The 227,240-nt window shown below is 67.9% G+C and carries 229 protein-coding genes, 3 tRNA genes and 1 riboswitch (2 of these 233 running past the window's edge); of the genes, 122 read left to right on the top strand and 110 right to left on the bottom strand.

Going from position 1 to position 227,240, the window contains the following annotated elements; genetic code table 11:
• Positions 1–1,085, bottom strand: partial view of a helicase-associated domain-containing protein gene (locus OG205_RS29750; protein ID WP_330271304.1) — the 5' end (the start) only. 1,168 nt of this gene lie to the left of the window's left edge; 1,085 of the gene's 2,253 nt are visible here — the first part of the coding sequence; it begins with the start codon at positions 1,083–1,085; the stop codon falls past the left edge of the window.
• A gap of 85 nt (positions 1,086–1,170) precedes the next feature.
• On the opposite strand from OG205_RS29750, the gene OG205_RS29745 reads away from it, so the two are divergent.
• The 5 genes from OG205_RS29745 (at position 1,171) to OG205_RS29725 (ending at position 4,266) form a co-directional block, all read left to right on the top strand.
• A complete protein-coding gene (locus tag OG205_RS29745) occupies positions 1,171–1,356 on the top strand; it encodes a hypothetical protein (protein WP_330271303.1) in 186 nt (61 codons plus the stop codon).
• 116 nt (positions 1,357–1,472) lie between these two features.
• The gene (locus tag OG205_RS29740; protein ID WP_330271302.1) at positions 1,473–2,855 is read left to right on the top strand and encodes an NAD-dependent malic enzyme; all 1,383 of its coding nucleotides are present in this window, start codon (positions 1,473–1,475) and stop codon (positions 2,853–2,855) included.
• 48 nt (positions 2,856–2,903) lie between these two features.
• Entirely contained in the window at positions 2,904–3,377 is a 474-nt protein-coding gene (gene moaC / locus OG205_RS29735) for a cyclic pyranopterin monophosphate synthase MoaC (RefSeq protein WP_319975818.1), read from the top strand.
• Positions 3,374–3,844, top strand: coding sequence for a MogA/MoaB family molybdenum cofactor biosynthesis protein (locus OG205_RS29730; RefSeq protein WP_330271301.1), 471 nt, complete (start codon positions 3,374–3,376; stop codon positions 3,842–3,844). The genes moaC and OG205_RS29730 overlap by 4 nt, the downstream gene beginning before the upstream one ends.
• Positions 3,841–4,266: a molybdenum cofactor biosynthesis protein MoaE gene (locus OG205_RS29725; RefSeq protein WP_330271300.1), complete on the top strand. Its 426-nt coding sequence runs from the start codon at positions 3,841–3,843 to the stop codon at positions 4,264–4,266. The genes OG205_RS29730 and OG205_RS29725 overlap by 4 nt, the downstream gene beginning before the upstream one ends.
• Positions 4,267–4,900: 634 nt before the next feature.
• Here the strand turns inward: OG205_RS29725 and OG205_RS29720 are convergent.
• Positions 4,901–5,548 carry a transglycosylase family protein gene (locus tag OG205_RS29720; protein WP_330271299.1) on the bottom strand — a complete coding sequence of 216 codons (648 nt, stop codon included), beginning with the start codon at positions 5,546–5,548 and terminating at the stop codon, positions 4,901–4,903.
• A 410-nt stretch (positions 5,549–5,958) separates the two neighbouring features.
• Between OG205_RS29720 and OG205_RS29715 the strand changes: the two genes are divergently transcribed.
• Both OG205_RS29715 and OG205_RS29710 read left to right on the top strand, forming a co-directional pair.
• Positions 5,959–6,375: a hypothetical protein gene (locus OG205_RS29715; protein WP_330271298.1), complete on the top strand. Its 417-nt coding sequence runs from the start codon at positions 5,959–5,961 to the stop codon at positions 6,373–6,375.
• A 28-nt stretch (positions 6,376–6,403) separates the two neighbouring features.
• The gene (locus OG205_RS29710; protein WP_330271297.1) at positions 6,404–8,839 is read left to right on the top strand and encodes an ATP-binding protein; all 2,436 of its coding nucleotides are present in this window, start codon (positions 6,404–6,406) and stop codon (positions 8,837–8,839) included.
• Between the two features lie 25 nt (positions 8,840–8,864).
• Here the strand turns inward: OG205_RS29710 and OG205_RS29705 are convergent, their stop codons facing one another.
• Positions 8,865–9,113, bottom strand: coding sequence for a MoaD/ThiS family protein (locus OG205_RS29705; protein ID WP_330271296.1), 249 nt, complete (start codon positions 9,111–9,113; stop codon positions 8,865–8,867).
• 11 nt (positions 9,114–9,124) lie between these two features.
• Positions 9,125–10,183: a GTP 3',8-cyclase MoaA gene (gene moaA / locus OG205_RS29700; protein ID WP_330271295.1), complete on the bottom strand. Its 1,059-nt coding sequence runs from the start codon at positions 10,181–10,183 to the stop codon at positions 9,125–9,127.
• A 115-nt stretch (positions 10,184–10,298) separates the two neighbouring features.
• On the opposite strand from moaA, the gene OG205_RS29695 reads away from it, so the two are divergent.
• From OG205_RS29695 to OG205_RS29680, 4 genes are read left to right on the top strand one after another with little or no spacing between them, the layout of a single operon-like run.
• Positions 10,299–10,745, top strand: a complete 447-nt coding sequence (locus tag OG205_RS29695) for a MarR family winged helix-turn-helix transcriptional regulator (protein WP_330271294.1) — start codon at positions 10,299–10,301, stop codon at positions 10,743–10,745.
• A 4-nt stretch (positions 10,746–10,749) separates the two neighbouring features.
• Positions 10,750–11,541, top strand: a complete 792-nt coding sequence (locus OG205_RS29690; protein ID WP_330271293.1) for an HAD-IIA family hydrolase — start codon at positions 10,750–10,752, stop codon at positions 11,539–11,541.
• Between the two features lie 53 nt (positions 11,542–11,594).
• On the top strand, positions 11,595–12,380 hold the full coding sequence (locus OG205_RS29685; protein ID WP_330278255.1) for a metallophosphoesterase family protein: 786 nt from the start codon (positions 11,595–11,597) through the stop codon (positions 12,378–12,380).
• A 14-nt stretch (positions 12,381–12,394) separates the two neighbouring features.
• Entirely contained in the window at positions 12,395–13,990 is a 1,596-nt protein-coding gene (locus tag OG205_RS29680) for an AMP-binding protein (protein ID WP_330271292.1), read from the top strand.
• Here the strand turns inward: OG205_RS29680 and OG205_RS29675 are convergent.
• The gene (locus tag OG205_RS29675; RefSeq protein WP_330271291.1) at positions 13,987–14,469 is read right to left on the bottom strand and encodes a DUF3558 family protein; all 483 of its coding nucleotides are present in this window, start codon (positions 14,467–14,469) and stop codon (positions 13,987–13,989) included. The genes OG205_RS29680 and OG205_RS29675 overlap by 4 nt on opposite strands.
• Before the next feature lie 106 nt (positions 14,470–14,575).
• Between OG205_RS29675 and OG205_RS29670 the strand changes: the two genes are divergently transcribed.
• Positions 14,576–14,968, top strand: a complete 393-nt coding sequence (locus OG205_RS29670) for a VOC family protein (RefSeq protein WP_319975806.1) — start codon at positions 14,576–14,578, stop codon at positions 14,966–14,968.
• Between the two features lie 57 nt (positions 14,969–15,025).
• On the opposite strand, the gene OG205_RS29665 is transcribed toward OG205_RS29670, so the two are convergent.
• A complete protein-coding gene (locus tag OG205_RS29665; RefSeq protein ID WP_330271290.1) occupies positions 15,026–15,400 on the bottom strand; it encodes a YccF domain-containing protein in 375 nt (124 codons plus the stop codon).
• A gap of 22 nt (positions 15,401–15,422) precedes the next feature.
• Here OG205_RS29665 and OG205_RS29660 point away from each other — a divergent pair, with 22 nt between their 5' ends.
• The gene (locus OG205_RS29660; RefSeq protein WP_330271289.1) at positions 15,423–16,373 is read left to right on the top strand and encodes a Gfo/Idh/MocA family protein; all 951 of its coding nucleotides are present in this window, start codon (positions 15,423–15,425) and stop codon (positions 16,371–16,373) included.
• On the opposite strand, the gene OG205_RS29655 is transcribed toward OG205_RS29660, so the two are convergent.
• Together OG205_RS29655 and OG205_RS29650 are read right to left on the bottom strand one after the other, a co-directional pair.
• Positions 16,355–17,557, bottom strand: a complete 1,203-nt coding sequence (locus tag OG205_RS29655) for an Nramp family divalent metal transporter (protein ID WP_330271288.1) — start codon at positions 17,555–17,557, stop codon at positions 16,355–16,357. The two genes, OG205_RS29660 and OG205_RS29655, sit on opposite strands and share 19 nt — an antisense overlap.
• Positions 17,558–17,611: 54 nt before the next feature.
• Positions 17,612–18,154: a TetR/AcrR family transcriptional regulator gene (locus OG205_RS29650; protein ID WP_319975803.1), complete on the bottom strand. Its 543-nt coding sequence runs from the start codon at positions 18,152–18,154 to the stop codon at positions 17,612–17,614.
• Positions 18,155–18,206: 52 nt separating this feature from the next.
• Here OG205_RS29650 and OG205_RS29645 point away from each other — a divergent pair, with 52 nt between their 5' ends.
• On the top strand, positions 18,207–18,824 hold the full coding sequence (locus OG205_RS29645; protein WP_330271287.1) for an HAD family hydrolase: 618 nt from the start codon (positions 18,207–18,209) through the stop codon (positions 18,822–18,824).
• Here OG205_RS29645 and OG205_RS29640 read toward each other — a convergent pair.
• On the bottom strand, positions 18,796–18,999 hold the full coding sequence (locus OG205_RS29640) for a hypothetical protein (RefSeq protein ID WP_319975801.1): 204 nt from the start codon (positions 18,997–18,999) through the stop codon (positions 18,796–18,798). The two genes, OG205_RS29645 and OG205_RS29640, sit on opposite strands and share 29 nt — an antisense overlap.
• A gap of 288 nt (positions 19,000–19,287) precedes the next feature.
• Here OG205_RS29640 and OG205_RS29635 point away from each other — a divergent pair, with 288 nt between their 5' ends.
• Both OG205_RS29635 and OG205_RS29630 read left to right on the top strand, forming a co-directional pair.
• Complete coding sequence (locus tag OG205_RS29635; protein ID WP_258947641.1) at positions 19,288–19,677, top strand: cold-shock protein; 390 nt, start codon at positions 19,288–19,290, stop codon at positions 19,675–19,677.
• Positions 19,678–19,690: 13 nt separating this feature from the next.
• On the top strand, positions 19,691–20,275 hold the full coding sequence (locus OG205_RS29630; protein ID WP_330271286.1) for an HD domain-containing protein: 585 nt from the start codon (positions 19,691–19,693) through the stop codon (positions 20,273–20,275).
• On the opposite strand, the gene OG205_RS29625 is transcribed toward OG205_RS29630, so the two are convergent.
• Genes OG205_RS29625 through OG205_RS29615 form a run of 3 tightly spaced genes read right to left on the bottom strand, consistent with a single transcriptional unit; the run spans position 20,276 to position 23,001 of the window.
• Positions 20,276–20,710 (bottom strand): DUF2771 family protein, encoded by a 435-nt coding sequence (locus OG205_RS29625; protein WP_330271285.1) that lies wholly within the window; start codon positions 20,708–20,710, stop codon positions 20,276–20,278.
• A 31-nt stretch (positions 20,711–20,741) separates the two neighbouring features.
• On the bottom strand, positions 20,742–22,244 hold the full coding sequence (locus tag OG205_RS29620) for an MFS transporter (RefSeq protein WP_330271284.1): 1,503 nt from the start codon (positions 22,242–22,244) through the stop codon (positions 20,742–20,744).
• A gap of 4 nt (positions 22,245–22,248) precedes the next feature.
• Positions 22,249–23,001: a glutaminyl-peptide cyclotransferase gene (locus OG205_RS29615; RefSeq protein WP_330271283.1), complete on the bottom strand. Its 753-nt coding sequence runs from the start codon at positions 22,999–23,001 to the stop codon at positions 22,249–22,251.
• Between the two features lie 57 nt (positions 23,002–23,058).
• Here OG205_RS29615 and OG205_RS29610 point away from each other — a divergent pair, with 57 nt between their 5' ends.
• Together OG205_RS29610 and OG205_RS29605 are read left to right on the top strand one after the other, a co-directional pair.
• A complete protein-coding gene (locus OG205_RS29610; RefSeq protein ID WP_330271282.1) occupies positions 23,059–23,796 on the top strand; it encodes a DUF3027 domain-containing protein in 738 nt (245 codons plus the stop codon).
• Entirely contained in the window at positions 23,793–26,567 is a 2,775-nt protein-coding gene (locus OG205_RS29605) for a sacsin N-terminal ATP-binding-like domain-containing protein (RefSeq protein ID WP_330271281.1), read from the top strand. Before OG205_RS29610 ends, OG205_RS29605 begins: the two co-directional genes overlap by 4 nt.
• 9 nt (positions 26,568–26,576) lie before the next feature.
• Here the strand turns inward: OG205_RS29605 and OG205_RS29600 are convergent, their stop codons facing one another.
• Positions 26,577–27,146, bottom strand: coding sequence for a TetR/AcrR family transcriptional regulator (locus tag OG205_RS29600; protein ID WP_330271280.1), 570 nt, complete (start codon positions 27,144–27,146; stop codon positions 26,577–26,579).
• 85 nt (positions 27,147–27,231) lie between these two features.
• Between OG205_RS29600 and OG205_RS29595 the strand changes: the two genes are divergently transcribed.
• Complete coding sequence (locus OG205_RS29595) at positions 27,232–27,693, top strand: cupin domain-containing protein (protein ID WP_330271279.1); 462 nt, start codon at positions 27,232–27,234, stop codon at positions 27,691–27,693.
• 3 nt (positions 27,694–27,696) lie between these two features.
• Here the strand turns inward: OG205_RS29595 and OG205_RS29590 are convergent, their stop codons facing one another.
• The 3 genes from OG205_RS29590 to OG205_RS29580 are packed head-to-tail and all read right to left on the bottom strand — an operon-like array spanning position 27,697 to position 30,917.
• A complete protein-coding gene (locus OG205_RS29590; RefSeq protein WP_330271278.1) occupies positions 27,697–28,959 on the bottom strand; it encodes an MFS transporter in 1,263 nt (420 codons plus the stop codon).
• A 58-nt stretch (positions 28,960–29,017) separates the two neighbouring features.
• Entirely contained in the window at positions 29,018–29,443 is a 426-nt protein-coding gene (locus tag OG205_RS29585) for a MarR family winged helix-turn-helix transcriptional regulator (RefSeq protein ID WP_442916598.1), read from the bottom strand.
• 40 nt (positions 29,444–29,483) lie between these two features.
• Positions 29,484–30,917, bottom strand: a complete 1,434-nt coding sequence (locus OG205_RS29580; RefSeq protein ID WP_330271277.1) for an NCS2 family permease — start codon at positions 30,915–30,917, stop codon at positions 29,484–29,486.
• Between the two features lie 17 nt (positions 30,918–30,934).
• Here OG205_RS29580 and OG205_RS29575 point away from each other — a divergent pair, with 17 nt between their 5' ends.
• The gene (locus tag OG205_RS29575; RefSeq protein WP_330271276.1) at positions 30,935–31,198 is read left to right on the top strand and encodes a DUF2530 domain-containing protein; all 264 of its coding nucleotides are present in this window, start codon (positions 30,935–30,937) and stop codon (positions 31,196–31,198) included.
• Here OG205_RS29575 and OG205_RS29570 read toward each other — a convergent pair.
• From OG205_RS29570 to OG205_RS29560, 3 genes are all read right to left on the bottom strand, one after another.
• Positions 31,195–31,497: a hypothetical protein gene (locus OG205_RS29570; protein ID WP_330271275.1), complete on the bottom strand. Its 303-nt coding sequence runs from the start codon at positions 31,495–31,497 to the stop codon at positions 31,195–31,197. The two genes, OG205_RS29575 and OG205_RS29570, sit on opposite strands and share 4 nt — an antisense overlap.
• 58 nt (positions 31,498–31,555) lie before the next feature.
• Positions 31,556–32,023, bottom strand: a complete 468-nt coding sequence (locus OG205_RS29565) for a hypothetical protein (protein WP_330271274.1) — start codon at positions 32,021–32,023, stop codon at positions 31,556–31,558.
• A 229-nt stretch (positions 32,024–32,252) separates the two neighbouring features.
• A complete protein-coding gene (locus OG205_RS29560; RefSeq protein WP_330271273.1) occupies positions 32,253–32,876 on the bottom strand; it encodes a superoxide dismutase in 624 nt (207 codons plus the stop codon).
• A gap of 85 nt (positions 32,877–32,961) precedes the next feature.
• Between OG205_RS29560 and OG205_RS29555 the strand changes: the two genes are divergently transcribed.
• The 3 genes from OG205_RS29555 (at position 32,962) to OG205_RS29545 (ending at position 36,061) form a co-directional block, all read left to right on the top strand.
• Positions 32,962–34,605 (top strand): ABC-F family ATP-binding cassette domain-containing protein, encoded by a 1,644-nt coding sequence (locus tag OG205_RS29555; protein WP_330271272.1) that lies wholly within the window; start codon positions 32,962–32,964, stop codon positions 34,603–34,605.
• A 5-nt stretch (positions 34,606–34,610) separates the two neighbouring features.
• On the top strand, positions 34,611–35,021 hold the full coding sequence (locus tag OG205_RS29550) for a hypothetical protein (protein WP_330271271.1): 411 nt from the start codon (positions 34,611–34,613) through the stop codon (positions 35,019–35,021).
• A gap of 65 nt (positions 35,022–35,086) precedes the next feature.
• Complete coding sequence (locus tag OG205_RS29545) at positions 35,087–36,061, top strand: hypothetical protein (protein WP_330271270.1); 975 nt, start codon at positions 35,087–35,089, stop codon at positions 36,059–36,061.
• Here the strand turns inward: OG205_RS29545 and OG205_RS29540 are convergent.
• A complete protein-coding gene (locus OG205_RS29540; RefSeq protein WP_330271269.1) occupies positions 36,058–37,554 on the bottom strand; it encodes a glutamate--cysteine ligase in 1,497 nt (498 codons plus the stop codon). The genes OG205_RS29545 and OG205_RS29540 overlap by 4 nt on opposite strands.
• 209 nt (positions 37,555–37,763) lie before the next feature.
• Here OG205_RS29540 and OG205_RS29535 point away from each other — a divergent pair, with 209 nt between their 5' ends.
• Positions 37,764–38,555, top strand: a complete 792-nt coding sequence (locus OG205_RS29535; RefSeq protein WP_319975785.1) for a TrmH family RNA methyltransferase — start codon at positions 37,764–37,766, stop codon at positions 38,553–38,555.
• Here OG205_RS29535 and OG205_RS29530 read toward each other — a convergent pair.
• The 3 genes from OG205_RS29530 to OG205_RS29520 form a co-directional block, all read right to left on the bottom strand.
• Entirely contained in the window at positions 38,552–39,154 is a 603-nt protein-coding gene (locus OG205_RS29530; RefSeq protein ID WP_330271268.1) for a DUF2537 domain-containing protein, read from the bottom strand. The genes OG205_RS29535 and OG205_RS29530 overlap by 4 nt on opposite strands.
• Positions 39,155–39,446: 292 nt before the next feature.
• Positions 39,447–41,291: an ABC transporter ATP-binding protein gene (locus OG205_RS29525; protein ID WP_330271267.1), complete on the bottom strand. Its 1,845-nt coding sequence runs from the start codon at positions 41,289–41,291 to the stop codon at positions 39,447–39,449.
• Entirely contained in the window at positions 41,288–43,027 is a 1,740-nt protein-coding gene (locus tag OG205_RS29520) for an ABC transporter ATP-binding protein (protein ID WP_330271266.1), read from the bottom strand. The genes OG205_RS29525 and OG205_RS29520 overlap by 4 nt, the downstream gene beginning before the upstream one ends.
• Before the next feature lie 157 nt (positions 43,028–43,184).
• Here OG205_RS29520 and OG205_RS29515 point away from each other — a divergent pair, with 157 nt between their 5' ends.
• The gene (locus tag OG205_RS29515) at positions 43,185–43,409 is read left to right on the top strand and encodes a hypothetical protein (RefSeq protein WP_330271265.1); all 225 of its coding nucleotides are present in this window, start codon (positions 43,185–43,187) and stop codon (positions 43,407–43,409) included.
• On the opposite strand, the gene OG205_RS29510 is transcribed toward OG205_RS29515, so the two are convergent.
• The 9 genes from OG205_RS29510 to OG205_RS29470 all read right to left on the bottom strand — a co-directional run bounded on the left by OG205_RS29510 (position 43,399) and on the right by OG205_RS29470 (position 48,765).
• Positions 43,399–43,818: a hypothetical protein gene (locus OG205_RS29510; RefSeq protein WP_330271264.1), complete on the bottom strand. Its 420-nt coding sequence runs from the start codon at positions 43,816–43,818 to the stop codon at positions 43,399–43,401. The two genes, OG205_RS29515 and OG205_RS29510, sit on opposite strands and share 11 nt — an antisense overlap.
• Entirely contained in the window at positions 43,784–44,209 is a 426-nt protein-coding gene (locus OG205_RS29505) for a hypothetical protein (RefSeq protein WP_330271263.1), read from the bottom strand. The genes OG205_RS29510 and OG205_RS29505 overlap by 35 nt, the downstream gene beginning before the upstream one ends.
• Before the next feature lie 44 nt (positions 44,210–44,253).
• Positions 44,254–44,670 carry a hypothetical protein gene (locus OG205_RS29500; RefSeq protein WP_330271262.1) on the bottom strand — a complete coding sequence of 139 codons (417 nt, stop codon included), beginning with the start codon at positions 44,668–44,670 and terminating at the stop codon, positions 44,254–44,256.
• Between the two features lie 8 nt (positions 44,671–44,678).
• Positions 44,679–45,095: a hypothetical protein gene (locus tag OG205_RS29495; RefSeq protein ID WP_330271261.1), complete on the bottom strand. Its 417-nt coding sequence runs from the start codon at positions 45,093–45,095 to the stop codon at positions 44,679–44,681.
• Complete coding sequence (locus OG205_RS29490) at positions 45,089–45,499, bottom strand: hypothetical protein (RefSeq protein WP_330271260.1); 411 nt, start codon at positions 45,497–45,499, stop codon at positions 45,089–45,091. The genes OG205_RS29495 and OG205_RS29490 overlap by 7 nt, the downstream gene beginning before the upstream one ends.
• Before the next feature lie 42 nt (positions 45,500–45,541).
• Positions 45,542–45,907 carry a hypothetical protein gene (locus OG205_RS29485; protein WP_330271259.1) on the bottom strand — a complete coding sequence of 122 codons (366 nt, stop codon included), beginning with the start codon at positions 45,905–45,907 and terminating at the stop codon, positions 45,542–45,544.
• Between the two features lie 16 nt (positions 45,908–45,923).
• Positions 45,924–46,865: a septation protein SepH gene (gene sepH / locus OG205_RS29480; protein ID WP_330271258.1), complete on the bottom strand. Its 942-nt coding sequence runs from the start codon at positions 46,863–46,865 to the stop codon at positions 45,924–45,926.
• A gap of 101 nt (positions 46,866–46,966) precedes the next feature.
• Positions 46,967–48,109, bottom strand: coding sequence for a sensor histidine kinase (locus tag OG205_RS29475; protein WP_330271257.1), 1,143 nt, complete (start codon positions 48,107–48,109; stop codon positions 46,967–46,969).
• Entirely contained in the window at positions 48,106–48,765 is a 660-nt protein-coding gene (locus tag OG205_RS29470; protein WP_330271256.1) for a response regulator transcription factor, read from the bottom strand. Before OG205_RS29470 ends, OG205_RS29475 begins: the two co-directional genes overlap by 4 nt.
• Before the next feature lie 89 nt (positions 48,766–48,854).
• Between OG205_RS29470 and OG205_RS29465 the strand changes: the two genes are divergently transcribed.
• Genes OG205_RS29465 through OG205_RS29455 form a run of 3 tightly spaced genes read left to right on the top strand, consistent with a single transcriptional unit; the run spans position 48,855 to position 51,042 of the window.
• Positions 48,855–49,346, top strand: a complete 492-nt coding sequence (locus OG205_RS29465; RefSeq protein WP_330271255.1) for a hypothetical protein — start codon at positions 48,855–48,857, stop codon at positions 49,344–49,346.
• Positions 49,347–49,354: 8 nt separating this feature from the next.
• Positions 49,355–50,395, top strand: a complete 1,041-nt coding sequence (locus OG205_RS29460; protein WP_330271254.1) for a peptidoglycan-binding protein — start codon at positions 49,355–49,357, stop codon at positions 50,393–50,395.
• Positions 50,392–51,042 carry an ABC transporter ATP-binding protein gene (locus OG205_RS29455; protein ID WP_330271253.1) on the top strand — a complete coding sequence of 217 codons (651 nt, stop codon included), beginning with the start codon at positions 50,392–50,394 and terminating at the stop codon, positions 51,040–51,042. The genes OG205_RS29460 and OG205_RS29455 overlap by 4 nt, the downstream gene beginning before the upstream one ends.
• A 6-nt stretch (positions 51,043–51,048) precedes the next feature.
• On the opposite strand, the gene OG205_RS29450 is transcribed toward OG205_RS29455, so the two are convergent.
• The gene (locus OG205_RS29450; RefSeq protein WP_330271252.1) at positions 51,049–52,257 is read right to left on the bottom strand and encodes an RNA-guided endonuclease InsQ/TnpB family protein; all 1,209 of its coding nucleotides are present in this window, start codon (positions 52,255–52,257) and stop codon (positions 51,049–51,051) included.
• Between the two features lie 95 nt (positions 52,258–52,352).
• Between OG205_RS29450 and OG205_RS29445 the strand changes: the two genes are divergently transcribed.
• Positions 52,353–53,465, top strand: coding sequence for an ABC transporter permease (locus OG205_RS29445; protein ID WP_330278253.1), 1,113 nt, complete (start codon positions 52,353–52,355; stop codon positions 53,463–53,465).
• A gap of 59 nt (positions 53,466–53,524) precedes the next feature.
• Here OG205_RS29445 and serC read toward each other — a convergent pair whose 3' ends face one another.
• The 5 genes from serC to OG205_RS29420 all read right to left on the bottom strand — a co-directional run bounded on the left by serC (position 53,525) and on the right by OG205_RS29420 (position 58,019).
• A complete protein-coding gene (gene serC, locus OG205_RS29440; RefSeq protein WP_330271251.1) occupies positions 53,525–54,652 on the bottom strand; it encodes a phosphoserine transaminase in 1,128 nt (375 codons plus the stop codon).
• 112 nt (positions 54,653–54,764) lie between these two features.
• A complete protein-coding gene (locus OG205_RS29435; protein ID WP_330271250.1) occupies positions 54,765–55,367 on the bottom strand; it encodes a response regulator transcription factor in 603 nt (200 codons plus the stop codon).
• Positions 55,364–56,419 (bottom strand): sensor histidine kinase, encoded by a 1,056-nt coding sequence (locus OG205_RS29430; RefSeq protein WP_330271249.1) that lies wholly within the window; start codon positions 56,417–56,419, stop codon positions 55,364–55,366. Before OG205_RS29430 ends, OG205_RS29435 begins: the two co-directional genes overlap by 4 nt.
• Positions 56,398–57,198: an ABC transporter permease gene (locus OG205_RS29425; protein WP_330271248.1), complete on the bottom strand. Its 801-nt coding sequence runs from the start codon at positions 57,196–57,198 to the stop codon at positions 56,398–56,400. Before OG205_RS29425 ends, OG205_RS29430 begins: the two co-directional genes overlap by 22 nt.
• Positions 57,195–58,019: an ABC transporter ATP-binding protein gene (locus OG205_RS29420; protein WP_330271247.1), complete on the bottom strand. Its 825-nt coding sequence runs from the start codon at positions 58,017–58,019 to the stop codon at positions 57,195–57,197. The genes OG205_RS29425 and OG205_RS29420 overlap by 4 nt, the downstream gene beginning before the upstream one ends.
• 144 nt (positions 58,020–58,163) lie before the next feature.
• Between OG205_RS29420 and OG205_RS29415 the strand changes: the two genes are divergently transcribed.
• The 8 genes from OG205_RS29415 (at position 58,164) to OG205_RS29380 (ending at position 67,042) form a co-directional block, all read left to right on the top strand.
• Positions 58,164–58,763, top strand: coding sequence for an urease subunit gamma (locus OG205_RS29415; RefSeq protein ID WP_330271246.1), 600 nt, complete (start codon positions 58,164–58,166; stop codon positions 58,761–58,763).
• Entirely contained in the window at positions 58,760–60,442 is a 1,683-nt protein-coding gene (locus OG205_RS29410) for an urease subunit alpha (RefSeq protein ID WP_330271245.1), read from the top strand. The genes OG205_RS29415 and OG205_RS29410 overlap by 4 nt, the downstream gene beginning before the upstream one ends.
• Positions 60,439–61,050 (top strand): urease accessory protein UreF, encoded by a 612-nt coding sequence (locus OG205_RS29405; RefSeq protein ID WP_330278252.1) that lies wholly within the window; start codon positions 60,439–60,441, stop codon positions 61,048–61,050. Before OG205_RS29410 ends, OG205_RS29405 begins: the two co-directional genes overlap by 4 nt.
• Positions 61,013–61,675: an urease accessory protein UreG gene (ureG, locus tag OG205_RS29400; RefSeq protein WP_330271244.1), complete on the top strand. Its 663-nt coding sequence runs from the start codon at positions 61,013–61,015 to the stop codon at positions 61,673–61,675. The genes OG205_RS29405 and ureG overlap by 38 nt, the downstream gene beginning before the upstream one ends.
• 151 nt (positions 61,676–61,826) lie before the next feature.
• Positions 61,827–62,387, top strand: a complete 561-nt coding sequence (locus tag OG205_RS29395) for an urease accessory protein UreD (RefSeq protein ID WP_330271243.1) — start codon at positions 61,827–61,829, stop codon at positions 62,385–62,387.
• Positions 62,388–62,542: 155 nt separating this feature from the next.
• Positions 62,543–63,199: a pyridoxamine 5'-phosphate oxidase gene (gene pdxH, locus OG205_RS29390; RefSeq protein ID WP_330271242.1), complete on the top strand. Its 657-nt coding sequence runs from the start codon at positions 62,543–62,545 to the stop codon at positions 63,197–63,199.
• A 586-nt stretch (positions 63,200–63,785) separates the two neighbouring features.
• Positions 63,786–65,720, top strand: coding sequence for an asparagine synthase (glutamine-hydrolyzing) (gene asnB, locus OG205_RS29385; protein ID WP_330271241.1), 1,935 nt, complete (start codon positions 63,786–63,788; stop codon positions 65,718–65,720).
• 59 nt (positions 65,721–65,779) lie between these two features.
• Positions 65,780–67,042, top strand: a complete 1,263-nt coding sequence (locus OG205_RS29380) for an MFS transporter (RefSeq protein ID WP_330271240.1) — start codon at positions 65,780–65,782, stop codon at positions 67,040–67,042.
• Here OG205_RS29380 and OG205_RS29375 read toward each other — a convergent pair.
• Complete coding sequence (locus OG205_RS29375; protein ID WP_330271239.1) at positions 67,026–67,820, bottom strand: hypothetical protein; 795 nt, start codon at positions 67,818–67,820, stop codon at positions 67,026–67,028. The two genes, OG205_RS29380 and OG205_RS29375, sit on opposite strands and share 17 nt — an antisense overlap.
• Before the next feature lie 80 nt (positions 67,821–67,900).
• Here OG205_RS29375 and OG205_RS29370 point away from each other — a divergent pair, with 80 nt between their 5' ends.
• A complete protein-coding gene (locus OG205_RS29370) occupies positions 67,901–69,295 on the top strand; it encodes an APC family permease (RefSeq protein WP_330271238.1) in 1,395 nt (464 codons plus the stop codon).
• Here the strand turns inward: OG205_RS29370 and OG205_RS29365 are convergent, their stop codons facing one another.
• On the bottom strand, positions 69,296–70,012 hold the full coding sequence (locus tag OG205_RS29365; RefSeq protein ID WP_330271237.1) for an AAA family ATPase: 717 nt from the start codon (positions 70,010–70,012) through the stop codon (positions 69,296–69,298). It abuts the gene before it with no gap.
• Complete coding sequence (locus OG205_RS29360; RefSeq protein ID WP_330271236.1) at positions 70,009–70,785, bottom strand: MBL fold metallo-hydrolase; 777 nt, start codon at positions 70,783–70,785, stop codon at positions 70,009–70,011. Before OG205_RS29360 ends, OG205_RS29365 begins: the two co-directional genes overlap by 4 nt.
• 38 nt (positions 70,786–70,823) lie before the next feature.
• Here OG205_RS29360 and OG205_RS29355 point away from each other — a divergent pair, with 38 nt between their 5' ends.
• A complete protein-coding gene (locus tag OG205_RS29355; protein ID WP_330271235.1) occupies positions 70,824–71,711 on the top strand; it encodes an aldose 1-epimerase family protein in 888 nt (295 codons plus the stop codon).
• Positions 71,712–71,766: 55 nt separating this feature from the next.
• On the top strand, positions 71,767–72,978 hold the full coding sequence (locus OG205_RS29350) for an amidohydrolase (protein WP_330271234.1): 1,212 nt from the start codon (positions 71,767–71,769) through the stop codon (positions 72,976–72,978).
• Here the strand turns inward: OG205_RS29350 and OG205_RS29345 are convergent.
• Complete coding sequence (locus OG205_RS29345) at positions 72,975–74,114, bottom strand: acyl-CoA dehydrogenase family protein (protein ID WP_330271233.1); 1,140 nt, start codon at positions 74,112–74,114, stop codon at positions 72,975–72,977. The genes OG205_RS29350 and OG205_RS29345 overlap by 4 nt on opposite strands.
• 83 nt (positions 74,115–74,197) lie before the next feature.
• Here OG205_RS29345 and OG205_RS29340 point away from each other — a divergent pair, with 83 nt between their 5' ends.
• The 4 genes from OG205_RS29340 (at position 74,198) to OG205_RS29325 (ending at position 78,581) form a co-directional block, all read left to right on the top strand.
• Entirely contained in the window at positions 74,198–74,788 is a 591-nt protein-coding gene (locus OG205_RS29340; protein ID WP_330271232.1) for a TetR/AcrR family transcriptional regulator, read from the top strand.
• Between the two features lie 5 nt (positions 74,789–74,793).
• Positions 74,794–75,726: a carbohydrate kinase family protein gene (locus OG205_RS29335; RefSeq protein WP_330271231.1), complete on the top strand. Its 933-nt coding sequence runs from the start codon at positions 74,794–74,796 to the stop codon at positions 75,724–75,726.
• Positions 75,727–75,951: 225 nt separating this feature from the next.
• Positions 75,952–77,265: a citrate synthase gene (locus OG205_RS29330; protein WP_330271230.1), complete on the top strand. Its 1,314-nt coding sequence runs from the start codon at positions 75,952–75,954 to the stop codon at positions 77,263–77,265.
• Positions 77,266–77,336: 71 nt separating this feature from the next.
• A complete protein-coding gene (locus OG205_RS29325) occupies positions 77,337–78,581 on the top strand; it encodes a cryptochrome/photolyase family protein (protein ID WP_330271229.1) in 1,245 nt (414 codons plus the stop codon).
• Here the strand turns inward: OG205_RS29325 and OG205_RS29320 are convergent.
• Positions 78,571–79,752: an ABC transporter permease gene (locus OG205_RS29320; protein WP_319975743.1), complete on the bottom strand. Its 1,182-nt coding sequence runs from the start codon at positions 79,750–79,752 to the stop codon at positions 78,571–78,573. The two genes, OG205_RS29325 and OG205_RS29320, sit on opposite strands and share 11 nt — an antisense overlap.
• Positions 79,749–80,657, bottom strand: a complete 909-nt coding sequence (locus OG205_RS29315) for an ABC transporter ATP-binding protein (protein WP_330271228.1) — start codon at positions 80,655–80,657, stop codon at positions 79,749–79,751. The genes OG205_RS29320 and OG205_RS29315 overlap by 4 nt, the downstream gene beginning before the upstream one ends.
• Before the next feature lie 129 nt (positions 80,658–80,786).
• Between OG205_RS29315 and OG205_RS29310 the strand changes: the two genes are divergently transcribed.
• Genes OG205_RS29310 through OG205_RS29300 form a run of 3 tightly spaced genes read left to right on the top strand, consistent with a single transcriptional unit; the run spans position 80,787 to position 83,243 of the window.
• Positions 80,787–81,239 (top strand): YbaB/EbfC family nucleoid-associated protein, encoded by a 453-nt coding sequence (locus OG205_RS29310; protein WP_319975741.1) that lies wholly within the window; start codon positions 80,787–80,789, stop codon positions 81,237–81,239.
• A 19-nt stretch (positions 81,240–81,258) separates the two neighbouring features.
• A complete protein-coding gene (locus OG205_RS29305) occupies positions 81,259–81,567 on the top strand; it encodes a hypothetical protein (RefSeq protein WP_330271227.1) in 309 nt (102 codons plus the stop codon).
• Entirely contained in the window at positions 81,564–83,243 is a 1,680-nt protein-coding gene (locus OG205_RS29300) for a WXG100 family type VII secretion target (protein WP_330271226.1), read from the top strand. The genes OG205_RS29305 and OG205_RS29300 overlap by 4 nt, the downstream gene beginning before the upstream one ends.
• A 58-nt stretch (positions 83,244–83,301) precedes the next feature.
• On the opposite strand, the gene OG205_RS29295 is transcribed toward OG205_RS29300, so the two are convergent.
• Positions 83,302–84,687 (bottom strand): glycerol-3-phosphate dehydrogenase/oxidase, encoded by a 1,386-nt coding sequence (locus OG205_RS29295; RefSeq protein WP_330271225.1) that lies wholly within the window; start codon positions 84,685–84,687, stop codon positions 83,302–83,304.
• Positions 84,684–85,259 carry a TetR/AcrR family transcriptional regulator gene (locus tag OG205_RS29290; protein ID WP_330271224.1) on the bottom strand — a complete coding sequence of 192 codons (576 nt, stop codon included), beginning with the start codon at positions 85,257–85,259 and terminating at the stop codon, positions 84,684–84,686. The genes OG205_RS29295 and OG205_RS29290 overlap by 4 nt, the downstream gene beginning before the upstream one ends.
• On the opposite strand from OG205_RS29290, the gene OG205_RS29285 reads away from it, so the two are divergent.
• Positions 85,258–86,820: an FAD-binding oxidoreductase gene (locus OG205_RS29285; protein ID WP_330271223.1), complete on the top strand. Its 1,563-nt coding sequence runs from the start codon at positions 85,258–85,260 to the stop codon at positions 86,818–86,820. The genes OG205_RS29290 and OG205_RS29285 overlap by 2 nt on opposite strands.
• Before the next feature lie 372 nt (positions 86,821–87,192).
• On the opposite strand, the gene OG205_RS29280 is transcribed toward OG205_RS29285, so the two are convergent.
• The 11 genes from OG205_RS29280 to OG205_RS29230 all read right to left on the bottom strand — a co-directional run bounded on the left by OG205_RS29280 (position 87,193) and on the right by OG205_RS29230 (position 96,159).
• Positions 87,193–88,206 (bottom strand): NADP-dependent oxidoreductase, encoded by a 1,014-nt coding sequence (locus OG205_RS29280; RefSeq protein WP_330271222.1) that lies wholly within the window; start codon positions 88,204–88,206, stop codon positions 87,193–87,195.
• Between the two features lie 83 nt (positions 88,207–88,289).
• Positions 88,290–88,976 (bottom strand): GNAT family N-acetyltransferase, encoded by a 687-nt coding sequence (locus OG205_RS29275; protein ID WP_330271221.1) that lies wholly within the window; start codon positions 88,974–88,976, stop codon positions 88,290–88,292.
• A gap of 27 nt (positions 88,977–89,003) precedes the next feature.
• Positions 89,004–89,444, bottom strand: coding sequence for a hypothetical protein (locus OG205_RS29270; protein ID WP_319975730.1), 441 nt, complete (start codon positions 89,442–89,444; stop codon positions 89,004–89,006).
• Complete coding sequence (locus tag OG205_RS29265; RefSeq protein WP_330271220.1) at positions 89,441–92,260, bottom strand: FtsK/SpoIIIE domain-containing protein; 2,820 nt, start codon at positions 92,258–92,260, stop codon at positions 89,441–89,443. Before OG205_RS29265 ends, OG205_RS29270 begins: the two co-directional genes overlap by 4 nt.
• Positions 92,260–92,511, bottom strand: coding sequence for a hypothetical protein (locus OG205_RS29260; RefSeq protein ID WP_319975726.1), 252 nt, complete (start codon positions 92,509–92,511; stop codon positions 92,260–92,262). Before OG205_RS29260 ends, OG205_RS29265 begins: the two co-directional genes overlap by 1 nt.
• On the bottom strand, positions 92,511–92,771 hold the full coding sequence (locus tag OG205_RS29255; RefSeq protein ID WP_030481403.1) for a hypothetical protein: 261 nt from the start codon (positions 92,769–92,771) through the stop codon (positions 92,511–92,513). Before OG205_RS29255 ends, OG205_RS29260 begins: the two co-directional genes overlap by 1 nt.
• Positions 92,772–93,010: 239 nt before the next feature.
• Positions 93,011–93,442 carry a hypothetical protein gene (locus OG205_RS29250; RefSeq protein WP_330271219.1) on the bottom strand — a complete coding sequence of 144 codons (432 nt, stop codon included), beginning with the start codon at positions 93,440–93,442 and terminating at the stop codon, positions 93,011–93,013.
• Positions 93,443–93,458: 16 nt separating this feature from the next.
• Complete coding sequence (locus OG205_RS29245) at positions 93,459–93,935, bottom strand: alpha/beta hydrolase (protein ID WP_330271218.1); 477 nt, start codon at positions 93,933–93,935, stop codon at positions 93,459–93,461.
• Positions 93,936–94,535: a DUF4232 domain-containing protein gene (locus OG205_RS29240; protein WP_330271217.1), complete on the bottom strand. Its 600-nt coding sequence runs from the start codon at positions 94,533–94,535 to the stop codon at positions 93,936–93,938.
• A 66-nt stretch (positions 94,536–94,601) separates the two neighbouring features.
• Positions 94,602–95,663 carry a gamma-glutamylcyclotransferase gene (locus OG205_RS29235; RefSeq protein ID WP_330271216.1) on the bottom strand — a complete coding sequence of 354 codons (1,062 nt, stop codon included), beginning with the start codon at positions 95,661–95,663 and terminating at the stop codon, positions 94,602–94,604.
• Between the two features lie 151 nt (positions 95,664–95,814).
• On the bottom strand, positions 95,815–96,159 hold the full coding sequence (locus OG205_RS29230; protein ID WP_330271215.1) for a winged helix-turn-helix transcriptional regulator: 345 nt from the start codon (positions 96,157–96,159) through the stop codon (positions 95,815–95,817).
• A 75-nt stretch (positions 96,160–96,234) separates the two neighbouring features.
• Between OG205_RS29230 and OG205_RS29225 the strand changes: the two genes are divergently transcribed.
• Complete coding sequence (locus OG205_RS29225; RefSeq protein WP_330271214.1) at positions 96,235–96,993, top strand: NmrA family NAD(P)-binding protein; 759 nt, start codon at positions 96,235–96,237, stop codon at positions 96,991–96,993.
• On the opposite strand, the gene OG205_RS29220 is transcribed toward OG205_RS29225, so the two are convergent.
• Positions 96,990–97,940 (bottom strand): LysR family transcriptional regulator, encoded by a 951-nt coding sequence (locus OG205_RS29220; protein WP_330271213.1) that lies wholly within the window; start codon positions 97,938–97,940, stop codon positions 96,990–96,992. The two genes, OG205_RS29225 and OG205_RS29220, sit on opposite strands and share 4 nt — an antisense overlap.
• 183 nt (positions 97,941–98,123) lie before the next feature.
• Here OG205_RS29220 and OG205_RS29215 point away from each other — a divergent pair, with 183 nt between their 5' ends.
• Positions 98,124–98,555: a nitroreductase family deazaflavin-dependent oxidoreductase gene (locus OG205_RS29215; protein WP_330271212.1), complete on the top strand. Its 432-nt coding sequence runs from the start codon at positions 98,124–98,126 to the stop codon at positions 98,553–98,555.
• On the opposite strand, the gene OG205_RS29210 is transcribed toward OG205_RS29215, so the two are convergent.
• From OG205_RS29210 to OG205_RS29195, 4 genes are all read right to left on the bottom strand, one after another.
• Positions 98,545–99,819 (bottom strand): PhzF family phenazine biosynthesis isomerase, encoded by a 1,275-nt coding sequence (locus tag OG205_RS29210; protein ID WP_330271211.1) that lies wholly within the window; start codon positions 99,817–99,819, stop codon positions 98,545–98,547. The genes OG205_RS29215 and OG205_RS29210 overlap by 11 nt on opposite strands.
• Positions 99,820–99,834: 15 nt before the next feature.
• On the bottom strand, positions 99,835–101,229 hold the full coding sequence (locus OG205_RS29205) for a hypothetical protein (RefSeq protein WP_330271210.1): 1,395 nt from the start codon (positions 101,227–101,229) through the stop codon (positions 99,835–99,837).
• Complete coding sequence (locus OG205_RS29200; protein ID WP_330271209.1) at positions 101,226–103,025, bottom strand: dynamin family protein; 1,800 nt, start codon at positions 103,023–103,025, stop codon at positions 101,226–101,228. The genes OG205_RS29205 and OG205_RS29200 overlap by 4 nt, the downstream gene beginning before the upstream one ends.
• Positions 103,026–103,230: 205 nt before the next feature.
• The gene (locus OG205_RS29195) at positions 103,231–104,130 is read right to left on the bottom strand and encodes an IniB N-terminal domain-containing protein (protein WP_330271208.1); all 900 of its coding nucleotides are present in this window, start codon (positions 104,128–104,130) and stop codon (positions 103,231–103,233) included.
• A 223-nt stretch (positions 104,131–104,353) separates the two neighbouring features.
• On the opposite strand from OG205_RS29195, the gene OG205_RS29190 reads away from it, so the two are divergent.
• The 3 genes from OG205_RS29190 to OG205_RS29180 all read left to right on the top strand — a co-directional run bounded on the left by OG205_RS29190 (position 104,354) and on the right by OG205_RS29180 (position 110,187).
• Positions 104,354–105,568 (top strand): Hsp70 family protein, encoded by a 1,215-nt coding sequence (locus OG205_RS29190; protein ID WP_330271207.1) that lies wholly within the window; start codon positions 104,354–104,356, stop codon positions 105,566–105,568.
• 2 nt (positions 105,569–105,570) lie between these two features.
• Positions 105,571–107,883 carry a helix-turn-helix transcriptional regulator gene (locus OG205_RS29185; RefSeq protein ID WP_330271206.1) on the top strand — a complete coding sequence of 771 codons (2,313 nt, stop codon included), beginning with the start codon at positions 105,571–105,573 and terminating at the stop codon, positions 107,881–107,883.
• A gap of 294 nt (positions 107,884–108,177) precedes the next feature.
• Entirely contained in the window at positions 108,178–110,187 is a 2,010-nt protein-coding gene (locus OG205_RS29180; protein WP_330271205.1) for a diguanylate cyclase domain-containing protein, read from the top strand.
• Here OG205_RS29180 and OG205_RS29175 read toward each other — a convergent pair.
• The 4 genes from OG205_RS29175 to OG205_RS29160 all read right to left on the bottom strand — a co-directional run bounded on the left by OG205_RS29175 (position 110,162) and on the right by OG205_RS29160 (position 116,698).
• Positions 110,162–110,659 carry a DUF2165 domain-containing protein gene (locus OG205_RS29175; RefSeq protein ID WP_330271204.1) on the bottom strand — a complete coding sequence of 166 codons (498 nt, stop codon included), beginning with the start codon at positions 110,657–110,659 and terminating at the stop codon, positions 110,162–110,164. The genes OG205_RS29180 and OG205_RS29175 overlap by 26 nt on opposite strands.
• 61 nt (positions 110,660–110,720) lie before the next feature.
• Complete coding sequence (locus OG205_RS29170) at positions 110,721–114,551, bottom strand: nSTAND1 domain-containing NTPase (protein ID WP_330271203.1); 3,831 nt, start codon at positions 114,549–114,551, stop codon at positions 110,721–110,723.
• Positions 114,552–114,811: 260 nt separating this feature from the next.
• Entirely contained in the window at positions 114,812–115,711 is a 900-nt protein-coding gene (locus OG205_RS29165) for an LCP family protein (RefSeq protein ID WP_330271202.1), read from the bottom strand.
• 45 nt (positions 115,712–115,756) lie between these two features.
• Positions 115,757–116,698, bottom strand: coding sequence for a nucleoside hydrolase (locus tag OG205_RS29160; protein ID WP_330271201.1), 942 nt, complete (start codon positions 116,696–116,698; stop codon positions 115,757–115,759).
• 27 nt (positions 116,699–116,725) lie between these two features.
• On the opposite strand from OG205_RS29160, the gene OG205_RS29155 reads away from it, so the two are divergent.
• Positions 116,726–117,208 (top strand): GNAT family N-acetyltransferase, encoded by a 483-nt coding sequence (locus tag OG205_RS29155; protein ID WP_330271200.1) that lies wholly within the window; start codon positions 116,726–116,728, stop codon positions 117,206–117,208.
• On the opposite strand, the gene OG205_RS29150 is transcribed toward OG205_RS29155, so the two are convergent.
• Together OG205_RS29150 and OG205_RS29145 are read right to left on the bottom strand one after the other, a co-directional pair.
• Positions 117,189–118,646: a purple acid phosphatase family protein gene (locus tag OG205_RS29150; protein WP_330271199.1), complete on the bottom strand. Its 1,458-nt coding sequence runs from the start codon at positions 118,644–118,646 to the stop codon at positions 117,189–117,191. The genes OG205_RS29155 and OG205_RS29150 overlap by 20 nt on opposite strands.
• Before the next feature lie 11 nt (positions 118,647–118,657).
• Positions 118,658–120,238, bottom strand: a complete 1,581-nt coding sequence (locus OG205_RS29145; protein ID WP_330271198.1) for a purple acid phosphatase family protein — start codon at positions 120,236–120,238, stop codon at positions 118,658–118,660.
• A gap of 117 nt (positions 120,239–120,355) precedes the next feature.
• On the opposite strand from OG205_RS29145, the gene OG205_RS29140 reads away from it, so the two are divergent.
• Genes OG205_RS29140 through OG205_RS29130 form a run of 3 tightly spaced genes read left to right on the top strand, consistent with a single transcriptional unit; the run spans position 120,356 to position 121,850 of the window.
• Entirely contained in the window at positions 120,356–120,859 is a 504-nt protein-coding gene (locus OG205_RS29140; protein ID WP_330271197.1) for a hypothetical protein, read from the top strand.
• 32 nt (positions 120,860–120,891) lie between these two features.
• Entirely contained in the window at positions 120,892–121,362 is a 471-nt protein-coding gene (locus OG205_RS29135; protein WP_330271196.1) for a hypothetical protein, read from the top strand.
• Positions 121,359–121,850: an SRPBCC family protein gene (locus OG205_RS29130; protein ID WP_330271195.1), complete on the top strand. Its 492-nt coding sequence runs from the start codon at positions 121,359–121,361 to the stop codon at positions 121,848–121,850. The genes OG205_RS29135 and OG205_RS29130 overlap by 4 nt, the downstream gene beginning before the upstream one ends.
• 676 nt (positions 121,851–122,526) lie before the next feature.
• Here the strand turns inward: OG205_RS29130 and OG205_RS29125 are convergent.
• From OG205_RS29125 to OG205_RS29110, 4 genes are read right to left on the bottom strand one after another with little or no spacing between them, the layout of a single operon-like run.
• Entirely contained in the window at positions 122,527–123,453 is a 927-nt protein-coding gene (locus OG205_RS29125; RefSeq protein WP_330271194.1) for a PIN domain-containing protein, read from the bottom strand.
• On the bottom strand, positions 123,454–124,446 hold the full coding sequence (locus OG205_RS29120) for a ParA family protein (RefSeq protein WP_330271193.1): 993 nt from the start codon (positions 124,444–124,446) through the stop codon (positions 123,454–123,456).
• Positions 124,447–124,465: 19 nt separating this feature from the next.
• Entirely contained in the window at positions 124,466–124,936 is a 471-nt protein-coding gene (locus tag OG205_RS29115; protein ID WP_330271192.1) for an NUDIX hydrolase, read from the bottom strand.
• 9 nt (positions 124,937–124,945) lie between these two features.
• Positions 124,946–125,689, bottom strand: a complete 744-nt coding sequence (locus tag OG205_RS29110) for a DUF5919 domain-containing protein (protein WP_330271191.1) — start codon at positions 125,687–125,689, stop codon at positions 124,946–124,948.
• Between the two features lie 254 nt (positions 125,690–125,943).
• Here OG205_RS29110 and OG205_RS29105 point away from each other — a divergent pair, with 254 nt between their 5' ends.
• From OG205_RS29105 to OG205_RS29075, 7 genes are all read left to right on the top strand, one after another.
• Entirely contained in the window at positions 125,944–126,312 is a 369-nt protein-coding gene (locus tag OG205_RS29105; protein ID WP_330271190.1) for a plasmid replication, integration and excision activator, read from the top strand.
• Positions 126,312–126,557, top strand: a complete 246-nt coding sequence (locus tag OG205_RS29100; RefSeq protein WP_330271189.1) for a hypothetical protein — start codon at positions 126,312–126,314, stop codon at positions 126,555–126,557. Before OG205_RS29105 ends, OG205_RS29100 begins: the two co-directional genes overlap by 1 nt.
• Positions 126,544–126,804 (top strand): AMED_5909 family protein, encoded by a 261-nt coding sequence (locus tag OG205_RS29095; protein WP_330271188.1) that lies wholly within the window; start codon positions 126,544–126,546, stop codon positions 126,802–126,804. Before OG205_RS29100 ends, OG205_RS29095 begins: the two co-directional genes overlap by 14 nt.
• 390 nt (positions 126,805–127,194) lie before the next feature.
• Positions 127,195–128,685, top strand: coding sequence for an FtsK/SpoIIIE domain-containing protein (locus OG205_RS29090; protein ID WP_330271187.1), 1,491 nt, complete (start codon positions 127,195–127,197; stop codon positions 128,683–128,685).
• Positions 128,682–130,286 (top strand): replication initiator, encoded by a 1,605-nt coding sequence (locus OG205_RS29085; RefSeq protein ID WP_330271186.1) that lies wholly within the window; start codon positions 128,682–128,684, stop codon positions 130,284–130,286. The genes OG205_RS29090 and OG205_RS29085 overlap by 4 nt, the downstream gene beginning before the upstream one ends.
• 44 nt (positions 130,287–130,330) lie before the next feature.
• Positions 130,331–130,507 (top strand): helix-turn-helix transcriptional regulator, encoded by a 177-nt coding sequence (locus tag OG205_RS29080; protein ID WP_285642564.1) that lies wholly within the window; start codon positions 130,331–130,333, stop codon positions 130,505–130,507.
• On the top strand, positions 130,504–131,901 hold the full coding sequence (locus tag OG205_RS29075) for a tyrosine-type recombinase/integrase (RefSeq protein ID WP_330271185.1): 1,398 nt from the start codon (positions 130,504–130,506) through the stop codon (positions 131,899–131,901). The genes OG205_RS29080 and OG205_RS29075 overlap by 4 nt, the downstream gene beginning before the upstream one ends.
• A 61-nt stretch (positions 131,902–131,962) precedes the next feature.
• Here OG205_RS29075 and OG205_RS29070 read toward each other — a convergent pair whose 3' ends face one another.
• A complete protein-coding gene (locus OG205_RS29070) occupies positions 131,963–132,550 on the bottom strand; it encodes a hypothetical protein (RefSeq protein ID WP_330271184.1) in 588 nt (195 codons plus the stop codon).
• A 197-nt stretch (positions 132,551–132,747) separates the two neighbouring features.
• Positions 132,748–132,823 (bottom strand) — tRNA-Arg (locus tag OG205_RS29065).
• A 241-nt stretch (positions 132,824–133,064) separates the two neighbouring features.
• Here OG205_RS29065 and OG205_RS29060 point away from each other — a divergent pair.
• Both OG205_RS29060 and OG205_RS29055 read left to right on the top strand, forming a co-directional pair.
• Positions 133,065–133,832 (top strand): hypothetical protein, encoded by a 768-nt coding sequence (locus OG205_RS29060; RefSeq protein ID WP_330271183.1) that lies wholly within the window; start codon positions 133,065–133,067, stop codon positions 133,830–133,832.
• 10 nt (positions 133,833–133,842) lie between these two features.
• Positions 133,843–134,580 (top strand): FkbM family methyltransferase, encoded by a 738-nt coding sequence (locus tag OG205_RS29055; protein ID WP_319975694.1) that lies wholly within the window; start codon positions 133,843–133,845, stop codon positions 134,578–134,580.
• A 55-nt stretch (positions 134,581–134,635) separates the two neighbouring features.
• Here the strand turns inward: OG205_RS29055 and OG205_RS29050 are convergent, their stop codons facing one another.
• Complete coding sequence (locus OG205_RS29050) at positions 134,636–137,836, bottom strand: penicillin acylase family protein (RefSeq protein WP_330271182.1); 3,201 nt, start codon at positions 137,834–137,836, stop codon at positions 134,636–134,638.
• A gap of 451 nt (positions 137,837–138,287) precedes the next feature.
• Between OG205_RS29050 and OG205_RS29045 the strand changes: the two genes are divergently transcribed.
• Positions 138,288–138,935, top strand: coding sequence for a response regulator transcription factor (locus OG205_RS29045; RefSeq protein ID WP_330271181.1), 648 nt, complete (start codon positions 138,288–138,290; stop codon positions 138,933–138,935).
• A 19-nt stretch (positions 138,936–138,954) separates the two neighbouring features.
• On the opposite strand, the gene OG205_RS29040 is transcribed toward OG205_RS29045, so the two are convergent.
• Both OG205_RS29040 and bluB read right to left on the bottom strand, forming a co-directional pair.
• Positions 138,955–140,454 carry a diguanylate cyclase gene (locus OG205_RS29040; protein WP_330271180.1) on the bottom strand — a complete coding sequence of 500 codons (1,500 nt, stop codon included), beginning with the start codon at positions 140,452–140,454 and terminating at the stop codon, positions 138,955–138,957.
• Between the two features lie 44 nt (positions 140,455–140,498).
• A complete protein-coding gene (gene bluB / locus OG205_RS29035; protein ID WP_330271179.1) occupies positions 140,499–141,131 on the bottom strand; it encodes a 5,6-dimethylbenzimidazole synthase in 633 nt (210 codons plus the stop codon).
• Between the two features lie 84 nt (positions 141,132–141,215).
• Between bluB and OG205_RS29030 the strand changes: the two genes are divergently transcribed.
• Positions 141,216–141,572: a hypothetical protein gene (locus OG205_RS29030; protein WP_330271178.1), complete on the top strand. Its 357-nt coding sequence runs from the start codon at positions 141,216–141,218 to the stop codon at positions 141,570–141,572.
• Here OG205_RS29030 and rpsR read toward each other — a convergent pair.
• The 4 genes from rpsR to rpmB are packed head-to-tail and all read right to left on the bottom strand — an operon-like array spanning position 141,520 to position 142,442.
• A complete protein-coding gene (rpsR, locus tag OG205_RS29025) occupies positions 141,520–141,750 on the bottom strand; it encodes a 30S ribosomal protein S18 (RefSeq protein WP_319975690.1) in 231 nt (76 codons plus the stop codon). The genes OG205_RS29030 and rpsR overlap by 53 nt on opposite strands.
• The gene (gene rpsN / locus OG205_RS29020; protein WP_319975689.1) at positions 141,750–142,043 is read right to left on the bottom strand and encodes a 30S ribosomal protein S14; all 294 of its coding nucleotides are present in this window, start codon (positions 142,041–142,043) and stop codon (positions 141,750–141,752) included. The genes rpsR and rpsN overlap by 1 nt, the downstream gene beginning before the upstream one ends.
• A 1-nt stretch (position 142,044) precedes the next feature.
• Complete coding sequence (rpmG, locus tag OG205_RS29015; RefSeq protein ID WP_330271177.1) at positions 142,045–142,212, bottom strand: 50S ribosomal protein L33; 168 nt, start codon at positions 142,210–142,212, stop codon at positions 142,045–142,047.
• On the bottom strand, positions 142,212–142,442 hold the full coding sequence (rpmB, locus tag OG205_RS29010; protein WP_442916597.1) for a 50S ribosomal protein L28: 231 nt from the start codon (positions 142,440–142,442) through the stop codon (positions 142,212–142,214). Before rpmB ends, rpmG begins: the two co-directional genes overlap by 1 nt.
• 65 nt (positions 142,443–142,507) lie before the next feature.
• On the opposite strand from rpmB, the gene OG205_RS29005 reads away from it, so the two are divergent.
• The 3 genes from OG205_RS29005 to rpmF are packed head-to-tail and all read left to right on the top strand — an operon-like array spanning position 142,508 to position 143,801.
• Positions 142,508–143,392 carry a GTP-binding protein gene (locus OG205_RS29005; RefSeq protein ID WP_330271175.1) on the top strand — a complete coding sequence of 295 codons (885 nt, stop codon included), beginning with the start codon at positions 142,508–142,510 and terminating at the stop codon, positions 143,390–143,392.
• On the top strand, positions 143,389–143,640 hold the full coding sequence (locus OG205_RS29000) for a type B 50S ribosomal protein L31 (RefSeq protein ID WP_319975686.1): 252 nt from the start codon (positions 143,389–143,391) through the stop codon (positions 143,638–143,640). Before OG205_RS29005 ends, OG205_RS29000 begins: the two co-directional genes overlap by 4 nt.
• Positions 143,640–143,801 carry a 50S ribosomal protein L32 gene (gene rpmF / locus OG205_RS28995; RefSeq protein ID WP_093605360.1) on the top strand — a complete coding sequence of 54 codons (162 nt, stop codon included), beginning with the start codon at positions 143,640–143,642 and terminating at the stop codon, positions 143,799–143,801. The genes OG205_RS29000 and rpmF overlap by 1 nt, the downstream gene beginning before the upstream one ends.
• Here the strand turns inward: rpmF and OG205_RS28990 are convergent.
• Positions 143,798–144,445: a histidine phosphatase family protein gene (locus OG205_RS28990; protein WP_330271174.1), complete on the bottom strand. Its 648-nt coding sequence runs from the start codon at positions 144,443–144,445 to the stop codon at positions 143,798–143,800. The two genes, rpmF and OG205_RS28990, sit on opposite strands and share 4 nt — an antisense overlap.
• Positions 144,446–144,519: 74 nt before the next feature.
• Here OG205_RS28990 and OG205_RS28985 point away from each other — a divergent pair, with 74 nt between their 5' ends.
• The 10 genes from OG205_RS28985 to OG205_RS28940 all read left to right on the top strand — a co-directional run bounded on the left by OG205_RS28985 (position 144,520) and on the right by OG205_RS28940 (position 152,937).
• The gene (locus OG205_RS28985) at positions 144,520–144,840 is read left to right on the top strand and encodes an EthD family reductase (RefSeq protein ID WP_330271173.1); all 321 of its coding nucleotides are present in this window, start codon (positions 144,520–144,522) and stop codon (positions 144,838–144,840) included.
• The gene (locus tag OG205_RS28980) at positions 144,837–145,652 is read left to right on the top strand and encodes a 3-hydroxyacyl-CoA dehydrogenase family protein (RefSeq protein ID WP_330271172.1); all 816 of its coding nucleotides are present in this window, start codon (positions 144,837–144,839) and stop codon (positions 145,650–145,652) included. The genes OG205_RS28985 and OG205_RS28980 overlap by 4 nt, the downstream gene beginning before the upstream one ends.
• Positions 145,653–145,662: 10 nt before the next feature.
• Positions 145,663–146,820: a GNAT family N-acetyltransferase gene (locus tag OG205_RS28975; RefSeq protein ID WP_330271171.1), complete on the top strand. Its 1,158-nt coding sequence runs from the start codon at positions 145,663–145,665 to the stop codon at positions 146,818–146,820.
• Positions 146,820–147,605, top strand: coding sequence for an SAM-dependent methyltransferase (locus OG205_RS28970; protein WP_330271170.1), 786 nt, complete (start codon positions 146,820–146,822; stop codon positions 147,603–147,605). Before OG205_RS28975 ends, OG205_RS28970 begins: the two co-directional genes overlap by 1 nt.
• A gap of 37 nt (positions 147,606–147,642) precedes the next feature.
• The gene (locus OG205_RS28965; protein WP_330271169.1) at positions 147,643–148,626 is read left to right on the top strand and encodes a nucleotidyltransferase domain-containing protein; all 984 of its coding nucleotides are present in this window, start codon (positions 147,643–147,645) and stop codon (positions 148,624–148,626) included.
• A 19-nt stretch (positions 148,627–148,645) separates the two neighbouring features.
• The gene (locus OG205_RS28960; protein ID WP_330271168.1) at positions 148,646–149,257 is read left to right on the top strand and encodes a trimeric intracellular cation channel family protein; all 612 of its coding nucleotides are present in this window, start codon (positions 148,646–148,648) and stop codon (positions 149,255–149,257) included.
• A 69-nt stretch (positions 149,258–149,326) separates the two neighbouring features.
• Entirely contained in the window at positions 149,327–150,022 is a 696-nt protein-coding gene (locus OG205_RS28955) for a response regulator transcription factor (RefSeq protein WP_090007381.1), read from the top strand.
• Positions 150,019–151,404: a sensor histidine kinase gene (locus tag OG205_RS28950; RefSeq protein WP_442916596.1), complete on the top strand. Its 1,386-nt coding sequence runs from the start codon at positions 150,019–150,021 to the stop codon at positions 151,402–151,404. Before OG205_RS28955 ends, OG205_RS28950 begins: the two co-directional genes overlap by 4 nt.
• A gap of 9 nt (positions 151,405–151,413) precedes the next feature.
• The gene (gene lepB / locus OG205_RS28945; protein ID WP_330271167.1) at positions 151,414–152,277 is read left to right on the top strand and encodes a signal peptidase I; all 864 of its coding nucleotides are present in this window, start codon (positions 151,414–151,416) and stop codon (positions 152,275–152,277) included.
• Positions 152,278–152,517: 240 nt separating this feature from the next.
• The gene (locus OG205_RS28940) at positions 152,518–152,937 is read left to right on the top strand and encodes a hypothetical protein (protein WP_330271166.1); all 420 of its coding nucleotides are present in this window, start codon (positions 152,518–152,520) and stop codon (positions 152,935–152,937) included.
• Positions 152,938–153,015: 78 nt separating this feature from the next.
• Here OG205_RS28940 and OG205_RS28935 read toward each other — a convergent pair whose 3' ends face one another.
• Genes OG205_RS28935 through OG205_RS28925 form a run of 3 tightly spaced genes read right to left on the bottom strand, consistent with a single transcriptional unit; the run spans position 153,016 to position 156,121 of the window.
• Positions 153,016–153,915, bottom strand: a complete 900-nt coding sequence (locus OG205_RS28935; protein WP_330271165.1) for a carbohydrate ABC transporter permease — start codon at positions 153,913–153,915, stop codon at positions 153,016–153,018.
• Positions 153,912–154,868 carry a carbohydrate ABC transporter permease gene (locus tag OG205_RS28930; protein ID WP_330271164.1) on the bottom strand — a complete coding sequence of 319 codons (957 nt, stop codon included), beginning with the start codon at positions 154,866–154,868 and terminating at the stop codon, positions 153,912–153,914. Before OG205_RS28930 ends, OG205_RS28935 begins: the two co-directional genes overlap by 4 nt.
• Positions 154,865–156,121 (bottom strand): ABC transporter substrate-binding protein, encoded by a 1,257-nt coding sequence (locus OG205_RS28925; RefSeq protein ID WP_330271163.1) that lies wholly within the window; start codon positions 156,119–156,121, stop codon positions 154,865–154,867. Before OG205_RS28925 ends, OG205_RS28930 begins: the two co-directional genes overlap by 4 nt.
• A 304-nt stretch (positions 156,122–156,425) precedes the next feature.
• On the opposite strand from OG205_RS28925, the gene OG205_RS28920 reads away from it, so the two are divergent.
• From OG205_RS28920 to OG205_RS28885, 8 genes are all read left to right on the top strand, one after another.
• Positions 156,426–158,408 carry a beta-galactosidase gene (locus OG205_RS28920; RefSeq protein ID WP_330271162.1) on the top strand — a complete coding sequence of 661 codons (1,983 nt, stop codon included), beginning with the start codon at positions 156,426–156,428 and terminating at the stop codon, positions 158,406–158,408.
• 1 nt (position 158,409) lies between these two features.
• Positions 158,410–159,207, top strand: a complete 798-nt coding sequence (locus OG205_RS28915; RefSeq protein ID WP_330271161.1) for a DeoR/GlpR family DNA-binding transcription regulator — start codon at positions 158,410–158,412, stop codon at positions 159,205–159,207.
• Positions 159,204–160,292: a galactose-1-phosphate uridylyltransferase gene (gene galT / locus OG205_RS28910; RefSeq protein ID WP_330271160.1), complete on the top strand. Its 1,089-nt coding sequence runs from the start codon at positions 159,204–159,206 to the stop codon at positions 160,290–160,292. The genes OG205_RS28915 and galT overlap by 4 nt, the downstream gene beginning before the upstream one ends.
• A 51-nt stretch (positions 160,293–160,343) precedes the next feature.
• Positions 160,344–161,849, top strand: a complete 1,506-nt coding sequence (locus tag OG205_RS28905; protein WP_330271159.1) for a trypsin-like peptidase domain-containing protein — start codon at positions 160,344–160,346, stop codon at positions 161,847–161,849.
• A gap of 178 nt (positions 161,850–162,027) precedes the next feature.
• Positions 162,028–162,714, top strand: a complete 687-nt coding sequence (locus OG205_RS28900) for a response regulator transcription factor (RefSeq protein ID WP_330271158.1) — start codon at positions 162,028–162,030, stop codon at positions 162,712–162,714.
• Positions 162,715–162,737: 23 nt separating this feature from the next.
• Positions 162,738–163,598 (top strand): sensor histidine kinase, encoded by an 861-nt coding sequence (locus OG205_RS28895; protein ID WP_330278250.1) that lies wholly within the window; start codon positions 162,738–162,740, stop codon positions 163,596–163,598.
• 5 nt (positions 163,599–163,603) lie between these two features.
• On the top strand, positions 163,604–164,104 hold the full coding sequence (locus OG205_RS28890; protein ID WP_045311897.1) for a MogA/MoaB family molybdenum cofactor biosynthesis protein: 501 nt from the start codon (positions 163,604–163,606) through the stop codon (positions 164,102–164,104).
• Positions 164,091–164,273, top strand: coding sequence for a hypothetical protein (locus OG205_RS28885; protein WP_330271157.1), 183 nt, complete (start codon positions 164,091–164,093; stop codon positions 164,271–164,273). Before OG205_RS28890 ends, OG205_RS28885 begins: the two co-directional genes overlap by 14 nt.
• A 131-nt stretch (positions 164,274–164,404) precedes the next feature.
• On the opposite strand, the gene mscL is transcribed toward OG205_RS28885, so the two are convergent.
• The 4 genes from mscL to OG205_RS28865 form a co-directional block, all read right to left on the bottom strand.
• Positions 164,405–164,848: a large-conductance mechanosensitive channel protein MscL gene (gene mscL / locus OG205_RS28880; RefSeq protein ID WP_330271156.1), complete on the bottom strand. Its 444-nt coding sequence runs from the start codon at positions 164,846–164,848 to the stop codon at positions 164,405–164,407.
• Complete coding sequence (locus OG205_RS28875) at positions 164,848–165,402, bottom strand: SAF domain-containing protein (RefSeq protein ID WP_330271155.1); 555 nt, start codon at positions 165,400–165,402, stop codon at positions 164,848–164,850. Before OG205_RS28875 ends, mscL begins: the two co-directional genes overlap by 1 nt.
• A 71-nt stretch (positions 165,403–165,473) precedes the next feature.
• Positions 165,474–165,782 (bottom strand): FmdB family zinc ribbon protein, encoded by a 309-nt coding sequence (locus tag OG205_RS28870; protein ID WP_330271154.1) that lies wholly within the window; start codon positions 165,780–165,782, stop codon positions 165,474–165,476.
• Positions 165,783–165,876: 94 nt separating this feature from the next.
• On the bottom strand, positions 165,877–166,443 hold the full coding sequence (locus tag OG205_RS28865) for a 5-formyltetrahydrofolate cyclo-ligase (protein WP_330271153.1): 567 nt from the start codon (positions 166,441–166,443) through the stop codon (positions 165,877–165,879).
• A 38-nt stretch (positions 166,444–166,481) separates the two neighbouring features.
• Here OG205_RS28865 and OG205_RS28860 point away from each other — a divergent pair, with 38 nt between their 5' ends.
• From OG205_RS28860 to OG205_RS28820, 9 genes are all read left to right on the top strand, one after another.
• Complete coding sequence (locus OG205_RS28860; protein ID WP_330271152.1) at positions 166,482–167,366, top strand: UTP--glucose-1-phosphate uridylyltransferase; 885 nt, start codon at positions 166,482–166,484, stop codon at positions 167,364–167,366.
• Between the two features lie 17 nt (positions 167,367–167,383).
• Positions 167,384–168,607 (top strand): molybdotransferase-like divisome protein Glp, encoded by a 1,224-nt coding sequence (gene glp / locus OG205_RS28855; RefSeq protein WP_330271151.1) that lies wholly within the window; start codon positions 167,384–167,386, stop codon positions 168,605–168,607.
• Positions 168,604–169,257: a GNAT family N-acetyltransferase gene (locus OG205_RS28850; RefSeq protein ID WP_330271150.1), complete on the top strand. Its 654-nt coding sequence runs from the start codon at positions 168,604–168,606 to the stop codon at positions 169,255–169,257. Before glp ends, OG205_RS28850 begins: the two co-directional genes overlap by 4 nt.
• 156 nt (positions 169,258–169,413) lie before the next feature.
• Complete coding sequence (sepX, locus tag OG205_RS28845; protein WP_330271149.1) at positions 169,414–170,124, top strand: divisome protein SepX/GlpR; 711 nt, start codon at positions 169,414–169,416, stop codon at positions 170,122–170,124.
• Positions 170,125–170,181: 57 nt separating this feature from the next.
• Positions 170,182–170,254, top strand: a tRNA-Ala gene (locus OG205_RS28840).
• A 393-nt stretch (positions 170,255–170,647) separates the two neighbouring features.
• Positions 170,648–171,403 carry a hypothetical protein gene (locus OG205_RS28835; RefSeq protein ID WP_330271148.1) on the top strand — a complete coding sequence of 252 codons (756 nt, stop codon included), beginning with the start codon at positions 170,648–170,650 and terminating at the stop codon, positions 171,401–171,403.
• 93 nt (positions 171,404–171,496) lie between these two features.
• Positions 171,497–171,871: a cupin domain-containing protein gene (locus tag OG205_RS28830; RefSeq protein ID WP_330271147.1), complete on the top strand. Its 375-nt coding sequence runs from the start codon at positions 171,497–171,499 to the stop codon at positions 171,869–171,871.
• A 144-nt stretch (positions 171,872–172,015) separates the two neighbouring features.
• Positions 172,016–173,797 (top strand): peroxidase family protein, encoded by a 1,782-nt coding sequence (locus OG205_RS28825; protein ID WP_330271146.1) that lies wholly within the window; start codon positions 172,016–172,018, stop codon positions 173,795–173,797.
• Positions 173,798–173,838: 41 nt separating this feature from the next.
• The gene (locus OG205_RS28820) at positions 173,839–174,393 is read left to right on the top strand and encodes a hypothetical protein (RefSeq protein ID WP_330271145.1); all 555 of its coding nucleotides are present in this window, start codon (positions 173,839–173,841) and stop codon (positions 174,391–174,393) included.
• On the opposite strand, the gene OG205_RS28815 is transcribed toward OG205_RS28820, so the two are convergent.
• The 3 genes from OG205_RS28815 to OG205_RS28805 all read right to left on the bottom strand — a co-directional run bounded on the left by OG205_RS28815 (position 174,381) and on the right by OG205_RS28805 (position 177,878).
• A complete protein-coding gene (locus tag OG205_RS28815; protein WP_330271144.1) occupies positions 174,381–176,414 on the bottom strand; it encodes a hypothetical protein in 2,034 nt (677 codons plus the stop codon). The genes OG205_RS28820 and OG205_RS28815 overlap by 13 nt on opposite strands.
• Positions 176,411–177,136 carry a hypothetical protein gene (locus OG205_RS28810; protein ID WP_330271143.1) on the bottom strand — a complete coding sequence of 242 codons (726 nt, stop codon included), beginning with the start codon at positions 177,134–177,136 and terminating at the stop codon, positions 176,411–176,413. Before OG205_RS28810 ends, OG205_RS28815 begins: the two co-directional genes overlap by 4 nt.
• Positions 177,137–177,221: 85 nt before the next feature.
• Positions 177,222–177,878, bottom strand: coding sequence for a Crp/Fnr family transcriptional regulator (locus OG205_RS28805; RefSeq protein WP_330271142.1), 657 nt, complete (start codon positions 177,876–177,878; stop codon positions 177,222–177,224).
• 269 nt (positions 177,879–178,147) lie between these two features.
• Here OG205_RS28805 and OG205_RS28800 point away from each other — a divergent pair, with 269 nt between their 5' ends.
• Positions 178,148–180,130 (top strand): serine/threonine-protein kinase, encoded by a 1,983-nt coding sequence (locus OG205_RS28800; protein ID WP_330271141.1) that lies wholly within the window; start codon positions 178,148–178,150, stop codon positions 180,128–180,130.
• 202 nt (positions 180,131–180,332) lie between these two features.
• Complete coding sequence (locus OG205_RS28795; RefSeq protein WP_330271140.1) at positions 180,333–181,619, top strand: hypothetical protein; 1,287 nt, start codon at positions 180,333–180,335, stop codon at positions 181,617–181,619.
• 144 nt (positions 181,620–181,763) lie between these two features.
• Here OG205_RS28795 and OG205_RS28790 read toward each other — a convergent pair whose 3' ends face one another.
• Entirely contained in the window at positions 181,764–182,354 is a 591-nt protein-coding gene (locus OG205_RS28790) for a hypothetical protein (protein ID WP_330271139.1), read from the bottom strand.
• A 64-nt stretch (positions 182,355–182,418) separates the two neighbouring features.
• Between OG205_RS28790 and OG205_RS28785 the strand changes: the two genes are divergently transcribed.
• The 5 genes from OG205_RS28785 (at position 182,419) to OG205_RS28765 (ending at position 185,441) form a co-directional block, all read left to right on the top strand.
• A complete protein-coding gene (locus OG205_RS28785) occupies positions 182,419–182,940 on the top strand; it encodes an RNA polymerase sigma factor (protein WP_330271138.1) in 522 nt (173 codons plus the stop codon).
• On the top strand, positions 182,930–183,589 hold the full coding sequence (locus OG205_RS28780; RefSeq protein ID WP_330271137.1) for a hypothetical protein: 660 nt from the start codon (positions 182,930–182,932) through the stop codon (positions 183,587–183,589). Before OG205_RS28785 ends, OG205_RS28780 begins: the two co-directional genes overlap by 11 nt.
• A 22-nt stretch (positions 183,590–183,611) precedes the next feature.
• A complete protein-coding gene (locus tag OG205_RS28775) occupies positions 183,612–183,983 on the top strand; it encodes a hypothetical protein (RefSeq protein WP_330271136.1) in 372 nt (123 codons plus the stop codon).
• A 111-nt stretch (positions 183,984–184,094) separates the two neighbouring features.
• Positions 184,095–184,661 carry an SMI1/KNR4 family protein gene (locus OG205_RS28770; protein ID WP_330271135.1) on the top strand — a complete coding sequence of 189 codons (567 nt, stop codon included), beginning with the start codon at positions 184,095–184,097 and terminating at the stop codon, positions 184,659–184,661.
• Positions 184,662–184,844: 183 nt separating this feature from the next.
• On the top strand, positions 184,845–185,441 hold the full coding sequence (locus OG205_RS28765; RefSeq protein ID WP_330271134.1) for an SMI1/KNR4 family protein: 597 nt from the start codon (positions 184,845–184,847) through the stop codon (positions 185,439–185,441).
• A gap of 20 nt (positions 185,442–185,461) precedes the next feature.
• On the opposite strand, the gene OG205_RS28760 is transcribed toward OG205_RS28765, so the two are convergent.
• Positions 185,462–187,585 carry an acyltransferase family protein gene (locus OG205_RS28760; RefSeq protein WP_330271133.1) on the bottom strand — a complete coding sequence of 708 codons (2,124 nt, stop codon included), beginning with the start codon at positions 187,583–187,585 and terminating at the stop codon, positions 185,462–185,464.
• A gap of 112 nt (positions 187,586–187,697) precedes the next feature.
• Positions 187,698–189,236, bottom strand: coding sequence for a dolichyl-phosphate-mannose--protein mannosyltransferase (locus OG205_RS28755; protein ID WP_330271132.1), 1,539 nt, complete (start codon positions 189,234–189,236; stop codon positions 187,698–187,700).
• Positions 189,237–189,260: 24 nt separating this feature from the next.
• Between OG205_RS28755 and rsmI the strand changes: the two genes are divergently transcribed.
• Entirely contained in the window at positions 189,261–190,106 is an 846-nt protein-coding gene (gene rsmI, locus OG205_RS28750) for a 16S rRNA (cytidine(1402)-2'-O)-methyltransferase (RefSeq protein WP_330271131.1), read from the top strand.
• Here the strand turns inward: rsmI and OG205_RS28745 are convergent.
• The 3 genes from OG205_RS28745 to OG205_RS28735 are packed head-to-tail and all read right to left on the bottom strand — an operon-like array spanning position 190,098 to position 192,346.
• On the bottom strand, positions 190,098–190,811 hold the full coding sequence (locus tag OG205_RS28745) for an ABC transporter permease (RefSeq protein WP_330271130.1): 714 nt from the start codon (positions 190,809–190,811) through the stop codon (positions 190,098–190,100). The genes rsmI and OG205_RS28745 overlap by 9 nt on opposite strands.
• The gene (locus OG205_RS28740; protein ID WP_330271129.1) at positions 190,801–191,733 is read right to left on the bottom strand and encodes an ATP-binding cassette domain-containing protein; all 933 of its coding nucleotides are present in this window, start codon (positions 191,731–191,733) and stop codon (positions 190,801–190,803) included. The genes OG205_RS28745 and OG205_RS28740 overlap by 11 nt, the downstream gene beginning before the upstream one ends.
• Before the next feature lie 58 nt (positions 191,734–191,791).
• Positions 191,792–192,346: a PadR family transcriptional regulator gene (locus OG205_RS28735; protein ID WP_330271128.1), complete on the bottom strand. Its 555-nt coding sequence runs from the start codon at positions 192,344–192,346 to the stop codon at positions 191,792–191,794.
• Between the two features lie 54 nt (positions 192,347–192,400).
• Between OG205_RS28735 and metG the strand changes: the two genes are divergently transcribed.
• From metG to OG205_RS28690, 9 genes are all read left to right on the top strand, one after another.
• Entirely contained in the window at positions 192,401–194,191 is a 1,791-nt protein-coding gene (gene metG / locus OG205_RS28730; protein WP_330271127.1) for a methionine--tRNA ligase, read from the top strand.
• Positions 194,192–194,198: 7 nt separating this feature from the next.
• Positions 194,199–195,020 (top strand): TatD family hydrolase, encoded by an 822-nt coding sequence (locus OG205_RS28725; protein ID WP_330271126.1) that lies wholly within the window; start codon positions 194,199–194,201, stop codon positions 195,018–195,020.
• 302 nt (positions 195,021–195,322) lie between these two features.
• Positions 195,323–196,732, top strand: coding sequence for a transglycosylase family protein (locus OG205_RS28720; protein ID WP_330271125.1), 1,410 nt, complete (start codon positions 195,323–195,325; stop codon positions 196,730–196,732).
• A gap of 733 nt (positions 196,733–197,465) precedes the next feature.
• Complete coding sequence (rsmA, locus tag OG205_RS28715) at positions 197,466–198,296, top strand: 16S rRNA (adenine(1518)-N(6)/adenine(1519)-N(6))-dimethyltransferase RsmA (protein WP_330278249.1); 831 nt, start codon at positions 197,466–197,468, stop codon at positions 198,294–198,296.
• 88 nt (positions 198,297–198,384) lie between these two features.
• Positions 198,385–198,478, top strand: a riboswitch (SAM riboswitch).
• A 221-nt stretch (positions 198,479–198,699) separates the two neighbouring features.
• Positions 198,700–199,698, top strand: coding sequence for a methionine ABC transporter ATP-binding protein (locus OG205_RS28710; RefSeq protein WP_093606456.1), 999 nt, complete (start codon positions 198,700–198,702; stop codon positions 199,696–199,698).
• Positions 199,695–200,378 carry a methionine ABC transporter permease gene (locus OG205_RS28705; RefSeq protein ID WP_330271124.1) on the top strand — a complete coding sequence of 228 codons (684 nt, stop codon included), beginning with the start codon at positions 199,695–199,697 and terminating at the stop codon, positions 200,376–200,378. Before OG205_RS28710 ends, OG205_RS28705 begins: the two co-directional genes overlap by 4 nt.
• A 28-nt stretch (positions 200,379–200,406) precedes the next feature.
• Positions 200,407–201,204 carry a MetQ/NlpA family ABC transporter substrate-binding protein gene (locus tag OG205_RS28700; RefSeq protein WP_330271123.1) on the top strand — a complete coding sequence of 266 codons (798 nt, stop codon included), beginning with the start codon at positions 200,407–200,409 and terminating at the stop codon, positions 201,202–201,204.
• Between the two features lie 57 nt (positions 201,205–201,261).
• Positions 201,262–202,224 (top strand): 4-(cytidine 5'-diphospho)-2-C-methyl-D-erythritol kinase, encoded by a 963-nt coding sequence (locus OG205_RS28695; RefSeq protein WP_330271122.1) that lies wholly within the window; start codon positions 201,262–201,264, stop codon positions 202,222–202,224.
• A gap of 64 nt (positions 202,225–202,288) precedes the next feature.
• Positions 202,289–204,055, top strand: coding sequence for an ABC-F family ATP-binding cassette domain-containing protein (locus tag OG205_RS28690; RefSeq protein WP_330271121.1), 1,767 nt, complete (start codon positions 202,289–202,291; stop codon positions 204,053–204,055).
• A gap of 13 nt (positions 204,056–204,068) precedes the next feature.
• On the opposite strand, the gene OG205_RS28685 is transcribed toward OG205_RS28690, so the two are convergent.
• Positions 204,069–205,406, bottom strand: coding sequence for a DivIVA domain-containing protein (locus tag OG205_RS28685; RefSeq protein ID WP_330271120.1), 1,338 nt, complete (start codon positions 205,404–205,406; stop codon positions 204,069–204,071).
• A gap of 100 nt (positions 205,407–205,506) precedes the next feature.
• Between OG205_RS28685 and OG205_RS28680 the strand changes: the two genes are divergently transcribed.
• On the top strand, positions 205,507–207,120 hold the full coding sequence (locus OG205_RS28680; RefSeq protein ID WP_330271119.1) for a fatty acyl-AMP ligase: 1,614 nt from the start codon (positions 205,507–205,509) through the stop codon (positions 207,118–207,120).
• Here the strand turns inward: OG205_RS28680 and OG205_RS28675 are convergent.
• The 9 genes from OG205_RS28675 to OG205_RS28635 form a co-directional block, all read right to left on the bottom strand.
• The gene (locus OG205_RS28675; RefSeq protein ID WP_330271118.1) at positions 207,117–207,425 is read right to left on the bottom strand and encodes a hypothetical protein; all 309 of its coding nucleotides are present in this window, start codon (positions 207,423–207,425) and stop codon (positions 207,117–207,119) included. The genes OG205_RS28680 and OG205_RS28675 overlap by 4 nt on opposite strands.
• A gap of 36 nt (positions 207,426–207,461) precedes the next feature.
• Complete coding sequence (gene pth, locus OG205_RS28670) at positions 207,462–208,025, bottom strand: aminoacyl-tRNA hydrolase (RefSeq protein WP_093606450.1); 564 nt, start codon at positions 208,023–208,025, stop codon at positions 207,462–207,464.
• The gene (locus tag OG205_RS28665) at positions 208,015–208,521 is read right to left on the bottom strand and encodes a DivIVA domain-containing protein (protein WP_330271117.1); all 507 of its coding nucleotides are present in this window, start codon (positions 208,519–208,521) and stop codon (positions 208,015–208,017) included. The genes pth and OG205_RS28665 overlap by 11 nt, the downstream gene beginning before the upstream one ends.
• A gap of 62 nt (positions 208,522–208,583) precedes the next feature.
• The gene (locus OG205_RS28660) at positions 208,584–209,183 is read right to left on the bottom strand and encodes a 50S ribosomal protein L25/general stress protein Ctc (RefSeq protein WP_330271116.1); all 600 of its coding nucleotides are present in this window, start codon (positions 209,181–209,183) and stop codon (positions 208,584–208,586) included.
• A gap of 715 nt (positions 209,184–209,898) precedes the next feature.
• The gene (locus OG205_RS28655; RefSeq protein WP_330278248.1) at positions 209,899–210,870 is read right to left on the bottom strand and encodes a ribose-phosphate diphosphokinase; all 972 of its coding nucleotides are present in this window, start codon (positions 210,868–210,870) and stop codon (positions 209,899–209,901) included.
• A gap of 20 nt (positions 210,871–210,890) precedes the next feature.
• Positions 210,891–212,363, bottom strand: coding sequence for a bifunctional UDP-N-acetylglucosamine diphosphorylase/glucosamine-1-phosphate N-acetyltransferase GlmU (gene glmU / locus OG205_RS28650; RefSeq protein WP_330271115.1), 1,473 nt, complete (start codon positions 212,361–212,363; stop codon positions 210,891–210,893).
• A 46-nt stretch (positions 212,364–212,409) separates the two neighbouring features.
• On the bottom strand, positions 212,410–214,107 hold the full coding sequence (locus OG205_RS28645) for a GGDEF domain-containing protein (protein ID WP_330271114.1): 1,698 nt from the start codon (positions 214,105–214,107) through the stop codon (positions 212,410–212,412).
• 14 nt (positions 214,108–214,121) lie between these two features.
• A tRNA-Gln gene (locus tag OG205_RS28640) sits at positions 214,122–214,192 on the bottom strand.
• 88 nt (positions 214,193–214,280) lie between these two features.
• Complete coding sequence (locus tag OG205_RS28635) at positions 214,281–215,420, bottom strand: alpha/beta hydrolase family protein (protein ID WP_330271113.1); 1,140 nt, start codon at positions 215,418–215,420, stop codon at positions 214,281–214,283.
• 173 nt (positions 215,421–215,593) lie between these two features.
• On the opposite strand from OG205_RS28635, the gene OG205_RS28630 reads away from it, so the two are divergent.
• On the top strand, positions 215,594–216,535 hold the full coding sequence (locus OG205_RS28630; RefSeq protein ID WP_330271112.1) for an acyl-CoA desaturase: 942 nt from the start codon (positions 215,594–215,596) through the stop codon (positions 216,533–216,535).
• Positions 216,536–216,568: 33 nt separating this feature from the next.
• Positions 216,569–217,168, top strand: coding sequence for a TetR/AcrR family transcriptional regulator (locus tag OG205_RS28625; RefSeq protein ID WP_330278247.1), 600 nt, complete (start codon positions 216,569–216,571; stop codon positions 217,166–217,168).
• Between the two features lie 86 nt (positions 217,169–217,254).
• Here OG205_RS28625 and OG205_RS28620 read toward each other — a convergent pair whose 3' ends face one another.
• Positions 217,255–218,364 (bottom strand): PQQ-dependent sugar dehydrogenase, encoded by a 1,110-nt coding sequence (locus tag OG205_RS28620; protein WP_330271111.1) that lies wholly within the window; start codon positions 218,362–218,364, stop codon positions 217,255–217,257.
• A gap of 7 nt (positions 218,365–218,371) precedes the next feature.
• On the bottom strand, positions 218,372–218,905 hold the full coding sequence (locus OG205_RS28615) for a DUF4291 domain-containing protein (RefSeq protein WP_330271110.1): 534 nt from the start codon (positions 218,903–218,905) through the stop codon (positions 218,372–218,374).
• A gap of 154 nt (positions 218,906–219,059) precedes the next feature.
• Between OG205_RS28615 and mfd the strand changes: the two genes are divergently transcribed.
• The 4 genes in view from mfd to OG205_RS28595 are tightly spaced (at most 29 nt apart) and all read left to right on the top strand, a layout consistent with a single transcriptional unit that may run on beyond the window.
• Entirely contained in the window at positions 219,060–222,614 is a 3,555-nt protein-coding gene (gene mfd, locus OG205_RS28610) for a transcription-repair coupling factor (protein WP_330271109.1), read from the top strand.
• A 14-nt stretch (positions 222,615–222,628) separates the two neighbouring features.
• Positions 222,629–223,570: a hypothetical protein gene (locus tag OG205_RS28605; protein WP_319975619.1), complete on the top strand. Its 942-nt coding sequence runs from the start codon at positions 222,629–222,631 to the stop codon at positions 223,568–223,570.
• On the top strand, positions 223,567–224,487 hold the full coding sequence (locus tag OG205_RS28600) for a MazG family protein (RefSeq protein ID WP_330271108.1): 921 nt from the start codon (positions 223,567–223,569) through the stop codon (positions 224,485–224,487). Before OG205_RS28605 ends, OG205_RS28600 begins: the two co-directional genes overlap by 4 nt.
• 29 nt (positions 224,488–224,516) lie before the next feature.
• Positions 224,517–227,240: the 5' portion of a S41 family peptidase gene (locus OG205_RS28595; protein ID WP_330271107.1), read on the top strand. It continues 447 nt past the right edge of the window; 2,724 of the gene's 3,171 nt are visible here — the first part of the coding sequence; its start codon is at positions 224,517–224,519; the stop codon falls past the right edge of the window.

Here is a 227,240-nt window from a genome sequence, read left to right as displayed (position 1 = left end):
TCGTCCGCGAGCGGGTTGAAGAGCTTGTCCTTCTCGTCACGGCGGCCGACCAGCGCGGGCAGCCGCGGCAGCTCCAGCCAGGCGTGCGCGATCGTGGCCCAGCGGACCTCGGTGGTCGCGGCGAGCCAGACGTCGGCCTTGGTCGTCGGCATCCACTCCGGCTCGGCGGACTCGGTGTTCGCGGCCATGTCCGCGCCGACGACGAGCTCGATCAGCAGGGCCGCGCGGCGTTCGTCGACGTCGAGGTCCTTGGCGACCTTGCGCAGTTCACGAACGCCCAGGCCGCCCGTCCGCAGCACCGGCGCGGGCTCCGCCGACCAGCTCGTGATCAGGTTCTCGACGTGCCGGACGAGTTCCAGCGCCTCGCCGCCGCCGGTGGCGTCGACACTGGTCTGCTGGAGCGTCGTGATCTTCGGCTTCGGCTCGGTGACCTGGATCGGGCCGAGAGGACGACCGCCCCGCAGTTCGAGGGCGATCTCGCGCGGCAGTTCGACGGTGCCGGGGTCGCGGCGCAGCAACAGGCCGCGCGCGAGCAGCCGTTGCACCGGCGTCTCGGCCTTGTCGAGCGGCACGACCCTGGAGGCGTCCTTCGTGTCGCCGATGGGCGGTCCGGCGGCGAGCTTCTGCAGGACGCGCTGCTCGCCCTCGGTGATGCCCTGGAGGTCGTACGTCTGGCCGGTCCTGCGACCCAGCCCGCCGGGGTAGGAGCCGAACGCCTCCCGCGTGACGGGAGGGACCGACAGCGCGTCGTCGTCGCCCCAGGCGAGCGCGAGGGACCTGAGCCTGCCGACCGCCTGCTTGAGCGGTCTGGGCTTCACGTCCGGCCCGAGGATCTCGCCGAGTGTGGGCAACGCCACGGGCTCGGCGTCCGCACCCTGCACGACCAGGGCTTCGAGCACGGCCAGCGTGAACGTGTCGAGGTCCTCGCAGGCGCGCGCGATCGACGCCCTGGTGCCGACCCGTGTCGCGAGCACGGACATATCGGCAGGTGGGGGCGTTGCCAGGTCAGGACGGGCGCGCAGCAGTGCGACGAGAGCAGCGTCGTCCTGGGCGCGCAGCCAGTCGGCGAGAGTGGTGCCGGACATTCTCACCACGGTATATGGGCCGCTGGTGATCTCGTCGTCCTCTGTCACACTTGTCGCGTCATCTGGCACCACCGAGGAGGAGAACGTGGCGAAAGGACGCCCTGGACGGGTCGACCCGCACTGGCCGGAAGGTCCGGACGGCGGCCACCCCGTCACCGAGCTGACCAGTGACGTGCAGGGTGCGCTGTCCCCGTTCGGCACGGTGACGTTCCCGCTGTCGTCGGACGACCTCCCGTACCGGCACCCGGTGACCGAGATCAACAAATCCTGATCGGTCCTCATCGGACTGTCAGGGCGGTCTTAAGACTGCCGAGTCGCGTGCGTACCGCAATGGGCCCGGGGATAGGCTCACTTCCCGCTTGAGCTGTACTTCGTGGGAGGACGACGATGCCGGTCCCCGGCCCTGGTTACTCGATCACCGTTCGTCTGGAGGCGCCGCCGTCAGCGAGCGCCGCGGGTGACCTCACCTCGGCCGTCGGCCGCGCCGGCGGTGTGATCACGGCGTTCGACGTCGTCGAGTCGCACAACGACCGCGTCGTCATCGACCTCACGTGCAACGCGCTTTCCGCGAACCACGCCAAGGACATCACCGACACGCTGGAGACGTTGCCCGGCATCGTCGTCCGCAAGGTGTCGGACCGCACGTTCCTCGTGCACCTCGGCGGCAAGATCGAGATCGCGTCCAAGGTGCCGCTGCGCAACCGTGACGACCTCTCCCGTGCGTACACGCCAGGTGTCGCCCGTGTGTGTGAGGCCATCGCCAAGAACCCGGACGACGCGCGCCGCCTGACCATCAAGCGCAACACCGTCGCCGTCGTCACCGACGGTTCGGCCGTGCTCGGTCTCGGCAACCTCGGCCCCGCCGCCGCCCTGCCCGTTATGGAGGGCAAGGCCGCGCTGTTCAAGAAGTTCGCCGGCGTCGACGCCTGGCCGGTCTGCCTGGACACCCAGGACACCGAGGAGATCATCCGCGCGGTCGAGCTCATCGCTCCCGTGTACGGCGGCATCAACCTCGAGGACATCTCCGCGCCGCGCTGCTTCGAGATCGAGGCCCGCCTGCGCGAGAAGCTCGACATCCCGGTGTTCCACGACGACCAGCACGGCACGGCCATCGTCGTCGTCGCCGCTCTGCGCAACGCCCTGCGCGTCGTGAAGAAGGACATCAAGAACTGCCGCATCACGGTCTGCGGTGTCGGCGCGGCCGGTTCCGCGATCATCCGCCTGCTGCAGGCCCAGACACCCGGCGACATCATCGCCGTGGACGTCGACGGCATCGTGCACCGCGACCGTCCCGGCCTGGACTCGAACCTGAAGTCCATCGCCGCGACCACGAACAAGGGCAACGAGTCCGGCCGCCTGCACGACGCGCTGGTCGGTTCCGACGTGTTCATCGGCGTCTCGGCCCCCAACCTGTTCGGCGCGGACCAGGTCGCCACGATGGCCAAGGACGCCATCGTGTTCGCGCTGGCCAACCCGGACCCGGAGATCGACCCGATGGAGGCCCAGCAGCACGCCGCCGTCGTCGCGACCGGCCGCTCGGACTTCCCGAACCAGATCAACAACGTGCTGGCGTTCCCCGGCGTCTTCCGCGGCCTGCTGGACGCGCACGCGCGCACCATCACCGACGCGATGCTGCTGGCCGCCGCGCAGGCCATCGCGGACGTGGTGGAGGGCGAGCGCCTGAACGCGTCGTTCATCGTCCCGTCGGTCTTCGACAGCACCGTTGCTCCAGCCGTGGCCGAAGCGGTGCGCAAGGCTGCGACTTCCTAAGGCCTTTACGCACAGGCTGTGGGTCGTGGGCAGGCATACGATCGCCGTATGACCAAGCAGTTCACCCACCTGGACTCCCACGGCGCGGCCCGGATGGTCGACGTCTCCGGCAAGGAGCAGACCACCCGGACCGCCGTGGCCACCGGGATCCTGCACACGACCGCCGAGGTGGTGGCGTTGCTGGGCGCCGACGGCCTGCCCAAGGGCGACGCCCTGGCCACGGCCAGGATCGCCGGCATCATGGCCGCGAAGCGCACCTGGGAACTCGTGCCCCTGTGCCACCCGATCTCGTTGTCGTCGGTGGTGGTGGACCTGGCCCTGGCCTCGGACTCCGTGCTGATCACGGCCACGGTCCGCACCACCGACCGCACCGGCGTCGAGATGGAGGCCCTGACCGCGGTGTCCGTGGCCGGCCTGACGCTGCACGACATGGTGAAGTCGGTCGACCCCGCCGCGTCGTTGGACGCGGTTCGGGTGGAGCGCAAGGAAGGCGGCAAGTCCGGTCTGTGGGAGCGCCCGTGAAGGCCGTGGTCATCACGGCGTCCAACCGTGCCGCCGCCGGGGTCTACGCCGATCGCAGCGGGCCCCTGATCGTCGAGTGGCTGTCGGAGCGCGGCTTCTCGGTTTCCGCGCCGGTCGTCGTGCCGGACGGTGAGCCGGTTCGTGAGGCGCTGGTCGATGCGGTTTCCGCTGGGGCCGATCTTGTTCTGACCACCGGTGGGACCGGGATCAACCCGACTGACCGGACTCCCGAGGCCACACGCGCAGTGCTGGACTACGAGGTGCCTGGGCTGGCCGACGTGATCCGCATGTCCGGCTGGCCGCGCGTGCCGGGATCCGTGCTGTCGCGCGGAGTCGCCGGGGTGGCCGGGCGGACGTTGATCGTGAACCTGCCCGGGTCGACCGGTGGGGTGCGGGACGGGCTGGACGTGTTGTCCTCGGTCGTTGAGCATGCTCTCGACCAGCTGCGTGGAGGTGACCACAAATGAGCGTGGTGCTGCGGGCCGTTGTGACCGAGGAACCGCTGTCGGTGGAGGAGCACGCGGCTCTGGTCGGGTCTGATCGGGCCGGTGCCGTGGTCACCTTTTCCGGTGTCGTGCGGGATCACGACGGTGGACGGTCGGTGCTGGAGTTGGAGTACCACTCGCACCCGTCTGCTTCGGATGTGGTGGCTGAAGTTGTGGCTTCCCTGGCTGAGAAGTACTCCGGGGTGCACGGGATTGCTGTCTCGCACCGGGTCGGGCCGTTGAAGATCGGGGATGTGGCGCTGGCCTGTGCGGTGGCCGCGGAGCATCGGGGGGAAGCGTTTTCCCTTTGTGCTGACCTGGTGGACGAGGTCAAGGCTCGGTTGCCGGTGTGGAAGCGGCAGGTGTTTCCCGGGGGCGAGGACGAGTGGGTCAACTGCCCCTGAGGCCGTGCGGGTTCCGTTGCGTGCGGGTCGTCGCGTTTCAGCGGGGTTGGTCGCGTTCCGCGCGAGTGGTCACCTTGCGAGGGTGGTCCTGCGGGTCGTGACGAAGTGCGGGGTTGCGATTGGGGCTTGACCTTGAGCCTCTGGCGGGATGCTTGACGGCCGGAAAAGGCCGGGCTGAAAAGCGCCCGGCCGTGCCCATGAGGGGAGCATCCCGCCCACTCAAGGTAAAGCCCCAATCGCCATGAGCGGGGTGCACCGCTTACCCGGCGGCCTAGGTTCAGACGGCTCGCTCCGCATCGCCACGCCAGGCTTCGTACGTGGTTGCTTTTGTGGGGGCCGCGCCTGGTGGCACCGCGCGGGTCGTTTTGCGTTGGCGGGCTCGGCCGTGCGGGGCGGGTTGCGTTGGCTCGTCGCGTTCCAGCGGGGTGGTTGCCTGCCGTACTAGCCGTCACCTTGCGAGGGTGGTCCCGCTGGCGCACGTCTCCCGTCGGCGTCGTGGTGCGGAGACGCAGGCAGGGACCTCACCGTCGGGGGGTAACGGTGAGATCCCTGGTCCTGTGTCAGCCCATGTCAAGAGGACTGGCGATCGTGCGGCCTGTCAGATCCGAGTGGATCGGTCTGGGTCTGGGGAGACTCAGATCAGGATCTTGTGGCCCGGGAAGATCAGGTCGGGGTTCGTGAGGAAGTCCTTGTTCTTCTCCACGATGGCCTGGTAACCGCCGGTGACCTTGTTGGCATCGGCGATCTTCGACAGGGTGTCGCCCGCCTTGATCTCGTAGTTGCCGGCCGGGTTCGTCTTCGAACCCGCGAGCGCCACGACCGGGGCCTGCTGCACCGGTGCGGACTGGCGCTGCTGCGGCTGGGCCTTGCGCTGCTGCGGCTGCGCCTGCTGCTTCGGGGCCGGGGCGCTCTTGCCCACGTAGGCGCCGAGCTTGGCGCTGCAGGCGGGCCACGCCTGCGAGCCCTGCGTGCGGAGCACGTTCTCCGCCACGCGGATCTGCTCCTCGCGGGAAGCGTTGGCCGGGTTGCCCTGGCCGCCGTTGGCGTTCCAGGTGCCCTGCGTGAACTGCAGGCCCCCGTAGAAGCCGTTGCCGGTGTTGGCGGCCCAGTTGCCACTGGCCTCGCACTGCGCGAGTGCGTCCCAGTCCATTCCAGGGGCGGCGTTGGCGGTGCCAACGGCCAGGCCCAGAGGGGCGCCGGCGATGATGCCGACAGCCGCGACCTTGGCGATAGTGCGAGCGGCGGAACTCTGCTTGCCCTGCTTGCCTCGGTTGAAAGCCATGTGCCTCTCGGTCCACCGCACCTGCTGCCAGGAACTCGGGTTCGGAGCCCGGTACGTTCCTGCGTCCCAGTCCGGCGGTTTCTCTCGCTCGGGGTTGTTCCGGAACACCCTCGGACTGGGCTCGGTGCTGGTGCTCCGGTAGTGCTCGTGGCCGGTTCGGGGCCAGCCGAGGAGCGACCGTACGTAACCGGTGGGGCCCTCACCAAATGTTTGCGGCTGTGACGCGCGTCACAGTAACGGTTTGGGGTGTTGTTCGGAGCCTACAAACTAGCAGGTCAAAGGCGTCGTTATCGGTCCGTTTCCATTCTGAGATCGGGCGAAAACTATTACGGAAAGTGAGGCGTGGCTCACGCGCACTGGGCCATCGGAGGCGGGGACCGGTCCCCTGAAAGGGACGCCACGCTGACCTCATGACCGAGCCGCTGCAACGCCCGAAGCGCCCCGCGGTGTTGATCATCGCCCTGGTTCTGCTGCCGCTGGCATCGTTGTTCTTCGCCTTGGTCGAGGCGCGGGTCGCCGCCGTCCAACGGGTGGGCGGCAGCGAGGGCCTGTCCACCCTGATTCTCCTGTTCTCCCTGCTGGCGATCTGGTTCAACTGGTCCCGCGTCACCTCGGTGGTCCTGCTGGCCTTCGAGACCGTCCTGTGGCTGCCCGGCGCTGTCGTGAACATCGCGGACGAGGGCTGGAGCCAGCTCGCGAGCTACGTGGTGATCGGCGCCGTCTTCTTCGTGGCGGGTGCCGTTCTGGTCTTCCGGGCTCCGTCGAACCTGTACTACCGGCGGATCAAGCGCCTGCGGAAGATCCGGAGGCGCACCGCGATCGACTGACGGAGTCCTGCTCGCCAAGATCTGAGGCATGAGGATCGACGCGCTCCGCGAAGCCCTGGCTGCCGCACCAGGTCGGCCCGTGCCGTTCGACGAGCTGATCGACGCCGTCTGGCGTGACCACCGGCCCGCGAACCCCAAGCAGGCTCTGCGCAACCTCGTGCGACGGCTGCGCGCCACCGAGCAGGTGATCACCGAACCCTCCGGCTACCGGCTGGTCGTGCGCAAGCCGGGGCCGCACCAGCTGCCCGCCGACCTGCCGGACTTCGTGGGTCGTGACGAGAAGATCGCCCAGGCACTGGCCGGCACGGCGCCGGTGCTCGCGATCACCGGGCCGCCTGGGGTCGGCAAGACCTCGCTCGCGGTCCACGTCGCGCACCGGATGAGCGAGCGGTTCCCGGACGGTCAGCTGTACGTGAACCTCCGCGCGTTCGCGGAAGGGGCCGCGCTCACCCCGAACCAGGCGCTGCACCGGTTCCTGCGCGCGCTCGGCGCCGAGGACGTTCCCGTCGAGCTCGACGCGCAGTCCGCGCTGTTCCGCAAGATGACGGCGGACCGCGCGGTGCTCGTCGTGATCGACAACGCCACCCGCGAGTTGCTCGGCCCGCTGCTGCCGCACGGCCCGAAGTGCCGGGTGATCGTCACCAGCCGCAACGACCTGTCCGAGCACGCGCAGATCACACTGGCGGTGTTCGCGGAGGACGAGGCCCAGGAACTCCTTGCCAGGATGCGGATCTCCGGCAGTCCGGACGACCGGGCGGAACTGGTCAGGCTCTGCGCGCACCTGCCGCTGGCGTTGCGCATCGCCGCCGCGAACGTGGCGGCGGGCCACCTCTCCGACTACCTGGCCGATCTGCGCGGCGACGACCGGCTCGACGTGCTGGAGATCGAGGGCGACGCGGCCGTCAACGCCACGTTCGACCTCTCCTACAAGGCGCAACCCGTGCTGGCGCAACGGTTGTTCCGGTTGCTGGGGCTCATCCCCGGCCAGGACTTCAGCGTCGAGGCGGCCACCGCGCTGCTCGGCGGGGACGAGCGGGCCGACGAGCCGCTCCGGCAGCTCGTGGACGCGAACCTCGTGCAGCGCAACGACAACAGGTACAGCCTGCACGACCTCCTCCGCATGTACGCGTTGCGCTTCACCGCGGAGCAGGGCGCGCGAACGAGGCTCTTCGACTACTACCTCCTCAACGCCGAGGCGGCGGCCAGGACGACCAACCCCGACTTCGCCCGCATGCCGCTGCCCGAGCTGCCCGACGGCTTGCCGAGGCACGACTTCGGCACCCAGGAGGCCGCGCTCGCGTGGTTCGACGCCGAGCGCGGCAACATCGTCGCCGCCGTGCCGCAGGCGAGTCCCGCACCGGTGGCGTGGCTGCTCGCGGACGCGTTGCGCGCCTACTTCTACTTCCAGTCCTACCGGGTCGACTGGTTCGTGGCCGCCAGGGCGGGTCTCGCGGCCGCGCGGGAGGCGGGCGACGTCCTGGCGCAGGCGGTGATGCACGGCAGCATCGGTCTCGCCCACTTCTCGGTCAGCCGGCTCGCCGACGCGGTCGTGGAGTTCGGCCGGGCGCGCGAGCTGCTGCTGCGGCACCCCGACGACAAGATGCTGGTGTCGTTGCTGATCAACAGCGGCATCGCCTACTCGCAGCTCGGCCGGCTGCGCGACGCCGTCGACGTGCTCACCCAGGCGCGCGAACTCCAGCCGCGCAACCCGGTCGTGCTGTTCAACCTCGGCGGCATCTACCGCGACCTGGGCCCGTTGTCGGCCTCGCTGGCCAACGCCGAGCGCGCGCTCGAACTCGCCGTGGAGCTCGACATCACGCATCTGCGGGTCTACGCGCTGGACGCGATGACCGAGGTCCTCGAGACCATGGGCGAGTTCGACCGCTCCGCGCAGATCGTCGCCGAAGCCACCGCCGTGCGGGCAGGCCTCCCGCCCGCGCTCGCCCACCTCTCGGCCGCGAACACGGCCGGAGCGATGGCCGCGCTCGTGCGCGGCCAGTGGCAGGAGGCGCTCGACGCCTACCTCCGGGCGTTGCGGATCGTGCAGGACGGGAACCAGCAGCGCGAGGAGGCCGACCTCCTCGACAACATCGGTGAGGCGTACCGAGGACTCGGCGACCTCGACCAGGCGTTCGCGTCGCACGGAGAAGGCTTGTCGATCAGCGTCAAGAACGGCTACCTGCGCGGCGAGGTGGACAACCTGGCAGGCCTGGCCGCCGACCACCAGGCGGCAGGGGAACTGAGGGAAGGTCTGAAGCTCGCCCTGCAGGCCAGGGAACGGGCGGAGAGCGGCGAGCTGCGGATACGTCTTGTGCGCGTCCTCGTCGTCACAGCGGCCATCCAGCGCTCACTGGGTGACCACGACGCGGCGGACCGGACCGCGCTGGAGGCTCAGACGCTCGCCGAGGAGACCGACTGCCATCTCTGGGACCGCGAACTGGCCGAGGTGAAAGCTGCCCGATGACGTGCCCGGAGGCGTTCTCGGCTGCTCAGCCGCCCGCGAACGGCGGCAGCACGTCCAGCTGAGACCCCGCCGGCACGCGCACAGACGTGTCGCGGACCGCGACGCCGTCCAGCAGGAAGCTCGACGCGGCGAGGACCTTGCCGAGCTTCGAGCCGTGCCGTTCGCCGATGGTGCTGACCACGAGCGCCACGGTGGGCTCGGAGGCGTCGAGCAGCAGGTCCTCGTCGGAGACCCCGGCGGCGGCGCGGGCGCCCGCGAAATAGCGGATCTTCACGGCCGTCACTGTCATCCTCCGATGGCGCTCATGGGGCGGTCGGGCTGCGAGAAGCCCGCGTCGTTGATGCCGTGACCGGCCGCCTTGGCCCACATCGTGGCACGCCAGGCGTCGGCGATCGCGGTGTCGGGGGAGCCGTCGCGCAGCAGCGCGCGCAGGTCGGTCTCGCTCTGGCTGAACAGGCAGTTGCGGATCTGGCCGTCCGAGGTGAGCCGGGTGCGGTCGCAGGCGGCGCAGAACGGCCTGGTCACCGACGCGATCACGCCGACCACCGCGGGGCCGCCGTCGACCAGCCAGCGTTCGGCGGGAGCACCGCCGCGCGGGGTCTCCTCCGGCGTCAGCGTGTAGGCGGACGAGAGCATCGTGAGGATCTCATCGGCCGTGACCATGTTCGTGCGCGTCCAGCCGTGCTGCGGGTCCAGCGGCATCTGCTCGATGAACCGCAGCTGGTAGCCGTTCTCGACGCAGAACCGCAGCAGCGGGACGGCCTCGTCCTCGTTCATGCCGCGCAGCAGCACGGAGTTGACCTTCACCGGCTCCAGCCCGGCCTCGCGGGCGGCGTCCAGGCCGTCGAGCACGTCGGTGATGCGGTCGCGCCTGGTCAGCGTCGCGAACCGGTCGGGGTCGAGGGTGTCGAGCGAGACGTTGATGCGGTTCAGGCCGGCGTCCTTGAGCGACTGGGCCCTGCGCTTGAGGCCGATGCCGTTCGACGTCATCGACATGCGCGGACGGGGCTCCAGCGCGGCCGTCGCGGCGATGACCTGCTCCAGGCCGCGCCGCAGCAACGGCTCTCCGCCGGTGAACCTGATGTCCGTCACGCCCAGGTCGACGACCGCGATGCGCATGAGCCGGATCAGTTCGTCGTCGGTGAGCAGTTCGTCCTTCTGCAGCCAGTCGAGGCCCTCGGCGGGCATGCAGTAGGTGCAGCGCAGGTTGCACCGGTCGGTCAGCGAGACGCGGAGGTCCTTCGCCACCCGGCCGAACCTGTCGACCAGGAGCGGCGAGTCCGGACGTGCGGACACGTCAGGGGTGCCGCGCACGATGGGTAGTCCCAACTCCACTGCTGTCACCCTATTTAGCTTAATGAACAACCTGCTGTAGGTGACTCCACAAACGAGGTTTCTCACTCTCTGCCCGTTTGGAGCACTCTGACAACCAATTGTCTTAGCGGCTAAGATGTTCAACATGGAACCTGAAGTGCTCGAGAGGTTCACCTGGTACATGCGGGAGCAGAGCGCGCTCACCGTCATGTTCCACACGAAGGTCGCCGCCCGGATGGGCCTGTCCGCGACCGACGAGAAGTGCATCGACCTGGCGATGAGGGCCGAGGGGCCGATCACGGCCGGTCGCCTCGCCGAGCTCTCCGGGCTCTCGACCGGCGCCGTCACGGGCGTGATCGACCGCCTCGAACACGCCGGTTTCGTCCGCCGTGTCCGGGATCCGAACGACCGCCGCAAGGTGCTGGTCGAGGTCACGGTCGGCGACGTGGAGAAGTTCGGGCAGCTGTTCGAGGAGGCCCGGCAGAGCCTCATCGAGGTGCTCGGCCACTTCGGCGACGATGAACTCCAGGTGATCGAACGTTATCTCCAGCTCCAGATCGCGACGTTCCGCGCCCGCGTGATCGATACTTAGACCCATGTGGCACTACTTGATGGACATGGACGGCGTCCTCGTGCACGAGGAGCACCTGATCCCGGGAGCGGACGAGCTGGTCGCGGAGCTTCGCGCCGCCGAGACCCCGTTCCTCGTGCTCACGAACAACTCCATCTACACGCCGCGGGACCTGCGCGCGCGTCTGCTGCGCACCGGCCTGGACATCCCGGAGAAGTCCATCTGGACGTCCGCGCTGGCCACGGCCAGGTTCCTCGACTCGCAGCGCCCGAACGGCTCGGCGTTCGTCATCGGCGAGGCCGGTCTCACCACCGCGCTGCACGAGATCGGCTACGTGCTGACCGACCGCGACCCGGACTACGTGGTGCTCGGCGAGACCCGCACCTACAGCTTCACCGCGATCACCAAGGCCATCCGCCTGGTCGAGGAGGGCGCGAAGTTCATCGCGACCAACCCCGACGCGACCGGCCCGTCGCGCGAGGGCTCGCTGCCCGCGACCGGCGCCGTGGCGGCGTTGATCGAGCGCGCCACCGGCCGTGAGCCTTATTACGTCGGCAAGCCGAACCCGTTGATGATGCGCTCGGCTCTGCGCGCGCTGGGCTCGCACTCCGAGAACGCGCTGATGATCGGCGACCGCATGGACACCGACGTGCGTTCGGGCCTGGAAGCGGGCCTGCAGACCATCCTCGTGCTGTCCGGCGTCTTCTCGGCCGAGAGCGCAGAGATGTATCCGTACCGGCCGACGCGCGTGCTGAAGTCCATCGCGGAGCTCGTCGGTCACTCTCAGGACCCGTTCGGCGACTGGACTGACCACTGACGCGCGAGGGTTCATCACCTATCGTCGCGGAGGTGGACACGGATCGACGCCCTATGTACGTCGTGGGTGACGTGCACGGGCACCTCGCAGAACTGACCAGAGCCCTGCACGTCGCCGAGCTGTGCGACGAGGACGGTCACTGGGCGGGTGGCGAGGCCGAGCTGTGGTTCCTCGGCGACTTCGTGGACCGCGGGCCCGACGGGGTGGGCGTGATCGACCTGGTCATGCGCCTCGGCGAGGAGGCGGCGGAGGCCGGTGGCTCGGTCAGCTCGTTGATCGGCAACCACGAGGTGCTGCTGCTCGGCATGCACCGGTTCGGCGACGACCAGGTGCCCGACAGCATGGGGCCGCGGTCGTTCGCGCGCAGCTGGCTGCTCAACGGCGGCCTGCGCAGCGACCAGGACCGGCTGACCGACGAGCACGTCGAGTGGCTCACCAACCGGCCGGTGCTGAAGCTGCGCGACGACCACCTACTGATGCACTCCGACACGGTGGCCTACCTCGAATGGGGGTCCTCGATCGAAGAGGTCAACGAGGCCGTCCGGCACGTGCTCAAGGGCGACGACCTCGTCGACTGGTGGGAGTGCTGGCGCAAGATGACGACCCGGTACGCGTTCCGGGGGCCGCAGGGGCCGGAAATCGCGGACGAGTTGCTCGCGACGCTGGGCGGCAGCACGATCGTGCACGGCCACAGCGTCATCGCCGACCAGCTCGGGGTCCCGCCGGACCAGATCGACGGGCCTCTCGTCTACGCCGACGACAAGGTGCTGGCGATCGACGCGGGCCTCTACAGCGGCGGTCCGTGCCTGGTCGTGCCCTTGCCATACGCGCAAGCCTGACTACCGTCTGAGGGATGACCTCCAGCTACTCCTCGGGCACGTCCGCCGCCCCGCTGCTGGGCGACACGATCCACGCGAACCTCGCGGCGACCGTCGCGCGCTTCGGCGATCGTGAGGCACTTGTCGACAAAGCAACAGATCGACGGTGGACGTACGCGGAGCTCGCGGAAGAGGTCTCCCGCGCCGCCGCCGGCCTCACGACGCTGGGCGTGCGCAAGGGCGACCGGGTCGGGATCTGGGCGCCGAACTGCGCCGAGTGGGTGTTCGTGCAGTACGCGACGGCCCGGATCGGCGCGATCCTGGTCAACGTCAACCCGGCGTACCGCGTGCACGAGCTGGAGTACGTGCTGAACCAGGCGGGCATCCACACGCTGGTGTCCGCGCGGTCGTTCAAGACGTCCGACTACGCGGCCATGATCGAAGAGGTGCGGCCGCGCTGCACCGAACTGCGCAACGTCGTGTTCGTCGACGATCCACAGTGGACCGGCGACGAGATCCCGGACGTCGAGCTGGACCGAGACGACCCGATCAACATCCAGTACACGTCCGGCACCACGGGCTTCCCCAAGGGCGCGACGCTCTCGCACCACAACATCCTCAACAACGGCTACTTCGTCGGCGAGCTGGTCAACTACACCGAGCACGACCGCATCTGCGTGGTGCCGCCGTTCTACCACTGCTTCGGCATGGTCATGGGCAACCTCGCCGCCACCAGCCACGGCGCGTGCGTCGTGATCCCTGCGCCGGCCTTCGACCCGGCGAAAACCCTTGCGGCCGTTCAGGAAGAGAAGTGCACGTCGCTCTACGGCGTGCCGACGATGTTCATCGCGATGCTGGACCTGATCGACGGCTACGACCTGTCGTCGTTGCGCACCGGCATCATGGCGGGCTCGCCGTGCCCGGTCGAGGTGATGAAGCAGGTCGTCGACCGGATGGGCATGCGCGAGGTCTCGATCTGCTACGGCATGACCGAAACCTCCCCGGTGTCAACGCAAACGCGCGTGTACGACTCCCTCGACCGTCGTGTCGGGACGGTCGGCCGGGCAGGCCCGCACCTCGAGGTCAAGATCGTCGACCCGGACACGGGCCGCACGGTCCCGCGCGGCGAGCCGGGGGAGCTGTGCACGCGCGGCTACTCCGTCATGCTCGGCTACTGGAACGAGCCGGAGAAGACCGCGGAGGCCGTCGACCCGGCAGGCTGGATGCACACCGGCGACCTCGCGGTGATGGATGACGACGACTACGTGAACATCACCGGCCGCATCAAGGACATGGTCATCCGCGGCGGCGAGAACATCTACCCGCGCGAGATCGAGGAGTTCCTCTACACCCACCCGGACGTGCTCGACGCCCAGGTGATCGGCGTGCCCGACGCCCGCTACGGCGAGGAGCTGATGGCCTGGGTGCGCCTGCGCGACGGGGCCTCCGGGCTGACCGCCGAGGCCGTGCGGGAGTTCTGCGCCGGCAAGCTCGCCCACTACAAGATCCCGCGGTACGTGCACGTGGTGGACGAGTTCCCGATGACGGTCACCGGCAAGATCCGCAAGGTGGAGATGCGGGCGAAGTCGGTGGAGCTGCTGAACCTCGACGACGGCGCGAAGCACGCCTAGGACAACTTCGGTTCGATCACCTTCATCACGGCCTGGGCGATCTCGCACGACCTGCCGCCGGCATCGGTGAGGACTTCCGCGGCCGCGACGCCGCCGGGATGCGTCAGCACGACACCGCACGTGCCCGTTCCCCTGCTGTTCTCGGCGAGCAGCCCGGAGTGCCCGCCGATGGTGATCGGGGAGGTCTTCAGGCCTGTCGGCTTCGCGAGGTACTGCTCGGGCGTGGACTTGTCGCGAAGGCTGATCGAGAGCGGGCCGGAGTCGTCCGAGAGCCAGAAGCAGCTCGAAGCGTTCGCGTACCCGTTGTAGAACCGGTGCTCGGTCAGGTCGGCCGGATCGAACAGGCGGCACGCGGGCGTGTCCGCGGGTGTCGTCGACGGTGCCACGAAGGGCTCGACGGTCTTGATCGGAGGTCGGACCATCGCGCATCCGGACAGCCCGAGAGCAACGGCGAGCACGGCGAGGCGCAGAGTGTTCACGGAGCGAAATCGTCTCGTGAATCAACAATCTCTGCAGGTCAAAGTACCTCTTGCGGGAAAGGTGTGACCGGCGCAACATCAGTGGATTCCGCCGAAGGAGGCGCGCATGCTCACCGCTACCAGAACCACGACGATGCTGCCCGTCGAAGACCCCGAGCGCGCCGGCCGCTTCTACGCCGACATGCTCGGCCTCAAGCCCATCACCACGACCGAGGACGGCACGCGGATCTTCGCGCTCGGCCAGGGTGACGCGCTGGGACTGAGGCCTGCCGAGAAGGGCGCGCAGAGCCGGCAGACGGCCATCAGCTTCGAGGTGCCCGATCTGGAGGGCGAGATCGCGGAACTCGAAGGCAAGGGCGTGCGCTTCGAGGACTACGACCTGCCCGACTTCAAGACCACCGGCCACATCGCGGTCATGGGCACCGAACGCGCGGCGTGGTTCACCGACACCGAGGGCAACATCCTGTGCCTGCACGAGCTGTTGGACAGCGAAGCCTGACGGCGCGTGCCACTTGAGGGTCGTCCGCGCCTCGCCCCGACGAGGCGCGGGCGACCCTCACGGAACCTCGATGATCTCCTTGCCCAGCGGCACCAGCGAGACCTTGACGAGCTTGAAGTTCGCGATCCCGAGCGGGATGCCGATGATCGTGACGCAGAGCGCGATGCCGGTGATCACGTGGCCGATCGCGAGCCAGAGGCCGGCCACGATGATCCAGATGACGTTGCCCAGCAGCGATCCGGTGCCGGCACCCGGCTTGTCCACGACCTCGCGGCCGAACGGCCAGAGCGCGTAGTTCGCGATCCGGAACGACGCGATGCCCCACGGGATCGTGATGATCAGGATGCAGCAGATTAGGCCGGCGACCGCGTAGCCGACGGCCATCCAGAAACCGGCGAGCACCAGCCAGATCACGTTCAGGATGAGGCGCATGCCTCCAATCTAAGCTCACCTCATGAAGTGGGGTGTGATCGCTACAGGTGGAATCGCGCATGCCGTGACCGCCGACATGCTCAAGGCGGGTGCCACCGTGCTCGCGGTGTCCTCGCGTGACATCACCAAAGCCCAGAAGTTCGCGGAGAACTTCGGCATCGAGCGCGCGTACGGCGACTACCGCGACCTCCTGAACGACGAGGAGATCGACGTCGTCTACGTCGCCACGCCGCACGGCCAGCACCACGAGGTGACGCTCGCCGCGCTCGACGCGGGCAAGCACGTGCTGTGCGAGAAGGCCTTCGCACTCACGGTCGCGGACGCCGAGGAGATGATCGAACGGGCACGATCGAAGAACCTCTTCCTCATGGAGGCCATGTGGACGCGGTTCAACCCGCTGGTCCGCAAGGTCCAGGAGGCCATCGAGGCCGGTGAGATCGGCGAGGTGCGGATGATCCGCGCCGACTTCGGCTTCCGGCACGCCTTCAGCGACGGCGACCGCCTGTGGGCCAAGGAAGCCGGCGGTGGCGCGACCCTCGACCTCGGTGTCTACCCGGTCGCGCTCACGCACCAATTGCTGGGCGTGCCAACGCACATCCACGCGCACGGCAGCCTCGCACCGACCGAAGTGGACGCTGACGCGGGCATCTTCCTGGCCTACGACAACGGTGCCCACGCGTTGCTCAGCTGCTCGCTCATGGCGAACATCGGTGCTCGCGCGGAGATCGTCGGCACCCAGGGCCGCATCGAGCTCGTCGACCCGATGTTCAACCCGACTGCCGTCGTGATCAACGGCGTCGAGCACGCCATCGAGGACGAGGGCTACCAGCACCAGATCCGCGCGGTCGAGGAGAGCATCGCCGCCGGGCTGACGGAGAACCCGCGGATCACCTGGGCGAACACCCTGGAGGTCATGCGCACACTCGAAGAGGTGTTGCGCCAGATGGGCGTCAGCTACGCGAGCGTCAAGTAGATCAAGGCCACGTTCAGCACGACGACCGCGAAGACGACGACCCCAGCGGCGAACGTGACGGAGCGCCGGTTCGTGAACGAGCCCATCACGGACCGGCGCGAGGTCAGCCATACCAATGGCACGAGCGCGAACGGGATACCGAACGACAGCACGACCTGCGACAGCACCAGGGCGAACGTCGGATCGACGCCGAGCGCCAGGATCGCCAGCGCCGGCACCAGCGTGATCAAACGGCGTGCCAGCAACGGAATCCGCACGCGCAGCAGTCCGTCCATCACCACGGCACCCGCGTAGCACCCGACAGCGGTGGACGCGAAACCCGAAGCCAGCAAACCCAAAGCGAACAGCAGCGCGATCCCGCCACCCAGCGTGGCGCCGACGGCGGCATGGGCGCTTTCCAACGTGTCCACGCCTTCACGGCCCTGCAACGCGGAGGCGGCGAGCAGCAGCATCGCCATGTTGACCGCGCCTGCCAGCACCATCGCGACCACGACGTCGACCTTCGTCGCGCCGAGCACCGACGGGTTCCTGCCGTGCCGGTCGCGGGCCAGTGCGGAGTGCAGATAAACCGCGTGCGGCATCACGGTCGCCCCGAGCATGCCCGCGGCGAGCAACACGCTGTCCGCGCCGTCGAACCGCGGCACCAGCCCGGAAATCGCACCGCCGACGGAAGGCGGCGACACGAACAACCCCGCCATGAACCCGACCGCGATCACGAACAACATGGTCGTGATCACCCGTTCGAACGGCTTCTGCCCGCGCTTGTCCTGCACCAGCAGCAAGACGGTCGACACCACGCCGGTGATCACGCCGCCGAGCAGCAACGGCAGGTCGAACAGCAGGTACAGCGCGATCGCGCCGCCGAGCACCTCGGCCAGGTCGGTCGCCATCGCGACGACCTCGGCCTGGCCCCAGTACGCGAGCCGCACCGGACGCGGCAGGTGGTCCCGCACCGCCTCGGGCAACGACTTCCCGGTGACCAGGCCGAGCTTCGCCGACAGGTACTGCACGAGCCCCGCCATGACGTTCGCGACGACGAGCACCCACACCAGCAGGTACCCGTACCGCGCGCCCGCCGCGGTGTTGGTGGCCACGTTCCCCGGATCGACGTAGGCGATCGCGGCGACGAACGCCGGACCGAGCAACGCCACACCCGCGCGCAGGCGGGTCGAGACAGCGACCACCGGACACCTCCCCTTGTTGCAAGAGTATTGCAACAAGGGGAGGTGTCTACCTGATCATGCGTCCATCGTCACTCTGGCGACCCGGACCACGGCGTCCATCGCGCTGTCCAGGTCCCCGCTCGGCATCAGCAGATGGCTCAGGGCGAGCCGCACGGTCGTCTCCGCCGTGAACCGCACGTGCCGGCCGGGGAAGTGGTTGCTGAGGTGCTGTTCGACGACCTCGGTGGCGTGGAACAGGATCGGATGGCCGCGGATCGTGATGAACGGCAGCAGGTCCTCGGCGTTCTGCCCGGTCAGCACGGCCGAGACCAGGCGGTCCTTCTCGGTCTGCTCGAAGGTGAAGCGGAACGCCGACCGCATCGCCTCCCACGGGTCCGGGTCCTCCTTGAGCCGGGTCGCGATCCCGGTCAGGTACTCCTCCGTCTTGTGCACGGCGACGGCCTGGACGAGCCCTTCCTTGTTGCCGAACTCGTTGTAGACGGTCTGTCTGCTCACTCCGGCGCGACTGGCGACCTCGATCATGCGCAGCCCGTGGAAACCACGGGCCGCCAAGAGGTCGGCGGCCGAGTCCAGCAAGAGCTCGGTGATGTCGCTCACCGCTTCACCTTTACACAGTTACGGTTCTTGTAAAGACGTAGAGTGAGGTTCTGTGTCGTTCACCGTGGGCTTCGACCTGGACATGACCCTCATCGACCCGCGACCGGGCATGGCCGCCGTGCTGAACGAGGTGGGTGCCCGCACCGGGCACGCCCTCGACGGCGAGCACTTCGCGGCGAACCTCGGCCCGCCTCTGGACATGACCTACCGCGACATGGGCGTGCCCGAGGAGGAGATCCCGGACATGGTCTCGCTCTTCCGCGCCCTGTACCCGGAGCTCGTGATCCCCGGCACGGTCGCGCTGCCCGGAGCGGCGGCGGCGTTGCAGTGCGTCCGTGAACTCGGTGGCCAGACCATGGTCGTCACCGGCAAGTACCGCAAGAACGCCGCCCTGCACCTGGAAGCCATGGGCTGGGAGGTCGACCACCTCTACGGCGAGCTGTGGTCGACGGGCAAGGCCGAGTCGCTCAAGCTGCACGGCGCCGCCGTCTACGTCGGTGATCACGTCGGCGACATGAACGGCGCCAGGGCGGCCGGGGCGCTGGGCGTCGGCGTCGTCACGGGGCCGTGCTCGCGTGCGGAACTGACCGAGGCGGGCGCGGCGGTCGTGCTGGAGGACCTGCGGGAGTTCCCGGAGTGGCTCAGGACTTCTTCTGGCGTGATTTCCTGATGACCGCGACGATCCCGAGGCCGAGGCCGATCGCGGGCAGGTAGGTGCCGGCGAAGTTCAGCCACGCGGGCAGGTCGCTGTGGCCCAGGGCGAAGAGCACGAAGACCGCGATGATCGCCAGTACGCCCACGGCGAACAGGCCGATGGCCAGCGGCATCAACTTCGGAACGGTCATGCCGAAGATGCTAGTGCCACGACCGGCAACCTTCACCGCGCCTTCGACGATCAGCAGGGCGCCTCGCGGCACCGGCCCCACGCCCACAGCCATCCAGGATGAGGACGTGGGGCCGGCACCACGATGCACCCGTCTGACCGCCGAAGACGGGGCAAAGGCTGCCGGTCGCGGCACTGGTCGCGCTAACGGAGGTGCCTTCCCCAAGGTCTTCTGGCTACTCTGGTGGGACGCGTCCTGGGTACGCCTGGGGCGCGTTCGTCGTGCAGAAGCAAGGGAATGGTGAGCGCGGTGCCGACCGGCAAGGTCAAGTGGTACGACACGGAGAAGGGCTTCGGATTCGTCACCCAGGACGGTGGCGAGGACGTCTACGTCCGCAAAGCCGCCCTGCCTGCCGGTGTCGAAGGCCTCAAGGCCGGCCAGCGCATCGAGTTCGGCATGGCCGAAGGCCGCCGCGGGCCGCAGGCGCTGTCCGTGCGCCTGGTCGACCCGGCGCCGTCCGTGGTGGAGGCGCGTCGCCGTCCCGCCGAGGAGTTGCACGGGCTGATCGAGGAAGTGATCAGGCTCCTCGAGAACAAGGTCCAGCCTGACCTGCGCCGCGGCCGCTACCCGTCCGACAAGAAGACCATGAAGCTCGTCGCCGAGGCCGTCCGCGTGGTGGCGCGGGACCTCGATCCGTAAAAGGATCAGCGTCATGTCTGACGCTGACAGGATCGTCGAGTTCGTCTACGAGGTCGGCCAGCTCAAACGCCTGCCCAGGGCGGGGTGGCTCTTCGCCGGGGTGCAGAACCCCGAGTCGGTGGCCGCCCACTCGTTCCGGGTGGGCGTTCTGGCGTACGCGATCGCCGTGCAGGAGGGCGCGAACCCTGACAGGGCGGCGACCTTGGGTCTCTTCCACGACGTGCCAGAGGCGCGCATCGGCGACATCCCGTACGTCGGCAAGCTCTACCTCGACGTGAAGATGCCGCCGGAACAGGTCGCGCGGGACCAGGTCCAGCACCTGCCGGCGCCGCTGGCCGCGCACATCGAGGCGCTGGTGACCGAGCACGAGTCCGCCAAGGGCTTCGACCACACGCCGGAGGCGCGCTGCTCGCGTGACGCGGACAAGCTGGAGTTGTTGTTGCAGGCCAGGGAGTACCAGGCCGCGGGCATCACGAAGATGGAGCGCTTCATCCAGACCATGCAGGAGTCGGTGGTCACCGACACCGGCAAGGCCCTGATGGACTCGGCGCTGCGCATCGCTCCCAGCGAGTGGTGGGAGGCGTTCGGCAGGCGGTGATCAGCGGGTGATGTCGACGACCCACGAACCGCGCATGAGCGGCTGGCCGGTCTCCAGCACCGCGCCGGCCGCCTCGTGCACCTCGATGCGCACCAGCTGGTCGGAGTCGTTCGGCACGGCCAGCGTGTACGTGTAGTTCTCGCCCTTGCCCAGCAACGGGGAGGTGCAGCCCTCCTGCACGCGAGCGGCGTTCTCGTACACGCACACGACCTCCCAGAGGCCGTCCGCGAGCCGTCCGTCCACGGAGATCTGCACGACCTTGCCCGCCGGCACCTTCAGCGTGCCGGGCGCGTTCTTCTCGGCGCAGTTGGAGCCCTCGACGTCGCAGTAGATCGTCGGCTCCATGCGGATGGTCTTGCCGTTCGCGTAGAACGTGACCTCGGGGTCGTGCTGCTGGAGCGAACATCCGGACAGCACGAGAACGCTGGCGGCCATTACAGAAGCAAGTCGACGCACGTCAGGCAGCCTACGGGGTCACCGGAGCCGGCCTGCGGACCAGCCTCTGCAACGACGTGCCGTTGCGGTACATCCAGGTCTGCGTGAGGCCCAGCGCGAGCAGCACGGCGAGCACGAGGAAGCCGACCCAGAACGTCGCGGGCAGCAGCACGCCGAGCGCGCCGCCGAAGACCCAGGCGAGCTGCAGGATCGTCTCGGAGCGGCCGAACGCGGACGCGCGCGACTCCTCCGGCAGGTCGTCCTGGATCACCGCGTCGAGGCCGACCTTCGCCAGCGACGACGCCGTGGCGCCCAGCAGCCCGACGATGGCCGCGGTGACCAGGCCCGGCAGCGCGGCGGCGACGATGGTCGCCGCCAGTGCCGTGCCGACGCAGGCGAGGATCACCTCGTCCGGCTTGGAGAAGTGCTGGCGCGCGCCGATCGCGTTGCCCAGGAAGCTGCCGACGCCCGCCGCGCCGGCGATCACGCCGAGCAGGAGCAACTGCTGCATCGCGTCGCCCTCGGTCTGCTCGCGGATCACGAACGCCGCGAACAGCGTCAGGAAGCCGGTCAGGACGCGGATGGAACCGTTGCCCCACAGCGAGACCACGACGTGCCGGGAGACGGGTTGCCTGGCGGCCTTGGGGGTGAGCGTCGCGGGGACCTCGCCCTCGGTCACCTCGACCCACGACGGGATCTTCATGCACAGCCACGCGTTCACCAGGCACAGCACCGCGGTGAACCACAACGCGCCCGGCGAGCCGAACACGTTCGCGAAGCCCGCGGCGAACGCCCCGAACACGCCGCCCGCCGCGAGACCGAAGATCGTCATGCGGGCGTTGGTCTTGGACAGCGTGATCTCCGGCGGCAGCACGCGCGGGGTGATCGCGGACTTGAGCACGGTGAACGACTTGCTCAGCACCATGCTGCCCAGCGCCGCCGGGTACAGCAGCCAGTTGTCGAAGTTCAGCGCCATCACGACCGACAGCACGATCCGCAGCACGCACGACGCCGCCAGCGCGAGCCGCCGGCCGCGCTGGATCTTGTCCAGCAGCGGGCCGATCACCGGCGCGATCAACGCGAACGGCGCGACCGTGATCAGCAGGTAGAGCGCGACCTTGGTCTTGGACTCGGCGCTCGCCGCGCTGAAGAACAGGGTGTTGGCCAAAGCCACGGCCATCGCGGCGTCGGCGGCGTAGTTCATCATCACCGCGTAGGTGACCGACGTCATGCCGGACTTGCCGGCGCCGTCGGCGTGGGCCGCGCGCCGGAACGCCGCGACCGCCTGCTGCGAGATCTGCTTGCCGCGGAACCACGCGACGCGCGTGACCGTGAGCTTGCGCGGCGGTTTGGGCGTCGGCGTCGTCTGCTGGTCCTGGTTGGGCAGCGGACGGGTGTTCTGGGGACGGCGGGGCGGGGCCTGGAAACCGTGCTCGGACGCGGGCCCGCGACGCTCCCGGGGCCGGTACTCGTCATCCTGCCACGGGTAGCGCTTCGGAGCCGGTCCGTCACTCCGCCCGCGGTCGTCCGTCACACCCTCAATCCTGCCCCATCCCGTTGAACCTCACTCGGAAGATGGTCGGCCAGTTCTTGCCTGTGACCAGGAACTCGTCGGTTCCGGGGATGTGCGCGATGCCGTTGAGGACGTCCACATCGCCCTGCGGCTTGAGCGAGGACAGGTCGTAGGTGCCGATCACCTGTCCGTTGGCCGGATCGATGCGCACGATCTCGTCGGTCTTCCACACGTTCGACCAGACCTTGCCGGCGACGCACTCCAGTTCGTTGAGCTGGGCGAGGGGCTGGCCTGCCCGCGTGACCTGCACGCTTCCGGTCTCCTTGAACGACTTGGGGTCGCGGAAGGTCAGCTTCGCGGTGCCGTCGCTCATGATCAGCTGCTTGCCGTCGTCGCAGATGCCCCAGCCCTCGCCCTCGTAGCTCACCCGGCGGAGCTCGTTCAGCGTCTTGCGGTCGCGTTCGATCGCGACGCCGTTCTGCCAGGTGATCTGCCAGATGGTGTCGCCGACGACGGTGATGCCCTCGCCGAAGTACTCCGGCGGCAGATCGACCTTCTTCTGGACGTCGCCGGTCGACGGATCGAGCGCGCGCATCGTCGACTCGCCCTCCAGCCCGGTGCCCTCGTAGAGGACGCCGTCGACCAGTTCCAACCCCTGGGTGAACGCCGACGTGTCGTGCGGAATCTTCTGCAGGACTTCTACCTGCGGTTTCGTTTCCTGCGGAGTCGAGCAGGCGGCCAGCACCGCGACGAGGACCAGCCAGATGGGTGAGCGCACCCAACGGAGGGTGGCACGAGTTTTCGTCCCGGCGAAGACCTGCGGCACAATTCACCTGTGACCGCGACTGAGATGCTCCTCGACGCCGTTGATCTCGCCCGCGCAGCTGCGCAGGAAGAGGCCGGGGTGGAACGCGTCGGCGCTCACGTCGGGGTGCAGGACGAGGACGAGTACTCCGTCACCCACCTGTTCGAGGCCGACCACGCGGGCTACCGCGGCTGGAGCTGGGCGGTGACCGTCGCCCACGCCGGCGAGGGCACGCCCGTCTCGGTCAGCGAGGTCGTGCTGCTGCCCGGCCAGGACGCCCTGGTAGCCCCGGAATGGGTGCCGTGGAGCGAACGGGTCCGTGCCGGTGACCTGGGCGTGGGCGACCTGATGCCGCCCCGCGAGGACGACCCGCGCCTGATCGAGGCGTACGTGCACTCCGACGACCCGGCCATCGAGGAGGTGGCGCTGGAGATCGGCTTCGGCCGCACTCGCGTCCTCTCGCGTGAAGGCCGCATCGACGCTGCCGACCGCTGGGCGGCCTCGGACTTCGGCCCGCGCTCCGACATGGCCCGCAGCGCCCCCGCACACTGCGGGACCTGCGGCTTCTACACCCGCGTGGCCGGCGCGTTCGGTGCCGCGTTCGGCGTCTGCGCCAACGAGATCGCTCCGGCGGACGGCCACGTCGTGCACGTCGACTACGGCTGCGGCGCCCACTCGCAGGTCGAGGTCGACATCAGCCCGATGGTGCCGGTCGCCGACCTGGTCTACGACGACGCGCAGCTGGACGTTCTGGACGTCTCGGAGTGACCGACCCGTTCGGCACCGAGGTCCTGCGCACCTCGGTCCTCGCCGCATGGCGTGGTTCGCCCACCCGCTTCCGTGAAGACGCGAACGCCGAAGAAGACCTCCGCATCGGTGGTTATCGGGACCGTTTGCTCGTCGAACTCGCCCAGAACGCCTCCGATGCGGCCGGTTCCGAGCCAGGTGTGTTGCGGATCACTCTGGTCGATGGCGAGCTTCGCGCGGCCAACACCGGTGCGCCTCTGACGGAGGCCGGTGTCGCCGCTCTGGCCTCACTGCGGGCGTCCTCCAAGGAGTCCGGCGTCGGCCAGTTCGGCGTCGGCTTCGCGGCCGTGCTGGCCGTGTCGGACGCACCGCGCGTGGTGTCCACGACGGGTGGCGTCGAGTTCTCCCTGGCGAGGACCCGTGCCGAGGTGCCGGACCTGGCGTCCGAACGCGGCGGCGACGTGCCGGTGCTGCGCCTGGTGTGGCCCGTCGTGGAGGACGTGCCGGACGGGTTCGCGACCGAGGTCCGCCTGCCGCTGAAGGTCGACCTGTCGCTGGACGACCTGGCCGAGGAGGTGCCGGACCTGCTCCTGGCGCTGCCGGGCCTGCGTCGCGTCGAGGTCGGTTCCCAGTCGTGGGAACGCTTCGTCACCGACGACGGCGTGGTCACCGTCGGCAAGTCGCGCTGGCTGGTGGAGCGCACCGTCGGCGAACTGCCCGCGGAACTCGTCCAGGGTGTCGAGCACCGTCCTCAGTGGACCGTGTCGTGGGCGTACCCGCTTGACGCGGAACTGGGCGAGGACGTGCTGCACGCGCCGACCCCGACCGACGAGCGCCTGTCGCTGCCCGCCCGTCTGATCGCGACCGTGCCGGTCGAGCCCTCGCGCCGCCGGATCCTGCCGGGCCCGGCCGCGTGGTCGGTGCTGGACGCCGCCGCCGCTGCCTACCCGGCCCTGGTGGCGCGGGTGCCCGCCATCGAGCGGACCGCGCTCGTGCCGTTGCCGGGCTTCCCCTTGTCCGAAGTGGACGATCGGCTGCGGACGGCCGTGGTGCGCTCGTTGCGTGCTTCCGCCTGGCTGCCTTTGGCTTCCGGTGAGTGGATCGAGCCTTCGCGCGCCCGTGTTCTGGACGTCGGCTCCGAGGAGCTCGTCGACCTGGTCGAGGACGCCCTCCCTGGGCTGCTGGACGCTGAACTTTCCGCTCCGGTGCACGCCAAAGCCCTGGCGGCACTGGAAGTCCCGCGCGTCACCACCGCCGAGGTGGTCGCGGCGCTGGCGGGCGTCTCCGGTGATCCCGGCTGGTGGCGTGACGTCTACGCGGCCTTCGCACCTCTCGCCGAGGTGGATCCGGACGTGCGCGAGGCGTTGGCCTCGCTGCCCGTGCCGCTGGCCGACGGCCGCGTGGTGACGGGTCCGCGGACCACCTTGATCGCCGACGAGCCGTTGCCCGGTCTGCGGGTCGTGCACCCGGACGCCGTGCACCCGTTGCTGGTTCGGCTGGGCGCGGTCGAGGCCGGCGCCGCCGAACTGCTCGCGGATCCTTCACTGCGTGAGAACGTGGCTCGGTCGCTGGAAGACGCCGAAGCCGGGCTCGACGGGCTGGACCTGGTCGAGACCGTGCTGCGCCTCGTGGACCGCGCCGGTCTGCGAGCGGGCGAGGAGCCCTGGCTGGGATCGCTGGCCCTGCCGGACGGCACCGGTGAATGGCATCGCGCGGACGAGCTGCTGCTGCCCGACTCGCCGTTGGTCGGCGTGGTCGAGGCCGACGCCTTTCCGTTGCTGTCCAAGGAGATCGCGGACTCCTACCCGCGTTCCGCGCTGGTCGCCGTCGGTGTGGTGGACGGGTTCTCGGTGGTCGTCGACGACGAGCCTTCCGGGCCGGATCACGACCTCGCCGACGAGTCCGCCTGGTGGGCGTCCGTGCCGGACGAGCCTCGCCGTGTGGTGGCCGTCCGCGATCTGGATCTCGTCGCCGACTGGCCGGCGGCGTTGCGACTGCTGGCTTCCGACCCGGTGACCTGGCGTGCCGTGACCGAGCCGGACGGGTACACGGGCTGGTGGATCGCCCGGCACGCGCTGCTGGCAGGCAGGTCGCCGCGGTCGTTCCGGTTGCCGGACGCCGCGTCGCTGGACGGACTCTTCGACGCCGTGCCGGATCTTGAGCTGCCCGAGCACGTGCTGCGTGCCGCCGGGGTCCGGTCGTCGCTGGAGATCTGGGACGACGACGATGCCGAGTTCGTGCTGGAACGGCTAGGGGACGCGGACCGTGCGATCGCGGATGCCGTGGTGCTGCGCGCTTACGCGGCTCTGCCCGAGGGGGACTTCGCTCCGCCCGAGCGGCTGCGGGTGCTCTCCGGAGCGGTCACCGCCGCCGAGGACGTCGTGGTGCTGGACCACCCGTGGCTGCTGGGGGTTGCCCCGGCTTCCCGAGTGCTGCTGGCCGACGGGTCCGAGGAACTGGCCGACCTGCTGGATCTGGCGTTGGCGTCCGAGGAGTTCGACGGCTCTCCCGACCACGTCGGCGAGGTCGTCCAGTGGCACGACCTCGGCGCGGTTCGGATGGCGTGCGAACTGCTGGAGGTCGCGCTGCCCGACGGAGTCGTTGTCCTGCACGACGAACTGCACGTCGAGGGGCAGCGGGTCGAGTGGTGGATGGTGGACGGCGTTCCCCATGCCGCTGACTCGCCTGAAGGCCTGGGACGGGCGTTGGCCTGGGTTTCCGAGCGTTGGGCGGACCGGCACACGTTCGTCGCCCTGATCAGTGATCCGAGCGCCGCCACGTTGCTGGGCTGAGGCGCGGCGTCAAGCCGGTTCGACAGTCGTGCGCAGGGAGCGCAACGCGTCCTGCAGCAGCTCGTGCAAGGTCCGGGTCTCGCCCGGTCGCGTCCAGTTCCGGAACGCCATCTGCTGCGCGAGCATGGCGGCGCCAGCGGTGAGGAACGCGGTCTCAGGGTCACCGCAACGTGCGTGCAGCACGGCCGCGATGGCCTCGGTGAGCGCGGCGTTCTTGCCGAGTTCGCGCTCCTGCAACTCCGGGTTGGCGGCGATAACGGCGTAACGACGTGCCATCAGGACACGGCGGTTCTCGAACATCTTGTCGGCAACGACTTCCATCGCGCGCACAACGGCGTCGAGTGGCGGCAGGGCGTCGTCGCCGGCCTCGATCTCGCGGACGATCTCCCGCTGAAGCTCTGAGCTCAGCCCGAACAGCACCTCGCGCTTGTCGGCGAAGTGGTTGAAGAACGTGCGCTGGGTGAGCTCCGCCCGCTGGACGATCTCGGCGACCGTCGTGCGCTCGAACCCCTGTGCGTCGAAGAGCTCCAACGCGGCGGTCCGCAGGCGCTCGGGTGCGTCCGGTTTCCATCGCGGCATGCGCCGAAGCCTAGCGACTGCACAATGTGCAGTCACTGGTGCTACGGTGATTGCACAAGATGCAATCACATCAGGAGGCTTCCTCATGACCGAGGTGTCGATCGTCAGGCCCGGCGAGGGCGAACTCATCGCCAGCGGTCCGTCGCAGATCCGGATCCTCGAAGACGGCAGCAACACCAGTCGCCGCCTGGGAATCGGTGAGGTCGTCATTCCCCCGCACACGCCCGGCCCGCCGCAGCACCGGCACGCGCAGCACGACGAAGGCTTCTACGTGCTCTCGGGCACCGTGCGGTTCACCATCGGACTGGACGACCACGAGGTCGGCGCCGGCACGTGGGTCACCGTCCCACCGGGCGCGCCGCACACGTTCGCCAACCCTGGAGATGACCCGGCGGTCATGCTGACCACCTTCACGCCGGACCTGTACGTGCAGTACTTCCGCGACCTCAAGGCCATGATCGAGTCGGGGCAGCCCATGACGCGCGAGACCATGGTGCCGATCTGGAAGAACTACGCCACCGAACCGTCCACCGAGTTCGCGCCGTAGCGCCTAGCTAGCCACCTCTGCGGGCTCCGGCAGCGCCTCCGCCGGGGCCTGCCGGCGTCGTCGCAGCCTGGGCTTCCCGATGTCCCCGCGCTTCACCAGGACGATCCACGCGGTGATCGTCACCAGCATCGACACGGCGCCGCCGATGATGATCGGCGCCCGGCCGTTGATCTCGCCGAGCCAGCCCATCAGCGGACCGCCGACGGGGTTTCCGCCGAGGAAGACCAGCATGTAGATGCCCATCACGCGGCCGCGCATCTCGGGTTCCACGGCCAGTTGGATGGTGGCGTTGGCGGTCGTGTTGAAGGTCATCATCGCGACGCCCACCGGGATCATCATCAGTCCGGTGAGCAGCATCGTCGGCATCATGCCGGAGACGATCTCCAGCAGTCCGAAGATCACTCCGGAGCCGATGAACACGGTCAGCTTCGGCGTTTTTCGCTTGGCCGCCAGCGTCGCGCCCGCGAGGGTGCCGACGGCGATCAACGTCGACAGGAGCCCGTAGGCGTCGGCGTCGCCGCCGAAGACGTTGCGGGCCATGATCGCGAGTGTCATGTAGAAGTTCATGCCGAACGTGGCGATGAAGAACACGAGCACCATGACCGTCAGCAGATCCGGGCGGCTTCTGACGTAGCGCAGGCCGGAGAGGAGCTGGCCCTTCTCGCGTGGCAGCGGTTCGGCGCGCAGCAGTTGGGACGTGCGCATCAGCCAGATGCCGCCGACCACGCCCACGAAGCTGATGGCGTTGGCGAGGAAGACCCAGCCGGTGCCGATCGCCACGATCGTCACGCCCGCGATGGCCGGGCCGATGATGCGGGCCAGGTTGAACATCATCGAGTTGATCGCGACGGCGTTGGTCAGCTGGTCGCGGCCGACCATCTCGACCACGAACGACTGGCGCACCGGGGTTTCCACCGCGGAGAAGGCGCCGAGCAGCAGACAGAGCAGATAGACGTGCCAGAGCTCGACGACGCCGGTGACGTCGAGGATGCCCAGCGCCAGGGCGCAGACGCCCAGCGCGGACTCGAGCCACAGCAGGAGTTTGCGCTTGTCCATGCGGTCGGCGAGGACGCCGCCCCACATGGACAGCAGCAGGACCGGGAGGAACTGGAGCGAGGCGGCGAAGCCGAGGGCGATGGGGGAGCCGTTCGAGAGCTCCAGGACCAGCCAGTCCTGGGCGACCCGCTGCATCCAGACGCCGACCAGCGAGATGATCTGACCGGAGGCGTAGAGGCGATAGTTGTATATGCCTAAGGATCCGAACATTCCGGTACGACGAGGTGGCGAACTGTCTGCTCCACCACCCGCGTAACCCGACACGTTCTTACTGACCCGCCATCCTGTCGATGATTTCGGCGGCCCGTGTCAGCAGTTCCCGTTCCTCGGGGTCCAGCTCGGCCAGCCTCTTGTCCAGCCACGCCTCGCGGGCCGTGATCTCGTCTTCCAGGTACGACAAGCCTTCGCCCGTGAGCTCGACGATGGCTTGACGGCCGTCGGTGGGGTGCGGGCTGCGCGTCGCGAACCCGAACTCCTCCAGGGCGGCGATCACGCGCGTCATCGACGGCGGCTGCACGCCTTCCTTGGCCGCGAGCTCGCCCGGGGTCAGCGGGCCGCACTTGTGCAGTGTGGACAACGCTGACACCTGGGTGAGCGACACCGCCGAATTGGTGCGCTGCGCCCGCAAGCGGCGGTTGAGACGAACGACGGCAAGCCTCAGCCTGCTCGCCAGTCCGTGCTGATCGATCGCCACGTAGTTAGCATACCTCACGAAATAGTTTCCTGCCGAAAGGTCAACTCAGCAGGGCCTGGATCGGTCCCAACGAGAAGTAGACGACGAAAGCGGCCGCCACGATCCACATCAGCGGGTGAATGTTCCTCGCCTTGCCGGTGAGAGCCTTGAGGAGCACGTAGCTGACGAAGCCCGCGCCGATGCCGTTCGCGATCGAGTAGGTGAACGGCATGACGACGATCGTGAGGAACGCGGGCAGCGCGATGGTGAAGTCGCTGAAGTCGATCTCGCGGACCTGCATCATCATCAACGCGCCGACGATCACCAGCGCGGGCGCGGCCGCCTCGATCGGCACGACCTCGTAGAGCGGCGTGAAGAACATCGCGAGCAGGAACAACACACCGGTCACGACGTTCGCGAGACCCGTCCGCGCGCCCTCCGCGATGCCGGAAGCCGACTCGATGTAGACGGTGTTCGACGAGCTGGAGGCGGCGCCACCGGCCACGGCACCCAGGCCGTCGACGAACAGGGCCTTGCTGACGTTGGGCAGCTGGCCGTCCTCCTTGATCAGGTCGGCCTCCTTGCCCAGGCCGGTCATCGTGCCGACGGTGTCGAAGAAGTCGGTCAGCACCAGCGTGAAGACGATCAGCGCGGCGGCCAGCGCCGGAATCCGCGTCCACGCGCCGAACGACACCTCGCCGAGCAGGGAGAGATCGGGGATTCCGAAGACCTGGTCGGGCAGCGCGGGGTAGCCGAGGTTCCAGCCCTTGGCGTTGACGCCCGCGGACGGCCCGGCCTTGACGATCGCCTCGAGGACGATCGCGAAGATCGCGGTCGCGACGATGCCGATGAGGATCGCGCCCTTGACCCTGCGCGCGAACAGCACGCCCGTGAGCACGAGCCCGACCACGAACACCAGCGTCGGCCAGCTCGCGATCGACCCGTTGATGCCGAGCCCGACCGGCACGGTGGTGTTGGCCGCGTCCGGCAGCCGGCGCACGAAGCCCGCGTCCACGAGCCCGATGAAACAGATGAACAGACCGATGCCGACCGCGATCGCGGCCTTGAGCTCGTTCGGCACGGCGTTGAACACCGCCGTCCGCACACCCGTGACGACGAGCAGCAGCACCACCAGGCCGTTGACCAGGATGAGCCCCATCGCCTCGGGCCACGTGACCTTGGCGGCCACGCTCACCGCCACGAACGAGTTGATGCCCAGCCCCGTGGCCAGCGCGAACGGGTAGTTCGCGATCAGTCCGAAGAGGATGGTCATCACGCCGGCGACCAGCGCCGTCACCGCCGCGACCTGCCCGACCGGCAGGATGTTGCCGAGCACGTCGGGATGCGAACCGGGCCCGGTCGGCGCGAAGCTGCCGATGATCAGCGGGTTCAGCACGACGATGTAGGCCATCGTGAAGAAGGTCACGACACCGCCGCGCAGTTCACGCGCCACGGTCGACCCGCGCTCGGAAATCTTGAAGAACCCGTCCAGCATCTGCTCTCCTTACCGATGTGTCCGAACGCGACCCCGCCCCACACCCGCCCGCGCTGCCTCATCGACTGGCCGACCCGGTGCCGGTGGTGCTCGGCGGTACCGCGCTGTGGTTCCTCGGATTCCTGGTCGTGCTGCTCGTCGACCGCTCGAACAGCACCCTGATCTGGACGACGTTGTCCGGCGGTCTGCTCGGGATCATCGGGTACGGAGTCTTCTACTGGCAACGCCGGGCGGCGAGGCGCGGGTCACGCGGCGCGCAGCAGGGCCTCGACGACGCCTAGTCAGTCAGTTTCGGGTGACCTGTACCTGCCCAGGTGGTCCAGACGGTCTTGCGCTCCTCGTTGATGAAGTACCAGATGCGTCCGCCGGACGTGACCTCGTACTGCCACTGGTCGAACACGACGCCGTCGACGGTCAGGTGCGCCAGGTGCCCTTTGAGCCGATGGTGCCGACTGGTGTTGTCCTGGGTGTCGGTGGGGCGTTCGGTCATGACGACCCACGCATTCCATGTGTTCGGCTCAGCGTTGCGGCAGAGCTCTTCCCAGCCTTTGGCTGCTGCGGTCGTGGCGAACCGGACCACGTAGCCACCTGGACGGCGCGGTGGAGCGGCACGATCGCCGCGTTTCGCTGGCAAGTCTTCACTCGTTCTCTTCGGGATGGCCAGGATCGAGGTCTTTCACGGAGATCGGTGTGCTGAGCGTCTGATAGATCTCGGGATTGGCGTGGACGATCGCGGTGTTCGCCCACTCGTGCGCCATCGTCCCGAGCAGGGACCACTGACCAAGCTCGGCGGACGAGTTGATGGCTTGGATGAACTCCTGGACGAACTCCGCGCGGTCGGACTCGGGCAGCACCGAGATCCACGGGAACTCGTCTTTCAGCGCGTCGGCCACGACATCAGGCCCGACGTGCCGGAACACCGAACGGATCGCGCGGGCCGCGGTTGCCGCTCCGTTGTGGCGATCCTGGTGCTGGTCGGCCCGCACCAGGAGCAGATCCGCTCCGTCGCGGCGCTTGACTCGAACTTCGTGCTGCTCGGCGATGGCGGCGACGCTCTTCGGATCGCGTTGCAGCTCGCTCCACTGCACTTCACTTGTAGTACTCACCCAGCAAGTGTGAACTTATTCAGAAGTTGCGGCTAGTCGCTCGTTCAGGTGAGATCGCGCCGGGACTTCCCAACCAAGCGAAGTTAGGCTAACCTAAGTCTCGTCGCTTCGTGGTGGGAGCGTCAGTCAGTTCGGGAACGGACGAGGCCCCTCTCTGGGCAGAGAGGGGCCTCGTCGTATTCAGCAGCGGGGAGCTTGTCGGAGCACCCACCGCCGAAGCATCACCACATCAGGGCAGCTGCAGGCCGTTCTGACCGGCGCGCGCCGCCTCGAAGCGGGCGGACACGTCCTCCCAGTTGACGACGTTCCACAGCGCCGAGATGTAGTCGGCCTTCAGGTTGCGGTACTGCAGGTAGTACGCGTGCTCCCAGATGTCGAACGCGAGTAGCGGCGTGGTCGCGATCGACAGGTTCGAGTGGTGGTCCTTGAGCTGGAGCGTGACCAGCTTCTGGCCGATCGGCTCCCACGCGAGGATGCCCCAGCCGGAGCCCTGGATCGAGGACGCGGCGGCGTTGAGCTGGCCGCGGAACTTGTCGAACGAGCCGAAGTGCTCGTCGATCGCGGCCGCGAGTTCGCCGACGGGCTTGTCGCCGCCGTTGGGCGAGAGGTTCTTCCACCACACCTGGTGCAGCGCGTGGCCCGCGAGGTGGAACGCCAGCGTGGTCTCCAGGCCGACGATGCCCCCGAAAGCTTCCTTGTCGCGGGCCTCCTCGATCTGCTCCAGCGTGTCGTTCGCGCCCTTCACGTAGGCGGCGTGGTGCTTGCCGTGGTGCAGCTCGTTGATCTCGCCGATGATCGCCGGCTCGAGGTCGCCGTAGTCGTAGTCGAGATCCGGCAGCACGTACTGGGCCATGACATCTCCTGCAATCTCTTGGTACTTGCAAGTTACTAGCAATAAGGAGAGTTAACCAGTTGCGGATGGCCGTACCGTCGTAAGCGTGTCCGTGCTGACAGCCAGGAATATTTCGCTGTCGTTCGGTCCGAGGACCGTGATCTCGGAGGTTGATTTCGATGTTTCGCCTGGTGACCGCGTCGGCCTGATCGCGCCCAACGGTGTCGGCAAGTCCACGTTGCTCCGCCTGCTCGCCGGTGAGTTGCTGCCGGAATCCGGATCTGTCTCCAGCACCGGGACCGTCGCGCACCTGACGCAGGAGACCCTCCACGTAACTGGAGAGTCGCTCCGGGACCACCTCGCCCGCCGCACCGGCGTCGCGCAGGCCGAGCAGTGGCTGCAACGGGAGGCCGAAGCCCTCGCGGACGGCGGCGGTGAGCGGTACTCCGACGCGTTCGACCACTGGACCGCCATCGGTGCCGGTGACTTCGACGAACGTGCTGACGCCGTCTGCGACCGCCTTGGCCTGCGGGCGAACCTGCTCGACGGCCGGGAACCCGACGAGCTGTCGGGTGGCCAGCAGGCGAGGCTCAGACTCGCGGCGGTCCTGCTCACCCGTGCCGACGTGCTGCTGCTCGACGAGCCCACGAACGACCTCGACGCCGCCGGGCTCGATCTGCTGGAGTCCCACGTCAGGGCGTACCAGGGCGCGATCGTGCTGGTTAGTCACGACCGCGAGTTCCTGGCGCGCACCACGACCGCGATCGCTGAGCTCGACGAGTTCACCCACAAGATCACCGTGTTCGGTGGCGGGTGGGACGCCTACGTCGAGGAGCAGGCGAACGCGGGCCGTCGCGCCCAGGAGGAGTACGAGGCGTACTCGGCCAAGCGCGACTCGCTGGTGCAGCGCGGCAGGCAGGTGAAGGAGTGGTCGCGGCAGGGAGTGCACCGGGCGAACAGCGCCAAGGCGCGCAGGGACGAGCCCGACAAGAACGTGCGCGCCGGCCGCACGCAGTCAGCGGAGAACCTGACCGCCAAAGCGTCCGTTGTGGACCGTCAGCTGGCCAGGCTGGACGAGGTCGAGGAACCGCGCGAAGCCTGGGAACTGCGGCTCACCCTGCCGTCGGCCGGGCGGGGCAGCGCGGTCGCGTTCACCTTGCGCCACGCCGTGGTCAGCCGCGGCGACGTGACGCTCGGGCCGATCGACCTCACGATCGGCGCGGGTGAGCGGTGGCGCATCACCGGTCCGAACGGCTCCGGTAAATCGACGTTGCTCGGCGCGTTGCTCGGCCGCATTCCGTTGTCCGAAGGCGACCGCTCGATCGGGCCCGGTGTCGTCGTGGGCGAGGTCGACCAGCTCCGGGCGGAGTTCGCGAGCGACGAGAGCGCGTTGCGGATCGTGGCCGGGGCGACGGGGCTGCAGGACGTCGAGGTGCGCACGTTGCTGGCGAAGTTCCGGCTCGGCGCGGACGCCGTGCTGCGGCCGGCGCGGGACCTCTCGCCGGGGGAACGCACCCGAGCGGGATTGGCCTTGTTGCAAGCTCGTGGCACCACATGTTTGGTGCTCGACGAACCGACGAACCACCTCGACCTGCCGGCCATCGAACAGCTGGAACAGGCACTCGAAAACTACGAAGGCACGTTGTTGCTGGTCACGCACGATCGGCGGCTCGCATCGGCCGTGCGGGTGGATCACGAGATCAACGTCCGCGACCTTCTCACGTTTCCTCGTGTGAAGGGTGGAAGATAGGAGGCATGACCACCGAGGAGGACTGGCCGGTCGAACAGACCTGGTCGATGCGCAACACCCACTGGCACGCCTATGTGGAGCACACTTCTCTCGATCACGCCTCTCCTCGGCAGGTTCGGCTGGAACGCACCCCTGAGGAAGTGCTGACGTCGCCGGCGGAGGTGGCCGCGTGGCTGGAGGTCAACCTCCGCAGCGCCACCAGGCCCGAGGAAGCCGGCAAGAAGCGGGTGAAGGACGAGCGCGACTTCACCGACTCCAACCGCGTGCACGCCTCGCTGGCGTCGCGCGGCGAGTCGATCTACACGGGCGTGAAGGGCGAGCTGACGCTGGCGGTCGAGGCCGTGACGCCGGACGAGTGCCGGATCTCCCACGACGGCGCGGACGTCGCGCCGCTGAAGTCGGGGCGCCGCCGCTGACGCTTTGAGGCTGGACGCCGCCGCTAGATTCGGTTCCCTGGGGGAGTTTCACGCTGGGGGATGCGATGAGGCGAGTTCTGGCTGTGCTGGGGGCGCTGGTCCTGGTGACCATCGGCGTCGTGGTGTGGCAGCGGTCCGACGAGCCACCGTCCAGGTACGTGGTGCTGCAGTACGCGGACGCGTCGGAGCTCTGGCGCTCAGGCGACCCCGAGACACCGCTGGTCAGGCAGGTCGCCAGGGAACTCGCCACGCGCGGGTCGCTGTCCCTGGACAAGCTCCGCCGGGACGGCGCCGTCGTGGTGACGACGATCGACGCGAAGGCGCAGTCCGGTGCCGCGGCCGCGATCCGGGAGAAGGCGTCCGGCCGTTCGGGACTGGTGGCCGTCGACCCCGCCAGAGGAGCCGTGCGGGCCTACGCGCCGGGGGAGGACCCTGCCGTCGACCGCGCGGGCGGTGTGGTGAAGCAGCCCGGTCCGGTGTTCTTCCCGTTCAGCGCCGCCGCGGCGGTGCAGGAGGGCAGGGCACTGGACCAGGGCGACGCGGAACGGGCGGTCAGGGTCGCGCAACGGGCCGGTGTGCCGGAGTTCGCCGACATCGAGGGCACGCGGACGAAGCTGCTCGACGGACCGGACGGCGGACTGCGGCCGCTCGACCTCGCGTCCGGGTACGCGACGTTCGCCGCGGAAGGTGTGCACCGCGACGCCCACTTCGTCACGCACGTGACCGACGTGCACGGCGCGACGCTGTACCAGGCGCTGGACACGCCGCAGCCCGCGTTCGACCGGGATCCGGTGCGCAGCAAGGCGATCGCGAACCAGGTCAACGAAGTGCTGAGGAACGACCCTGCCTGCGGCAACGACCTCTGGATGGCCTGCCGTGAAGGAGTGTGGCCGACCGGGACGCGGCACGCGTGGTTCGCCGGAGCCACCCCGGAGCTGTCGGTGGCGGTGTTGGTCGGCGAGGACGAGGCCGGCGGCGCCGTTGACGCCGGCCTGCCCAAGGCCGTGTGGGAGACGTTCCTCGAGAAACTGCGGCCCTAACCCACGTGCCACGTGTGCACGGGCTCGCCCGCGTGCATCAGCTCCATGTACCGCTTGAGCATGCCGGACAGCGCCGCATCCCTGGAGAGGCCACGTTCTTCCAGCAGCGCAACGGTTTCCCGCTGCCACGACGATCCTGTGCGGCGCGCGAGGCAGCGTTGCTCGATCACGCCGAGGTAGCGCTCGCGGGCCTCGTCGGAGACGCCGCAGTCGCGCAGGCCGTCGTGCGCCATCGGCAGGAGCCTGCGCAGCACCAGCTCGTCCGGCGGGATCCAGCCGATGCCCGGCCAGTACAGCTGGGCGTTCATGCCGTGCCGGGCACCGGTGTAGAGGTTCTCCTCGGCCGCCTGGAACGACATCTGCGTCCAGAGTGGACGCTCCTGCGAAGTGAGCGCACGCTGGGCACCGTAGAAGAAGGCGGCGTTGGCCATCGTGTCCAGAACGGTGGGGCCCGCGGGCAGGACCCGGTTCTCGACGCGCAGGTGCGGCACGCCGTCGACGACGTCGTAGACAGGGCGGTTCCAGCGCCAGATCGTGCCGTTGTGCAGGCGCAGCTCGGAAAGACGAGGCGCGCCACCGGCTTCCAGGACCTCCAACGGGTCCTCGTCGTCGGTTTCGGGCAGCAGGCTGGGGAAGTAGCGCACGTTCTCCTCGAACAGGTCGAAGATCGACGTGATCCACCGTTCACCGAACCACACGCGCGGACGGACGCCCTGGTTCTTCAGCTCGTCCGGACGGGTGTCGGTGGCCTGCTCGAACAACGGGATCCGGGTCTCGTGCCAGAGCGCTTTGCCCAGCAGGAAAGCCGAATTCGCGGCGATGGCGACTTGCACGCCGGCCAGGCACTGCGCGGCGTTCCAGTGCGCGGCGAAGTGCATCGGCTCTACCTGCAGGTGCAGCTGCACGGACGTGCACGCGGCCTCCGGCAGGATCGACTCCGCGTAGGTGTCCAGCTTCTCCGGGCTCTTGCCCGGCATCGCCGGGCCTTCCATGCGCAGCACCATCTCCTCGCCACGGGCCTTGAAGATCGTGTCGTTGAGGAGCGCGTACCTCGGCGCCTCGGAGAGCCACTTGCGGTCGAAGTGCCTCTCCCGCAACGTGGGCAGCACGCCGATCATGGCGAGGTTGGCGCCCGCGTCGTTGGCCTTCGAGTCCGCGTTGTCGAGCGACGTGCGCAGTTCCTCTTCCAGGCCAAGCATCTCACCCCCGGCCAGCTCGCGCGGGGGCACGTTGATCTCCAGGTTCTGCTGCCCCAGCTCCAGCGTGTACGAGGGATCGTCGATCTTCTCGAGCACCTCCGAGTTCGCCATCGCCGGCCGCATCGCGTCGTCGACGAGGTTCAGCTCGATCTCGAGCCCCATCTGCCGACGGGGAAAGGAGAACGTGTCTTCGGCCAGCATCGTGGCCAATGCGTCGAGACTTCGCTGCATCTTCTCGCGATAGCGCTGGCGATCGTCTCTGGTGAACGTGCGGCTGGACACTTCGCTTCCCATGCCGCTAACCCTTCGCTCGGCGCCGGTGGGCGCGGGCCAGGCGGAACGCCAAAAGTGACACAGCGCAATCCCCCTTTACATCGCCCAAAACGGTGCTCTCTGTCACGTGGAGGTAACAACCAGCGATCATCCCCTGGTTGGACGTGTGCGGTTCCGCCCTCCGGACTACCTCGCCTGTTCCACCTCGCGCCGGATGCGAAACTTCCGGCGTGGCGAAGGTGATCGAGATCAACGACCCGGCGGACCCTCGGCTGGACGACTTCCGGGACCTGTCGACTGCCGACCGCAGGCCGGACCGGCCGGGCGGGCGAGGCCTCGTCATCGCCGAGGGCGTCGTGGTGGTGGAACGTCTGCTGGCGTCGCCGTACCCGGTGCGCGGACTGCTCGGGGTGCGGCGGCGGATCGAGGCGCTGGACCTTTCTGACCTGGACGTTCCCGCCTACGTGACGTCAGCAGAGGTTATGGCGTCGGCCGTTGGTTTCCACTTGAACCGGGGTGTACTGGCGGCGGCGGATCGCGCTCCCGCGGTGTCGTTCGAGGAGCTCGCCGAGACGTCCCAGCGCCTCGCCGTGCTCGAGGGCGTGGGCGATCACGAGAACCTGGGTTCGATCTTCCGCAACGCCGCCGCGCTGGGCGTCGACGGCGTGGTGCTGGGGCCGGGGTGCAGCGATCCGCTGTATCGACGCAGTGTGCGGGTGTCGATGGGTCACGTCCTGCGCGTGCCGTTCGCTACCACAGATGAGTGGCCCGCGGCGCTGAACCTGTTGCGGCAAAAGGGTTATACCGTTGCCGCTCTGACGCCCCGCCCGTCCGCCCTGCATCTTGCGGATGCCGGGTTGCGCGGCCGCCGGGTGGCGGTGCTGCTGGGTTCGGAGGGGCCCGGCCTCACCGACGAGGCGATCGACGCCGCGGATCTGGCGGTGCGCATCCCGATGTCGTCGGGCGTGGACTCGCTGAACGTGGCCACCGCGGGCGCGGTGGCGTTCTACGCCCTGCTTTAGAGCAACGTCAGGATCAGGGCCAGCCAGGCGACGAGCACCCCGGTCACGACGCCGTACGCGACCCAGCGCCACACCGGCACGCTGCGCCCGAGCCAGACCGACGGTGCCAGCCCGCCGACCACCAGCACGTTCGCGACGAGCGCGAGCCACCGGCTGGTCTCGCCCAGCCCCAGCGACAGCGACACGACGGTCACCGTGACGATCGCGGCCGTGATGACGCTGACCGTGAGCCCGGTGCCCCACGGCGTCGGCTCCGGCTCCTGCTCGTCCTCGACCACCGTCTGCACCGCGACCGAGGCCGCCTCAGGAGCGTCGACGCTGACCAGTTCGCCGCTGACCGGGTCGGTGTAGCTGACGGGGGAGTTCATGACCGACGCGATCCTGCCCGCGAGCTGCTTGCCCCTGCGCGCGACCAGCGCGCCGGCCACGCCGTCGGCGGGCGTCTCGGAGCGCACCACCGCGTCGGCGACCTTCGCCCACTCGTGCAGCGCCTCCGCGAGATCGGCGCCGAGGGGCAGGCTGTGCGGGTCGACCTCGCGCTCGCCGGAGTCGTCTTCCCCGGCCAGCACGGCGCGGCCGTCCCGGACTCGCAACTCCACTGCGTCCTCCTCGGTCTGGACCTTCGGCCAGAAACCTATCGGACGCAGGTCACCAGTGGCGTGACTCGGAACGTTGGCGAGGTAATCCACGCTCAGCAGGGCACCTCGCGGCACCGCCCCCACGCCCCCGTACATCCAGTACGAGGACGTGGGGGCGGCGCCGCGATGCACCCGTCTGACCGCGAATTCCCCGGCAACGTTCCGAGCCACACCACTGGCGAGAACGACCGAGCTGGAGTCGTGAGGTCGCGTTCGCGCCAGATCCCCATTGGCGCGAACGCGACCTGCAGGCCTACGCGAGCGAGTCGCGCCAGGCCGTGTGCAGGGCCGCGAACCGGCCCCGCTCACCGATCAGCTCCGCGGGGGAGCCGTCTTCCACCACAATGCCACCATCCAGCACCAGAACGCGGTCCGCGATCAGGACCGTCGACAGGCGATGGGCGATGATGAACGCCGTCCGGTCGGCCAGCACTGTCTCCAGCGCGGCCTGCACGGCGCGTTCGGTGGGCACGTCCAGGGATGATGTTGCCTCATCCAGGACCAGCACCGCCGGGTCGGCCAGGAAAGCACGCGCGAAAGCGACCATTTGGCGCTGTCCCGCGGACAGCCGGCCGCCCCGTTTGCGGACGTCCGTGTCGTAGCCGTCCGGCAGAGCCGCGATGAACTCGTGCGCTCCCAGCTCGGCCGCGGCGGCCTCGATCTCCGCCCGCGACGCCGACGGACGGCCCAGCGCGATGTTGTCCGCGACCGAGCCGGAGAACAGGAAGTTCTCCTGCGTCACCATCACCACGGCCTTGCGCAGATCCGTGTCCGCGATCGACCGCAGGTCGGTGCCGTCGAGCCGCACCGAGCCCGACGACGGGTCGTAGAAGCGGCCCACGAGCTTCGCCACCGTCGTCTTGCCGGCGCCGGTAGCACCCACCAGGGCCACGGTCTGGCCGGCCGGCACGTCCAGCGTGAAGCGCGGCAGCACCAGCCGGGACGTGCCGGGGTACTGGAACTCCACGTCGGCGAACCGGACGGCGCCCCGTGCGTGCTGAACGGCCACCGGTGACGAAGGCTCCGGCACCGACGGCTGCTCCTCCAGGACGCCGGAGATCTTCTCCAGCGCGGCGGTGGCGGAGGAGTACGAGTTCGCGAACATCGCCAGCTCGTCGAACGGGTCGTAGAAGCGGCGCAGGTACAGCATGAACGCCGCCAGCACGCCCAGCTCGACGGCGCCGTCCGCCACCCGGTAGGCACCCCAGGCGAGGACCACGGCCAGCGACACGTTGCCGATAGCGCGGATCGTCGAGACGAACGTGGCCATGACGCCCAGCGCGTCGGTGTTCGCGTCGCGGAACTGGCCGTTGAAGCCGGCCATGATCTGCTCGTTGCGGGGCTGGCGGCGGAACGCCTGCACCGCGCGGATGCCGTTCATGGACTCCACGAACTGCACGATGATCTTGGCGATCGAGCCGCGCGTGCCCCGATACGCGTCCATCGAACGGCGGCGGAACCAGCGCCACAGGAAGAACAGCGGCACGAAGCCCGCAATCACGACCGACGCCAGCGGGGCGTCGAGCCAGATCAGGATCACCGCGATGCCCACCACCGACAGCGCGGCGTTGAACAGGCTGTCCAGGCCCTCCTCCAGCAGGTCCTGCAACGCGTCGACGTCGCTGGTCAGCCGTGAGATGACCTTGCCGGACGTGTACGACTCGTGGAAGCCGACCGACAGGCCCTGCGAGTGCCGGAAGATCCGGCCGCGCAGGTCGAGCAGCAGGTCCTGGCCGACGCGGCCGGAGATCCGCAGGAACGCCCAGCGCAGGAACGTCATCAGCAGCGCGCAGACCGCGTAGCCGGCGACGCACGAGATCAGGATCACCGGGCTGCCGCCGACCGCGTCCGGGATGCCCTTGTCGATCGCGGCGGCGATCAGCAGCGGGCCCGCGAGCGCCGCCAGGTTGCCGGTGACCACCGCGGCGATCGCCAGCGACGTGCGGGCGATGTGCGGGCGCAGCAACGAACCCAGCAGCCTGCGGGACCGGGCCTGCAGGCGCAGACCGGTCGAGTGCGAGAGCTCCTCGATCTCCTCGGAGGCGACACCGCGCCACTCTTCTTCTTCAGCCGCAACGGGTGCGACAACTTCACTCACGACGCCACCTCCTCTTCGACCAGGTCCTCGTCCATGCTGGACAGAAGCCGGCGGTATTCCTCGTTGGTGTCCAGCAGTTCCCGGTGCGAGCCGATCGCGGCGATCTTGCCGTCGACCAGCAACGCCACGCGGTCGGCGAGCTGCACGGTCGACGACCGGTGCGCCACGACCAGCGCGGTGGTGTCGCGCAACACCCTGCGCAGCGCACCCTCCACCTCGGCCTCGGTGTGGACGTCCAAGGCCGACAGCGGATCGTCCAGCACCAGCACCGCCGGCCTGCCGACGACCGCGCGCGCCAGCGCCAGCCGTTGCCGCTGACCACCGGACAGCGACAGGCCCTGCTCGCCGATCCGGGTCGCGAGACCCCACGGCAGCGCGTCCACGAACTCCTCCGCCTTGGCCACCCGCAACGCCTCGCGCACCTGGGTCTCGGTGACGTTCGGCAGGCCCAGCCCCACGTTCTCGGTGACCGACGCGGAGAACAGCACCGGTTCCTCGAACGCGGTGCCCACGACGGTCCGCAGGTCCTCCAGCGAGAGGTCCCGCACGTCCGCGCCGTCGATCGTGATCCGGCCACCGGTCACGTCCGCGAGCCGCGGCACCAGCGCGGTCAGCGTCGTCTTGCCCGACCCCGTCGCGCCGACCAGCGCCAGCGTCTCGCCGGGACGCAGATCGAGGTCGATGCCCGACAACACTTCGCGGCCGTCGTCGAACGCGAACCGCACGCCCTCGAAACGAACGTGCCCGCGCAGCGGGGTGGGCAGCGGCGCGGGCGAGGCGGGGCTGGTGATCGTGACGGGGGAGTCGATGACCTCCCAGTAGCGTTCCAGCGCCGAGGCGGCCTGGTTCGTCTCCGCCAGCAGCCAGCCGATGGAGTCGATGGGCCAGCGCAGGTAAGCGCTCACCGCCACCGCCGCGACCAGCGTGCCGACCGTCATCCAGCCGTTCACGATGCCGACCGCGCCGACGCCGAGCATGCCCGCGATCGACAGCTCCGGCAGCACGATCAGCACCGACCACAGCGCGGCCAGGATCGAGATCTTGTTCAGCTCGGTCGTCCGCAGTTCCCGCGCCTGCGCCAGGAACCGCTTCGAGAGCTCCGGCCCGCGCCCGAACGCCTTGAGCACCCGGATGCCGAGCACCGACTCCTCGACGGTCGTGGTCAGGTCGCCCGCCTGGTCCTGCGCCCGCCGCGCGACGACCTTGAACTTCGACTCGAAGAAGTACGAGATGATGATCAACGGCAGCGAGCCGCACAGCGAGACGACCAGCAGCCACGGCGAGAGCGCCGCGATGATGCCCAGCCCGATCAGCACGACCACGCTGTTCACGATCAGGAAGACGATCGCGAACGCGACGAACCGCCGCACGGTCGTGAGGTCGTTCGTCGCGCGCGACAGCAGCTGACCGGACTGCCACCGGTCGTGGAACGCCACAGGCAGCCGCTGAAGGTGCTGGTACAGGTCGAACCGCATGCGCGCCTCGACCTCGGCCGCGGGCCGGGCGACGATCTTGCGCCGGATGTAGAACAGCGCCGCCTCGCCGAGCCCGAGCACCAGCACGCCCAGGATCAGCCACGGCAGCGGACCGGTCTGCTTGTTCTGAATCGGACCATCGACGATGCGCTGCGTCAGCAGCGGGATGCCAAGACCACACAGCATCGCGAGCATCGTCGCCGACAGCACGACAGTCATCCGTGCGCGGTGCGGCCGCACGTACGGCCACAACCTCCGCAAGGTCCTGATTGTCGAGTTTCGTTGATCGCTCACGCGATGAGCCCCCTCCAGGTCGTCTCCAAAGTACGAAGTGAGACCCGTCTTCAGCATCCGGTTTTTCGCCCCACCGGAGGGTGCAGGCTCGACTTAGGTCGAGGTCAAGGGCACGATGAACACCATGACGCGGTTTCTGCGAACCGAGCAGACGATGGCGTTTCCACACGGACGGCTCATCGCCTCACGCGACGGAGTGAACTACGTCCTGGCTCCGGACGGCTGGGACCACCTGGCCGGTCCACGCCCGAGACACGCGATGCTCGTCTCCCGCGAGGACGCCGAGGACTGGTGCGAACGAGAGGGCTGGGACCTGAACCTGCTCGACGAGGTGCCGGTCACTTCCTGAAGGTGAACAGGCCGACCAGCCCGTAGGCGACGGCCGCGAGCAACGCCTCGGCGTGGTGCCGGTTGGCGAACCACCCGATGACGGGTTCGTGCACCTTGAAGTAGAGCCCGACGCCCAGCACGATCGGCCCGAGCAGGATGATCGGCCACACCGGCCGCACCCCGAAGACCCGCAGGATCGGCCCGGCCAGCACCAGCGACGACACGAGCGCGAGCGGCAACCCGATCAGCACGAGCAGCAGGAACGCCGACATCGACGTGTTGTCGAGCCACGTCTTCAGGAAGCCCGACTCGTACGCCCACGTCCACCCGAGCACCAGCCCGGCGCCGACGGCCATCGACAGGACGACCCGGAACAACAGCCGGCGTCCTGTCCTACCCGTCTTGCCCGCGGTGCTCTGCTCCGTCACGCCAACCACCGTAACCACCGTTCACCGCAGCAGCCAAGGCGTAGCCGACTCCGGCCGAGATCGTGACCACCAGGACACCGACGATCTCCGGCGGCCGGGCGCGCATCCCCACGATGGTCAGCCCGCCCGCCAGCGCCAGCACGAACGAGCCGACCGGTCCCAGGACGGCGGTCGGCCAGACGGGCCTGGGCCGGGCGAGCCTCAGAAGTGCCCACGCCACGACCGCCCACACGACCGCCGATATCGGTGCCACCCAGAGGTGGACAAGACCTGCGCACCCCATCGCGTTAGCACTGAGAGCGTCGCACAGCGCGCGACCGATCGGCACGAACGACATCCACCACGCCGCCGCGCACGCCGCCCCCGCCACCGCTGCTGTGACCACCCTCATGGCTGGATGATGGCGACTCCTGCGGTGCGCTTCCATGCGCAGAACTACGCAGACGGCGTCCCGTCCTGCTCGCGGTGCTCTGCCCGGACACGCCCGCGGTAGCTCGCGGTCGCCCTGGCCGCCAGCGCGTACCCGGCCGCTCCCGAGAACGGGACGAGGACGTGCACGGTCCACGGCGGGAGCAGGTACACCATCACCAGGCCGAGCACGAAGGCCAGGGCGATCGCGATCGACGTCCCCGCGAGCACCGTCGGCCAGGCGGGCGAGTACCGCGCGAGCCGCAGCAGCCCCCACGCCACGGCTCCCCAGAGCGCCACCAGCGCCGGGGTCCAGTAGACGTACACGGTGAAGCCGCACACGAGCGGAGCGCTGTCACACGGGAGCTTCGAGACCGCGATGATCGAGTAGAGCCACCCAGCCCCGCAGAGCGCTCCCACCGCCGCCGCCGTGATCACCTTCATGCCGCCGATCATGGCGACGCGCGACGGACCCCACCAGGGGCTGAATGGCTGGTGACCGCGCCGGCCAGCGCGAACGCGACGGCGGGGACCGGCACCAGCCCCACCACGCCCGCCACCCAGCCGAACAGCAGGAGCACGAAGAACAGCCCGATCCCGGGCACGACCACCGAGAAGGGCTTCGGCTGGCGGCACACCTTCAGCAGCTGGCCGTGCAGCAGTGCGGACCCGGCCAGCCCGCCCAGCAACACCACCGGCACCAGCCACAGCCCGAGCTCGGCGTAGTCGCCCATCAGGCATCGCTCACCGGACCAGGGCGCCGGTTTCGAGAACCCGCAGAAGCCTGCGTACAGCCCCACGCACGCCAGCCCGGTGCCGAGGACGGCCACCACTCCGGCGACCAGGCCCATGACCACCCGCGTCAGCACCGCCGCGCCCGCCCCGCCGCCAGTGCGGCGACCGCATAGGCCACGCACGGCACGACGACCGCCGCGGCCATCAGGAACTGGACCCCTTCCGCCTGGTACAGGTCCAGGTAGGTGGACTCGAGCCACACGACGGCCACGATCGACACGGCCCACAGCACGCTGCCGACGCTGGTCGCGAGCCACCCGCGTTCCTGCCGGGCTACCCGGAACCCCACCCGGATCAGGACACCCGCGACGACCATCCACAGCGCGAAGACGGGTGGGTAGAACACCGGGAGTCCGACGCCGCAGCCGGCGCGGCCGGGCCGGAGGTAGCAGTACTGGCTGAATCCTTCGAGCGTGAGCGCGAACCCGGCCCCGGCCAGAACGCCGGCGACCGCCCCCACCACAGTGCGCAGCAACATGCGCCCAGAACTATCCGATCAAGGCCCGCTGAAGGCCGATCTTCACGAACCCTCTACAGCACCTTCACCACGCGGAGCCGTGAGCACGGCGATCAACGCGTACAGCGCGGCGAACACCGCGAAGGCCAGAAAGGTCATCCCCAGCAACAGGATCATCGCGACCACCGCCATGAGGGTCGCGGGCACGGCCACCAGCCATGCCCGCGACACGCTCAACGAACGCAGTGCGATCCCACCCACGACCGCCCCGGCCACCGCGAACACCGGAGTGGCGATCACGAAGGCGCCGAGACAGCCCCAGTCGTCCTTCGAGCAGACCGCGCCCGAAGCGAGGAGCTCGAACATTCCCCACCAGGCCAGCCCGAGGAGTGCACCCACTCCGGCAGCCAGCGCGACACGACGTCCCACGGTGTCAGCGTCTCACTCAGCGGTTCGACCGCACGCCCAGTAAAACGTCTTCCCACGAAGGGACGATGGGGTGGTTCTTCTTCCCCCTCTTCGGAGGAGGGTCCTTGCGGACCGGCTTCTCCGCCGCGGGCTCCTGCTCCGTCTTCACCGGTGGCGGAGGCGGGGCAGGCGCGGGCTCCGGCTCAGGCAGCTTCTCCTGAGCCGGCTTCTCGGCCACGACAGGTGCCGCCACGGGGGCGGGCGCCTGAGCGGGAACCGGCACGGGTGCCGGCTCCTCGGCAACGGGTGCGGGGGCCGCGGGAAGAGCCGGGGGCGTTTCCAGGGCCTGCCGCGCCAGCTGCGTCACCGGCCGCACCGTGCGCAGCGTGCGGTTCGGGTTCGGGTCCATCAGGTCGACCGCGGCGTCGTCCAGAGCCGTCACCGTGCCGCCCTGCGCACCGGGGTGGAACGCCCAGTGCGCACGGTTCTCCGAGCGGCCGGTCATCCAGTGCAGCTGCACGATCCAGCGGTGGTCGTCGCCACGCCACGCGTCCCACTTGGTGTCGGACAGGTCGTGGCCGCGCAGGCCGAACGAGTGCGCGACGACCTCACCGAGCGTCTGCACGTCCGGGCCGTCCTCACGGACCGGGTGCGCGCGCTGGGCCAGGTCGGCCGTGCGCGAACGCTCCAGCAGAACGGGGTAGGCGAAGCGCTCGATGCGGTGCGTGGGCATGCCGGCGGCGGCCGCGACCTGATCGATCGACTCGCCGGCGCGGATGCGGGCCTGGATCTCGCGAGGCCGCATGAGGGCCTCGCCCGATTCGATCTGCATCTGGCCGAGACGCGCCAGATCACCGCGCAGGGCCGCCCGGAGGCGCTCGTCAGCGGGGAGCGTGAAGCGCTCGCCGCGGTTTTCGGGGTCCTCGAGAATGACGGACTTGCCGTCCTCGTCGAGCCCGATGACTCGCAGCGCTCGCATCGTGGCCTCCCTGAATTCGCACCTCGCCAGCAGACAACGTTAGGACAACGAGCCGTCACTGCGTGGGAGACTCGCCGATATCTCTACGTGATCTTGCCAGTTCACGAGGCCTGTCGCACTCCCGTTTCCGGAAGATTCACCTGGACCACCAGTCCGCCTCCCCCGTTCGGGCGAGCCCTGGCCGAACCCTGATGAGCCTTCGCCACGGACTGCACGATCGACAGGCCGAGGCCGGATCCGGCGGTGCCGGTGCGGTCGCGGAGCCGGCGGAACGGCTCGAACAATCCGGGTACTGCCTGGGCAGGCACGGTGGGGCCGGTGTTGGTGACGATCAGTTCTTGATCAAGCAGCACGGAGACGGCGCCGCCCGGCTTGTTGTAGAGCACCGCGTTGCGCAACAGGTTGCCGACGAGCTGGGCGAGTAGGACCGGATCGCCGTCCACCAGATACCTGCGAGTCCGAACCTCAAACGTGACTTTTTTCTCCGAGGCCAGCGCGGCGCACGACTCCACTTCGTCGTCGATGACCTCGTCCAGCCACACCAGCTCACGCGTGGCGAGCCCGCGGTCACTGCGCGCGAGCAGCAGCAGCCCGTCGATGAGCTTCTCGCTTCGCTCGTTGGTGTCGAGCAGATGCGCTCCGAGACGGCGGATCTCGTCCGACGCGCCGGGGTCGCCCAACGCCACCTCGATCAACGTCCGCTGCACTGCCAGCGGCGTGCGCAGCTCGTGCGAGGCGTTCGCGACGAACCGCTTCTGGCTGTCGAACGACGACGCGAGCCGGTCGAGCATCCCGTCGAACGTGTCCGCGAGCTCCTTGAGCTCGTCCGGCGGCCCGTCCAGCTCGATGCGCTGGTCCAGCCGCTCCGCCTCCAGCCGGTGCGCGGTCGTGGTGATCGAGTGCAACGGCGCCAGCACCCGTCCGGCCACGACCCAGCCGAGCCAGACCGCGATCACGGCGGCCACCAGCAACGCGATGATCGACTGCCACAGGACCGTGTCCATCGTGTTCGCTTTGACCTGCTCGCTGGTCAGCACCGCGGTATCGGTCGGAAGCTCTCCCGCCATGGTCGTCGCGTAGCCGGCGTACGGCTCGGCCAGCTCCGCCGGCACCGTCCTGGCCATCGCCACGCTGTCGCCCGGAGTCCATTCGGCGAGCAACCAGTAGTTCAGCGCGATCAGCGCGATGCCCGCGATCAGGAACACCCCGGCGTACCAGGCCGTCAGCCTGGTCCGGAGCGTCACGAGCCGAACCTGTACCCGGCGCCGGGCACGGTCTGGATGACCTGCGGCGTGCCCAGCTTGCGGCGCAGCGTCATCACCGCCACCCGCACGGCGTTCGTGAACGGGTCCGCGTGCTCGTCCCAGGCCTTCTCCAGCAGCTCTTCGGGACTCACCACGTTGCCCTCCGCTCGCATCAGCACCTCCAGCACGGCGAACTCCTTGGGAGACAAAGGCAGGAACGTCCCGTCACGGGACGCCTGGTGCCGTGGCAGGTCCAGCGTGACCCCTGCCCGTTCGAGCACCGGCGGCAGGGCGGGACGAGCCCGCCTGCCCAGCGCCTGCACGCGGGCCACGAGCTCGGCGAACGCGAACGGCTTGGTCAGGTAGTCGTCGGCACCGAGCCCGAGCCCGGCCACCCGATCGTCCACTTCGGCCGCCGCCGTCAGCATCAGCACCCGCGCCTCGCCGCCGGTCGCGTGCACCGCCTTGCACACCTCGTCACCGTGCACGAGCGGCAAGTCGCGGTCGAGCACCACGACGTCGTACGCGTGCACCCCTACCCGCTCCAACGCCGCTTCGCCGTCGTAACAGACGTCGACCGCCATCGAGAACCTGCGCAACCCCTCGGCGATCGTGTCCGCGAGCAGTTGTTCGTCCTCGACCACCAGCACACGCATGACACCTATTTTCCGCGCAACGGGCATAAGCGCCGGATAAGGCCTTTCGCTTAACGCCGCCGAATGGCGCTCTCCGTAGACCTGTCCCCATGAAATCCACCATCGCGGTGTTGCTGGGCCTGCTCCTGGCGCTCACGGCCTGCGGGTCGAAAGAGCAGCCGGCCGCCCAGAAGGACGAGAAGGGCGACATGGTCAAGTTCGCCCAGTGCATGCGGGACAACGGTGTCGACATGCCGGACCCGAAGCAGGACGACAACGGCGGCGTGATGATCGAGGCCATGCCCGGCGGCGAGGCCGGTTCTCCCGACATGGAGAAGATGAACTCCGCCCACGAGGCCTGCAAGAAGCACCTGCCCAACGGCGGCGAGTTCAAGCCGCCGTCGCCCGAGGAGCAGGACAAGATGCGCCAGAACGCGAAGTGCATGCGCGACAGGGGTTACAACTGGCCGGACCCGAAGTTCGAGGGCGGCGGCATGGGCGAGACGGTCGAGCTGCCCGACATGGAGGACGACAAGGTCAAGCAGGACATGAAGGACTGCGGCCTGGGTGAGGGCATGGTCATGTCGAGGCCCGCCGGATGAAGCGCCGCGTGAACAGGAAGCTCGTCGTCGCCGCACTCGTCGCCGCCGTGGTGCTCGGCACCGGTGGGGTCGTGGTGCTCACGAGAGTCGCGTCCAACCAGGCCAACGCCGCGCCGCTGCAGAACGACCCGGCGAAGACCGCGCAGGTCAAGAAGGCCAATCTGGCGGACCAGCAGTCGGTCACCGGCCAGCTCGGCTTCGGCGCGGAACGAGCGCTGGCCAGCCGGAAAAGTGGCACCGTCACCGGGTTGCCGAAACAGGGCGATGTCATCGAGCAGGGCAAACCGGTGTTCCACTCGGACGCCAAGCCCGTGCCGCTGTTCTACAGCGCGATGCCGCTCTACCGCGACCTCGAGTCGGGCATGTCGAACGGACCCGACGTCAAGGTGGTGGAGGAGAACCTCGCCGCACTGGGATTCAAGGACTTCGGCACCCCTGACGAGAAGTTCACCTACTACACGGCCACCGCGCTGAAGAAGTGGCAGAAGGCCAACGGCCTTGAACAGACCGGAAAACTCGGCTCGGGTGACGTGATCGTCCAGCCCGGCGCGATCCGGGTGTCCTCGCTGACCGCTCAGCTCGGCGCACCCGCCGGCGGCGACCTGATGAAGGTCACCGGCACCGAACGCGCGGTGACCGTCGAACTGGAGCAGTCCAAGCAGCGCCTCGCCAAGGTGGGCGAGAAGGTCGAGCTGTCGATCACCGGCGGCAAGCCCACCACCGGCACCATCACCGGCGTCACCCGCAATCCCGGCGACCCGAACCAGGGCCAGAAGCCGAAGCTCGTCCTCACGATCTCCGTCGACGACCCCAAGGCCGCCGAGGGCATCGAGACCGGCAGCGTCACCGCGTTGTTCACCGTGTCGAAGAAGCAGAACGTGCTCGCTGTCCCGATCGGTGCGCTCCTCGCGTTGAACGAGGGCGGCTACGGCGTGGTCGGCGAGGACGGCAAGACCATCCCGGTCACCGTCGGGATCTTCGCCAAGGGCCAGGTCGAGGTGCAGGGCGAGGGCCTGCGCGAGGGCATGAAGGTGGTGACCACGGAGTGATCACCGTCGACCACGCGAGCCGGACGTATCCCGGTGGTGTGCAGGCGTTGCGCGACGTCTCCCTGACCGTCGGGGGCGGGGAGATGCTCGCGATCGTGGGACCGTCCGGCTCGGGGAAGTCGACCCTGCTGCACCTCATGGGCACGCTCGACAAGCCGACAGCGGGCAAGGTCGAGATCGACGGCAACGACATATCCACCTTGTCGGACAACGCTTTGTCGGCTCTGCGAGCGCGCACGATCGGGTTCGTGTTCCAGCAGTTCTTCCTCACCGACGGACTGTCCGCCATCGAGAACGTCGCCTCCGGGCTCGTCTACGCCGGTGTACCGCGCTCGAAGAGACGGTCCATGGCGATGTCCGCTTTGGACAGAGTCGGCCTGATCCACCGCGCGCTGCACAAGCCGCACGAACTGTCCGGTGGTGAACGTCAGCGGGTCGCGATCGCGCGGGCCGTGGTGAACACGCCGGGGATCCTGCTGGCCGACGAGCCGACAGGGAACCTGGACACGAAGAACGGCGCGGGAGTGCTGGAGTTGTTGGAAAGCCTCAACTCCGACGGCACGACGATCGTGATGATCACGCACGACCGGGACATCGCGGCGTGGGCGCCGCGCCGCGTCGAGGTGCGGGACGGAGTGATCGTTTGACTTCGCTCACGAACCGAGACTTCGGGCGCACGCTTCCTGTTTCATCACCGATCGCGGAAGGGGTGACCCTTGCCGTCTGACATCAGCTCCGCAGGCATCGCCCGAGGTGTCTCGGGCTACGACTCGACCAGCCGCAAGGATGTTCTTCGCCGCGTTGAAGTCCCGGTCGTGCCGGGTGCGGCAGCTCGGACACGTCCAGTGCCGGGCGGAAAGCTTCAACTCGGCGAGCAGGTGCCCGCAGTTCGAGCAGGTCTTGCTGGAGGGGTACCAGCGGTCAATCACGACCAGCGAACGACCAGTTCGTTCGCACTTGTACTCCAGCTGCCGCCGGAACTCGCCCCAACCGGCATCGGAGATGGCACGGGAGAGCCGGCGGTTGCGGACCATGCCCGTGACGTTGAGATCTTCGATCGCGATCAGGTCCGCCGACTGCACCAGCGCGGTGCTGGTGCGATGCAGGAAGTCCTGCCGCGCGTTGCGGACCTTGCGATGAGCACGAGCGACCTTGGCCTTGGCTTTGTGCCGGTTGTTGCTGCCGCGTTGACACCGAGCAAGTCTGCGCTGGTAGCGGGCAAGACTTCTGGCTTTGCGGGTCAGGTTTCGCGGGTTGGCGATCTGGACGCCGTTACTGGTCGTCAGGAAAGGCGCCAGTCCGAGGTCGAGCCCGATCGCGCGGTTCGCGGGTTGAGGGACAGCAGGCTCGGGAACGTCCACCGCGAAGCTCACGTACCAGCGGCCATCAGGCTCGCGGGACACCATCACCATCGTTGGGTTCAGTTCGGTGACGTCGACGAGGTCGAAGGACCACATGAACCGCAGCGGCGCGCTCGTCTTGGCCAGGATGAGCGAACCGTCGCGCATCCGGAACGCCGATCGGGTGTAGTGCGCGCTTTGGCGGCCCGTCCGCGATTTGAACCTCGGGTGGCGAGTACGTCCGGAGAAGAAGTTCTGGAACGCCGTCTGTTGATGCCGCAACGTTTGCTGCAACGGCACACAAGACACCTCCGACAGGAACGTGAGTTCTTCACTCCGTCTCCATGTGGTCAGCGTGGCGCTTGTCTCTCTGTACGACGTGGAAGCGTTTTTGTTGCGGTAGCGGCGAGTCCGTTCACCCAACGTCTTGTTCCACACCAGACGCACACACCCGAGGGTGCGCGACAGCACCGCAGCTTGTTCAGGGGTCGGGTAGGCCCGGCATTTGTACGCCGTTCGCACGAAGAACAATCTACTGGGAACGACATGACTGGTTGGACGCGGGCTTTCGTTGGGAGGGCGTCGTGATCGACCTCCTTCGCCTCGGGTTCTTCGGCATGCGGACCCGCCCGATCCGCGCCGTCCTCTCCGCACTGGGCATCGCGATCGGCATCGCCGCGGTCGTGGCGGTGGTCGGCATCCCGGCCTCCAGCGCCGCCGCGTTGAACGAGAAGATGTCCAAGCTGGGCACCAACCTCCTGACCGCCGCGCCCGGCCAGGACTTCTTCGGCCAGGACGCGAAGCTGCCGGAGACCGCGGTGCCGATGGCCAAGCGGATCGGCGCGGTGTCGGCGGCCAGCGCCACCGGCAAGCTCTCCGCCAGCATCCGCAAGAACGACCTCGTGCCGACGAGCGACACGCTCGGGTTGCAGGTGCAGGCGGCGGAGAAGGACCTGCTGAAGGTGCTGGGCACCGAGGTCCGCGCCGGCCGGTGGCTGTCGCCGGGTGAGAAGTCGGTGGTGCTCGGGGGCACCGCGGCCTCGCGCCTGGGCATCGACAAGCCCGGTGTGCAGCTGTGGATCGACGGCCAGTGGTTCACCGTGGTCGGCATCCTCGGGCCGCTGCCGCTCTCGCCGGAGATCGACAGGTCCGCGCTGATCGGCTGGGACGCGGCCAAGGAGGCGTTCGGGTTCGAGGGCAACGCGAACACGGTCTACGTGCGCACGTCCCCGGACCAGGTCGACAACGTCCGCAACCTGCTCGGCCCGACGCTGAACCCGCAGAAGTCCAACGAGGTCAAGGTTTCCCGGCCGTCCGAGGCGCTCGAAGCGCAGCAGCTGGCCGAGAGTTCCTACAACGCGCTGTTCCTGGGCTTGGGCGGAGTCGCGTTGTTGGTGGGTGGCGTCGGCGTGGCGAACACGATGGTGATCTCGGTGCTGGAACGGCGCAGGGAGATCGGTCTGCGGCGGGCGCTCGGGGCGACCCGGCGGCAGATCCGGTGGCAGTTCCTCACCGAGTCGGTGTTGTTGTCCGGTCTAGGCGGACTGGTCGGTGTGATCGTGGGAATCGCGGTCACGGCCGGATATTCGATCAGTCAGCAATGGCCGGCGGCACTGCCGTGGCCGGCCCTGCTCGGGGGAGTGGGCTCGGCGATCCTCATCGGCGCCATCGCCGGCGTCTATCCCGCGGTGCGGGCGGCACGTCAGTCGCCCACGGAAGCACTCGCCTGAAAAGCCCTGGGGTGCACCGAGAACTCATCGGTGCACCCCAGGCCGCTACCTCAAGAACTTCAGAGCTGGCCGACGACCCAGTCGATCGCCTGCGTCAGGATCGTGACGTCGTTCGGCTCGATGGCCGGGAACATCGCGACGCGCAGCTGGTTCTTGCCGAGCTTGCGGTACGGCTCGACGTCCACGATGCCGTTGGCGCGCAACACCTTCGCGACCACAGCAGCGTCCACGTCGTCGGAGAAGTTGATCGTGCCGACGACCTGCGAGCGGTCAGTGACCTTCTCGACGTACGGCGTGGTGTACGCGGTCTTCTCGGCCCAGTTGTACAGGCGGTCCGAGGAGTCCTTGGTGCGCGCGACGGACCAGTCGAGGCCGCCGTTGCCGTTGATCCAGTCGATCTGGTGCGCCAGCAGGAAGAGCGTGGCGACCGACGGCGTGTTGTACGTCTGGTCCTTGGTGGAGTTGTCGAGCGCGGTCGGCAGCGACAGGAACTCTGGCACCCAGCGGTCCTTGAGCTCGTCGACGCGGGCCAGCGCGGCGGGCGACATCAGCGCGAGCCACAGGCCGCCGTCCGAGGCGAACGACTTCTGCGGCGCGAAGTAGTAGACGTCGAAGTCCTCGGCCTTGACCGGCAGACCACCGGCAGCGGACGTCGCGTCGATCGCGATCAGCGCGTCGCCGGAACCCTCGATGCGGGTGACGGGCATCGCGACACCGGTCGAGGTCTCGTTCTGCGCCCAGCCGACCAGGTCGGCGCCCTCGGCGTAGAAGAGCTCCGGAGTGGTGCCCGGCTCGGCCTTGGTGACCAGGGAGTCCTTCAGGAACGGCGCGGTCTGCGTGACCTTCGCGAACTTGGAGGAGAACTCACCGTTGGTGAAGTGCTGCGCGGTCTCGCGGACCAGCCCGAACGACGCCGCGTCCCAGAACGCCGTGGTGCCACCGTTGCCGAGCACGACCTCGTAGCCGTCCGGCAGCTGGAACAGGTCGCGCAGTCCGGAGCGGACGCGGCCGACGAGGTTCTTGACGGGCTTCTGCCGGTGGGACGTGCCGAGCAGCGCCGCACCCTCGGAAGCGAGTGCCGCGACGGCCTCGGGACGCACCTTGGACGGTCCACAGCCGAAGCGGCCGTCAGACGGCTTGAGCTCGGCGGGAAGCACCAACGAGGTCGGATCGGCGGTCTGGGTCATGTGGTCACGCCTCCGGGGCGATTGACGAGCTTCAGGGACCTGACCGGCGCCGTTGCCGGAGCTCACAGTGTTGCAGGCCGGTGGCCGGGAGGTGACAGCCGGGTGTCCTGGGTCACTGCAGCATGCCGCGATCCATCGCCGTCGTCACCGCCGCGGTGCGGTCCGACACCCCGAGCTTGTTGAACACCCGCAACAGGTGAGTCTTCACGGTCGCCTCGGAGATGAACAACGTCCTTCCGATCTCGGCGTTGGACATCCCCTTGGCCACCAACTTGAGCACCTCGGCCTCGCGTGCCGATAGAGGCGGGGTGCGCACCTGCCCGACGACCTTCGCGACCATCGACGGTGCCAGCACGGTCTCCCCGCGCGCCGCCGCGCGGATCGCCGCGATGAGGTCCTCGGTCGTCGAGTCCTTGAGCAGGTACCCGGACGCGCCGGCCTCGACCGCGCGAAGAATGTCCGAATCCGTCTCGTACGTCGTGAGGACCAGGACGCGCGGACCGGTTCCGGCGATCTTCGCGGTAGCGGCCACACCGTCCATTTCGGGCATTCGCAGGTCCATCAGCACGACGTCCGGCTTCAGCAGGGCGGCCTGAGCGATCGCCTCCTGGCCGGAACCCGCGTCGCCGACGACCTCCAGATCGTCCGCGACGAGCATGCCCTTCAAGCCCTGACGCACCACGGGATGGTCGTCCACCAGCAGAATCCTGATCACAGCGGCACCTCCACCAGCACTGACGCTCCCTCGTCCGAGGACAGCGAGAGCGTCCCACCCACCTGCTCCAGCCGTGCGCGCATGCCCCGCAGGCCGAAGCCCTCCGGCGCGTCGCCGAACCCGCGGCCGTCGTCGCGCACCTCCAGCGAGACACCGTCCTCGTCGAACCTCATCACGACGTCGACCCGCGACGCCCCGGAGTGCCTGGCCACGTTGGTCAGCGCCTCCTGAACGGTCCGCAGCAGCACCACCTCGGCCGAGGTCTGCAGGCCCACCGGATCGCCGATGACGCGGAAGGAGGACTCGAGCTCCGCGCCGTTCACCAGCCGCCGCAACGCGTCCTCCAGCGAGGAACCGTCCAAAGGCGACGGTGAGTTGGACGCCACCAGGGCCCGTGCCTCGCGCAGGTTCTCCCGAGCGGTCTGCAACGCCAGCTCGACGTTCGGCTGTGCGCCCTGCAACAGGGTGATGATCGACGTGAAGCCCTGCGCGAGCGTGTCGTGGATCTCGCCGGCCCAGCGGGCCCGTTCGGCCTCGATGGTGAGCGCCTCGATCCGGTTGAGCAGCTCGGCGCGTTGCCTGCTCTGCTCGGACATGCGGCTGATCGCCCAGCCGAACGCCTGGGAGAAGGCGATGATCAGCAGGGCGGCCGGCCAGGGCAGCGCCGGCACGGCACCGGCGGCCCAGGTCAGGATCTGCGGCGTGAACACGAACAGCGCCATCGGCCAGAACGCCCACGCGACCGGCAGCACCATGTAGATCTGCGGGACCAGGCCGAACAGGGCGAAGGTCGCGTTGCCGCTGAACCAGACAGCCGGGGCGAACGTGGCGAGCGAACCGGCCGCGTAGATCAAGCCGTGCCAGTCGTCGTCGCCGCGGCTGACCAGCTTCTTGCCGTAGAGCAGGAACCACACGCCGTTCAGGCTCAACAACCCCGCCGCCGTCAGGCGGTCGGCGAGGGTGTTGTCGTCGATCAGGATCAGCACGAGAGCGGTGGCCTGGGTGATCGCGAAGAGCACGTACCAGGTGATCAGCGACTGGTGTTGCTCCACTTGAAAGTCCTGCTGACGAGAACCAGGCCCACGATCGTCCACGCCCCGAGCACCAGCGCGATCTTGCCGAGCTCCCATGATCCCGCCGCCTCCATCACCGCGTAGTCGTCGTTCAGTGCGAACACCGAGCGGAAACCCTGACACACCCACTTGAGCGGGAAGAGCGAACCCACCGTGCGCAGCGACTCGGGCAGCGCCATCTGCATGATGAACACGCCGCTGAGGAACTGCAGCACGATGTACGGCAGGTTCAGCACGCCGGCCGCGTTGCGGGTGGACTTCGCGATCGAGCTCAGCGCGACGCCGATCAGGGAGCACGAGATCACGCCGAGCGTGAAGACCCAGCCGAAGGTCAGCCACTTCTGGGCGGTCGAGGGAAGTTCCACGTCGAACCGCAGCACGGCGACGATCATCAGCAGCACGGCCTCGAACAGGCTCGACACGAAGACCAGGACGATCTTGCCGATGAAGTAGGACGTGAACGGCATCGGTGTGCCGCGCAGGCGCTTGAGCGTGCCGTCCTCGCGGTCGGCCACGACGCTCATGCCCAGTCCGACGAACGACGTCGAGATGATGCCGGCGCCGATCATGCTGGCCGCGAACATCTGCGCGGCGGCGGGCTCCCGGACGTAGACGGTGCCGAGCAGCAGCATCAGGATCGCAGGCAGCGACACCGTGAAGATGAGATTCTCCTTCTGCCGGAAGAACTCCCGCAGCTCGGTCGCACCCCTCGAGAGACCGAGCGACAGGGTTCCGGGCAGAGCCACCGCGGTGGTCATTTGATCAACTCCAGGTAGACGTCTTCCAGGGACGGGCGGGTGACGGTGAGTTCGGCGAGCTCGCCGTCGCGGGACAGCTCGGCGATCGCCTTGGTGGGCTCGGAGGTCTTGATCTCCGTGTAGCCGCGGTCGGACATCCAGCGCACGGTCGCGTCGGCGTGCGCACGGCCACCGAGCGTCTGCGGCGTGCCCTCGGCGACGATCTTCCCGCCGGCGAGCACGGCGACGCGGTCGGCGAGCGCCTCTGCCTCGTCCAGGTAGTGCGTGGTCAGCAGGATCGTGGTGCCCTCGGACGCCAGCAGCTTGATCAGGCTCCAGAACCGGCGGCGCGCCTCGGGGTCGAAGCCGGTGGTCGGCTCGTCCAGGAACACGAGCTCCGGGCGGCCGATGATGCCGAGCGCCACGTCGAGCCGGCGCCGCTGACCACCGGACAACGTGCCGCCGCGGGACTTGGCCTTCTCGGTGAGCCCGACGAGGTCGATGACCTCGTCCGGGTCACGCGGGTCGCCGTAGTACTTGGCGTAGTGCTGGACGGCCTCACGGACCGTCAAAGTCGCGGCGTCCGTCGCGCTCTGCAGGACGATGCCGAGCTTCGAACGCCACTCCCGGCTGCCCTTGGCCGGGTCGACGCCCAGCACGCTGACCTCACCGGCGTCGCGGTCGCGGTGCCCCTCCATGATCTCGACGCTGGTGGTCTTGCCGGCGCCGTTCGGGCCGAGGACCGCGAACACCTCGCCTCGTGCGACGTCGAGGTCCACCCCTGCCACCGCCTGGTGGCCCTTGTAGGCCTTCTTCAGGCCCCTCACTCGGATCGCGTTCATGGGGTGAATCCTGCGTTTTCGAGGTGCTCCGGCGGGACGACCGCACCGCTGACCCCGGCTGTCAACCGGTCGGTGGACACGCGGTCGTGTTTCGGCCGTGTTTCCACTCCGCGATAGCGCGCTTTCGCGTGTTAGAACAGCCGGGTGCATCTGACGCCGCATGAACGGGACAAGCTCCTCGTGCACGTCGCCGCTGACGTGGCGCGGCGGAGGCTCGAACGCGGGGTGCTGCTCAACTACCCCGAGGCCGTCGCGTTGATCACCGACCACGTGCTGGAGGGCGCGCGGGACGGCCGCACGGTCAGCGAGCTCATGGAGAGCGGCCGGACCGTGCTCGCGCCGGAGCAGGTCATGCGGGGCATACCGGAGATGATCGACTCGGTGCAGGCGGAGGCGACCTTCCCGGACGGCACCAAGCTCGTCACCGTCCACCACCCGATCGCGCCTTCCGCAGGTCCGGCGCCGGGTGAGGTGATCGTCGGCTCCGAGCCCGTCGAGCTCAATCCCGGACGGCCGCGCGTGACGATGGTCGTCGTGAACGTCGCCGACCGGCCCGTCCAGGTCGGGTCGCACTTCCACTTCGCCTCGGTCAACACGGGGCTGTCGTTCGACCGCGAGGCCGCGTTCGGCTACCGCCTGGACATCCCGGCGGGCACGGCCGTGCGGTTCGAGCCGGGGGTCGAGCGCGAGGTCACGCTGGTTCCGCTGGCAGGCTTGAGGATCGTCAGGGGGCTGCAGCGATGATCGACCGCGAGCGTTATGCCGAACTGCTCGGGCCGACGGTCGGCGACCGGATCCGGCTCGCCGACACCGACCTGTTCATCGAGGTCACCGAGGACCGTTCGCGCGGCGCCGGCTCCGGCGACGAGGTGATCTTCGGTGGCGGCAAGGTGATCCGCGAGTCGATGGGACAGGGCGTCGCGACCCGTGCCGAGGGTGCTCCCGACCTGGTCATCACCGGTGCGGTGATCCTCGACCACTGGGGTGTCGTCAAGGCAGACGTCGGCGTGCGGGACGGCCGGATCGTCGCGATCGGCAAGGCCGGCAACCCGGACACGATGGACGGCGTCCACCCGTTGCTGGTCATCGGGCCGTCGACGGAGATCCTGTCCGGCAACGGGAAGATCCTGACGGCGGGCGGCATCGACTGCCACGTCCACTTCATCTGCCCGCAGATCGTGGACGAGGCGCTGGCGTCCGGGCTGACGACGTTGATCGGCGGCGGCACCGGTCCCGCGGAGGGGACGAAGGCCACCACGGTCACGCCCGGAGCCTGGTACCTCGACCGGATGTTGACGTCGATGGACCACATGCCGGTCAACGTTCTGTTGCTGGGCAAGGGGAACACGGTCTCGGTCGAAGGTCTGCGCGAACAGCTCGTCGGCGGTGCCGGTGGGTTCAAGCTGCACGAGGACTGGGGTACGACACCCGCCGCGATCGACGCCTGCCTTCGGGTGGCGGACGAGTCCGGTGTGCAGGTGGCGATCCACACGGACACGTTGAACGAGGCCGGGTTCCTGGAGTCCACTGTGGACGCCATCGGTGGCCGGTCGATCAACGCCTACCACTCCGAGGGGGCCGGTGGCGGGCACGCGCCGGACATCATCCGCGTGGTGTCCCTGCCGAACGTGCTGCCGTCGTCCACCAATCCGACGCGGCCGCACACCGTCAACACGCTCGAAGAACACCTCGACATGCTGATGGTGTGCCACCACCTCAACCCGTCCGTGCCGGAGGACCTGGCGTTCGCGGAGTCGCGCATCAGGCCGACCACGATCGCGGCCGAGGACGTGCTGCACGACCTGGGCGCGATCTCGATGATCTCGTCGGACTCGCAGGCGATGGGCCGCGTCGGCGAGGTGATCATCCGGACCTGGCAGACCGCGCACGTGATGTCGTCGCGTCGTTCTCTGGACTCGAACCTGCGGGCGCAGCGGTACGTCGCCAAGTACACGATCAACCCCGCTGTGGCGCACGGGATCGCGTCCGAGGTCGGGTCGGTCGAGGTCGGCAAGCTGGCCGACCTGGTGCTGTGGGAGCCCAAGTTCTTCGGTGTGCGACCTTCGGTGGTGGTGAAGGGCGGGTTCATCGCGTGGGGCGCGATGGGTGACGCGAACGCCTCGATCCCGACGCCGCAGCCGGTGTGGGCGCGGCCGATGTTCGGAGCCACGGCCGGAGCGGCTTCCTCGGTGTTCTTCGTCGCGCCGGAGGCGATCGATGCCGGGATCGGCGAGCGGTACGCGCGGCGGGTGCTGCCGGTGGAGTCGACTCGGTCGGTGACCAAGGCCGACATGGTGCTGAACGACGCGATGCCGGACGTCCAGGTCGATCCGGACAGCTTCGCCGTGCACATCGACGGCGAGTTGGTGGAGCCCTCGCCGGTCGCGGAACTGCCGATGGCACAACGGTACTTCCTGTTCTGATGCTGACCGCGCTGATCCTCGCCGACTCCCGGTTCCCCGGTGGCGGCCACGTGCACTCCGGTGGGCTGGAGGAGGCTGCGGCGCGCGGGTTGGTCGTCGACGAGCCTTCGTTGCGGTCGTTCCTGCACGGGCGGTTGCTGGGTGCTGGGCTGTTGGCCGCTGGGTTCGCGGCTGCCGCGGCTCGCGGTGAGGACCTCGCGATGCTGGACGCGGAACTGGACGCCCGCACGCCTTCGCCCGCCCAGCGTGCTGCTTCGCGGGCGCAGGGGCGGGGGATGCTCCGGGCGGCTCGGCGGGCCTGGCCCTCTGCCCGGCTGGAGGCGTTGCCGCGCGATCCGCACCAGCCGTTGGTGATCGGGGTGTTGGTCGGTGAGGCTTACGAAGCGGCTCTGACCTGCGCCTATCTTGCCGTCAGCGGACCGGCTTCCGCGGCTGTCCGGCTGCTCGGGCTGGATCCGTTCGGGGTCAACGCGATCGTGGCTTCGCTTGCTGTGGAAGACGTTGCTTCGCGGGCCTGCAAGGAACTGCCCGCGCTGGGTTCGCCTGCCTTGGATCTTTTGGCCGAGGCACATGATCGACGTGAAGGGGTGCGTCTCTTTGGGAGCTAACCACGGGCCCGACCCGCATGATCACCACCACGGAGCCGCGCCGCGCATTGGCATCGGCGGGCCGGTGGGGAGCGGTAAGACGGCGCTGACAGCGGCTTTGTGTCGCGCATTGGGTTCTCAGTTGGAGCTCGCGGTCGTCACCAATGACATCTACACGACCGAGGACGCGGATTTTCTGCGGCGGGCCGGGGTGCTGGATCCGTCACGCATCGAGGCGGTGCAGACGGGGTGTTGTCCGCATACCGCTATCCGCGACGACATCACCGCGAACCTCGATGCGGTGGAGCGGTTGGAGCACCGGCATTCGTCGTTGGATTTGGTGATCATTGAGAGTGGTGGCGACAACCTGACCGCGGTGTTTTCGCGCGGACTGGTCGATGCGCAGATTTTTGTCGTGGACGTGGCCGGCGGGGACAAGGTGCCGCGCAAGGGTGGTCCTGGGGTGACGACTGCCGATCTGCTGGTCATCAACAAGATCGATTTGGCGCCGTACGTGGGCGCGGACATGGACGTGATGATCTCCGACGCGCACCGGATGCGCGGGGAGTTGCCGGTCATCGCGCAGTCGCTGGTCGAGACGCCCGATGCGCCCGAGGTCGCGAAGTGGGTGCTGGCCCAGCTGTGAAGGCGGTTCTGTGAAGGCAACTGCGCGGCTGGTGGTCACGTTGGACTCGCACGGCAACAGCGTCGTGCGAGTTCTGAGGTCGATGACACCGTTGACATTGGTGCCGCACCGGCGGGTGGGACCAGTTGCCTTGGTGCACCTGGTTTCTTCGGTGACGGCGCCTCTGGGCGGCGATTCGTTGTCCCTGACCGTCGAAGTCGGTCCTGGAGCCTCACTCGAGCTTCGAGGTGTTGCGGCGACCCTGTTGTTGCCCGGCTCGTCCGGCGCGGCTTCTTCGTCGGTCGTGCGGTTCTTGGTCGAGGGAACCGTGTCCTACCTGCCGGAACCGACCGTCGTGACGAGCCGTGCGCGTCACACCGCGATGGTGGAGGCCGAATTGGACGGTCACGCACAGTTGCGAACTCGTGAGGTTCTGGTGCTCGGCCGGGCCGGCGAGAAGCCGGGCACGTTGTCCTCGACGATGCGCGCAACCCGTTGTGGCACGCCGTTGTTGCACCAGCAGCTGGCAGTGGGTGATCCGTCGGTTGACACTTCGTCCGCCGGGCTGGCGGGCAAGAGGGTCGTCGGTACCGAGCTGGTCCTGGACTCCGCGGTGCGCGGTTCGGACGGCGGGGAGTGGTGGAGCGTCGTTCCGTTGGCAGCAGGCGGAACCCTTGCCACCGCACTGGGTGATGACGTGGTCACCGTCACACGCGTGCTCGATGCCATCTGATTCGATCACGAACTCGATCCAGAACTGTTCTTTGCACGGACAGTCACCGTTCAGGTGGTGGTCATCACCGCGCAGGCGGTTTCGGGATCCGTTCGCCGTGCGTATGGTCGCGGGTCCAGGGACCACGAGTTCTGCCGCCGCTTGGAGGTTCGCCGATGACGGAGACCACGAACATCGCACTACCGGCGATGCGCGTGTCCTACGAGCAGGGCTCGCTCAGCGAGTCGGAGCTTGCCGCCACCTGGTTCGAGCAGCTGCAGCTGTGGCTGGACGACGCGACCAACGCCGGTCTTGCCGAGCCCAACGCGATGGTGCTCGCCACGACCGATGTGAAGGGTCGCCCTTCGTCGCGGACCGTGTTGGCGAAGGGGTTGGACGTACGTGGATTGGTGTTCTTCACCAACTACACGTCCAACAAGTCGCACGATCTGATGGCTACTCGCTACGCGTCGGCCACGTTCCCGTGGTTCGCGATGCAGCGGCAGGCTCACGTGCGTGGGGTTGTGGAGAAGGTCGGGCCCGTGGAGACCGCCGAGTACTGGAACTCGCGGCCCCGGGGGTCGCAGATCGGGGCCTGGGCTTCGCCTCAGTCCCGGGTTGTGACCGGGCGGTCCACTTTGGATTCTGCGTTGCACAAGATCGAGCGGCAGTTCGCCGATACCGAGAAGATTCCTGTGCCGCCGCATTGGGGTGGGTGGCGGATTCGGCCTGAAGAGGTTGAGTTCTGGCAGGGGCGGCGGGATCGGATGCATGACCGGTTGCGGTTCCGGGATGGTCGGGACGGGTGGTCGTTGGAGCGGGTTGCTCCGTAGGGCCTTTGCCTGAGTAGAGCTTTTGCGGATGGGGTGTCTCCTGTGGGCGGGAGGCGCCCCTTTTGCTGTTCGCTGATCTTGTCGGACCCTCTGAGTAGGTTGAGTTGTAGGGGTTCCCGGATCGGGGGGACGCCTGCGTCAGCGTGGTCACCTTGCGGGCGGCCAGGTTGCGTTGGGTGCTTTCCCTGGGGGCTCTGCCCCCAGACCCCCGGCAATCTGATCGGGGGGTGGCGCCGCCTGTGGGTTGATGGCACGCCTGTTGCTTTGGGCGGCTGCCTGTTGCTTAGAGGGTTGCGTTGGCGGTGGGTCCCGTCACGAGTCGCACCAGGAGCGGGCCACACCTGAGGGGTGAGGTCAAGTCGACGAAAAGCGTGTCGACTTGACCTCACCCCTCAGGTGCAGCAAGTGCTGTGGTGCGACTCGTGACGGGACCCACCGCCGGGCCCGCTCGGTAAGGACGGCTCGCCTTCGGCTTCGCGGTGAACCTGACCGGTGAGTCAGGCGTCTTCAGGCTGCGGAGAATGTCCGATCCCGGCTTCGGCATACTGGGATTTCAGCAACAGCTAGCTACGAGGTGCGATTTCACGTGTGCGGAGTGCTCGGACTCATCTGTTCCACCGAAGCAGCTGCGGTCTCCGCGCGTGCCTCTGTGGCCGCAGCGCTGCGCTGCCAGCGGCACCGTGGGCCCGACGAGCAGGACACCTGGGCTGATGCTGAGGTTGTCTACGGGTTCAACCGGCTTGGTTTTATTGATCTTGAGCACTCGCATCAGCCGCTGGTGTGGGGGCCGCCGGAGAACCCGACGCGGTACACGTTGAACTTCAACGGGGAGATCTACAACTACAAGGAGCTTCGTTCGGAGCTCATGCGGAAGTTCGGGGCCCAGTTCAAGACCAAGGGTGATGGTGAGGCCATCGTCGCTGGTTATCACTACCTCGGTGCTGACTGGGTCAAGATGTTGCGCGGCATGTTCGCGTTCATGATCTGGGACGCGCAGGAGCGGGTGGTTTTTGGCGCTCGCGATCCGTTTGGGATCAAGCCGTTGTACTGGGCCACTGGGCCCGGTGGGGTCGGGTTCTCGTCCGAGAAGAAGAGTTTGTTGCAGCTGACCGGTGTGCTCGGCATCAGTCAGGAGCTGGATCAGACCGCGTTGCAGCACTACCTGGTGTTGCAGTACGTGCCTGAGCCTGAGTCACTGCACAAGGCGATCCGGCGGGTCGAGTCCGGGACGTCGTTCCGGGTTTCGCCTGGTGGGCAGGTGCTGTTCAACCGGTACTTCAAGCCTGTGTTCAACCCCCGGCCGGTTAACGGGGCGCATGAGGCTGAGGCGCTGTACGAGCGCATTGCCGACGTGATGCGTGACTCGGTGTCCAAACACATGATCTCGGACCCGGATGTCACGGTCGGCGCGTTCCTGTCGGGTGGGATCGACTCCACCGCCACCGCGACGTTGGCGAAGCTGCACAACCCGAACCTCATCGCGTTCACCAGCGGGTTTGACCGTGACGGGTACTCGGAGGTCGATGTTGCCGCGGAGACCGCGGCGGCCATCGGGGTTCGGCATGTGGTGAGGACCGTGTCGGCCGACGAGATGATGGAGGAGCTGCCGCTCATCCTCTGGTATCTCGACGACCCGGTGGCGGACCCGGCGTTGGTGCCGCTGTACTTCATCGCGAAGGAAGCGCGTAAGTACGTCAAGGCCGTGTTGTCGGGTGAGGGTGCGGACGAGCTGTTCGGCGGGTACGTGATCTATCACGAGCCGCTGTCGTTGGCGCCCTTCGAGAAGGTGCCCGGTGGCGTTCGGAAGTTGATGGGCGCTGTGTCCAAGTCCATTCCGGAGGGTGTGCGCGGTAAGGATCTCTTGCGGCGTGGGGCGCTTCGGTTGGAGGAGCGGTACTACGGGAACGCTCGCAACTTCAGTGACGCGCAGGTGCGTGCGGTGTTCCCCGGCTATGTCGAGGGGATTGGCTTCCAGGACGTCACGGCGCCTTGGTACCGCGAGTCGGAGGACTGGGATCCGGTCGCGCGCATGCAGCACATCGACCTCTACACGTGGTTGCGCGGCGACATCCTGGTCAAGGCCGACAAGGTGACCATGGCGAACTCGATCGAGTTGCGCGTGCCGTTCCTCGATCCTGAGGTGTTCCGGGTCGCGGCCGAGGTGCCGCTCGACCAGAAGCTGACCGAAGGCACGACCAAGTTCGCGCTGCGCAAGGCGTTGGCGAAGATCATTCCGGCGCACGTGCTCAACCGGCCCAAGCTCGGGTTCCCGGTGCCGATCCGGCACTGGTTGCGGGCTGAGATGTACGACTGGGCCCGCGGGATCATCAACGACTCGCAGACCGGTCACCTGCTCGACAAGAACGCGGTGCTGGACCTGCTCGCCGAGCACAAGTCCGAGCAGTTCGACCGCAGCCGGCAGCTGTGGTCCGTGCTGTGCTTCATGATCTGGCACGGGATCTTCGTCGAAGGCCGGATCAGCCCGAAGGTGCCGGAGCCGGTATACCCCGTCCGCCTCTGACGAGTGGTGTTGGCGACACATCCAGGTAAAGCGCTTGTTAGTTGCCATAGGCTAATCAAATGGCCACCGTGGGGAGAAGCGCGCGCTCGACGTTCGTGATCGACACTCGTCCGTTGAAGATCGTCGCGTATCGCCGGTTGTGGCTCTCCACGATCGTGACGGCGGTGGGCTCCCAGCTCACCGCCGTTGCTGTGCCCAAGCAGGTCTACGACCTCACCGGCTCGTCCGCGTGGGTCGGCATCGCCGCTGGTGTGGCGCTCGTGCCGTTGCTCGTGTTCGGGCTGTGGGGCGGTGCTGTCGCGGACACGGTGGACCGCCGCAAGCTGTTGCTCGTCACGAACATCGGCATCGCCGTCTCGTCGGTGCTGCTGTGGGCGCAGGCCGCGATGAACATCGGCTCGGTGTGGCTGGTGATCGCGTTGCTGGGGCTGCAGCAGGTGTTCTTCGCGGCCAACGCGCCGGCGCGGCAGGCCTCCATCGCCCGGCTGGTGCCTGCTGAGCTGTTGCCTTCCGCCGGTGCGCTCGGGTCGACGGTCATGCAGTTCGGTGCCGTGCTCGGGCCGTTGCTCGCGGGTGCGTTCATGCCGATCGTCGGGCTGTCGACGTTGTACCTGGTGGACGCCATCGCGCTCGTCGTGACGGTCTACGCGGTGTGGAAGCTGCCCGCGATGCCGCCGCTGGACGGGGTGGTGCGGCGCGCCGGACTCAAGGACGTGCTGGCCGGCTTCACGTACCTGTGGGCGCAGAAGGTGCTGATGGCGAGCATGCTGCTGGACATCATCGCGATGGTGTTCGGCATGCCGCGGGCGCTGTTCCCGGAGATGGCCCAGCACACGTTCGGCGACCCGCCCGGCGGTGGGTTCGCGCTCGGCGTGCTGTTCGCGGCGATTCCGGTCGGCGCGGTGATCTGCGGACTCACGTCCGGGTGGATCTCGAACGTCAGCAGGCACGGTGTCGCGCTGACGCTCGCAGTTGTCGGCTGGGGTCTCGCGATCATGGGCTTCGGTCTTGCCGGGTCGATCTGGGTCGCTGCGGGATTCCTGGCGCTGGCGGGTGCGGCGGACATGGTGTCGATGGCGTTCCGCGGCGCGATCCTGCAGTCGGCCGCGACGGACGAGATGCGTGGACGGATGCAGGGCGTCTTCATCGTCGTCGTCGCGGGTGGGCCGCGCATCGCGGACCTGTTGCACGGCACAGGTGGCGCCGCGTTCGGCACGGCCGCGGCGGTGTCGGTCGGTGGCCTGCTGGTGGTCGTGGCGTCCGTCGCGATGGTGGCGCTGCTGCCAGCGATCTGGCGCTACCGCTTCAGTTCCGCGAGCTGATCTCGGCCGGGTTCGGCTCGCTGATCTTCACATCGCTGCCCCAGTCGGAGAAGCGCGCCTCGTCGACGATCTGCACGCCCTGGAACTGGGTGACGAACGTGATGCGCACCGGCAGGCCGTTCTCGTCCAGCTCGATCTCGCCGGTGGAGCCGGGGACCTTCTGGTCGAGCGCGAGCTTGACCTCGGCGCGCAGGGCCTCGTCCTTCAGGGTGTCGTAGGCCTTCTGGTAGTCGACGGCGATCGAGTAGCGCGTGTGGCCCTTGATCTCCGCGGTCAGCTTGAGCTCGCCGCCCGCCTCCATCACCGGCAGGTGGTACGTCGTGAAAGCGGCCTGCTGGTAGACGACGTCGTGGAAGCCGAGCACCGTCGTGGTGAAGTCGTCGTCGGCCTTGCGATCGAGTTTCACCCACGGCTTGTCCGCGGGAAGGCCGAAGACGGTGGCGGGCAGCTTCACGAACGCGGTGTCCTTCGTGGTCGAGAGCAGCCTCAGTTCGACCGCCTCGCCGTCGGTCTGCACGGGACGGGTGGTGGTCGCGTCCATGCTCGGGACCTCGCCGCCCAGCCGGATCGAGCCGCTGGACGGGGCCCGCACGCCGCCTCCCGTGGGCGGTGGCGTGATGCTGAAGCGGTAGGTCCCCTTCTCGTTGATCGACTTGGTCACCGCGGCGATGATGCTCTTCACGTCGCGGTGCTGGGAGTTGTTCTCGGCAGGCGTCGGGGATGAGCAGGCGGTCAGCGTCACGGCGGCGACGATCGCGAGTTTCGTTCGAACTCCCATGCGGGAATTGTTACACCAATTGGGTGAGGTAGGCGTCCGTTCGTGCTGGTGGCCAGGCACAACGGGCAGAATCTTCGGGCATGGCTGAAGCGACTCCACAAACGGAGCAACCAGAGCTACATCGGGCAATCGGCCCGAAGCTGCTGCTGTTCTTCGTCGTCGGCGACATCCTCGGGACCGGCATCTACGCCCTCACCGGCAACGTGGCAGGCAAGATCGGCGGCGCTCTCTGGCTGCCCTTCCTGCTCGCGTTCGTGGTGGCGTTCCTGACCGCGTTCAGCTACCTCGAACTCGTCGGCAAGTACCCCAGAGCCGCCGGCGCCGCGCTGTACACGAACAAAGCGTTCGGGATCCACTTCCTGACGTTCATGGTCGCGTTCGCGGTCATGTGCTCCGGCATCACCTCGGCGTCGTCGGCGGCCCTCGCCTTCGGCCGCACGTACCTGCGGCAGCTGCTGGTGGAGTTCTTCGACGTCGCGCTCAGCCCGGAGTCGCTGGCGATCACCGGTATCGCGATCGTCTTCATCGCGGCGCTGGCGATCATCAACTTCCGCGGCGTGTCCGAGTCGGTCAAGGCCAACGTGGTGCTGACCTGCATCGAACTGTCCGGTCTGGTGATCATCATCATGATCGGCGCGTGGGCCGTCATCAACGGCGACGGAGACCCCGGCAGGCTCACCGACATCCACGTCCCGTCCGGCAGCAACGTGGTGCTCGCGGTCACCTCGGCCACGGCACTCGCGTTCTTCGCGATGGTCGGCTTCGAGGACTCGGTCAACATGGCCGAGGAGTGCCGCAACCCGGTCAAGATCTTTCCGCGCGCGATGCTGTGGGGCATGGGCATCGCGGCCCTGATCTACGTGCTCGTCGCGATCACGTCGTCGCTGCTGATCCCGTCCGACGAGCTCGCGAAGGCCGGCAGCAGCGCGTTGCTGAAGGTCGTCACCGTCGGCGCGCCCGGCTTCCCGCTGTGGATCTTCGCGTTGATCGGTCTGCTGGCCGTCATCAACTCGGCCCTGATCAACATGCTGATGGCGTCCCGCCTGCTGTACGGCATGGCGAACGAGAAGATCATCCCGTCGTTCTTCGGCGCCGTGCACCCGTTCCGCCGCACGCCGTGGATCTCGATCGTCTTCACGACCGGCGTCGCGGTGATCCTGGTGTCGACCGCGGACATCGGCAAGCTCGGCGGCACGACGTCGTTGCTGCTGCTGGTCGTCTTCACCATCGTCAACATCGCGTGTCTCGTGCTGCGCAGGGAGAAGTCCGAGCACAAGCACTTCCGTGCGCCCACGTGGGCGCCGGTGCTCGGCGCGATCACGTGTGCGTACCTCGCGATCCCGTGGACGTCCGGGCGTCCGGCGGACGACTACAAGATCGCGGGCTGGCTGCTGCTGGCCGGCCTGGTGCTCTGGGGCATCAACCGCGTGCTGCACGGCAAGGTCGAGACCCACCCGGAGAAGCTCGGCAAGTAGCTAGTCCAGCAGGTGCTTCAGGAACCGGTCCGGCTCACCCAGGAAGTTGCGGGTGAGCCGGACCGGTTCCGCTGTGTCGTAGTCGATTTCGTCGATCGTGTCGGTGATCTCGAGGATCGTGGCGTTGGGCGCGGCGAGCAGGATCGGCGAGTGCGTGGCGATGATGAACTGCGAACCCTCTTCGACGAGTTCGTGCATGCGCCGCAGAACTGTGAGACAGCCCTTGACGGACAGCGCGGCCTCCGGTTCGTCCAGCACGTAGAGGCCTTTGCTGCCGAACCTGTGGTTCATCAGGTCGATGAAGCTCTCGCCGTGTGAGCGCTCGTGCAACGACTTTCCGCCGTACGACGCGTGAATCCCCTCGCCGATCCGGTCGATCTCGGTGGCGACGTTGTAGAACGACTCGGCGCGCAGGAAGAAGCCCGTGCGGGGCTTTCTCGTGCCCCAGGTCAGGATCAGGTAGTCGCCCAGCGACGACTCCGTCGCCTTCGTCGCGAAGCGGAAGGACTGCGTGCCGCCCTCGGCGTTGAACCCGGCGGCCACCGCGATCGCCTCGACCAGGGTGGACTTGCCCGCGCCGTTGTCCCCGGTCAGGAACGTGATGGGGCGCTTGAGCTCCAGCGGGTGCTCGATCAGGTGCCCGACGACCGGGAGCGTGAACGGGTAGCGGTGCGTGTCGTCGACCTGGTCGAGGCGGATGCGGTGGATGAACGTCACGCCAGGCGCGCCAGTTCGACCGGGTCGTGCGCGCAGAACACCTCGACCTCGCCCTGTGCCTTCAGTTCCTTCAGTCGTTCCACATTGGACAGACGCTGCTCGCGGATCGTCTCGGTCTGCTTGACGGTGAGCTTGAGCGCGAAGATGTTGCTGGGCGGCGTCTCGATCTCGCCGCGGTAGAAGTACGCGTCGCCGGCGTGCAGCATCCAGCCGTTGTCGCCCTTCACCGCGATGCCCGTGTGGCCGCGGGTGTGGCCGATCAGCGGCACCATCAGGACGTCCTCCGGCAGGCCGGGGATGGCGCTGACGGCCTCGAAACCGAACCAGTCCTCGCCCTCGGCCTTGTGCGTCTCGAACGTGACGCCCTCGCGCTGCGCCTTCGGATACCGCGCCCGTTCCTTGGTGCCCTTGGGGTTCGTCGCGGCTTCCAGTTCGGTGTCCAGCACGTGCACGGTGGCCTTGGGGAAGTCGCGCAGCCCGCCCGCGTGGTCCATGTCGAGGTGGGTCAGCAGGATGTGCCGGACGTCGTCGGCCGTGTACCCGCGCCGCTCGACCTGGCTGATCGCCGTCTCGGTGATGTCGAGCGCCGGCTTGAGCAGCTTGCGGCTCAGCGGGTCGATCGTCGCCTTCGGGTCGCTCACCTCGTGCGTGCCGAAGCCCGTGTCGACGAGGGTCAGGCCCTGGTCGGTCTCGATCAGCAGGCAGTGGGCCACGAGCCCGCCCGCGACCAGGGGCGGCCTCATCGTGGCGCAGTTGAGGTGATGAACCTTCATGGGCAAATCCTTCCGCTGGCCCCGTAGGCTTCAGCCTCATGTTGGGGATCTCGTACGAGGGTGCCACCGCCGTGATCACGACTGTAGGCGCGGGCCTGCGGTCTTTCGAGGTGGATGGTGTTCCGTATGTGGAGACATTCGGCGAGGACGAGAAGCCGCCGATGAGCGCCGGGGCCGTGCTGGTGCCCTGGCCCAACCGGACCGCCGGCGCGTCTTGGGTGCTGGACGGGGTTCGTCAGCAGCTGGAGGTCACCGAGCCTGCTCGCGGGAACGCGATTCACGGGCTGCTTCGACGTCGTCCGTGGACGGTTCTGGAGCACACCGGGTCGTTGGTGTCGTTGCGGGCGCTGATCGAGCCCCAGGCCGGGTGGCCTGCTGCTTTGGACGTCACGGTGTCCTATGCGCTGGATGATCGCGGACTGACCGTCACGCACGGGGTCACGAACGTCGGGGACGTGGCCACGCCGTTCGGCGTCGGCACGCATCCCTATCCGCGGGCCGGGAACGCCTCGACCGATTCGTGCACGTTGACGCTGGCCGCGACGACCGTGCTGCCGCTGGACACCGAGCGGATGGTGCCTTCAGGCGCGGCGCGGCCGGTGGAGGGGACCGAGTTCGACTTCCGGCAGGGGCGGACGCTGGACGGGGTCCAGCTGGACACGCCGTTCGGAGGGTGCGAGCCGGGTGCCGACGGGCTGGTGCACCACACGCTCGCCTCGCCCGACGGTGGCGTCGAGGTGTGGGCGGATCCGGCGTTTCGGTGGGTTCAGGTCTACACGCCCGATTCGTACCCCGGCCGGGGCCGCGCCGTCGCCATCGAACCGATGACCTGCCCGCCGGACGCCCTGAACTCCGGAGTGGACCTGATCAGGGTCTCTCCCGGCGAATCCTGGGGCGCGCGGTGGGGGATTCAGCCGTTGAGCTGACCCGTCAGGTTCTCGGGGTGGCCCACGGCCCCGGCAACCGTTAGCGTTGCTAACCATGAACATCGCGATCACCGGGGGCTACGTCGTGCCCGTCGACGGCGAGCCCGTCGAAGGCGGCACTGTCCTCATCCAGGACGGGAAGATCGTCGCGGTCGGTGCGGACGTCGACATTCCGGACGGCGTCGAGGTCGTCGACGCGGACGGGGCCTGGGTGCTGCCCGGCTTCGTCGAGGCGCACGGGCACATCGGCGTCCACGAGGAGGCCGAGGGGTGGGCCGGTCAGGACACCAACGAGATGACCGATCCCGTCGGAGCCCGGATGAGGGCGCTCGACGCGATCAACCCCGCCGACCTCGGGTTCGGTGACGCGCTCAGCGGCGGTGTCACGACCGCGGTGATCAAGCCCGGCTCCGGCAACCCCATCGGCGGCCAGACGGTCGCGGTGAAGTGCTGGGGGCGGACCGTCGACGAGATGCTCGTCAGGGAACCGGTCAGCGTGAAGAGCGCGCTGGGCGAGAACCCGAAGCGCGTCTACGGCGACAAGGGCAAGCTGCCGTCCACGCGGCAGGGCGTCGCGGCGGTCATCCGGGACGAGCTGACCAAGGCGCAGGACTACCTGGCCAAGAAGGCCGAGGCCGAAGCCGACGGCAAGGCGTTCGACCGCAACACCACGCTGGAGATCCTGGGCAAGGTCCTCAGCGGCGAACTGCCGTGGTGCCAGCACGCGCACCGGGCCGACGACATCGCCACGGCGATCAGGTTGTCGGAGGAGTTCGGTTACCGGCTGATCCTCAACCACGGCACCGAAGGTCACCTGATCGCGGACGTCATCGCGGACAAGCAGATCCCGGTGATCATCGGCCCGCTGTTCACCACCCGGTCCAAAGTGGAGCTTCGGAACCGGGGACTGCGCAACCCCGGCATCCTGGCGCGGGCAGGGGTGGAGCTGGCGATCACGACCGACCACCCCGTCGTGCCGATCAACTTCCTGGTGCACCAGGCCACCCTGGCGGTGAAGGAAGGACTGGACAGCGACGTCGCGCTGCGGTCGATCACGACGAACCCGGCGCGGATCATGGGACTGGACGACCGGGTCGGGTCGCTGAAGCCCGGACTGGACGGCGACGTGGTGATCTGGTCAGGGGACCCGCTCGACGTGATGAGCCGGGCGCTGCACGTCTTCGTGCAGGGGCGCGAGGTCTACACGTTCGACGAACGGACCGGGGAAGGGGTCGTGGCCGACCCCTTCTACCGCGAAGCGAACTAGCGCAGTCCTCGGCCGATCACGAGGCGCTGGATCTGGTTGGTGCCCTCGAAGATCTGCAGGACCTTGGCCTCGCGCATGTAGCGCTCGACCGGGAAGTCGCGGGTGTAGCCCGCGCCGCCGAGCACCTGCACGGCGTCGGTCGTCACCTTCATCGCCGCGTCCGTGGCGATGAGCTTGGCGATCGACGCCTGCTGGCGGAACGGCAGCCCGCGGTCGCGGCGGCGCGCGGCCGAGATGTAGGTGGCGCGGGCCGACTCGACGGCCGCGGCCATGTCCGCCAGGAGGAACTCCAAGCCCTGGAACTCGATGATCGGGCGGCCGAACTGCGTGCGGGTCTTGGCGTAGGCGACCGCCTCGTCGAGGGCGGCCTGGGCCAGACCCACCGCGCACGCGGCGATGCCGAGACGGCCCGAGTCCAAAGCGGACAGTGCGATCTTGAGACCGTCGCCCTCGTTGCCGATCAGGCGGTCGGTGCCGAAGCGCACGTCGTCGAACGCCAGCTGCGCGGTGATGGAGCCGGTCAGGCCCATCTTGCGTTCTGGGGTGGCAGCGACGATGCCCTGGGCCTCACCGGGGGTGAGGAAGCAGGAGATGCCCCGGCCCGCGTCGGGGGACGTGCGGGCCATCAGGGTGTAGAAGTCGGCGGCGCCGGCGTGCGTGATCCACGCCTTGGTGCCGTTCACGACGTACTCGGAGCCCTTGCGGACGGCCCTGGTCGACATGGCCGCCGGGTCCGAGCCCGCCTGGACCTCGGAGAGGGCGTAACCGCCGAGCAGTTCGCCCTCGAGCATCTCGGGCAGCCAGCGGTCCTGCTGTTCGCGGGTGCCGAAGGTGGCCAGGCCGTAGCAGGACATCACGTGCACGGAGAGGCCCACGGCGACCGTCATCCACGCGGAGGCGACCTCTTCCAGCGCCTGCAGGTACACCTCGTAGGGCTGCTCGCCGCCGCCGAACTCCTCGGGGTACGGCAGGCCGAGCAGTCCCGACCTGCCCAGCAGGCGGAACGCGTCGCGGGGGAACTTCTCGTTCTCCTCGGCGTCGGCTGCGTGGGGCTTCAGCTCGTCCCGCGCGATCTCCTTGACCAGCGCGATCAGGTCCTCGGCCTCTTGTGTGGGGAGCAACCGCTCGGCGGGCATCGTCGACCTCCGGTGTGTACTGGTAGCTGTACTCTAGGACGTTGTGCAGTACAGCGGCCAGCGAATGTGGCAGGGTCGTCACCATGACGCGGGCGCTCACGCAGCGGCAGGCCGAGCTGCTCACCCGGTTGGAGGCGTTGTTCCTCACCGAGGGCTTCGGTCATCTCACACTGGATGACATCGCCTCCCGCCTGCACTGCTCGAAATCGACGCTGTACGCGCTCGCCGGCAGCAAGGAACAGCTGGCGGTCAGGGTCGTCGGCCGGTACTTCAAGGGCGCGGCCGAGCGGATCGAGAAGCGCATCGCGGGCCTCAACGACGTGCGCAAACGCATCGGCAGCTACCTCGCGGGCGCGGCGGAGGAGCTGAACAAGGCCTCGGCGGCGTTCATCGCGGACGTGTCGGACTTCCCGCCCACCCGCGCCACCTACGAACGCAATGCGCGCGCCGCGGCCGAGCGCATCAAGGCGTTCATTCAGGACGGGGTCGAGCGGCACGTGTTTCGCGAGGTGCACGCCACGTTGTTCGCCGAGATGGCCGGTCTGCTCATCGAGAGCATCCAGACCGGTGTCCTCACGAAACGGGCAGGCGTTTCGGACGCCGAGGCGTTCACCGCACTGGGCGAACTGTTGTTGGATGGGCTCCAGCGGAGTGGTGCTTCCCAGAAGGAGTAGAGCGCGTGATCGTGGTTGCTGGTGAGGCCCTGGTCGACATGGTGCCGGTGGGGGACGACGAGCTCACGCCGCTCGCGCCCAAGCTGGGCGGCGGACCGTACAACGTGGCCGTCGCGCTCGGTCGGCTCGACGTGGCGACGGGCTTCCTGTCGCGCGTCTCGACCGACCACTTCGGCGAGCAGCTGATCAAGCGGCTGCACGCCTCGAAGGTCGCCACGGATCTGGTCCAACGTGGACAGGAGAACACCACGCTCGCCGTCGTCGGGCTGGCCGACGACGGGTCGGCGCGCTACTCGTTCTACGTCGACGGCACCGCCGACCGGCTCGTCGAGGACCCCGGTCCGCTGCCCGCCGGGACGAAGGCCGTGTCGTTCGGCACGCTGTCGTTGGTGCTGGAACCCGGCGCCTCGGTCTACGAGACGGTGCTGCGGCGCGAGAGCAAGCGCTTGCTCACGGTGCTCGACCCCAACATCCGGGCAGGCCTGATCGACGATCCGGGCGCATACCGGGCGCGCTTCCGGTCGTGGCTGCCGGACGTCGGGCTGCTGAAGGCGTCCGTCGAGGACGCGCGGTGGCTCGCCGAGGACGGCGACGTGATCGAGATCGCAAGGACGTGGATTTCACAGGGACCCGCCGCCGTCGTCCTGACGAAAGGTGGCGAAGGTCTGTCAGTGATCACCGCCACCGGACAGGTCGACGTGCCACCCGTGAAGGTGGACGTGGTCGACACGATCGGGGCGGGCGACACGGTGCAAGGCGCCCTGCTCGCGTGGCTGCACGACCACGATGCGTTGAGCGCAGAGAAGATCCGTGGCCTCTCCACGGATGAATGGACCGCCGCATTGACGTACGCCGGTGCGGCCGCCGCGATCACATGTTCCCGTGCGGGTGCCGAACCGCCCTTTGCGAGCGAACTCACCGCCGCGTTGGGTGGATAAAACGGAGGATCGGACTACCGTGGGGTAGCCGCGCTAGAAACTGGCATTGCGAATGTGATGCCGGTCCCATCTCTCAGAATCGGTTCACACCGCTGCTGCGAGGCGGGCCTTCCGCCGACTAGCGTGAGTGGACTTGAAGACTCAGATCCCAACGGGGTGGTCCGAGACGACAGCTGACCGTGAACGGTCTGCTGCCACCCCGTCCGAGCGTTGAGAGGGACTTGAATGCCCGACGCGACGACTGCGCCGACCGACCCACAGACCGTCGCGCTGCGCCACGGGGACGCAGAGCTCGAGATGAAGGTGGTGCCGGCGTCCGAAGGCGCGTCCGGCATCGAACTCGGCAAGCTGCTGTCGACCACCGGTCTGGTAACCCTGGACACCGGTTTCGTCAACACGGCCTCCTGCTCCTCCGAGATCACCTACATCGACGGTGACGCCGGAATTCTGCGTTACCGCGGGTACCCGATCGAGCAGCTGGCCGCGCGTTCGAACTTCGCGGAGGTCAGCTACCTCCTGATCTACGGTGAGCTGCCGACCGCCGCCCAGCTTGAAGACTTCACGTCCAAGATCAGCAGGCACACGCTGCTGCACGAGGACCTCAAGCGCTTCTTCGACGGCTTCCCGCGCGACGCGCACCCGATGCCGGTGCTGTCGTCCGCGGTCTCCGCGCTGTCGACCTTCTACCAGGACTCGCTGTCGCCGTTCGACTCGAACCAGGTGGAGATCTCCACGATCCGCCTTCTCGCCAAGCTGCCGACCATCGCGGCCTACGCGTACAAGAAGTCGGTCGGCCAGCCGTTCCTCTACCCGGACAACTCGCTTGGCCTGGTGGAGAACTTCCTGCGGATGACCTTCGGGTTCCCGGCCGAGGCCTACGACCTCGACCCGGACCTCGTTCGCGCGCTTGACCTGCTCTTCATCCTGCACGCCGACCACGAGCAGAACTGCTCCACGTCGACCGTGCGCCTGGTCGGCTCCTCCGAGGCGAACCTCTTCGCGTCCATCTCCGCGGGCATCAACGCCCTGTTCGGCCCGCTGCACGGCGGTGCGAACAGCGCGGTGCTGGAGATGCTGGAGAAGATCAAGAACGACGGCGGCGACGTGCAGTCGTTCGTCAACAAGGTGAAGAACAAGGAGGACGGCGTCCGTCTGATGGGCTTCGGCCACCGGGTCTACAAGAACTACGACCCGCGCGCCGCGATCATCAAGAAGACGGCCGACGAGATCCTCGGCAAGCTCGGCGCCGACGACCAGCTGCTCGACATCGCGAAGCAGCTGGAAGAAGCCGCACTGAGCGACGACTACTTCATCTCCCGCAAGCTCTACCCGAACGTGGACTTCTACACGGGTCTGATCTACCGGGCGATGGGCTTCCCGACCAAGTTCTTCACCGTGCTGTTCGCGCTCGGCCGGCTCCCCGGCTGGATCGCGCACTGGCGCGAGATGATCAACGACCCGGCCACCAAGATCGGCCGCCCGCGGCAGATCTACACCGGCCCGACGGAGCGCGACTTCATCGCGATGGAGAACCGCTAGTCACACGCTGCTTCACCCGTCCGGGGCTCGCCTGTCATGCAGGCGGGCCCCGGACGTTTTAGCGTCGAACGGTGAGTTCTTCCCCGTCGCTCGTCTGGTTCCGCCGCGATGTGCGGACATCCGATCATCCCGCCATTCTCGCCGCCGCGGAAAGATCACCTCGCGCACTCGCGTTGTTCGTTCTCGACGACAGGTTGCTGAAACCGTCGGGACAACCGCGAATCGATTTCCTGCACCGGTGTCTGCACGCGTTGAACGACGAACTCGGCGGCCGGTTGATGGTCGTGCACGGCGATCCGGTGAAGACGGTTCCGCGCGTCGCGAAGGAGATCGGCGCGGAGAGCGTCCACATCACCGCGGACTGCGCGCCGTACGGGCGTCAGAGGGACGAGGCCGTCGAGGAAGCGTTGGGGGACATCGAACTCGTCCGCTCCGGCTCGCCCTACGCCGTGACGCCGGGGCGGGTGCGCAAGCAGGACGGCACGCCGTTCAAGGTCTTCACGCCGTTTCGCAACGCCTGGCTGGACCACGGCTGGCGCAAGCCCGCGGACACCGACGCGTCCACTCTGGACTGGATCGAACCGAAGCACAGCACGAAGATCCCGGCCGTCCAAGAGAAACTGCCGGACGCGATGAAACTCTGGGAGGAGTTCCGCGACGAACGGCTGGAGGACTACGACACCACCCGCGACCGCCCCGACATGGACGCGACCAGCAGGATGTCGGCGTTCCTGAGGTGGGGCGTGCTGCACCCGCGGACGCTGCTGCAGGACTGTGACGGAACGTTCCGCAGCGAGCTCGCCTGGCGCGAGTTCTACGCCGACGTGCTGTGGCACAAGCCGGAGACCGCGCGGGAGAACTACGACCGCAGGTTCGACCGCATGGTGCACGACGACGACCAGGAGTTGTTCGAGGCCTGGAAAGAAGGCCGTACCGGCTTCCCGATCGTCGACGCCGGCATGCGGCAACTCAAGCAGGAAGGCTTCATGCACAACCGGGTTCGCATGATCGTCGCGAGCTTCCTGGTGAAGGACCTGCACCTGCCGTGGTGGTGGGGCGCGCGGCACTTCATGCAGCACCTGATCGACGGTGACATCGCCTCGAACCAGCACAACTGGCAGTGGGTCGCGGGCAGCGGCACGGACGCCTCGCCGTTCTTCCGCGTCTTCAACCCCATGACACAGGCCAAGAAGTTCGACCCGGACGGCGCCTACGTGCGCAAGTACGCGCCGGATTCGCCGAGCCTGACGCCGATCGTGGACCACGCGGTCGAACGCCAGGTGGCGCTCGACCGCTACCAGGCCATCAAAGCTTGAGCGCCTCGCGGAGCTTGACGCGAGCGCCGGTCCGCAGCACGGCGTTCGCGTAGACCTTCCCGCCCAGCCATGTGATCGCCGCGATGGCGAGCAGTGCCAGCACGACCGAGAGCACCACCTGCCAGGCCGGGGCGACGCCCAGTGCCATCCGCCCCGGCATCAGGATCGGGGCGAACGGCGGCAGCATCGACAGCACCGTCACGGTGGGACCGGACGGACTGCCGATCATCAGGTTGATGCCGGCCACGAACGCCACGATGATCGTCATGCTGATCGGGGTCAGCACCGACTGCAGCTCCTCCTGCCGCGACACCAGCGACGCGGCGGCCGCGAACACGGTGGCGTACAGGAAGAAACCGAGCAGGTACCAGAGCACGCCGGTCAGCAGGGCCGCGCCGCCGAGCGCGCCGACGTCCACGACGTCGAAGGCGGACGACAACCCGAGACCGACGGTGGAGATCACCAGCAACTGGAGCAGGCCGACCGCGCCGAGCCCGATCACCTTGCCCAGCAACAACTGCCACGGCCGCACGGTCGCGAGCAGGATCTCCACGACCCGGCTCGACTTCTCCTCGACCACGCCCTGCGCGACCATCGTGCCGTAGACCAGCAGCGAGTAGTACAGCAGCGCGGCCACGATCAACCCGATCGCGAGGCGCTGACCTCGTTGCGGGTCAACGGGTTCCAGCGCGGTGACGTCCACCTTGACGTTCGCGAGGCTCTGCGCGACCTCCTGCGGGGTGGTGCCCGACTCGGCGAGCTGCGCGATCAGCACCTGCTGCCGCAGCACGTCGTTCAGCGCCGTCGTCAGGATCTCGTCGCCGGAGCCCTTGACGATCATCTTCAGCTCCGGTGGCGCACCGGTCACCAGGGCGTCCAGCCCGCCGTCGCGGACCTCCTGCTCGGCGTTGCCCGCCGTCGTGACGTCACGGGTCTCCAGGTCGATGCCGAAGGCCCTCGCCTTCTCCCGCAACGGATCCGCGAGCTGCGTCGCCTGCCCTGAAAGCCCGACGACACTGCGCTGCTGGTCGTCGAACAGGACCGACTGCAGCACCACGTACCCGGCGAGCACGGCGATGATCACCGCCGTGCCGATCAGGAACGACCTGGTGCGGACCTTCGTGACGAACTCGCGCTTGGCCACCAACGAAACAGCTCGGGCCGACGTCATGCGCTCCTGCCCTCGGTGGTCACCACGTTGCGGAACAGCTCGGTCAGCGACGGGCGCTGCCGGGAGAACTCGTGCACGGGACCTGCCTCGAGTGCCGCGTGCAGCACCGCCTGGTCGTCCACGCCGTCGGCGAGCTCGAGCACGCAGCGCGTCCCGTTCTTCTCGATCACCCGCACACCGTCCAGACTGGCAGTCCACACGGTCGTTGGCGACTCCACGACCAGACGCGGAGTGCCGCCCGACCGAAGTTCGTCCACCGTGCCGATCGCGACCATCGAACCGGCGCTGACGATGCCGACCCGGTCGCACAGCCGTTCCACCAGGTCGAGCTGGTGGCTCGAGAACACCACGGGCACCCCGGCGGACGCCTTCTCGCGCAGCACCTGGCTCATCACGTCCACCGCCACCGGGTCGAGACCGGAGAACGGCTCGTCGAGCACCAGCACGTCCGGCTCGTGCACCAGCGCGGCGGCCAGCTGGACGCGCTGCTGGTTGCCGAGACTCAGGCGCTGCACCTCGTCCGTGCGGCGGTCGCGCAGTCCGAGGCGCGCGATCCAGTTCTCCGCGCTCGTGTGGGCCTCGTTGGTGCTCATGCCGTGCAGCTCGGCCAGGTAGACGAGCTGGTCGAGCACCTTCATGCGCGGGTAGAGACCGCGCTCCTCCGGCATGTAGCCGATCCGGCGCCGGGTGTCGAGGTCGACGGTTCTGCCGTTCCACCGCACCTCGCCGGAGTCGGCCGAGAGCACGCCCAGCGCGATGCGCATGGTCGTGGTCTTCCCGGCGCCGTTGCTTCCGACGAATCCGAAGAGCTCGCCGGCGCGCACGTCGAAAGACATGTCCCGCAGGGCGACGACCTCCCCGTAGCGCTTGGAGACCGCGTCGATCTCCAGCACTCCCTCAGGCACGGTGAACCCCTTCGTTAGCCCGGATGGCGGTAATCGGACTGAAAGTATCGGTGAGCAGGGAACGAGTGAAACGATACGGGCGTCTACGGCGAATCGAACGAACGACCAATTCACTCAACGGGGGTGACCATGCAGCCCATTGACCCCGATCAGTGGCTCAAGCAGTACGGGGCCAAGATCGAGCAGGCCAAGCAGCACGCCGAACAGGCCCGCGACCAGCTCGGTGGTGTGGGTGGCAGCGCCAGCTCGCCAGACGGCCTGATCACGGTGACAGTTAACGCCACGGGCGTGCTGACCGATCTCCAGATCAAGCCGGAAGCCCGCGGCATGGACCCCAGCGAGATCGCCTCAGCCGTGCTCACAGCCTCCGCCAAGGCCCAGCGTGACGCCTCCGGGCGTGTCGTGCAGATCATGACGGACTTCGTCGGCGACAGCCCCGCTCTCGAGTTCGTGAAGGCGCAGATGCCGAACGGATACAAGGGCGACGGAACCGACGAGGAAGAACCGAAGTCGGAGTTGGAGCGCAAGGACGTCCGGCCGGACGACGAGTACTTCACCAACCCACCCGACGTCATGGCCTGAGTGCAGGAGGGGGTTAGGCATGCAACAGCAGTTCAACATCGACCTCGATGAGCTGAGAACCCACGCCGCCAGCGTGGACAAGCTCATGGAACGGATGCGCAAGGCCACCGAGACGTGTGATCCGGGTGCCCTCACGACTGAGGCGTTCGGTGTCTTCCTCGGGTTCCTGGCGTCGAAGGTCCTGCAGGAGGCCGGTCTGTCGCAGGACGGGCTGGGCAAGGCCGCGAACTCGCTGATGGACATGGCGAGCGGCCTCAAGCGGACCGTCGAGCAGTACGAGCAGGTCGACCTCGACAACATGTTCGGCTTCAAGGGAGGCCGGGGATGAACGCCCCAGCGACGCAGTCCAGCAGCGGTGACACCGCGCAGCTGTTCAACAACGTCTCGAACGCCTACAAGTCCATCGAGAGCGGCGACTGGGTCAGCGGCGGCCTCGGCATCGCGAACGCGGCCATGAGCATGGTCGGCAACGGCTCGAACCCCCTCAGCGGCTTCCTCTCCGCCGGCTTCAGCTGGGCCATCCAGCACGTCGACTTCCTGCGCGAACCGTTCGACGTCCTGCTCGGCAGTCCCGAGTCCATCGCCAAGATGTCCGAGTCGTTCAAGAGCGCGGGCAAGCAGGTCAAGGACATCGCGACCGAGTACGAGAAGATCTGCGTCTCGCAGACCCGCGAGTGGCAGGGCAAGGCGGCCGACGGCTACCGCGCCGCCGCCAAGCGGCACGCGACCGGCCTCGAGACCCTCGCGAAGTCGGTCGACGGCATCTCGGGCGCTGTCAAGGGTGCCGGCGAGCTCGTCGGCACCGTCCGCAAGATGATCATGGACCTGATCAGCCAGGCCGTCTCGGACATGGTCATGAAGATCATCCAGTGGCTGGCTGCCTCGTTCCTGACCTTCGGCGCGGCCATCGCGGGCGCGATCGCGGACATCGTCACGACCGCGGTCAACTACGCGAAGAAGCTGTCCGACTTCCTGCAGAAGCTCGTCGGCTCCGTGCAGAAGCTGATGAACCTGATCAAGTCGGTCTCGCAGATCGCCAAGGCCGCCGAGACGATCATCGACGCGATCTCCACGATGGCGAACCAGGGCAAGGGCGGTGGCGGCGGCGCTCCCGTCCGGCAGACCTCCGGTGGGTTCGACGGCATCCGCGCCGACGACCAGAGCCGTGCGTCCGGCGGGGCGGGCGGCACGTTCAGCAGCGGCACGAACACCGGATACGCGGGTAACCGATCCACCGCTGCCGACGGCCTGAACAACACCCAGCCCGCGTACTCGGGCAGCGGCGCCACGGGCGGCTACCAGGGCCCGCACGGCCAGGGACCCGGCGTGGGCGCCGGCCCCGGCGTGACCCCCGTCTACACGCCTCCCGGCGGCCAGGGCGGTGGCGCGGGTGGTGGTGCCGGCGGTGGCCAGTTCCTGCCTGGGCCCGGCACTGGTGCCGGTACGGGTGCGGGCACCGGTTCCGGTACGGGCCGCTGGGTTCCTGGTCACTGGGAGCCCGGCACGACCACGACGGCCGGTGGCAACGCCACGACCAAGCCTCCGTCGTTCGGCGCCACGCCGAGCACGGCGAACGCCGACTGGTACCGGCCGCCGACGACTGACCACGCCGCGACCGCTTCCGCGGGCGGCGGTGCTGGTGGCGGCGGTGGCGGTGCCCCCAAGGGCATGGGCGGCGGCGGAGGTGGCGGCATGCCCGCCGGCTTCGGCGGTGGCCCTGCCGGTGGCGGTGGTGCCGGTGGAACCTCGGCCACGCAGTTCGGTGGCGCGGCCGGCGTCATGGCGGCCGGCAGCGGCAACGCTCCCGCCGCTCCTGCCGCCGCCGCTGGTGGTGCCCCTCGCGGTGCCGGTGGCGCCGGCGCGGGCGGCATGATGGGTGGCGCTCCGATGGCCGGTGGTGCCGGTCAGCAGGGCGGCAGCAACGAGCACAAGCGGAAGGTCCGGATCGAGGGCGAGGCCCTGGTCGATCCGCCGAAGGCCGCGAAGCCGGTCATCGGCGAGTGACCTCGCACTCCTGACTTCCTTGCGCTGAACGGGGCGTCCCTCGCGGACGCCCCGTTTTTCATGCGTTGGCCAGGAGTTTCGCGATCTCCGGCGCGGCCTTCTCGCGGTCCTTCGGCACCAGGCCGATGCGCGTGCGCCGGTCGAGGACGTCGTCGGCGTCCAGCGCGCCCTCGTGCTGGATCGCGTGGACGACATCGGCCTCGGTGACTCCGGGCGCGATCGGGGTGGTCGGCGCCGGCCTGTCGTCGACCAGGCGGATGTCCTTGGTGCGGCAGGGGATCTGCGTCAGGTTCGTCGCGTTCACCGCGTCCGCCGCCATCCTGCGGTAGGTGGTGAGCTTGCCGCCGACGATCGTGATCACGCCGTTCGGTGCCCTGAGCACGGCGTGGTGCCGGGACAGGTCCGCGGACTGACCTTCGGCCTGGAGCAACGGGCGCAGACCCGCGTAGCTGCCGATGACGTCGTCCCTGGTGAGATTTCGTTGCAGGACATGAGAAGCGGTCGCGAGCAGGAAGTCCACATCGGACTCCGGAACCGCCGGCACGTCCGGGATGTCGTCCACCGGCACGTCGGTGAGGCCCAGGTAGGCGCGGCCGTTCGCCTGGGGTAGCAGTAGTGCGAAGCGGTTGCGTTCGCCGGGGACCGGGATCGTCAACGCCGTTCCGGTGAGGCCCGCGGTCCTCGCGTCGATCACGAGATGTGAGCCGCGGGACGGGCGCAGGTTCACCGGGGCGAGCGTGCCTGCCCAGACTCCGGTCGCGTTGATGACCGCTTTGGCCCTGACGGTGAACGTGGCGCCGGTGAGCGTGTCCACTGCTTCTGCGCCATCGCCTTGCAGTGTCACGACTTTCGCGCGGGTGAGGACCTTCGCGCCGTATCCGGCCGCTGTTCTGGCCAGTGCGACCACGAGCCGGGCGTCGTCGACCAGCTGGCCGTCGTAGCTCAGGAGTCCGCCGGTGAGTTTGGCGGAGTCCAGGCCCGGAACCAGCGCGAGGGCTTCGTGTCTGGGGACTCGGCGGGGTGCCGGGAGCACGTCCGCCGGTGTGCGGGCGGCGATGCGCAGCGCGTTGCCGGCGCGGAAGCCCGACATGACGAAGTGGCCGGCGTCGGCGTGCAAGGGGAACAGCATCGGCAGCGTGCGGGTGAGGTGCGGTGCCGTCCTGGTCATCAGGATGCCGCGCTCGACGGCGCTCTCGTGGGCGAGTCGCACGTCGCCCTTCGCGAGGTAGCGCAGGCCGCCGTGGACGAGCTTGCTGGACCACCGGGAGGTCCCGAACGCCAGGTCGTGCGCCTCCAGCAGGGTGACCTTGAGGCCTCGGGAGGCCGCGTCCAGCGCGACACCCGTGCCCGTGACGCCGCCGCCGATGACAAGTACGTCGGCGACTTCCTGCTGAGCGGCTTCGAGATCTTTTTCGCGCCTGTCCGCGTTCAGGGACGTGTTCACGGCTTCAGAGCTCCGTCCAGCTGCTTGGCGAGCTCGTCGAGCAACGAGCCGAAGTCGAGCCCGGACGTCACCGGCCTGGTCGAGAGCACCATCGACTGCGTGCTCATCAGCACCACGCGCGCCTGCGTCTTGGCGTCGCCGAACCGGATCGACCCGTCGATGTGCCCCGCCTCGATCTGCGCGACGAGGAACTGCTCGACCAGCCGCTGCGTGCTGCCGAGGCGGTCGGTCAGGTACGGCAGCATCAGGTCCGCGTCGAGCTGCAGGACGCGTTGCATGAGCGGGTTGGCCTCGAGCAGCCGGATGGCGTCCACCGCCCTCTGAACGAGCTGCTGGCGGGCGTTGCCCTGGCCGCCGGCCCGTTCCACCTGTTCGAGGAGTGCGGCGAACTCACGCGTCATCAGGGCCCGCACGAGATGGTCCACGTCCGGGTAGCGGCGGTAGAGCGTCATGCGGCTGACGTTGGCCCGTTTCGCCACGTCGGTGAGGGTCGTGCGGCGCACCCCCACCTCCAGAACACACTCACGGGTGGCATCGAGCAGAGCGTCGTGGGTGTGACGTTGAGACGTCATGTGTAACACTGTAGCAGTGACCAGGGCTCGATGGACCTCCGAAACCGTGCCGTTGCCGCCGCACGCGCTGGCTTGGCTCAGTCAGCGCGTTGGGCTGGGGGAGCCGTTTGCCGAGGTGCCGGTTTCGGTGCCTCCGTCTGAGTTGTCCGAGGACGCGTTCACGGCGTTGGAGGCTGTGTGCACGGTCTCGCTGGATGCTGCGGATCGGCTTGGGCGTGCGGGTGGGCTCTCGTACCTGGATTTGTTGCGTCGTCGTGGGCATGGGGAGTTGGCCGTGCCGGACGCTGTTGTGCAGCCTGCTTCGCCTGAGGAGGTCCTTGAGGTTTTGCGGGTCTGCGTCGAGTACGACATCGCCGTGGTGCCGTTTGGTGGGGGCACTTCTGTGGTTGGCGGGGTTGAGGCTCTTCGTGGGGCCAAGTCCGCTGTGGTGGCGTTGGATTTGGCCGGGCTTGGCTCGCTTGTGTCCGTTGATCCGGTTTCTCGGGTTGCCGTGTTGCAGGCTGGGGTTACCGGGCCTGAGGCCGAGCGGTTGCTGGGGGAGCACGGGTTCACGCTTGGGCATGTGCCGCAGTCGTTCGAGCGGGCGACTGTTGGTGGGTTTGCTGCTACTCGGTCTGCTGGGCAGGCGTCGTCCGGGTATGGGCGGTTTGAGGACATGGTCGAGTCGGTTCGCGTGGCCACGCCTGTGGGGGAGTGGGTTGCCGGGGGCGCCCCTGCTTCTGCTGCCGGTCCGGATCTGAAGCAGTTGGTGCTGGGTAGTGAAGGGCTTTTCGGGGTTATCACCGAGGTGTCCGTGCGGGTTCGGCCTCGGCCTTCCTCGCCTCGGTATGAGGGGTTCGTCGTTGACGGGTGGGAGGCTGGGGTTTCGTTGGTGCGGTCTCTGGCTCAGGCTGGGGCTCTCGCCGATGTCACTCGGTTGTCCGATGTGGACGAGACCGAGGTTGCTCTGGCGTTGGCCGGGTCCAAGGCCGATCTGGTGAAGAAGTACTTGCGGGTTCGTGGGGTTCGGCAGCCTTGCCTGGTGATTCTGGGGTGGGAGGGGCGGTCTCGTGCGGCGACCATTGCTGCCTTGAGAGGGCACAAGGTTGTTCGGCTTGGGCGGGCCATGGGGGAGTCCTGGCTGCATGGGCGGTTCAACGGGCCTCGGCAGCGGGATGCGTTGCTGGATGCCGGCGTTTGTGTTGAGACTTTGGAGACTGCTACTCGGTGGTCTCGGGTTTCTGAGCTTCGGGATGCTGTGCGGGACGCGTTGGTTGCTGAGCTTGGGGATCCTGTGGTGATGTGCCACGTTTCGCACGCTTACGAGACTGGGGCATCGTTGTACTTCACCGTGTTGGTGCCTCGGGATCTCTCTGATCCTGTTGGGCAGTGGGGGAAGGCCAAGATTGCTGCCTCGGATGCGATTTCCCGGCTTGGGACGATTACGCATCACCATGCTGTTGGGCGGGATCATCTTCCCTGGTTGGAGAAGGAGATCGGGGTTGTTGGGGTTTCGGTGTTGCGGGCGGTTAAGGAGCGGCTGGATCCGACTGGGATTTTGAATCCTGGGAAGTTGATTTAGTCGCGGCTGTTGCGTTCCCCGGTTGCGGGCGGCGGGTTCTGTTGCGTGCTTCCCCTGGGGGCTCTGCCCCCAGACCCCCGGCAATCTGATCGGGGGAGGGCGCCACGAGCAGGTAGATGGCACGCCTGTTGCGTTGGGCGGCCGCGCGTTGCTTAGAGGGGTGCGTTGGCGGTGGGTCCCGTCACGAGCCGCACCAAGAGCGGGCCACATGCAAGAAGGGTTGTCAAACGGACGAAAAGCGTGTCCGTTTGACAACCCTTCTTGCATGCAGCAAGTGCTGTGGTGCGACTCGTGACGGGACCCACCGCCCAGCCCGTTCGGTAAGGACGGCTCGCCTTCGGCATCGCTGCGATCAGGCGTGGGGCGTGCTTGTTAGAACTGGACGAGCATCTTGCCCGTGTTCTCGCCTCGGAGCATGCCCAGGAAGGCTGCCGGGGCCTGGGCGGCGCCGCCTTCGATGACCGTCTCGGAGTACTTGAGTTCGCCGGACGCGATCCAGGCTGCTACCTCGGAGACGAACTGCTGCTGCAGGGCCTTGTGGTCGCCCACCAGCATGCCGCGCAGGGTCAGGCGCTTCGCGAGGATCTGGATCATGTTGCTCGGGCCCGTCGGCTTCTCGGACTCGTTGTACTGCGAGATGGCGCCGCACATGGTGATGCGGCCGTTGAGGTTCAGGTTTTCGATTGCCGCTTCGAGGTGTTCGCCGCCGACGTTGTCGAAGTAGACGTCGATGCCGTGAGGGGCTGCTGCGGCGAGCTGTTGGGCTACCGGGCCCTCCTTGTAGTTGAAGGCGGCGTCGAAGCCCAGTTCTTCGGTGAGGTACTTGACCTTGTCGGCCGAGCCTGCGGAGCCGATGACCTGGCTGGCGCCCTTCAGGCGGGCGATCTGGCCCACGATCTGGCCGACGGCGCCTGCTGCGCCCGAGACGAAGACGGCGTCGCCTTCCTTGAATTCTGCGGTGGCCAGGAGGCCTGCGTAGGCCGTGAGGCCTGGCATGCCCAGGACGCCGAGGTAAGTGGAGAGCGGGGCCACTGAGCCGTCTACCTTCACCACGTGCTTGGCGTCCACGAGGGCGTAGTCGCGCCAGCCGAGGCCGTGCAGGACGTTGTCGCCCGTCTTGAGGGTTTCGACGCCTGCGCCCACCGCGACGATCTCGCCTACCGCGCCGCCTTCGAGGGGGGCGCCTACCTGGAACGGCGGGACGTAGGACTTGACGTCGTTCATGCGGCCTCGCATGTACGGGTCGACGCTCATGACCACGTTGCGGACCAGGATCTGGCCTTCGCCCGGGGTCGGGATCTCGACCTCGGCGATCTCGAAGTTGTCCTCGGTCGGCCAGCCCTTCGGGCGGGACGCGAGCCTGACTTCGAGTGCGGTGTTGGTCATGGTCGGACCATCTCCATCCATTGCGTTTCGGATCAGTTATCCGTTTCAACCGTCTGTCGGTGACGACTGTTCCGGAATGTGACCTAGACCGCAGGGAGAAGTGTCGTGACGTCTCGGTAGGCGAAGCCGAGCTTGCGGTACAGGGCGATGGCCGTGGTGTTGTGGTTCTCGACGAAGAGGGCGCAGGTGCCGTAGAGCGCGAGCAGTGATGACGTGACGAACTGGCAGACGCGGTGGCCCAGGCCCTGGCCTGTGTGGGACGGGTGGACGGCTACGCCCATCATGAAGCCGACGTCGGTCGACGACCACGCCTCTGCGGCGGTGGCCACCAGGTTGTCGTTGATGTGCACGCCTGCCCAGCGGTGGACGCCTTTTTCGCCTGGCCAGGCCCAGGAGTCCGGGTTTGCCTCGCGTAGGAGGGGTTCCACGTCGGTGGTGGTGCTTAACCAGGTGGCGTCGGTAGGGAGGTCGAGGCTGCCTTTGCGGTCCATCCAGCCGAAGGGTTTGTCCTCTACCCACGGGGTGGGCATCAGCGGTTCTACCTCTTCGGCCAGTTTTCGTTCCAGCAGTGGGCGTAGGTCGACGCCTCTGCCGTGTGCTGCCAGCAGGGATGCCACGCCTTCTGCTGGGCCTGTCAAGACCAGCCGGCGGCGTTTGGTGAGGGCTGGTGCGTGTACGGCTACCGCGCCGCCGTGTTCCCAGGCCGCACCACCGCACGACAGCGCCTGAGCTGCCCAGCGGACCATCGGGTCGTCGCTGGCGTCCTGCACGTCGGCGGTGGTGCGTAACCGGCGCACTCAGTCCTTCTGCTTGCGGCGCAGCAAGGTTCGCTTCGCGAGCGAGTCCTCCAGCGCCTGGTACGCGACGTCCATCGCCCGGTTGTACTCGCCCTGGGGGCGTGGGGGGACGGACTCGTCCGGCTGTGGGGGCGTGACCATCTGGAGCCAGCGCTCGTTCCACAGTTGCTCGACGGCCGCCTCCCAGTGCAGGGCGGCGCCCATCCGCACGACCCGCTCGCGATCGCGCACCTCGGCGATCTCGTGCTGGGTCGACGCGAGCCGCGCGGCGAGCTCGGCACACCGCACCTCGTCCAGCTTGCGCTGGCGAGCGGCCGCGTCCGTGGCGATGGCGATGATCTCCTTGTAGCGCTCAACCGCGGAGATCGTCGGCACCTCGATCACCTCCTCGCTCTGACGCTGCGACGGGACCGGGTCGAACATCGTCATCATCGGGTTCATGACGCTTCTCCAGTGTCGAACGGGATGATCACTTGCGGTCGCGAGTGCTCGAACCGGTCGAAGAACAGGCCGCGGCGTGGTCTCGGCGACCACGCCATCACCTGTTCGGGTCCGAGCGACAGCAGTTCCTTGCCCTGGACGTCGAACGCCACCCAGGCGCCGATGTCGTCGTAGACGCCGGGCGGGAGGCTCGCCTTCAGCCTCTGCACGCCGCGCCACCAGCCCAGCACGTGCGTGCGGTTCTCCGGGCCGTGCTTGAGGACCGTCCGCAGACTGTCCACGCCGGACATCCTGGTGGTCGTGTTCTTCTGCTCCAGCAACGTCTGCGCGGCGTCCACGCCGTACAGCACCAGGTAGTGCGGCTTCAGCGGCGCGTCCGTCTCGCCCGTGTTGATCGACTGCAGCCGGGCCGCCGTCTCGTCCAGCAGGTCGCGGACGCGGTTGATGCCGATCACCTCTGCATCATGCCCGTCCGCGCTCAGGCGCTTTGCCAGATGCAACGCGGAGGGCATCGCCTCCTCGACCAGGCAGGCCAGCGTGAAGACCGCCTCGTGCGGGCGGTGCTGCCTGCCCAGTGACGCGGCCGCTCCGCCGAGCACCGCGGCCGCGTCCTGGACCACGGAACCGATCACCGCGATGTTGCGGCCCGGTGTGCGGGCGAACCGCACCCGTGCCGCGCTGCCCGCGACGTCGATCACCTGCCCAAGAAGCACGGTAGGCGATGCGTCGCCGGGTCGCAGGCCGAGGAAGTCCTGCGTCGCGTCGATCAGCGGGATCTTGCTGCCGTCGAACAGGCCCGGTGCCTGGCCCGGTGCGCGCCGCCACAGGTCGGTCTGCAGGGAGTCCATGGTGCCCTTGGACGTCGAGTCCGGGATGCGGCAGATCTCGTTGCCGGGCTTGACACCCGACTCGTGGTTGATCACCGCGTGCCAACGCGGGAGCTCGACGGCGGCGTCGTTCTGCGGCTCTGCCAGCACGCGACGGGCCTTGGGCAGCGCGATGCGGACGGTGAACTGCTCGAAGATCGCCGACTTGCCCCAGAAACCCTCGATGCCCGAGACGTCCTGCGACGACAGCACGAGGTGGATGCCCTGCGAACGGCCGCGGCGCGCCACGTCCTCCAGCAGTTGCGTGGCGGCGGCGGTGACCTGGTCGCGTTCGCCGAACAGGTACTGGAACTCGTCGATCACCGCGACGATCCGCGGCCAGCGGCCGGACGGGTCCTCTGCGCGCAGGTCCTGCAGCTTGGTGACCTCGTGCTGCTTGGCCGCGTCCGCGCGCCGGCGCATCTCGTCGGACAGGTACCGCAGCAGTGCCACGCCGAACTCGCGGTCGGTGTTGACGTTCACGCCGACCAGGCGCGCGTGCGGCAGCCACGACGGGTCCTTGCGGCCCGGCGCGAACTGCGCGAACGACACGCCTTCCTTGAAGTCCAGCAGGTACAGCTCGAGCTCGTTCGGCGAATAGCGCGCGCACAACGAACCGAGCATCGCGTAGAGGAAGTTCGTCTTGCCGGAACCCGAAGGCCCGCCGATCAACGCGTGCGGCGAGGTGTCGCCGAGCTGCACGCAGACCTGTTCGCCGTCGTCGAAGCCAACGGGCGCAATGACTCCGGCCGAAGAGTTATCCGTCCACGGCCGGTCGGGCAGCAGATCTTCGAACTTGCCCATGCGCGAACGTCGTTCCTCGCGCTTCTCCGCGATGGCGGCACAAGCGCGGGGCACCAACGTGCGCGGCAGCGCGTCGTCCAGCGTGACGGTCACGTTCTTGCCGGTCATCGTGCAGAACGCGGTGCCGTCGCTGCGCAACGACACCGTCTCCACCGGCGAGTTGATCGTGATCGGAATGTCCACGATGAACAGCTGCACGCCGCACGCCAAACCGTTGCGCGCCACGCGTTGCAGCTGTTGCTGCTGGTCTTCCTTCAACGCCTTGCGGTTGCCGAACAGCACGGCGATCCGCCACGGTTCGGTGCGCCGGCCCTCACCGCTGACCGCACGAACGGTCAGATGGCCGTCGACCAGAACCTTGGTGTGCACCTGGCGAATGTGCTCGGACAGCTCGTCCAGCAGCTCGTGCAGCCGGGCCGGGTCGTGCACGGTCAGCAGGTTCGCGCGGGTCAGCGGGTAGAGCCCCGGCAACGACCCGGTCAGCTGGCCGACGTCCCACACGTGCACGTGCACGAGCCCGGGCTGGAAGTGCGACAGCACCCGCAACAAAAGGCTTTCCACCAGCGTGTCCGCGAGCTGGCGAGTGTCCGGTGTGGACGAGATGTGCAGGTGTGCCTGGTCCAGCAGCGGTACGGCGACGGGGAACGGCCTGGTCTCCGGCGCCGACGTCACCACGCCGGTGCCGATGCGCCACAGCTCCGGCACGCCCTCGCTGCCGTCGTGCGTGCCGGGGTGGCCGAGCCACGACTCGTGCGGCCACGACGCGGGACCGGCGGCGACCGAGTTCACCAGCTCGGTCAGCTGCTCGGGGCCCGAGGTCGTCCACTCGTGGAACGACTGCTGCCAGTCGTACTTGATCTGGTCGAGGCGTTCGGCGAACTGGGTCATCGAGAGCGGCGCCTGACGCGGGTTCTTCGCGCGCTTCTCGTCGACCGTCAGGAACGAGGTGACGTCCTTCAAAGCGACGTCCTGCAACGCCTTGTCGACGCCCATGCCCCGCACGGTGAACTCGAACATGTCCTTGGCGTGCTCGGCGGCGAGCGCCCGGTGTTCGCGCGCCACCGAGCCCAGCGCGGCCGAAACGGCGCGCTGGAACTCCGCGAAGGCGTCCTCGATCCTCTGTCGCCGGTCGTCCCGCCTGCTCATCACAGCTCCACCGTGAGTCGTTGGATGCGCTCCAGGGTTCCCACCATCAGCTCGAGCTGATCAGGGAATCTTTCCTTCGCACGCACGAACTCCGGTGGAAGCAGCGACTCGTGGTGGTTCTCGCTCGACTCGGCGAGGATCGCGACGGCCTCGTCGAGGCCCTCCTGCGCTGATCGCACGTTGCGGTACGACTCACGCAGGATCTCGCTCGCCTGCTCCAGCGCGGCGCGAACCTCGCCGATGGACGCCATCAAAGCCTGCTGTTGATGCCCTCGGCCCCGGAAATGCCGGCGCCGAGGTAGTTCTGCAGCTCGCTCACGCCGGACACGACCTGGGCGAACTGGGCGTTCGTCGTCTCGACGTCCGCCTGCACGGAGCCCTGCGTGACCGATGTCAGCAGTTGCTGCGCGTCCTCGGCGAGCTCAGCCGCCTGTTGGAGGGCGGACTGGCTCTGAGCCGCCTTGTCGATCGCCTGGGCAATTGCGGCACGGACCTCTTCGATGCTGGCCATGTCGGCTCCCGAACCCTCCGGAACAGCGTGGTCTGACGACCACCCTTAGTAGAGATTGTGCCCAGATTTTCACAGTTGAGAGCGAAGATCGGCTAACCGGGTGGATGCCTGAATCCACTCGAACGGGCCTTGCTTTAATGATCAGTTGAGCGCGCCGCTGGCCCCTTGCCCAAGCGTGTCGTGACACTCACAATGCCGCCTACAGCCTGTCGTGCTGAAGCACCGACCGGCCGGGTGAATCAAGACGGCCTGCTGGGTGACTTGTCACGCGGAGTGCCTGCCCCGAACGGGTCATCTCCCGCCCACACCTCGACCATGACGCGCTCGGCGCCCGGCACGAGTTGGTTGATCAGCTCCGGCTCGTCCAGCACGGTCCACGCCGTCGGTGGCTCGCACGCCACCCGTGGTGCCGAGAAGCCCTCACCCAGGCCGCGCACGAAGGTGCGTACGGCCCGAGCCAGCGCCGCGGCGACGTTGTGGGTGGCCTTCTCCGTGCTCGGTCTTGTGATGACGACAGCCCAGCAGCCCGGCTCTTCGTCCGAGCAGTCACGGGCGTCCACGATCTGAGCGCCCGCACGGCTGATGAGCGTGTCGCACGCGGCACGCGCCTGTTGCTCGTTCGCTGATTCGACCACCACGGTGATCACCAGCACGAGGTCGTCTTCATCCATGACACCCGAAATGGTGTCAGATGACCCTCCGCACGAACTCCAGCACCCGAGTGACGGCCTCGCCGTCGGTCAGCAGCCCGTCCACGACGTGCTCCTCGAACGCGGATCCGCGGATCCGGTCGGTGCCCGCGCGGGTGTCCGAGATCGGCACGATCTCGTCCTCCGACCCGTGCAGCCACAACGTCGGCAGGTCGCCCAGCGCCGGGCCGAAGCTGACCTCGTCCATGAGGTCGGCCAGCCCGTTGGACGCGCCGTCCCACATGCCGAGCACCGGCGAGACCAGGATCAGGGCGGCGAGCCCCGAATGCGTTTGCGCATAACGAACCGCGGCGGGTGCGCCGGTGAAGTGTCCAATGAGGACGACCGGTCTGTCGGCGGCTTTCACCACCGCCTCGATGTCCTCGCTCACCGCGGCCGGAACACCGGCTGTGCGCAGTGAACGGGCGATGCGCTCGCCGTGCGGAAGCACGGCGAGCCATCCAGGTACGTGCATCTACGAAGCGTAGAAGGCGCTGATCTCGATCCGGCCACCGGAACAAACGGGGCCAAGGGTCCACGGCACGGTCAGCGCCGCCGTCTCGTCCGGCGGAATGGCCGCGGCCTTCGACGGCTCCGGCTGGCACGGGCCCTCCACGGGCTCGTTGCCCGACGGCACGACTCCCCAGTGCAGGTTCGCCGAGGCCTTGCCGCCCGGTGCGAGCGTCATCGCCGCCGGACCCGGATCCGCCTTGCGCTCCAGCTTGGTCGGCACCGCGCCGGAGGCGTTCTCCAGCTGGAAACCGCTGTAGCCGTTGAGCGTGCACGGCATCGTGCCGGAGTTCGTGACGACGAACTTGCCGTACCTGTTGCCCGCGCCGGCGTCCGTGGGGGCGACCTCGCCCTTGAGCGCGGCCGAGTCGCAGCGCTTCACGGCCGGAGCGGCCGCGCCGGAGTTGCCGGCCGGGGCGGTGGACGAGGCGGGTGCCGACGATGACGACGGCGACGTGGACGTCGGCAGCGTTTGCGAGGCGTTGTCCGGGGTTCTCGTCCCACAAGCCGTTACGGCGGCAAACGCGGTGAGCACCAGTCCGCAAGCGATCAGACGACGAGTCATGGGTGCACCTCCTACCACCGAAGGATGTGCCCAAATATCAACTAGCCCACACACCGTGCCGAAAATTCACCGTATCTGGTGGACGTCCCAGCCGTCCGGCAGTTCGGACATGCCCTTCACCGCAGCGGTCCAGATGTACGTCCACGCGATCCGGCCGTCGGGCAGCACGACGCGCACGCGGCGGTAGTCCTCGCCCTCGTACTCGTCGAGCAACGGCAGCGCGTCCTCGGGCGACCTGAGCCGCAGCACGAAGCCCGGCACGCCCAGCCCGGCGCCGGGACGCAGCGCGGGGTAGCCCATGCCCGTGTCGAACAACGTGCCGGGCAGATGGGTCTCCTCGGACTCCACCACGTGCGGCTCCATCAGGTGCCAAGCGTTTGCGCCCGGCTGGAGCGTGCCGTAGACGAAGAGCAGCTCTGGCCAGTCGTCGGCGGACGGCTCGCCGTGGATCTCGGTGACGTCCAGTCCGTCGCTCATCGCGGCCCTTTCGCCCAGCACGCGGGCACCTCGCTGCGAGACGTCCGCGCAACGGACCATACGGCCGTTGAAGAGCACGGGCATCCGCTTCTTGGAGCCGGCCGTGTAGGCCAGAACGCTGTCGATGACACCACCGTTGTAGAGCACCACGCGGCCCGTGTGGACACGCGCGAGGCGATAGCGCAGCCCGCGTCCCTCACAGCGGTCCAGCACACGCAGCTGCTCAGGCGTGGCGAACCAGATGGAGTGCTCCTCGGTGACGCCGGGAGCCCCCGCGAGGGTGGCGGGGCGCTGGCCGTCGCGCATGCGCAAACCGGCGGCCCAGACAGCAGAAAGGCCCTCGCATCGTGCGCGTAGCACGACCGCGGGGCCTTCAAGTCCGAGCTCTTCGCGAAGCCAGGTGAGCTTGCTCGGGTTGGCGTTCGAGCCGTAGCCGAGCACCGGCATCCGGGTCGCCAACGGGGCCTCGCCGTGGTTCGCCAACCATTGGTCTAGGTCGATGTTCTCCGGCTCAACTCGCCATCCCGACTCCATCGTGAGGTCCGGTCGCACTGGCCAGCCCGTTTCGTCGACGTGGACGAAACAGTGGTCTGGACGAGTGCCCGGATAGGGCTCCGCCGGATGGCTTTCGTCGGTGAACGGTTGGGCCATTGGTCCATTGTGCCAGCCCGAGGGGCCGGATGGCGCCCCCTGATCGTGACCCATCCGATGATCGACCCGCGTTTATAGGGACTTAGTGAGAACTAACACTGCGCAATCGGGTGACTGACCCGATGTCTCCCTGTCGACACTCCGGCCGGGCTCAGGGGGCGTCATAGCGTTCCTGCGCCTGGGTGACCTCGGGCTGGTTCGCCGCGATCCAGTGGGCGAGCGCCACGAGGTGGTTCGCCGCACCCTTGCCGAGAGGCGTCAGTGAGTACTCGACGTGCGGCGGGATGACCGGATAGACCTCGCGATGCACGAACCCGTCCCGCTCCAGCGTCCGCAACGTCTGCGTGAGCATCTTCTCGCTGGCGAGCTGCAGCTCACGCCGCAGTTCGCTGAACCGCCACGCCTCCCCGTTGGAGAGCGCCTGCAGCACCAGCACGCCCCACCGGCTTGTGACGTGCTCCATGACCGCCCGCTCAGGACACATCGTGACCTGCATGCTCACCTCCACGTAAGTACCCAACTTCAAAGTGGGTACTTACGAAAGGTTAGCGCTATCCCTAGCTTTGTGGCTATGACGATCCTCATCACCGGAGCAACCGGCCAGCTCGGCAACGCAGTGGTCCGCCACGTCCTCGCCCGCACGGACGAGCAGGTCATCGTGTCCGTGCGCAGCCCGGAGAAGTTCACGCTCGACGGCGTCGAGGTCCGCCAGGGCGACTTCGAGCAGCCCGAGACCCTGAACTTCACCGGCGCCGACAAGCTGCTGATCGTGTCCGGCGAGGCCCCCGACACGGACACCCGCATCCAGCAGCACAAGAACGCCATCGCCAAGGCGGTGGAGCACGGCGTGGGCCACATCTTCTACACGAGCCTCACTGACGCGGACACCTCGACCGTCGGCGTGGCGGTGGTCCACAAGGCCACCGAGGAGGCCATCCGGGCCACCGGCATCCCGTTCACGTTCCTGCGCAACGGCATGTACCACGAGAACTACCTCGGCGCCCTCTCCGGCGAGACCGTCGCGGTCTCCACGAAGGACGGCCGCGTCGCGAGCGCGGCACGTGACGACTTCGCCCTCGCCGCCGCCGTCGCGCTCACCACCGGCGGCCACGAGAACCAGGTCTACGAGCTCACCGGCTCGACCTCCTGGTCGTTCCCGGAGCTCGCCGGCGACAGGTTCCGCGACGTCAGCGACGACGACCTGATCGCGGCGGGTCTGCCCGCGTTCGTGGTCGACTTCTTCGTGGCGATCCGCGAGGGCGTGTTCGCCGAGGTCCGTCCGGACCTGGAGAAGCTGATCGGCCGCCCCTCCACGCCGATCGCCGTCTAGTTGAACTCCGGATGCGCCTCCGGATGCGCGTCCCACCACTTGCGGTACTCCGGGTTCCGGTCCAGCACCGACCGGTAGGCGTCGGCGGCGCACGCGAACACCTCGTGCGCCCGCCCGGCCACCGGCGAATCCCTTCGGGTGGCCACGAAGATGTCGGTCATCAACGGCATCCCCCGCAACCGCCGGATCACGATCCCCTCCCCGGTCCGGGACGGCGCGGCGGCGAACGACACGCACCCCCCAGCGACCAGCCCGCGAGCCATGCTGGCCTCCCCGGTGTGATGGGTGAGCCGAGGCACGAACCCGGCATCCGCACAGGCCTGGAACATCTGCGTCCGGCTGCCGATGTGCTGCTTGGGCGGCGTGACCCAGTCCCGGTCAGCAAGATCAGCGAGGTCGACCTCGTCCAGCAAGGCCAGCGGATCGGTCTCCGGCAACGCCACGAACGCCGGCTCGGTCACGAGCTTCCGCAGCTCGATCCCGGCCAGATCCCGCGCGTGCATCCCGTCGAAGAACTCGAACAACGCCACGTGGACCTGCCCGGCCTCCAGCATGTCCACGATCTCCGCGGACGAAGGCCGAACCTCCGCGCGCACGTCGGCGTTGAGCGCCCGAAGCCCCTCGACTACCGAGGCGAAGTACAGGATCGGGATGCAGCCGAAGATCAGCGGCCCACGCCGGTCGGTCTCCCGGGTGTTGGCCATCAGCTGCGCCATCTCGTCGAGCACCAACCGGGCGGTGCCCAGCACTCGGCGCCCCAGGTCCGTTGGGACGCAACCGTTGCGCGTTCGGTCGAAGAGCTGGCCACCGACGAGGCGTTCGACGGTGCGCAGCTGGGCGGACAGGGCGGGTTGGGTGAGTCCGAGCCGCGTCGCGGCCCTGGTGACGCTGCCTTCTTCGGCGATAGTTCGTACCGCGCGAAGGTGGCGGAGCTCCAACTCGGGCATAAAGACCTTGTATCCCCCTTCTGAATGCACCGCCACCCTTCGATCGGGGCATAGTGACTTTCGATCGATCATCCGGCCCGGCGCTTGCGGCAGCGCCCGAGGGTCCGGCGCGGGAGGGTGCGCACCCCTCGGTTCGACGCTGCTGTCGCGCACCCTGCGCTCCGCGGCAGTAGCGTCGAACCCATGGCGGTGAAGGACTCTCCCACGAGCTGGGTCAACGAGCACATCCAGAAGTACGTCGAGACCAACGGCGCCGAGGGCCACGAATGGCGGCCGGGCGTGCACACGTTGCTGCTGACCACCAAGGGACGCAAGAGCGGCGAGATGCGGCGCACGGCGCTCATCTACCAGCCCTCCGGCGACGACCACGTGGTCGTGGCGTCGCAGGGAGGCAAGCCCACGCACCCCGCCTGGTACCTCAACCTCGAAGAGGAACCCGTGGTCGACGTCCAGGTGGCGGCGGAGAAGTTCCAGGCGCGCGCCCGCACGGCCGGGCCCGACGAGCGGGACCGGCTGTGGAAGCTGATGACCGAGGTCTGGCCGGACTACGACGACTACCAGCAGAAGACCGATCGCGAGATCCCCGTCGTGGTGCTGGAGCGGATCAGCGGATAGGGACCGCCGCGCCCGTCACGACCACCCGGCGGTCCTCGCGAGTCGCGTCGACCTCCAGCCGCGACGGCCTGCCCATGTCCTCGCCCTGGCTGATGACGAACCGCTGCGGCCCTTCGAGATCGCGCAGGTAGCCACCGAAAGCGGCCGCGGCGGCGCCCGTCGCCGCGTCCTCGACCACACCCCCGACCGGGAACGGGTCGCGGGCGTGCACCAACTCCGCGGACTCGCGCCAGAACAGGTGCACCGTCGTCAGGTCGTGCGCCAGCATCAGGTCGCGCAACGCGTCGAAGTCGTAGTCCAGCTCGCGCAGCTGCTCGCGGTCGCGCACCGGGATCAGCAGATGCCGTGCCCCGCCGAAGCCGACGTGCACCGGCCCGTCGCCGATCTCCTTGTACCCCAACGCTTCCAAAGCCGCGGAAACCAGGGCCGGGTCCGCGACGGAACTGTCGGTCGGCACGCTGGTCAGCGACGCGGTGCCGCCGGAGGTCTCGATGGTGATCTCACCGGCCGGCGTGTGGAACGTCAGCGGCCCGTCGCCGATCCGCTCGGCCAGCGCGACGGACGTGGCGATCGTGGCGTGCCCGCAGAACGGCACCTCGGCCTTCGGGCTGAAGTACCGCACGTCGAACGAGCGCTCGGCCCGCGGCAGCACGAACGCCGTCTCCGAGTAGCCCACCTTCGCGGCGATGGCGAGCATCTCGTCGTCGGTCAGATCGGACGCGTCGAGCACCACGCCCGCCGGGTTCCCGCCGGCCGGATCGGTGGTGAACGCGCTGTACCGCAGTACGCCCTTGTCGCTCATACCCCGGTCCAACGCGTAGCGGTGCTGAAGTCTTCCGTGCAGGTTCTTGCTGGTGAAGTAGGTCAGCCCGGCCTTCTCCAGCACCCGGCCGGACGCGACGTTGCGCGCGTCGGTCCCGGCGATGACCCGGTCGGCGATGGCGAGCGCCTTGTCCCGCAACTCCACGGCGACCTGGGAGGCGACGCCACGTCCCCAGTGCGCCGGGTCGATCCAGTAGCCGATCTCGATCTCGCCGAGGTCGCCGTCGAGCATCTGCGCCAGGCCGATGACCACGCCGTCCTCGACGACCACGTGCAGGCCGAAGCCGTGGTCCTCCCAGTGCCGCAGCGCCTGTTCGTGCCGTTCCGCCACGTAGTCCGGAGTCCAGGGCATGCCGTTGCCGACGTACGCCGTCATCCGAGGATCGGACGCCCACCGCAGCATGTAGCCGAAGTGCTCGTCCTCCCACCGCACGAGTTCCATGGCGACCATCGTGCCTCAGCTGAACTGGGGGAGTAGCCCCTCGCACGTGCGGACCACGATCTGCGCGGCCTTCCGGTGCTCGTGAGACGCGTGGACGTCCGCGGCCTGCGCCTGCCACCGGAGCAGCGCGTCGAGCAGGGCCTCGCGCAACTCCCGCGCGTCGGCCTCGTACTCGAAACCCAGCCGTGCCAACGGAGCGACGCCCTCGGCGCCGATGATCCGCAACGCCTCCGCCTGGAGTTCGGCGGGCAGCTTCGTCCGTCCGGACTGCAGCGCCGCCACGAGTCGCAACTCGCGGAAGTCGTGCGCGGAGGCGACGACCCGTTCGAGGTCGGCCATCAGCTTGCGGGCGTTCTGCCGCGGCTCCATCCGGAACAGCACGTCGAGCGCCAGCAGCGCCGAGCGCGCCTTGAGGATCTCGCGGCGTTCGACGAAGTGGACCGCGATCGAGTCGCGCAGCTCGCCGAGCCCGCTGCGCTGCACCAGCTGTCCGGTCAGCTTCACCTGCGAGTCGAAGCCCTGCCTGATCAACGCGGTGATCAGGCGGACGCCGAAGATCCCGAACCGCTCCAGCAACGCCTGCCGCACGGCCGGTTCCATCGTCAGCGGGAACTGCTCGCCGGCGAACCGGTCGGCCGACAGCAGGTGGTCCTCCAGCTCCTCGCGGCCCAGCGACGACAGCACGCGCAACGCGGCGAACTCGTCCTCCCGCAACGTCTTCGCGGCCACCGCCAGCAGCCCGGCGACCGAGACCACGTTCTGGCACAACGGCTCCACGGCCACGTCACGGCGGTAGCGGCGGGCGATCTGCTTGGCGGACGACAGCGCGTCGATCCGCCCGGCCCCGATCTCGTCGGCACGGGCGAGCACCGCGACCGTGTGCACGGCGGCGGTGCGGGCGATCGGGTGGTCGTTGGCGGACTGCAGGAACTTCAGGTCCTCGTCCTGCACGTGCCGCATCAGGTACAGCAACGCGTCCGCGTCACCGAGCACCTGCTCCGGCGTGGCCTCGGACGGGGTGTCGATCAGCACGACGTCGCGCAACGTCCGCGCGGGCCAGTCGACGACGATCCGGTCGGCGCGGTCGAACTGGCCGGTCTCGACGTGGTTGCGGCTGCCCCGCCTGCCGATCGGGACGTCGTGCGGCCGGCCGGGTCCGGCGAACACCTGCGCGCGTGGCTCGGTGCCGCCGCGGTACCAGACGAACGAGCCCTGCGGCGTGAACTCGTCGCCGACCAGAGCGTTGACCACAGTGGACTTGCCGATCCGCGACCGGCCGGCCACCGCGATCCGCACGGGTTCGGTGTAGCGCTCGACGTGCGAGCGCAGCCAGGCCGTGGCGCGGGGGCTGTCGCGGTAGACGCCCAGCGCCTCTTGCAGCATCGACCAGACGACGCGGTCCAATGTCACGCGGTGAGCTCCATCGCCGGACCCCCGAGTGCCTGTACCCGCTTGTAGAGCGTGACGAGTTTGTCCAGCTCCTTGCGGCCTTCCCGCATCCTGCGCTCGCGTTCGGTCTGGTCGTCCTGCACCGCGCGCTTGGCGCTGCGGGCCGACTCCAGCAACGTCTCCTGCAGCTCTTCGGCGAGCGTGCTGAAGTGGTTGCGCAGCGAGCGCTGGATGTGCCGCCCGGAGTCGCGGACGTCCTTGGAGAACTTCATGAAGAAGTCGTCCACGTGCCGTTGGGCGGCGGCCTTCGCGGCTGCCTGGCGGCGCTTCAGCCGTTGGTCGCTCTCGTCCAAAATGGACTTCCCGCCGAACAGCGCGCCGGCGCCGAGCGAGATCACGTTGATCAGCGGCATGCCCGCCAGCGAGGTGACCAGGCCGAACATCAGCACGCCGCCGTAGGAGCCGCGCAGACCGGTGAAGAGCTTCTGCGGCACGGAGAACGGCTCGATCTTCGGCTTCTCCAGCTTGCTCACCGGTTCGAGCAGGTCGTCCGGCAGCACCGAGCCGGGGATCAGGTCCTCGCGGTAGACGGGGAAGTTCTTGGCGACCTTCGTGGCCACCCACTCCGCGCGTTCCATCAGCCAGGCGAAGTTCGTGGTGGCGGCCTCGTTGAGGTTGTCCTCCAGCCACTGCTCGAACTTGTCCCAGGCGATCGCGGGGTCGGCCTCGTCGTAGGTCTTGTCGACCTCGCGCAGGATCTTGCGGGTGCGGTCGCGGAGGTCGTACTCGACGTCGGAGATCAGGTCTGCCATCTCGTCGTTGAGCACGTTCTGCCAGCGCGCGGACCGGCGCCGCAGCTCGTCGACCCGTCGCTGGGCCTCCTGCAGCGTCGAGATCGTGGCGACCGTGCGGGACGAGTCGTGCGCCGTCAGCTCCTCGCGCAACGGCGTGACGAGCTGCGTGATCGCACTCGAGGCGACGACGGCGACGGCGCGGCGGGCCAGCAGCTCGGCGCTCGCCACGATGTCGCTCTGCACGCACGTCACCAGCTCCGGGAACCCGGACTCGGCGTTGAGTCGCTGGTCGCCGGTCTTCGCGGCGCGCAGCCTGAGCGCGCTCGACACCGGGATGAGCTTCGCGCGGACGCCGGCGCGGGCGAGCAGGGCCCTGTTGCGCTCCACGACGCTGCGCCAGCTCGGCACGAGGTCGATCTTGGTGACGACCACGGTGACGTTCGGACAGGCCTCCATGACCTTCTTGAGCAGCGTCATCTCCGCCGACGTCAGCTCACCGGTCGCGTCGGAGACCAGCAGCACGGCGTCGGCCTGCATCAGCGTCGCGAACGTGCTGGCGGTGTGCGCGGACCGGGTGTCGCCGACGCCGGGGGTGTCGATCAGGACCAGGCCGCTGTCGAGCAGCGCGCGCGGAATGCCGATCTCGGCCCGCACGACGTGCTGCGCGGCGGCCTGTTTCGTCACCTGGTCGATCGGCACGGCGATGCGCTCGGTCGGTGTGTGGAAGATCGATCCGCCCGCGGACGCGTTGCGGACCAGCGCCGCCGACGGGGTGTCGGCGTGCTGGACGAAGGTCGGCACAGTCGTCGTGATGTCGTCGCCCACCGCGCAGACGGGGGCGTTGAGCAACGCGTTGACGAGCTGGCTCTTGCCTTGTTTGGACTCGCCGACGACGAGAACGCGCAACTTCGGGTCGAGTTGCTGTGCCCGCTTTTCGCGCAGCCGGGCCTCCAGATCGGGCCTCCGGTGCGTGACGCAGGCCCCGATCGTCTCGTCGAGCACGTCGAGCCAGGGCGGTGCCATCACCTGACTCATAGTGCCGTGTTCACCCCCTTGGGTGAAAGCCTCGAACGCGATACCGGTTTTGTTCGGCCAGACGGGGCTGTTCGGAAGGACGGTGACGTTGCTCACCGAGCGAAACGTGAACGGTTTTGATCGTTTTGTCAGCCGAGACGACGAACCGGCCCTGTCCACGAGAGACAGGGCCGGTCCGCGTCGGGAGGGTGGCTCAGCCGAGCAGGCCCAGGTCCAGGTCGCCGACGACCGGGACGTTGTGGGTCACGTCGGTGACGGTGCCGAGCACGTTGCCGACGCCGTGGTCGCCGACCAGGCCGGTCGCGGTGCCGGTGAGGCTCGTGGCGGTGTCGACGACGCCGGCCGCGGTGTGCTCGGCGGTGATGACGGTCTCGGTGGAGTGCGCCGTGAGGTTGCCGTCGGCGAGGTCGCCCAGGCCGGAGACGTTCAGGACACCGAGGTCGGCGCCGCTGCCACCCAGCACGCCGAGGGCGTCGTGGGCGAGACCCGTCACGCCGCCCAGGTGGCCGAGGACGCCGTCCACGCCGGGAACGGCCGAGGTGACGCCGTCCAGCGGCGCGTCGACGGTCGCGGTGGCGGTGTCGGCCACGTCCAGCACGGTGCCGGTGAGCGGCGACGCGGTCTGGTCGAGGACGCTCGTCACGTCGCCGACGGCGGAGAAGTCGCCGTCGAGGCCGATGTTGGTCGACGTGTACTGGCCGAGGGTCTTGTTGGCCGCGATGAGGTTGAAGCCGTTCTCGTCCGCCGCGAGCACGCCGGCCGACGACGTGTGCAGGTCGCTGAGGCTCACGCCCGACGAGGTCAGCTGAGACGCGACCGCCTGCAGCTGGCTGATGGCGCCGAGCGGGCCGTCCGCGAGGAGGGTGTCGGTGGGCAGGGCCAGGTCCACACCGTCGATGGCGGGCAGGCCAGCGGGGGTGGCGGGCAGCAGGTCGATCACCAGCGGGATGACTTCCTGCACGTCGACGGCCGTGATGTCGGCCAGGCCAGCCTGCTCCAGGGTGCCCTGAGCGTCGGCCGCGAACGCGTCCTTGAGCGACGGGTCGCTGAGCAGGTTGAGCACGAAGTCGTGGAGCGTGCTGGGCTGGGTCATCTGAGGGCACTCCTGGTGAGACGCGGATGTCGTTCGGGGTGTGTGGCTGAAAGTTATGAGAGCGAGGCCGCCACCTGCATCGGGGATCACTCCCAGTGAATCCCCGTTCCCCAATGGGGTGACGGTCGTTGACCCCCTAGGGGATTAGGGGCCTCGCTTGAGTGCCACTTGTTCACCCGTGTAGGTACTGGTCGCTGCTGCGAACAGGTGAGGAAGAGACTTGGTGTACGTACTGGGAGTGGATGTCGGCACCACCCGGACGACGGCTGCCGTGTGCCGCCTCGACGGCGCCCGGGATGCCGAGATCGCCCTCGTGGTGCCCTCGTTCTTGCAGCTCACGGACGCAGGAACGTTCACGGTCGGCGAGCGCGGCGCGGTCGGGTGGACCGCTTCCGGTTTCGCCCGCCGGATCGGTGATGCGGTGCCGTTCGCGCTGGGTCCGGAGGTGTGCACGGCCGAGGAGCTCACCGCGTTGCTGATCATGTGGGTCGCCGGTGAGGTGGTCGCCCGAGAGGGTGAACAGCCCCGTCACCTGGCAGTGAGCCACCCGGCCGGGTGGGGCCCCTATCGCCGAGGCCAGCTCCACGCGGCGTTGCGGGCCGTCGGAATGCACGACGTGACGCTGGTGCCGGAGCCGTTGGCGGCGGCCGAGAACCACGCCGTGCGTTCCCGTGTGGTGCCTGACGCGTCATTGGCGGTGTTCTCGCTGGGCAGCCACGCGTTCTCCGCGTCGGTCGTCCGGCGTGCGCAGAAACGGACGTTCGAACTGCTCAACCACGTCGACGGCGTCGACCACCACACCGGTGCCGACTTCGACGACCTGCTGCTGGGACTGGTGCGAGGCCGGCTCGGCAAGGACGGCCTCGTGTCGTCCGCCGAGTGCGAGGCGGCGAAGCGGGCGTTCGGCCCGTCCGGTCAGTCCGTGGTGGTCAGCGGCGTGGAGATCGCGCGGGACGAGTTCGTGGACGAGATCCGGCCGTCCGTCGACCACCTGGTCGGCACCTTCGTCCGCGCCCTGGGCACCGTGCAGCCCGACGCCGTGCTGCTCGTCGGCGGAGGCTGCCGGATGCCGGTGATCGGCGACGCGCTGTCGTCCGCGGTCGACTGCCGGGTGCTGGCCGAGGCAGCCCCCGAGCACTCGGTCGCCAAGGGCCTCGCGGTCGCCGCGCGCCTGGTGCTGATGGGCCCCGAGGCCGAACCGGCGCCGCTCGACACGTCGGTCCTGGTGCACACCCGCGAAGCGTCGTTGCGCTTCCCCGTCGGCGAGGTCCCGAACCCCGACGACGACGAGTTCTCCGCGCCACCGCCCCGCCCGCCGGTGGACGTGTCCCCGCTGGAGCTGCCGCCGAGGCGGGTGAAGCGCGTCGCGAGCGCGCTGAAGCCCGCCGGACGCCGCTCCGGCTCCCGATCCCGAGACGATGATGAGGACGGCCGTTGAGCGTGACCACGCGAGCCAGGTTGGTGCTGGACGCCCCAGTGCGAGGCGTCCTCGACCGGATCAACGACGCAGCCGCAGGTGACCGCCTGCGCGTTGTCGTTGCGGCGCCTGGTGGTTACGGCAAGACAGCGCTGCTTTCGGAGATCACCAACACCGCTGTGCGCGTGGTCGACGACGCGCACCTGCTGGACGATGCTTCGTTGCGCGCACTTGCCTCCGAACCACTTTTGGCGCTGGCCTACCGCCCGTGGCCGCGGCGTGCGCTGCTCGCCGAACTGACCCGTGGCGCGGTCGTCGTGCCGTTGGAGCCACTTTCCCGTGAGGCAGTTCGTGAACTGCTGAACGCTCCTAAAGCCGTTGCTGACTTCGTGTTCGCGCAGACAGGCGGTGTGCCTCTGTTCGTGGAGCGTCTTGGCGCTGTCGCCGAGGTCTCTTCCGACGTGCTGAGTGCGTTCCGCGCCGAACTGGACTGGCTCGACCCCGATCTGCAGAAGTTCCTGCTGGCCGCCGAAGCCGGGGCCGCCCAGCGCCTGGATCTGCTGTCCGCGTTGCTGGACAAGGACTTCGACGAGGTCAGCGACATCATCGAGGCCGCCCGCGCCACCGGTCTGCTCGCCGAGGACGGCACCCTGCTGCCGCTTGCTTCGCGGGCCGTGGGGTCGTTGACCCGTGCTGAGCGCCGGATCGCGGTGCGGCAGAAGCTGGCCCAGCTCCAGCTCGACCGCGGTGGTCCCGTTCTGGAGTTGGTACGGCCGTTGCTCGACACCGGCATCGGCGGGCCCGTGTTCGTTGCCGCCGCTCGTGAGGCTTTGGCTTCGGATCCTGCTCTTGCGGCCCGGCTGTTCAAGGCCTCGACCGGGGGCGGAGTTCCTGCTGCCGAGACCGCCGCTTCGTGGGCGACGGCGTCGGCGATGGCGGGCGATCTGGACGGCGCTCTTCGCCTTGCCGACCAGGTCATCAGCGTTGCCGATTCGCCGCATCGCCGGACCGCGGCCGAGGTGGCGGCTGTCGCCTTGGCTCACCGCGGGCAGCTGGCGCGCAGCACCGAGTTGTTCCGGTGGGCCGCCACTCCTTACGCGGCTGCCTTTGCCGGGATCGGGTTGATCGGCACCGGGCACCTGTTCGAGGAGACGCCCCCGCAGCCGCCGACGATGCTCGGTGGTGCGGCCTCACTGATGTTGCAGGGGGTTCGGCAGTCGGTTGTCGGTGCGGAGACCGCCGCACTGTCCACTTTGGTCCGTGCTTCGTCGATGCTCGAACCTGCGGGCGGTGCGGTGTTGTTGCCGGACAGCCCGGCTGCGCTGGCCGCGCTGGTCGCGGTGCACTGCGGTGAGCCGAACGTGGCGGAGTCGGTGCTGGATCGCGCGGTCGAGACCGGTACCGGTGGCGTGCTGATGTCCGTGCGGCACCGGTTGTTGCAGGCTTGGCTGCACATGTTGCGCGGGAACCTGGCCGTGGCTCGCGAGACGTTGATGTCCGTTCGGGGGGCTTTCGAACCCCGTGACTGGATCTTCGCGGTGGCCCTCGAGATGGGTGTCGCCCGGCGGAACTCCGATCTGGCCACGTTGCGGCGGACGTGGGAGCAGGCTTGCGAGGCTGTTCTTCGGCATCCGGTGGATCTGTTCAGCCTGTTGCCGTTGGGGGAGTTCGCCGCGGCTGCTGCTCGGTTGAGGGATCACGAGCGGCTGGCGCCGCATCTCGCGCAGGCTGCCGCTCTGTTGCGGTCGCTGGGAAATCCGCCGTTGTGGGCCACGCAGTTGCACTGGAGTCTGCTGCACGCGGCGATCATCGACGAGAACACCGCTGCTGCTGAGGAGCATGCGGCCGCGTTGGCCGTTCATCGGGAGCGGAGCCGGTACTGCGCGATTCTGTCCGCGGCTGCCGAGTGCTGGCTGGACGTGGTGGCCGGCGAGGTCGACGCTGATCGGGTCGAGGAGGCTGCTCGCGGGTTGCACGCGGTCGGGCTTTGGTGGGATGCCTCCCGGTTGGCTGGGCAGGCCGCGATCCGGACTTCCGATCGGCAGGCGATGGTTCGGCTGCTGGACTGTGCCCGGTTGTTGCAGGGGCGGCCCGTTTCTGTTCGGCGTGGGGCCGAGGACGCCGCTCCGGTCGTCGAGGACGCCGGGAAGCTGAGTGATCGGGAGCGGGAGGTGGCTCAGCTGGTGGTGGAAGGGATGACCTACAAGCAGGTGGGGGATCGGCTGTTCATCTCCGCCAAGACCGTGGAGCACCACATGGCCCGGATGAGGCAGCGGCTGGGGTCTACGTCCCGGTCGGATTTGCTGGCTCAGCTGCGGCACATCATCGGGGGCTGACGCGTTCGGCTTCGCGTTTGATCATGGGGCGTCCGCCGTTCATCGTCGTGAACCCTCCGCTGGCCGCTGTAGCCCGATCGAGGGTCGAGGGTTGGGCTTGTTCGTGAGAAAATTGGTCCGATCGAGCGAGTAAAGGTTGTAACGCTCAGAGATGGCTATGCCCCCGTTGGGGGGAACGGCGCCGCGCATTGGGACGGTGCGGTTTGCTGGCGGTAGGCTTCCGCACCGTTGCTCGCCAAGCAGGTCAGGTGGAACGAGTTGCCGAGCCAGGACGACGCGAGACCGTCACGTCCGGTGGGACGCGACGCGTTGGCGCGCGACTGGGCGATCAAGGTCAGTCGTACCGCGTACATACCGCTGTCTGCTGCGAAGCTGACGGAGGAGCTGCACGAGCTGCTGAATCTGGTGGCCGAGGCGCTCGTCGGGGATCCCCAGGTGGCCTCGGTGGTCGGCACTCGGCTGGTGGAGATCCACTGCGTCGGCGCCGAGAGTCTGCGGGAGTCCATCGACGTTCTCGCGCGGTTCGTGGTGCAGGAGGGGGCCGACGCTCGGCAGGCCGCGCTGGTGGTCGGGGCTGTTTCGGCTTCTTACACCGGGGCGATTCAGGCGTTCGTCCTGGAGCAGCAGGAGAGTGTCAGTCAGGCGCTGTTGCGGGCGAATCGGGCTGTGCAGCTGGATTTGCAGGCCAGCGAGGAGCGGTTCGAGGACATTTTCGCGCATTCCTCCACCGGCATTGCGATGGTCGGGCTCGACGGGGAGCTGATTCGGGCCAACGAGGCGTTGTGCACCATTCTTCGGCGTGAAGATGTTGCCGGGATGACGCTCGCGGATTTGATCGCGCCCGCTGATCTGCCGCTCATCAACGACGCGCTGGCCGGCCTGCGGTACGGGCGGATGCGGCGGGTCGAGGAGCGGCCCCGGCTGATCGACCGCGATGGTGAGCACTTCCGGGTGTTGCTCGCGGCCACCGTGCAGAAGGATCCCGAGGACAACCCGCAGCACTTCGTCGTGATGATCGACGACGACAGCCAGCTCACGTTGCTCGGTGGGCGGTTGCAGTACCAGTCGTTGCACGACGCGCTGACCGGGTTGCCGAACCGGCAGTACCTCACGACGCGGCTGGAGTCGTTGCTGCACAGCGACATCGAGCACGGTGTGACGCTGTACCACCTCGATCTCGACGCCTTCGCGGTGATCACGGACGGCCTTGGGCGCGAGATCGGCGACAAGGTGCTCAAGCTCGTCGCGGAGCGGCTCAGTTCGGTGTTCTCCGCCGAGAAGGCGATGGTCGCCCGGCTTGAGGGCGACGAGTTCGCCGTGTTGGTCGAGAACGGGGCTGAGACTCCCGACGTCGACACGACGATTCGGACGATCGAGCACGAACTGGCCGAGCCCGTCTACTTCGGTGAGCACGGGGTCGCGGTGTCGTCGTCGATCGGGGTGTTGCCGCGGTTGCATCCCGGTGATCATCCCGCCGAGGTGTTGCGGGCCTCCGACATGACGTTGCGGCGTGCCAAGCGCAGCGGGCGGCGGCAGTGGGGGCTGCACGACGCCACGCAGGACAAGCGGGAGCAGGAGGAGTTCGCTCTTGCCGCCGTGATGCCCGGCGCCTGGGAGAACGGCGACATCGAGGTCGTGTTCAACCCCGTCATGAAGCTCGACGGGTCGGCGCGGGTGTGCGTCGAGGCCGAGCTGAACTGGCGGCATCGGGACGCCGGGCTGATCCAGCACGAGAAGTGCGTCGGGATGGCCGAGCACACCGGACTGATGTTGCCGCTCGGCGAGTGGATGTTGCGGACGGCCGCCGAGTCCGCGTGCCGGTACGAGGAGATGCTCGCGGTCTGCCTCACCGAGAGCATGGCGAACAGTCCGGACCTCGTGCGCGACGTGCGGCGCGTGCTCGCGGACACCGGGTTACCGGCCGGGCGGTTGTTGCTGGGCTTTCCGGTGCACGTGCTCGCGTCCGAGGACAGCGAGGCCGCCGACAACCTGGAACTGCTCTCCGACATGGGCATCCACATCGGCGCGCGCGACTTCTCCGGTTCCACCGCGGAGATCGAACTGGTCCGGTCGCTCGGCGTGGCGGCCGTGCGGGTGAAGGGGCGTTGCCAGAAGCCGGACGAGTTGGTCTCGCACGTGCTCAGCGACCTCTTCGGGTTCGTGCACGAGGCCGGTGGGCTCGTCGTGATCGACTCGATCGAGGACGCTGAGCAGCGCGACTGGTGGAGTGGCCTGGGCGCCGACGCCGGCGTCGGACCCGTGTTCTGCGTGAAGCCGACTACTGAGTGGCCCGACGCGGGCTGAGGTGCACGAGGATCAGTGCGAAACCCGCGATGGTCACCATCCGCAGGGCCGCGCCGATGCCGTTCCAGTCCTTCGACTGCCACATCGCGAACCACTCGCCGCCGACAGTGATGAAGCCGCCCAGGAACAGCGCCACGATCATCAGCAGACCGGCGGACGCGAACTTGCGCGCGCTGTCCTCCTTGTCGCGGACGTAGGCGACGGTGCCCGCGGTCAGCAGCACCGCGGAGATCGCCTCCCACAGGATGATCACGACGTAGACGATCGTGACGACGGCGGGGCTCGTGATCGCCCGCCACTTCAGCCCCTCGCCGAACGTGGTGTCCATCGCGAGGACGTGCTTCACGAACGCCTCGTTCGTGCCGTAGTCCGTGATGTTGCCGAGCACCACGAGAATCATGTTGAGGGCGATGAACCCGACGGTCACCGCGACGACCGCGCGCAAGCTGCCGACCCGAGCAAGAAGACGCATGAAGCGGACAGTAATCGATGAGGTGCTGTCGGTGAGGCGGGTTCGCGTCGGTTGAGCACGGTCAGCAGGGCGCGTGGAACTCCACCTGGGGCAGACGGCTCTGCCACAGTTGCTCGGTGAGCGCGCCGCGTGTGGTGGCGCAGATGCGGTCGGCCTCGTGCGAGACGTCGATGTCCCACAGGCGCAGCAGGCCGTCACCCCCGCCCGACAGCACCAGCGTCCGGCTGTCCGGTCTGAAGAGGACGTTGGGCTCGGCGCCGGACGCGAGCGCCATCGGCTGGCCCAGCGGGGTCGCCCTGGCGGGATTTCCGATGTCCCACAACCGGAACGTCTTGTCCGCACTGGCGCTCGCGAGCGTCTTCCCGTCCGGCGTCACCGCGAGCGAGAAGACCTGCTGCGTCTGCCCGGTGAGCACGCTGAGCGCCACCGGCTTCTCCCGGTCGCGCACGTCCCACAGCCGGATCGCCTTGTCGGCGCCACCGGTGATCAGCTTGGTGCCGTCCGGCGTGAAGATGACGCGCTGCACCGGTTCGTGGTGGTCCTCCACCGGTTTGCCGAGCAGGCGCGGTCGCGCGGGATCGGCCATGTCCCACAGCCGGAACATGCGGTCGCTGCTCGCGGTCACCATGGTCCTGCCGTCGGGGCTGAACGTCGTGTCGTTGACGTACCCGTCGTGCCCGGTGAGCGGCTCGCCCAGCTTCACCGGTCTCGCGGGATCGCTGATGTCCCACAGTTGCACCGACTCGTCGTCGCCGCCGGTCACCATGATCTTGTTGTCCGGAGAGAAGACCAGCTGGTTGGTGAACCGCGTGCCGAGCGTGATCAACGGCGTGAGCGGCACGACGTGCGCGGGATCGCTCGTGTCCCACAGCTGCAGCGACTTCTCACCCGCCAGCGTGCCGAGCACCTTGCCGTCCGGCCGGAGCTGCACCCGGACGGATCCCTTGTCGGGGCTGACCTTCACCGCTCCGAGGAACTTCGGCGTGAACGGGTCCGCGGTGTCCCAGAACCGCGCGGTCTTGCCGTCCTTGCCTCCGTTGCCGTCCGCGGTCACGAGCAGCTTGCCGTCCTCGCTGAACGACGTCACGCCCGCGTTCCCGGCGGGCACCGGCACCACGTGCCGCGGCAACGACCACAGCCGCACCGAGTTCTCACCCGCGCCGGTGGCCAGCGTCGCGCCGTCCGGGGAGAAACCGACAGCGAACACGCCACCGCTGGGCGCCGCGAGCGGTTTGCCGAGCTGCATCGCGTTGACCGGAGCGGTGACGTTCCACAGCCGCGCGGTGCCGTCGACCGCCCCGGAGGCGAGCATTCGCCCGTCGGGGCTGAACTTCACCGACCACACGCCGGCGGTGTGGCCGACGAGCGGGTCGCCGATCGGTGCCTGCGTCACGGGATCCCACAGCCGCACCGTCGTGTCGTCGGCGGCGGACGCGAGCAGTTTCCCGTCCGGGCTGAACGTCACCGAGTGCACTACGCCGGTGTGGCCGGTCATGGGCTTGCCCAGCGCGGTCCTGGTCGCGACGTCCCAGAGCCGGATCACCTGGTCGTCGCCGGAGGTGGCGAGCGTCCTGCCGTCCGGGGTGAAGGCGAGTGTCCGCACCGCCGCGGTGGCGCCGCGCAGTGGTTCGCCGAGTGGTTGCGGGTCCGCGGGATCGCTGACGTTCCACAGCCGTGCGGTCTTGTCCTCGTTCGCCGCGGCCAGGATCTTGCCGTCAGGACTGAACTCCAGCAGGTAGCTGGTGCCGTTGCCGGTCTCGATCGTCCTGAGGTGCCGGGGATTCGCCCGGTCGGTGACGTCCCACAGCCGGATCGTCTTGTCGTTGCCGGTGGTGGCGAGCACCTTGCCGTCCGGGGAGAACACCGCGGAGGTGAGCCAGTCGGTGTGGGCGGTGATCACCGCGAGCGGCTTGGGGTTCGCGCGATCTCGCACGTCCCACAGGCGGGCGGTCCGGTCGTAGCTGGCGGTCGCGAGCACGGTGCCGTCGTTGCTGAACGACGTCAGGTACACCGCGCCGGTGTGCCCCAGCAGCGGGACGGCCAGCGGCTTCTGCTGGTTCGCGAGCAGCTTGGAGCCCACGTCCAGGTCGTCCGGGCGCAACCGGTGGGCGGCGAGCAGCAGCTGGGCGGCCACCGACGCGTCCGTGTCGGCCAGCCGGTCCGCCTCGGCCACGATCTGGCGGAACACCGCGTCGTCACGCTGCCGCACGGCGATCACCGCGGCGCCAGCGGCGATCAGCGCGAAGATCACTACGAGGGAGATGGCGCTGCGGCGCAGCCAGACGCTCTTGCGGTGCTGGCGTTCGGACGTCCGCACGAACTCTTTGGCGATCGTGGTGACGTCCTGCTGCTGCCGCACGCCCTCCAGCCGTGCGCCGCGGTAGAGCAGTGACGAGTCGCGGTCGTGCGTGGACCACGTCGCCGCGTCTTCTTCCAGCCGCTGCCGGGTCAGGTTGCCCGCGCGGTCCTCGTCGATCCAGCTGCGCAGCCGTGGCCACGCCTGCAGCAACGCCTCGTGCGTGATCTGCACCGAGTCGGCGTCCATGGTGATCAGGCGGGCGTGCGTGAGGACTTCGAGCGCGCGTTCCGTCGCCGGGAGGTTCGTGCTCGCTTCCAGCAGGCTGTGGCGGCTGGAACGGCGGCGGGTGTCCTGGGTGTCGTCGCCGACCCTGACCAGGCGCAGCAGCAGCTGTCTCGCGGCGGCCCTCGCCTGTTCGTCGAGGTCTGACCAGGCACGTTCGGCGGTGGCGGCCACGGCGCCCTGGATGCCGCCCGCCGCCCGGTAGCCGGCGATCGTGAGGCGGCCCGCCTGCCTGCGTTGCCACGTGACCAGCAGCGCGTGGCTGAGCAGGGGGAGCGCGCCCGCGTCGTAGGCGTCCTTGCCGCGGCGGTTGTGCGTGCCGAGGTCGCGCAGCACGAGGTCGACCAGACCGGCTTCCAGCTGCAGCCCCGCGGCCTTGGCGGGGTTCGTCACGGCGTCGCGCAGCTCGGCCGCGGACATCGCGCCGAGCACCATCTGCCTGGTCTGCAGGGCCTCGGCGAGCTCGGGGAAGTCGAGGCAGCGGGCGTAGAAGTCGGCCCGCACGCCCAGCACGACCGCGGTCTTCCCGGCCGCCGCGTGCAGGGCCTGCACGAAGATCCGCAGCCGGTTCTCGTCGCCGCCGAGGGTGAACGCCTCCTCGAACTGGTCGACGATCACCACCCGGTCGCCGACCGCGGCCTGCACCTCGTGGGCGAAGTCGACGAGCACGTCCGACTCGGCCGCGGACTCCAGCACGTGGATCAGCTCCGGCACCTGGAGCGCGAACTCCTTCAGCGGATCGGTGCCGGGCGAAATGATGACGGCCTCTTTGCTCAGCCGGGGGAGGACGCCCGCCTTCATCAAACTGGACTTGCCGGCGCCGGACGCGCCCACGAGCGTCGTGATGCCGTTGTCGTTCAGCCGGTCGAGAAGTGCGTTCGTCGCCCTTTCCCGGCCGAAGAACCAATTCGCGTCCTGCGGCCCGAATGCGCTCAGGCCCATGTACGGGCAGACGGAGTTGTCTTCCTGAGGGGGTGTGTCCGTTTCCGCGACGGGGCTCGCGAGCGCCTCTTCCCAGAGGGCGCGCCACGCGTCGAGTTCGTACAGGCCGTCGATCGAGGGCTGGGGCCTGCGTTTGCGGGCCTCGCCGACCAGGACCTCCAGGACCGCGCTCAGGCCGCTGAACCTGGCGGGGACGTTGCGCCCGCGCCGCCAGTCGCTGACCCGCTGGGCGGGCACGCGCAGAGGCCGGCCCTGTTCGTCCGTTCGACGGGCACGGGTGACCGACTCCGTGACTCGCTTCAGAGGCGGGTCGCCTGCCTCCGCGTAGAGCAGCGCGAAGCGCTCCGCGAAGACGCCACGGGGTCCCAATCGGCCTCCTCCTCGTCCGGACCGGAAAACGTGGACCGCCCGCCTGAGCTGCGGCGCACGCACCGGACAGGCAGTCAGAGGCCCACCATAACGAGGTGGTCTGACAACCTCGAATCCACGTCCTTCACGAGACTGGGAGACCGTCGAAGTGGTTGTCGCCGACTGGGGCAGAACGTCCACGGCTGAGGGGTCCTGGGGGTCTCCTCAGCCGTGGCCCGCGGGTCCGCTTCCCGGCGAGTGGCAGGGCGCCGCCTGCTAGGTCAGGCGGCCTGCCACAGCTCGTCCGCCTCCGGCTGCTTGGGCTGGACCCGGTTCGGATCGGGCAGGTAGCTCTCGGTCGGCAGCGTCACGTACGTGATCGCGTCCGGTTTCAGCGCGGTGAGTTTTCCCGCGAGGTCGGCCAATTTGGGGATCGAACCGATTCCGGTGTCCGTGACGATGGATTTCGTGAGGATGTCGGCGAGCTGGAGTGTTTTCGCCGGGCTGGCGAGCCAGTTCTCGTTCGCCAGTTTCTCGCTCAACGCGCGCATGAACAGCTGCTGGTTCTTGATGCGGTTCAGGTCGCTGCCGTCACCGATGCTGTAGCGGGTGCGCACGAATGCGAGTGCCTGGGTTCCGTCGAGCTTCGTGGGCCCGGCCGGCACGTGCAGCCCGCTCTTCTCGTCGTCGATCGCCTCGGGCATCGTGACGTCGATGCCGCCGAGCTTGTCGATGACGTCGCGGAAGCCGTTGAAGTCGATCTGCACGAAGTGGTCGATCCGGATGCCGCTCATCTGCTCGACCGTCGCCACCGTGCACGCGGCGCCGCCCGTGGAGAAGGCGCTGTTGAACATGGCGATCGCGGCCGGCGGGTTGGTCCCGCACTCCGGCCTCGGCACCATCGTGTCGCGCGGGATGCTGACCACGCGTGCCTGGTCGCCCTTCGCGTTCAGCTGCACGACCATGGCGGTGTCGGACCGCCCGTCGTCCTTGCCGATGAGGAGGATGTTGAGGGGGCGGCCAGGCGTCGACGGAGGCCTGGGGTGCGTGATCTCCGTGGAGAGATCGACGGTCTTGAGATTGCTCTCGAGCCGCCAGTAGGAGCCCCCGGCCACGACGCCCGTCGCGATGACCACGGCGGCCCCCGAGACCGCGAGCCATCGTTTCAAGTGGACGTTCATACCTCCACGGTCCCTGGTGTTTGTCCAGGTCCCGTCGGTGGTTTGTCATGGTTGTGTCACAGCGTGCCTCAGCTGGTCGAGGAACCGGGCGTGGTCGGCCGTGACGGCGTACCTGGCCTTCGTGCGTTCGGTGGCGATGTCACGCCCGAACGGGCTTTCGGGGGCGAGGAACCGTTGGTCGGCGACGATCTTGCCGCGCGTGTAGCGGCCGGTGAGCTCGATCGCGAACCGGTCCTCGTGGTAGCTCGCGAGACCGGGGTCGACCAGGATCGCGGCGGCCAGCGGGTCGTGCGGGACGAAGCCCTTCCTGCCCAGGAAGCTGCCGTAGAAGTCGGCGTAGAAGCCGAGGATCCGCCGCGGGTAGCAGTCGTCGGGGAGCGCGTCGAGCCACTCCTGTGACGCGTGGCTCTCCATGGTGACGTCGAGGCCGACGATGGTGAGGTCCTCGAAGCCTGCGGCCAGGACCAGATCGGCCGCCTCCGGGTCGTGCCAGAAGTTCGCCTCGGCGTGGGAGGTGATGTTGCCCGGCACGTTGAGCGCGCCGCCCATGACCACGACCTTGTCGAGCAGTTCCGGCAGGCGTGGCTCGATCTGCAGCGCCAGCGCGACGTTGGTGAGCGGGCCGATCGCGAGCAGGCTCAGTTCCTTCGGGTTCTCGCGTGCCTTGTTCGCGAGCTGCTCGGCGGCGCTTTCGTTCGTGGGAACGGTCTTCGGCTCGTCTCCCGCATGTCCGCCGAGGCCGTCGTGGCCGTGCACGTCTTCAGCGGTCTTGAGGGGCTGGGCGAGCGGTTTCGCGGCGCCCATGGCCACCGGGACGTCGAGGCTCAGGCGTTCGGTGAGCCTCAACGCGTTGGCGGTGGCCTGCTGCACCGGCACGTTGCCGTGGACCGTGCCGATGGCGACTATTTCGATTTCTCGCTGGGCGCGCAGGTAGTACAAAGCAAGGGCATCATCGATGCCGGGGTCCGCGTCGACGATGATCCGCATGCGCTCGATCATGCCATTGGGGGATGCATGACAGTCCGTCCAGCAGTCGTCGCCGACGCTCCTGCCGTTGCCTCGGTGCACGTCCAGACCTGGCAGGCCGCCTACCGCGGTCTGGTCCCGGATTCCGTGCTGGACGGGCTCTCCGTGGAAGAACGCACAGCCATGTGGGAGCGCGGCATCCCGCGAGGTGGGGTGTGGGTCGGGCTCGTCGACGACGTGGTGGCCGGTTTCGTCGCGGTCGGCCCGTCCCGTGAGCCCGATGCGGCGTTCGAGGTGTACGCGATCTACGTGCTGCCCTCCGCGTGGGGTACCGGCCTGGGGTTCTCGCTGGCTCGTGCTGCTTTGGGTGATGAGCAGGACGTGGTGCTGTGGGTGTTCGACGAGAACCCGCGGGCGCGACGGTTCTACGAACGGCTCGGGTTCCGCGCCGATGGCACGGCCAAGACCGAGACCATCGGCGGGACAGAGTTGAAGGAGATCCGCTACCGGTTCACCGGCGTTGCAGGGTGAGCTCGTCGATCAGCACGCCGTCCTCGTTCAGCGCGCGGACCTTCATCGTGGTCTTGGTGACGTCGACCGCGACAATGCTGTAGCCCCGGTACCTCGTGCGTGACCAGGTGACCTTGGTGTCCGTGGAGCTCGAGCTGTTCTTCTTGAAGCAGCGCATGGTCGGGGTGCCGCTGGTGTTCTCGTTGCCCAGGTAGGACTCCGGCGCGTTCTTGTAGAACTTGTCCAGTGCCTGGCCACCCGCGCCCGCCGTGATGTAGGTGGTGCCGTCCTTGCTCGCCTTGCCGGCCTTGATCGGGTCGGTGCGTTCGTAGACGCGGTTGTGCGCGTTGAGGACCAGGTCGACCTTGTGCTTGTCGAACACCGGCGCCCACTTCTGCTGCGCGACGCTCTCCGCGCCACCGCCGTCGGCCGTCGAGTACGGGGCGTGGTGCAGGTAGACGACGATGAAGTCGATGCTCTTGTCCTTGCGGAACTTGTCGAGCTGCCCGTCCAGCCAGGTGAGCTGCTTTCCCTTGGTGTGGTCGAGGTTCGCGGTGTTGCGGTTGCAGATGTCGTTGCCGTCGAGGCTGATCAGCCCGACGTTCTGGTACCGCCACGCGTAGATGCCGATGGAGCCGCTCCACGCGTTGTCCGGCATGGTGACGCGTTGCTTGATGCCGCCGTAGCCGTTGGGGGAGTACCACTCCTCCATCTCGCGGTTGCCGAGCGTCAGCATCCACGGTGTCGTCTGCGCCATGAACTCGTTCTGTGCGAACAGACTGTTCCACCGTGCCGCGTCGTACTTGTCCGTGTCGGTGTGCCCGCCCTCGACGTTCGTCGTGCCGCCGTGGATGGCGTAGCTCAGGTTGCCGAGCGCGAGGTGGAAGGCCGGGCCTTGGTCCGCGGCGAGGCTCGTGAGCTTGCGCGCGTTGTAGCCGTAGCCCTGGTCGCCGAACGCCGTGAAGGTGAACGGCGTTGTGTCGGTTGCTGTCGGTGCGGTTGTGAAGGACGCGATCTCGTTGGGACGCTTGCTGGTGGCGGGATCGTAGTTGTCGTGCCCCACGACGTAGAAGTACGTCGTCGCCGGTGCGAGGTCGTTGAGCTTGGCGTGCAGGTAGTACTGGTACAGGGGATCCGGGCCGTGCGGCGGGAAGCTGTGGTCGCCCTCCTGCCAGCCGATCTCGCTCTTGAGCGTGCGCAGTTCGGCGGCGATCTTCGGCCCGAACTCACCCCCGTTGGTGGCGATCCGGACGTACGACCCGTTGACCTTTTCCAGCTGCTGCCAGGAGATCACGACCTGTTTGGACGGATCGGCACCGTACGCGAGATGCCGCCCGACCGGCCTGACCTTCCGCCCGTCCGGTGCGGCCTGGGCCGTTCCTGTGCCGGTGATCGCGGCGGTGACGAGTGCGGCGCCACCGACCTTGAACAACAACCGGCGCGAGTGTTCTTCAGTCATGTCAGGCCCTCTCAGCCGCGCCGGATCGTGAACTCGTCGACCAACGCGCCCGTCTCGGTGAGCGCGCGGACCTTCATCTGCGCCGGCTTGTCCGTTCTCGGCTCGACATCGACGACGATCAGCCCGTACCCGCGATACCGCACCCGCGACCACGTCACCTTGACCAGCTTCTCCTCGCCGTCCTCCTGGTCGACCCGCATCGTCGCCGTGGCGTCCTTGACGTTGCCGAAGTAGGAGTCGGAGATCTTCGAGTCGGCCCAGCTGTTGATGCTCTCGCCACCACCGCCAGCGGTGATGTAGGTCGTGCCGTCCTTGACGGGGTTGATGGTGCTCTTGATGTCCGCCTTCTTGGTGCCCTTGCCGGCCTTGATCGGATCCGTGCGCTCGTAGACGTGGTTGTGCCCGTTGAGAACCAGATCCACCTGGCACTGGTCGAACAACGGCGCCCACCGCTTCTGCGCGCCGACCTCGGACCCGTTGTTCCCGGACGTCGAGTACGTGCACTGGTGGCAGTAGACGACGATGAAGTCGATGCTCGCGTCCATGCGGAACTTCTCGAGCTGAGCCTTGAGCCAGGTCTGCTGCTTGCCCTCGGTGTAGTCGAGGTTGGCGTCGCTGTTGTAGCAGATGTCGTTGCCGTCCAGGCTGATCATCCCGACGTTCTGGTACCGCCAGGAGTAGATGCAGGTGGACCCGTCCCAAGCGTTGTCGGGCATGGTGAACCGCGCCCGCATGCCGCCGTACCCGTGGTTGTCGTACCAGCTCTCCATCTCGTGGTTGCCGAGCGAGACCATCCACGGAACCTCAGCCGCCACGAGTTCGTTCTGCGCGAAGAACGAATCCCACTTCCGCGCGTCGTACTTGTCCGTCTCCGGCCGCCCGCCCTCACCGTCGTTGGCGTAACTCATGTCGCCCATCGCGAGGTGGAACTGCGGCCCCAGATCGGCGATGAGACCGTTGGTGGCCAACGCGTTGTGCCCGACCCCCTGATCCCCGAAGGCCGTGAACGAGAACGCCGTTCTGGCGGTGGCGGTCGGCGCCGTCCGGAAGGTCGCAGGCTCCCGCGGCTCAAACCCCTGATGCCCCAACACGTAGTAGTACGTCGTGTTCGGCACTAGATCGTCGAGCCGGACATGCAGGTAGTACTGCGTGACGGCCTTCCCCAGATGCGGCGAGATGGTGAAGAGTGGCTCCCTCTCCTGCCACGCCAAATCGCTGGTAAGAGCCCTCACCTCCGCAGGCAACTTCTCCCCGTACTCACCGGCCGCGGTACCGACCCGCAGGTAGGGCGCTTGAACGTTGGCGGGCACCTGCCACGACACCACCACCTGCCTCGACGGATCCGCCCCGAACGCGATGTGCCGCCCGAACGGCCTGAGCACACCCCCGTTCGCTGTCTCCTTGAGCAACACCCCAGGCACCTCGAACCCACTGGCCGAAGCGCTGCCCACCAAGCTCGAGGTGGCGAGCACGGCCCCGCCCACCGCCCCGGCCCGGAAGAGCCCGCGTCGCGAGTACCGCCTCTGGGCGTCCTCGTAGAGCTCCTGAAGGCGTGGACCGTTCGGTGACCTGCGTCGCGGAGGTTCACTCATGAGCCCGAAATTAGGAAACCTTCTTTACAGCGGTCAATGACCGTTGGGGCACAACAGCATTTCTGCTGGTACTTCTGCCGGTTCGCCGGTCCGCTCACGAATCGGCAGAATCCGGTCATGTTCGACTTCGGCATCAAGGGCTACCAACCCGTGTGGCTGAACGGCGTGGCGGAAACGATGACGTCCCACGCCGACCGCCTGCGCACCCTCCTGGGCCGCCGGCTGACCGACACCTGGCTGGTCTGGGACGAGTCGGACGACGAGTGGTTCGCAGACTGCCCCGTTCTCCTCGACTTCGCCGGCGAACAGATCGAGATCAACCACCAGAAGTTCGACGACCTCTCCATCACCTGGAACACGGTGAACCGAGCCACCCCGATCTCCTGGACGCCCACCTTCGACCTGTCATGGCGCAACGCCCCCACCCTCACAGCCCTCCGCGGCAACACACTCCAGAGCCTCGACCTGCTCGAATGGACCGGCCACGACCTGGCGGCCGGCTCCGCCGCGCTGGGCTTCGGCTTCGCCGACGGCTACCTCAGCATCTACAACGCGCTGGACGAGAACGGCCTGGAACTCGGTCCTCCAGGGCCGCTGTGGCGCCGCCACCCGCTCGCTTAACATCGGTGAACCTCCGACGCAGGGGAGCTGCCATGGCGTTCCGTCGCAATCTGGAATCACGCGAGGCTGACATAGCCCGCGAGGTGTTCGGCGACGCACTCGACATCAGCGCACTCCGCCTGGCCGAAGGCGGCCTGCTGGGCAGCTTCGGCGTGGCCCGCACCCTCCCGAAGCTCGTCACCTTCCCCAAGGGAATCCTGACCACACCGCAACACCAGGCAAGATACGAACGCTGGCTGGTCCACGAACTCACCCACGCCTACCAGTACCAACACGGCCGCAGCGTGCTCAGCCTGCTCCCGACCGCCATGGCGGGCTTCTTCGTGAAGGGCCTCTACGACTACGGCGGCGCGGAAGGCCTGCACGGGAAGACGTTCGCGGACTTCAACACCGAACAGCAGGCCAACATCATCGCCGACTACTACTACCTGAGCACGTACGAGCCGTCCCGCGACCTGACGGCTTACGAGCCGTACATCAGCCACGTGAGGTCAGGAACATGAAGTACACCGTCTCAATCGAGATCGCTCGGCCGCTGGAGATCGTGGTCCAGCTACTAGCCGACCCAGCACAAATGCCGAAGTGGCTACGAGGCCTGGTGCTGCACGAGCCGCTGAGCGGGACGCACGGGCAGGTCGGCACCAAATCGCGGGTCGTGATGCAGACGGGACAGCAGAAGTTCGAGGGCACCGAGACCATCACTCGCCGGGAACCGGCAGACCTGCGCGAGATCCCGGAAGGGACCGTCGTTCACTTCGAACGCGAGATCGCCGGCGAGGGCATGTGGAGCGCAGCGCGCGAGCAGCTGACCGCGGCCGGTTCTGAGACGACCCTCTGGGTGAGCGAGAACGAGTACCGGTTCAGCGGCGTGCTGATGCGACTGGTGGGGGTTCTGATGCCCGGCGCCTTCCGCAAGCAGTCGATACAGCACATGCAGGACTTCAAGGCGTTGGCCGAGTTCGGGAAAGACGTCCGCGAAGCGAAGGGCTGATGGCTGCCGAATAGATCAGGGCCCGACAGCGTTTCAGCATGTCAGGCCCTGATTTCACCCGGCGAAAGGTGGTGCCCCAGGCAGGATTCGAACCTGCGACACACGGTTTAGGAAGGCACGACAGACCTAGGTCCTGTCATGTTCGTTGACCTGCGGCTTCGGCTGCTTCCGTTGTGGCGCTTGCGTTCCGCGTTTCGCGATGGTTCCGCGGTTCGCGTCCTGCCACTTCTCCGCCGTCAAGCCGATCCCCAGCCTCACGCGGCCGGTGCCGTCGAGTCAAGGTACGTCCTTCCAGCCTTGACCCGACGGTGCCGGCCGTTTGTCATGCTCGTGGGTCCGGGTTATCGGCGTGCCGTCTCTTGTCGACCTGGAGCCTCGTCGACGCGTGCTCATGATCGGTGGCAAGGCGGCGCAGCCGTCGCGGCAGTCGAGCGCCAGGACCGGCAGTCCGCGGTGACCCTGACGGCGCTCGTAGGGAGCTGCTGGCTGGCATGGCTCTATGGGTTGAGCTCGTCGATGGGGCAAGGCCGGAGGACGGCGCGCAGCGCCGCCCGGCCGACCGGCGCAGCGAAGCGGATGCCGGGAGTGCCGGGATGGAAGGTGTTCGCCGTACGCGCGGAGCGTGCCGCCAGCGGCGGCCTTGATCCTGTAGAGCCAAATTCGGCAACCGACCTGACTATTCGTCGCGCACGAAGGACTCTGCGAAGACTGCGATGGCGTCGCCTGATTCAACCGATTGCTCGACCCAGGTCCTTATTTTGATCTTGCTGAGAATGACATCGTCTGGTTCGTGGTCGATTTCGATCGACAACGAAACCTCCGCCATTACAAGGTAGACGTCGTCAACCTTGTAACTTCTGATGGTTCGGATTATGCGGGCCGGTTGCAGCATGAAGCTCAGGAAATGGGCGGGATCGCCCTTTGCGTTTAGGTCCTCTACGGCTGCGCTCATCGCCACATCGACAAAATCTTCCTCGAATTCGACTATGGCGTCTTCCTTGAGGGTAACGTCCGCGCGCTCAGCAAGCTCGGTGACCACTTCGTCTAGCTGGTTGAACAAGAAGAAGTCCGCGCCCCCAGATTCTCCCAGTTCCTCGCTGAGATTTCCGTGCAACTCGCGTTTGTTGCTTCCAGAGAAATCGCTCGAATTATTCGTTACAAAGTAGGTGGGGCCGCCGTTTTTCTGGTGATGACGTTTTACGGCTAGCCAAATGGCGGAGTCTCGCGCGCCGATCCCATCTCTGGCTGGCTTAATTCTGTGTGCTTCCCGGCGTAGTGCCTCACTTGCATCTTCGCCGTAGAGTCGGATTATCTTAAATGTACCCCTTAGTTCCTGATCCCATTTCTGTGCGACTTCATCCTCGTCGGGAATGTAGATCGGATCCAAGGTGAAGTACTTGGACGCCTCTTTGTGAGCTGCTTGGAGGGCGTCGAAGCTGGCCCGTGCTGACCTTCTTCGCGCACTTACGGATTCTTCAAGTGCGATCTCTGGAAGGTATACCGCCATCTTGCGTTTTTCGGCTACTCGCAATACGGCTGACATGATAATCGACCGCAGTGGCCCTTTTTGAGGCAATACGCACGTGTCTAGGACGATTGCCATTTAAGCCTCTGAGGTAGTTTCGAGGCGGGCAAGTATCTCTTTTGCTAGGCCGCTGAACAAGTCGTACGTGTCCTTCGCTCGTGTATATTGGGCGCCGCGAGCCTCTGCGCCGCCTAGTTCGAATATTGCTTGGTTTGTTCGTTGTGCAATAGGGACAAGGCTGGAAAGGTTCTTGACCTCCCCAATTCGAGGAGGCTGCGTTGGGACTTTGACACCAGCCTCTTCGAGGGGTTCAAGTATTCCTGAGCTATAGGCGGTAGGGATTTTGCTGATCCACCTTCGATATGCTTCGGCCGGCTCCTGGCGGTAAACGGAAAATTGCTGGCTGATGTAGCCCAATGGAACCGGCTTGCCAGCAGGTAGTGCGAACCCTAGATCGATTTTGCGTCGTGCTCCTGAACCCTTTGCTGCCTCCCATTCTCCCGTCCAGAGTGAAGCGCTTTTGCCGACGCTGGAAAGTGCGGAAATTGAGAACAGGTCAGGTGCGAGGGGTACTACGAATCCATCTGACGCGAGGATTGCAGTGCGGTTCAACGCGCCAACATTAGGGCCTAGATCCAGTAGAGCGATATCTGCGTTGATGTTACTGCCTAGTCGGCTCACTAGGCGATAGAGGGCGGTGCTCGTGCGAAATCCGCCTGCGTTACCGGCTACCGCTTCGGTCCATCCTGTCGGTGCGATTTCCTCGAATTCGCTGAGGCGGATATCCCCCGGAAGTAGCCATGCATTGGGTCTAATCTGAAGGGGCTGAACTTCCTTCACGTCGCCAGAGCGATCGACCAGTGGCTCTAGGCAATGGAAGATGGTCTGTTCGTCATGCAGTGCTTGGGATAGGCGCTCCTCGGGAAGCGCGGCGGTAGTTAGGTTAGCTTGGGGATCAATGTCGACAAATAGAATCCGATGACCGAGGCTGGCCATCGCAAGTCCGATGTTGTAAACAAGTGTGGTCTTTCCTACGCCACCCTTGTGGTTAAAGAAGGAAACGATTTTCATGAGCACTCCGCTGCTGTGATCACGTAAAGTATGGAGTCGGTTTTCCGCTTAGTGCATGTTCAAGGCGGAGTTTTACTGAAGGATGTATATCCAGTTCTTCTAGATCTTCAGGTTCGACCCATTGGACTTCCTTGGACTCATCGCTGGTGCTTAGGGATCCGCCTTTGGCGCTAGCTTTGAAGCAAATTGAAAACTCCTGGCGAATCTCGCCGTCATCGTAAGCAATGACGTGTCCTGGGTTCGAATAGAGTCCAATAAGTCCTGTTACTTCAATATCGATTCCGGTTTCTTCCTTTACCTCTCTGACGGCTGTCTGTGACAGGGTTTCTCCGACTTCTTGTTGTCCGCCCGGTATGGCATACTTGTCATTGTCGGTTCGGCGAATCATGAGTATTCGATTGTTTTTATCTTGCACGAACGCGCTTACGGCAGGACGCAAGCTGTTGGCTTTCGGAGCGTTCGGGTCGTGGAAGTAGTCCACGCGGGCCATGTGGCTCCCTTAGAACGTTGCTGGCTTGGACAGGTTCCAGACGTGCTCGAAGCTCTCAGAGTAGGTCTCGAAGAGATCGCCCGCAGCGAGTCGCCGCAGGTGCAGCGCTGGAGCGTGTGCGGCCTGGAAGCCGTAGACGTGCGTGTTGACGACCATCTCGTCGTCGAAGCGGAAGATCGAGTTGTAGAGCGTCGTCTTGTGGAAGCGCATCTCCACGCCGTCCACACCCACCAATGGCCGGTAGAACGCCAGTGCGTTGCGGATGCGGGACCCGAGCGTGCCCTTGCCCAGCTGCTCCTCATCGCTGCGCTTGGCCACCTCGCGGCTGGCCGGGTCACCGAAGATCAGCCGGATGCGCGCGCCGTTCGCAGCCTTGTTGGCCAGATCGCGCATGAAGGTCGGTCGCTCCACCAAGAAAATGCCGGCGTGGACCAGCACCTCCACGTGCCGAGTGGCGTTGGTGATGAGGTGATCCCACAGGTCTGGAGGGATCGAGTTCCGGTGTGGGTAGAGCTTGACCACCTCGGACTCGGTGATCTCTGCCTTCCGCTCCGGCGCGACCGCGTCGGGCCAGAGGTACGTCTCTGTCTCCTTGACCATCGACGCGATGGTGTTGCGGTGGCGCGGGTACGGCGCGCGGCCCTTCGTGATCCAGCGTTCGACGGTCTTCTGGTCGACGCCTGTGGCCTTGGCTACCTGCTCGTATGTGAGTCCGTTGCGTAGCAACGCATCTCGTAGTCGCTCGTTCGCCATGATCGCTCCTCTCGGACGTCCCCGGGGACGCTAGGGACGTCTTACGTTAGTGAGGACGTCTCTAGATGTCCCGCCATGCGGTGCTCACGTCCCGGTTTTCAGCCGAAAGTCGTAAGTGTCGAGAACTCCAGACAACCGGTCTGGACGACACCTACGACAGGAGAGCCACGATGGCGATCACAGGTGGGAGCAGGCTCCCTGCGGGTCACGACTTCGTGTTTCCCAGGGGCGCGCTCGTGATGGGCGTTGAGCCCGTGCTCAAGTTCCAGTCCGCCGATGAGCGAGCGAAGGGCTTGCCGGTGGAGCAGGAGAAGGACAAGGAGACCGGTCTCCTCGTGTGGTCCGTACTGGTCATCGACCAGGCCGCGGAGCGCAAGACGGACGCGGTGGTCACAGTGAAAATCTCCGCACCTCACCAGCCGGTGCCACCGGAGGCCATCCCCGGCACGGATGTCCGGCCGGTTGTGTTCGAGGGGCTGACGGTCACGCCGTGGATCGATGACAAGGCGTGCCGTGGGGTGCACGCGGGTGAGCGTCACCGCTGCCGCGCGAAGCTCGGCTACAGCCTGCGGGCCTCCGGCATGAAGCCGGCCGTCAGCAAGCCAGCCGCTAAGGCGGCGTGATGCCTGACCTGGTGCGCGTTCATCTGACCGATGGCGTGCCTATGCGGCCGCTCGCGATGCCGTTCGCCGACCGGATTGAGATCCGCTTCGGCAACGCCTTCCCCGCCGTGCTCGTCGTCGATCGGGATGTGGTTCCGCAGCTGCGTGACGTGCTCGACCAGGGATGGCGTGCTCTTCAAGCCTCGGCCGCTCGACAGGAGGGGCGTCACGCGCTCACGGAGGAGGCTCCCGATGTCCGCAGTTGAGGCCATGCACTGGGGCCTCGCTGAGCAGGCCCGGACATTGAGCGAGGCACACGACGTGCTGAGCAAACTCCTGCCCAATCCCAAGGCTGCACCCGCCGTTCTGCGGGACTACTACCTCCGCTCGGCCGCTGTCTACGCGCGGGTCGCTGAGAGCGATCGCAGCCACCACCACGAGGCGATGTATTGGGCGAACCGTGAGCGCGAGAAGGGGGAGGCGATCAAGGTCACGAATACGGCGAAGAACTAGCAGTAGTCCTTATTGGACAGAGCGCGTGACTCTGCTGGGTCACGTGGCGATGCCGCACGTCTTGTTGCGGTGCAAAGAGAAAGTGAGACGCAGGAGCGGAACCCGGCTACCAACCTCGCCGCTCCTGCGTTGTCCACCCAACTCAGGAGTGAACAAGATGAGCGTAGAGCCTGAGCGCATTTGTGCGCTAGACGGGGATCGGATGATCTCCACCAGGCAGACCGTTTCCAGCTATGCCGTGATGCTCGATGGCGGCTCGCTGGAGACGATGGAACTCACGGCTGCGCAGGCTAGGGGCTTCGAATGCCTGACCTGTCGGGCGCAGCACACCGCAAATTCGGGAGCGTTCCAGCCTGTTGGACGCATCCCGAGCGTGGGCAGCGTCTTTCAGTGCCTCAAGTGCGCTGGCGGTGCGCGATGAAGGGCAACCGCTGGGTCGATCCCGCGCCATTCGAGGGCGCACGTCCGCAGGTCCCTTGGTGGGTATGGCTTCCCGGCTGGGTCAAGCTCGTGCTCGCGCCATTCGCGCTGCTCTGGCTCGCCGTCCGCCTGGTCGTGCTGCTGACCGTTCTGGCGGTTCGGTACCCGGTCGCAGCCACGGCCGGCCTCGGCGGCTACGTCGCCTATCGCCAGTTCGGACTCTCGCCGCTGGTGATCGCGTTGCTGTCGCTCGTGTGCGCCCTGACTGTCTGGTACGGCCTCGATCGAGACTCGTTCCTGCGGCACGGCTGGTACCGCGTCCTGACCGAGTGGCGGCGGCTCACGGTGTACGTGCCGCAGTGGCGCACTGTGATGCGTCTGGGTGAGCTGACCAAGGAGGTCCGCGGGAAGGAGTACCTCCCGAAGCTGCGCCGTATCCGTTCGGAGGGCTGGCGGGACAAGGTCCGGGTGCGGATGATCCCGGCCCAGTCGCCGGAGCAGTGGGAAGCACGTCGGGACAACCTCGCGCACTCGTTCAACGCCCGGTCTTGCCGGGTGAGGGTTCTCAAGCCGCGCGTGCTTGAGCTCGACTTCATCCACGCTGACCCGCTGGCGCGTCCGGTCGCGGTGCCTCAGCTCGCCGACCCCGGAGAGGTCGACCTCAAGCGCGTAGTCGTCGGCCGTACGGAGACCAGCAAGCCCTGGCGGCTGCGGCTGCTCGGCTCTCAGGTACTCGTGGTCGGCGTGCCCGGTGCGGGCAAGGGCTCGGTGCTGTGGTCGATCGTCTGGCAGCTCGCCCCAGCCATCAAAGCTGGAATGGTCCGCCTCGTCGGCATCGACCCCAAGGGCGGCATGGAGCTGGGGCAGTGTCCGGACGCGTTCGAGAAGGTCGTCTACGACAACGGCCCGGAAGCTGTTGCCCTGCTTGAAGAAATCGCCGCTGAGGTCAAGGAGCGCGCCACTCGATACCGGGGCATCCGGCGGCTCTGGGCGCGCAGCACTGGTGAGCCGTTCACGGTCCTGATCGTGGATGAGCTGGCGGACCTGATCGCCTACCAGTCGGACCGGAACCTGCGTGAGCGCGCGACGCGGGCTATCCAGACGATCACATCTCAGGGACGTGCACCTGGCTACGCCGTCGTCGGCCTGGTCCAGGACCCGCGCAAAGAGATCGTCGGCTTCCGGCACCTGTTCACGACTCGTGTGGCGTTGCGCCTCGATGAGCCGGTGCAGGTGGACATGGTCCTCGGGGATGGCGTTCGGCAACGGGGTGCGGCTGCTCACGAGATCAGCGAGAACACGCCTGGTGTCGCCTGGGGCAAGGAAGACGGGCAACGCGAACCCGAGCGTGCAAGGGCCTTCAACGTCACCGACGCGGACTTGGTCGAGCTTGGCGTCTACCTCGCCCCGGCCACGGTTCACGAGTTCCCCGAGCGGACGGATGGGAGGGCTGCGGCATGACCGAGTACCTGACGCGCTCAGAGCGACTGAAGCAGCCGGCCGCGCTCGACGTGGTTCGTGCCGTCGCTGAAGAGCACGGCGTGTGCATCCGGCCGTTGGCCAAGGAGCGGATCGACCTCGACACCGGGCGCGTGGACATCGTGCCTGTGCCGTGCGGCTCGACCGTGGCCAGTGTGTGCCCCACCTGCGCGGAGAAGAACCGGCGTCTGCGGATGGCGCAGTGTCGCGAGGGATGGCACCTGACGGAGGAACCCGACTTCACGCCGGATGCTCCGAGTGATGATCAGAGGCAGTTGACCGCCTACCGGGCCGACCTCGTCAAGGCCTACCGCCTGGCCCTCGATGAGGGTGACGAGGTCGGGGCCGAAGAGGTCCGGGAAGACGTCGCGGAGGTCGACGCCGAACTTCGGCAACTCGGAGTCCGCGGTTCACTCCCCTCCCTGGAAGTGCCGCTCAAGGCAGCTCGGAAGCGATCGACCAAGCGGCGGCAGGACGCGCCCAACCTGCCTCGGCGGCCGGTCAGCAAGCGCACGGTCGGCAAGGTCTTCGGAGGCAAGTACCAGCCCTCGACGTTCCTCACGCTGACGCTCGACACCTACGGCAAGGTCCGGAGCGATGGCACGCCTGTTGATCCGGCCACCTACAACTACCGGCGTGCCGCTCGGGATGCAGTGCACTTCGCCGCGCTGCTCGACCGGTTCGTGCAGAACCTTCGGCGCTGCGTCGGCTGGGAGGTCCAGTACTTCTCCGCCGTCGAACCACAGCGGCGGCTCGCTCCGCACTGGCACGCGGCGGTTCGAGGCAGCATCTCCCGCGCTGAGCTGCGGGCGGTAGCTGAGGCTACGTATCACCAGGTCTGGTGGCCCGAGCACGACGAGATCAAGTACAGCGTTGACAACCCGCCGGTCTGGGACGTCCGGGCCAAAGGGTTCGTTGATCCGCAGACACGAAAGGCCTTGCCTACCTGGGAAGACGCCATCGACCAGGTGGAGCGGCCCGCACACGTTGCGCGGTTCGGGGTGCAGGTGCACTCCAAGGGCATCCTCGGCGGCTCTGAAGAGGCCGGCCGCCACATCGGCTACCTGACGAAGTACCTGACCAAGAGCATCAACGAGTGCTTTGAGGCGCAGACCGCGCGGCAGGAAGACCACGCCGAACACCTCTGCGCTGAGCTGGCCGTGACGCCCTGCTCGCCGCAGTGTCCGATCTGGCTGCTCTATGGCGTCCAGCCTCGGGGAGCGCGGCTGTCCACGGTGCCGGGCAAATGCAAAGGCAAGGCGCACAAGCGAACCACGCTCGGTGTTGCTGGGCGGCGGGTGCTGGTGTCGCGAAAGTGGTCGGGGAAGTCGCTCGCGGACCACAAGCACGACCGGAAGGCGTTCGTTCGGCAACTGCTCGCGGACGTCGGCATCAAGCCCGAGGACCAGCCTCAACGGGTCGTCTGGAACAACGTCGAGCCCGGCGACCCGAACGTGCCGCCACGGGCTCACATGCTTCTGAGCGCCGTCGCAGAGCGCCGCAGATGGAAGGCCGAATACACGGCCGCGCTGCTCGCATCAGCCGGACCGCCAAAAAGTTCGGCAACTCATCAAGCTGCGTAAACGGGGGGATCATGAACGGCAACGCGCGCGAGATAGCTGAACTGATGTCTGTCCCGGAGATGCTGGAAGCGCTCGGCGGGGACGTCTCCAGGGACACGTTCTACAAGTGGCGGCAGACGGGGAAGGGGCCTCGTTGCTTCCCGCTTCCGAACGGGGAACTGCGTTGCAGGCGCTCGGACTTCCTGGACTGGATGGACGACCTCTACGGGCGGGCCGCATGAGCGAGACGACGCTGAAGGTCACCTTCTGGGAGATCGCCGACTGGACGAAGAAGAAGACGGCCAAGGGCAAGAAACGGCCGAAGCCGTGGGGCGTCCGGTGGGTGACGGAGAAGAAGAGCCACTCGGAGTGGTTCGCGAACAAGGCGCAGGCGATCAACCGGCGTTCCGACCTGATGAAGGCGGCGCGGCTCGGCGAAGAGTTCGATGTGGAGACTGGGCTTCCGCTGTCGGAGCTCAAACGGAAGAACTCCTTCTCGTTCTTGGAGTTCGCACAGTCCTACGTGGACATAAAATGGCCTGACGCGGCTGCGAAGACACGGAGCAGCACGGTGGATGCGTTGGCGACTGCGTGTGCTGCGTTCGTGAAGAACGGGTCTGGTCGGCCGGAGTTGACGGAGCTGCGTGGAGTGCTGACGCGTCACCTATTGCCGCCGGCGACTCGTGACGATCAGCTCGGCCGCGAACAGCAGGAGGTCGTGGACTGGCTGGTTCGGTACTCCCGGCCGCTGTACGACATGACCGACGCGGTGGCGGTTCGGGAGGTCCTGGACGCGCTGGCCACGAAGCTCGATGGCAAGTCCGCGGCTGCAACGGTGTATTCGCGGAAGCGGGCGGTGCTGTTCAACCTACTGGCGTTGGCCGTCGAGCGGGAGTTGATCCCGGACAACCCGTTGAACCGGATCAAGCGCAAGGTCGCGAAGCTGGTCGAGCAGGTTGACCCGCGTGTGGTGGCCAATCCTCGGCAGATCGAAGAGCTGCTGACGGCCGTGTCGTATGTCGGGCGGCGGAACGTCGATCGGGGCGCGCACCTCGAAGCGTTCTTTGCCACCTGCTACTACGCGGCGGCGCGGCCGGCCGAGGGGCTCGGGCTCAAGCTGGACGACTGCACCCTTCCCGGCGAGGGGTGGGGGATCTTGATGCTTGGTGAGTCTCGGCCGTCGGCGGGGAAGCGGTGGACAGACTCGGGGGAGGTGCACGACCAACGCGGGCTGAAGCACCGGGGCACGAAGGACGTGCGGCCTGTGCCGATTCCGCCTGTCCTCGTGCGGCGGCTGCGGGGTCACGTTGACCGGTTCGGGGTGGCCTCGGATGGTCGGCTGTTCTGGTCGCCGAAGGGTGGCGTGGTGTCGTCGTCGACCTACTATCGGGTCTGGCGAGACGCCCGCGAGTACGCGCTGAATCCAGCTCAGGTGGCCTCCCCACTCGCCGGGCGGCCGTACGACCTGAGGCACGCGGCCGTGTCGCTCTGGCTCAACGGAGGCGTTCCCGCCACCGAGGTCGCAGAGCGAGCGGGGCACTCTGTGGAGGTTCTGCTCAAGATCTATGCGAAGTGCATCGATGGACAGCGAGAGTTCATTAATAAGCGCATCGAAGCGCTTTTCGATGCTGCGTAACGGGGCAAACTGGCCCCCAGGTGTCGCCATCTGGGGGCTTCGTCCTGCCCGTGTTCGTCGTTCAGGCGCCGCTGCTGTTCGTCTGTTCAAGCAGCCCGATTGCTGCGGACTTCGGATCGCGCATGTCCATGCTGAGTGCCTTGAGGACCGCGTCCTGGTCACCGCCTCGCAGGCCAGCGATGTCGTATGCGAGTTCGGCTTCCACCCACTCGCGATAGGGCTGCTTGCGTCTCAAAGCGCGCTGTTGCTGGATCGAGTTTCGGTCGAACAGTTTCCACTTGCCGCCTGCGTCCTGCGGATCTTCAGGCTTCATACGACCTGCAGTAGCCGGGTCCAATGGGACGCCTCGCATCGTGTGCTGGAGGTCGTATGCGGCTCGGAGCAACGTCGCGAGATGCCCAGGGAGCGTCAGGAGGATTGCCTTCGACCGTGCAGCTTCCTGTCCTTCAATGATCTGACATCCAGTTGCGAGGTAGAGCCGGAGCAGTTCGGCGACCTGAGTGGCCAGCTCCTTGTGCTGGGCTTGGACTCGATCTTCGTCATCTCGCTTCTGCTGCTTCGTCCAGTTGGAGATCGCGATCCAGATTGCAACGGAGGACGTGAGGATCGCGACCAGGATGGAGGCGGCGAAGCTAACCCAGGGGTTCATGTACAGACTTTAGGCGCGGACTGCCTTGACGCTTCGTTGGCACGCCTCAGCACTGGTTCGGATGCCCAGATCGGTTTCGCGGTGGTTTCGCAGACGGCGGCAAACAGGGGCAGATTCCCGCTGACGGTGACTGACCAAAAAGATCAAGGCCTGACAGCGTTTCAGCATGTCAGGCCCTGATTTCACCCGGCGAAAGGTGGTGCCCCAGGCAGGATTCGAACCTGCGACACACGGTTTAGGAAACCGATGCTCTATCCCCTGAGCTACTAGGGCTGGCGACAGCAGTCTAGCGGGGTGGCGCTACCGAGTTGACCAGCGCCCCCGGCTACCGCGGACCGGTGCCCGCTCACGCACGGTGAGAACCATGCGGAACGGGCTGCGGCCGTTGGAGGGAAGTGAGGCAGGCCACCTTCTGCCGGGCACAAACGTCAGGTAGGGAGGGCGTGTGAGCAGACCCTGGCCCGACTTCCGTCCTGGCCCGCTTGGTGCCCTCAAGGCTTGGTGGCGCCGGACGGTGCCCAAGAGAGCTGACGACATCACCTTCGTGCCGCCGGCGAGCAGTCATCAGCAGGAGTTCGAGACGCCGTTGGCCAGTGCGGTGTACGGGCTGGACTTCCAGCTGAAGTTCACGGTGGTGTGGCGGCTTGATCTGGCCACGGGGCTGCGGCACAACTCGCCGCGGAGTGCTGCCATTCATCACGTTCTCCAGCGGGCCAAGGAGATCAGCGGCAAGGTGATGTTGGTTCATCACTCTGCCCTGCAGGTGCAGTTGGGGGATGAGCTCGCCACTGAGCGGCAGGTGCCTGGGACGCACGTGTGGGCTCGGGCGGAGCAGGTGAAGGTCTCGGTCGGGGATGACGACCTGGAGATGGCCAAGAAGCACATCGAGTTGCTCCGGAACTCGACGTTCAAGTTGGCCGAGCGGGATGTCGAGCGGGCGGAGATTCGGTACCTGCGGGACGAGGTGTTGACGGACGTCGGCACGGCGACGATCTGGTGGTTGCAGCGCAACGGGTATCAGGTCGAGGAGGCGGTCAAGCTGGCCGACCACCTCGCTGATCTTGTGAAGATCGCGCAGCGGCAGCCTGCCGGGCATTGGGCCGAGTCGTTGGTGAGCAGCGTTGAGCGGGCCATGCCTGAGCTCGAGGACTCGCACCGGCGGGACCTGAGGCTGCACCTGGTCAAGGCGTTGAGTGTTTACGGCGGGGAGCGGGTGGCCGCGGAGTTCGCTGATCAGATCGGGTTGCCTGCGGGCGAGCAGCACCGGAACGGACACGTCTAGGCTGACTGGGGTGTTGACCCAACTTCGCAGTGCTGCTGTTGTTGCCGGGTTGCAGGCGCTTGCCCGGCTCACGCCCTATGCCGAGGCGGAGCTGATCGGGCTCCGCAAGGTCGTCAAGCCTGGAGATGTCTGCATCGACGTCGGGGCCGCACTGGGGCTTTACACGGTCACCTTGTCGAGACTGGTTGGTCCACAAGGGACTGTGCACAGCGTCGAGCCGCTCGTGTTCGCGCACCCCGCCCTTTCGTACGTGCTCCGGCCGCGTGAAGGGGCCAACATCAAGAGGCACTCGGTCGCCCTTGGTGCGGAGAAGCAGGGGCGCGAGGTCATGAGCGTTCCCGTGCGGCACGGGAGTCCGATCACCGGACGGTCGTTCCTCACGGTGGGGGCGAACGGGCTGGGGTCCAACGAGGAGTTCGACCAGCACCTGGACGTTCTGGTCAAGACGGACACGCTGGACCACTTCGTCGAGGAGCAGGGGATCGGCAAGCTCGACTTCGTCAAGGCCGACGTGGAGGGGGCCGAGCTCAGGGTCCTCGAAGGGGCCGTGGAGACCATCGAACGGCTCAAGCCCGCGTTCCTGCTGGAGATCGAGGAACGGCACGTCGAGCGGTTCGGGTACCACGCGAAGGACGTCGCGGACTTCCTCGTCGAGCGCGGGTACCGGATGAGCACGTGGCACGGCGGTGAGTGGGTGCCGACCCACAACATCGGTGGCGAGATCAGGAACTACCTGTTCAGGGCCTGAAATAAGTAGAGGACGCCGACCCCTGGGGGTGGATCGGCGTCCTCATCTCGAAGGCCTACGAAACGTAGACCTCAAGTTCGTACAGGGAGTATCCGTACTGACCGGCCCGTTGGGTACCCGTCATCCGGAGGTATCTCGCGTCCTGTGGGGTGAACGCTACGACATCATCGCCGCCATCGCTAGCACTTGTGGAGAAAACGTTCCGCCAGTTGCCGCCGTCATTGGAAATCTCGATGCGGTAGCCCTTGGCGAAGGCCGATTCCCACCGCAACACGGCGCGACCGACTCGTTGCACTGAGCCGAGGTCGACCTGGATCCATTGGTTGTCGTTCCAGTCGCTGGCCCAGCGCGACGTCGGGTTTCCGTCCAGCGCGTTCGACGGCGGGAGGTTGTTCCAGCCCGTTTCGTGGGACGACGCGGTGGCGGTGCGGCCGGCGGCCAGGTTGGTGATGTTCTGACCTCTGCGGGACGGGAACTGCACGACCTGCTGGTAGGTCGGGCGGTTCTGCCAGTGGATCTTGTCCTGGGTGATGCCGCCCATGGCGCGGTGGATGATCGTGTCCGCGCACCACTGGTCGCCCGCGGCGCAGTCCGCGTCACCTGGGTAGACGGCGGTGGCGGGCTTGGCCACGGCCTGAACCAGGGAGTTCACGAGGGCCGTGCGGCAGCCGGACAACGTGCCGCCGCCGCAGTAGGTCTGCGGGAACGCGCCCTGGACCGGGTCGCCCAGGACCTTGCGCAGGTCCTTGTCCACGTAGCCCCACCAGCCGTACTGGAACGAGGAACCCTTGTGCGGCGCGGCGCCGTGCGCGTCGGACGGGGCCTCGTCGACCTGCTGAGCTCCTACCAGTGCGGTGAACAGGTCGTCGCCCAGCGACGGCTTGAACTGCGACTCCACCAGAAGCGGCCACCAGGCATCCAGAACTCGGATGGCTTCTGCGTGGTTGTAGGTCTTGCTGCCCTTCGCGGTCTCCTTGCGCAACGAACCGGAGCGCTGCCAGTCCTTCAGCTTCTGCACCATCGGGGCGAGAGAAGCGTCGACCGGAGCGGACTCCACCACCCGCAGCAACTCGGGCAGCACCTGCTCGGCACGCAGGTCGGCCACGGCCGCTTCGGCCATCGCCTTGGTCAGAGCAGCGCGCGTGACCTTCTGGCCGGAGGCGATCAGAGCACGCACGCGAACGTCGAGCAGGTCACCGCGGTGCACGGCGCTGTGGCCGAACCCGCCGAACGTGAAGTCCTTGGCCTGCTTGTTGTTCCAGGACACGTAGTAGTCCTGGTTGATCGAGTTCGGGTGCCCGGCGAACGGCATGTACGCCGCGGTGTTCTCGTCGCCGTTCCAGTTGACCCACTCGTACTCGGCACGGCCCCAGGTCGGCAGGTTCGGGTCCACAGTGGACCGGCGCACCGGGTTCAGGCCCGAGTTGAAGTACGCGGAGTCGCGGGAGTCGACGTAGAGCCAGTTGAACGCGTAGCCGATCTTGTTGGCCGCGCGCTGGAAGTCCGTGGCCGAGCGGATGGCGCCAGGATCGTTGAGCTCCTGGAAACCGATGATCGAGTCGACCTCGTGCATGTACGTCGAACGCAACGTCGTGTACGCCACGACCTTGCCGCCGACGGTCGCACGGCTCGTCACCAGGCCGTACTTGGTCCGGTACATCACCAACGTGTAGGAACCGGCGGGTGTGCCGTCGGCGACTGTCGGCTTCCAGGCGTTCTTGCGCTCCAGCCGTTCCATCGGCAGGCACGAGCCGTGGAACAGGTACGACGAAGAGGCCTTGGTGGCAGGTGAACCGTCCGGGTTGCACAGCTCGACGGCGTAGGTGTCGACGATGTCCTGCCCGGAAGAGGTGGCGCTCCACGAGTAGTCCACACCGCGGCCGAGCTGCACGTACATCGAGACGCCCGCGAACGAGACGCCGCGCGAACGGATGCCGGGCCCGTTGAGCTCCTGCAACAGCAGCAACTGCGGCGCGAAGTAACCGGTCTGCGGTCCCCACACGGCGATCGGGTTCCCGCTGTCCGTGTGCGCACCGGAGACCGCGAGAGCGTTCGACATGCCGTGCTTCTTGTTCAGCAGGTCCGGAGGCAGCACGCCATCGGAGAAGATCCCCCGAGCCTTCGCCACGTCCGCGGGAGCGGGAACAGCGACGGAAGCACCCGTGCCGCCCACCTCGTCGTAGACCATCCGCTCCGGCGTGATGCTGCCGCCGTCGGGAAGCGCCAGGCCCTGAGGCGAAGCGGGAGAGGCCGAGTACGGGAACGACTGTCCGTCGTGGAGGGTCAGAACGGCTTCGGGGTCGTTCTGCGCCCGGAACGCCTTCCACACCTGCTCGCCGACGGCGGCGCCGTACTTGTTCTGCGCGGCCAGCTTCACCAGCGCCGACTGCACCTCGCCGCCACCGCCGGCACCGAACAGGCCGCCGACCACCGAGGCGATCGCGACCATGTCGGTCGACTTGAACGGCTGGATGTCGTTCCAGTTCGTGATCGCGTCGGCGTGCCCGGTCAGCACGTACTCGCCGGGGAAGTTGCGAGCGCCCACGGACTGCGTGATGTACGCGTTGATGCCGGCCGTGTAGTCGTCGACGTCGACCAACGCCTGCCGCCCGCGCTCACCGCCGTTCGCCGCGGCGGACTCGATCTGCTTCTGCAGGTCCGCCTCGGTGTACGCGATCTGGTTGAAGAAGCTCTGCTCCAGCACGCGGTTGCCGGGCGCGCCACCGGCGAAACCGGTCAGCTGGCCGCGGCCGAGGTGACGGAAGATGTCCATCAGCCACAGGCGGTCCTGGGCGGCCGCGAAGCCGGCGCCGAACATCGTGCCGGACCGCGTGGTCCCGGTGATGTGCGGCATGCCGATCTTCTTGTCCCGCACGATCGTCACGTCCGACCGCGGTTTCAGGGTGCTCTCGACCTGGTCGGACGGCACGCCGAACGACGCGTCGTTGAAGAAGTCGGTCAGCTGGTTGTTCGTCAGGCCGCTGTAGCCGTTGACCAGGGCGTCGTACTTGCCGAGCTGGTCGGCGGAGTGCGCGGGCCTGGTGCCGAACGCCTTGTGGGTGAGGATCTCGGCCAGCGTCGCGTTGCCGTTGTTGCCCGGCGGCACGATGTCGTTGCACTGGCCGAGGCAGTAGTCGTCGGCGGCGAACGCGGCCGCGCGTGGCTCCTCTGCCTGTGCGGCGGACGGGACGATCAAAAGGGAGGCGGTGACGGCGGCAGTCGCCAGCAGGGACGTCACCGGATTGGCTCTCCGCATCGCGCGAAGCTCCTCTCCGTGCAGGGCAGGGCTGTTGTGATGCACGTTACTTTCCAGTAAGGCTATTGCGAAAGGGTTTCGCGTTTTCTGGAATGCCCCGGAAGCACCTGTATCGATACCGCAACCCATCGAAAAAACATATGGGCAGAAACGACGCCAAACGAGACGTCTGAATCGGATTGCCGAGGCCGTATCCGTGTTTCTGGTACGACATTCCACTGAGTGGGATTTCGATGTTTCGTCACTCAGCGTTCTGGTGGCTCCCCCTAAAACCTGGTGGCATGCCTACGCAGCGAAGTCGGCGCGCTATTCCGGTAACTGTGAACGTTGCCGGTGATCTCGAAAATCCGTTACCACATGATGAGATAACTGAGAATTAACGTGGTCTTCGGCGTGCGTACGCGAAGATCACGAACATGAGGGAGCACGGAACGCCAATGCGGGAGGCGTCGTGATCAAGGTTCTGCTGGCCGACGACGAGGACCTCGTCCGCTCCGGCCTTCGCATGATCCTGAGCAGCGTCGGGGATATCGAAGTTGTTGCCGAGGCCGATGACGGACACCTGGTAGCCGACCTGGCACGCCAGCATCGTCCGCACGTTGTACTGCTCGACATCCGGATGCGCACCTCGGACGGACTCGTGGCCCTGCGGAGGCTGCGGACCCTGCCGGACCCACCGAGGGTCTGCATCCTGACCACGTTCGACGTCGACGAATACGTTTCGGAAGCACTGCGCCTCGGCGCGGCCGGCTTCCTGCTCAAGGACACCGAACCGGAACAGCTCGTCAAAGCCGTGCGTGATCTCGCGCGCGGGGGAGCGGTTCTCGACCCCGGTGTCGCCGCCAGAGTTCTCGCGGCCGTGGCCGACGGCGAACGAATGGCGGAGCCTGCTCGCAGGCTGCTGCAAAGCCTGTCCGAACGCGAGCGCGAAGTGCTCGTGCTGATCGGCCAGGGCATGTCCAACGCGGAGATCGGCAACACCCTGCACCTGTCGGAGGCGACGGTGAAGGGCTACGTCTCGTCCGTGCTCGGCAAGATCGGCGCGGTCAACCGCGTGCAGGCCGCACTGGTGGCCTACCGCGGCGGCCTGATCGCCTGAGCCCTGAAGTCCGGGACCCTCAGTTCCCGGACACGATCCCGGGCACCTCGTCCACCGAGGGCTCGACCTCGACCCTGTTGCGGCCGTGCCGCTTGGCGCGGTACAGCGCCATGTCGGCGGCCGCGAACAGCTGGTCCAGCTTGGCCGGTCCCGCCGCGACACCGATGCTGACGGTGGGGCGGCGGACCGCGCCGAGCACCATCGTCCAGTCGTGCCCGTCGACGGCCGCGCGGATCCGCTCGGCCACGTTCGGGCCGACGTCCATGTTCGGCCCGGTGTCGCCGAGCAGCACCACGAACTCGTCGCCGGCCCAGCGCGCCACCAGGTCGTCCGACCGGCATTCCCGCCGCAGCAACGCCGCGATCTCGCGCAACGCCGCGTCGCCCGTCGCGTGCCCGGCGTCGTCGTTGACGTTCTTGAACCAGTCCACGTCGACCAGCACCAGCCACGGCACCTTGCCGCGCGCCGCCGTCGACTCCAGCAACGCGGCAGCGGCGCGTTCGAGCCCGAGCCGGTTCGCCAGGCCCGTCAACGGGTCGCGCGCCGCGGCCTCCTGCGCCGCCACCGCCAGCCGTTGTGCCTGAACGGCCACGCGACGCTGCTCCAGCGCCTGGCCGAGGCCTTCCTGCAACGTCTCCCTGGCCGTGCGGGACGCGGCCATCGACCGGCGCAACGCCGCGGCTTCGCCCTCCGCGTCACCCAGGGCGTTGCAGATGTCCGCCAGTTCCGTGGAGAACCGCAGCAGCAGTGACGTGTCGTTGATGCGTTCGGCGCTCGTCACCGCACGGGACGCGAATGTGCGCGCCTCGTCGAAATCGTCCTGTTCGCGACGCACGACCGCGAGAACCCAGTTGCCGACCGAGATGCCCCACAGGTCGTCGGCGTCCACCGACAGCCGCAGGGTCTCCTCGCCCATCTCCTCGGCCTTGTCCAGCTGACCGACACCGGCCAGGGACCGCCCGCACGCACCGAGCAGTGCGCGCCGGTGCAGCTCGTCCTTCACGATGCCGATGCCCTCGTCGAGGTACACCAGGGCTTCCTCGAAGATCGCCGGCGCCGCCGAGGGAGAACCCGAGCAGGCGCGGAAGTTGAGCGAACCGCCCAGACGCTGCAGGCACTGGGCCAGCACGTCGGTGTTGCCCGCCCGCCGCGCCACCTGAACGGACAGCCGCAGCATGTCCAGCGCCGCGCGCCGGTTGCCGATGCCCTCCATCAGATAACCGAGGGAGCCCATCGTGTGGGCCACGGCCGGGCTGTCGGAACGGTCGATGTCGAGGTCGGTCCAGCCCTCGGCGGCCAGCTCCAGGGCCAGCGGTATGCGGCCGAGACGCCAGGCCATGACCGCCCGGTTCACCAGCACCGCTGATCGCACCCAGCGGTCGGCTCCGGGGGACACCTTCGTGACGACCTCGTCGAAGAGGCTGTTCGCCTCCGGCACGCGGCCAGCGTTGTACAACGCGCGGACCTCAAGGTCCAGCCGCGGAATCTGGCCCGCTACCAGCGGATCGCGCTGCTCCACTCGTTCATCGACTCCGTTCCGACTCGCCGAGCGGCCCGCACAGGCTACCGGGTCGGTCGCGCCCTGTACCGATCGTGGTGCAGGACGTCATCAAGGGGTAGTCGGTTGCGCCAACCGTGACGTTCCAGATCAGGCGTATCGGGCAGTGATCGAACCGGACCAACGCACAACCATGCCACCGGACGGACCCTTGTGGGGATGTCCAGGAGACGGCGCAGCACATCTTCCCGGTAGAAGCTCACCCAGCCCACACCGAGTCCCTCTTCCGTCGCCGCGAGCCACAGGTTCTGGATCGCCAGGCACACGGAGTACAAACCCGCGTCCGCGATCGCGTGCCTGCCGAGCACCGCCGGTGAGCCCCGGTCGGGGTCGTAGGTGACCACGATGCCGAGGGTCGACTCCATGACTCCTTCGACCTTGATACGAGCGAACGTCTCCGCTCGTTCATGATCGAGTTGAGCCGCGAAGACACTGCGTTCGGCCTGAACGTGATCCCGGAACGCCCGCCGGATCGATTCATCCCGCACCAGCACGAAGTCCCACGGCTGGGAAAGGCCGACGCTCGGGGCGGCGTGCGCGGCGGTCAGCACCCGTCGCAGCACGTCGGAAGGGATTTCCTCACCGGAGAACTCGGCGCGCGTGTCCCTGCGTCGGTGGACTGCCTCGTACAGGTTCATTCGTGCGATCGTGCCTCACTCGAAAGCACCAACTTCACGCTGGAGAGGTGGCGCTGATCTCACCTGAGGCGATACACCGATCTGATGCGAAGAATGAAAGGCGGTTACGGCTCCGCGCTCGGATTCGGCGGCGGAGTCGGCGTGGCCGCGTTCACCGGTGCCTGGCCGTTGGTGGCCCTGGTCCTGCTCGCGGCGGTCGTGGTGGTCGTCTCGCTGCGGACGACGATCGTCGGAGCCGGCCTGGCGGCACTGCAGTGCTGGGGCCTCTACGCGACCTTCTTGGTGGGTGTTCGTGGCGATCTGACGGTCGACGAACACACGACCTGGGCGCTCGCGTTGCTGGTGCAACTCGCCGCGCTGGCCTTCCTGGCCAGCGCGGCGGTCCGTGTCATCGCCCTTGTGACGGGTACGGCAACAAGGCCATCTCCCGTGCGTTCTTGATGGCCGTGGCGACCTGACGCTGCTGTTGCGGCGTCAGGCCCGTCACCCGGCGGGACCGGATCTTGCCCCGGTCCGAGAGGAACTTGCGCAGCAGCGTGACGTCCTTCCAGTCGACGACGGTCACGCCTTCCTTCGCGAGCAGGTTCACCCTGCGCTTGGGTGGCCTCTTCTCGCGCATCACCAGCTCGCCTTCGACACGCCGGGCAGCTCACCGCGGTGGGCCATCTCCCTGAGCCGGACGCGGGACAGGCCGAACTTCCGGTTGTAGGCGCGCGGCCGTCCGTCCACGACGTCGCGGTTGCGCAGCCTGGTCGGCGACGCGTCCCGCGGGAGCTTCTGCAGGCCCCGCAACGCTTCCGCGCGCGTCTCCGGGTGCCGCAGCATCTCCTTGAGCTCGTGGCGCCGTTCCGCGTACCGCGCCACGACCTCGCGGCGTCGCTGGTCTGCGGCGATCTTCGACTTCTTCGCCACGTCAGCGCTCCTCTTTGAAGTCGACGTGCCTGCGCGCCACCGGGTCGTACTTGCGCAGCACCAGCCGGTCCGGGTCGTTGCGGCGGTTCTTGCGGGTCACGTAGGTGTAGCCGGTTCCGGCGGTCGACCTCATCTTGATGATCGGGCGGATGTCCGTGCTCTTGGCCATCAGACCTTCACCCCCTGCGTGCGGAGCCGGGCCACGGTGGCCTCGATGCCCAGCTTGTCGACGGTCTTGATGCCCTTCGCGGACAACGTCAGCGACACGTTCCTGTTCAGCGACGGCACCCAGTACCGCTTCTGCTGGATGTTCGGGTTCCACCGGCGCCGCGTCTTGCGTTGCGAGTGCGAGACGCGGTTGCCGAAGCCCGGCTCACGGCCGGTCAGCTGGCAGCGCACTGAGGTACCTCCAGAGTGATGGACGCAGATTGAAACGACTTTCGTTTTCATCTACGGTACCTCACATGGAAACCGTTGTCGTTATGGTGGCGGGGCTGGTCGACCACGACGTCGCCGTGCGGGTGTGGCGCGACCGGCCCGGTTCGGTGCTCGTGCGGCACGTAGCTGCGGAAACGTGCGTGCGGCGGTGGGTCGACGGCATCGCGACCGACGTCGAACTGCTGCACGGCTGCGTGTCCTGCACCGTGCGAGAGGACCTGCGGGAGCTGCTCTCCGCTCTCAAGGGCCACACGGTCGTGCTGCACCTGGACCCGCTGCTCGAACCGGACGCGGTGCGCCGCAACCTCGGCGTCGAAGTCGAGTGCGTGATCACCGTCCTCGACGCGGCGACCTGGCTGGACGACGCCCTGGGCGACGCCTCGATGGTCAGCGACCAGCGCACGGTGGCGCAGGTCGTCGTCGCGCAGGCCGAGGCCGCGGATGTGCTGGTGCTGCAAGGAGATGCGGACGAACGCACGCTCGCCGTGCTCGACCGGCTGGCTCCCGGCGCACACCGCTGCACGCCCGAGACGGTGGTCGTACGCAAGAGCACGCGGCCGCGGTTGATGCCTCTGACGCCCGAATGTGGTGTCTCGACAGCGGTTTTCACGTCCGACCGGCCGTTCCACCCGGTCCGGCTGAACGAGGCGCTCGACTCGTTGCTCGACGGAACGGTCGTGCGTTCGCGTGGCCGGCTGTGGGTCGCGGACGAGCCGGATGTCGCACTGCACCTGGAATCCGCGGGCTGCGGGATGCACGTCGGCGAGGGCGGGCCGCGCGGGGGCAAGACCACTCAGATCGTGGCGATCACCCTGGGCGAGCCGGACTCCATCACCGCGGCGTTCGAAAGCGCACTGCTCACCGACGACGAACTGTCCTTCGTGGACTCGATCCGAAAGCTGGCGATATGAAGCAAGGCATTCACCCCGACTACCACCCGGTCGTCTTCCAGGACGCGTCCACCGGCAAGACGTTCCTGACCCGGTCGACGGCGACGTCCAGCCGCACGATCGAGTGGGAGGACGGCAACAGCTACCCGCTGCTCGTCGTCGACATCACCGCCGACTCGCACCCGTTCTGGACGGGCACGCAACGACTCGTCGACACCGCCGGCCGGGTCGAGAAGTTCAACCGCCGCTACGGAAAGCGAGAGCGCTGATGGCCGTTCCCAAGCGCAGGACGTCCCGCTCCAACACGCGCCACCGCCGGTCGCAGTGGAAGGCCACCGCGCCGGACCTGGTGCGCGTGCGGACGTTGGACGGCAAGGAACTCCTCGTTCCCCGCCGTCTCGTCGCGGCCTACAAACGCGGGCTCATCTAGAGCGGACGCTGGACCGTTCCGTCCGGTGAGTCGCGCCACTGGTCGAAGGGACGGTCCAGCCTCCAGCCCGTGCCGTCGTGGTCGAGCACGCGGTTCTCGCAGGTGTCCACGTTGGACAGCGACTCGAACAGCTCGATGCTCCAGCCGAACAACCGGCGGCACAGCAGCCTGATCGTCAGACCGTGTGACACGACCAGCACCGTCTTGGGGTGCGTCTCGTCCTTGTGCAGCCGGACTTCCAGGCCGTCGAGGAACGCCGCCACCCGGTCGTCCACGTCCGCGCCCGACTCGCCGTTGGGCAGCCGGAAGAAGAAGTGGCCGAACGCGTGCCGCTGGTGCTTGAGCATCTCCTGCTGCACCGGGTCCTGGAGGTTGCCCCAGTCCTGCTCGCGCACCCGCGGTTCGGTGACGATCCGTTCCGCGTCGATGCCGAGCAGCTCGAACGTCCGGCGCGTCCGCTGGTAGGGCGACACGTAGGCCGCGACCTGGCCGTCGCCGATCAGGTTCTTGATCGCCGGGCCGGCGGCGCGTGCCTGGTCCGCACCGGTCTCGGTGAGCGGGAGGGCGTGGTCGGGGATGCGGCAGTAGGCGAGCTCGTCGACGTTGCCGAGGCTCTGCCCGTGGCGCAGCAGGATGATCCGCACCTCACCATCGTGCCTCAGCTCCGCGGGTGCTCCGGGCGTTACAGTGCTCGGCGAGTCGAGGAGGATGGTGTCACATGATCAAGTACATCGCTCTGTACAAGAAGCCCGCCGACGTGGAGGGCTTCGACCAGAAGTACTTCGAGTCGCACCTGCCGATCGTGAACTCGGTTCCGGGCCTCGTGCGCGCGGAGGTCGCCAAGGTGCAGCAGGTGGTCTTCGCGGGCTTCCTCGGTGAGACCGATCTGCACCTGATCGCGGAGATGTACTTCGAGTCGGAGGAGTCGTTCAAGGCGGCTCTTCAGACGCCGGAGTGGGCCACGTCCGGTGCCAACCTCGCCGAGATCGGCGGGATGGAGCTCGTCGCGATGTTCAGCGCTGACGTGGTCGAGTCGTGAAGGCCGTCGTCATCGGCGGCGGCACGATGGGCGCCGGCATCGTGCATCTCCTGCTCGCGGGCGGGCACGAGGTCACGCTGTCGGAGGCCGACGCCGAACGCGCCGAGCAGGGCAGGCTCGCCGTCCGGCGCTCGCTGGACAAGGCGCAGGAGAAGGGCAAGCTCGCCGACGCGGAGGCGGTGTTCGCGAACCTGAGCACGGGTGAGCTGCCCGCGGACGCCGAGCTGGTCGTCGAGGCCGTGCCGGAGAACGTGCCGCTGAAGCAGAAGGTCCTCGGATTCGCGGCCGAGAAGTGCCCTCAGGCGATCCTGGCCTCCAACACGTCCTCGCTGTCGATCTCCGAGATCGCCGCCGGACTGCCCGGCGAACGCGTGCTGGGCATGCACTTCTTCAACCCCGTCCCGGTGCAGCAGCTCGTCGAACTCGTGCACCACGAGGGCGTCGACCCCGCGAACGTGGCCAAGGCGCGAACCTGGGCCGAACAAATGGGAAAAACCGTCATCGAAGTGCGTGATTCTCCCGGCTTCGCGACGTCTCGACTGGGTGTCGCCGTGGGCATGGAAGCGATTCGCATGCTGGAGGAAGGTGTCGCGAGCGCTGCGGACATCGACACCGGCATGAAGCTCGGTTACCGCTGGCCGATGGGGCCGCTGGAGCTCACCGACCTGGTCGGACTCGACGTGCGGCTGGCGATCGCCGAGCACCTCGCGGCCGAGCTGGGGCCGCGGTTCGAGCCGCCGCGGTTGTTACGAGACAAAGTCGCTCGGGGCGAGCTGGGAAAGAAGACGGGTGAGGGCTTCTTTTCCTGGTAGATAGTTGTCCGTGCACATCCGTGAGTACACCGAAGACGATCGCGACGCCGTGTTCCGGCTCCGCCGGATCGCGTTCAACGGGACCGAGCCGTCCGGACCGTTGCTGAAACCGGGTACGCACGGACTGGTCGCCGAGATCGACGGCCGGGTCGCGGGTGTGCTCGGCATCGGCTCCTACGCGCAGTTCTACGGCGGCGCCGCGGTTCCCATGGGCGGGATCGGCGGCGTCGCCGTCGACGGGGCGTATCGCGGCCGTGGCGTCGCGAACGCGTTGCTCGACGCCGCACTGGTCGCCATGCGCGAGCACGGCCAGCCGATCTCGGCGCTCTACCCGACCGTGCCGACCCTGTACCGGGGACGCGGCTGGGAACGCGCCGGCGTCTTCGAGTGGGTCGAGCTGCCGATGGACAGGTTGCTCTCGGTTCCCCGGCCAGCCGAGCGGATACCTGCGCGCCCGGCCGATGAGAGCGATCTCACGGCGCTGCACGAGTGCTACCTGGAGGTGGCGCGGACGATCGACGGCATGGCCGACCGCCGCCCGCCGAGGATCGACCTCGCCAAGGTGCTGGAGCTGGACCTGGTGAGCGTGCTGCCCGGCCCGAACGGCCTGCGGGGGTACCTGACCGCCGAGCGCAAGCCCGGTGGTGACATGGGCCGGCTCAAGGTCCTCGACCTCATCGGCGTCGACGTCGAGGCACAACTGAACCTCCTCGCCTCGCTGGCGTCCTGGGCGGGCACGCTCGAAGCGGTCGAACTGCGGATCACCGACCCGGCGACGGTCAACTTCCTGGGCGGCACCCCGTTGCGCCACCCGGTGCTGACCGCGACCTGGATGCAACGCGTCGTCGACCTGCCCGCCGCCGTGGCCGCCCGAGGCTGGCCGCGCCTCGCTGATACCGCGGTGGACGTGGAGATCATCGACGAGCACGCCCCGTGGCACGCCGGCTTGCACCGCATCGTCGTGGAGGACGGCGCGGTGCGCGTCGAACCCGGTGGCACCGGCGCGGTGCGGTTGCACGCTCGAGCGCTCGGTCCGTGGTTCTCCGGCGCGCAGAACACGCATGCGTTGCGGCGCGCGGGTTTGCTGGAGGGAGACCCGGCCGACGCGGTGGCGCTGGACCAGCTCACCGGTTCGTCCGGCACACCCCGGCTCGCGGACTTCTTCTGATGGCCGACGTCTACCACGAGGTCATGCGCGCGATCTGGGACCACAACCTGCACTTCGGTCTCTGGACGTCCGAAGAGGACGAGTCCTCCAACCGCATCGCCGCCGAGCGGATGACGGCGCTGCACATCGACCGGCTCGGCGCCCGGCACGGCTGGCGCGTGCTGGACCTGGGCCGCCGCGTCGGCACGTCCGCGTTCCGGCTGGCCGAGGCCTCGCACGCCGACATCGTCTCGGTCTCGCCGAGCGCCGACCACGTGGCGCGCGCCAACACGCGGGCCGAGGCGCTGTTCGTGGACGAGCAGGTCAGGTTCGTGCACGCGGACCCGCACGCGATGCCGTTCCCCGACGACACGTTCGACGCGGCGTGGGCCGTGGAGACGTTGCCGCACCTCGGGGACAGGGTCAGCGTGCTGCGGGAGTTCACGCGTGTGGTCAAGAGTTCGGGCGTCGTTGTGGTGTCCGACTTCGTGCAGCGCAGGCCGGTCGCACCGGGCGTGATGGACGATCTTCAGCCGATCCTGAGCACGTACGACATCGACGAGGTGCCGACGTTCGCCGGCTACCCGAAGTTGTTGGCGGCAGCCGGGTTGCAGGTCGTGGAGCTGCTGGACCTGAGCACCGAGACGCGCAAGACCGTGCCGCGGATGCAGATCGGTGCGCGCAGGCATTACGACGCCCTCGTCGCGGCGCACGGGGAAGAGGCTCGGCAGTACCTCGACCAGATCCTGTCGCCGCTGGCCGTCCAGCCGTCACTGGGCTATTTGCTGGCGGTCGCGCGCGTCTGACTTCGTCCACGCCGTCCCGTCGCGTAAGAATGAAGGCGTGGCGGGGGACCAGGACGAGGTCAGGCATGCCTACGGCGACAACATGGGTTGGCGCCTGAAGGGCTATGCGAAGCAGCGCAGCGGCTCACCGGTCAGCGTGCGCGAGCTCTCCCGCGCGCAGTTCCTGGCGATCAGACCGTTCTTCGACGCCGAGGACAACCCGTGGCTCGTGGACATGCACGAGGTGGTCCCGGAGATCCGGCCGCGCGTCGAGCAGGTGCTCGGCCCGCTGAGCCCCGACGAGGACTACTACGTCACCGGCCACCCGCTGGACTGGGACAAGGACCCGGTGCAGGTCGCGCGCGACCTGCTCGACGTCAAGTACCCGCTGGCCACGGCGGCGTTCCTCGGCGGCAGCGTGGCGGCCGGGAACTACACCGCCAACTCCGACCTGGACATGGTCGTGATCGTCGAGGACCTGCCCTGCGCGTTCCGGGAGACGCTGCGGCACCGCGGCTGGCCGGTCGAACTGTTCTGTCACACGATCGAGTCGTTCCAGGACTTCGTGGCCCGTGACACCGAGGGCAGGCGGCCTCCGTTGCTGCACATGTGCGCCGAGGGTTTCCTGATGATCGACGCCGACGGCACCGGTCAGCGCATGCGGGCCGAGGCGCGCGTGCTGCTGGACGCGGGCCCTCCACTCGCGACCGTCACGGAGCTGGAAGATCGCCGCTACGGCACCACTGACCTGCTCGAAGACCTCATCGGCGCACGGGACGAGGACGAACGGCTGTTCGTCGCGGCCCGGTTGCTGACCTGCGCGGGCGAGCTGGCGCTGGTCGTGCAGAACCGGTGGCTCGGGCACGGGAAGTGGCTGATGCGGCGACTGCGCGACGCCAAGGAGGACGAGCTCGTGGACTCCTATCGGGCGTTGGTGCGGGGCCAGGGCGCCGAGCGGTTCATCGCCGTCGTGGAGGCAGTGCTGGTGTCCGCGGGAGGCCGGCTGGACGCCGGTTACCGCCGGGCAGCGCCACCTCGATAACCCACTATTCTCTCCGTTCGTGCTGATCATCGTCCTGGAGCTGATCGGTATCGCGGTCTTCGCCGCCTCCGGAGCGGTGGCCGCGGTCCGTGCGCGCCTCGACGTCTTCGGCGTGACCATCCTGGCGCTCACCACGGCGCTGGGCGGCGGCATCATCCGTGACGTGCTGCTCGGCGTGCACCCGCCGACGAGCCTGCGGAACTGGCCGTACCTGCTGGTCGCCGGTGGCACGGGCCTGATCGTCTTCTGGTTCCACCCGCAGGTCGCGAAGCTCCGCCGCAGCGTGTTGCTACTGGACGCTGTGGGTCTCGGCCTGTTCGTCACGTCCGGCACGTCGACCGCGTTGTCACTCGGTGCGACTCCGTACGCGGCGTGCCTCATCGGCATGACGACGGGCATCGGCGGTGGAGCGCTCCGTGACCTTCTCCTCCGTGAGATTCCTTTGGTCCTGAGGAGAGAGATCTACGCCGTGGCGGCGCTCTGCGGTGCGGTCGTCGTGGCGGTGGGTGAATGGGCCGGTTTGCCGAAAGGCCTGGTCTCGCTGACCGGTGCGTCAATAATCATCACCATCAGGCTGATTGCGCTCTGGCGGAAGTGGAACGCACCTGTCGCCAGGGGCCTTGAGGGCTAACGCCGAACTCACACCTGCAGTTAGGGCCCTTCTCAGGCGGCTCTCAGATCCCTCGGCAAGACTGCTCCCATGCGCATCCTCGTTGTCGATGACGACCGGGCGGTCAGGGAGTCACTCCGCCGCTCGCTCCAGTTCAACGGCTACCAGGTCGAGACTGCCGGAGACGGCATGCAGGCCCTGGAGTCGGTGACCGCCGCCAGGCCGGACGCGATGGTGCTCGACGTGATGATGCCGCGCCTCGACGGCCTCGAGGTGTGCCGCAGGCTGCGCAGCACCGGCGACGACCTGCCGATCCTCGTGCTGACCGCGCGTGACGCCGTGAGCGACCGGGTGTCCGGGCTGGACGCCGGGGCCGACGACTACCTGCCCAAGCCGTTCGCGCTGGAGGAGTTGCTGGCCCGGTTGCGCGCGCTGCTGCGCCGCGCCGCCCACGACGACGACGCGGCCCAGAAGTCCGCCGCCGCCCTGAAGTTCTCCGACCTGGAACTGGACCCGTCGACCCGCGACGTCCGCCGCGGCGAGCGTCCGATCAGCCTCACCCGCACCGAGTTCGCGCTGCTCGAGCTCCTGCTGGCGCACCCGCGCCAGGTGCTCACCCGCAGCCGCATCCTGGAGGACGTGTGGGGATACGACTTCCCGACCTCGGGCAACGCTCTCGAGGTCTACGTGGGGTATCTGCGCCGCAAGACGGAGCTGGAGGGCGAGCCGCGGCTGATCCACACGGTGCGTGGGGTGGGCTACGTCCTGCGGGAGACCCCTCCGTGATCCTGGAACCACAGGGACGGCTCCAGAAGGCGTCGCTGCGGGCCCGGGTCACCTGGCTCGCGGCGTTCTGCGTCGCCGGGGCCGTCGCGCTGGTGTCGTTCGGCGCGTACATGATCGTTCGCAAGAGCACCTACGACGCTCTGGACGAGAGTCTTCGCACGCGAGCGGTGGCCGTGGCGGCCGGCGAGAAGATCAACGGCTCGGACTTCGTCGGCAAGTACCCCGCGGCGTTCCTCGCGGCCGGCGACGTGAAGATGGCCGTGCTGCTGGCCGACAGCGGACAGCTGCTCTTCCCGCAGGACTCCGACCGGCCGCCGACGGTCGCGGAGGCCTGGGACGTGGCGCAGGGTGAGCGGAACGAGTTCATCTGGACCGACCACAAGACCGAGTCGCGGGTCATCGCCGTCAAGTACCAGCCCGGCCAGGCGATCATCATCGCCCAGTCGATGTCGCCCCAGCGCACCACGCTGGCCAAGCTCAGCGTCGTTCTGCTGCTGATCGGCGGTGCCGGTGTGCTGCTCGCGGCCATCGCGGGCACGGCCGTCGCACGAACGGGTCTGCGGCCGGTGCAACGGCTGACGGAGGCCACCGAACGCGTCGCGAACACGGGTGACCTGACGCCGATCCCGGTGGCGGGCGACGACGAGCTGGCGCGGTTGACGCACAGCTTCAACGCGATGCTCGGCGCCGTCGCCGAGTCGCAGGAACGACAACGCCGCCTGGTCGCCGACGCGGGCCACGAACTGCGCACGCCGCTGACGTCCATGCGCACCAACCTGGAGCTGTTGCTCGCATCGGAACGCCCGAATTCACCCGACTTGTCTGAAGTGGACAAGCAGGAGATCCACTCGGACGTGCGCGCTCAGCTCGACGAGCTGACCACGTTGATCGGTGACCTGGTCGAACTGGCCCGCGAGGACGCCCCGCAGGTCATCCACGAGCCAGTCGACCTGGTCGAGGTGGTGGAACGGTCGATGGACCGCGCCCGCCGCCGCGCCTCGAACGTCACGTTCGACGTGCAGCTGCAGCCGTGGACACTTCTGGGTGATTCCAGTGCCATCGAGCGCGCGGTGCTGAACCTCCTCGACAACGCGGTGAAGTTCAGTCCCTCGGGTTCGGCGGTGCGGCTGAACCTCCGCCAGGTGGGTGACGGCAGCGCCGTGGTGGAGGTGGCGGACGCGGGCCCCGGTATCGCGGACGCCGATCTACCTCACGTTTTCGAGCGGTTCTACCGCTCGTCCGAGGCGCGGACCCTGCCGGGTTCCGGCCTGGGACTCGCCATCGTCAAACAGGTGGCACAACGGCACGGCGGCACGGCCACGGCGGGCAGAGCCCCCGAGGGTGGAGCCCTGTTCACGTTGCGCCTACCCGGACGTCCGTAAGGTGGGCCTGTGAGTCATCGCGTGAACGACGATTCTTCGTCGACCTGGGAGACGACCCCTCCCACCGGAGACGGCCCCGCTGAACCCACGTCGCGCTTCTCGACGTCCGGTTCGACCGCTTCGTCGTACGAGGATCGTTCGTCGCGTTCCTCCGCGTACGAGGACGACCCGGCGCCCAGGTTCCACAAGAAGAAGGCGAAGAAGAAGCAGCCGTTCTGGAAAGAGCTGCTGGTCATCTTCAGCGTGGCGTTGCTGCTGACCGTCGTCATCCAGACGTTCGTCGCGCGCGTGTTCGTCATCCCGTCGGCCTCGATGGAGACGACGCTGCACGGCTGCACGGGCTGCGTGAACGACAAGGTGCTGGTCGAGAAGATCACGTACCTGTTCGGCGACCCCCGGCCGGGCGACGTCATCGTCTTCCGCGGCCCGCCGAACTGGACCGGCGGCAAGGAGCCCCCGAACTTCGTGGTCGGCACCCTGCAGGACCTCGGCTCGATGGTGAACCTGTCCGAGCCCAGCGGCACGGACTTCATCAAGCGCGTCATCGCCGTCGGCGGCCAGACCGTCGAGTGCTGCGACGACCAGGGCCGCGTGATGGTCGACGGCAAGCCGCTGGACGAGCCGTACCTGAACTTCGGCGGCGGCCCGCGCCAGCAGGACTCGTTCGAGAAGGTCACCGTCCCCGCGGGCAAGCTGTGGGTGATGGGCGACAACCGCAACAACTCGTCGGACTCGCGCAAGCACGGCGACCCGACGCCGGCCGACGGCGCGATCCCGATCGACAACGTGGTGGGCAAGGCCCGCGTGATCGTGATTCCCGTTGGGCGGTGGGGTTCGATCTCGGACTTCAACCCGCAGACCGGCGGCAAGTAGTTCTTCAGGTTTTGGAAGCGCGCCCGAGCCACCGGCTCGGGCGCGTTTTTCGTAACGGCGGCGGCTTCTGCGGCTATGTCGAGGCATGAGCTTCCTGCCGACGACGCTGGCCGGGTGGACGCAGGTGATCGGTCCGCTGGCGACAACAGGTGGTCTTGCCCTGGCCTGGTTCGCGAACTGGAGGCAGGGTCGCCACCGGCTGGAGGACATCGAACGGGGACAGCTGGAAGCTGCCCGTCTGTGGCCACCGTTGCGGGGGAAGACGAGCGGATGGTCCAGGAAGCCGTCATTCGAAACAACGGCGCGCTTCCGATTCTTGATGTCCGAGTGTGGTTCGAGCTGCACGAAAGTCGCGAACCGATCATGATTACCGACGATCCGAACGACGGTGATCAGGTCTGGTATGTGCACCGGAGATTCGTTGCCGCACATGAGGAGTACATCTGGCGCAACTTCCGCGGCGGGCTGCCTGGGCCCGGCGGGCTCCTCGCGCAAGCTGACTTCATGGTCGCCTGGACGAGCGGCGATGGCGTTCATTGGATGCTTCGGAACTCGACCGATCTCGAACGACGGCCGCGAGCGCGGCATGTCGGTCCTGACTCCGTTGAGTTGGAACGGTTCGGACCGAAGGTCGACAGCCAGCAGGTGCTACCGCCGTGATCGTGGCGGCGGTGCAAGTGTGTGAACAACGCGAAAGGGGCGGGGACCACGTGGTCCCCGCCCCTTTCGCGGTGGTCCTCAGCCCTTCGTCGACCCCAGCGTCAGTCCGCCCACGAACTGCCGCTGCAAGACGAAGAACACGACCAGGGTGGGCAGCGCGACCAGGAGAGAGCCCGCTGCGATGAGGTTGTTGTCGGTGAAGAACGTGCCCTTGAGGTTCTGCAACGCCGACGTGACCGGCATCTTGTCGCCGTCCTGGATCAGCACCAACGCCCACAGGAAGTCGTTGTAGATCCAGGTGAACTCCAGCGTCGCCAGCGCGGCGAGCACCGGGCGGCACAGCGGCAGGGTGAGCTGCCAGTACTGCCGGAACACCGACGCGCCGTCTACGCGGGATGCTTCGGTCAGCTCGTACGGGATGGTCTTCATGTAGTTCGACAGAACGAACGTGCAGAAGCCCATCTGGAACGCGATGTGGATCAGGATGACGCCGAGCGGTGAGTCGATCAGCGACTCGCTCTCCGACATCCACGCCGGCAGTTCGATCAGCCGGTACAGCCGCCACAGCGGCGTCACGATCACCTGCTGCGGCAACAGGTTGCCCGCGGTGAACAGCATCAGCAACGCGATGTTGAACTTGAAGCTGAACCGCGACACGCCGAACGCCACCATCGAGCTCAGCACCAGCGTGATGATCAGGGCCGGCACGGTGATGAGGAACGTGTTCCAGTAGAAGTGCGGCAGGTCGCCGATCTCCCACGCCTTCGCGAAGTTCTCGAACGTCAGTGACTTCGCGATGGAGAAGTAGCCGTTGACCGACGTGTCGTCGTACGTCCGCAGCGACGCGTAGACCGCCCACAGCAGAGGTGCCAGCGTCATCAGGCACGTCAGGATCAGGAACACGTGCAACGCGATGCGTGCCGGCGTGACCGGACGCTTCGGCTTCACGACCGGGGCGCGTTCCAAGGTGGCCGTCACGTCCGGTTCTCCTTGCTGAACACCTGGTACAGGTACGTGATGATGAAGCCGAGCGAGATCGTCAGCAGGACCACGGCGACCGCGGAGCCGCGGCCGATGCGCGAGGCCTCGCCGATGATGTTGTCGGTCACCAGCACTGACAGCAGCTCCAGACCGTTGCGCCCCTTGTTGATGACGTACACGATGTCGAACGCGCGGAGCGCCTCGATCACCGTCACGACGAGCACGACGATGTTGACCGGCTTCATCACCGGGAACGTGACCCGGAAGAACGTCTGGGAGGCCGAGGCGCCGTCGAGCGACGCCGCTTCCTTCAGCGCCGGGTCGACGGACTTCAGGCCCGCCAAGTACAGCAGCATGATGTAGCCGGTGTGCCGCCACGCCGCGGCCACCAGCACCGCGTAGAGGTTGATGTCCGAGTCGCCGATCCAGTCGACCGGGTTGTCGCTCAACCCCAGCAACGAGTTCAGCAGACCGCCGTCCGGCGTGTAGATCAGCTGCCAGATGAAGCCCACCAGGGCCAGCGACAGCACCATCGGCATGTACAGCGCGGACTGGTAGACCCGGCTGAACTTCAGCTCGCGGTCGAGCAGCACGGCGAGCAGCAGACCCGCTGACGTCGGCACGATCAGCAGGAACAGCAACCAGATCAGGTTGTGCTGCACCGCCGGCCAGAACCGCGGGTACTCCGTGAAGATCTCGACGTAGTTCCCGACACCGATCCACTCGATGTCCTCGAAGCCGCCGATGCCGTTCCACCTGCTGAACGACAACGCGACCGAGCCCAGCGTCGGGATCCACACGAACAGCAGGTGCACGAACGTGGGGATGCCGAGCATGAGCGCCAGCACGAGTTTGTCCGTGCCGGCGAGGGCCGTGGCACGCTTTCGACGCCGACGAGGCGGCGGCCCGGAGGGGGCCACCGCCTTCGGCTTCTCCTGCAACGCGGTCACTTGAAGATGTTCTTCGCCTGATCAGCCATGCCCTTGAGCACGGAGTCGATGTTGTTCGGGTCCTTGATGAACTCGATGAGGCCGTTGGTGGCCGCCTCGCTCGCGAAGCCGGGATCGGTGTCGCGGTCGAGGAACTGCGTGATGTGCTTGGCGTTCTTGATGGTGTCCGCGACCTTCTTCTGCAGCGGGCTGTACCCGGCCTGGTCCGCCTTCTGGTTGGTCGCGACCGCGGTCGGGTCGGCCTTCAGGTAGGCGAGCTGCGGCTCGGCGGAGGACAGGTACTCCATCAGCTTCAGGGCACCGTCCGAATTGGACGGCTTCTTCGCCAGCATGTAGCCGTCGATCGGCGCCTCGACCGTGTCGATGCCGTGCGTCGGGTTGATCTCCGGGAACGGGAAGAAGTCGAGGTCTTCCTTGTCCGCGTCCGGGAACTGCTGGCCCACGAACGCGCCGAGCAGGTACATGCCGGACTTCTTCTGCTGCAACGTCTGCGCGGCTTCCTGCCACTCGCGGCCGAGCGCGTTCTCCTGGTGGAACGGCAGCAGCCGCTTCCAGGTGTCGAACACGTCCTTGACGCGCTTGTCCTGCCAGTCTTCCTTGCCCGCCAGCAGGTCCACGTGGAACTGGTAGCCGTTGGTGCGGAAGTTGAGCTGGTCGAACGTGCCCATGCCCGGCCAGCCCTGCTTCTGGGCGAAGGCGATCGGGATCAGGCCGTCGGCCTTCATCTTCGTGGCGAGCGCGACCAGTTCGTCGAGCGTCTTCGGGACGGCGTAGCCCTTCTCCTGCCAGACGCTCTTGCGGTAGAACATGCCCCACGCGTACTGCGTGAACGGCACGAAGTACTGCTTGCCGTCCGTGCCCGTCGACGCCTGCTTGAGCGCGTCGGAGTAGTTGCCGCCGATCTTGCCCCACAGGTCGCTGAGGTCGCCGGTGAGGCCCTGGTCGGCGAAGAACCGCATGCGGTAGCCGGCGAACCACGCGAGCACGTCGTCCGGCTTGCCCTGCAGGTAGTTGTTGATCTGTTCCTGGTACTGCTCGTGCTGCTTGGTGTTGATCGTGACGGACAGGCCGCCCGACTGGGCCTCGAACGCCTTCACCGCGGCGGTGATCGCGTCCTTCGGCACCTGGTCGGACAGGTTGTTGCCGAAGGTGACGACCTTCGAGTCACCACCCGTGCCCGAACCACCGCCGCACGCCGAAAGAAGACCACCGGTCGCGGCAACGCCCGCACCGGCCAGCATGACTCGCAGCATCGTTCGCCGACCGAAGTGCGGTAACGGAGTGGAACCAGGCGTGTGCAGAACCATCATCGCTCCTACAGGTGACACTCGCACGTGCGAACCGAACAGGACTCCAACAAAGTTGCGCATAATGTGGTCCCAGTCATACAGCATGTCAAGTCCCGTTACGGAGCTGTTAAACCCCAGGACAGCCGGGTTCCGGGCGGTCGCTCGGCGTTTCCCGGTACTTGTCCCGGTCAACCGCCGAACAGACCCCAACGGGCAGTTGTGTTTGCTTGTGTTGACGTTGGGGGTCGTTGTCGGCCACGCTTGCGCCGTGACGACGTGGCCAACTGACCTGCAAGGCCTCGGCTGGGGTGCTGACTACAACCCCGAGCAGTGGCCGGAACACGTCTGGACCGAGGATGTCGAGCTCATGCGGCGCGCCGGCGTCACCATGGTCAGCCTGGGCATCTTCAGCTGGGCGAAGATCGAGGTCAGCAAGGGCGAGTACCGGTTCGACTGGCTCGACCGCGTGATGGACCTGCTGCACGCCGGCGGCATCCGCGTCGACCTCGCGACCGCGACCGCCGCGCCGCCGCCGTGGCTCACCACCGAGTACCCCGAGATGCTGCCCGTCCGCGCGGACGGAGTGCGGCTCTCGCACGGCTCACGGCAGGCCTACTGCCCGTCGTCGCCGATCTACCGCGACCGGGCGACCGCGCTGGCCGCCGAGATGGCCTCGCACTACCGCGACCACCCCGCCCTCGCCGCGTGGCACGTCGGCAACGAGTACGCGTGCCACGTGAAGCGCTGCTACTGCGACACGTGCGCCGCGTCGTTCCGTGAGTGGCTGTCGAGCCGCTACACGCTCGATCAGCTCAACGACGCGTGGTCCACGGCGTTCTGGAGCCAGGGCTACACCGACTTCGCGCAGGTCCTGCCGCCGCGCGTCACGCCGACGTTCGCGAACCCGGCGCACGTGCTGGACTTCGACAGGTTCTCCGACGACGCGATCCTGGAGCTGTACAAGTCCGAGCGGGACGTGCTGCGCATGATCACGCCGGACGTGCCGATCACCACGAACTTCATGGCCAACTGGACGTTCGGCGACCTCGACTACTGGAAGTGGGCCCGCGAGGTCGACTTCGTCTCGAACGACCACTACACCGAGGCCCAGTCGCCCGATCGGCACATCGAGCTCGCGATGTCCGCGGACCTCGTGCGCGGTCTGGCGGGCGGCAAGCCGTGGCTGCTGATGGAGGCCTCGACCTCCGCGGTGAACTGGCAGCGGCGCAACATCGCCAAGCTGCCGGGGGAGATGCGGCGGCACTCGTTCCAGAACATCGCCCGCGGCGCCGACGGCACGTTGTTCTTCCAGTGGCGGCAGTCGCGCGGTGGCAGCGAGCGCTACCACTCGGCGATGGTCCCGCACGCCGGCACGGACACGAAGGTGTACCGGGAGGTCTGCGAGGTCGGCGCCGAGTACGGCAGGTTGACCGAGGTCATCGGTTCCACTGTGGACGCTTCGGTCGCGATCCTGTACGACTTCCAGTCCGGCTGGGCGTTGCGGCAGGACGCGCACCCGACCAACGACTTCGACTACTACAGGCACGTTCTCGGGTACTACAAGGCGCTCTGGCAGGCCGGTGTCACGGTCGACTTCGTGGCGCCGGGTACGAACCTCTCCGCGTACTCGCTGGTGGTCGTGCCTGCCTTCTACGCGGTGTCCGACGCGCACGCCGCCGTCATCGCGGACTACGTGGCGGGCGGCGGTCATGTCGTGGTCACGTACCTGTCCGGTGTCGCCGACCAGCACACGCGCGTGCGGCTCGGCGGATACCCCGGAGCGTTCCGGGACGTGCTCGGCGTGTGGTCCGAGGAGTTCTACCCGCTGCGGGAGAACGAAACAGTCTCGTTGACCGACGGGTCGACCGCCTCGTTGTGGACGGAGCACCTGCACACGCGCACGGCTGACACCGTTGTCTCCTATGCCGACGGCCCGTTGCCCGGCGTGGCGGCGGTGACGCGCAACGCGTTCGGCAACGGTGTCGCCTGGTACGTGGCCTGCGATCTCGACGAAGACGGTCTCGGCCGAACGGTGGAAAACGCGCTTTCCGCTGCGGGCGTTGCGGTGTCACCTGCCGGGATCGAGCTTGTGCGGCGCAGGGGCGACGTATCGTTCCTCTTCGCCGTCAACCACACAGACACCGACGCGCAGATCGAGGCGTCCGGTGTCGACGTGTTGTCCGGCGAGCAGGTCTCCGGGCACCTCACCGTGCGAGCCGGGGACGTAGTCGTCCTCAGGGAAGAGGTGTGAGGTGCTGGCACGTCAGCGGCAAGCGGTAATCATCGAAGAGGTCCGTCGAACGGGTGCGGTGCGCGTCAGCGACCTCGTCGTCCGGCTCGGCGTCTCGGACATGACCGTGCGCCGCGATCTCGACGTGCTCGCCGCACGCGGACTGGTGGAGAAGGTCTACGGCGGCGCCACCTCCGTCGTCGGGCGCTCGACCGACGAGCCCGGTTTCGAGGCCAAGTCGGTGCGGCAGCTGCCCGAGAAGGAGGCGATCGCGGCGCTGGCCGCGGGCCTCGTGCGTCCCGGCACGGCCATCGGCCTGTCCGCAGGAACGACGACGTGGACGTTAGCCCGTTTCCTCGACGACATCCCCGACCTCACCGTCGTCACGAACTCCATCCGCGTCGGGGACGTGCTGCAGCAGAGCGGGCGCACGGACCGCACGGTCGTGCTGACCGGTGGCGTGCGCACGCCGTCCGACGCGCTCGTGGGCCCGGTGGCCGTGCAGGCGTTGCGATCGCTGCATCTCGACGTGGTCTTCCTGGGCGTGCACGGCATGGCCGAGCGCTCCGGATTCACGACCCCGAACCTCAACGAGAGTGAAACGGACCGCGCGCTCGTCGACGCGGCCGGCCGCGTGGTCGTGGTCGCGGACCACACGAAGTGGGGCACCGTCGGCATTTCCACGATCGCCGATCTCGACGAAGCGCACGTCCTGGTGACGGACGAGGGTTTGCCGGACGACGCGCGGGCGATCCTCTCCGAGCAGGTCGGCGAGTTGGTCTTGGCTCATGTACCGGGAAGTGGCGAGGAGTTGGCGTGAGGCGTACCGCGGGCAAACTGGCGGACGGCCGGGAGATCATCTACTTCGACGACAGCGCTGAGGCGCCACCGCGAGTCGCGGTGGACACCCGGGACCTCCCGGAGACCCAGCCGATGTCCGAAGTCCGGCTGGACCCGTTGACCCGCGAGTGGGTCGCGATGGCGGCTCACCGCCAGACACGCACGTACAAACCGCCGGCGGACCTCTGTCCGTTGTGCCCGTCGACGCCGGGCAGGCCCACGGAGATCCCCGAGGCCGACTACGACGTCGTCGTGTTCGAGAACAGGTTCCCCTCGCTGGCGCAGAACGTGCCGGACGTGCCGTCCACTGTGGATGGTGAACCGCTGTTCGCGCGCGCGCCGGGTCGTGGGCGGTGCGAGGTCGTGTGCTTCACCTCGGACCACAACAAGTCGTTCGGCGAGCTCTCCGAGTCCCGCGTGCGCACCGTCGTGGACGCCTGGGCGGACCGTGTCGCCTTCTTGTCAACGTTGCCAGGGGTCGAACAGGTCTTCCCGTTCGAGAACCGCGGCGAAGAGATCGGTGTGACGCTCTCCCACCCGCACGGCCAGATCTACGCGTACCCGTTCATCACGCCTCGCACCGAACGGATGGTCGAGGCGGCGCTGGAGTACTACGCGGCCAATGGACGCCCGTTGTTCGGCGACGTGCTGGAAGCCGAGCTTCGCGCGGGCGCGCGTGTGGTGGAAGAGTCCGCCCACTGGGCAGCCTTCGTGCCCGCCGCCGCCCGCTGGCCCGTCGAGGTCGTGCTGGCGCCACGCCGCCAGGTGCCCGACATCGCCGCACTGTCCTCTGTGGAGCGTGACGACTTCGCGTCGCTCTACCTGAAGGTGCTGCACCGCCTGGACGCGCTGTACGACCGCCCGCTGCCCTACATCGCCGCCTGGCACCAGGCACCGGTCAACGTCGGCCGCGACGAGATGTGGCTGCACCTGCAGGTCTTCTCGGTGCTCAGGACGAAGGACAAGCTCAAGTACCTCGCGGGCTCCGAGTCGGGAGAAGCCGTGTGGATCAACGACGTGACGCCGGAGCAGATCGCGGAACGGCTCCGGGGAACACACAACTAGCTCCCAGGCTGGTCTAAGGGTTCTCTCAGGACGGCCCGAGAGACTATGCCCATGACCGAGAGCAACCAGACAGCGCCGCAGCCGGAAGAGCCCACCTCCGTGCCGACGAGCGCCGGTCAGACAGACTCCGGCGCGCGGGAGCAGGGCCCGTCGCTGCCGGAACCCGGCCAGCCGGATCCTTTGCAGGGGGGATCCGGCCAGGCTGGGGCTACTCACGCTCCTGCCGGTCTGGGCGATGTGCCCGCCTCTTTCACTTCGGCCCAGCCGCAGGTGCACTCACCTGACGCGGGCCAGACGCAGCTCGGCGGGCCCGGACCCGGCCAGCAGCTTCCTCCAGCAGGGTCCGGCCAACCTCACCCGCTCGGCCTCGGCGCCACGACCGCGCAGTTCGGCGCGGAGCCCGGCCCCTTCGCAGGGCCCCAGCAAGGGCCACCGACGGGTCAGTACTACCTCCCACCCGGCTACCAGCCCCCGCACATCCCCCAGCGCCCCAAGGGCCGTGGAAAGGTCGTGGCGGGCGTCGCCGCCCTCGTGCTGATCGTCGGAGGCCTCTCCGGCGGCCTCGGGGGCTACCTGGGCTACACCTTCGCGAACGACTCGTCGTCCGTGAGCTCCCTCGACTCACCCCGCCCGGCCTCGCAGACCTCGAACGCGCCCGCCGGCTCGGTCGAGGACGTGGCGAACAAGCTGCTGCCGTCCGTCGTGCAGATCCAGGTCACGACACGCTCCGGCGCCGGCGAGGGCTCGGGCTTCATCATCTCCGGCAACGGCCAGATCGTGACGAACAACCACGTCATCGAGGGCGCTGCCTCCGGCGGTGACATCAAGGTCGTCTTCCACGACGGCAAGACCGCCACCGCCAAGATCCTCGGCCGCGACCCGAGCTCCGACATCGCCGTCATCCAGGCCGACGGCGTCTCGAACCTCCCGGTCGTGCAACTCGGCAACTCCGGCGACATGAAGACCGGCCAGGCCGTCGTCGCGATCGGCTCGCCGTTCGAACTGTCCGGCACCGTCACCTCCGGCATCGTCAGCTCGGTGAACCGCCCGGTCTCGGCCGGCGGCGACCGCAACTCGCAGGCGACCGTCCTCAACGCCATCCAGACCGACGCCGCGATCAACCCGGGCAACTCCGGCGGCCCGCTGGTGAACATGCAGGGCCAGGTCGTCGGCATCAACTCGGCGATCTACAGCCCCAGCCAGGGCCAGGGCCAGGCAGGTTCCGTGGGCATCGGCTTCGCGATCCCGATGGACCAGGCGCGCCGCACGATCGACGAGATCGTGAAGAGCGGCAAGCCCAAGCAGACCGTGCTCGGCGTGAAGGTCGAGTCCACCGATCAGGGCGCCAAGATCTCCGAGATCACCGGTGGAGGCGCGGCCGAGAAGGCCGGGCTCAAGGCCGGTGACGTGATCACCAAGTTCGGTGACCGCCGCATCGACGAGTCGGACACGCTGGTCGCCGCGGTCCGGTCGAAGGCTCCCGGTGACAAGGTCACGATCACGCTGTCCGACAACAGGACGGTGGAAGCCACCCTCGACGGTGTCGAGGTGGGATAGGTCGGGGGACGGCAGGTTTCTGGCATCCGCCGCCCGCCAGAAACCTGCCGTGACGACCCCGGAGAGGCCGTAGCCGTGCGCACCTGCCCCGTGCGCGGCTGCGGCCTCTTTGTTTCGTCCTCTTACGGCGTTGTGACGCTTGCGGGCCTGGCAGGCGTTCGTGGCTTAGCGTGGTGACGTGGTGGAACGGGTGCTGGTCGTCGACGACGACACGACGGTGCGCGATGTGGTGCGCCGCTACCTCGAACACGCCGGGTACGAGGTCGAGCTCGCCGGTGACGGGGAACAGGCGCTGCGGCTGATGGCCACGCACGAGCCGGACATCGTGGTCCTGGACCTGATGTTGCCCGGCATCGACGGGCTTGAGGTGTGCCGGCGGATTCGGGATCGCGGCAGCACGCCGGTGGTCATGCTGACGGCGCTGGGTGAGGAAGAAGATCGCATCGCCGGGTTGCAGATCGGCGCGGACGACTACGTCACGAAGCCCTTCAGCCCGCGTGAGTTGGCGTTGCGGGTCTCGTCGGTGTTGCGGCGGGCCGGCAAGGCCTACGAGCCGCGGGTGGTGCGGGACGGGAACCTCGTGCTGGACGTGGCCGCGCACACCGCGACGCTGGACGGGCGGCCGTTGCAGCTGACCACGCGCGAGTTCGACCTGCTGGCGTTCTTCATCGGCAACGCCGGCAAGGCGTTCGGGCGGGCCGAGCTGCTGGAGCGGGTGTGGGGCTGGCAGTTCGGCGACCAGTCGACCGTGACCGTCCACGTGCGACGGTTGCGGGAGAAGATCGAGGAGGATCCGGCGAAACCGAAGCGGCTGAGCACCGTGTGGGGCGTCGGCTACAGGTATGACCCGTGTTCGACAGGCTGAGCCGCGTGTCGCTGACCACCGCGATGACCGTCATGGTCATCGTGCCGGTGGTGGCGACCATCGCCGGGGTGCTCGTGGTCAGCGGGTTCATGTTCACGCCGATGCTCAGCGCCGCGCTCATGGCGTGTGCGGTGGTCGCCGTGGTCACCGTGCCGTTCTCGATCATGCTGGGCCGGGCGATCGCGCGGCGGACCATGTGGGAGCGCGAGGCCGAGGCGGCGCGGCGGCAGCTGGTGGCGTGGATCAGTCACGACCTGCGGACGCCGTTGGCAGGCATCCGGGCGATGACGGAGGCGCTGGAGGACGGCGTCGTCTCCGAGCCCGGTGAGGTCGCGGTCTACGCCAAGCAGATCGCGTTGGAGGCCGATCATCTGACGAAGCTGGTGGACGACCTGTTCCAGCTCTCGCGGATCACGGCCGGCGCGTTGAACCTGACGATGCACGACGTCCGGCTGGCCGATGTGGTCAGCGACGTGGTGGCCGCGTCCCGGCCCGTGGCGGCGCGGAAGGGCGTGGAGTTGCGCGCGGACGCTCGCGAGTGGCCGGTCGTGCGGGGCTCAGATCCGGAACTGATGCGTGTCGTGCGCAACCTTGTGTCCAACGCCATTCGGCACACGCCGGAGGGTGGCGCGGTGTCCGTTCAGGTCGATGTGGACGGACCCGACGCGGTGGTGCGGGTGGACGACGCGTGCGGCGGCATACCCGATGACGTGCTGCCACTGGTGTTCGACGTGGGATTCCGGGGAAGCACCGCGCGCAACCCGACCGGCGCCGGACTGGGGCTTTCCATCGCGCGTGGCCTCGTCGACGCGCACCACGGGAGAATTGGCGCTCAGAACCACGGTCCTGGCTGCCGCTTCGAAGTCAGACTCCCGCTACGGTGATCGGTATGGAACGCAGCGCGCAGCGCCTTGGCCGCGCTTTGGTCGTGATCGTGGACGACCGGGTGGCGCACGGTGAGCAGGACGACAACTCCGGACCTCTTGTCACCGAACTGCTCGAAGAAGCGGGCTTCATCGTCGACGGCACCGTCGCGGTCGAGGGTGAGGTGGTCGACATCCGGGCCGCTCTCAACACGGCCGTCATCGGTGGCGTCGACCTCGTGGTCACCGTGGGCGGCACAGGCGTGTCCCCGCGCGACGTCACCCCCGACGCCACGCAGGGCGTGCTCGACCGCCCGATCCACGGCATCGCCGAGGCACTCCGCGCCTCCGGCCTCGCCGCGGGCGCGGTCGACGCGGGTATCTCGCGCGGCCTCGTCGGCGTCTCCGGCAGCACGCTCGTCGTGAACCTCGCGGGCTCGCGCTCCGCGGTCCGCGACGGCATGGCGACGCTGTCGGCCCTGGTGCCCTACGTGATCGAGCAGCTGAGCGGTCTTGACGAAGAGTGAGAAGCCGACGCCGGCCGACGACGACGCCGTAGCGCGCCGTCGTCGGTTGGCAGAGGTGTTCGGCGACGTGCTTCCGGAGACGACGTCGGACGAGCGCGGTGGCGGGGCCTCCGGGGACGACCGCGAGACCTGGTACCGCGAGAACAGGCCGCCGCACCACGGCGGCTGACGCCCACTTCGCGCTGAAGGCCGCCGGTAGCTCGGCGGACGTGCCGGCGAGTTCTGAGTCGAACGGCCAGACAAAGCGCGGGCCGCGGGGTAGCGGTGCGCGCTTCGTCTCGGCGGGGGACGGGTGGAGGATCAGATAGCGGGACCGCGGCGGTCCGGTGCCTGTGCCGGGGTCTGGGGCTGAGTGTTCTGCTGGGCCGCGAGCAGGTCGCGGATCTCGATGAGCAGCTCGACGTTCGTCGGCTCGGACGGGCCTGCCTCCTCGCCCCTCTTGCGGCGCTCCTGGATCTTCTGGATCGGGAGCACCAGGACGAAGTAGACGACAGCGGCCACGATCACGAAGTTGATCGCGGCGTTGATGATGTTGCTGAAGTCCAGGTAGGTGTCTGCCTTGCCTTCTCGCAGCTGGATGCCGAGACCGGCGGTCTCGGTGCTGCCCAGCGAGGAGATGAGCGGCTTGATGAGGCTCGTGGTGAACGCGGTGACGATCGCGGTGAAGGCCGTGCCGATGACCACGGCCACGGCCAGGTCGACGACGTTTCCGCGCATCAAAAAGTCTTTGAAACCCTTCAGCATCAGCGGAGAGTAACGGCTAATGCATGATCCAGTGACATCGCGGCCACACGAGTTGCATTAAGTCTCGGCAACGTCAGGACGACGACTTCTCCGCGCGTCTCCCGCACCGCCGCGTTCTCCGCGAGCACCTCGCCCGACGCCGACACCACGTCGACCCGGCCGCCCGGCCGCACCACGGCGGCGAGGCCCTGGTCAGCCACCCTGACGGCCACCGAGGCCTGATCGGCGGCGGCGTCGGCGAGATCGAAGTCGGTCAGCGGGACGCCTGCCCGCGCCGGTGACGACAACGCGCGGCCCACCACGGCGTCGGAGGCCGGGAACGAGCCCGGCAGCGGCGTGGCGAGCGACATGACTCGGACGTCGGCGGCGGTGAGGGGCTCTCCGGCAGGTAGATCGCGTGAGGCGACCACGGCGGGATGGCCCACGTCCGGCCAGAAGAACGTCGACAGGGCTATCAGCGTCAACCCGAGGGCCAGGAAGCGGCGCCACGCGGCGGGAGGGCGGCGGCGTGCCAGCGAGCGGACCCGGTCCGAAACGGTCGTGGAAAGGTTCATGCCTCCGACCGTAGGACGGTCGGAGGCAGTCGAATGGGGCTCAGCCGCAAGTTGTGGACAACTCGCGATCTTCAGGACGCTGCGGCCGCCGGAGCGCTCGTCGAGGCCTTCGAGTCCGAAGAGGACTTCTTCTCCGCGGACTTCTTCTCCGTGGACTTCGTCTCCGTCGAGGGCGAGGACGCCGCCGTGCTCTTCGACGAGCCCGAACGGCTGTCCGTGCGGTAGAAGCCGCTGCCCTTGAAGACGACGCCGACGGCGCCGAAGAGCTTGCGCAGCTTGCCCGAGCACTCGGGGCACTCGGTGAGGGAGGAGTCGCTGAACGACTGCACAGCCTCGAACCGGTGCTCACACGCGGTGCAGGCGTACTGGTACGTAGGCACTGGGTCTGCTCCTAGCTCTGGCACTCGACCTTTGTGAGTGCCAACACGATTTTCGCTCAGGACCTTCCCGGAGCGCAAACACCCCCGGTCAAAGTCACAGCCATCGCAGACCCACCGAGGGGGTCAGCACGCCGTTCATCCGCACGTCGTGAGGCTCGCCAGGCACGAAGGAAAGCACCTCGCAATCACGCACGACACCGATCAGCGGGGCCTTGACCAGCGGCAACGAGCGATCGTAGTGCCCCTGCCCCTTTCCGATCCGCACCCCGTCCACCGACACGGCCAGCGCGGGCACGAGCACCAGCGAGGCTCCAGCGATCGCCGAGGCGCCGAGCCGGGGACCGGTGGGCTCCAGCAGCCTGAACCCGGCGGGGGCGAGCCCGGACGGCCCGGTGTGCTCGGCCCAGTCGAGCGGCGAGTCGCCCGTCACGATCGGTAGCAGCACCCGGCAGCGCAGTCCGTCGAGCCACGAGGCGTCACCGGGCTCCGATCCGACCGGCAGGAAAGCGCATACCGTCTGATCAGCGGCAACGTCCAACGCGGCGACGTGCGCGGCCAACGCGGCGGCTTCAAGAGTGCGAACTTCAGCGGACAGCGAACGCCGTGCAGCCAGCAACCGTGAACGCAGCGTGGCCTTCCGGTCACGAAGATCGGACGTCATGGTGGGTATCCCCCGGTATGTCGTTAGCATCGCTGCCCATGAGCAGCGCCTTCCACACCGCTATCGTGCCCGCGGCCGGTCTGGGCACCCGTTTCCTCCCCACGACCAAAGCCGTGCCGAAGGAACTGCTGCCCCTGGTCGACACCCCCGCCATCGAGTACGTGGCGCGGGAGGCGGCCGAGGCAGGCGCGACGAAGCTGATCATCGTGACGTCGCCGGACAAGGCTTCGGTCGCGAACTACTTCGACGAGAACCCCGAGCTCGAGCAGACGCTGGCCGCCCGCGGCAAGGCCGACCTCGTCGAGAAGATCCAGCGCGCCCCCAAGCTGATCAAGGCCGAGACGGCGATCCAGGAGCAGGCGCTCGGCCTGGGCCACGCCGTCGGCTGTGCCGAGGGCAACCTGACCGGCGAGGACGAGGCCGTCGCGGTGCTGCTGCCCGACGACATCATCCTGCCCACGGACGCCCTCAAGAAGATGGCGAAGGTCCGCGAGGAGAAGGGCGGCAGCGTCCTGCTGGCGTTCGACATCCCGCGCGAGCAGATCTCCGCGTACGGCGTGTTCGACGTCCGCGACACCGACAACGACGACGTCAAGCAGGTCGTCGGCATGGTCGAGAAGCCGAAGCCGGAGGACGCGCCGTCGACGTTCGCCGCGGCCGGCCGGTACCTCCTCGACCGGGCGATCTTCGACGCGCTCAAGCGCATCACGCCGGGTGCGGGCGGCGAGCTGCAGCTCACCGATGCCATCGCGTTGCTGATCAACGAGGGTCACCCCGTGCACGTCGTGGTCCACCGGGGCGGGCGACACGATCTCGGCAATCCCGCCGGATTCCTGCGGGCTGCGGTTGACTTCGCACTCAAGACCCCTGAGTACGGACCCGATCTGCGTGAGTGGTTGCGGGAACGCCTCGACAACTCCTGAGCGCGAGGACCAATCACATGAGGTCAGTTGACGAGCAGCTCGCTCGGGTGATCGCGGCCGCGGTGCGGCCCGCACCCGTGCGCGTGGCGATCTCGGAGTCGCAGGGCCTGCTCTGCGCGGAAGAGGTCATCGCGGAACGCGCGTTGCCCGGCTTCGACCAGGCCGCCGTCGACGGCTACGCGGTGCGCAGCGTCGACGTGTCCGGCGCCAACGCGAGCCCGGTGCAGCTGCCGGTCGTGGGCGAGATCCCGGCCGGCTCCCGACAGCCGCGGCGGCTGCAGCCAGGCCAGGCGGTGCGGATCGCCACGGGCGCGCCGCTGCCGACGCTGGCCGACGCGGTCGTGCCGCTCGGCTACACCGACGGCCACCAGGCCAAGGTGACGGTCAACCGCAGCGTGCCGTCCGCCGGGTTCGTCCGCCGCACCGGCGAGGACGTGCAGACCGGTGACGTCGCCGTGCGCCGCGGCGCGTCCATCGGTGCTGCTCAGGTGGGTCTGCTGGCCGCTGTCGGACGCAACAAGGTGCTCGTGCACCCACGTCCGCGCGTGTCCGTCATCTCGCTCGGCGAGGAGCTCGTCGACGTCGACCGCACGCCCGGTCAGGGCCAGGTCTACGACGTGAACTCGTACGCGCTGGCCGCCGCCGCACGCGACGCGGGTGCCGAGGTCAGCCGGGTCGGCATCATGTCCGCCGACCCGCGCAGGCTGCGCGAGGTGATCGAGGGCCGGCTGCTGCTCTCCGAGATCGTCGTCATCGCCGGCGGCGTGGGCGGCACGATCGGCGACGAGGTCAGGGCGGCCATCACCGACCTCGGCGACATGGACGTCACCCGCGTCGGCATGCACCCCGGCTCCGCGCAGGGCTTCGGCCGGCTCGGGCCGGACGCCGTGCCGACGTTCCTGCTGCCCGCGAACCCGATGAGCGCGCTCGTGGTGTTCGAGGTGCTGGTCAGGCCTCTGATCAGGGCCGCGCTGGGCAAGAAGAACCCGTACCGCCGCGCCGTCAGCGCACGCCTGCTGTCGCCGCTGCAGTCGACGAAGGGCCGCCGGGGCTTCCTGCGCGGCCAGCTGCTGCGCGACGCGGACAACGGCGAGTACCTGGTGCAGCCGCTCGGCACGTCCGGGTCGCACCTGCTCGCGTCACTGGCGGAGGCCAACTGCCTGATCATGGTCGACGAGGACGTCACCGAGATCTCCGTCGGTGAAGAGGTGCTGGTCAGCTTCCTTGCGCAGCGTGGATGAGCGTTTTCGCCGATCTGGGCAGACACCCCGGCTGGCCGGCCCGGCTGGGGTCTCTTCAGGTGCGCGCCGGAACCGTTGAGCTGCGCGGGCCCCGGCTCTTCGACGGCAGCAGCTGGTCGAGGCTGCGCATCCGTGACCGCGCCTACCTCGAACAGTGGGAGCCCACCGCGCAGGAGGGCTGGGACGAGCGCAACGCGACGCTGTCCTGGCCCGCGCAGTGGTCGTCGTTGCGCGGCATGGCCCGGCGCGGCTCCACGCTGCCGTTCATGATCCTCGTGAACGGCGAGGTCGCCGGTCAGATCACCATCGGAAACATCGTGCGCGGCTCGCTGCAGTCGGCGTGGATCGGCTACTGGGTGGCCGCTGATCGGGCGGGCGGCGGCGTCGCAACGGCGGCGGTGGCGTTGCTCACGGACCACGCTTTCCGCGACGCTGGTCTGCACCGGCTCGAAGCCACCGTCCGTCCCGAGAACGGCGCCTCGATCCGCGTGCTCACGAAGTCCGGATATCGCGAAGAAGGCCTCTTCAAGCGTTATCTGGATGTTGCCGGACAGTGGCGCGACCACCTCTGCTTCGCCCTCACGTCCGAAGAGGTCCCTGATGGCCTAGTGCGCCGTTTGGTCGCACGCGGAGAGGCCCGTCTTCCCTGACGTTTGCTTCCGTTTGTCGTAATCACTTCACCCAAAAGTGGGTGATACACCACACTTTGGTACGCACCGAGTTCGGCGTGCCTCCGAGACAGGTGTGACTGTTGTGACTAGCGTGGTTGACAGCACCACGCGTGGGCCGGGGGAGGTGAACGGGGAATGCCGAGTTCGCTGATCATCATTGCGCTGGTCGTCGCCTGGCTCGTGGTCCTCGTCCCCATGATGGCCCGCAAGCGCCAGGAGAGTGCGCGCAGCGTGGGGGAGGAGTACGACGCCATGCCAGACGCCGAGTACGACGACATCCACGACATCGACGACGACTACTTCGACGAGGAGGAGTACGTCGAACGCCCCTTCCGGCGCGGCCGTGGTGGCTACGACCCGGAAGCCGCCGTCCTGGTGGCGCAGGCCAAGTACGCGTTCCGCCGCAGAGTGGTGGCGTTCCTACTGGTCGCCGCAGTGGCGACGGGCATCGTCGCCGGCGTGTTCTACGCGAAGCTCTGGTACGGCCACGCCGCGCTCGACCTGGTGATCGTGGGCTACCTGACCTACCTGCGCCGGCAGGTGCGGATCGAAGAGGAGATCCGCGCGCGCCGGCTCGCCCGGCTGCAGCAGGTGCGTCGCCGCCGTGCGACGGGTCCGCAGCAGCAGGAGACCCCTGCCGCCGAAATCCCGCAGCAGGCCACCGGGGAGCCCGAGACCGCCAAGGTCGAGGTCGTCGAGGACAGGCCGGCGCTGCCGCCGTTGCCGCGCTTCGAACACCACGTGCGTCCGGGCACCATCCCGGTCGACTCCGACGACGAGGATCCGGTCTTCGTCGAGTTAGACGGACTGGAGTCGCTGCGGTACCGAGGTGCTGTCGGGGCATAGGAGGGGGTGGTGAAACACCCCTTCCCGGACTGCTATAGTTCTCTCGTAACACCGCAAGGGGCTGTAGCACAGTTGGTAGCGCGTCTCGTTCGCATCGAGAAGGTCAGGGGTTCGATTCCCCTCAGCTCCACTCAATCCTCAGGCCGAGAAGTATCTGCAAAAAGCGCAGATCTTCTCGGCCTGAGGCATTTTCTGGGGGCCGAGCCCCCAGGCCCCACGCCGTGGGCAAGCCCCCGGACCCCCGTAGGTTGACCAGTAGGTCGGGGTTCTCATCAAGTCCACAAAGTACTGACTGCGTTCGGCACAGCTCGCATGAGCACGAGGGGTCGCCGATCAGGATCCTGGTGATCCGATGTGGCCGGACCGGTTCTCGCCGGCGCTGACGTGGCATGCGGCGCGTGGCGGAGGGCATCGTCCTTGTGTGCCGATCCTCCATTCCTCCAGCGAGTTCGGTGGATGGAAGGTGCCGGACCCGTCCTGAAACGCGTTCGGTCATTGCTGCGGCGCCGGATATCTTGTGCGCGTGAACAACCATGGGGGATTGAAAGCCGTGCTCGTCGCGGCGGTGGCGCTCGCCGCCGTCAGTTGCACGTCGGAGCCGAGCTCGGGGTCGGGGGACCAGCAGGCGGCGACGCAGGAGAAGCACTTCGACGTCACGGGCTTCGGCAAGCTGAAGCCCGGAATGTCCAAACAGGACGCGCTCGCCACCGGTGAGCTCGCCGCCACCGGCGCGGGCAAGACCGGCACGTGCGAGGACTACCGGTACCAGAACGGACCGGCGCCGGACGCGAAGAAGCTCGCGGACGACGCGGAGTTCGAGCTGAAGTACGAGGCCGCGCAGAAGGCCGCGGACGACGCGGAAGCGGCGGTCGGACCTGCGCCGGGAGCGAACGCGGGTGCCGCGGACTACGCCGCCCACGCGGAGAAGCTCGCGGCGTCGGCGGAGGCCTCGGCCAAGGCGACCGAGCTCATCGCGGAGTCCACGAAGCGCATCGCCGAACGGGCCGAGGCGCGTGAGGCCAACGGTGGCGTCATGTTCGCCGGCGACAAGATCCGGATGATCGTGCCACCGCCGGGTGCCACGACCGCCAAGAAGATCGGCAAGGGTGCCACGGTCGAGCAACTCAAGGCCGCGTACCCGAATGTCGTGGACTCCGAAGCCGGCAAGACCTTCGAGGTGCCGGTGCCCGATCAGCAGGGCGTCGCGCTGAACTTCTACTTCACCGACGGGAAGCTGGAGACCTTCCTGCTGTTCAACGGCGCCGCGAAGTGCAGTTGAGCTGAGCCGAAAGGGCCGTTCGCCGTAATGTGGACGGCTCTTTCGTCTATATAAGGGCCGTAAGCTCGTTTGGCTCCCGAAAGGCTGTTCCCCATGAGCGACGCCCCGCAGGACAAAGTGACGGTCCTGTCCGCTGAGGCCCTTGCCCAGTTGAAGTCGTTCCCGCTGCACGGCGACGAACGGTTGCAGAACAAGCTGCTGTGGAAGTCCCCGAACGGCGACACGATCGTCGGCCTGATCCAGATGGCACCCGGTGCGCGCGACGCCGGCCACACGCACCCGTCGGCGACGCAGCACACGTGGGTCGTCGACGGCACGGTGAGCATCGGTGGCGTGGAGGCGACGGCGGGTTCGTACGCGTTCGTACCGCCGGGCGTCGACCACGAGACCATCGCGGGCGACGAGCCGGTGACGATGTTCTACCTCTATCAGCCGTTCGCTCCCGAGCACGACCACCACGACCACTGACAGGTCCCTGCCAGGAACCGGACGGGACCTGAAGTCCGGCAAAGGCGGGAAGTCCAGGGGAATTCCCAGTTGCGTGGCCTGGATCTGTCACGCCGTGAAGAACTGGACACGGTCGGTCACGGCGCCCGTCGCCATCATCAGCCCATGCAGGTCTTGCGCAAGGCAGCGGCGTTGGTGGCGATCGGGGCGTTCCTCGGGGGCGGCATCGCGCACGCGGAGTCCCCGTTCTTCGAGGTGCAGAGTCTCGACGGGCGCGGCAACAACCGCGCCCATCCCGAGTGGGGGACCGTCGGCGAGGGGTACACCCGGTTCGCTCCCACCAGGTACGCGGACGGCGCCGGGCAGCCGGCGGAGGGGCCGAACGCGCGGTACGTCAGCAACCGGATCTTCGCCGAGGGCGGGCAGCGGTACCTCTCCGAGCGGCACGTCAGCCAGTGGGCGCAGGTGTGGGCCCAGTTCGTCGACCACACCTTCGGGCTGCGCGAGGATTCGGCCGTCGACGCCTCGATCCCGTGGGACAACGAGGCGCCGCTGGAGACCGTGCGCAACGACCTGCTGTCCACGCCCATGCGGCGCAGCGGCGAGGTGCCGGGGTCGAGCCCGCGCGAGCAGAAGAACATCGTCAGCTCCTACCTCGACGGCTGGGCGGTCTACGGCGGCAGCCAGGAGCGGCTCGACTGGCTGCGCGACGGCGCGAAACTGCTGCTGCCCAACAACCTCCTGCCGCGCCGTGACGCACGGGGCAACTCGGAGACCGCACCGCCGATGACCGGCCCGTTCGGCGCGATCACCAGCGGCCCCGGCGTGGTCACCGGCGACATGCGCGGCATGGAGAACGGCACCATCACCGCCGTGCAGACGCTGTTCGCCCGCGAGCACAACAGGATCGTGGACCGGCTCCCCGCGCATCTCTCCGACGAGGAGAAGTTCCAGATCGCGCGCAGGGTCGTGAGCGCCGAACAACAGTGGATCACCTACCAGGAGTTCCTGCCGGCGATGGGCGTGCGGCTCGCTCCCTACCGCGGCTACAACCAGTCCGTGCGAACGAGTCTGGCGAACGAGTTCGCGACCGTCGGCTATCGGTCGCACAGCATGGTGCGCGGCGATCTCTCGGTCGTCACCGAGGCGAGCCGTTACTCGGAAGCGCAGCTGAAGACGTTGCGCGACAAGGGCTTCACCGTGACGCTCACGGGCTCCAAGGCCGAGGTGAAGGTGCCGCCGCAGCTGCTGCCGTTCAACCCCGACCTCGTCGACGACGTGCAGCTCGGCCCGTTGCTGCAGAGCTTCGGCCGGCAGGACGAGGGCCTCAACGACGAGCTGATCGACGAGAACACGTTGCGCAGCATCATCTTCGTCATCCCCGGCTGCCAGCCGCGCTGCCTGACCGCGGTGGTCGACGTCGCCGCGCTGGACGTCCAACGCGGCCGTGACCACGGCATCGCCTCGTACAACGACGTGCGCCGCGCCTACGGACTCGCTCCCAAGCCTTCGTTCCAGGCGATCTCCGGAGAGGCCACCGAGTCGTTCCCCGCAGACCCCGAGCTCACGCCCGGCGCCGAGATCGACGACCCGGACAGCCTCGACTGGATCAGCCCAGGTCAGCGCCGCACGACGGTCGCCGCGCGGATGAAGGCCATCTACGGGGACGTGGGCGGCCTGGACGCGATCGTCGGCATGATGGCCGAGCCGCGGCTGCCCGGCAGCGAGTTCGGCGAGCTTCAGCAGGCCATCTGGAAGAAGCAGTTCGAGGCGTTGCGCGACGGCGACCGCTTCTTCCACGCAGGCGATCCGGCCCTGCGGTCGATCAAAGCGCGGTACGGCATCGACTACCGCCGCACCCTCGGTGATCTGATCTCCGCCAACACCGACATCCGCCGGGACGGCCTGGCGCACAACGTGTTTCGCACTCACCCATCTATGGGGTGAAGTTCGGTGAAGAACGCGGCGTCCACAAATAGTTTTCTCTCATGAGATCTGTGGTCGCCGCGTTATTACTCGTGGCCGGCACCTCCAGTGGTGCAGCGGCGTCGACCGAAGCCCCTGCCGCCAGGTGCACGGCCGCCCGACCTGTCGTCTCCAGCACGGAGACAGCTGTAGAAGCGCGCGTTCTCACCGGCTGCACGGCCGGTGAGCTCGTCGTCTTCCGGGCCGCCCTGATCGTCCGTGCCCATGGCACGTCCTGCGCCGCGGTCTCCGAGGAACTCGAAGCGGACCCTGCCACCGAGCCGCAGTGGATCCGCACCCGGCTGGAACTGGAATGCGCACCCGGTGAGAAGGGCCTCGTCGGCTCGCAGCTCACCGCCGAGATGTACGACCAGCAGAACACCCGCGTCGCCACCTATGGCCTCGGTGACTCCTTCACGGAGCGCGACCCGGCCGCGCGGCACCGGTGGACCGTCGAGTTCGTCGCGGGCCTCGGTGACCTGCCCGTGGCGCCCGATCCGGCTGTTCAGACGTCCAGCGCGTCGGCGGTCAAGGGCAGTTCGCGCACCCACTCCGATCACCGGGTTCATGCCGGCTGAGGTTTACGCGCTTTCTGCACCTTCCGTGCGATCCGGAAGATCCGGTGGATCTCCGAACGCTTCGTGGGGTGCTGGAAGATCACGGCCTCTACCGCGTCTCTGCGGCGCCACCACGACAGGTCAGGAGCGATCAGCCTGGTCAGCCGGATGAGTTCGGATGCTTTCTCCTCGTCCCACCTGGCGTGTATGGCCAGTTCGCCGAGGTGTTCGAGCAGGAGTTCCCCGAACTCGGGGTCGGCGAGCACGTGCTTGAACAGGTCCGTGACCTGCTTGGGAAAAGCCTCGGCGAATTCGACGAAGTAGTCCTGGCTGTGCTTGTAGAACCCGATCACCCACAAACCCAGCGCGAGCGTGATCGACTGGAGGCCGGTGCGGCGGTACCTCGCACCGGTCCACGACACGACCGTGTCCAGGGCGATGCCGCGGATCTCCTTGGTCGCCAGCATCGACAGCACTCCGAACACCACCGCGTTCTGCGGCGTGTACTTCTCGGACTTGCCGATCTCGGTCAGCTTCGCCAAGGACGCGGTGAGGTTCCGTCTGCCGAACTCCGACGAGTAGACGCGCGCCACCGTCCACTTCTCGTACGCGTTTCCGTACCTCGTCCACCTCTCGATGGTCTTCTCGACGAGCGGGCGCATGATGTCGTCGTCCATCAGCACTTCCATCGCCCGTGCGGCCAACGCTCGACGGCCGTACAGCCGCTGGGAGGCCAAGTTCTCGATCACCGCCAACGGTTCGTGCGCCGGGACGTTCCGCACGACGTCGCACACGGCCTTGACGCTTTCCGCCTGGAAGCGGTCGAACGTGGCGTCCTCGCACATCCAGTCACGCAGGATCTCCTGCGCAGCCGGGTACTGGCGCCACATGTGCATGAACACGCCGCGTGCCCAGTCGTGCCGCTCGAACCGGATGGTCTCCTCTTTGAGGTCCTTGTGCTTGGGGTGAGCCCGCTCCTCGACTGTCGCCCGGATCTCACGCAGCGTCTGGTCCGAAGGCTGGATCAACGGGCATCGCGGACGAAGTTTGCCGTCATCGGGCAGACGCGCTTTCCTGATGTTCTGGTCCAACGCCCAGGCTCGCTGCCAAACGTGCTCGACCGGCTGGTTCTCCAGGACGGCGACCGCGAAGGAGTACGCGTGCCCACGCACGTCCAGGTCCTCGAACCAGCGCGCGACGGCGTCGGTGACCTCCTCCTTCAGCGAGGTGATTGCCGCGGCGACTTCGATTTCGCCCTCCTGAACCTGCACGGCCAGGTCAGCGGCGCGCACCGCCTTGTCCGGTGACGCGCCCTCCAACGCCGCGGCGAGATCGCCCTTGATCGTGAGCTGCACGGGGCCGTCCACGTGGCCGCGGCGGCGCAACGTCGCCAGTGCCACCTCTACCGCCGAGGGCGCGGTCAGTGCGACGGCGTGCTTCGACGCGCTGTTCGGAGTTTGGAAGAGGTGGTCGAGCAGGATCACGAGCCGACAGCCCGCGTCTTTCACAACACGGAGGCACTGCGTGAAGTCCAGGTCGGTGAACGGCCGGTCGCGGGTGCCGCGGAGGTCGAGGACAAGAGCGGCCTCCTGTTCCAGTTCTGGTTCGCGGATGCTGCCGATCGTGCGGGACCGGTTCATGTCGGCGATCTTCGTGATCTTGAGATCGTCGACGAGCATCCGGCGAGCGGTGAACGTGCGGCCGGTTCCCTCGCCGCACAGCACGACCACGCTCTCCTTGCGCAAGATGCTGACCGCGGCCGCGAAGCCTCCTGGTACGACGAACTCACTCCGCACGTCCTCGATGTCCTGAGGCGCTGCGTATCGAACGATCAGATCTGCCTTCTCGGAGGCGACGGAGGCGTAGTAGTTGATGTCGCCGGTGATGTCGCTGACCTGAATGCCGCGCATGTCACCGTTCGTGACGTTCTTCTTCTCCGGAATGTAGCGAGCTTCGTTCGGTGACAACGGCGATGTCTCAGGTGAAGGCCGCGGGTTGTCGTCGGCTCCCTGCACCGATCCGTTTTCCTTGTCCTCACTCATGGCCGTCGACCTCCGTAGAAGGTCAGACCGCCGTTGACCGTGCCTGCTTGGACGCCGCGCATCTCGCCGTGCACTACGTTCTGCACGCGCGCCGTGGGTTCCGGGGCACTGGTGGTGCCGGCGAACGCAGCCAAGCTGCGTGGGTCGAAGCCGGGCACCCGGACCCACGCGTCGTGCCGGTACTCCTTGTTGGACGCGGGCAACGATGCGAAGTCGCTGCGCCTCGCCACCTGCGTGTGGTCGCCGCTGAACGCGGTGTCCAGCGCTTCGGTCGAGACGATCAACGCGGTCGTCGCGGTCTCTTCGCCGGCCTCGTCATGGCAGCGCCTCAGCAGCTCCTTGAACTCCGGCGCGTCGAGTAGCCGGGTGTGGTTGATTCGGGCGCGGTGGAAGCCGTCGTCACCGACCGGGCCGACGTGGACGGCCACGCGCAGCCGCACTTCCGGCTTGCTCCAGCGGTTGTGTTCGATCGTGAGCTGGTCGAGCCGCACGGCGGCGTCCAGGATTGCGCCGAGATGTTCGCTCGGCAGCACCATCAGGGCTCCGTCGCCCGGCGATTCCAGGGAGAGCACGTCGTCTGGCTGGACTCCGCTCTGCGCCAGCGCGGCGTCGATCAGCTTCGAGATCACGCCGGGGACGGCGTTCATCAGATAGCCGGGCAGTTGTGCCGAGCCGATGACGTCGACGCCGAGCAACGCGCGGTGCTGCGGAACTGGGTTCACTCGCGGCCTCCAATTCGACGAGGAGGACAGCGAGTATGTTGGCTCGGGCGGGCGCGTTCACCCGGAAAGCAGGGGCAAGAAGTGGTCAGTTCATGTCATCGACATTGGCAATGAAATGGCCAAGACCGTCGGGGTCCGGCAGCCGGTAACGCAGTCGGCTGGTCTGGAGGAGGTCCCGAACGCGCAGCGCGTGCAGGATCGGTTCAATCGTCTTCACCGACATCGCGACGGCGTGCGCCACGTCCTGCTGACTCACTCCACGCAGTTCGAGACCCGAGCCGGCCCCGGTGCCGAACTCGCGTGCCCATGACAGCAGGCACATCGCCACTCTCGCTGCACCGGAGCGCATTTGCCGCAGCTGGTTCTCGTCCGCTTTGCGCTGTCGTTCGCGCCACGTCTCTTCCACGAGCAACTGGACGCCCAGGTCGTTCCTCAATGCACGGAAGTGGCTACCTGCCACGTGCCATGCCCTCCCCGCGACCAGTGCGATCACGTGGGCGCTCCGCCGGGCACCGGTGGTCACGCCGATCTCCCCGAGCATTGCGCCGGAACCGTACAGGCCGGTGATCGGCTCGCTGGCTCCTCCGGTTGGCAGAACCACCTTGACCAGGCCCGACTCGAGCAGCAGCACCTCGTCGCTCGGGGTGCCGGCGGTGATCAGGTGCTCGCCTCGGCGGAATGAGCGCAGCCTCCTGCCCGTGCGGAGGACGGCGCGCCCTCGGTCTCCCCGAGAATCATCCATTCGTGCGGACCCTGCCGGCCTGCGTGACGCTTTCCGGTCGCTGACCGACATCACCGATGAGGTTCAACAGGATCTGGCGTTGATGCGTTCTAGTGGTCGACAGGGCAAGGACTCTCATGGATTGACAGCCTGGCAGAGTCGATTGGGCCGGAGGTACAACGCGGTGATCAAGGAAAGGGTTGCTGTGGCATCCACCGCAGACCAATCACGCACCGTACGCTGACAGGTCGCCTAGGCTGAGGGTGATCTCGGAAGGGGTGGTGTGAGTCGTGGGGCTCGCTGAGTCCTTGCTCACGTGGCTGCACGGCTTCGTGGGCGCGAGTGTCTGCCCCGGTGACTGGGTGTGGACCACCACGGCGCTCGGTGCGGTGCTCGGGTTGTTCCCGACGATTGGGGCGCTGCTGTCCATCGCCGTGCGCCGGATCGTGGGCAACTCCTACGGCCCCGTTACCGGTGCCATCTTCACCGTGCTCGGCGTCGCCAGCTGTCTGGTGCTGCCGTGGCTCATCATGCGCGGCACCGTGCAGGGCCTGGCCAAGCGTGCCATCGACGGGTCCGCGTCGCTCGACGAGAACACCTGCTTCGGCACGTTCTCGCAGGGGAGCTACCTGGTCGACGGGGCGCCGTCGATCATCGGCGTGGCCCAGCGGCCGATGGCGGAGCCAGTGTTCCTGGTCGCCGCGGTCATCACCGTCGTGCTCGCGCTGCTGTGCCTGCTGTTCGTGATGCTGCAGTCGGGCTCGGCGTTCCGGCTCGGGCCGAACTGGCCGCGCCGGGTCTTCTGGCCCATGTTCCTGGTACTGCTGGTGACGACGTCGGCATTCCCCGTGACACTTGTGGGCCATGTGCTCCTCGGGTTTCTGCCAATTGCGGTAATCGGCTCAATCGTCGTGCGGATTTTCGGGTTGACTACCGCCATGCTGAACCGCCCCGGCCGCGACCGGTCCGCCGACCGGAACTCGCAGAACTCGCCGCCACCGCAGCCGGTGGCGCGCACCCCGCAGCCTCAGAACAACCAGCTTTCGTCTGGTCAGCCTGCTCAGAAGAAGGCGCCGACCAAGCCGATCGACGCCTCGGCGCACCGGCCGCCGCCGCAGAACACGCCCCAGAACCCGCCGCCGTACCAGCCGGCGCAGGTGCCGAAGTACCAACCGGCCCCGATGAACCGGCCGATGCGCCCGGTGACGCAGCCGCAGCAGCCGCCCCAGAACCAGCCGCCGCGGCAGTACCCGCCGACCCGTGTCGCCGAGGTCCTGCCCCAGCCCAAGCCGCCGCAGCCGTCCACCCCGGCCGTGCTCGCGGACACGCCAGGCCCGCTGCCGTTCGGACCGGGCGCGGCCAACGCCGAGTCGCCCGCGCCCGTGCAGAAGTCGGGCAAGGTCTGGAACCCCGGCAACGGCAGGTTCCGCCGCGTCCGCCAGCTCGGTTCCGGCGGCTTCGGCACGGTCTGGCTGGCTGTCGACGAGCAGCTCGACCGCACGGTCGCGGTGAAGCTCGCGCACGCCCCGGACAACGACACCGAGGCGCGGATGCTCCGAGAGGCCCGCGCGCTCGCCGCGGTCCGGCACCCGAACTGCGTGCGGGTGTTCGACATCGTCCAGGACCCGGACGGCCTGGCCCTGGTGATGGAGTACATCGAGGGCGCCTCGCTGTCCGAGACGGTGCTGAAGAACGGGCTGATCGACGACAAGCTCGCCGCCCGCCTCTGGCTGAACATGGCCGACGCGCTGGCAGCGGCCCACGACCGCGGCGTTCTGCACCGCGACGTGAAGCCGTCCAACGTGATCGTGGACAACCAGGGCACCGCGCACCTGATCGACTTCGGCATCGCCCGTTCCAAGGGCGACAGCACGCTGACCGCCACCGGCATGATGGTCGGTACCCCGGACTTCCTCGCCCCGGAGACGGCGCGCGGCGAGACGGCCTCGCCGGCGTCCGACTCCTGGCAGCTGGCCGCGACGGTCTCCTACGCGCTGACCGGCCACCCGCCGCGCGGCTCCCGCGAGAACCCGATCTCCTCGCTGATGGCCGCCGCGCAGGGCGAACCGATCACCAAGCTGCCGCAGAAGAGCGCGCACGCCCGCCTGCTGCTCGCGGCGATGGACCCGGAACCGGGCCGCCGTCCGTCGCTGGCCCAGGTGCGGGGACAGCTCTCGCAGTTCCTCGACCAGCAGGGCATGAGCAAGGAAGGCCCGGTCACCAAGATGATCAGCAAGCCGACGCCGCCGCCCACGAGGCACATGCCGATGTAGGCATCCGGGTGAACACCTCGCACGGCGGTAACGGTCATAAAGAGTTCAACGACGACAGCGTTGTTTCCCGACCGCAAAGCCGCCATGCGAGGAAACTATGACCGCTGAAGAGAGTTGGCATGCCGCACGCCTGATTCCGACTTCGGGCATCAACGGTGCTGAAGAACAAGAACGTCGGGCTACATCGGCGTTGCTGGCTGTCATGTCAGCGGTGCGTGAGTTCGGGCGGGCGTTGACCCAGCCGCTGGGAGCGCCCGCCGCAGCGGTGCAGACCTTCATCGAGGTCCCGTTCGAACTCGACGGCCGCAAGCTCATCCCGGACGGGCTGATCCGGGTGACCCGCGGGCAGAAGTCGTGGACCGCGCTGGTCGAGGTGAAGACCGGGTCCAACGAACTCCAGGTGGAACAGCTGGAGAACTACCTGGACGTCGCGCGGGAGTTCGGGTTCGACGCGGTCGTCACGATCTCGAACGAAATCTCGCCGTTGCCCGGCCAGCATCCGACCCCGGTAGACCGCAAGAAGCTCAAGAAGGTTGCGCTCCACCACTGGTCGTGGAGCGAGGTGCTCTGCGAGGCCGTGATGCAGAAGGAACACCGCGGGGTGGCCGACCCCGACCAGGCATGGGTCCTCGGGGAGCTGATCAGGTACCTCGAACATCCGCGATCAGGTGCGATGGCGTTCGAGGACATGGGGCAGTCGTGGGTTCCGCTGCGTGACGCGGTGGAGGCGCGCACGCTGCGGGCGACCGACAAGATCGCACCCGACGTGGTGCTCCGGTTCGAGGCGCTGCTCCGCTTCGCCGGGCTGCAGCTCGGCAGACGACTCGGCACGGACGTCACACCGGCGTTGTCCCGCAAGGATCTCGCCGAGCCGCAGGTCCGTCTTTCCCGGCAGCTCACGCAACTGGTGGCCGACGGCAGGCTGTCCGGAGGGATTCGCATTCCCGACACGGTCGGGACGTTGCACGTCGTCGCCGATCTGCGGGCCGGCCGAGTGATCTGCGGTGTCGACGTGGAAGGTCCCAGGGAAGGACGCCCTGCGACCCGGATCAACTGGTTGCTCCGGCAGCTGAAGAACGCGCCCGACTCGGTTCGACTGGAAGCGTTCGTCGCACACGGCAGAGGAGCCGGCGCCTCGGAGTTGCTGGGTGCGGTCCGCGCGAATCCCGCGCTGCTGATCACTGATCCGCAGAAGGAGATCCGCGGGTTCCGAGTCGAGATCTCGGCCCCCATGGGCTCGAAACGCGGCACCGGGCGCAACTCCTTCATCGATTCGGTGCTGAACGCGGTCTCGTCGTTCTACGAGGAGATCGTGCAGAACCTCAAGCCGTGGTCCGCCACACCGCCGAAGATCAGGGCGGAAGGTGCGTTCACGCCGCCTGCGGACGTGCCCGTGGCGCTCGTGTCCACAGCACCGTCGTCGCAGGACGGGCCCGAGCTCCAGGTGCCCGCGGTACCTGTACCGCACGAGGCTTCGGTCGACGCTTAGGCGAACCGGGTGAACGTTGGACCGGTCCGTAACGGTGATTCACCGTTCACCGACCTAAGCCGTGGTTCACCCGGAAAAGCCTCGGCATCTCACGGGATGCCCTTCTGAGGGTGGTGAGGCGGTTTCCGCCGATCGCCTCACCACTCACCTTCGGGCAAATGGCCGCAACCGCTTGCGCAGCAGCAAGAACAGCCCGGCCGCACCGGCGACCACCGCGCCGATGGTCCACACGGGTAAAGGCTTTCCCGGCGACTCCTCTGGCACCGTCACGGCGGCCGGCGTAGGGGCGGCCTTCTTCAACGGCGGCGCGATCTCCTGCCACGGCCACTCGCCGTCCGTCGCTCCCTGGACCATCTGCGGGTCGACCGGCTTCACCAGCAACGTGCCCGGCACCGTCAGCGTGCCCAGCGCGTGGTCCTGGAACATGCCCTGCACGCCGAACACCTCATAGGTGCCGTTGGGCAAGGAGAACGTCACGGCGTAGTGCGCGGGTTCGCCCAGCGGTACGCCGACGAACTGTCGCGAGTCCGCCCCGGACTGGAACCTCAGGCCGGTCTTGCCGAGATCGCCGGAGAACGGGTGCGTGCCGTGTTGCAGCACCCAGTAGCCGACCGTGTGCGTGGTCGAGGCCTGGATCGACGGCACCGGGTCGACGTACGTGACCGCCCAGCCGCCCGCGAGCGCGCTGGGTGCGCTGATCAGCAGGAAAGCGCCTATCAAGGCGAGAATTCTCATGACGCGACTACACCGGGAACCGAAGTGAGGTTCCCGGTGTAGGAAGGGCATCACGGACGAAGCGGTGGCACGGGCGATCGCAGGTGACCAGGCGGCCTACGGCGAGCTGGTCGCCCGGTACACCGCGCTCGCGCACCGGACGGCCTACCTGCTCGGGGCGGGTGCGGACGCCGGTGACGTGGTGCAGGAGGCGTTCGTGAAGGCGTACCGGAAGCTCCACACGTTCAAGCCCGAAGCCGACTTCAAGCCGTGGCTGCTCAAGATCGTCGCCAACGAGACCAAGAACCTGCACCGCGGCCGCCGGCGGCGCAACCTGATGGAGCTCAAGCTCGCCACTGTCACGGAGACCGTCGACCACGACGACCCCGGCACGCTCGTGGACGACTCTCGCGCCCAGCTCCTGAAGGCCGTGCAGAGCCTTCCCGAGCACGATCGCCAGGTCGTCACGTGCCGGTACCTGCTGGAGCTGAGCGAGGCCGAGACCGCGCAGACCCTCAACCTGGCCAAAGGAACCGTGAAGTCGCGGCTGTCCAGGGCACTCGCCAAACTGCGCCCGATGCTGGAGGAGGTGGCCCATGACCGATGAACCGACCGAGGCCGCCCTCCTCGACCTGGGCCGGCGGATCCACGTGCCCGAACCGCCGGACGTCACCGCCCAGGTGCTGACCCGGATCAACGCCCCGCGCCGCCGAAACCGTTGGCTGGCCGCGCTAGTAGCCGCGGTGACGGCCTTCGCGATCGCCTTCGCGGTGTCCCCGGCGGTGCGGGCAGGCGTGCAGAACCTCCTCGAGTTCGCCGGCGTCGAGTTCCGCACCGAAGCGCCGCCGAGCGTCGCGCCTCCGTTGCCCAGCCAGGAGGTCTCGCTCGACCAGGCGCGAAAGGAAATGCCGTTCGAGATCCACCTGCCGGCAGAACTCGGCGAGCCGGACAGGATCACCGTCCACGAAGGACGGTTCGTCACGCTGCACTACGGAACCCTGAGGCTCGACCAGTTCGACGGCACGATCAGCTCGACCGTCGGCAAGCTGATCCACCAGGAGGGCGTCGAGCAGATCGACGACAAGATCTGGATCCCCTACCCGCACGTGTTCTTCTACATCGACCGCGACGGCCAATGGCACACCGAGGAACCGCAGGCGGCCGGGCAAACCCTGCTCTGGCAACGAGGTCAGGTCACCAACAGACTCGAAGGCGACCTGACCAGGGAGCGTGCGTTGAAGATCAGCGAGAGTTGACACCTGCTTGCTGGTCGGTGTCGTGCCGGTAGAGGAGGATGTCGTCCTCGCCTCCGCCGACCCACCTGTCTCACACGCGTTCACGCTGGAGCTCAAGAGCCTGCAGCCACGGCTCTACGCGGATGGCTCCGTCCAGCTGGTCGACGGGGAGAAGGTCGTCGGCTCGATCCCCGCCGGGTTCATGAACGAGGCTGTGGACACGCGGTCGGACGACGGCCGCTGCGGGTTGGACAAGATCGACGACGACACCTGGACGTTGAGCGTCGAACTGAACAAAGCCTGGCTGCGCGATCCCGCTCGCGTCTTCCCGGTCGTCGTGGACCGACCTTGGCGCATTCCATCCTGTCCGCCGATGACACGTGCCGGACTCCGTGCAGGTATACGCGAAAGGTGATCAGAACTGCGCCTGCCTCGTCTACATTCCGAACGTGATCGCCCGGCCTGCGATCTTTGAGGGGTGCTAGCAGTGGTAGACACCAATCCCAAGTACTGGGTTCACGGGCATATGGCCTTCTTCATGGAGGAACATCCGCTGGACTCCGTCGACCTGCTTGCAGAGACCGTTGGCGGGCCTGCGGCCACACCACCAGCGCAGGACTGGGCGGCGGTCGAAGAACGGTTGGGCAGCACACTGCCGAGCGACTACAAGCGACTGGTGGAACGGTTCGGCGCAGGACAGTTCGGTTCGATCCGGCTCTGCGCGCCCGATGCCCCCATCGCCGAGTACGACCTGTTCGCACTCGTCGACCGGATTCAGGCACAGGCCGAAGAGTTCAGACCCACGACGGAACCACCGTTCAACGCTCCCTTTCACCCTCAGGATGGCGGCCTGGTGCCGTGGGGCGAGATGGACGGCGGCTTCACGTTCTTCTGGAAACCAACGAGCGACACGGACACGAGGCCGGTAGTGGTCTCCGATCCGAGCTGGCTCGCCTGGTACCAGCCATCCCGATCAGCCAGCACTTTCATCTCCGACTACCTCAAGTCGCCAACCGGAGAGCTGGACGGCATCGAATTGGAGCCAGCGGACGCCGGGGTCGGGGTGCGGTTCGTGCCTGCGGTCGGTACCTGAGTTTCTGGTGCACTGACAGGCGAACGAGAAGAACGCGACGAGCAGCCGCCAAGGCCGTGTGTTCTCAGGCTGGGGTTGCTGTCGGCGCACCGCTGGGTGAGGACCGAGGTCAGGTCACCAACACGCTCGAAGGCGACCTGACCAGGGAGCGTGCTTTGAAGATCAGCGAGAGTTGACGGTGTGATGATCAACCCCGAGTACTGGGTCAAGGCCCATCGTGCGAGTGTCATGCGGCGCAGGCCGCTCGATTCCGTCGAGCGGCTGTCGGAAGTGCCCGGCGTTCCTGAGAACACGCCAACCGCACAGGACTGGGCGGCCGTCGAGGATCGTCTCGGTTCCACGCTGCCGGCCGACTACAAGCGGTTCGTCGACCACTTCGGTGCGGGGCAACTGGGCGGTGTTCGGGTCTGCGTACCCCAAGCTCTCGCAGTCGAGTACGACCTGTTCACGTTGGTCGACCGGGTAACGGCACAGGCGGAAGCGTTTCGCCCGACCACGAGCCCACCGTTCAACGCGCCTTTCCATCCGCAGGAGGGCGGCCTGGTGCCGTGGGGCGAGTTGGACGGTGGGTTCACCTTCCTCTGGTCACCTGCCGGCGACGATCCTGACGCGTGGCCTGTGGTGGTCTCGGATCCCAGCTGGCTCGCCTGGAATCAGCCGTACCTGTCGTTCAGCACGTTCCTGGCCGACTACCTCGACTCGCCCACCGGGTTGGTCCGGGGCGTTCAGCTACCGCCTGCCGGTACAGGGGTGCGGTTCGTTCCTGCAGTCGGTACGTGAGTTCCTGTTGCCACTGAAGATCAGCGAGAGTTAGCCAGGGCCTTCTCGATCATCGGCACCAGGCTGCGGGTGTACTGGCTGTTGAGGTGGTCGGAGTCGTAGTACACCGCCACGTTCCCGACCACGGCGTAGCACTGCTTCTCGTCGCAGAAGTGCTCGGACAGGTCGACCAGGGACACCCCGGCGTTGCCCGTGGAGCGAGCGACCTCGGTCAACGGGTCGGCAGGGTGGGCCACCGCACGCGGGATCGCGCAGGCCTCGGGGTTCGACGCGTTCAGGGTCACGCAGTCGGGCGAGCGGACCTTGCCGTTGTACGGCGGATCGGCGAGCACGACCACGCGGGCGCCCGCGTCCGTCCACTTGCGCCACCGCGGTTCCAGGCCGGCGCGATACTGATCGGTCTGGCTGCGGCCGCTCTTGTCGTCGGCGGGTTCCTCGCGGGAGTAGAACGACGTCAGCACCATCGACGGCTTGTCGTCGGCGATCACGTCGGTCATCCGCTTCGTCCAGTCGGCGCAGCGCTTGACCTCCTGCTCGGTGTGCTTGTCGCCGCGGAACGACGGGTTGTGGACGTCCGCGAACGGGCACGCGCCGAGGAAGCTGACCTTGAGCTGCCACTTGCGTTCGCGGGCGATCTCGAAGATCGGCGGCTGCCACTGCTGGGCGTGCGAGTCGCCCACGAGCCAGACCTTCTCAGCACCGGGCGCGCCACCGGAGAAGTCGCAGACGGACGTGGTGTCCTTGTCCTCCGCCTTGTAGTCCTGGACGCGCCTGCACTCGGGCGCGATCGGCCAGTACTCGTTGGCCGGACCCATCGCGGGCACGCGGGCCGGGCCGAACGGGGTGGGGCAGCCGTTGATGCCGATCATCGCGTTGGCGCCGTGGCACGGTCCGTCGAGGCCCGCGGCCACGTCGCGGTCCGCCTGGGCGACGTGCCGGTGGTAGGTCCACTGGAGTCCGCCGGCGAGGATGGTCACGACGGCGATGCCGATCATCATGCTCGAGAACGTCAGGCCGCGGCTGCGGGTGAGCGGGCCCCACGACATGCCGTGGTCCTCGACGACCACCTTCGACACCCACGCGACGACCATCGACAGCGCGAGCAGGCCCAGCAGCCACGGCGTGCTGAGCTTGCCCTTGTCCAGCAGGCCGCTCAGCGCGAACGGCGCGAGCAGCAGGAACGGCCAGTGCCACAGGTACAGCGAGTAGCTGATGCCGCCGATGAACTGCACGGGTCGTGAGGCGGTCACCGCCGTATGCCACTGCCTGCCGGGACGCAGGCCGGACATGATCACCAGGCCGGTGCCGACCGCGGGAAGCAGGGCGAGGTAGCCGGGGAACGCCGTGTGGTGGTCGTAGAGGAACGCCGTCGAGATGATCATCGCGAGGCCCGCGAACGCCGCGAGTTCGGCCGCGACGCGGGGCAGCACCAGCTTCATGGACGCCAGTGCCACGCCGGCGCCGATCGCGAACTCCCACACCCGCACCGGGGTGATGAAGTACGCCTGACTGGGCGAGACGATCGTGTAGTAGACGCTCAGCGCGAACGAGACCACGCCGAGGATCGCGACGCCGAGCACCACCCAGCGGCGCCTGCCGATCTTGAAGAAGCCGATCAGCAGCAGCGGCCAGAACAGGTAGAACTGCTCCTCGACCGACAGCGACCAGTAGTGCTGGACGAGGCTCGCGGCCTCGTTCTGCGCGGAGTAGTTGACCGACTTGCCCGCGAGCAGCCAGTTCTCCCAGTAGGAGGCGGCGGCGAAGGACTCCCAGGCGTTGGCCGTCCAGCGCGGGTAGGGCAGCAGGAAGTAGGCGGCGAGGATGCTGAAACCGAGCACCAGGAACGCCGCGGGCAGCAGTCGCCTGACCCGTCGCGCGTAGAACGTGCCGAGCCGCACCCGGCTCGTGCGGACGATCTCCTTGTCGAGGTGGGACGTGATCAGGAAACCGGAGATGACGAAGAAGACGTCGACACCGACATAACCACCGGTCAGTCCATCGGGCCAGAAGTGGTTGACCACCACGGCCAGCACCGCGATCGCGCGCAGTGCCTGGATGTCGGTGCGGAAACCGGTACCCGCCGGCTTGCCGCTGGCGGGTCTCTCGGTGTCCGGCTTCTCGCTGAGTTCTGTGGTCGTGCTCATGGCTGAATCCCCCAGGATTGATCAGCACGACGACTCTCAGTGACTTAAACCCTGGTCAGGGGTCACTCGGTCGTGCTGAAGACGGGGGATACTAACCCAACGCGAACAATTTTCACCGCCAGCTGGGCAGCCACAGTTGCTGTTGCCACATCTCCGGCGTGATCGGGTTGCCGTTCAAGATCGGCCACAGCCACACGAAGTTCGCCACCACGATGCCCACGTACAGCGCGACGACCAGCAGACCGGTGCCACGCCGTTCGGAGCCCGCTGTCCTGCGGCCCAGGATCTCGCCCAGCGCCAGCACGATCAGCAGCACCAGGAACGGCGCCATCGGTGTGACGTAGAAGAAGTACATCTGCCGGTCGAGGTTGAGGAACCACGGCAGCAGGCCCGCCGCGTAGCCGACCAGGACGCCGGCGTAACGCCAGTCCATCCGGCCGATGGTGCGGAAGATCGCCCAGCCGATCACCGGGAACGCGAGCCACCACATCGCGGGCGTGCCGATGAGCATGATCGCGCCGAGGCACGACGCCGCGCCGCAGCCCGTGACGGAGTTGTCGTAGTAGTAGAGCATCGGACGCAGGCCCATCGGCCACGTCCACGGCTTCGACTCCCACGGGTGCCGGTTGGTCTCCGAGGTGACCAGTTCGACGTGGAACTTGTAGACGTTCTTCGCGTTGTACCAAAGCGACTGCAGGACGTCGGGGATGTACGAGATGTCCTTGACCTTGCCGCCGACCACGTGCCGGTCGATGCCGGTCTCGCTGGCCATCCACGGGAACCACGTCGCGACGTAGACCAGCACCGGGACGGCGACCAGGCCGCCCAGCGACGGCAGCACGTCCTTGGCCAGCGCGCCCAGCCACGGCTCCTCGACGCCTGCGGCCCGTCGTGCCAGCGCGCTCCAGACGACGGTCAGCAGGCCGAACGCGGCGATGTACCAGATGCCCGACCACTTGATGCCGCACGCGGCGCCGAGCATCACGCCCGCACCGAAGCGCCACCAGCGGAAGCCGATCCACGGGCCGAACGCCGAGTTGTTGATGAAGCCCTCGCGCACGGCCACGGCCAGACGTTCGCGCATCTGTTCGCGGTCGACCACCAGACAGCCGAACGCCGCGACGACGAACAACGCCAGGAAGATGTCGAGCATGCCCATCCGCGACTGGACGTGCGAGACGCCGTCCGCGATGAGCAGGACTCCGGCGAGCGCGCCCAGCAGGTCCGAACGGGTCAGGCGGCGGGCGATCCGGACGATCAGCAGGATCGTGATCGCACCCGCGAGCGCCGAGGCGAACCGCCAGCCGATGCCGTCGTAGCCGAAGAGCTCCTGGCCGATCGCCATCAGCTGCTTCGCGAGCGGCGGGTGGACGATCAGCTCGTAGCCGGGGTTGTCCTCGTAGCCGCCGTTGCGCAGCACCTGCGCCGTCTGCGGCACGTAGTGCTTCTCGTCGAAGATCGGCGTGCCCTTGTCCGTCGGATAACCGACGTTCCAGAAGCGCACGACGGCACCGACCAGCGTCACGACGATCGTCATGAGCCATCCGCGCATCCGGTCTCCGGACGGCGGCGGGTCGAGCGTTGCCGCACGATCCGTGCGCGGCTCCTCGACGACGACGGGCGCCACTCCTGGCTGCACGAGGACTGTCACGCCGCCGATCGTAGGGTGAAGCTTGTGAGTCCTGTATCCGGTTCAGGCCGTCTCGTCCTGGCAGCCACCCCTCTCGGGGACATCCGCGACGCCTCCGCGCGCCTGATCGAGGCTCTGGAGACCGCCGACGTGATCGCCGCCGAGGACACCCGGCGCCTGCACAGCCTCGCGGCCGCGTTGCAGGTCAAGCCGTCCGGCAAGGTGATCAGCTTCTACGACCAGAACGAGATCGGGCGCCTGCCTGGCCTGCTCGAATCGCTGCACAACGGCGCGACAGTGCTGCTCGTGACGGACGCCGGAATGCCGTCCGTGTCCGATCCCGGCTACCGGCTCGTCGCCGCGTGCGTCGAGCAGGACCTGAAGGTCACCTGCCTGCCGGGGCCGTCCGCGGTGACGACGGCGCTCGCCCTGTCCGGCCTGCCGAGCGACCGGTTCGCGTTCGACGGCTTCCCGCCGCGCAAGTCCGGTGAACGCAAGCGCTGGTTCGCACCTTTGGCCACCGAGCAACGCACCGTCGTCTTCTTCGAGGCGCCCCACCGGCTCGCGGACACGCTCGCGGACGCGGTCGAGGTGCTCGGACCGGACCGCCGCGCCGCCGTGTGCCGTGAGCTGACGAAGAAGTACGAAGAGGTCGTGCGCGGTTCTCTTGCCGAACTCGCCGAGTGGGCCGTGGAAGGCGCACGCGGCGAGATCACCGTGGTGCTCGCTCCGGCCCCCGTCCAGGAGACGCCCGACCTCGACACGCTCGTCGCCGAGGTCAAGCAGCGCGTCGCCGACGGGGAACGGATGAAGTCGGCCGCCGCCGAGGTCGCGGAGGCGGCCGGGATCAGCAAGAAGACGCTCTACGACGCGGCGATCAAGTCAAGCTGACTCCTTGTTGAACGTCCGCACGCCGTAGAACACGCCGACCAGCACGAGCGCCGCGACCGCGACGAGGCCGTAGAACATCGAGCCGGGGTTGAAGATCGACCGCTCGGCGTCGACGACGTGCGCGAGCGGGTTGATCCGCGACAGCCAGTAGAGCCACTGCGGGCCGTTCGACATCGGCAGCAGCACGCCGGAGAGCAGCATCAACGGCACGATCGACGCTGACAGCACGGACGCGAAGACGTACTCCAGCTTCACCTTCAACGCGATCGCGTACGACACCGAGCCGATCGCGATGCCCAGCAACGCCACCAGCCCGAGGCCGAGCAGCATCTGCCCGGCCGACGCCCGGAAGCCGAACAGCATCGCGGCCAGCATGATCAGCAGGCTCTGCACGACCAGCAGCACGACGTCCTTGCCGACCCTGCCGACGAGCAGCGCGACCCGGCTGACCGGGGTGACCCGCAGGCGTTCCATCACGCCCGTGCGCACCTCGGGCAGCAGCGAGAAGCCCGCGTAGGCCGTGCCGAACAACGCCATCTGCACCAGCAGGCCCGGCACGAACCACTGCCAGCCCGTGTCGCCGAGCAGCGGTCCGAAGAGGCCCAGGTAGAGCAACGGCTGGGCGATCCCGAACACGACCGCCACGGGATTGCGCAGGACCGGAAGCATCACGCGGGAGAACACGAGCCAGGTGTCACGCAGCATTGGCTTCCTCCCGCAACGAGCGGCCGGTCATGGTCAGGAACACGTCGTCGAGCGTCGGCCGATGGACCTGCACCGAGTGCAGCTCCACGCCGATGTTGTCGAGGTCGCGCAGCAGGCCCGGCAACGCGCGGTCGCCGTTCGGGATGCGGAAGCTGACCTTCTCGCCGTCCACGACCGCGTTCTCGAACTTCGAGGCGACGATCGCGGCCTGCGGTGTGCCGAGCACGACCAGATCGCCGGAGACGCGGTGCTTGAGGTCGTCCGGTGAGCCCTCGCCCACGATCGAGCCGTGGTCGATCACCAGCAGCCGATCGCTCAGGTAGTCCGCCTCGTCCAGGTAGTGCGTGGTCAGGAAGACCGTGACGCCGTCGGCCTTGAGCTGCTTGATGTGGTCCCACAGGTTGCGGCGGCTCTGCGGGTCGAGGGCCGTGGACGGCTCGTCCAGGAACAGCAGCCGCGGGTCGTGCAGCATGCCCATCGCGATGTCGAGCCGGCGCTGCTGGCCGCCCGACAGCGTGACGATGCCGCGCTTCTCCAGGCCTTGTAGATCGAACCGTTCGAGCAGGTCGGCGACCTTCGTGCGGGCGTCGTGCTTGGACAGGCCGTAGAAGCGGGCCTGGAACTCCAGTTCGTCGGCGACCCGCTGGTCGAGGCCTCCGCCGCCCTTCTGGCCGACGTAGCCGATGTTGCGCCGCACGCCCGCGGGGTCTTTCAACAGGTCGTGCCCGGCGATGGTCGCCTCGCCCGCCGTGGGCTGCAACAGCGTGGTGAGCATGCGCAACGTCGTGGACTTGCCTGCGCCGTTCGGGCCGAGGAACCCCACGAGCTCGCCCTCGGCGACGTCGATGTCCACCCCTGCGACCGCGTCCACCGGACCGGTCTTCGTGGTGAATCGGCGCGCGAGGCCGCGTGCCTTGATCATGACTGAATCCCCTCTAGTCAACTTTGACTAGAGGCTAGCGGGAACTAATCAAGTTTGACTAGTCCTTCAGCTCGTACGCACCGGCCTCTAGGCGTTCGATCAGCTCCTGAGTCCAGCGCACCTGGCCTTCGAGATGGACGAGCCACAGTCGAAACAGCTCGCTGACGTGCGCGGGCTTGCCCATCTCCGGCATCGAGGAGATGCCGTGCCGGGTGGGGGTGAGCTGCCCTTCGAGGCCCGCCAGCCGGTTCTTCAGCAGCACGACCGCCTGCCTGCGGGGGACGAGGTTGAGCATCGCCACGCCCGCGGAGACCTCGTCGTTACCGGCGGCGGGGTCGGCCAGCGCGTGGTGGAGCAGGTCCTGCAACTCGTGTTCGCCGGCCGCGGTGATCTTGTAGGTCGTGCGGGCGGGGCCCTCCTCGGACTCCGCCGTGCCGACCGGCTCCAGCAGTCCGTCCTTCGCCAGCGACTTCAGCGCGTGGTAGATCGAACCCGGCTGCACGTTGGCCCAGCTGTCCGCCGACCACGACTTCAGCTCGCGCCGCACCACGTAACCGTGTGCCTCGCCGACGAGCTTCACCACGCCGAGCACCAGCATTCTGGTCGCGGACAAACCGACCTCCCACTCGGTGAAAACACCCTGGCACCGCCTCCGTAGGCTATGTCCATGAGTGCCTCCGTACTGACCGCGGTGGCCTGGCCTTACGCCAATGGCCCCAGGCACATCGGTCACGTCTCCGGTTTCGGTGTCCCGTCCGACGTCTTCTCCCGCTACATGCGAATGTCCGGACACCGGGTGCTCATGGTCAGCGGCACGGACGAGCACGGCACACCCATCCAGGTGCAGGCCGAGAAGGAAGGGCTCACCGCCCGCGAGCTCGCCGACAAGTACAACCGCGTCATCGCCGGTGACCTGCAGGGCCTCGGCCTGTCCTACGACCTCTTCACCCGCACCACCACCGGCAACCACTACCAGGTGGTGCAGGACCTGTTCTCCGCGCTGTGGAAGAACGGTTACGTCGTTCCCAAGACGGAGATGGGCGCCATCAGTCCGTCGACCGGCCGCACGCTGCCCGACCGCTACATCGAGGGCACCTGCCCGATCTGCGGTTACGAGGGCGCGCGCGGCGACCAGTGCGACAACTGCGGCAACCAGCTCGACCCGTCGGAACTGATCAACCCGCGTTCGAAGATCAACGGCGAGACGCCGAAGTTCGTCGAGACCGAGCACCTGTTCCTCGACCTGTCCGCGTTCATCGACTCGCTGGGCAGCTGGATGGGCACGCGGTCGGACTGGCGTCCGAACGTGCTCAAGTTCTCGCAGAACCTGATCAAGGACCTGCGGCCGCGCGCCATCACCCGCGACCTCGACTGGGGTGTGCCGATCCCGCTCGACGGGTGGAGCGACCAGCCGATGAAGCGGTTCTACGTGTGGTTCGACGCGGTGATCGGCTACCTGAGCGCCTCCGTCGAGTGGGCGCGGCGCACGGGGGACCCCGATGCCTGGAAGGAGTTCTGGACGGGCGACGCCCAGAGCTACTACTTCATGGGCAAGGACAACATCGTCTTCCACTCGCTCATCTGGCCGTCGCTGCTGCTCGGGCAGAACGGCGCGGGCGACAAGGGCGGCGAGCCCGGCCGGTTCGGCACGCTGAACCTGCCGACCGAGGTCGTGTCGTCGGAGTACCTGACGATGAGCGGCTCGAAGTTCTCGACCTCGCGCGGCACCGTGATCTACGTCGGCGACTTCCTCAAGGAGTTCGGGCCGGACGCGCTGCGGTACTTCATCTCCGTCGCGGGTCCCGAGAACCAGGACACCGACTTCACCTGGGAGGAGTTCGTCCGCCGGACGAACTTCGAGCTGGCGAACGAGTGGGGCAACCTGGTCAACCGCTCGATCTCGATGGCGCACAAGAACGTCGGCGCGATCCCGAAGGCCACCGCGCTGACGCCCGCCGACCACGAGCTGCTCGCGCAGTCCAAGGCGGCGTTCGACACGGTCGGCGCGCACCTGCGCCGCTCGCGGTTCAAGCAGGCCACCGGTGAGGCCATGCGCGTCATCTCCGCGGCGAACAAGTACCTGTCCGACCAGGAGCCGTGGAAGCTCAAGGACGACCTGGAGCGTCGTGACTCGGTGCTGCACACCGCGTTGCAGGTCGTGCAGGACGCGAACACGCTCATGACGCCGTTCCTGCCGCACTCGGCGCAGAAGGTGCACGAGGCGTTGGGCGGCACGGGCGTGTGGGCCGCACAGCCGGAGATGACCGAGGTCACCGACCTCGACATCCCCGAGCGCTCGTACCCGGTGCTGACCGGTGACTACGCCGGTGAGCAGGCCAAGTGGGAGTCCGTGCCACTGGAGGTCGGCCGGCCGCTGCAGAAGCCGTCGCCGTTGTTCGCGAGGCTGGAGAAGGAACTGGGCGACGAGGGGCCCGAGTGGGCTCCGATCGTCAAGTGACCGCCCTGTGACGGACAAGCGTGAACGACCGCCGGTGCCGGAAGCTCTTCCGGCACCGGTGATCGACGCCCACACCCATCTCGACGCGTGCGGGGCCGTCGACGCCGCCGACGTGGCGGTCCTGCTCGACCGGGCGGAGGCCGCCGGCGTCTCGCACGTGATCACCGTGGCGGACGACCTGAAGGCCGCCCAGTGGGCCGCCGAGGCGTCCACTTGGGACCCGCGGGTCTACGCGGCGGTCGCCGTGCACCCGACGCGCACCTCTTCTTTCGGGGACGAGGAGAAGGCCGAACTGGAGCGGTTGGCAGTCATGCCCCGTGTGGTCGCGATCGGCGAGACCGGTTTGGACTATTACTGGGACTACTCGCCGCCGGCCGCCCAGCACGAGGCCTTTCGTTGGCACATCGACCTTTCCAAGCGCGTCGGGAAGCCGTTGATGATCCACGACAGGGACGCGCACGAGGACATTCTCAAGATCCTCGACTCCGAGGGCGCACCGTCCACAGTGGTGTTCCACTGCTTCTCCGGCGACGCGGACTTCGCCCGCCGGTGCGTCGACGCGGGGTACGTCCTGTCGTTCGCGGGCCCGGTGACGTTCAAGAACGCCCGTGCGCTGCGGGAGGCGGCGGCCCTGGTGCCCCAGGACCAGCTGCTCGTCGAGACGGACGCCCCGTTCCTGACGCCCCATCCGTTCCGGGGCCGCCCAAACGAACCCTATTGTGTGAATTACACAATTCGGGATCTCGCGACGCTGCGTAACGAAGATCTTTCTGAACTCTGCTCCGCCGTCACCCGTACTGCTCAACGAGTGTTCGGGCTTGACCACTGAAATGCGACTTAGAGCGAACGGAGCACAGGGTTCCTCCCTCTATGGGGTGACTGAGGTCACAACATCGGTGGGGGTGTTTGCGCAACGTGCCTCACCCCGTTACTGTCCCGTGACCGTGCCACCTGAACCGACCCAGTCGGTTCGGAGCACGCCCGCAGTCGGGGCGGGACCGAAGCCAGAAGCGCGAAGTAGCGAGACCACGTAGGAGGAGTTGCCGGGAACCTTCGAGCTCCAACTCGAATGATCTTGTCAACGCCAACTGTGCGGTGGCCTCACAGCTTCCGCAATGGAGGTATCGACCCTTGTCTGGTAGCGACAGAGCTGCTGTTCCGTACGACTTCAACGACGACACCGACTGGTTCACGCCGGTCGGCGGCACGGCGGTTGACGTCGCTGATCCCCACCCGAGCTTCCCCGCCGGTGCGCTGACCATCACGCCCGCGGACGTGCTCGACGTGCTCGGCCCGGACGCCGACGACCTGCTCGCCTCGGCGAACGTGGACGTCGACGAGCTGATCCGTCTCATCAACGCCGAGACGACGATCATGCCGCCCCTCGTCCTCCCGTCGGAGGAAGAGGAGCTGCGCGACCCGCAGGTTCTCGTCAAGGCCGCCTCGACGTGGAAGCGCCGCTTCCTCAAGGGCACGGTCGCCGCGGTCCTGGTGTCGATCTCCGGTGGCGGCGTGACCGCGATGGCGATGGACAAGTCGCTGACCGTCGAGGTCGACGGCGCGATGCAGACCGTCCACTCCTACGAGGGCACGGTCGGCGAGGTCCTGGCGGAGGAAGGCATCGTCGTCGGTGAGCACGACGCCCTGTCGCCCTCGCTGAACACCCCGGTCTCCGACGGCGGCAAGATCAGCCTCGACCGCGGCCGCCTGATCAAGATGAGCGTCGACGGCCAGGCCCGCGAGGACTGGGTCCGCTCGGTCACCGTCGAGGAGGCCGCCAAGCAGTTCGGTGTGCCGCTCGAGGGCGCCTGGATGTCCATGCCCGGCTCGCACGACGTGCCGCTGGAAGGCATGAGCGTCGAGGTCAAGACCCGCAAGAACATCAAGCTCTTCGACGGCGCGAACCCGGTCCGCGAGGTCCAGACGACCGCGCTGACCGTCGACGAGCTGCTCAAGGCCGAGAACCTCTCCCTCGGCCCCGAGGACGCCGTCGCGTCCGGCATGGACGTGAAGCTCGCGACCGGCGCCGAGGTCTACATCTCGCGCACCGGCGTCACGGTCATCAACGTGAACGAGCCCGTCGCGCCTCCGGTCGAGAAGACCAACGACCCGAACATGACCGCGGGCCAGCAGACCGTCACCGACCCCGGCACGCCGGGCGAGCAGACGTCGACGTACCGCGTCACGGTGAAGAACGGCAAGGAGATCAGCCGCGAGAAGATCGGCGGCAAGGTCACCAAGGAGCCGAAGCCGAAGAAGATCACGGTCGGCACCAAGCCGCTGCCCGACGGCGCTGTCTGGGACAGCCTCGCCAAGTGCGAAGCCGGCGGCAACTGGGCCATCAACACCGGCAACGGCTACTACGGCGGCCTCCAGTTCTCGGCCAGCACCTGGGCCTCGAACGGCGGCACCGTCTACGCGCAGCTTCCGCACCAGGCGACCCGCGAGCAGCAGATCGCCATCGCGACCAAGCTTCGCGACCGCTCCGGCGGCACGTACGGCGCGTGGCCGGGCTGCCGCGCAAAGCTCGGCCTGCCGTAAACACGCACAACCCTCTCCGTCCCCCTGACTTAGGCCGCCCTGGTTCGCCACGGGCGGTCTTCGTCGTTTCCGGGGGCCGGCTCACGGTCAGGTTGGGCACGCCGAGCGAGGCGGGGTGGAGCGGGGCAGGCAACGGCGGTCGAGGTGCGGATGCGGCTCGAGCAGGTCGACGGCGAGGCCGAGCACCCCTGCCGCCAGCCGCAATGGCGAAGCCGAGGCGTCCCTCCGCGCACAACGGGCAATGGCGAAGCCAAGCCCCCTGCTGCCAGCGGCAAGGGCGAAGCCGAGGCGTGTGAACCAGGACCTGCTGGTGAAGCGGTGGTGAGCCACGCACTCGGCGATTGGGGCTTTACCTTGAGTGGGCGGGATGCTCCCCTCATGGGCACGGCCGGGCGCTTTTCAGCCCGGCCTTTTCCGGCCGTCAAGCATCCCGCCAGAGGCTCAAGGTCAAGCCCCAATCGCTATCGTCGCGAAGCGGCGATGACCGGCACCGGCTCGGTACTGCCCGCCCGGCCACCCTCGCAAGGTGGCCGTCCGCCCGGCAGGTGACCGCCCCGCTGGAACGCGACAAGCCAACGCAAGCCGACCCGCACGGCACCCCACCCACCCGCAAGGTGACCACCTGCCCGACGGACGATCGGCTCCGCCGGAACGCGACATGCCAACACAGGCTCGCGCCCACGGTCCCAGCCCATCCCTCCACCGGCGAGCCTGCGAGAATGCACCGGTGAGCCTGCTGGGACCTGCCGAAGTTCGTCGTCTGGCTGAAGAGCTGGGCATCCGCCCGACCAAGAAGCTCGGCCAGAACTTCGTGCACGACCCGAACACGGTCCGCAAGATCGTCGCCGCCGCCGGGTTGACCGAGGACGACGTGGTCCTTGAGGTCGGCCCCGGCCTGGGCTCCCTGACGCTCGCCCTGCTGCCCGCCGCCAAGCAGGTCGTCGCGGTCGAGATCGACCCGCCACTGGCGCAGCGGCTGCCTCAGACGGTCTCCGAGATGGACCCGGACAACGCGGGAAAGCTGCACGTCGTCCTCAAGGACGCCATGAAAGTCACCCAAGAAGACCTGCCGGTCCTACCGACCGCGATCGTCGCGAACCTCCCGTACAACGTCGCGGTCCCGGTGGTGCTCCACCTCCTGGCCGAACTCCCGAGCCTCCAAAAGGGCCTCGTCATGGTCCAGGCCGAGGTGGCCGACCGGATGGCCGCTAAGCCCGGCAACAAGATCTACGGCGTCCCGAGTGTGAAGCTCGCCTGGTACGCGCAGTCCAAGAAGGCCGGTTCCATCGGCAAGAACGTCTTCTGGCCGGCGCCCAACGTCGACTCGGGCCTGGTGTGGTTCCAGCGTCACGAAAAGCCGTTGTCCACAGTGGATCGGAAGAAGCTCTTCTCGATCGTGGACGCTGCTTTCGCGCAGCGCCGCAAGACGCTGCGAGCCGCCCTCAAGGGCTGGGCCGGCAACCCGGGAAACATTGACGAACTGCTCGCCGAAGCGGGTGTGGATCCCCAGCAGCGGGGCGAGCAGCTGAGCGTGATCGACTTCATCCGGATCGCCGAGGTCTAGGCCGGGGATCCTTCGGCCAACAGTGTGATCTGTCGAACGAATCGGAATCTGGCTTGCGCAACCGAACGTCCGTCCGGTTGACTGCTACTTGCCATCCGGAGCGACTGAGAGACCTGGCTCTACGACGTCGCAGCAACCACCCGCTGGATGCGGGCAGGTGCTAACGCCAGGACCGATGGAGGAGCACCATGGGTACCGTGCGAATGCTGACGCGCCGTCGAGTCATCGACCAGTGCCGTCGCTCGTCTTCTGCATGTCGTCGCCACCTCGTCTAAGGCGCCTTTTCAGAGTCCTTTGACGCGCACTCAGTCATCGAGTGGCGCACACACCTGAGCAGAAACTTCGACCGCGCACGTCCGTCTCAATCGGACAGTGTGCCGTCGCGCGCAGCCGTGGAGCAGACGTGATCACTGTCGAAAACCTCACCAAGTCCTTCCAGGGCGTCAGTGCCCTCAACGGCGTGACCCTCGACGTCGAGGCCGGAACCGTGCTCGGCGTCGTCGGTCCGAGTGGCGCCGGCAAGTCGACGCTCGCCCGGTGCGTCGCGCTGCTGGAGCGTCCCGACTCGGGTGCGATCCGCGTCGACGGCACCGACATCACCAGCCTCGACGGGTCGGCCCTGCGTGCCGCCCGCCGCCAGATCGGCGTTGTGCCGCAAGGGGATTCGCTTCTCCGTCAGCGCACGGCAGCCGGCAACATCGCACTGCCGCTGGAGTCCGCGGGCATCCCCGGACCGCAGCGCCGCACCCGTGTGGGCGAGCTGCTGGACCTCGTCGGACTGACCGACAAGGCCGCCTCCTACCCCGACCAGCTGTCCGGCGGGCAGCGTCAGCGCATCGCCGTGGCACGCGCCCTCGCCGCCAACCCGTCCGTGCTGCTCGCCGACGAGCCGACCAGCGCTCTGGACCCGGAGACCACCGGTTCCGTGCTGACCGTGCTCGACCGTGCGCGCGCCGAGCTGGGTGTGACCGTTCTCGTCGTCACGCACGACATGGGCGTGGTCCGCAAGATCTGCGATGACGTCGCTGTGCTGGAGCAGGGCCGCGTCGTCGAGCACGGCAAGGTTCTGGACCTGGTCAACGACGTCGCGAGCCGCACGAGCAGTGCGCTGCTGCCCGCCGTCGACCTGAACCCGATCAACGAGAGCAGCTACGACCGCGTCGCGGACGTCGTGCTCGTCGGGTTCGCCGCGGTCGGCGCGTTGCTGCCCGAGGCCGCGCACCGGTTCGGCGTCGAGCTGAACATCGTCGGCGGCGGCCTGACGCGTCTGGGCGAGACCCCGGTCGCGCGCTTCCGGCTCGGCCTGAACGGCGAGCGCTCGGACTCCGCTCTGGAGTGGATCGGCGAGGCCGGCGGCTCGGTGCAGAGGTCCCTGAAGGGTCCCCAGGGAGTAGCTGCGTGAGGACTGCAACACCCTGGTCCGATGTTCTGAGCTTTCTTCTCGAAGCCACCGGCGAGACGCTGTACATGGTCGGCGTCTCCACCGTCATCGCCACCGTTTTCGGAGTTCCCGTAGGTGTCTGGCTGCAGCTCACCGCCAAGGGCGGGTTGCGGCCGAGCACCGCGGTGCACAGGATCCTGAGCTTCGTCACCGACCTGGGCCGCTCGATGCCGTTCATCGTGCTGCTCGTCGCGCTCACGTCGGTCACCCGCCTCATCGTCGGCGGCTCCATCGGCAGCACGGCGGTCATCGTGCCGCTGGCCGTGGGAGCGATCCCATTCGTGGGGCGGCTCGTGCAGAACATCCTGTCCGAGGTGCACGTCACCGTGGTCGAGGCCGCGATCACCACCGGCGCCTCGACGTTGAGGATCGTGCGCAGCGTGCTGATCCGCGAGTCGCTGCCCGCGCTGATCAACGCCATCGGCGTCACCGTGATCGCCCTGATCGGGTACTCGGCGATGGCCGGCGTGATCGGTGGCGGCGGCCTCGGCGACCTGGCGATCCGCGAGGGCTACCAGCGCTTCAACGACCGGATCCTGTGGAGCACCGTGGCGTGGCTCGCCGTGCTCACCACCGTGATCCAACTCGGTTTCACCCGTGCCGCCCGTGCGTCCGACCGGCGCCGGCACGCCTCCGTCTGACCCGTAGCAATTTCTCAAAAGGAACGTCATGCGTATTCGTGCTGCCCTGATCGCAGTCGCTTTGACCGGTTTGACTGCTCTGTCCGCTTGCTCGTCGGGTGCCAGTGCGTCCGACACGCTGAAGGTCGGTGTCTCGCCGGTCCCGCACGCCCAGATCCTCAAGTACGTGGCCGACAACCTCGCCGCGTCGAAGGGTCTCAAGATCGAGGTCGTCGAGTTCACCGACTACGTGCAGCCGAACACGGCGCTGGTCGACGGGTCGCTCGACGCCAATTACTTCCAGACCGTCCCGTACCTGGAGACGTTCACGAAGGAGAGCGGCGCCAAGGTCGAGTGGGTCCAGCCGGTCCACGTCGAACCGCTCGGCCTGTACTCGAAGAAGGTCAAGAAGCTCGACGAGCTCGCGAACGGCGCCAAGATCGCGGTGGCCAACGACGCCACCAACGAGGCTCGCGGCCTGAAGCTGCTGGAGGCCAACGGCCTGATCAAGCTCAAGGCCGTGGACCAGCCGACCGTGCGCGACCTCGCGGAGAACCCCAAGAACCTGCAGTTCGTGCCTCTGGAGGCCGCTCAGCTGCCGCGTTCGCTGGAGGACACCGACGCGTCCGTGATCAACGGCAACTACGCCATCGACGCCGGCCTCAAGCCCGCCACCGACTCGCTCGCGCTGGAGAAGGCCGAGGGCAACCCGAACGCGAACGGCCTGGTCACGCGCACCGAGCTCAAGGACGACAAGCGCGTCAAGGACCTGGCGGAGCTCCTCGGATCGCAGCAGGTCAAGGACTACATCAAGCAGACCTTCAACGGTTCGGTCATCCCGGTCTGACGGTGACAGTGACCGGGGGAGGAGTCCGGGACACCAGAACGCCCGTACGCTGACATGGTGCTCGCAGTCGTTCCACCCCCGGTCACAGTTCGCGTCCCGGCCAAGGTCAACCTGCACCTGGCCGTAGGAGACGTGCGCCCGGACGGCTACCACGACCTGGTGACGATCTTCCAGGCGCTGTCGCTGGTCGACGAGGTCACGGTCGCGGTCGCCGACGAGCCAGGAGTCGAGGTGTACGGCGAGGGCGCCGACCAGGTGCCCACCGGAGCCTCGAACCTCGCCTGGCGCGCGGTCCAGCTGCTGGCCACCCACGTCGGCAAGGACCCGGACGACCCCAAGGTCCGCGTCGTCATCCGCAAGGCCATCCCGGTCGCGGGCGGCATGGCGGGCGGCAGCGCGGACGCGGCGGCGGCGCTGGTCGGCCTGTCGTCGTTGTGGCGCCTGGACATCAGCCGCGACGACCTGGCCGAACTGGCAGGGAAGCTCGGCGCGGACGTTCCTTTCGCTCTGTACGGCTCCACTGCTCTGGGCACCGGCCGCGGCGAGCGGATCGTGCCCGTGCTGGGCCGCCACCAGTTCCACTGGGTGCTGGCGTTCGACCGCCGCGGACTGTCCACTCCGGACGTGTTCGACGAGCTGGACCGCCTGCGCACCGAGGGAGACCCGCCGCGCGTCGGCGCGGTCGAAGCAGTGCTGGAGGGCCTGTCCTCCGGCGACCCCCGTCAGCTCGCTCTGCTGCTGGGCAACGACCTCCAGGCCGCGGCCGTCTCGTTGCGCCCGAACCTGCGCCGCACTCTGCGCGCGGGCGTCGACGCGGGCGCGCTGGCCGGCATCGTGTCCGGATCCGGCCCCACGACGGCGTTCCTGTGCGAGGACGGCGACACGGCGGTCCGGGTGGCCGCTGAACTCGCCGGTGCCGGTGTCTGCCGGACGGTGCGGGTGGCGCACGGGCCGGTGCCCGGAGCGCGTGTGATCGCGACTGAAGAGCCCAAGCCCACACCCCCCGAGGTGCACGCGTAGCCGAGGGCTTCGGTCCTGCTGGGTAGCCTGCACCGGGCAGTTTCTTACTAGTCGTGAGGTTTTGATGGCCAACCTGGTCAACCTGGAGTCCGTGTCGAAGTCGTTCGGCGTCCGGCCGCTGCTCGACGGCGTGTCGCTCGGCGTCAACGAGGGCGACCGCATCGGTGTCGTCGGCCTGAACGGCGGTGGCAAGACGACGCTGCTCGAGGTGCTGGCCGGAGTGGAGCCCGCCGACGACGGCCGGGTGTCGCGGTCGCGTGATCTGCGGATGGCCGTCGTGACGCAGCGGACCGAACTGCCGCACGGCTCGACGGTGCGCAACGCGGTGATCGACCCGCTCGGGTTCGACGCCGAGCACGAATGGGCGGCCGACGCCCGCGTTCGGTCCATTTTGGACGGACTCGGGATCACGGCGCTGGGCCTGGACTCCGTGGTCTCCACGATGTCCGGTGGCGAGCGGCGCCGGGTCGTGCTCGCGGCCGCGCTGATCCAGGACCTAGAGCTCCTCGTGCTCGACGAGCCGACGAACCACCTCGACGTCGAGGGCGTGCGGTGGCTCGCGGAGCACCTGCTGGCCCGCAAGTGCGCGCTCGTCGTCGTCACCCACGACCGGTGGTTCCTCGACATCGTCTGCAACCGCACGTGGGAAGTGGTGCTGGGCAAGGTCGAGCAGTACGAGGGCGGCTACGCCGACTGGATCTACGCCCGCGCCGAGCGGACCCGGCTCGCGGGCGTGCTGGAGGAGAAGCGGCAGAACCTGGCGCGCAAGGAGCTCGCCTGGTTGCGCCGCGGCGCGCCCGCGCGGACCTCGAAGCCGCGCTACCGGATCGAGGCCGCCGAGGCACTGATCGCGGACGTGCCGCCGTTGCGGGACAACGTCGAGCTGCTCGCGTTCGCCAAGAAGCGCCTGGGGCGCACGGTGATCGAGCTCGAGGACGTGACACTGTCCATTCCGGACAGGTACCTGGTGCGCGACCTGACGTGGCGCATCGGCCCCGGCGAGCGGATCGGTCTCGTCGGCGTCAACGGCTCCGGCAAGACGACGTTGCTGAAGCTGCTGGCCGGGGAACGGGAAACCGAGACGGGCAAGCGGATCCAGGGCCAGACGGTCAAGATCGCGCACCTCTCGCAGGAGCTGCTCGACCTGAACGGGTCGATGCGCGTGCTGGAGGCGATCGAGGAGGTCGCGCGGCGCGTCGTGCTCGGCAAGTACGAGATGTCGGCCTCGCAGCTGGGCGAGCGGTTCGGTTTCTCGGCGCAGAAGCAGTGGACGCCGGTCTCGGACCTGTCCGGTGGCGAGCGGCGGCGGCTGCAGCTGTGCCGGTTGCTGATGGCGGAGCCGAACGTGCTGCTGCTCGACGAACCGACGAACGACCTGGACATCGACACGTTGCAGCAGCTGGAAGACCTGCTCGACTCGTGGGCAGGCACGCTCGTCGTGATCTCGCACGACCGGTACCTGGTCGAGCGCGTGTGCGACAAGGTCGTGGCGCTGTTCGGTGACGGCGGGCTGACCGATCTGCCCGGCGGCATCGAGGAGTACCTCAAGCGCCGCGACTCGATGCGAGACAGGGAGGCTGCCGCTCCGGCCGCCGGCAAGGCGCCGTCCAACGCCGCCGATCAGCGCGCCGCCCGCAAGGAGCTGGCCCGGCTGGAACGCCGTCTCGAGGTGCTGCACAAGAAGGAAGCGGAGCTGCACACCGCGCTCGCCGACGCCGCGACCGATTCCGGCCGGTTGCTGAAGCTCGACGCCGAACTCCGCGCCGTGCTGGCGGAGGAGTCCGACGTGGAGGCTCAGTGGATGGAGGCGGCCGAGGTCGTCGAGGGCTGATCCCTGCCCTGGACTACTTGCCCTTGCGGCGGAGTTCGGCGGCGAGCTGGGGCAGCAGCTCGTCGATGAACGACGTGTCGTAGCCCTGCCCGGAGAGCAACGCGTAGCTGAAGCGCGCCTTCATGACCTCTTCCGAGCTCGCGCCGAGCATGCCGTCGAGCGCGACGCCGATCTCCTCCAGCATCCGGTCGACCTGCGCGGTGCGGTACCCGCGCTGGCCGGCCGCGGCCTGCGGGATCCGCAGCTGCCGCAGGTCCTTCCACGACTTGACCTGCGGCATGCTGCGCACCGGTCCGGAGAGCTGCTGCTCGATCTGGCCGAGGAACCCGTCCACCTCGGTCTCGTCGTAACCGCGCCTGCCGATCAGCGGGCGGGAGAACCGGACGTCGCGGACGTCCTTGCCGGTCAGGTTGTCCTGGCCGAGCAGCGTCGCCTCGATGCGGTCGAGGAACGCGTCCACCTGGGACTCCTGGTAGCCGCGGCGGCCACGGGGAGGACGGTGGAACGCGATGTTGCGGATGTCCGCCGCCGTGAGCTTCGGCGAGTCGATGGACTGCGGCATCGCGGCCTGCTGAACGGGCTGCAGCGGGGCCGGCGGCTGCGGGCGGCGCTGCTGTGGCTGGGGACGCGGCTCGGGCCGCGGGCGAGGATCTGGCTGCGGACGGCGCTGCTGCGGCCGCTGCTGTTGCTGCGGGAGCTGCGTCGTCGGCGGGGCCGCCATGAGCGGCGGTGCGGTCTCGAACATCAGCACCACGAGGTCGAGGAACGTGTCGACGTCCTCCTCGTCGTAGCCGAACGTGCCCGGTGCGGTCTCGCCGAACACGGCGTCCTGCACCTGCTGGCCGGTCAGGTTGTCCCTGCCACGCAGAGTGCCTTCGATGCGGTCGAGGAACGCGTCGATCTGGCCCTCGTGGTAGCCGCGGGTCCCCGGTCTGGGCTTGTGGAAGCGCACGGCGGCGACGTCGTCGGGGGACAGTCGCACCGCGGGTCTCATCGCCTGCGACGTGGCGTGCGCGCCCTGGGCCGGTGCGGAGGCCTGCTGGCGTTGCGGAGTGGACCGCAACGTGTCCGCGACGAGTTCCATGAAGACGTTGACCTCGTTCACGTCGTAGCCCGGATCACGGGTCGCGGTGCTGAACTTGATGTTGAGCACGTCTTCACGCGTGAGGATGTCCTTGCTCTTCATGGTGCTCTCGACACGGTCGAGAAACGCGTCCACCTCAGCCGCGTCGTACCCGCGCTGACCACGCGGGGGACGGTGGAACGCGACCAGGGCCACGTCCTGCGCGGAGAGCAGAGGTGCCGGATGCGCGGGTAGACGATGCTGCGCTCCGGGGCCGCCCCGATCCACCAATGACCTCCTCCTGCGTACCTGTACTGGGGAGTATCGCGTTTCGCGTGGCATAACGTTTCGCCCTGATGGACCAAACGGCGCCACTACGATCGCGAACATGAGTCAGTTCGTGGATGTGATGCTGGCGACGGCCTCCAGTAGCGGGGACAGGGGCATGACGACGGGTGAACCCGCCGCGCCGGTCCGCCAGACCTGGGCCGAGGTGCACGAACGCGCCCGGCGGATGGCCGGTGCGCTCGATGTGGCGCCGGGCACCGCGATCGCCGTGCTCGCCGCCGAACCAGCCGTGATCGCCCCAGCCGTGCAAGCCGCATGGCTGTGTGGTGGCAGCGTCACGATGTTGCATCAACCCACACCACGCACCGACCTGGCCGAGTGGGCCGAGGACACGCTGCGGGTGCTCGCCATGATCGATTCGCGTCTGGTCCTGCTCGGCAGCCCCTTCGACGCTCTGGCTGCCGTTCTGGACCAGCACGGAGTGCCTTACAAGTTGCTCTCCGAACTCGACGCGGAACCGATCTCTGCTCCTGTTCCCACCGACGAGGATGCCACGGCACTGCTGCAGTTGACGAGTGGATCGACGGCTGATCCGAAGGCGGTGCGAATCACGCACCGCAATCTGATGGCCAACGCCGAGGGAATGCGCATCGCGGCGGCGCTCGATCCTGCCTCTGACGTCATGGTTTCGTGGCTGCCGCTGTTCCACGACATGGGGATGGTCGGCTTCCTGACCGTGCCGATGCTGTTCGGACTGGAATTGGTGAAGGTCACACCCGTCGACTTCCTGTCACGCCCGACGTTGTGGGCCGACCTGATCACCCGGTACCGCGGCACCATCACCGCCGCGCCGAACTTCGCCTACGCGATCGTGGCGCGCCGCCTGGCGTCCTCGTCGGATTCCTTCGACCTGTCGACCCTGCGACTGGCGTTGAACGGCGCCGAGCCGATCGATCCTTCCGCCGTCGAGGCTTTCGTGTCCGCGGGTGAACGGTTCGGGCTGCGCCCGGAGTCGATCCTGGCGGCCTACGGCATGGCGGAGACCACTCTGGGTGTGGCTTTCGCGCCGTTGTTCACCGGCCTGTCGGTGGACGTGGTGGACGCGGACGCCGTGGAAGCGGACAAGAAGGCAGTGCCCGCTTCGGACGGTCGCGCGTTCCCGTTGCTCGGCCCGCCGTTGCCCGGGCTGGAACTGCGGGTCGTCTCGGACTCCGGTGACGTGCTCGGAGTTCGGGACGTCGGCGAACTGCAGATCCGCGGCGAGGCCGTCACCCCCGGCTACCTGACGGTGAACGGTCCACTCGCCACGCAGGACGCCGAAGGCTGGCTGTCCACCGGAGACCTTGGGTACGTGGTCGAAGACGGCCAGGTGGTCGTCTGCGGGCGCCGCAAGGACGTCATCATCATGGGCGGCCGGAACATCTACCCGACCGATGTGGAGCGTGCCGCCTGCTCGGTCGAGGGAGTGCGGGCCGGCAACGCCGTCGCCGTGCGGCTGGACGCGGGGACGAAGCGGGAACGGTTCGCCGTCGTGCTGGAGTCGAAGCTGGCCGGGGACTCCGCCGCCGAGAAGGATCTGGTCAAGCAGGTCACCGCTCGGGTCGTCGACGCCGTGGGGCTGCGGCCGTTCGCCGTGGTGGTGCAGCCGCCGGGGACGTTGCCGAAGACGCCGTCCGGCAAGCTCCGGCGGTCCGCGGCGGCTGCTCTCGTCTAGTAGAGGGCGTCGAGTTCGTCGAGTCGCTTGCGCAGCTCCCTCGCGCTCTTGCGGGGGAGTGCGCGGGCGACGAAGCCGAGGAGCTGACGCTGTTCGACGGGATGAGGGCAGCACCCGCAGTCGTCGACGGGAATCTCGTTCAACCAGAAGCGGCGAGCCGGGGAGTCCTCGTACCGGATCCACGCTTCGAGAGCGAGCGCGGTGCTGCCCGGCCAGAGGTAGTTGCGGGTGCGTTCGAGGCGGTCCAGGTCGGCGATGAACCGGCCGGAGAAGCCCTTCAGCACGTCCTGGCGCCTACGCGGCATGGACCTTTCGGTTCGTCATGCCGTCCATTGTGCACGTCAGTGGAAGCTGTTTTGCGCGGCTTCCAGACCCTTGGTGACCATGGCCTCTGCCGCGTCCGCCGCCCGGTCGATCTCCAGGGCGAGCTGCTTGCGTTCCACCGTCGAGAAGTCCTTCAGGACGTAGTCGGCGGGGTCCTGGCGGCCGGAGGGGCGGTCCACGCCGAAGCGGAGGCGGTGGTAGTCCGGGCCGCCCAGGGACTTCGTGATGGAGCGGAGTCCGTTGTGGCCGTTGTCGCCGCCGCCGAGCTTCATGCGCAGCGCGGCGAACGGGAGGTCCAGCTCGTCGTGGATCACGACGATGGTGGTGGGCTTGAAGAACTTCACTGCGCTCGCGACGGGGCCGCCGGAGAGGTTCATGAAGCTGCGCGGCTTCGCGAGGACGACGCGGTGGCCGGACAGGCGGCCCTCGACGATCTCGGCGCCGGACTTGTGGGCCTTGAACTTGCCGCCGACGCGGGCGGCCAGTTCGTCGAGGACCAGGAAACCGATGTTGTGACGGTTGCCTTCGTACTTGGGGCCTGGGTTGCCCAGCCCGACGATGAGGGCGAGGTCAGCGTCCACGGAACCGCAACTCCTGCTCGAGATCGTCCAGCAACGTGTCCACGGCCTGCACCTGGTACCCCTTGCCCAGCAGGCCGGACGTGGTGCTGAACCGGGTGTTGCGGACCTCGGTGGAGGTCATGGCGCCCCGGCCGTCCAGGTTGGCCGCGGCCCGGATGATGAAGGCGTCGACTTCGGCGCGATCGTATCCGGTGCTCGCCTTGGTGAGCTTGCGCGCGCGGATGTCCTCGCCGGTGTCCAGGCCCGTCGGCGGCACGATGCCGTTGCGGATCTGGAACTCCAGCATGTGCAGGACGCCGTCGACGCTGAGCGGGTCGTAGCCGTTCGGGACCGCGGCGAACTGGACGGTGCGCACGTGGTCCGGGTTCAGGCGGAGACGGCCGGCCAGTGCGTCCGCGACGATCTGCAGGAACTCGTTGACCTGATCCGGGTCGTACCCCTGCCGCTTGCGGCGGAAGGTCTTGGACCGGACGTCGGCGGGCCGCAGGTACTGCAACGGCGCGCCGCCCCCCTTGTGAGGAGGTGACGCGCCGTCGTTTCGGCCCGACGTGATGGGGCTCAGCTTTCCTCGGTGGCCTCGGCCGGAGCGGCCTCGTCACCCTCGAGCTGCGCCGCGGAGGGCGCCTCGTTGATCGCGACGACGAGAGCGTCGCCGTCGGTGATCAGGACCGCGCCCTCGGGCAGGGTCAGGTCGCTGGCGTGGATCTGCGTGCCCGCGGCGACACCGGCGATCGACAGCTCGATCTGGTCCGGGATGTTCATCGCGTCGGACTCGATCTGGATCGTGCTGAGGTCCTGCGTCAGCAGCGTGCCCGACGCGGGCTCGCCGGAGATGACCAGCGGCACCTCGACGGTGACCTTCTCGCCGCGCTTCACGAGCAGCAGGTCGACGTGCTCGATGTAGTTCTTGATGGGGTGCGTGGTGACGGTCTTGGTGAGCGCCAGCTCGCTCGCGCCTTCGAGGGCGAGAGTGAGGACGGCGTTCTGGCCGTGCTCACGGACAACACGGGCGAACTCGAGCGCCGGCAGGGCCAGGTGCTGCGGGTCGGAACCGTGGCCGTAGAGCACCGCGGGGATCTTGCCGGCGCGACGGGTACGGCGGGCGGCGCCCTTGCCGAATTCAGTGCGCTGCTCAGCGGCGAGACGGACCTCGGACACGGTGGGGTACTCCTTACAAGTCTGGCCTTGTACGTCGGGGCGGTGCACAAGTATCAGCGGTTCAGCGATGGGGGTTGCTTGCGGTGGCGAGCAGCACACGGATGACTTCAACACGCGCGGCATCGAGCCACCGCGTCGATCACGTTGAGCTTGGATAGCTCGCCCTCGCCGAGGCAACCCGACCAGTGTAGGTGAGGTTGGGGGTGGGTCCTAATCGGGGGTCGGGTTGCGGGTGGGCTGGTGATTCAGGGGCGGGTGGTTGCCTTGCTGATTGCGACTGGGCGGGTGGTTGCCTTGCCAACCGCGACCGGGCGGGTGGTCACCTTGCGGGCGGCCAGGTTGCGTTGGGTGCTTCCCCTGGGGGCTCTGCCCCCAGACCCCCGGCAATCTGATCGGGGGGTGGCGCCACGCGTGGGTTGATGGCACGCCTGTTGCGTTGGGCGGCTGCCTGTTGCTTTAAGGGTTGCGTTGGCGGTGGGGTCCCGTCACGAGCCGAACCAAGAGCGGGCCACATGTGAGAGGGAGGGTCAAGTCGACGAAAAGCGTGTCGACTTGACCCTCCCTCTCACATGCAGCAAGAGCTGTGGTGCGACTCGTGACGGGACCCCACCGCCCTGACCGCGCGCTAAGAACGGCTCGCCTTCGGCTTCGCGGAAAGCAGAGGGGCCTCCCGCGTCCGTCCGTGGATGCGGGAGGCCCCTCTTTGGAGCTTTGGTCAGGCGTTGCCGTCGAACAGCGACGTCACTGAGCCGTCCTCGAACACTTCCTGGATCACGCGCGCGAGTAGCGGTGCGATCGAGAGCACGGTCATGTTCGGGAAGCGCTTCTCCGCTGGGATCGGCAGCGTGTCGGTGAAGACGACCTCGCGGGCGCCCGAGTCCTGCAGGCGTTGGGTTGCGGGGCCCGAGAGGATGCCGTGCGTGGCGGCGATGACCACGTCGGAGGCGCCCTCGTTGAGGAGTTGCTTCACGGCGCCTGCGATGGTGCCGCCGGTGTCGACCATGTCGTCGATCACGATGCAGAGGCGGCCCTCGACCTTGCCGACGACGCGGTTCGAGACGACCTCGTTCGGGCGGAGGGGGTCGCGGGTCTTGTGGATGAACGCGATCGGGGTGCCGCCCAGGGTGTCCGCCCACTTCTCGGCCAGCTTGGTGCGGCCCGAGTCGGGGGAGACGACGGTGATCTCGTGGCCCGCGTACTTGCCGCGGATGTGGTCCGCCAGCAGGGGCATGGCCCACAGGTGGTCCACCGGGCCGTCGAAGAAGCCCTGGATCTGGGCGGTGTGCAGGTCTACTGAGACCAGGCGGTCGGCGCCTGCCGTCTTGAACAGGTCGGCTACCAGGCGGGCGGAGATGGGCTCGCGGCCTCGGTGCTTCTTGTCCTGACGGCTGTACGGGTAGAACGGCATGATCACGGTGATGCGCTTGGCGGAGGCCCGCTTCAGGGCGTCGACCATGATCAGGTGTTCCATCAGCCACTGGTTGATGGGCGCGGTGTGCGACTGGATGACGAAGGCGTCACAGCCGCGTACGGACTCCTCGAAGCGGACGAAGATCTCGCCGTTCGCGAAGTCGTAGGCCGACTGAGGAGTCACCGTGACGTTGAGGTGCTTCGAGACCTCTTCCGTCAACTCCGGGTAGGCACGCCCGCCGAAGAGCATCAGGTTCTTCTTCGGTGTGCCGGGCATCTGCGGGTTCGGGTTCACGGTCAGCGACCCTCCTCTGTGTTCTCGTCGGCATTCTGCTTCGCCAGGGCCTCGGCTGCTGCCTGAGCGGCGGCCGTGCCCTCACGACGGCTGAGGACCCAGCCTTCGAGGTTGCGCTGCGGGCCTCCGGACACGGCGAGCGCGCCCGGCGGGACGTTGCGGCGCAGGACGGTGCCCGCGCCGGTGTACGCGCCGTCGCCCACGGTCACCGGCGCTACGAACATGTTGTCCGAACCGGTGCGGCAGTGGGATCCGACGATCGTGCGGTGCTTGTTCACGCCGTCGTAGTTGACGGTCACCGAAGCCGCGCCGATGTTGCTGTGATCGCCGATCGTGGCGTCGCCGATGTACGAGAGGTGGGGGACCTTCGAACCGTCGCCGATCTGCGAGTTCTTCGTCTCGACGAACGTGCCGATCTTGCCCTTCACGCCCAGCGACGTGCCGGGGCGCAGGTAGGCGAACGGGCCGACGGACGCGTTGTCGCCGATCACCGAGTCGCTGCCGTGGGTTCGGATCACCGAGGCGCCGGCACCGACGGTCACGCCGGACAGCGTCGTGTCGGGGCCGACCACAGCACGCGAACCGATCACCGTGCCCGCGCGGAGCTGCACGTTCGGCTCGATCAGGGCGTCCTGGCCGACCTGCACGTCCGCGTCCACCCACACCGAGGCGGGGTCGACGACGGTCACGCCGGAGCGCATGAGGCCCTCGACGATGCGGCGGTTCATCTCGGCGCCGACGGCCGAGAGCTGCACGCGGTCGTTGATGCCCTCGACCAGCCACGGGTCGGACGCGATCAGCGCGCCGACGCGGAGGCCGTCGCCGCGGGCGATGCCCAGGACGTCGGTCAGGTAGAGCTCGCCCTGCGCGTTGTCGGTGGACAACCGCGAGAGGCCGTCGCGCAGCACCGCCGCGTCGAACGCGTAGACGCCGGAGTTGATCTCGGTGATCAGCTGCTCGACGTCGGAGGCGTCCTTCTGCTCCACGATCCGCTGCACGGTGCCGTCGGCGTCGCGCACGATCCGGCCGTACCCGGTGGGGTTCTCCAGCACGGCCGTGAGCACGGTGACCGCGTTGCCCGCCGCCGAGTGCTCGGCCAGCAGCGCGGTGAACGTCTGGGTGTCGAGCAGCGGCACGTCGCCGTAGCTGACGATCACCGTGCCGCCCAGGTCGTCGGGCAGCTCGGCCAGGCCGCACGAGACGGCGTGCCCGGTGCCCTTCTGCTCGGACTGCACCGCGACGGTGACCTTGCGCCCCAGCGCACCGGCGAGGGTGTCCAGATGCTCGGTGACGGCTTCACGGCCGTGGCCGACGACGACGGCCAGGTGGTCGGGATCTGTGCCGGCCGCCGCGCGCACCGCGTGTTCCACGAGTGAGCGTCCGGCGATCCGATGCAGCACCTTGGGCGTGGACGACCGCATGCGGGTGCCTTCCCCGGCGGCGAGCACGACCGTGCTGACAGGGCCCTCGAGCATCAATGCTCTCCCTAACAGGCTGGGTGTTTCGAAGTCCGCGACCAGCCTAAGCCTCCGCGGACGGCTCCCCGGCCACGGCCGCAACCTGGCAGCCACCTTGACGCTTCGCCACGTACATCGCCGAGTCCGCCCTTGACAGGGCCTGGTTGGCGGATTCGCGGGGGCGCAGCGAGATGACGCCGACCGACAGCGTCACGCCCCGCGAGAGGTCGATTGGCAAGCCTGCCACCGCATCCACGGCGCGACCGAGTGCCGCTTCCGCGGCGTGCAGAGGCGCCCCCGGCAGCAGCACGACGAACTCGTCGCCGCCGTAGCGGGCCACCATGTCGTCACCCCGCAGGGCCTGCCGGAGTGTGCTGGCAATCACCCGAAGAACATCATCACCCTCGGCATGTGAATACCGGTCGTTCACGCCCTTGAACCCGTCGAGGTCGACCAGCGCGATCGAGAACGGATCGACCTGACCGGCGATGAGCTCGCCCATCTTGTCGTCGAGCGCGCGGCGGTTCGGCAGTCCGGTCAGCGGGTCCTGCAACGCCTGCTGCGCTATCTGGCCGTGCGCGCGCGTCAGTCGTTCGTGCTCACGGCGCGTCTGCAACGTGGCCACGCGGGACTCCCGCATCTGCCACAGCTCCAGTTCCAGAGCCGCGTTGTAGGCCTGCAACGCCGACGTCGTGTGCGGTCCGGACAGGTGCGCGTACTCGCGCTCCAGCGAGAGCACCAGCGACGGTTCCGACGTGTCGTGCTCCATCTGCGTGCGGGTGTCATCGAGCACCTTGAGGGCGTCGTCCAGCCGGTTCGCCTCGACGAGGCACCGGGCCAGCGCGATCGCGACGATGATCAGTTCCCGCGCGTACATCGACAGGCCGCGCAACGACCACAGCCGGTCGAGGTGGCCTTCCTTGGGGTTCGTCAGCGCGTGCGCGGCGCCGAGGATCGGCACCTGCTCGGCGGCGTCGAGGTCGCGCCTGCCGGGATGCAGCGACTGCCGGAACGGCACCTCGGCGGCCTCGGCGAGCCCGGAGGCGACCTTGAACTGCTCGTGCGCGGCGTCGTGCAGGTTCACCCGTTCGAGCCGCAGCCCCCAGCCGATCCGCAGCCGGGCGCGGTTGACCAGGTGCACGTAGATCTGGTGGGGCTGGCCGCTCTCGCGCAACGCGTTGTTCGCGCCCGCCAGCACGTCGTCCGCCATCTCGTAGACGCCGAGCTGGGTCAGCACGAGGGCGATGTCCTGCAGCGTCGTGGCGAGCAGCTGGTCCCAGATCCGCTTGTCGAAGACCGGGTCGACCTCGGGTTCCTCGTCGAGCATCATCGCGAGCGCCGACGCGATCTCGGTCAGCGCCTTGTCCTCGGCGTTGCCCAGCAGGAACCGGCGTCCGCGCAACGCACGCGCGTCCGCCTCCAGCACGATCAGGCCGTGACGGCGGCAATGGGCGAGCATCTCGTCGAGCTGCGGATCGGACATGTCGACGAGACCCGGCGTGACCAGCCTGACCACGGCCGCGGCTCTGAGCAGCTGCGCGACGATGCGGGGCTCTCCGCGACCCTGCGCCTCGGCGAGGATGCGGTCGATCTCCGTGGCAGCGTCCAGCTGCGCGGCGAGGTGGCTGCTCTGGGCCACGGCGACGAGTTCGGACGCGCGACCAACCAGCCACGCGTCGGACATCTCGTGATGGCGGTGGCCCACGTTGCCCTGCTCGTCGACCGTTTCCTCGGGCAGCTTCGCACCTCCCAAAGACCACACTGACTCGTGCCCTGCTCCGCCACCAGGATTCGAACCTGGACCATCTGAACCAAAATCAGAGGTGCTGCCTTTACACCATGGCGGAATGAACGAACTCGCGTCCGCTCAGGGCACATGTTGTCACGAGTGGTCCTCTTCTTGTCCAACCACCACTCGCTCGGCTCAGTTCAAGATCACGGCTTGGCGCCGACTGACCTGGTCAGAAAGTCGCCGAGCGCGCCCCGGTACGTGTCCGTCGCCACATTCCACCCCGACGTGTGGTCGGCGCCCGGGATCTCGACGTACTGCAGCGGCCACCCCAGGCCGCTCGCCGCCGTCGCGAGGTCGCGCGAGGACTGGGCGGGCACGGTGCCGTCCGCCGAGCCGTGGATGAGCAGCGTCGGGGGCTTGAGCGCGGGAGGGTTGCGGACCAGGTCGAACCGGTCGAAGTCGATGTCCGCGCGCCAGCCGGACACCAGCTCGGCCACCGGCGTGAGCCACGTCGGCACGCCCCGGTTCGCGGCCTGCAGGTTCAGCGTCTGCGTCCAGTTCGTGACGGGGGAGTCGAGCACCACGCCCGTCACGGCCGCAGCGAGTCCGGACCGGGCGAGGGTCTGGCCGACGATCGCGCCGCCCATCGACCAGCCGTAGAGCACGATCTTCTTCGCGCCCTTGCCCTGCGCGTACCTGATGGCCGCCTCGACGTCGTGCCACTCGGTGTCGCCGAGGTGGTAGAGCCCGTCCGGCGACTTCGGCACGCCGGCGTCGTTGCGGTAGGTGATCAGCAGGACGGGCAACCCCGCGCTGTGCAACTGCGGCACCACGCGCAGCGCTTCTTCGCGCGACGCGCCCCGCCCGTGCACGGTGATGACCCACGTGTCCTGGTTCGATCCCGGGACGAACCACGCGGGCATGTCGCCGAGCTCGCCGGGGATCGCGACGTCGCTGTAGACCAGGCCGAGCGACGTCTTGGGGGTGCCCTCGTAGACGTCGGTCTCGATGCGCACCTTCGTGCCCTCCGGCGGTGCGGTGCCTTCGAGCAGAGGACGTTCCACGCGGCCGTCCTTGGTCGAGGCGACGTCGCCGACCTTCGCGGTGCCGCCGGGCCAGACGATGCCGAACGTGCCGCGCAGCGTCGTGAGCTTCGATTCGGCCAGAACGACGTTCTTGTCGTCCACGCCGAGTGCGGTCTCCGGGTAGCGCCGCGGCACTTCCTCCGGTTCGAGCAGCTCACCGCTGTAGTACCAGCCGACGACGCCCAGAGCCGCTGTGACCAGCACGAGCACGACGAGCAACGAGGTCACGGTGATCCGGATGATCTTGCGTCTGGCCATCTTCCGATGATGCCGGGTCGAGGTCTCGATTCCAGGCGACACAGCGCGCTGATCCTGAGAACTGTCCGTGAGTTTCCACGCGGGGTATGGCGAAAGCAGGCGGCCCTAACTTACGCTTCCGTAAGTTACGGTCGCGTAGGTCCGTTCGCCCCCTCACCCCCAGAGGTTCGCGCATGACGACGACGATCAACCAGTCCACGGATCAGGGCCCCAAGCCGCTGTTCGGAAAACGACGAAGCAACGCCGAGCAATCCGGCGTGTACGTGTTCGTCGTCGTTCCCCTCATCGCCCTCCTGGCCGCCGTCCCCTTCGCGTGGGGCTGGGGCCTCGGCTGGGTCGACGTGATCCTCTTCGTCGCCTTCTACTACCTCTCCGGCCTCGGCGTGACGATCGGCTACCACCGGTACTTCACGCACGGCTCGTTCAAGGCCAAGCGCCCGCTGAAGATCGCGCTCGCCATCGCCGGCTCGATGGCGTTGCAGGGCCCGGTGATCGACTGGGTCGCCGACCACCGCCGCCACCACGCCTTCTCCGACCGCGAGGGCGACCCGCACTCGCCGTGGCTGTTCGGCAGCGGCCCTGCGGCACTGGCCAAGGGTTTCTGGCACGCGCACATGGGCTGGTTGTTCAACCGCGACAAGACCAACCACCAGCGCTTCGCCCCGGACCTGCTGGCCGACAAGGACATCGTGTGGGTCGACAGGCACTTCGTGCTGTGGACGACGATCTCGCTGGCCGCGCCGGGTGTGCTGGGTGGCCTGCTCACGTGGTCCTTCTGGGGAGGCCTGACCGCGTTCTTCTGGGCGGGCCTGGTCCGCGTCGCGTTCCTGCACCACCTCACGTGGTCGGTGAACTCGATCTGCCACATGGTCGGCGACCGCCCGTTCGCCGCCCGCGACCGCTCCGCCAACGTCTGGGCGCTGGCGATCCTGAGCTTCGGCGAGTCGTGGCACAACCTGCACCACGCCGACCCGACCTCCGCGCGGCACGGCGTGAAGCGCGGCCAGATCGACATCTCGGCCCGCCTGATCTGGGTGTTCGAGAAACTCGGCTGGGCGACCAACGTGCGCTGGCCGAGTGAACAGCGGCTGGCCAGGATCACCGCGAAGCAGTGAGCTTTGTAGGCTGACTCGATGGTCAGGGTCAGGATGACGGGCAAGGAACGCCGAGAGCAGCTCCTGGACGTCTCCCGGGCCCTGTTCGCCGAGAAGGGCTTCGACGCGACGTCGGTCGAGGAGATCGCGTCCCGTGCGAGCGTGTCGAAGCCCGTCGTCTACGAGCACTTCGGCGGCAAGGAAGGCATCTACGCCGTCGTCGTCGACCGCGAGATGCAGCGCCTGATGGACCAGATCATCACGGCCCTCGACGGCGGCTCGCACCCGCGTGAGCTGCTCGAACAGGCCGCCTGCGCGTTGCTCGACTACATCGAGGGCTCGACGGACGGGTTCCGCATCCTGGTGCGCGACTCGCCCGTCGCGTCGTCCTCCGGCACGTTCTCCTCGCTGCTGAACGACATCGCGTCGCAGGTCGAGCACATCCTCGGGCTGCACTTCGCCAAGCAGGGCTACGACCGCAAGCTCGCCGCGCTGTACGCGCAGGCGCTGGTCGGGATGGTCGCGCTGACCGGGCAGTGGTGGCTGGAGGCGCGCAAGCCGAAGAAGGACGAGGTGGCGGCGCACCTGGTCAACCTCGCGTGGAACGGGCTTTCCGCGATGGAGCACAAGCCCAAGCTGCGCAGCCGTTCCTGATCTGTTTCGCTGAAACGGTCCGGGCCCCCTGGAGCGATGCTCCTCGGGGTGGCCGTTCGTCGAGGGGTCGGACGGCCATCCAGGTCTCAGACCGTTCCGGTGAGCCTGAGCAGCTTGTCGCCCGTGCCGTTCGACGACGTGACGTAGAGCGACCCGTCCGGCGCGGTGCGGGCGGCACGCAGGCGTCCGTACTTGTCGTTCAGCTCCTCGGGGATGCTCACGTTCTGCACCTTGCCCGCGGCGTCGAGGGTGAAGAGCAGCAGCTTCGAGCCCTTGAGCGCGGTGATCGCGAGCTTGCCGTTCCAGAACGCCGCCTGGCAGATCGCCTCGGTCGACGATCCCGACGACCACACCGCCGGCACCGCGTCGGGGAACCGTTGCAGGTCGGTCATCGGCACGCTTTCGTCGTACCTGGTCTGCGTGCCGCCCTTGGAAGGGTCCCAGCCGTAGTTGGCGCCCTTCTGCACCAGGTTGACCTCGTCGTCGATGTCGGGCCCGTGCTCGCTGGAGAAGATCTGGTCGCCGCCCGGCCGGAACACGACGCCCTGCACGTTGCGGTGCCCGTAGGAGTAGATCCGGCGCTCGTTGGCGTTCGTCGAGGTGATGAACGGGTTGCCGGCCGCGCCCTCGCCGGTCTCCGGGTCGATCCGCAGCACCTTGCCGCCGAGGCTGGTCCTGTCCTGCGGGTTGCGGGCCTGCGCGATGTCCCCGGTCGCGACGAACATCGAGCCGTCCGGCGCCAGCGTCGGCCGGCAGCCGGAGTGGCGTCCGCTGGAGTTCGACGGCATGCCGGTGAGCAGGTCCTTGGTCTTGGTGGCCTTCGTGCCGTCGAGCCGGTACGTCACCAGCCGCACGTCCTTGGACGTGTTGTAGCAAACCGTGAAGCGCTGGTCGTCGGGGTGGATCACCAGCCCCATCAGGCCGCCCTCGCCGCGCACCTGCACGTCCGCGAGGTCGATGTCGACGGGCGTGACCTGGCCGTTCCTGACGAGCTTCATGGTGCCCGGCCGTTCGGTGACGAGCACGGAGCCGCCGGGCAGGAACCCGACGTCCCAGGCGTGCTGGAAACCGCCCGCGACCTCCTCGACCTCGAGCCCGGCCGGCGCGGGAGCCTTCGACGGCGCGTTGCCGCCAGGCTCCGGCGACGAGCACGCCGCGACGACCAGCACCAACCCAGCAGCAACGAGTGCGCGCATGTCCTAACTATGCGATTTGTGCCGTGGCGGTTCCGTAAGGCCGCTCAACGGGCAGCAACGCGCGCGCTCCGTCCAGATCGAGCGCACGGACCTTCCCGTGAATCTCGCGCGCAAGGGCCGTCACGTCGGTGATGCTCATGATCCACTCGTTGACGTACATGGCCGAGGCCTCGCGCGTCAGTCCGATCTGGATGGAGCGGTGCTCCAACGGTTCGTGGTTCAGCCCGCGTTCGGGATCCCACTGCACGCGCACCGACGGCTTGCCCCTGACGCTGCTCTCGACCGCGTTGGAGACCGCCCAATCGAACCCCGCACGGGTGATGCGCACGGCCAGGACGCGTTCCTGACCTTCCTTCCGGGCGTACCCGCAGCGATACATCATCCAGAGGAACGACGGCTTGATCCACGTCATCCGCTCCGTCTTGAACGGCGGCACGAACCGTTGCGCCGCCACGGCCGGGTCGGCGATCGCGGGTGAATAGGCCTGGTAGACCACGATGGACTGATCGTCGTGGTCAGCCCTGATCTCTCTCGTTGACACGTGCACATGGTGACTGCTGGGGGCGGGCTCGAGCCACCCGATAAGGGGTCGCGGAACGAGCTAAGGTGGGTGGTGAGACCCCTCGTCCCAGGCAGGGGTCTGTCCGGCGTTCGGTGTTCGTGCGCCCATTCCGCACTCGACCGGGGTTTCTCACATGCCGCTGCTCGGCCTGCTCGATGGTGTCCTGCCCGACAAAGCCCTCCGCACGTTGATCGAATCGGCGGGGGTTCCCGAGCTGGAGCTGGACGGTCCGCTGGCCGCCCGCCCGCTCGTCGCCGCCGCGCTGTCCACGGTCCGGCCGGTGCTGGCCGTGACCGCCACGGGCAGGGAGGCCGAAGAGCTGACGAACGTCCTCAAGGACCTGATCGGCCCGGACAAGGTCGCGTTCTTTCCCAGCTGGGAGACGCTGCCGCACGAGCGCCTGAGTCCGCGCGCGGACACGGTCGGTGCGCGGCTGCAGATCCTCCGCAGGCTCAAGCATCCCGAGGGTGACCCGATCAGGGTCGTCGTCACGACGGTCCGCAGCCTCATCCAGCCGATGGCGCCTGGCCTGGGCGACCTCAAGCCCGTGCACCTGAAGGTCGGCGAGGAGCAGGACTTCGCCGAGCTGATCACGCGGCTCGCCGAGAACGCCTACACCCGCGTCGACATGGTCGAGAAGCGCGGCGAGTACGCGACGCGCGGCGGCATCCTCGACCTCTTCCCGCCGACCGCCGAGCACCCGTTCCGCGTCGAGTTCTGGGGCGACGAGGTCAGCGAGATCCGGCCGTTCTCGGTGCAGGACCAGCGCTCGCTGCCGGTGGAGGTGACCGACTTCGTCGCGCCGCCGTGCCGTGAGCTGCTGCTGACCGACGACGTGCGGCACCGCGCGGCCGAGTTGGCCGAGGAACACCGGTCCGACGCGCACCTCGCGGAGATGCTGGAGAAGATCTCGGGCGGCATCGCCGTCGAGGGCATGGAGGCGCTCATCCCGGCGCTGTGCCCCGGCGAGCTGCAGCTGCTCACGGACGTGGTCGAGAAGGGCACGCACGTCCTGCTCAACGACCCGGAGAAGATCCGGGCCCGCGCGGCCGACCTGGTCCGCACCGGGCAGGAGTTCCTCGAGGCGTCCTGGATGGCGGCCGCCTCCGGTGGCAAGGCGCCGATCGACCTCGGCCGCAGCGGGTACCAGGGCATCGGCGAGATCTCCGAGCACGCCAAGGCGAACGACCGTCCGTGGTGGACGCTGAGCCAGCTCACCAGTGACGCCCGCGACGTCGTGCACCTCGACGTCAAGCCGGTCGAGGCCTACCAGGGAGACGTCGAGCGCGCGTTCGCCGACCTCAAGGCGCACACGGCGACGGGTGGTGCGGCCGTGCTGGTCGTGCCCGGCGCCGGTACCGCGCAGCGCGCCGTCGAACGGCTCAAGGAGGCCGAAGTCTCGGCCCTCTGCGTCGAATCCCTTGACGCGGCACCGAAAGCGGGCACCGTCACGGTCGTGCGCGGCGCGCTCGAGGACGGGTTCGTGCTGCCGGACCTCGCGCTCGTGGTGCTCACCGAGACCGACCTGACCGGCGGCCGCGGCGGCACGTCCACGAAGGACATGCGCCGGATGCCGTCCAAGCGGCGCAACGCGGTCGACCCGCTGGCGCTCAAGTCCGGCGACTTCGTGGTGCACGAGCAGCACGGCATCGGCAAGTACGTGGAGATGGTCCAGCGCACGGTCGCGGGCGCCACCCGCGAGTACCTGGTCCTCGAGTACGCCAGCAGCAAACGCGGCCAGCCCGGCGACCGGTTGTTCGTGCCGACCGACCAGCTCGACGAGGTCAGCCGGTACGTCGGCGGCGAGCTGCCGTCGTTGAACAAGCTCGGCGGCAGCGACTGGAAGAACACGAAGTCCAAGGCGCGCAAGGCGGTCAAGCAGATCGCGGCCGAGCTGGTGCAGCTCTACGCGGCCCGCCAGTCCGCTCCCGGCCACGCCTTCGCGAGCGACACGCCCTGGCAGCGCGAACTGGAGGACGCGTTCGCGTTCACCGAGACGCAGGACCAGATGGCCGCGATCGACGAGGTCAAGGCCGACATGGAACGGTCCGTGCCGATGGACCGCGTCATCTGCGGTGACGTCGGCTACGGCAAGACGGAGATCGCGGTCCGCGCGGCGTTCAAGGCGGTGCAGGACGGCAAGCAGGTCGTCGTGCTGGTGCCGACGACGCTGCTCGCCCAGCAGCACCTCAACACGTTCGCCGAGCGCATGCGCCAGTTCCCGGTGAACGTCAAGGGACTCAGCCGTTTCACCGACCCGCAGGAGTCCGCGCAGACCATCGCGGGGATGGCGGACGGCGAGGTCGACATCGTGATCGGCACGCACCGGTTGCTGCAGAAGAACGTGCGGTACAAGGACCTGGGCCTCGTGATCGTCGACGAGGAGCAGCGGTTCGGTGTGGAGCACAAGGAACACATCAAGGCGCTGCGCACGCACGTCGACGTGCTGACGATGTCCGCGACGCCGATCCCGCGCACGCTGGAGATGTCGCTGGCCGGCATCCGCGAGATGTCCACGATCCTGACCCCGCCGGAGGAACGGCACCCGATCCTCACCTACGTCGGCGCGTACGACGACAAGCAGGTCGGCGCGGCCATCCGGCGCGAGCTGATGCGCGACGGCCAGGTCTTCTACGTGCACAACCGGGTCTCGACGATCGAGAAGGCCGCGAAGCGCATCCGCGAGCTGGTGCCGGAGGCCAGGGTCGTGACCGGGCACGGCCAGATGAACGAGGACAAGCTCGAACACCTCATCCAGGGCTTCTGGGAACGCGAGTACGACGTGCTCGTCTGCACGACGATCGTCGAGACCGGCCTGGACATCTCCAACGCCAACACGCTGATCGTCGAGCGCGGCGACCTGCTCGGCCTGGCCCAGCTGCACCAGTTGCGCGGCCGGGTCGGCCGTGGCCGCGAGCGCGGGTACTCGTACTTCCTGTACCCGGCTGAGACGCCGCTGACCGAGCACGCGCACGACAGGCTCGCGACGATCGCGCAGAACACCGAGCTGGGTGCCGGCATGGCCGTCGCGATGAAGGACCTGGAGATCCGCGGCGCCGGCAACATCCTCGGCGCCGAGCAGTCCGGTCACATCGCGGGCGTCGGCTTCGACCTGTACATCCGGCTGGTCGGCGAGGCCGTCGAGGCGTTCCGCAAGCACGCAGGGGCGGACGGCGGCGAGGTCGAGGAGGACCTCGCCGAGGTCCGCGTCGATCTCCCGGTCGACGCGCACATCCCGCACGAGTACGTGCCGGGGGAGCGGCTGCGGCTGGAGGCCTACCGCAAGATCGCGGCGGCGTCCGACGAGGCCGCGCTGACGTCCGTCTGGGACGAGCTCAAGGACCGCTACGGCACGCCGCCGGAGCCGGTCGAGCGCCTGCTCGGCGTGGCCCGCCTGCGCCACGCCTGCCGCCGCCACGGGGTCACCGAGGTGATCGCGATGGGCCAGAACCTGCGGTTCGCGAAGCTGGAACTGCTCGACTCGCAGCTGGTCAGGCTTCGGCGGCTGTTCCCCAAGGCCCTCTACAAGCAGGCCATGGGGACGGTCACCGTGCCTAGGCCGACGGAGGGAGCGGCGGGCGGCCGGATGGGTGCACCACAGCTGCGCGACCAGGAGCTGTTGAACTGGTGCGGTGCGTTCCTCGACTCACTCGCGGGGACTCCCGTGACCCCGGTCACCAAGGCGTGAGAGGGTAGATCCTCGTGAGCACTGTTCTGAAGCGTTTCTCGCTGGTCGGTGTGGCTGTGGCGCTGCTTGCCACCGGTTGTGGCACCGGGCCCGCGAAGGCCACCTCGGCAGCGATCGTCGGGGACCAGGCGATCGGTCTGCAGACCGTCCAGGACCGCACCGTGAAGGTGCTCAAGAAGGAGCCCGCGGCCCAGCAGATGCAGGACCAGGGCAAGCTCGACCAGGTCTCGAAGCTGGTGCTGGCCGACGAGATCAACCACAAGATCGCCGAGCGGGCCGGTCAGCTCGAGAACATCACGGTCGACGAGACCAAGGTGTTCGACGCGATCAAGGAGAAGGGCGGCCCCGAGGCCGCCGCCAAGCAGAGCGAGCAGGACGAGACCACGATCTACCGCCGTCAGCGCGACGTGCTGGTGATGGGTGAGCTCGCCCGCCGCAACCTCTCCACGCTCGAGGTCGTCATCGACTTCTTCCAGGTCCAGGACCCGAAGGAGGCCAAGGAGAAGGCCGCCGAGGTCACCGCGGACTCCTCGAAGATGTCGAAGTTCGTGCAGGAGGCACCGCGCACCACCAGCGGCCAGCAGGCGTCGGCGACGAACCAGAAGGTCCGCGTCACCGAGAACCCGTCGCTGGTGCACACGATGCTGTGGGGCGTGAAGCCCGGCACCGTCGTCGCCTTCCCCGCCGACGAGCAGCAGTCCAGCTGGATGGTCGCGCTGGTCAAGGAGCGCAACAAGGTCTCGCCGACGCCCGGCGAGGAAGACCTGATCGAGCGCATCGACCCGCAGCTGCTCGCCGCCTTCGGCCTGCGGATCGCGCAGTTCCTCACCGCGGACCTGAACATCGAGGTCAACCCCCGCTACGGCGTGTGGGACCCGACCAACGCGCAGATCGTCGGCAACCCCGGCGAGCGCGCCGGCTTCGTCGGTGTGAGCTCGACCAAGAACAAGTCTTGATCACCGTCGTCGTCCTGAGCGAGCGGCTCGACGCCGTGCTGCCCGCCGCCGCCCTGCCCGCGTTGCGCACGGCCACGGCCGTCTACGCGGGCGAGGGCGTGCCGCTGGAGTTCTGGTCCTCGCTCGGGGTCGACGGCCCCGCGCCCGCGGTCGTCCAGGACGGCGCGGTGGTGATCAGCACCAACGCTTCCCAGTACCCGGACGCGACCGTGATCACGACGCCGGAGCCGCTGGGTGCCGCACTGCTCGACGCGGCCGCGGTGATGCACCGGCTGCGTTCGCCGGGCGGGTGCCCGTGGGACGCGGAGCAGGACCACGACTCGTTGCGTCAGTACCTCGTCGAGGAGACCTTCGAGCTGCTGGAGGCGATCGAGGACGGCGACCGCGCGTCGATGCGCGAGGAGCTCGGCGACGTGCTCCTGCAGGTGCTGTTCCACGCCCGCGTCGCCGCCGAGGACCCCGAGGACCCGTTCGACATCGACGCCGTCGCGTCCGAACTGGTCGCGAAGCTCGTCGGACGGCATCCGCACGTCTTCGAGGGCAACGACCCGGCCGTGCACGACGCGACCTCGCAGCAGCACCGCTGGGAGGAGCTCAAGCAGGCCGAGAAGCAGCGCGAGTCCAGTGTGGATGGTGTCGCGCTGGGTCAGCCGGCCGTCGCGCTGGCCGCGAAGCTGGTGCAGCGCACCAAACGCGCGGGCTTCCCCGTCGACCTGCTGCCGGAGGGTGACGACACGGGCACGACTTTGTTCGCCGTGACCGCTTTGTCCAAGCTTGCCGGTGAGGACCCGGAGACGGAGCTTCGCCAGGTCTGCCGCCGTTTCGCCGCGAACGTCCGCGAGGCGGAGGCCAAGGCACGGGCCGAAGGTCTAGATTCTCTTATGGCTGAGGACTGGCGGCGTTTTTTGCCCTCCTGAAACGGTGAGCGTGGGCTAACGTCGATCTCGTGACTTACCTTCGGTATCCGCATCTGCGCGGTGACTTGGTGACGTTCGTGGCCGAGGACGACGTGTGGCTCGCGCCCGTCGACGGAGGAAGGGCCTGGCGCGCGTCCGCTGATCAGGTTCCGGCGCGCACGCCCCGTTTTTCGCCCGACGGCACGCAGTTGGCCTGGGCCAGTTGGATCGACGGCGCCCCGGAAGTGCGCGTGGCTCCTGTGGACGGTGGCCCCGCACGCCGGTTGACGCACTGGGGCGTGGCCCGGACGGCCGTGTCCGGGTGGACGCCGGACGGGCGAGTGCTCGCCGTGTCGACCACGGGCCAGATGTCGCGGCACCGCAAGCAGGCGCACGCCGTTCCACTGGACGGCGGACCTTCCGAGGTGCTGCCGTACGGGTGGGTCAACGACGTGTCGTTCGGCCCGGACGGCCAGGTCGTCGCGTCGTCCAGCTACATGCAGGAACCGGCGTGGTGGAAGCGGTACCGAGGTGGCACCGCGGGCAAGCTCTGGGTGGACACCGAAGGTTCCGGCGACTTCGTCCGCGTGCTGTCCGGCCTACAGTCGTCGCTGGCGAACCCGATGTGGGTCAACGGGCGCATCGCGTTCATCTCCGACCACGACGGCGTCGGCAGCGTGTTCTCGGTGCTGCCGGACGGCACCGACCTCCAGCGCCACACCTCCGGGGAGTTCTACGCCCGCAACGCTTCCACCGACGGCTCGCGGGTGATCTTCCACCAGGCCGGCGAGCTGTGGCTGCTCGACGGGTTGTCCGAACTGCGCAAGCTCGACATCAAGCTCGGCGGCCCGCGCACCGGCCTGCAACCGCGTCACATCAAGGCTTCCGGCAACGTCGAGTCGTTCAGCGTCGACCACACCGGCCGCGCCTCGGCCGTCGAGGTCCGCGGTTCCGTGCACTGGGTGACGCATCGCGACGGCCCCGTTCGCGTGCTGGCCGACCGTTCCGACGTCCGCGCGCGCCTGCCGAAGGTGCTCGGCGAGACCGACCACGTGGTGTGGGTGACCGACGTCGAGGGCGAGGAGGCCCTGGAGGTCGCGCCCGTCGGCGGCGTCGAGCCGGGCAACACCGCACGCCGCATCGCCTCCGGTGCGCTCGGGCGGGTCATGTCCCTGGCCGCCGCGCCGGACGGCTCACGCGTCGCCGTCGCCACGCACGACGGCCGTTTGTTGTTGGTGGACATCGCTTCCGGTGAGATTCGTGAGGTCGTTCGCGGTGCGAACGCGCACATCACGCACCTCGCCTTCTCGCCGGACTCCGCGTGGCTCGCGTGGTCGCATCCCGGGCCGACTCCGTTGCGGCACATCAAGATGGTGAACGCGGCGGATCTGTCCGTTGTGGACGTGACGCCGCTGCGGTTCGCCGACTTCGCGCCGACCTTCACCGAGGACGGCAAGTACCTGGCGTTCCTGTCGATCCGGACGTTCGACCCGGTCTACGACGCGCACGTGTTCGACCTGTCGTTCCCGACCGGCTGCCGCCCGCACCTCGTGCCGCTGGCCGCCACGACGCCGTCGCCGTTCGCCCCGATGCACGGCGGACGCCCGGTCGGCGACGAGGACAAGGACTCCGAGGACGACGACGAGAAGGCCCCGGTCACGAAGGTCGACCTCGAAGGCCTTGCCGACCGCGTGGTGCCGGTGCCCGTCGCGGCCGCCGACTACGTGTCGTTGAAGGCGGCTCGTGGCGGTCTGCTGTGGCTGCGCCGGCCGTTGCTCGGCGTGCTGGGGGACAACCTGGCGTCGCCAGAAGCGCGCCCGCCGCGCACCGTGCTGGAGCGCTACGACTTCACCAAGCAGAAGACCGAGTGCCTGGCGGACAGCGCGGACGCGTTCGCGGTGTCCGGCGACGGCAAGCGGATGGTCATCGAGGACCGTGGTGACCTGCGGGTCGTGCCGTCCGACAGCAAGGCGGACGAGGACTCGGCCGACTACGTGGAGATCGACCTCGCGCGCGTGCGCGTCGTCGTCGATCCCGCGCTGGAGTGGGCGCAGATGTACGCCGAGAACGGGCGGCTCATGCGCGACCACTTCTGGCGCACCGACATGGGCGGCATCGACTGGCAGGGCGAGCTGGACCGCTACCGGCCGCTGGTGGCCGAGGTGGGCAGCCACGACGACCTGGTCGACCTGCTGTGGGAGGTGCAGGGCGAACTCGGCACCTCGCACGCCTACGTCTGGGGTTCGTCACCGCACGTGCCCGCCTCGCGTCGGCAGGGGCTGCTGGGCGCCGACCTGGTTCGTGACGGCGACTCATGGGTCGTTGAGCGCGTGATCCCCGGCGAGACGTCCGACCCGCACGCGCGTTCGCCGCTGTGCGCGCCTGGTGTCGCCGTGCGCGCTGGTGACGCTCTCGTGGCCGTGGATGGCCGTCCGGTCGGGTTGGCCGGGCCGGGGGCATTGCTGGTGGGGACCGCCGGGAAGCCCGTGGAACTGACCGTGCGGCCCGGTGGTGGCGGCGAGCTGCGTCGGGTCGTGGTGGTGCCTCTGGCTGATGAGGAGCCTCTGCGCTACCACGACTGGGTCGCCAACCGTCGTGCGTTCACACACGCGCAGTCCGGTGGCCGTGTGGGCTATCTGCACGTGCCGGACATGATGGGCGCCGGCTGGGCTCAGCTGCACCGGGACCTGCGGGTCGAGCTGGCGCGCGAGGCTCTGGTGCTGGACGTCCGCGAGAACGGTGGCGGGCACACCTCGCAGCTGGTCATCGAGAAG

Origin of the sequence: Lentzea sp. NBC_00516, from assembly GCF_036346835.1 — a bacterium.
Taxonomy (GTDB): Bacteria; Actinomycetota; Actinomycetes; order Mycobacteriales; family Pseudonocardiaceae; genus Lentzea; species Lentzea sokolovensis.
This window is presented reverse-complemented; position numbering and strand designations above follow the sequence as displayed.

Bases quoted from the DNA above. Each gene is read 5' to 3' on its own strand.
- OG205_RS28875 (WP_330271155.1), bottom strand. From the start codon at position 165,402: ATGAACCTTTCCACGACCGTTTCGGACCGGGTCCGCTCGCTGGCACGC.
- glp (WP_330271151.1), top strand. From the start codon at position 167,384: ATGAGGTCAGTTGACGAGCAGCTCGCTCGGGTGATCGCGGCCGCGGTG.
- OG205_RS29355 (WP_330271235.1), top strand. From the start codon at position 70,824: ATGTTGGGGATCTCGTACGAGGGTGCCACCGCCGTGATCACGACTGTA.
- rpmG (WP_330271177.1), bottom strand. From the start codon at position 142,212: ATGGCCAAGAGCACGGACATCCGCCCGATCATCAAGATGAGGTCGACC.
- OG205_RS29160 (WP_330271201.1), bottom strand. From the start codon at position 116,698: ATGCGGATCATCGTCGACGCGGACCCCGGCATCGATGATGCCCTTGCT.
- sepH (WP_330271258.1), bottom strand. From the start codon at position 46,865: ATGCGAGCGCTGCGAGTCATCGGGCTCGACGAGGACGGCAAGTCCGTC.
- OG205_RS29740 (WP_330271302.1), top strand. From the start codon at position 1,473: ATGCCGGTCCCCGGCCCTGGTTACTCGATCACCGTTCGTCTGGAGGCG.
- OG205_RS28620 (WP_330271111.1), bottom strand. From the start codon at position 218,364: ATGCGCGCACTCGTTGCTGCTGGGTTGGTGCTGGTCGTCGCGGCGTGC.
- OG205_RS29595 (WP_330271279.1), top strand. From the start codon at position 27,232: ATGACCGAGGTGTCGATCGTCAGGCCCGGCGAGGGCGAACTCATCGCC.
- OG205_RS29360 (WP_330271236.1), bottom strand. From the start codon at position 70,785: ATGAAGGTTCATCACCTCAACTGCGCCACGATGAGGCCGCCCCTGGTC.
- OG205_RS29285 (WP_330271223.1), top strand. From the start codon at position 85,258: ATGTGTAACACTGTAGCAGTGACCAGGGCTCGATGGACCTCCGAAACC.
- ureG (WP_330271244.1), top strand. From the start codon at position 61,013: ATGATCGACGTGAAGGGGTGCGTCTCTTTGGGAGCTAACCACGGGCCC.
- OG205_RS29085 (WP_330271186.1), top strand. From the start codon at position 128,682: ATGACCGAGTACCTGACGCGCTCAGAGCGACTGAAGCAGCCGGCCGCG.
- OG205_RS29630 (WP_330271286.1), top strand. From the start codon at position 19,691: ATGTCTGACGCTGACAGGATCGTCGAGTTCGTCTACGAGGTCGGCCAG.
- OG205_RS29375 (WP_330271239.1), bottom strand. From the start codon at position 67,820: ATGGGAGTTCGAACGAAACTCGCGATCGTCGCCGCCGTGACGCTGACC.
- OG205_RS29540 (WP_330271269.1), bottom strand. From the start codon at position 37,554: ATGGGAAGCGAAGTGTCCAGCCGCACGTTCACCAGAGACGATCGCCAG.
- OG205_RS28955 (WP_090007381.1), top strand. From the start codon at position 149,327: ATGCGCATCCTCGTTGTCGATGACGACCGGGCGGTCAGGGAGTCACTC.
- OG205_RS29625 (WP_330271285.1), bottom strand. From the start codon at position 20,710: ATGGCCGCCAGCGTTCTCGTGCTGTCCGGATGTTCGCTCCAGCAGCAC.
- OG205_RS29695 (WP_330271294.1), top strand. From the start codon at position 10,299: ATGGAACCTGAAGTGCTCGAGAGGTTCACCTGGTACATGCGGGAGCAG.
- OG205_RS29280 (WP_330271222.1), bottom strand. From the start codon at position 88,206: ATGACCAACACCGCACTCGAAGTCAGGCTCGCGTCCCGCCCGAAGGGC.
- bluB (WP_330271179.1), bottom strand. From the start codon at position 141,131: ATGAACCTGTACGAGGCAGTCCACCGACGCAGGGACACGCGCGCCGAG.
- OG205_RS28630 (WP_330271112.1), top strand. From the start codon at position 215,594: ATGACGACGACGATCAACCAGTCCACGGATCAGGGCCCCAAGCCGCTG.
- OG205_RS29320 (WP_319975743.1), bottom strand. From the start codon at position 79,752: ATGACGTCGGCCCGAGCTGTTTCGTTGGTGGCCAAGCGCGAGTTCGTC.
- OG205_RS29640 (WP_319975801.1), bottom strand. From the start codon at position 18,999: ATGACCGTTCCGAAGTTGATGCCGCTGGCCATCGGCCTGTTCGCCGTG.
- OG205_RS28635 (WP_330271113.1), bottom strand. From the start codon at position 215,420: ATGGCCAGACGCAAGATCATCCGGATCACCGTGACCTCGTTGCTCGTC.
- OG205_RS28865 (WP_330271153.1), bottom strand. From the start codon at position 166,443: ATGACGTCCGATCTTCGTGACCGGAAGGCCACGCTGCGTTCACGGTTG.
- sepX (WP_330271149.1), top strand. From the start codon at position 169,414: ATGCCGAGTTCGCTGATCATCATTGCGCTGGTCGTCGCCTGGCTCGTG.
- OG205_RS29685 (WP_330278255.1), top strand. From the start codon at position 11,595: ATGTACGTCGTGGGTGACGTGCACGGGCACCTCGCAGAACTGACCAGA.
- OG205_RS29080 (WP_285642564.1), top strand. From the start codon at position 130,331: ATGTCTGTCCCGGAGATGCTGGAAGCGCTCGGCGGGGACGTCTCCAGG.
- OG205_RS29340 (WP_330271232.1), top strand. From the start codon at position 74,198: ATGACGCGGGCGCTCACGCAGCGGCAGGCCGAGCTGCTCACCCGGTTG.
- OG205_RS29560 (WP_330271273.1), bottom strand. From the start codon at position 32,876: ATGGCCCAGTACGTGCTGCCGGATCTCGACTACGACTACGGCGACCTC.
- rpsR (WP_319975690.1), bottom strand. From the start codon at position 141,750: ATGCGCGAGAAGAGGCCACCCAAGCGCAGGGTGAACCTGCTCGCGAAG.
- OG205_RS28740 (WP_330271129.1), bottom strand. From the start codon at position 191,733: ATGATCAAGGCACGCGGCCTCGCGCGCCGATTCACCACGAAGACCGGT.
- pdxH (WP_330271242.1), top strand. From the start codon at position 62,543: ATGACGGAGACCACGAACATCGCACTACCGGCGATGCGCGTGTCCTAC.
- OG205_RS28860 (WP_330271152.1), top strand. From the start codon at position 166,482: ATGAGCAGCGCCTTCCACACCGCTATCGTGCCCGCGGCCGGTCTGGGC.
- OG205_RS28925 (WP_330271163.1), bottom strand. From the start codon at position 156,121: ATGCTGCGAGTCATGCTGGCCGGTGCGGGCGTTGCCGCGACCGGTGGT.
- OG205_RS29715 (WP_330271298.1), top strand. From the start codon at position 5,959: ATGACCGAGCCGCTGCAACGCCCGAAGCGCCCCGCGGTGTTGATCATC.
- OG205_RS29350 (WP_330271234.1), top strand. From the start codon at position 71,767: ATGAACATCGCGATCACCGGGGGCTACGTCGTGCCCGTCGACGGCGAG.
- OG205_RS29215 (WP_330271212.1), top strand. From the start codon at position 98,124: ATGGCGGTGAAGGACTCTCCCACGAGCTGGGTCAACGAGCACATCCAG.
- OG205_RS29050 (WP_330271182.1), bottom strand. From the start codon at position 137,836: ATGCGGAGAGCCAATCCGGTGACGTCCCTGCTGGCGACTGCCGCCGTC.
- OG205_RS28805 (WP_330271142.1), bottom strand. From the start codon at position 177,878: ATGGATGATTCTCGGGGAGACCGAGGGCGCGCCGTCCTCCGCACGGGC.
- OG205_RS29135 (WP_330271196.1), top strand. From the start codon at position 120,892: ATGGCGTTCCGTCGCAATCTGGAATCACGCGAGGCTGACATAGCCCGC.
- OG205_RS29590 (WP_330271278.1), bottom strand. From the start codon at position 28,959: ATGTTCGGATCCTTAGGCATATACAACTATCGCCTCTACGCCTCCGGT.
- OG205_RS29300 (WP_330271226.1), top strand. From the start codon at position 81,564: ATGAACGCCCCAGCGACGCAGTCCAGCAGCGGTGACACCGCGCAGCTG.
- OG205_RS29115 (WP_330271192.1), bottom strand. From the start codon at position 124,936: ATGGCCCGCGTGGACTACTTCCACGACCCGAACGCTCCGAAAGCCAAC.
- OG205_RS28970 (WP_330271170.1), top strand. From the start codon at position 146,820: ATGGCCGACGTCTACCACGAGGTCATGCGCGCGATCTGGGACCACAAC.
- OG205_RS29130 (WP_330271195.1), top strand. From the start codon at position 121,359: ATGAAGTACACCGTCTCAATCGAGATCGCTCGGCCGCTGGAGATCGTG.
- OG205_RS29505 (WP_330271263.1), bottom strand. From the start codon at position 44,209: ATGAGGGTGGTCACAGCAGCGGTGGCGGGGGCGGCGTGCGCGGCGGCG.
- OG205_RS29330 (WP_330271230.1), top strand. From the start codon at position 75,952: ATGCCCGACGCGACGACTGCGCCGACCGACCCACAGACCGTCGCGCTG.
- OG205_RS29220 (WP_330271213.1), bottom strand. From the start codon at position 97,940: ATGCCCGAGTTGGAGCTCCGCCACCTTCGCGCGGTACGAACTATCGCC.
- OG205_RS28770 (WP_330271135.1), top strand. From the start codon at position 184,095: ATGGCCTTCTTCATGGAGGAACATCCGCTGGACTCCGTCGACCTGCTT.
- OG205_RS29665 (WP_330271290.1), bottom strand. From the start codon at position 15,400: ATGCGCCTCATCCTGAACGTGATCTGGCTGGTGCTCGCCGGTTTCTGG.
- OG205_RS29370 (WP_330271238.1), top strand. From the start codon at position 67,901: ATGGCTGAAGCGACTCCACAAACGGAGCAACCAGAGCTACATCGGGCA.
- OG205_RS29000 (WP_319975686.1), top strand. From the start codon at position 143,389: ATGAAGCAAGGCATTCACCCCGACTACCACCCGGTCGTCTTCCAGGAC.
- OG205_RS29230 (WP_330271215.1), bottom strand. From the start codon at position 96,159: ATGCAGGTCACGATGTGTCCTGAGCGGGCGGTCATGGAGCACGTCACA.
- OG205_RS29240 (WP_330271217.1), bottom strand. From the start codon at position 94,535: ATGACTCGTCGTCTGATCGCTTGCGGACTGGTGCTCACCGCGTTTGCC.
- OG205_RS29070 (WP_330271184.1), bottom strand. From the start codon at position 132,550: ATGAACCCCTGGGTTAGCTTCGCCGCCTCCATCCTGGTCGCGATCCTC.
- OG205_RS29265 (WP_330271220.1), bottom strand. From the start codon at position 92,260: ATGAGCAGGCGGGACGACCGGCGACAGAGGATCGAGGACGCCTTCGCG.
- OG205_RS29660 (WP_330271289.1), top strand. From the start codon at position 15,423: ATGAAGTGGGGTGTGATCGCTACAGGTGGAATCGCGCATGCCGTGACC.
- OG205_RS29250 (WP_330271219.1), bottom strand. From the start codon at position 93,442: ATGGATGAAGACGACCTCGTGCTGGTGATCACCGTGGTGGTCGAATCA.
- OG205_RS28700 (WP_330271123.1), top strand. From the start codon at position 200,407: ATGCGTATTCGTGCTGCCCTGATCGCAGTCGCTTTGACCGGTTTGACT.
- OG205_RS29420 (WP_330271247.1), bottom strand. From the start codon at position 58,019: ATGAACGCGATCCGAGTGAGGGGCCTGAAGAAGGCCTACAAGGGCCAC.
- OG205_RS29110 (WP_330271191.1), bottom strand. From the start codon at position 125,689: ATGGCGAACGAGCGACTACGAGATGCGTTGCTACGCAACGGACTCACA.
- OG205_RS29255 (WP_030481403.1), bottom strand. From the start codon at position 92,771: ATGGCCAGCATCGAAGAGGTCCGTGCCGCAATTGCCCAGGCGATCGAC.
- OG205_RS29290 (WP_330271224.1), bottom strand. From the start codon at position 85,259: ATGACGTCTCAACGTCACACCCACGACGCTCTGCTCGATGCCACCCGT.
- OG205_RS29725 (WP_330271300.1), top strand. From the start codon at position 3,841: ATGAGCGTGGTGCTGCGGGCCGTTGTGACCGAGGAACCGCTGTCGGTG.
- OG205_RS28760 (WP_330271133.1), bottom strand. From the start codon at position 187,585: ATGAGCACGACCACAGAACTCAGCGAGAAGCCGGACACCGAGAGACCC.
- OG205_RS29670 (WP_319975806.1), top strand. From the start codon at position 14,576: ATGCTCACCGCTACCAGAACCACGACGATGCTGCCCGTCGAAGACCCC.
- OG205_RS29470 (WP_330271256.1), bottom strand. From the start codon at position 48,765: ATGCGTGTGCTGGTGGTCGAGGACGAACAACTGCTCGCGGACACGATC.
- glmU (WP_330271115.1), bottom strand. From the start codon at position 212,363: ATGCTCGAGGGCCCTGTCAGCACGGTCGTGCTCGCCGCCGGGGAAGGC.
- OG205_RS29550 (WP_330271271.1), top strand. From the start codon at position 34,611: ATGACCACCGAGGAGGACTGGCCGGTCGAACAGACCTGGTCGATGCGC.
- OG205_RS28890 (WP_045311897.1), top strand. From the start codon at position 163,604: ATGGAACGCAGCGCGCAGCGCCTTGGCCGCGCTTTGGTCGTGATCGTG.
- OG205_RS29210 (WP_330271211.1), bottom strand. From the start codon at position 99,819: ATGGAACTCGTGCGGTGGGAGGACGAGCACTTCGGCTACATGCTGCGG.
- OG205_RS29600 (WP_330271280.1), bottom strand. From the start codon at position 27,146: ATGCCGCGATGGAAACCGGACGCACCCGAGCGCCTGCGGACCGCCGCG.
- OG205_RS28850 (WP_330271150.1), top strand. From the start codon at position 168,604: ATGAGCGTTTTCGCCGATCTGGGCAGACACCCCGGCTGGCCGGCCCGG.
- OG205_RS28765 (WP_330271134.1), top strand. From the start codon at position 184,845: ATGATCAACCCCGAGTACTGGGTCAAGGCCCATCGTGCGAGTGTCATG.
- OG205_RS28745 (WP_330271130.1), bottom strand. From the start codon at position 190,811: ATGCTGCGTGACACCTGGCTCGTGTTCTCCCGCGTGATGCTTCCGGTC.
- OG205_RS29515 (WP_330271265.1), top strand. From the start codon at position 43,185: ATGACGCGGTTTCTGCGAACCGAGCAGACGATGGCGTTTCCACACGGA.
- OG205_RS28905 (WP_330271159.1), top strand. From the start codon at position 160,344: ATGACCGAGAGCAACCAGACAGCGCCGCAGCCGGAAGAGCCCACCTCC.
- OG205_RS29165 (WP_330271202.1), bottom strand. From the start codon at position 115,711: ATGAACGTCCACTTGAAACGATGGCTCGCGGTCTCGGGGGCCGCCGTG.
- OG205_RS29075 (WP_330271185.1), top strand. From the start codon at position 130,504: ATGAGCGAGACGACGCTGAAGGTCACCTTCTGGGAGATCGCCGACTGG.
- OG205_RS29175 (WP_330271204.1), bottom strand. From the start codon at position 110,659: ATGCGTCTTCTTGCTCGGGTCGGCAGCTTGCGCGCGGTCGTCGCGGTG.
- OG205_RS28655 (WP_330278248.1), bottom strand. From the start codon at position 210,870: ATGCCCGGCACACCGAAGAAGAACCTGATGCTCTTCGGCGGGCGTGCC.
- OG205_RS29140 (WP_330271197.1), top strand. From the start codon at position 120,356: ATGTTCGACTTCGGCATCAAGGGCTACCAACCCGTGTGGCTGAACGGC.
- rpmF (WP_093605360.1), top strand. From the start codon at position 143,640: ATGGCCGTTCCCAAGCGCAGGACGTCCCGCTCCAACACGCGCCACCGC.
- OG205_RS29225 (WP_330271214.1), top strand. From the start codon at position 96,235: ATGACGATCCTCATCACCGGAGCAACCGGCCAGCTCGGCAACGCAGTG.
- OG205_RS29150 (WP_330271199.1), bottom strand. From the start codon at position 118,646: ATGACTGAAGAACACTCGCGCCGGTTGTTGTTCAAGGTCGGTGGCGCC.
- mfd (WP_330271109.1), top strand. From the start codon at position 219,060: ATGCCGCTGCTCGGCCTGCTCGATGGTGTCCTGCCCGACAAAGCCCTC.
- OG205_RS28625 (WP_330278247.1), top strand. From the start codon at position 216,569: ATGACGGGCAAGGAACGCCGAGAGCAGCTCCTGGACGTCTCCCGGGCC.
- OG205_RS29500 (WP_330271262.1), bottom strand. From the start codon at position 44,670: ATGAAGGTGATCACGGCGGCGGCGGTGGGAGCGCTCTGCGGGGCTGGG.
- OG205_RS29380 (WP_330271240.1), top strand. From the start codon at position 65,780: ATGGCCACCGTGGGGAGAAGCGCGCGCTCGACGTTCGTGATCGACACT.
- OG205_RS28795 (WP_330271140.1), top strand. From the start codon at position 180,333: ATGTCAGCGGTGCGTGAGTTCGGGCGGGCGTTGACCCAGCCGCTGGGA.
- OG205_RS28675 (WP_330271118.1), bottom strand. From the start codon at position 207,425: ATGCCGCGTAGGCGCCAGGACGTGCTGAAGGGCTTCTCCGGCCGGTTC.
- OG205_RS29120 (WP_330271193.1), bottom strand. From the start codon at position 124,446: ATGAAAATCGTTTCCTTCTTTAACCACAAGGGTGGCGTAGGAAAGACC.
- OG205_RS29095 (WP_330271188.1), top strand. From the start codon at position 126,544: ATGTCCGCAGTTGAGGCCATGCACTGGGGCCTCGCTGAGCAGGCCCGG.
- OG205_RS29720 (WP_330271299.1), bottom strand. From the start codon at position 5,548: ATGGCTTTCAACCGAGGCAAGCAGGGCAAGCAGAGTTCCGCCGCTCGC.
- OG205_RS29545 (WP_330271270.1), top strand. From the start codon at position 35,087: ATGAGGCGAGTTCTGGCTGTGCTGGGGGCGCTGGTCCTGGTGACCATC.
- OG205_RS29200 (WP_330271209.1), bottom strand. From the start codon at position 103,025: ATGGCACCGCCCTGGCTCGACGTGCTCGACGAGACGATCGGGGCCTGC.
- OG205_RS28895 (WP_330278250.1), top strand. From the start codon at position 162,738: ATGACCGTCATGGTCATCGTGCCGGTGGTGGCGACCATCGCCGGGGTG.
- OG205_RS29125 (WP_330271194.1), bottom strand. From the start codon at position 123,453: ATGGCAATCGTCCTAGACACGTGCGTATTGCCTCAAAAAGGGCCACTG.
- OG205_RS29310 (WP_319975741.1), top strand. From the start codon at position 80,787: ATGCAGCCCATTGACCCCGATCAGTGGCTCAAGCAGTACGGGGCCAAG.
- OG205_RS28780 (WP_330271137.1), top strand. From the start codon at position 182,930: ATGACCGATGAACCGACCGAGGCCGCCCTCCTCGACCTGGGCCGGCGG.
- OG205_RS29100 (WP_330271189.1), top strand. From the start codon at position 126,312: ATGCCTGACCTGGTGCGCGTTCATCTGACCGATGGCGTGCCTATGCGG.
- OG205_RS29245 (WP_330271218.1), bottom strand. From the start codon at position 93,935: ATGCACGTACCTGGATGGCTCGCCGTGCTTCCGCACGGCGAGCGCATC.
- OG205_RS29680 (WP_330271292.1), top strand. From the start codon at position 12,395: ATGACCTCCAGCTACTCCTCGGGCACGTCCGCCGCCCCGCTGCTGGGC.
- OG205_RS29465 (WP_330271255.1), top strand. From the start codon at position 48,855: ATGAAATCCACCATCGCGGTGTTGCTGGGCCTGCTCCTGGCGCTCACG.
- OG205_RS29445 (WP_330278253.1), top strand. From the start codon at position 52,353: ATGCGGACCCGCCCGATCCGCGCCGTCCTCTCCGCACTGGGCATCGCG.
- OG205_RS28815 (WP_330271144.1), bottom strand. From the start codon at position 176,414: ATGAGTGAGGACAAGGAAAACGGATCGGTGCAGGGAGCCGACGACAAC.
- OG205_RS28985 (WP_330271173.1), top strand. From the start codon at position 144,520: ATGATCAAGTACATCGCTCTGTACAAGAAGCCCGCCGACGTGGAGGGC.
- serC (WP_330271251.1), bottom strand. From the start codon at position 54,652: ATGACCCAGACCGCCGATCCGACCTCGTTGGTGCTTCCCGCCGAGCTC.
- OG205_RS28680 (WP_330271119.1), top strand. From the start codon at position 205,507: ATGAGTCAGTTCGTGGATGTGATGCTGGCGACGGCCTCCAGTAGCGGG.
- OG205_RS29305 (WP_330271227.1), top strand. From the start codon at position 81,259: ATGCAACAGCAGTTCAACATCGACCTCGATGAGCTGAGAACCCACGCC.
- OG205_RS29690 (WP_330271293.1), top strand. From the start codon at position 10,750: ATGTGGCACTACTTGATGGACATGGACGGCGTCCTCGTGCACGAGGAG.
- OG205_RS29145 (WP_330271198.1), bottom strand. From the start codon at position 120,238: ATGAGTGAACCTCCGCGACGCAGGTCACCGAACGGTCCACGCCTTCAG.
- OG205_RS28820 (WP_330271145.1), top strand. From the start codon at position 173,839: ATGAGATCTGTGGTCGCCGCGTTATTACTCGTGGCCGGCACCTCCAGT.
- OG205_RS28690 (WP_330271121.1), top strand. From the start codon at position 202,289: ATGGCCAACCTGGTCAACCTGGAGTCCGTGTCGAAGTCGTTCGGCGTC.
- OG205_RS29425 (WP_330271248.1), bottom strand. From the start codon at position 57,198: ATGACCACCGCGGTGGCTCTGCCCGGAACCCTGTCGCTCGGTCTCTCG.
- OG205_RS29710 (WP_330271297.1), top strand. From the start codon at position 6,404: ATGAGGATCGACGCGCTCCGCGAAGCCCTGGCTGCCGCACCAGGTCGG.
- OG205_RS28830 (WP_330271147.1), top strand. From the start codon at position 171,497: ATGAGCGACGCCCCGCAGGACAAAGTGACGGTCCTGTCCGCTGAGGCC.
- OG205_RS29410 (WP_330271245.1), top strand. From the start codon at position 58,760: ATGATCGACCGCGAGCGTTATGCCGAACTGCTCGGGCCGACGGTCGGC.
- metG (WP_330271127.1), top strand. From the start codon at position 192,401: ATGAGTGCCTCCGTACTGACCGCGGTGGCCTGGCCTTACGCCAATGGC.
- OG205_RS29005 (WP_330271175.1), top strand. From the start codon at position 142,508: ATGGAAACCGTTGTCGTTATGGTGGCGGGGCTGGTCGACCACGACGTC.
- OG205_RS28825 (WP_330271146.1), top strand. From the start codon at position 172,016: ATGCAGGTCTTGCGCAAGGCAGCGGCGTTGGTGGCGATCGGGGCGTTC.
- OG205_RS29030 (WP_330271178.1), top strand. From the start codon at position 141,216: ATGCGAAGAATGAAAGGCGGTTACGGCTCCGCGCTCGGATTCGGCGGC.
- OG205_RS29345 (WP_330271233.1), bottom strand. From the start codon at position 74,114: ATGCCCGCCGAGCGGTTGCTCCCCACACAAGAGGCCGAGGACCTGATC.
- OG205_RS29195 (WP_330271208.1), bottom strand. From the start codon at position 104,130: ATGACCCAGCCCAGCACGCTCCACGACTTCGTGCTCAACCTGCTCAGC.
- OG205_RS28790 (WP_330271139.1), bottom strand. From the start codon at position 182,354: ATGAGAATTCTCGCCTTGATAGGCGCTTTCCTGCTGATCAGCGCACCC.
- mscL (WP_330271156.1), bottom strand. From the start codon at position 164,848: ATGCTGAAGGGTTTCAAAGACTTTTTGATGCGCGGAAACGTCGTCGAC.
- OG205_RS29155 (WP_330271200.1), top strand. From the start codon at position 116,726: ATGACAGTCCGTCCAGCAGTCGTCGCCGACGCTCCTGCCGTTGCCTCG.
- OG205_RS29580 (WP_330271277.1), bottom strand. From the start codon at position 30,917: ATGCTGGACGGGTTCTTCAAGATTTCCGAGCGCGGGTCGACCGTGGCG.
- OG205_RS29235 (WP_330271216.1), bottom strand. From the start codon at position 95,663: ATGGCCCAACCGTTCACCGACGAAAGCCATCCGGCGGAGCCCTATCCG.
- moaC (WP_319975818.1), top strand. From the start codon at position 2,904: ATGACCAAGCAGTTCACCCACCTGGACTCCCACGGCGCGGCCCGGATG.
- OG205_RS29260 (WP_319975726.1), bottom strand. From the start codon at position 92,511: ATGGCGTCCATCGGCGAGGTTCGCGCCGCGCTGGAGCAGGCGAGCGAG.
- OG205_RS29490 (WP_330271260.1), bottom strand. From the start codon at position 45,499: ATGTTGCTGCGCACTGTGGTGGGGGCGGTCGCCGGCGTTCTGGCCGGG.
- OG205_RS29270 (WP_319975730.1), bottom strand. From the start codon at position 89,444: ATGAACCCGATGATGACGATGTTCGACCCGGTCCCGTCGCAGCGTCAG.